The sequence below is a fragment of the Pseudomonas sp. ASL3 genome, from assembly GCF_056680425.1.
This window is the reverse complement of record NZ_CM155281.1, coordinates 3764551-3993924: the sequence shown is the minus strand read 5'-3', so window position 1 is coordinate 3993924 and position 229374 is coordinate 3764551. Positions and strand designations below refer to the sequence as shown.

Genomic DNA, 229374 nt, shown 5'->3' with positions numbered 1-229374 from the left:
CAAAGCTACGGGGACTCTTTTTTTGCGGGGCGCTTTCGGTTTAGAGTCGCTTGCGCTGTGGATCAGCCTTGTTTGGCTTGGGTCTTACCTTGACGCTTTTCAATAGCATCGATCATGCGCTTGGCCAGGGCCGGGTAATCTTCATCGAAGTGGTGGCCGCCTGGCAGTCTGAGCTTCTCGCCTACGGCGGTGGCTTCGGTGCAGCCACTTTCAGCGTCCTCTTCAGCGCCATACACGCACAACACCTTCTCAGGAGGCAGCTTGGCCATCTCCGGGCCGGTAGGGGCTTCTTTGCCAGCAGTTCCCAGCCAGCCCTCTACCTGGATTTCGAAGCTGCCACTGCGGGCGAATGCCAGCAGGACGATGGTGTCGACACGTTTTTGCTCGTCAGGAGCCAGACGGTTATAGATCGCCGGCAGTACATCGGCGCCGAACGAATATCCCATCAGCACGAAGCGCTTGGTGCCCCACTTCTGCCGGTAATGCGCCATCAGCTCAGCCAGGTCCAGAGCGCTTTGCTCGGGAGACTTGTGCTGCCAGTAGTAACGCAGGGTGTCGATACCGACCACCGGGTAGCCAATTTTGGCCATCTCGCCCGCTACGTCGCGGTCGAGGTCACGCCAGCCACCGTCACCGGAAAGAAACAGGGTGACGGTGTCAGTCGTCTGGCCGGCCGGGACTTCGACCACCGGGATATTCAGGCCGCCGTCATTGTCATCGGCGACCAATTGGTGGCGCAGTTGGCTGTTGAGCAACTGTGGCAGGTGAACGTCATAGTCGCTGATGCTGTTTTCGGCATTAGGTTGATCGCGAACAAGTTTTGCGGCGTCGTCATCCGGGCCGTCGTTCCAGGCGGCATACCAGCGGCCGTGCGCTGCTGATTGCGGAATATTGTCTTTGCACGCGGGTGGTTCGAGGCTGAAACCGACCGAGATCGCTTTCGCCTGATCGTCGGTTTGCGTAGCCAGCCAGCGCCAGGCCAAAGTTGCGCCCGGGCCGACCCCGCCCACCAGGGTGGCAGGGCCGTCGAGTTTCTGCAGGGCGGCTGTCAGCGTTTTTTCCTGCAGCGCACAGTCGTTCTTGGGCAGGGTGACCTGCACAACCTGAGCGTCACCGTCCTGACTCAGCGCCAGCAGTTGCTTGTCTGTCAGCCCTTCATCGGCGAGGACGGCCAGGGCGACTTTGGCTGTTGGTGTGCTGCCCGGCGAAACCCGGGTCAGCGCCGTACCATCTTCCAGTGTCAGGTGTTCGAGACGCGCTTCAGGGGCAGGACGGTTCCACAGCCAAAAACCAAGTACCAGTGCGAGAACAATCAGGGCTGCGAGCAAAAATCGCCAGTAGCGTTGAATCATTAGCGTTTCACCAATCCAGTCAGGCCGCCTGCAATCAGGGCGGCGGTGTCAGCCAGTGCCACGAGCGGATCGAGTCCGGCGGGTACGGCCATATAGCGGGGCTCCCAGTCAGGCTGGAACTTGTCTTTGAAACGGCGCAAACCTTGGAAATTATACAGTTGCTCGCCACGACGGAAGACCATCGAGCCAAGGCGTTGGGTCAGGGGTGCGCCGCGACGCGGTTGCAGACCGGAAAGCGGCACCATACCCAGGCTGAAGCGTCCATACCCATGTTGTTTGTAGTGCAAAATCAGGCCGACCATCATGAATTCCATGGTCAGCTTCGGTGCATCTGGGTGAGCGCGCATCAAGTCGAGGCTAGCCAATTCATGGCTGGAGGTTTCCAGCAGGTTGGCGAACGCCACTGGCTTACCTTCGAAATGGATGATCGCTATACGGAAGTGTTGCAAGTACTCCGGGCTGAAGCGGCCGAGGGAGAAGCCTTTCTCTCGTACGTTCTTGCCGGTGAGCCAGGCATCGGAAATCACCTTCAGCTCGTCCAGTGGTGCCTGGCCGACCTCGTAGATCTCCAGCGACAAGCCGTCCCGACCACCCCGGTTCCAGGTGTAGCGCAGGTCCTTCATCTCCTTGCCTTTCGATTCTATGTCGAAGCGATGCAAGTCGACCCGGGCTTCCTCACCTAGTTTGATCGCGGTCAGGCCAATGTCCATGTAGAACGGCAGATTCTCCGCGCGGACCTGGTAAAACACTGGGCGGGCGTGGTGGACGTCGCACAGGTCGCGGAATTGCCAAATCAGCTCGGCGCGTTGCTGTGTCGGGCCAATCGGGTCGTACAACGCTACCAGGCTTCGGCCACGGCGGGCATACATCATAAAGGCCTTGCCGTCAGGATGTAGCAGGAGCGCCTTGTCACCGGTCAACACAAGCCCACCGTCAGGCTGGTCGGAAGCATTCACGATCTCGGCGGCCTTGGCCAGTTCGGTGGCATTAGGCAAGGTGATGACCGGGCGTGCGGTACGCAGCAACCAGGTCAAGGAGACGATCACCAGCAGTACTGCGCTGCCCAGGGCAGAGCGCAACGCGCGCGGGGCGTCGGAGTTGAGAGTGAACTGCCACCACAGTTGATGGCTGTAAGGTACGTCTTGGTAGGCGAACAACAGCAACCAGATGGACGCCGCGAGTACGCACACACTCGCCACCAGATAAAGCGGCGAAAACGGCAATTCAAGCAAGCGGCTGGGGCGATAAAACGAGCGTCGGAAGATCGCCAGCAGACCTGCGGTCAGGATCAGCAGGCTCGCCTCTTCCCAGTCGAAACCCTTGAGCAATGACAGCAGGGCGCCAACCAGCAGCAGCACGGTGGTCAGCATCCAGGCGGCTGACAGACGGCGACGCAGGCCTTGGGCCAGCAGCAGGCACAACACGCCGATCAGGCTTGCGCCAAAATGTGAGGCGTCGATCAAGCGGTGCGGGATCAAAAAACCAAGATCTTCCAGGCGTGTATCGATTTCCGGTGTGGCGCCGGAAAACAGCAGGACCACACCTGACAGGAATACCAGTAGTGCCAGGATCGGCGCGGCCAGACCTGAAGCCACGCGCATCGCTTGGCGTGTGGGCATCAGACGCTGTGCTTCGCTGAACAGCAACGCCAGGCAGGCCAGCAGCAGCGGAAGCACCACATAGATCAGGCGATAAAGCAGCAAGGCGGCCGCCAGCGGTGCGGCACCCAGTTGGTCGGCAAAGGCGGCCAGCAGAATCGCCTCGAACACGCCAACACCGCCTGGTACATGGCTGAGTACGCCTGCGGCCAGGGCCAGCAGGTAAACCAGTACGAAGGCACCGAAAGGCGGAGCGTCGGGGAGTAACAAATAAAGTACGACGGCTGCTGCGGCGACGTCCAGCGCAGTGATGACCAATTGCATCAAGGTCAGGCGCAGGCCAGGCAGGCGCAGCGTGCGACGCCCGACGCGCACCAACAGGTTGTGCGGGAGCGGTTGTTCAGGCAGGCGACGACGATAAATGCCTGCCGTCAGCAAGACGCTGAGTACCAGAATACCTACAGCAATCGAGGCCAGCAGCGAAATGGGCAAATGCAGCGCGACGGATGCGGACGGCAAGTCGCTCAACGTCGCCAAGGCAGCCAGCGGGGGCAGGGCGCAGCCCAGAGACAGGCTGGCAAACAAGGTCATCCGCGCCACTTCCGCGGCACCCAGACCATGACGAACGTACAACCGATAGCGAACGGAGCCGCCTGACAGCAGCGACAGTCCTACCGCATTGCCAATGGCAAACGCAGTAAAGCCGCCGAGGATCAATGTGCGCGTGGGCAACTGGACGTTGGCGTAGCGACTGGCCGACCATTCGTAGCCCAGCAGCACAACAAATCCTACGGCAGTCGCCGCAAGAGCCCCGCCCAGCGCAGGCATCGGAACGCTCAGCAACGAGTCGTGCAGTGCGTAGAGGTCGAGCTCGCTCAACAGATGACGACAGGCGATCAACGCAATAGTGAACAGCAGCAGTGTCACCGCCAGCCCCAGGGGTTGACGATATTTGCTCAGCAGTTCCAGCCAGTGCAGACGAGTAGGCGCAATCGGATGAGTACCCGTGACAGCTTCATTGGTTTCGGACGAGTTGGCGCGCATCAATCACTCCTTGGATCGTGCGCGACAGGATGGAGGTATACAGACAAGTTACCAATCCCTACGCAAAAAATATTTTCGAAATATTAGCGCGTCATAGTCTAACGAGCGAATGTAGCGGATTCGTTTCAGCCGACTCTTTAGTCGGTAGATACCTATCCTCGGGACCGACAGTTCTGACAAGCGTTTTGGGCTGCTGTTCCGGCGCTTTTCAGCCAGACACAAAAAAGGCCACTCTTTCGAGCAGCCTTTTTCGATGTTTGGTTGCGGGAGCCGGATTTGAACCGACGACCTTCGGGTTATGAGCCCGACGAGCTACCAGACTGCTCCATCCCGCGTCTGTGTGGCGGCATTCTACAGCCGAACGGCGGAGTGTCAACCGTTAATGCTGCGCGAGGGGAAATTAACCGAAAATAGAGCGGTCGATCGGCTAAGTGGTCGATGCGCAAAGACTTTTTCCCGACCAGGTACCTTTTGTCCCCGTCTGAGTGTTCCTTGCTTCTATAAGGAGGCGGAGGGGAGAGGGCGGAATTGCAGATACAAAAAAGGCCACTCTTTCGAGTAGCCTTTTTTGATGTTTGGTTGCGGGAGCCGGATTTGAACCGACGACCTTCGGGTTATGAGCCCGACGAGCTACCAGACTGCTCCATCCCGCGTCTGTGTGTCGGTATTCTACGCCGGAACGCTTGGCTGTCAATGGTTAATTTAAAAAAGTGCTTTTCCTTCAATCGCTTAGCTTCGCCACTTATAAGCCAGATTGGGCTCAAGGGCTTGCTGCGCGGACCTGTCAGGAGGATTCGAGCCTCTTCTTCAGGACCTTTCCTACGTAGCTTTCAGTATCGCGAGTGCCACAGCCCGGCGTGAGTGAGATACTGCTCGACCCACAGTATTCATAATCGCACCTCATGACGCAGCGCAAAATCATCCACGTCGACTGTGACTGCTTTTATGCCGCCATCGAAATGCGCGACGATCCGCGCCTGGCCGCCAAGCCGTTGGCGGTGGGCGGGTCTGCGGATCGTCGCGGAGTGATCGCCACCTGCAACTATGAAGCGCGGGCTTACGGCGTACGTTCGGCGATGTCATCCCGGCATGCCTTGAAACTGTGCCCCGACCTGACCATCGTCAAGCCGCGTATGGATGCTTATAAAGAAGCGTCCCGTGAGATTCAGACCATCTTTCGCGATTACACCGACCTGATCGAACCGCTGTCACTGGATGAGGCTTTTCTGGATGTCTCCGACAGCAGCCATTTTTCGGGGAGTGCCACTCGAATTGCTCAGGACATTCGTCGTCGGGTGTCCAATCAATTGCATATCACGGTGTCGGCTGGCGTTGCGCCTAACAAGTTTCTCGCCAAAATCGCCAGCGACTGGAGAAAGCCCAACGGTCTGTTTGTGATTACCCCGGGTCAGGTGGAGGAGTTTGTCGCCACATTGCCGGTGAGCAAGTTGCACGGCGTCGGCAAGGTGACCGCCGACAAATTGGGCCGACTGGGTATCGCCACCTGCACGGATCTGCGGGACTGGAACAAGTTGGCGTTGGTGCGTGAATTCGGCAGCTTTGGTGAGCGGCTGTGGAATCTGGCGCGTGGGATCGATGACCGGCCAGTGCAGAATGACAGTCGGCGTCAGTCGGTCAGTGTCGAAAATACCTATGATGCCGATCTGCCGGATCTGGCCAGTTGTCTGGAGAAGCTACCGGGCTTGCTCGAAACCCTCTCTGGACGAATGGCGCGCATGGACGATAGTTACCGAGCGGGCAAGCCCTTCGTCAAAGTGAAGTTTCATGACTTTACCCAGACAACCCTGGAGCAGTCCGGCGCGGGGCGTGATCTGGACAGCTTTGAGCAACTGCTGACCCAGGCCTTCGCCCGAGGTAGCAAACCAGTCCGTTTGTTGGGCATTGGCGTGCGCCTGCAGGATCTACGCGGCGCCCATGAGCAGTTGGAGCTGTTTACGCACTGATATTGCTTTCGCAGCGGGGCGCGTAGTTGCAAGCCTGCTCCCACCGTTAGATCGAGTACATCCGTGGGAGCAGGCTTGCCTGCGAAGAATTCAGCACGGTGTATCAGTCGTTCGCCTCAGGATCAGCCACCAAACGCCCTGCATCCCGAGTCAATGACTTGAGAAATTGCTGCTGAAGTTCCGGGTCGTTGCGCGTCAACTCGATCAGGCTTTGTTCCAGTTCGCTGGCCTCTTCTTCGAGGCCCAGCTCTGAGAGGCGTTTAACCCGATGAACCCATTGGCTGACTTCGTCCTCTTCAAGGTTGTCGTAGATTAGCGCATGTGCTTCGAGCAATTTGCCGCGCAATGAATTGCTGATTGGCAGAGTAGCGTCGGCGCGCACACTGTCCTGGTCATCCTCGACGTTGATCTGCAAGCGAGTGATGTGATTGAGGTCCTGTTCGGCAAAAGGGCTGTCGAGCAGGTTCAGGCGCAGTACGCCATTGCGATCGGTGGACAAATCGTAAGTCTGCGTGCCAGCCTTGACCTCAACCGGACGCTCGCTCCACGGCAGGCTGGAGTACTCAATGCGCTTGTCACGCTGAGTTTCTTCGATGCCGGAAAGGTTCTGTTGCGCCCGACCATGGGATTGCACGTTCATGAACGGATTGACCCCGGCAACGCCGTAGCTGATCCAGTCCTTGGTCACGCTGTCCGGCAAGCTGCCGAGCATGAACACATTGAGAATGTTGGCGCCGACACCGGCCACCAACGCAACGGCGCCCAGCGGAACTTCATACAGCTCGCGCCAGGGTTGGTATGGGGTATAGCGATCATAGTGACGGGTCACTTCAAATTCGGTGACTTCGAACGTCTTCTGCTCATGAATCCGCACACGACGCTGCGGCAACTCAAGCACCTTGGGCTCACCGATATCGACTTGCAGGGTGTGGTTGAGCAATTTGCGCTCGACGCGTTCTTCGTGCTCGCTGCGTTGTGACATGTGGTTGGCACAACCACTGACAAGCAGGGCACCGCAGAGTGCGGTACCGCCGAGACTTAAGGTGCTTCGCTTGAGCATGTGATCTCTTGATGCAGAAAGGGCGTGGCTCGCCTCGTCATAGGCCGTCAGGCGAGGGCGCGCACGTCATTCACGTGCGCGCCCCGGACATCAGCGGCGGATGCGGGCCTGAAGAAAGGACAGCACGTCGGCGACAGGCAGGGCTTGGGCCTGGGCTTCGGTACGGCTCTTGTACTCGAGGTTACCCTCGGCCAGACCGCGGTCGCTGACCACGATGCGGTGCGGGATGCCGATCAGTTCCATGTCGGCGAACTTGTTGCCGGGGCTGGTTTTTTTGTCGCGATCATCCAGCAGCACTTCAAAACCGGCTGCGGTCAGTTCGGCATACAGCTTGTCGGTTGCTTCGCGCACGGCGTCGGTTTCATAGCGCAATGGCACAAGGGCGATCTGGAAAGGTGCGAGCGCATCGTTCCAGATGATCCCGTTTTCATCGTTGTTCTGCTCAATGGCAGCCGCCACCACACGAGAAACACCAATGCCATAGCAACCCATGGTCAAGGTCACTGGCTTGCCGTTTTCGCCAAGCACCTGGCACTTCAAGGCTTCGCTGTACTTGGTGCCGAGCTGGAAGATATGCCCGACTTCAATACCACGTTTGATTTCCAGCGTGCCTTTGCCGTCCGGGCTTGGGTCGCCAGCCACCACGTTACGCAGGTCGGCCACGACTGGAACCGGCAGATCGCGCTCCCAGTTGACGCCGAAGTAATGCTTGTCGTCGATGTTGGCGCCAATGCCGAAGTCACTCATCAGTTCGACCGAGCGGTCGATGATGCAAGGCAGCGGCAGATTCAATGGGCCAAGCGAACCTGCGCCGGCGCCGATGGCGTCACGCAGTTCGGCATCGGATGCCATGACCAGCGGGCTGGCGACCTGCTGCAGATTGGCGGCCTTGATTTCGTTGAGTTCGTGATCGCCACGAATGATCAGCGCGATGAGTTTGCCTTCTTCCGCCGCGTGTACCACCAGGGTCTTGATGGTTCTTTCAATCGGCAGGTTGAAGCCTTCCACCAGTTGCGCAATGGTTTTGGCGTTCGGTGTATCGATCAGGCGCAGCTCTTCGGTCGGTGCCTGGCGCGACTGTTCGCGTGGAACGGCCTCGGCCTTCTCGATGTTCGCGGCGTAATCGGAGCTGTCGCTGAACACGATATCGTCTTCGCCCGACTCGGCCAGCACGTGGAACTCGTGGGAGCCGGCACCGCCGATGGAGCCGTTATCCGCTTCGACCGGGCGGAAATTCAGGCCCAGGCGAGTGAACACGTTGACGTACGCCTGATGCATGCGATCGTAGGTTTCTTGCAGCGAAGCCTGATCGACATGGAAGGAGTACGCGTCTTTCATGATGAATTCGCGACCACGCATCAAACCGAAACGTGGGCGGATCTCATCGCGGAATTTGGTCTGGATCTGGTACATGTTGATCGGCAACTGCTTGTAGCTGTTGAGCTCGTTGCGTGCCAGATCGGTGATGACTTCTTCGTGGGTCGGGCCTGCGCAGAACTCACGATCATGTCGATCTTTCATGCGCAGCAATTCAGGGCCGTATTGTTCCCAGCGCCCCGATTCCTGCCACAACTCTGCGGGCTGGATGCCGGGCATCAATACTTCGAGCGCACCCGCAGCGTTCATCTCTTCACGAACGACAGCTTCGACCTTGCGCAACACACGCAAGCCCATGGGGAGCCAGGTATAAAGGCCGGAAGCGAGTTTGCGGATCATGCCGGCACGCAGCATCAGCTGGTGGCTGACGACGACCGCATCGGAAGGGGTTTCTTTCTGTGTGGCGAGCAAATATTGACTGGTACGCATGGTAGGCCGTTGTCGGTTGCTGAGACTAGAAATGACCCGGCATTGTACGGTGGTGATCCAGTCGCGTACAGGGCAGGGCGGGTGCAACGAAATTGTGCAGAGGGCTGCCGGTGTCATGGATGTCGACCGCATAAAAAAACCCGGCCTAAGCCGGGTTTTCTATAGCGTGCGACTGACGTGCGATTACAGGACCGAAATCGGGTAGTCGACGATCAAACGGAACTCTTGGATAGTGCCTTCGCCATCGTCTGCGTTGCCAGTGTGCCAGGCTTGACGAATTTTGAAGGACAGGTCTTTTGCTGGACCCGTCTGAACAACGTATTTGGCTTCAACGTTGGTCTCGTGGTGCTTGCCGTCTTTACCGTACAGGCCGTCGTAGGCTTGGCCCACTGGAGCGCCAGTACCGTCGATATGGTCACCAGTAACGTAACGGGTCATGAAGCTCAGACCAGGTACGCCGTAGGATGCCATGTTCAGGTCGTAACGAGCCTGCCAGGATTTCTCACCAGGACCGTTAAAGTCGGAGTACTGGATGGAGTTGGCAAGGAAGATCGAGTCGCCGCCTTTGTTATCGTCACCCACACCGATGTAGTCGAACGGGGTGTTGCCGTTGACCTTCTGGAAGCTGAGGGTCAGGGTGTGCGCGGTCAGGAACGAATACGCAGCAGCCAGGGAGAAAGCGGTGTTGCTGATTTCGCCTGCTTTCGCTGCGCCGGTATCGGTCGTGCGATAGATGTTGAAGTCCCACGCCAGGGATTGAGTATCAGCCAATGGCATGACGTAGTTCACGTTGGCGTAGTACTGGTTCCAGATATCTTGCAGCTTGGCACCGTAAAGCGAAGCGCTCAGGCTGTCGTTGATGGCGTATTTGCCACCGACGAAATCTGCCGATTTTGCTGTGACGCCAGCGTAGGTGGCAAAAATCTCGCCATTATGCTTGGTCGTGTCCTGGCTGGTCGCGGAGGTGAAGTGACCCGCTTCAACGTCAAGACCCTTGATTTCGCTGCTCTGCAACAGGAAGCCGGTAGCGGTCTGTGGCAAAAGGCGAGAGCCGCCAACCGCGAAGACTGGGCTGGTAGCCGGCTGCATGTCGCCGTATTTCAGCTCTGTCTTGGAGATACGGACTTTAAGCGCGGCGCCGGCTTTGCCGTAGCTGTCCTGGTTGCTGGTAGTGCCGTCGGCATTATGCTCGAGCTGCAGGTTGCCCGAACCGGAATACTTGTCGGAACCGTCGAGTTTCACGCCAGCGTAGCCAAAGGCGTCAACACCGAAGCCGACAGTACCCTGAGTGAAACCCGAGTTGAAAACACCGTGGAAACCCTGGGTCCAGTCTTTCTGGTCCGTTGCACCATTTGTTTTGTTGCGGTTGAAGTAGTAGTTACGAAGCAGCAGATTCAGCGTGCTGTCTTCTACAAAGCCCTTGGTGTCGGCTTGATCACTGACGAAGGCTGCAGCCGTTGCCAGTTGGGTGCTGCCCGCAGTTACTGCTAGGGCGATTGCGCTCCACTTCATCACTCTCATCGTGATTTGCTCCTTTGGTTTTTTAAGAAGAGTTACTGCCATCCCACCTGTTTTTTTATCTGGGAGGCTCTTTCTTTTTGAGTCGGCGCAAACTTATATCACGCTGACCATGTTGGCGATAGTTGCAAACCTATCCTTTCGTTATCTTTACGGCCATGTCGCAAATGTAGGTTGTCCATGTCGCAATTGTGTAGATTTCACTATCAAGTCCTACCAATTACAACGGTATTTTTTGAAGGCTTAAGCATAGGTACAAACAGTCTATGAACAGCCTTTCAAACACTCCCTGCATCCTGCGCTTCCGTTTTTTTTCGTCCCCAAAGCACTTGCTTCGCAGCGAGCGTCCCTGCCGACTCTGGTGTGTGACAAAGCAACAACCGTGCACAAAGTTCAAAAGCGATCACATTTTTTTCACAAATCATCATTCTGTGCAAGAGGAAATATCTAACTATTTGTTTTTATTGATATTTTTTTGATCGTATTTGAATGAGTAAAATCCACAAAATTTGCTCGACAAAAAGGGAAAACCTCAAAGCGTTACCGGTCAGGCCCGCGTGTTGGGTAAATCAGGGGTGGGTAGCACTGTCCAAGTGGGGGATGTGACTCGTTTTGGTGCGTAGTGTTACGGGGTGCGTGATGATGGGTCTGTACGATCGACTCTAAAGCCTCTAGACGGCAGTTCAGTGGTATTTTTTTTTGCCGGGAAATGACTGGGTGGGGTTTCGGAGGCTCTGTGGCTGAAAAAATCACCGCTAAAAATGAAGCGCGGCAGGTTCTGCTCAGAGGCAAAAATTGTCTCAGATCAGTGCAAGTGAAGGCGGCGCGTTCCGCGTTTGTGCGTGTTCGGGTTTTTTGGCTGACATGACCGTCTGTCGGATTGTCTGACTGGAATACAGTGGCACTTGAATTGACCGCGGGCAGTGAACGACGACACATTCCCGAGTATCCTGCTCGGTATTGCTTGATGACTCCGAAATTCGCGGTGTCAAGCTAAAACCAACCAGTTGATCAGGAGTTTTGCGGTGTTCGTTTTAGATCCGCGTCTTGCGCAAGATACTGTACCCATCGGGGACTTTCCCCTGTGTCGTTTGTTGTTATCCAATGATTCGAATTACCCGTGGTTCATTCTTGTGCCTCGTCGGGCGGACATCAGCGAATTGTTCCAGCTAGACCCGGTGGATCAATTGCAGTTGTGGCAGGAGGCCACTGCGCTCTCGCAAATACTCAACGACTCATTTAATGCCGACAAACTCAATGTCGCAGCGTTGGGTAATATCGTTAGTCAGCTACATATGCACGTTATCGTTCGTCGTCGGGACGATGCGGCCTGGCCTGCTCCTGTTTGGGGTAAACATCCGGCACAGCCCTATACCGCCGAACAGCTATTGGTCATCCGCACCCGCTTACAGCAAGTGTTAACAGAAGATTTTCGTTTCGAGGAGGGGCAGGCATGAGCCTTGAACAGCGTATTACCGAGCTGGAAAGTCGATTGGCCTTTCAGGACGACACGATTCAGTCGCTCAATGATGTGCTGGTCGCCCAGCAGCGCGCAGTCGAGCGATTGCAGTTGCAGATGGCCGCACTGCTCAAACGTCAGGAAGAAATGGGCAGCCAGTTCGACACCTTCGAGGAGGAGGCGCCCCCGCCGCATTACTGATTCAGCTTTTCCGGCGCGATAAAAAACCCGCGATCTCCTAAAGAGAGGCGGGTTTTCTTTTTTGGGGGAGGCGCTGGATTTTAGCGGCGTGGCAGCGCTGCAATCACGTCTTCGGCTTGCAGGCCCTTATCGCGATTCATCACTGAGAACTCGACGCGCTGACCTTCCACCAATACGCGATGGCCTTCACCACGAATGGCCCGAAAGTGTACGAAAATATCATCGCCGGAGTCGCGGGAGATGAAGCCAAATCCCTTGGAGGTGTTGAACCACTTGACGGTCCCGGTATCGCGGTTGGTCATGTCATGGCTTTGTGTGGCGGGCGAGGGTGACGATTGATAGAAGCTGACGGCCAGATGCAGCAGCACTGCAACGAGGACGCTGATCAGGCTGACGATGATCGCCGGTTGGCCGGCAATGGTTTGCAGAGGAACAAGCAGAGTCAAGGTTTGAAGGACGACAGCCAGCACGAGAAGAGCGCTGACCAGATTTTGTAGCTGATGACGTGGGCCTCTGTTCCAGTAAGGGATCACTGGGGCAAGTACCAGGTTGAGCAAGCCGAAAAGCGCCAGGTAAAGCGCATCGGGTTGCAGGAGGTAAGAAGACAGGGCTTCACTACGCAGGCTAGGGATGAAGGAAAGCAGCAGGGCTGCTGCGCCCGTTAGCAGGTGGACGATTTTCAACATTTTAATAAACTCACATTAAGACGGATCACGAGGAAATAGCTGATGACGCTCGGTACGCTTCTGAATAATAGGAGGCGTGCTGCACGAGCATGGGGTCAGCCTATGCGCTACAGCCAGACGGCACGTCAGTAGCGACACGCGTGTATTTAACAGCAAAGCCGGGGGCTACTCAAATCAAGTGCTTGGCGCGGCTGTAGTGCTGACGCGCAGGCGCTTTGATACGGGGCGGTGGTTCGTTCGTCGAGACCTGTTCTAGAGCGGTCGCAGACCACTCAGATCGTGCAGGCGTCTGCCGGATGTTTCTGGAAGCGAGGCGGCTGCTCGTCGCTTCTGGAGTGATGGCACCGTTTGCCATCGGTTCGACGGTGTTTGCGGTTTATCGCCAGGAAGGGCTTTTTTGTCGCAGGGCGACAGCGCAATAGAAGGCTAGGTTACGGGTTCTCTTGGTGGGCGGTTTTTCTCGTCTATGGGTGGATACGCAGGTGTTTTATATGAAGTTCAATAACGTTCACTGGAGCGTCGGGGGGGGGGGGGGCGATGTTTCGTATCCTGCACTTAATGTTCGAAGAACAGTATGACGAGCTCGCATTGGCCATGGTTTTCGTGGCTGGGCGAATGCGTGCCTTGGGCTTTCTGGTGTCGGGTACTTATTTAGCCTGTGCGCGCCTTTCTTCAAACTGCCAATCCGTTGATCGTGCGTATGAAAGTGCATGAAAGAAATGGCGTGGATGGTTCGTTCGTTATAGAGGTCCGGTAATAGCGCTCTGCAAGTGTCACGTGTTTAACCGTTTCTGCCTCGCGTGTAGCAGGGGGTATTTTTCGCCTTGTCATCCCTCCGGTTTTTCTCGGCGTCTCCTCGCTCGGCGCGTGGCTTCACGGCCTCTGGCCTTGCGCTACGGCGATCGGCTGCGAGTGATATACATATTAAGGACCCCGGCATGAGTGGTTCAGGTTAACGATTTTTCCAGTTTCTATAATCCCCATTGAAATGTAGTGATGTCCTACAAACTTGAGGTGCGTGTTCTGCTGGCTAGAAATCTGTTGTTGGATTTATATGCAGGTGAGTTTTGCATTTATTTAGGTCTGACGTGGTTGTGTTAGATGACTAACAGAGGAGGAAGCAGAAATGGTTCGACGTGTTGGATGTTCTATTAAGGATCTCAGTCGGTACGGAAAGATACAAGACGATCCCTTTGTCGAGGATTTTAATATGAGTCTCGCGCGCCCTCATTCCAAGTCTGTTCGCTTGAACGGGCTGGCGACGTGCTTGCGCCTGGAGGAGGTGTATTGGAATATTTTGGCCGATATCGCTCGCTCCAATAGTTGTTCGGTCAATACCATTCTTTCTTATGTCGATCGTGAAGTGCACCTGCGCCATGGTGGCGTGAAGAATTTCAGCGGCCTGATCCGGGTGGTCTGCGTCGCTCATCTACTGAAAACCGAGTCGATGGCGCTTTCCCCGGCCTAGAGGCTCCACCAGGCTGAGCGGTCGTGGGCCTCTGGCGGGGCTCTCGTCAGATGGGGCGCACTTATGTTGTCGCGATCAGTTCGGGCGGCTGCACAGCGTCAATTAACCCTATATAATCCCCCGCCTTACTACGGGGCGCAGGCCGTCGGGTTGAACTGCACGCCAGGGTTCTTGCACTATTGAGCGCAAGCGAAGGGCGAGAGCTCCACCGAATTTCGAATTACGAGAAGTGAAAACACCATCATGATGCGCAGCCATTATTGCGGCCAACTGAACGAGAGCCTGGAAGGTCAGGAAATTACCCTTTGCGGATGGGTCCACCGCCGTCGTGATCATGGCGGGGTAATTTTCCTCGATATCCGTGATCGTGAAGGTCTGGCTCAGGTGGTGTTTGACCCTGATCGCGCTGACACCTTTGCTGCCGCCGATCGCGTGCGCAGCGAATATGTGATCAAGATCACCGGTAAGGTGCGTGCACGTCCCGCCGGCGCGGTAAACGCGAACATGGCGTCCGGCGCCATCGAAGTACTGGGCTACGAGCTCGAAGTGCTGAACGAGTCGGAAACGCCGCCGTTCCCGCTGAACGAATTCTCCGACGTCGGCGAAGAAACGCGCCTGCGTTATCGCTTCATCGATCTGCGCCGTCCGGAAATGGCTGAAAAGCTGCGTCTGCGTTCGCGCGTCACCACCAGCATCCGTCGTTACCTGGATGAAAACGGCTTCCTCGATGTCGAGACGCCGATTCTGACCCGTGCCACGCCTGAGGGCGCTCGCGACTACCTGGTGCCGAGCCGCACCCACCCAGGCAGTTTCTTCGCCTTACCGCAATCACCGCAGTTGTTCAAGCAGTTGCTGATGGTCGCTGGCTTCGATCGTTACTACCAGATTGCCAAGTGCTTCCGCGATGAAGACCTGCGTGCTGACCGCCAGCCGGAATTCACCCAGATCGACATCGAGACCAGCTTCCTGAATGAAGCAGACATCATCGGTATCACCGAGAAGATGATTCGTCAGTTGTTCAAGGAAGTGCTGGACCTGGAGTTCGGCGATTTCCCACACATGACCTTCGCCGAAGCCATGCGTCGTTATGGTTCCGACAAGCCGGACCTGCGTAACCCGCTGGAGCTGGTCGACGTTGCCGATCAACTCAACGCCGTGGAATTCAAGGTGTTCAGTGGTCCGGCCAACGACCCCAAAGGTCGTGTCGCAGCCCTGCGTGTACCGGGTGCGGCAAGCATGCCGCGTAGCCAGATCGACGACTACACCAAGTTCGTCAGCATCTACGGCGCCAAAGGCCTGGCTTACATCAAGGTCAACGAACGTGCCAAAGGCGCTGACGGCCTGCAGTCTCCGATCGTCAAGTTCATCCCTGAGGAAAACCTCAATGTGATCCTGGATCGCGTTGGCGCCGTCGATGGCGACATCGTGTTCTTTGGTGCGGACAAATCCAAGATCGTTAGCGAAGCCCTTGGCGCGCTGCGGATCAAGATTGGTAACGACCTGAAACTGCACACCTGCGAGTGGGCCCCGATGTGGGTCGTCGACTTCCCGATGTTCGAAGAAAACGACGACGGCAGCTTCAACGCGCTGCATCACCCGTTCACTGCACCCAAATGCAGCCCTGAAGAGCTCGAAGCCAGCCCGGCTACGGCGTTGTCCCGCGCTTACGACATGGTCCTCAATGGTACCGAGTTGGGCGGCGGTTCGATCCGTATCCACCGCAAGGAAATGCAACAAGCGGTCTTCCGTCTGTTGGGCATCAACGAAGACGAACAGCAAGAGAAGTTCGGCTTCCTGCTCGACGCCCTGAAGTACGGCGCACCACCGCATGGTGGTCTGGCTTTCGGTCTGGACCGTCTGGTGATGTTGATGACCGGCGCTCAATCGATCCGTGAAGTGATCGCGTTCCCGAAAACCCAGAGCGCTGCGGACGTCATGACCCAGGCTCCTGGCGTTGTCGATGCCAAGCAATTGCGTGAGCTGCACATCCGCCTGCGCGAACAGCCAAAGGCTGAGTAATAGCCGAGTAGGGCGCATCGGACTGTCGATGCGCCTTTATTCGTCAGGCCACAGATTAAGTTGAAGCTTTTTGCCCGCATTCGCAGGGCGGAAGGTGCAAGCGTTTCAGAAGAATTCGGAGTGAGTTATGGCAGGTCATTCTAAGTGGGCGAACATCAAGCACCGCAAAGAGCGTCAGGATGCCAAGAAAGGCAAGATCTTCACCAAGTGGATCCGTGAGCTGACCGTCGCCGCTCGTCAAGGCGGGGGCGATCCGGGCTCTAACCCGCGGTTGCGTCTGGCACTGGATAAGGCGTTGGGCGCCAACATGACGCGTGACACCATTGATCGCGCCGTCGCTCGTGGCGCCGGTGCGGCAGAGGGTGACGATGTTGAAGAGCTGGGTTACGAAGGTTACGGTCCGGGTGGTGTGGCGATCATGGTCGAAACCATGACCGACAACCGCAATCGTACTGCCGCCGCCGTTCGCCATGCCTTTACCAAGTGTGGCGGTAACCTCGGTACGGATGGTTCGGTCGCCTATCTGTTCGATCGAAAAGGGCAGATTTCCTTCGCGGCGGGTGTTGATGAGGACGCCATCATGGAGGCCGCGATGGAGGCGGACGCCGATGATGTGGTTACCCATGAAGATGGCTCCATCGACGTGTTCACGTCCTTTGCGGGTTTCTACGCGGTGCGTAATGCGCTGGACGCTGCGGGTTTTAAGGCAGTCGATGCGGAAATCGTCATGTTGCCGACGACCAGCGCCGTGCTCGATCTGGACACTGCTGAAAAGGTGCTCAAGCTGATCGACATGCTAGAAGACCTGGATGACGTGCAAAACGTCTATTCCAACGCGGAGATTCCCGACGAGGTCCTGGAACAGCTCGGCTGATTTCTTTCAGCTGGCGCATTACTTGAAGCCGGAAGTACGGAGCGGTGTCACTCACGTCGCTATCGGCCTCCGGCTTCTGCCTTTATGCTGCGTTCAATTGTGTGCGTCACTTCTTAAGCTGCAGGCGTTATGACTCTTATTCTTGGTATCGACCCCGGTTCGCGAATCACCGGCTATGGCGTGGTGCGGGACACCGGTCGCGGCTGTGTGTACGTGGCTTCGGGCTGCATTCGTACCGGCAGCGGTGAGCTACATGAGCGTTTGCAGATTGTGTATCGTGGTGTGCGAGAGGTCATTCAGACGTACGGTCCGGTGACCATGGGTATCGAAAAAGTGTTTATGGCGCGTAACGCCGACTCCGCGCTCAAGCTCGGTCAAGCGCGTGGCGCGGCCATCGTGGCTGGCGCTGAAGAGAGTCTGGAAATCGCCGAGTACACCGCGACCCAGGTCAAGCAGGCCGTGGCCGGGACCGGCGGCGCCAATAAAGAGCAGGTGATGATGATGGTCATGCATTTGCTCAAGCTGACCCAGAAACCTCAGGTCGATGCCTCCGACGCCCTGGCTATCGCCTTGTGTCACGCACACACGCGCTCCAGCCTGATACCGCACGGCTTGAATACCGCACGCAGTCGCGGTGGTCGGCTGCGTCTCTGATAGCATCATCCGCTTCAACTTTTTAGCTTGCAGGTCTCGTCACTCCTGTAATGATGGCGACCATTATTTGTGCCAGCGTCATGCGTGTGACTGGCCACGAGAAAGGATTTGATACGTGATTGGACGGTTACGCGGCTTTTTGGCTGAAAAACATCCGCCGCACCTGATTCTGGATGTCAACGGTATCGGCTATGAGCTGGAAGTGCCCATGACCACCCTGTATCGGCTGCCTCATGTGGGCGAACCGGTGACCTTGCACACCCATCTGGTGGTTCGTGAGGATGCGCACCTGCTTTACGGTTTTTTCGAAAAACGCGAGCGCGAGCTGTTTCGTGAGCTGATCCGCCTCAACGGTGTCGGTCCGAAACTGGCATTGGCGCTGATGTCCGGCCTTGAAGTGGATGAATTGGTCCGCTGTGTTCAGGCGCAGGACACCTCGGCCTTGACCCGGATTCCGGGGGTTGGCAAGAAAACCGCCGAGCGCTTGCTGGTCGAACTCAAGGATCGCTTCAAGGCCTGGGAGTCCTTGCCAGGCACCTTCACCCTGGTCTCCAGCGGGCCGAACTCCGCTGCGCCCGTGGCGACGGCTGAAACCGATGCGGTCAGTGCGCTGATTTCCCTGGGCTACAAACCTCAGGAGGCCAGTAAAGCGGTTTCCGCGATCAAGGAAAAAGACTTGAGCAGTGAAGACCTGATTCGACGTGCTTTGAAGGGAATGGCTTAAGTGATCGACGCTGACCGCCTGATAACCGCCACTGGCCGCGACCGTGACGAGCAACTGGATCGTGCGATCCGTCCGCTGAGCCTGGCCGATTATATTGGCCAGCCCATCGTGCGCGAGCAGATGGAGTTGTTCATCCAGGCTGCGCGCGGACGTAGCGAAGCGCTGGACCACACCTTGATTTTCGGGCCGCCAGGCTTGGGCAAGACCACGCTGGCCCATATCATCGCCCAGGAAATGGGGGTCTCCATCAAGAGCACGTCAGGCCCGGTGCTGGAGCGCCCCGGTGATCTGGCGGCGATATTGACCAATCTTGAACCCAACGACGTGCTGTTCATCGATGAGATTCACCGGCTTTCGCCCATCGTCGAAGAAGTGCTGTACCCGGCGATGGAGGATTTCCAGCTCGACATCATGATCGGCGAAGGCCCTGCGGCACGCTCGATCAAGCTTGATCTGCCACCGTTTACGCTGGTGGGCGCGACCACGCGCGCGGGGATGTTGACCAACCCGCTGCGTGATCGGTTCGGCATCGTTCAGCGTCTGGAGTTCTACAACACCGCTGACCTGACCACCATCGTCACGCGTTCGGCCGGTATTCTGGGGCTGCCGATCGAGGGTGAAGGCGCTTTTGAAATCGCCCGTCGCGCTCGGGGCACACCACGTATCGCCAACCGTCTGCTGCGCCGGGTGCGCGACTTTGCAGAAGTTCGCGCAAACGGCCATATCACCAAGCCGATTGCCGATCTGGCGCTGAATCTACTGGACGTCGATGAGCGTGGTTTCGACCATCAGGACCGACGTCTGCTGCTGACCATGATCGAGAAATTCGACGGCGGCCCGGTGGGTGTTGACAGTCTCGCTGCGGCGATCAGCGAAGAGCGACACACCATTGAAGACGTACTCGAGCCCTATTTGATTCAACAAGGCTATATCATGCGTACCCCTCGTGGACGTGTCGTGACCCGGCACGCCTACCTGCATTTTGGTTTGAACATTCCGTCGAGAATGGGGGAAATGCCGGTCGCCAGCGATTTTGTCGATGACGCGGACGATTAATTAAAAGCACAAGGCACTGATTTATTCGGGGTTTTGGTGGTCTGACAGGCTAACGCGCCGATCTGACCGGCAATAAGCGGTAAAACAAATGAAAAACAGTTGCCTGGCGGATTGGCAACCTGAGGAGTAAGCACTAGAGTATGCGCGCGCAAAACGGGGTTCAGTCGTTCGCACATCGCTGTCGCGTTTATTACGAGGACACCGATGCTGGCGGCATCGTTTACTACGTTAATTATTTGAAATTCATGGAGCGGGCTCGAACCGAGCGGCTACGGGAGTTGGGCTTTGCCCAGTCGCAGCTTGCAGGGGAGAACCTGTTGTTCGTCGTGCATTCCAGCGAGGCGCGCTATCACAAGCCGGCGCGATTGGATGACGAGCTATTGATAAGCGCTGAAGTCATTGAATTGAACCGCGCCAGCCTGCGATTCCATCAACAGATCAGGCGGGCTGCGGATGAAACGCTGCTTTGTGAGGGGCAGTTCTTGGTGGCGTGTGTGCGCGCCGATAGTTTGAAACCCCGGGCCATTCCCGAAGCTTTGCGTGCGGCCTTTGCCGGCCAGAGCGGCGCGGGTACACATTTAGAGCAGGAGATAAAGCGTGGAAGCTAACGTCGTCGACCATTCCTCCATGTGGAGCATGGTCAGCAATGCCAGCGTCGTTGTTCAGTTGGTAATGCTGATCCTGGTGGCTGCTTCAGTCACTTCATGGATCATGATTTTTCAGCGCAGCAATCTGCTGCGCGCAGGTCGTCGTGCGCTGGAGAGCTTTGAAGAGCGCTTCTGGTCAGGTATCGATCTGTCCAAACTGTACCGTCAGGCCGGGAGCAATCCAGACCCTGATGCGGGCGTTGAGCAAATCTTCCGCGCGGGCTTCAAGGAGTTCTCCCGTCTGCGTCAGCAGGCAGGTGTCGATCCTGATGCGGTCATGGAAGGTGTGGCTCGGGCCATGCGTGTGGCGATTTCCCGTGAGGAAGAAAAGCTGGAGCAAAGCTTGCCCTTCCTGGCGACTGTTGGCTCTACCAGCCCCTACATCGGTTTGTTCGGTACTGTGTGGGGGATCATGAACTCCTTCCGTGGTCTGGCTACCTCTCAGCAAGCCACCCTGGCATCTGTTGCACCAGGTATTTCCGAAGCCCTGGTTGCGACCGCTATTGGTCTGTTCGCCGCTATCCCGGCAGTAATCGCCTACAACCGTTTCGCTGCTCGCGGCGAACTGTTGATCAGCCGTTACTACACGTTCGCCGATGAGTTCCAGGCGATCCTGCACCGTAAAGTGCACACCAGCGAAGAGTGAGCAGGTAATCCTTAATGGCTTTAATCGCTCGAGTTCGCCGCAAACGCAAGCCGGTTGCCGAAATGAACGTGGTGCCTTACATCGACGTGATGCTGGTACTGCTGGTCATTTTCATGGTCACCGCGCCGATGCTCAATCAGGGCGTGAAAGTCGACCTGCCCAAAGTCTCCAGCGAGGCTTTGCCGCAGGACAACAACACCCAGGTCCTGACCATTTCGATCAAGTCTGACAAGACCTATTACTGGAACCTTGGCAGCGAAGTCGATACCGACAAACAGCAGGACAAGGCCATGACCTTGCCCCAGATGACCAGCGCGGTGAGCAAAATCATCGCTGCCGGTCGTGAGGGTGGCAAGCAGACCCAGGTCTTTATCCGTGGCGACAAAACCGTGGATTACGGCTCTGTAATGGGCGCAATGGGCGGGCTGCAGAAAGCAGGGGTCGGTAATGTTGGCTTGATTACCGAGGCGCCCTGATGCACCAACAGCGAGAGCCGTCCGCCTCGGAAAGCTACTTCTGGCCCAGTGTCTGGGCTGTGTCGTTGCACCTCCTGATATTTGGCATGCTCTTCGTCAGCTTTGCCATGACCCCGGATCTGCCGGAAGCCAAGCCGATCGTTCAGGCCACCCTGTACCAGCTGAAGTCTAAAAGCCGGGCGACGACCCAGACCAATCAGAAAATTGCCGGTGAGGCACAAAAAACCGCTGCGCGACAGACTGAAGTCGAGCAGATGGAACAGAAAAAAATCGAGCAGCAAAAACAGGAAGCTGTGAAAGCTGCGGAACAAAAGAAAGAAGATGCGGCTCAAAAGGCCGAAGAGCAAAAAGCTGAAGAAGCGACGAAGGCAGACCAGGCCAAAAAAGCCGATGACGCCAAGAAAGCTGACGATGCCAAAAAAGCTGCTGACGCCAAAAAGGTCGAAGAGAAACAATTGGCTGATATAGCCAAGAAGAAAGCCGAAGAAGACGCGAAGAAAAAGGCTGAAGAGGACGCGAAGAAAGCCGCGGCCGAAGATGCCAAGAAGCAGGCTGCCGACGACGCGAAGAAGAAAGCCGTGGAAGATGCGAAGAAGCAGGCTGTTGACGACGCGAAGAAGAAAGCCACCGACGACGCCAAGAAAAAAGCGACTGCCGATGCCGCTAAAAAGGCAACAGAAGCTGCACGTAAATCTGCTGACGACAAGAAGGCGCAAGCTTTGGCCGAATTGCTTTCCGATAAAACGGAACGGCAGCAGGCGCTGGCAGAGGAGCAGGGCGATCAAACGGCGGGCAACTTCGATGATCTGATTCGTGCGCGTGCTGCCGAAGGTTGGGCTCGTCCACCGTCGGCGCGCAAGGGCATGAAAGTGGTACTACAGATCAATATGTTGCCGGATGGTACGGTGACTTCGGTCAGTGTCGCCAAGTCCAGTGGCGACGGGTCTTACGACAGTTCGGCAGTGGCGGCCGTTAAAAACATTGGTCGTTTGACCGAAATGCAGGGTCTGAAGCCGAGCGATTTCCAACCCTATCGTTCATTCAAGATGACATTCACACCAGAGGATCTAGCCTTGTGATTAACATTCTTCGAGGACTGCTTATTGTTCTCTGCTGTGCAGCGGGAATGGTTGCTGCAGAGGAAAAAAACATCATGGTCACAAGTGGCAGTGACCGTGCCACTCCGATTGCCGTTGTACCTTTCGGGTTGCAGGGCGGCAACGTCTTGCCGGAGGACATGGCGGACATCATCAGCAATGACCTGCGTAACTCGGGCTATTACTCGCCGATCCCCAAGCAGAACATGATCAGCTTGCCGACCCAGGCCAGTGAGGTCATCTACCGCGACTGGAAAGCACTCGGTGCGCAGTACTTGATGGTGGGCAGTATCGTTCCTTCGGGCGGTCGTCTGCAGATCCAGTACGCCTTGTTCAACGTGGCGACCGAGCAGCAAGTGCTGACCGGTAACGTGTCTGGCACGACCGATCAACTGCGGGACATGGCGCACTACATCGCCGACCAGGCGTTCGAGAAACTCACCGGTATCAAGGGTGCCTTCTCCACGCGCATGTTGTACGTCACCGCCGAACGCTTCTCGGTCAATAACACTCGCTTCACCCTGCAACGCTCGGATTACGACGGCGCGCGTGCAGTGACCCTGTTGCAATCGCGCGAGCCGATCCTGTCGCCGCGTTTTGCACCGGATGGCAAGCGCATCGCTTATGTGTCGTTCGAGCAGAAGCGTCCGCGTATCTTCATCCAGCATATCGACACCGGTCGCCGTGAGCAGATCACCAACTTTGAAGGCCTCAATGGCGCGCCTGCATGGTCTCCAGATGGCAACAAGCTGGCATTCGTGCTTTCCAAAGATGGCAGCCCGGAAATCTACGTGATGAACCTGGCCTCGCGTCAATTGAGTCGGGTAACCAATGATTCGTCGATCAATACCGAACCGTTCTTCGGCAAGGATGGTTCGACCATCTATTTCACATCTGACCGTGGTGGCAAGCCGCAGGTCTACAAAACCAGCATCAACGGTGGCAACGCCGAGCGTGTGACCTTTATCGGTAACTACAACGCCAACCCTAAATTGTCGGCCGATGAAAAGACGTTGGTAATGGTTCACCGTCAGGACGGCTTCACAAACTTCAAGGTGGCAGTGCAGGATTTACAACGCGGTACCGTAAAAATCCTCACAGACAGCAACCTTGATGAGTCGCCTACTGTCGCGCCCAACGGCACCATGGTAATCTACGCCACCCGCCAGCAGGGCCGGGGAGTCTTGATGCTCGTGTCCATCAATGGACGCGTAAGGCTCCCGCTTCCTACCGCTCAAGGCGAAGTCAGAGAACCTTCCTGGTCCCCTTACCTGAACTGACGCGGCGCTACACGTTTTGCTTAATACACTTGGGGTTCATTAGGAGTTTCACGATGGAAATGCTGAAGTTTGGTAAATTTGCTGCATTGGCTCTGGCCATGGCTGTAGCTGTAGGTTGCTCGTCCAAGGGCGGCGATAACGCTGGTCAAGGCGCTGCTGTAGATCCAAACGCTGGTTACGGCGCCAACACTGGTGCTGTTGATGGCAGCATGGGCGAAGAAGCTGCTCTGCGCGCAATCACTACTTTCTACTTCGAATACGACAGTTCGGACCTGAAGCCAGAAGCCATGCGCTCCCTGGACGTTCACGCGAAGGACCTGAAAGCTAACGGCGCTAAAGTCGTTCTGGAAGGCAACACCGACGAACGTGGTACTCGTGAGTACAACATGGCACTGGGCGAGCGTCGTGCGAAAGCCGTTCAGCGCTACCTGGTACTGCAAGGCGTTTCCCCAGCTCAGCTGGAACTGGTTTCCTACGGTGAAGAGCGTCCAGTTGCTACCGGCAACGACGAGCAATCCTGGGCTCAAAACCGTCGCGTCGAACTGCGTAAGTAATTTGACATGCGAACGTGCCGTCGTGCTTTAACCGTTTTGGCTCTCACCCTTCCGCTTGTAGCGTGGGGTGCGGTTCCTGTGGTCGATGACAATTCTGGCTCTGGTAGCAGCAACAGTTATCCGCCAGCGGGTTATGGCACGTCCGGCGCCTATGCCGGGGGAGGGGTTGCGACCCCTGCCTCGGCACAGGGTCAGCTGTTCATGCAGTTGCAACAGATGCAGGACGAAATCGCGCGCTTGCGCGGTATGGTCGAGGTTCAGCAAAACGATATCCAGCAAATGAAACAGGAAGCGCTGGAGCGTTATCAAGAACTCGACAAACGCATTGGAGCTGGCGGCGCACCTGCTGCGGCAGCTACCGACAATTCTCAACCCAGCGGCGATATAAACGCCGGTGGTACGCCTACGGCACCTGCAGCGCAGGCTCCGGCGGCAAACGCGGAACCTGGCGATCCGGCGAAGGAAAAGGTCTATTACGACGCTGCCTTCGACCTGATTAAAGCCAAGGATTTCGACAGAGCCAGTCAGGCCTTCACGGCTTTCCTGCGCAAGTACCCGAACAGCCAATACGCGGGCAATGCCCAGTACTGGTTGGGTGAAGTGAATCTGGCCAAAGGTGACCTGCAAGGTGCTGGTCAGGCTTTCGCCAAAGTGAGTCAGCTGTACCCTAAGCACGCCAAGGTGCCGGACTCGCTGTACAAGCTTGCAGATGTTGAACGCCGTCTTGGTCATATGGACAAGGTCAAAGGCATCTTGCAACAGGTTGTCTCCCAATACCCGGGCACTTCCGCTGCGCAGTTGGCACAACGGGATCTGCAGCACATGTAATGCGCGGGCCGCTGGGTCAATTTGACAACCGATTAAAGAAAGCCGCGCTTGTCGCGGCTTTTTTCGTTAGAATCTGGCACCCGAAATTCCGGTAATACATACGCTTCTCTGGATCATGCGAATGCAGGTTCGTTGAAGTGCCTAACGGAGGCGGATGGCCTGTTTAGCTATTACGCCCGTGGCTCATATGCAAGACACACTACGAATCACCGAAGTTTTTTACTCCTTGCAGGGTGAAACGCGCACAGCGGGCTTGCCCACTGTATTTGTGCGTCTCACAGGCTGCCCCTTGCGCTGTCAGTATTGCGACAGCGCTTACGCATTCAGCGGCGGCAGCATTCAGGCCCTGGACGCGATCCTTGAACAAGTGGCCAGTTACCGTCCGCGTTATGTTTGCGTGACCGGGGGTGAGCCCTTGGCTCAGCCCAACGCGATCCCTCTGCTTAAGCGTCTGTGTGATGCCGGTTATCAAGTGTCATTGGAAACCAGTGGTGCTTTGGATATCTCGGCGGTTGATCCGCGGGTCAGTCGTGTTGTCGATCTGAAAACGCCTGGCTCCAAAGAAGCCGCGCGTAATCGTTACGAAAACATCGAGCTGTTGACACCTAACGATCAGGTCAAGTTTGTGATTTGCTCGCGTGAAGACTATGACTGGGCGGTGTCCAAGCTGATTCAGTACGGTCTGGATCGACGCGCTGGCGAAGTATTGTTCTCGCCGAGCCATCATGATTTGAAAGCGCGGGATCTGGCTGACTGGATCGTTGCCGACAACTTGCCGGTCCGCCTGCAAATGCAGCTGCATAAAATCCTCTGGGACGATGAGCCGGGGCGCTGAAATGAGTGAGCTTATATGAGTGAAAAAGCGATGACAGAGAAAAGAGCGGTAATTCTGCTGTCCGGTGGCCTGGATTCGGCCACTGTGGTGGCGATGGCGCGTGCCGATGGCTATGCCTGCTACACCATGAGCTTCGACTATGGCCAGCGGCACCGCGCCGAGCTGGATGCAGCGGCGCGCGTCGCTCGCGATCTGGGCGTGGTCGAGCATAAGGTGATCGGGATTAATCTGAACGGCATCGGTGGTTCGGCGTTGACGGACAGCTCCATCGCCGTCCCGGAGTCTCCGAGCGAAGGCATACCGGTGACCTACGTGCCGGCGCGCAATACCGTCTTTCTCTCGCTGGCATTGGGCTGGGCAGAAGTATTGGGCGCGCGGGATATCTTTATCGGCGTCAATGCGGTGGATTACTCCGGTTATCCAGACTGCCGCCCTGAGTTCATCGAAGCGTTCGAGCGCATGGCCAATCTGGCGACCAAGGCCGGTGTGGAGGGGGAGGGTTTCAGAATTCAGGCGCCCCTGCAGAACCTGAGCAAGGCCGATATCGTCAAGGCGGGTATGCGGCTCGGGGTTGATTACGGGCTGACGGTATCGTGCTATCAGGCTGATGATCAGGGCCGTGCATGCGGCAAATGTGACAGCTGTCGTTTGCGCGCAGAAGGCTTTGCAGCGGCCGCTGTAGCCGACCCAACGCACTATTTTTGAAATAATTTCAGTTAGGTGTTGAATTACTCATAGAAATCAGTAATATACGCGCCACGTCGGGTCGTTAGCTCAGTTGGTAGAGCAGTTGGCTTTTAACCAATTGGTCGTAGGTTCGAATCCCACACGACCCACCACTTTTTATGTCGACGTATTTATAAAGCTGTAAGGCCCATGCAAATGAGGCTTTACGGCTTTTTTTTTGCGTCCACGTTTTGTTATCGATCTGTTCCAATTGTTCTTGGAACGATTGGCAATGATCTTTCGCACCGTGCGTGACATTGAGCGCGTCAGGCCTCGAGACGACGCAGCAGGCTGTCGACTACCTCTGACAGTTCTTCATCCAGTGCCAGCGCTGCTACAGGCACTTCGCTGCGGCGCGCCAGTCGGTATTCGCTGGGTGTGCAGCCGGCGAGTTGCTTGAAGGCTCGGGCGAAGTAGGATGGGTCCTTGAAACCGACCTCGTATCCGATGCTGGTGATGGGCATCTGGCTGTTGTCGAGCAGCTCCTTGGCGTAGTCCATGCGCTTGCCCAGGATGTAGTCCATGAAGCCAAGGCCGTTCACCTCCTTGAACAGACGGCTGAAGCGAAATGCTGTCATGCCGCAGCGCTGCGCCAGTTCCTTCTGATCGATGCTGTCCCGAAAATGGTGGTCGATGTACAGCATCACCTTACTGAGCGCCTGGTGCTTCTGGTGTTCTGCAGTCAGCCGGATACTGTCCGGCAGGGTCGGGCTGTGCTCGATCAGCTGTTTCTTGCCGTGGCCATCAGTGCTACGACGCAGCTCGCAAAGCTGCTTCAGGGTATGTAGAAAACGGCTCTTCTCGGCGGTCGAGAGCGGCAACACTATGTACTCCCAGACACGAGAGCGCATCGCCCACACGGCCAGTTCTTCCGAGTGCTGTACGGTGAACATGGCGATCGGGATGGAGGGGGTGGTCCGTTTGATCTCCAGCAACAGGCTGAGGCCCGGCATGTCGGGGCGATCAAAATGCATGCAGATCATGTCCGGTTGTGGGTCATGATCCCGCTTGGACAGGGTGGCGTCTTTCGCCAGTCGGCAATCGCAGTCTGAGCGGAATTGTGCGATCAGTTCTTCAGACGATCGATCACGGGTGAGGTCTAGCCATAAAAGGGATGGTTTTCTAACCAAGTCTGGCTTCATTTCCTTATCTCTGTGCCCTGTGCGCGCTCATGAGTTCAGCAGTATTGTCACTGTGCTATCAGTACGAAGGATCAAATCCTGATAAGAAACCCTGTCGATAGTCAGTTACGTTCTATACCTTGCTGAGAGGCCATAATTTCGTGTACGTCCTTACTTTTTTCGATGTGCCTGGAGTCGACCGCTCGTCGCTTGCGAGTTAGTTGCAAAGCTATTCGTAAGTTATTCCTTTTCTTACGTTTCCCGCTGCCGTTTCAGGCGGTGCTCCTGCTGTTTTTGTTGTCGTGGTAATGACAGGGCGGTTGCAGGAGCTGAGTGCAACACGGTTATTGAATTGAAGCCGGGGCATCATGCCGCCTAACCATGGCCTCTTGCATCACTTGGCCCATGACTTCAATTGGACATTTGAAATCGAAGCGCTAGCCCTGCCGGCAATGCCGTAGTCGAACGTTACATCGCATTTGGCGGGATCAGTCGCGGTTTTGTCAGCGCGTATGAGATGGTTTTGAATGCCGTATTCAGGTTGACGTTCCCCCCGGCTGCGTTCGGGCAAGTGTCAGAGAAAAAATAGGAGGGGCCTGTTGCGATCTGTTGCATGGTGTTGCAAGGCGTCAAATCGCTACTACCGTCACTGCACGGCGCCGAAGTGGAACCGCCACCGATATAGGCCACGCTATAAATCAGCGTACTGGTCTGCTTGACGGTATTTGCTGCAGTAACGGCCGCCTTGCATTCCGATCCATATTGGCTTTTGTAGGTGTTGCCTAGTTGACTTTGCGATGAAGATGCGTCGCCGTCGCTCAACAGGACGATCACGTTTTGCCCGGGCGGCGACTGCCCTTGTGACATGCTCAGCAAGGCTGCCTGCGCGGAAAAAATCGCCTGAGTAAAATACGTGCCTAAACCGCCAATTGCCTGGATGCCGCTGCAGCCGCCTATCCCTAGCGCCTGCGCGATGCTTGAAGTCGTGTTGACTTGGCCGTTTTTGAGAAAGCCGGAACTGAGCCCGGATACTTGATAGGTGGCGCCGTTCGTTACAACTCCCTGCGCCACAGCCGAGTAACTGCTGGCTATAGATTGCTTCGAGCCGCATGAAAAGTTGGTATTTGTTCCGCTTCCTGCGAGCGGTGGGTATGTCATCAAACCAACGTTATCGCCAGCGTTCGTCAAGTTGTTTATGAGTGTGATTGCCGCCTGCTGGGCACATTGGAGTCGGGTCATTGGCTTATTATTTGCCCCCAGGCAATTAGCGTCGGTGGTATTCATCGATCCTGTCGTGTCGAGCAAAATAATGACATTGTATTTGGTTGGCACGGCTCCGCCGCCGACTACAGCCTTCGAGGTAGCGGTAATTTGCATTGAAGCGACACCAAGTACTTGGGCAAAGTAGAGCTGCACCGTGGCTTGCTGTACTACCTGGATACCATTGAATTTCGAGACTGCTCCGGCTGCGGGCAACTGAGCATTTACCAATTGCAGACCTGTGATGCTGGCCGGCGACACTGTGACGTTGGAAGGCAACGTGTTATTCCCCTGTCCGGCGGAGTACGCTGCGGCATTCGTTTGCGCCGTTGCAAACGGACTGTTCCAAAGGTCGGCGGCTCCGGCCAGCGCGGCAGCATCAGTGGCGGCCTGTAGGCGCTTCTGATTGTAGAGAACGTAGCCAGCATCGACGCTCAGGGCGACAAACCCCAGCAGGACGGCCATCGAGAGGGCTACCAAGATAACCACGGCGCCACGTTGGTGGCCCATGGTCTGCTGCCGGTCAGAAATTCTTGACATGATGGTGTACTCCTTGAGTTGAGGGATTTGATAAGGAGTGTTCACTGCGCTCGCTCTACGACTGTGAAGCTCAGTGACGAAGGGAGCAGGTTCGTAATACCGGGAAAAGACCATACGAGAAGGGGCTTATAAGGGGAGTACGTCACCGTTACCGTGGCATTAGTGACTGCCCCTTTCAGCACTGCATTGTTCAGGCCGACCGCGCAAGTATCGTCAGCGCTGCATGAGGCGTTCCCCACGGAAGTCGAGTACGACAGATTCGCTACGGTCAAGTAGGCCGCCGATTTCTGTATCTGCGTTTTGGTGTCCGTGTATGGGGTGGTTGTCCCGCGCTGGCTTGCGAAGAAGCGCGCGCCTGACGACGCGACATTCATGACCATCACGCTGTTAACGAGCAACCAGCCAAACTCCGCAAGACAGATGAGTAATAAAATGAGCAATGGGGCCACGATGGAGAACTCGACGGCGGCTATGCCTTTTTGCATCTTTCGCATCATGATCGTCCCCAACTTGGCATGGTGTTCGTCACCGATGCCCTCATAGCTCAAACGTCACACCGTTTTTGCTAGGTGTGGCCCAGTGTGGCGGTTACGACTCAAAGACTGCCGGTTATTGCACAAGCTCCGACATTGTCGCATTCAAGCTCGAGGGCACGATTAACGCGAGGCTGCCTAATGAGCCACCAAGTATCGGAGCGAACAGGTAACTAAGAGAAATACTGGCTTGTGTGCCGACAGCGGGGGCCTGGCTGGCCGTGCCCAGAGCGGTGGCGCAGGCGGCGTCGCTCTGGCACAACGCTCCATTCACGGATACGTTGATAGTCAACGTCTTATTCAGGCTTGCTAAAGGCGCGATGACTCCCGCAGCCGAAAGTACCGCGTCTTTAGTGTCTGAGTACGGGGTGGCATAACCACGCTGGGTGGCCAATAGACGTGCCCCAGTCGACGCTGCACTTGTTAACACGGCGTAGTTGTAGAACAGCCAGCCAAACTGGATGATCCCAAAGAGGAGCATCAGCAGCAACGGGAGTACGAGTGTGAACTCCACAACCGTCGTACCGGTTTCGTGCTTGGTATTCATCATGTCCCCTCCCCACGTCACTGTCCGCCGTGAAAAACTTCATTAGCCCACGCTATTCGCTTGAACATCTGCACGGAATCATTGTTCATCAATGACTTCCTCATGTAATCAGGGAGTTTGCTTCATGCACTGCTTGTCTGAACCCTAGTCAACGGGCAACAGATGGGTTAGGACTTTTTTGCCGATCACTAAAACTTTTTTGCGGCCATAACCAGGACAGGCGAGTGAGATTGCTGAGTTGCTGCCGCATAAATGGACGCGAAACTCGGACACGCTATGCCAAATCGAGGTAATAGATGTAATAGCCAGTATCTCGAACGTAGCCTTGAGCCTCATAAAGTCGCTGAGCGCCCTCATTACGCTTGTTGGCCTCGTAGAAACTGGATCGGCTGATACCCAGCAACCGACAGACATGCGCCACCGAATACGCCCGAAGCGCCATTTCGTCATCAACCGCGCAGCCATCGTCCCACTGGTGTTGCTCTGCCGTTTCGCAGCTCGCGTCCTTCGATGCTGAGTTCGTGATAGGACATAGGGGCAACACCGTACCGAAATGGTCAGGTGTTGCACTCAGTTTTTGCGGCCGCCCAGCAAAAAAGTCCTGATGATCGACAAAAAACTCCTAACCCTTCTATGACCCTCCCAACTAAGGTTTGAACCAGGCAGTGCACTACGCACCGTCTTTGAGGAACAACACTCAACACTCAAATGAGGTGGGCAAAATGAATCTGCAAACAATCAAGACTTCGGTGCTTAAGTTCGTCAAAGACGAAGATGGCCTGACCATCGTGGAATACGCCGTGGCGGGCGGGTTGATTACGGCATTAGTTGTCGCAGCGTTCACTGCTCTTGGAGGCGCCGTGAATCTCAAGGTCAGGGCGCTGTGTACCGCAATTGGTGGTGCTGCGTGCTGATAACGATAACTCACGGCAGGCCGATACGGTGATGTTCAGGCGCAGCTGGTTGCTACTGTTTTGTTGCTAGGGCTACTTGGCACCTTGATCAGTTGCGCGCTGTTTCTGCCGATGTACGTTTTGGGCGGTATGGCTGCAGGAAGTGAGCGAAATGACTCTCCAAGCAATCAATACTTCGGTACTGAAGTTCGTCAAAGACGAAGATGGCCTGACTATTGTGGAATACGCGGTGGCGGGTGGGTTGATTACGGCAGTCGTTGTCACGGCATTCACGCTTCTTGGAGGAGCAGTGGATACCAGGGTCAGGGGGCTGTGTAATGCCATTGTTGCTGGCGCGTGCTGATAACGATAACTCACGGTAGGGAGATGATGCGATGTCCACGGAGCAGCTGGTGGGTACTGTTTTGCTACTAGGGCTGCTGGGAGTGGCGGTGGTGAGTGATCTGCGTCGCCACCGCATTCCTAACTTATTGGTTTTGTTGGGTCTGGGTTTGGGGGTGGCCGGTCAGGTTTACTCCTCAGGAATAACCGGGCTGGGTGATGGATTGCTGGGCATGCTGGCCGGTTTCGCCGTATTTCTCCCGATGTACGCCCTGGGGGGGATGGCCGCCGGAGATGTCAAGCTGATGGCCATGGCAGGCGCCTTTCTCACTCCGCACGACGCACTCTGGGCTGCGCTTTTCAGCCTGATAGCCGGTGGTCTGTGCGGGTTATTGATTGTATTGGTGCGTGGCCAGCTGCAGCAGACCTTCGGGCGCTACTGGCTGATGTTAAGAGCTCAGGCCTATTTTGCGCCGGCAGCGGATGAAGTGGCAGGCAAGCCTTTCCCCTATTCGGTCGCGATCCTGCTCGGCACTTTGATCAGCGTCTTCTGGCTGTCCTAAGGTCAGTAGTTCGGGAGAACACTATGTACACCATCGGCGACAGCAACGCCTACCCCAACGAGCGGGAAGCGGTGCAGCAGTTGGCTCCGCAGCCGCGCACTATCAGTGAGACCGGCCTGGCGGACAACTTTCTCGGTGATCTGGTCTGCAAGCATCTGCACGATGCCGGTGTGCTGGACCTGTCGCGACTGGTGGAGCGCCTGGCGCTGACTGGCGCGGTACTGGAAGAAATTCTGGCCTTCTTGCGCAAGGATGGTCGTGTCGAGGTACTCGGCCAGACTGGTGGCCAGGCACTGCGCTACGGCCTGACGGAGCGCGGTCGCAGCGCTGCCCGCGATGCCCTGTCGCGCAGCGGCTATATCGGTGCGGCACCCTATCCGGTGAGTGCCTACCGCTCCCTGCTCAAAGTGCAAACCATCCACCATGGTCGCATCACCTCGCGCGACATGCATGGCGCTTTCGGCGCCGTGGTACTCGCCGATAGCATGCTCGATCAGCTGGGTGTGGCGCTGAACTCCGGGCGCGCGATCATGATTTACGGGCCGGCGGGTACCGGCAAGACTTATGTCAGCAGCCGGCTGATCCGCCTGTTTGCCGATGCCATCTGGGTGCCCTACGCCATCGCGATCAACGACGCGGTGATCGAGATCTTCGATCCCCAGATACACCAGCGCCTGGATGATGTCGAACAGCAGAACAGTCTGCTGCTCAACGAAGGGATTGATCGTCGACTAGTCTGCTGTAAACGACCGATCGTCATCACCGGCGGTGAATTGAGCATGGAACAGCTGGACGTTCGCTACGACCCCTTCACTCGCCAGTACCAGGCACCTTTGCAGCTCAAGGCCAGTAATGGCCTGTTCATCATCGACGACATGGGCCGCCAGCGTGTGGCCCCGGCGGAACTGTTGAATCGCTGGATCGTGCCGATGGAGGAGAAGCGTGACTTCCTCAACCTCGGCGGTGGGCGGCACTGTGAGCTGCCGTTCGATCTGATCCTGGTGTTCTCCACCAACCTCAACCCGTTGGAGCTGGCCGATGAGGCGTTTCTGCGGCGGATTGGCTACAAACTGCAATTCGGCTACCTGCATCCCGATGATTACGAACGAATCTGGCGTCAGGAAACCGAGCGGCTGGGTGTCCCTTTTGACCCGGTGCTGTTGCGCTATGTGCTGAAGGAACTCTACGAAACGGAAAACATGCCTCTGGTGCCTTGCCATCCCCGCGACCTGTTGAGCATGGCGCTCGACCGCCAGCGTTACCTGGGTGGCTCCGGGCCGCTGTCGCCGCCTGAGCTGGAGTGGGCATGGCACAACTACTTCGTCCAACTCGACTTTCTTGGATAAGGAGATACCAACATGAGTTCTCGTACTTTCACCCTGATTGCCTTGTCCCTGATCCTGGGCCTGGGCGCAGCATGGATGGCCAACATCTGGTTGAGCAACCGGCTCAATGCCCGTCCGGACGACAACCAGCAGAATGTGGTGGTGGCCACGGTGGAGATTTCTTTCGGGCAGATGGTCGAGGCCCAGCAGGTCACGCTGGTGCGGATGCCCAAGGACACGGTGCCTGACGATGCTTTCGATGCCACCGACAAGGTGGTGGGCAAGATCGCCACTTTCTCCATGCTGCGCGGCGACATCCTGCGCGGCGCGCGCCTGGCCGAACACCTCGGTGGCAGCACCCTGGCCTCGCTGATCGAACCTAATATGCGTGCCATTTCGGTGCGGGTGGACGATGTGGTCGGTGTGGGGGGGTTCCTGTTGCCGGGTAATCGGGTCGACGTGCTGGCCACCAAACAGACGGGTAGCAACAGTACTGCCCAGGCCGAAACCATTCTGGAAGATCTGCGCGTACTGGCGGTGGACCAGACTGCCAGCACCGACAAGACCCAGCCGGTGGTGGTACGCGCGGTGACACTGGAGATGACTCCAGAGCAAACGGTCATTCTGGTCAAGGGGATGACTGAAGGAAAGCTGCAACTGGCCCTGCGCAACCCGCTGGATAATCAGAAAAAACCGGTGATCGCTGAAACGGTTGCAGTGCTCAAGAAACTGCCGCCACCTCCAAAACTCGTACTGCACCGCAGCGGCAGTGCTGGCATCACCGTCATTCGCGGTACCGAGGTCACTGTGGTGAAAGCCCTATAAGTTGTAGGAAACCATGCCCTGGTGGCCGAATGCACCTTATGAAAGCCTCGGCCGTCAACCCGAAACGGCAGTAACTCCGGAGATTACGCCATGTTGAATACCAGGGACGCCCCCATCGCCACCGCTACCCACAAGCAGGGCATGCGCCTGCTGATCAGTAGTCGTGACGCTGCCGCCTTGAACCATCTGAAAACGTTGAGCCAACGTCTGCCCAGCCTGCTGGTGAGTACGCGGCTGGTGAGCAATGGCCATACCGATCCGTTGTATGGGCTGGAGCAGATGCCTGATTTCCTCTTGCTGCGTGTCAGCCACTTGTGGCGCGAGGAATTGGCGGCTCTGTTGCTGCGTCCTGCGAAGGAGCGCCCACCTCTACTGATTTGTGGACCTCTGGATGAGCTCGAGGGTATGCGCCTGGCGATGCAGGCCGGGGCCCGGGACTTTTTGCCCGAGCCGGTGGCGCCAGACGAGTTGCTGGCGGCACTCGGCCGTATGTTCATGGAGGCTCAGGCGGGGCAAAAGACAGATGGAAAACTGATTGCGGTGATGAATGCCAAGGGTGGCTCCGGTGCCACCATGCTGGCCTGTAATCTGGCCCATCAGCTCAGTATCCGTGGCGGCAGAACCCTGTTACTGGATCTGGACCTTCAGTTCGGCAGCGTGGCCCACTGTCTTGATGTGCTGCCGGCCCACTGCCACGTGGACGTTCTGCAGCAGGTCGAGGAGTTGGACAGCGTCGCCTTGCGCGGCTTTTGCAGTCATTTCAGTCCGACCCTGCATGTGCTCGGGGGGCGTGCCGGAGAGCTGTTCCTGTCGCAGGACGTGCTCCTGGAACAGTTGGAAACCCTGCTGCGTCTGGCACGCAGCACCTATGACTGGGTGGTGGTGGATTTGCCGCGGCAAATCGACCACCTCACCGGCGTCCCCCTGGAGCAAGCCGACCAGATCTACATCGTGGTGCAGCAGAGTCTCAGCCATTTGAAGGACGGCACCCGTCTGACGCGCATCCTGCGTGACGACCTGGGGGTGCAGGGTGATCGCCTGCAGGTGGTGGTCAACCGCTATAACAAGGCCTCGCCGGTCAGCCTCAAGGATATTGCCGAGGCACTGCGCTGCACTGATCCGCAGAAACTGCCAAATGACTATGCAGTGGTCAGTGAAAGTCAGAACACCGGAGTGCCACTGGAGTTCCATGCGCCACGCGCCTCTGTCACCGTCGCCCTACGTGAGTTGAGCCAGGATCTTATCGGGATCGAAGCCCGCGGGCAGGGCTTGCTGAAACGTACCTTTAGCCGTCTGTTCGGAGGGTAAGCCATGCCTAGCGAATTTCGTAATCGCCTGCGTCAGCAGTCCGGCAAGAATGTTCCGACAGACCAGCAGGAAGCACAACTCAACGGCGCGGACTGTGTCAGCGAGCTCATGGCCTGGGAGGCCAGTGTGCCGGACGTACTCTACGAGACCAGAACCAAGCTCAACCCGATGGAGATCGAATGGCGGGAGAAGATCTACCAGCAGTTGCTCAAGGTCATGGACCTGTCATTGCTCGATACCCTGGAACCGGCCGAGGCAGCGCGGCAGATCCGGGAGATCAGCCAGCGCTTGCTTGACGAGCATTCGGCGCCGGTGAGTGCCACCAGCCGCCAGTTGATCATCAAACAGATCACCGACGAGGTGCTCGGCCTCGGGCCACTGGAGCCGCTGCTGGCAGACCCCAGTGTGTCCGACATTCTGGTCAACGGGCATGCCTCGGTGTATGTCGAACGCTTCGGCAAGCTACAGAGAACCGACGTGCGCTTTCGCGACGACCAGCATCTGCTGAATATCATCGACCGCATCGTCTCCAGCCTGGGGCGGCGCATCGACGAATCCTCGCCGCTGGTGGACGCACGCCTGAAGGACGGCTCGCGGGTCAACGCCATCATCCCGCCCCTGGCCATCGACGGTCCGAGCCTGTCGATCCGCCGCTTCGCAGTGGACTTGCTCAACACTGAGAGTCTGGTGCAGATGGGCACCTTGACTCCGGCCATCGCGCTGATGCTCAAGGGTATCGTCCGTGGGCGGCTGAACGTGCTGATCTCCGGTGGTACCGGCAGCGGCAAGACCACCATGCTCAATGTGCTGTCCAGCTTTATTCCGCATAACGAGCGGATCGTCACCATCGAAGACTCGGCCGAGTTGCAGCTGCAGCAGCCCCATGTGGTGCGCCTGGAAACCCGTCCGTCGAATATTGAAGGCCGTGGCGAAGTGAGTCAGCGCGAGCTGGTGCGCAACAGTCTGCGTATGCGCCCGGACCGTATCGTGATCGGTGAGGTGCGCGGCGCCGAGGCACTGGATATGTTGACGGCGATGAACACTGGCCACGATGGCTCGCTGACCACTATCCACGCCAATACCTCACGCGATGCCCTGGGGCGGATCGAGAACATGGTATCGATGACCGGTGCGACCTTTCCGATCAAGGCCATGCGCCAGCAGATCGCCTCGGCCATCGGTGTGGTGATCCAGCTGGAACGTCAGGAGGATGGCAAGCGGCGGCTGGTCAGCGTGCAAGAGATCAACGGCATGGAGGGTGAAATCATCACCATGACCGAGATCTTCTCTTTCGTCCGCTCAGGCATGGGCGAACACGGTGAGGTAGTGGGTGAATTTCGCCCCACCGGCATGGTGCCGGCCTTTCGCGAGGTGCTGGCCAAACGCGGGATCGAGCTGCCGCTGAACCTGTTCCGGCCGGAATGGATGGAGGGGCAATCATGAGTGAGATCCCCGGTGAATTTATCCTGGCATTCCTCGGCATGGTGTTCACCGCCATGTTCCTTCTCAGTCAGGGGTTGGTGGTGCCGGTATTCGGAGAGGCAGGCCAGGTACGTAAACGTATCCGCAGTCGCCTTAATGTACTGGAACGGGCCAGCAACCTGCCGAATATGCAGACGGTGCTGCGGCAGAAATACCTGCGGCGCCTGTCACCACTGGAAGCCCGCCTGGAGCAGTTACCGGCCATGGAGGCCCTGGCGCAGATGATTGAGCAAGCCGGGCATGACTATCGTGCCTATCGGGTGCTTTTACTCGGGCTGATCCTGGCGGCAGTGGGGGGGATTGCATTTTGGTTGCTCACGCAACATTGGTGGTTGGGTGTCCCGGCAGCTTTTGCAATGTTCTGGCTGCCCATACTGAAGATATCCAGCGCCCGCAGCAGGCGCTTCGCCAAATTCGAGGAGGGGCTGCCGGACGCGCTGGATTCCATATGCCGTGCTCTGCGTGCCGGACACCCGTTCAACGAGACCCTGCAGTTGGTGGCCGAGGAGCATCAGGGGCCGGTGGCCGTTGAGTTCGGCTTGACCTTCGCCGATATCAACTACGGCAACGATGTTCGCCGGGCCATGCTTGGCCTGCTGGAACGCATGCCAAGCATGACAGTGATGATGCTGGTGACCTCGGTACTGATTCACCGTGAGACCGGTGGCAACCTGACCGAGGTGCTGGAGCGGTTGAGCAGCCTGATTCGCGGACGCTTCCGCTTTCAGCGTAAGGTCAAAACCCTTTCGGCCGAGGGGCGCATGTCGGGCTGGATACTGGTGTCCATACCCTTTGTGCTGGCCGTAGTGATTTTGGTCACAAGCCCTAATTACTTGCCTTTGCTCGTCTATGAGCCCATAGGCCAGAAGCTGGTTATCGGTGCTTTTGTTGCCATGCTGATCGGGATTTTCTGGATACGTAAAATCATTCGGATTCAGGTTTAAGCGTTGATGACCGTAAAGGAGTGCTTGTTATGGACTATCTGCTAAGTCTGCTCAACCGAGTGGTGGGCAATGAACAACTGGCGCGCCTGCTGTTCGTCGGGGCCGTCGGCCTGAGCGTGGTGTTCGCTGTGGCTACCTTGACATTGCTGGCGTTGGGGTCACAAGACCCGTTGAAGCGTCGTCTTGTGTTGATCAAACGCAGTCAGGGGGGGGCAAACCACGGGCAGGATGCGCCAAGTAATTTGCAGTTGATGTTGGAGCAGGTGGGCCAACGCTTTATCTCCGGTGAGGAGGGGCAGGCCTCGCCTACCCGAACGCTGCTGACGCATGCGGGATATCGCTCGGCCACGGCGGTGCAGATGTACTGGGCGGTTCGCCTGCTCGCGCCCCTGATATTGCTGGGCCTCACGATTCTGGCTTTGCCGCTCATCCCGAAGCTATCCCTGATTTTGGGCGTTATGCTGGTGGTTGTGGCACTCGGTGTGGGCTGGCTGGCGCCGGCAGTCTATGTCGGCAAGCGCAAGCAGGCACGGATGACTCGTTTGCTTGTCGCCTTCCCGGATGCCCTGGACCTGATGGTGGTCTGTGTGGAGTCAGGCCTGGCCTTGCCCCAGGCCATTGAGCGGGTGGCCGAAGAAATGGCGGTCAGCCAACCGGAGTTAGCCGTGGAGCTGGCTCTGGTCAACTCTGAAATCCGTGCTGGCATTCCCAGTACCGAAGCGCTCAAACACCTGGCCGGGCGCACTGGCCTTGAGGACATTCGCGGGCTGGTCAGCTTGCTGGCGCAAAGCATTCGCTTCGGCACAAGTGTCGGCTCCACCCTGCGTATCTATGCCGAAGAGTTTCGCGACCGGCGTACCCAGATTGCCGAGGAGAAGGCCGCAAAAATCGGCACCAAGCTGGTATTTCCACTGATTTTCTGCCTGTGGCCGAGCTTTTTTCTGGTGGCCATCGGGCCCGCAATCATTGGCGTGCTTAAAGCCTTCGGGAAGGTATGACGTGAGCGGGAGCCGGAACAGTCTGCTGGTGGCTATGACGTCCTGACAGCCATGATGGGTGTGCTGTCAGGAACTCAGCGGCTATCGCCGCATCCTCTGCCCATCAAGCCATTGCGCCGTCGAACGCTTCGCTGCAACCCCAAGATCGGCCTCCTGGTGCTGTGCGATCTGCACATGCCCGAACTCAGTAGTATCCAGTGGGTGGACTGGATTCTGTGGGAGATTCTATGTTCCCAGGCAATACGCCGAACCCATACATAGGAGCTGCCGAAGGCTGTAATAAGGCCGGAACAGCCTTCAAAAATATCTGCATCTACGACCGGTTCCGTCGGACGCGACCCCGGGGTGATCGCAGCCTTCGGCAGCTCCTACAAGGATTTGTGCCCGGCATGAATCTGTGGGAGCAGGCTTGCCTGCGAAAACGCTGGATCAGGCTCAAATATTCCGCAAGTCATGACGCTCTTCTTTGCACGACGGGCCTCTTCGCAGGCAAGCCTGCTCTTATCAAACAGCCTGTAAACCGCTGAAAAATAAAATATAAATTTTAAGTCAAGCACCGATCTGTAGGAGCTGACTTGTCTGCGAAGACCATTCAACGCGGTGGGTCTGACAGATCGGGCCGTATGGTCTTCGCAGACAAGACTGCGCGTCCCGGTCTCTCCTACGCCCTCCGGGCAGAATCGGGACCCAGTTTGCTGCGCGACAGCGCGGCGTCGAAGACGGGGCGGGCCCTCCCACAGCTGATCCGGAATGTCAGAAAATAATATTTTAAACCAATGACTTAAAGAGTGTTTGATAGGGGTAGTGAAAGCGCCTGCGAGTCAGGTTCTGCGCCTAGGCCCGATGCATGACCGCACCCAATGGTCGCCGGCCTTGTCGCCGAACAACTCCGGGGCACGTCAGCGGCTGACGGCGCATTTAGTGCCGTGGTTCCCTGGCTGGATTAACTCTTCCCGCCTGATTCCTGCTTGTAACTCGCCGGAATCGGTTGTTTGTAGCTGTCCAGCCAGCGTTGCAGGCTCTGTTCCCGTTCACTTGGCGAAGCGGATTGCGGGATGGGCGAAACCGCCTGTCCGCGACTCTGCAACAGCAACCAGGCTTCGGTTCCCTGCTGTTGCTCGGATGCCGGGCCGGGTTCTATGGCCTGGGCCGCGAGCGGGATAAGCAATAATCCCAGGCAACTGAGGATGTTCAGTTTCATCACTACCTCTGCGTCGTTGGCTTATGGATATTCGGTTGCAACGGATTGAGCACGGCCGCCACTTGATCACCGGACGTCGAGGCGGTCTTGGTCCGGTGTTTGAGTTTTTCCGCTCGCACCTTAGCCTCGGTGACTTGTTCAGGGCTCAAGCTGATACGGCTGACCAACTCTGCCGCTTGCTTCCAGTTGTTCTGGTAAATCAGCAAGGTCACCAGGTTGACGGCCGCCAGATGATCGGACGGTTTCAACTCCATGGCCGTGATGAATTCGAAACGCGCATCTTCCAGCTGCAACTGGTTGAGCTGGACCACCCCTAGATCGTTGCGGACTTTCTCGTCGGTGGGCGACAGCCGTGCCGCCCGCTGCAAATGAGCCAGGGCCTGATCGTTATCGTTGTTCGCTGCAGCCAATTGCCCGAGACCGTGCTCACCTTCAGCGACCAGGCAAGTACCGAGCAAACTGCGATACAACGGTTCGGCATCGTTACTACGCCCTAGCAAGCGGTAGACCCTGGCCTTGCGCAAGCGCACGGCTCCCAGATTGTCCGGCAGGTTTTGCAGATTGGCCAGGCTGGCATGCAGCTTGCCCTCATTGATCATATCGTCCGCCAGACTCAACGAAAGGTCCTGATCGGAACTCAACTTGGCGCAACTCCCGACCGACCAGGGCGCTCCACCGTTCGTTGCGCAACCGCCGAGCATCAATAGCCCTAATGCAGCAATCATTGCCTTCATTTTTTACTCCAGGGAAGCGCTCAATGCCCGGGCAACGGCCGTAAAGCCAGGTCCGGCCTGCTGGGTCTGGCCCAAGGGTGCCAGCGCCCCTTGCAACCGCTCACGGTCGGTGCTGTTGCGCGTGATCGCCAGAAAAATCTGACTGACGTTCTGACCCTGGCTCATTGCGATAACCCACTGCGACGGTCGAAGTTGCCGTTTTCCAGAAAATACATGCGGAACCAGTTCGGGTCGTAATTGCGCAGTTGCTCGCCGGGCAATGACGGCAACTGAGCATTGACCGCCAGCGGTTGCACCAGATGCGGAGTCACGATCATCAGCAACTCACGTTCTTCACGATTGATCGAGGAATCGCGGAAAAATGCGCCAAGGATCGGGATATCGCCAAGACCAGGCAGCTTGCTCACCGCAGAGGCGTTGCGTGTACTGATCAGGCCGCTGATCACGAAACTCTCACCGTCAGCCAGGGAAATACTGGTGTCAGTACGCCGCACCGTCAGCGCCGGCACGGTGGTGCCGTTGATGGTCACGGCATTGGTGAAATCGAGCTCACTGACTTCCGGCGCCACCTTCAAGGCGATACGGCCGCGTCCCACCACAGTTGGCGTCAGGTTCAGACGAATGCCGAACTCCTTGTATTCGATGGAGATGTTGTTGCTGCCACCGCTCGGCACCGGGATCGGCACTTCACCACCGGCGAGGAAGCTCGCAGTCTGCCCGCTCAGCGCCACCAGGCTTGGCCGTGCCAGGGTGTAGGCAAAGCCACTGCTTTCCAGCGCATTGATCAGGCCCAGTACTTTGCCACCACCCAGACCGATGTTGAAACTGCCATTATTCAGCGGGATGTTTGCCACTGCGCTGCCGAGGTGATTGGGCGTCACTGACAATCCGGGTACGGTGCCCGGCGAGCCGAACAGAAAACTGCCGCCTTTGCCGAAGATCGAAGTGCTGGCCTCTTTCAATTTGGTGCGGCTGACTTCGACAAAGCGAATATCGGTCTGGACCTGGCTGGGCAGCAGCGGATCTTCCGACGGCGGCAATAACGACCCTCCCAGTGCTGCGGTGGCCTTGCCCTGGACGAACACCATGCTCTGCCGAGGTAAATTGGAACAAGCGGTCCAGACCATGAGGCTGGTCGCTCCGGGCGTCATGCCCGTCAGTAGAAACTCGTTTTTGCCATTGAGATGCACATCAGCGATTTTCGGGTCGCCCACGGCCAGTCGGGTGATCGCCACGGGGGAGCGCAGCTCCTGCTGCTGCTGCTGCCCGACTTCTATCGCGGCGGGCAGTTGGCTCAATTGGGCACAACCGCCCGGGACGGCCAGTGCCATGTCTACCGGCGAGGCCGTAATAATCAAAGCCCACGCCACTCGCTTGAACACCTGCACGGAATCACTGTTCATGAACAACTTCCTTGCTTGATCAGGTAGTTTGCCGGGAGGCTTGGTTGTCATGGATTACTTCCGTCCAGGCCGACCCGTACAACGCTGCCTGCCATCCGTTTGTCCATTCTGAAATGGGATTACGCCACTGATCCCAAGTAACCGTTTCGCTACTTGAAGGTAGCGCACACCGGCCAAACTGCCATCAGTCGTCAAAAAGATTTTCTTCCAATGGTTGACTGCCCCAAAAACATCACAAGGCTCGCAATCTTTCTTGGAGATAAGCCCCTGATGAGGGCATTAGAGGCTGCTGAAACTGGTGTTAAATCACACCCATAGGAGATAGAATCGCCCCCGCTTTCAGCGGCAAGGACCTATTGGCTTTTAACTAATGGGTCGTAGGTTCGAATCTCACACGGCCTACTATTTTTTATAGTCGACGTATTTATAAAGCTGGAAGGCCCATGAAAATGTGGATTTCCGGCTTTTTTTTTGCGTCTTTTTCAGGTGTACACTCGACATACGCGCACATGCGTATTCAGGTCCAGCGAACATGACGCAGATTTCCGAACGCCTTCTGGTCCAGGCCCATCTTGATGCCAAGCAGCCCAAAGAGCTGAGCATGGCAGAGCAAGCCCATTACCGCGCTGCGATTGCTGCCGAGTTGAAGGCGCAAGACGCGGTGCTGGTTGCCCACTACTACTGTGATCCCGTTATCCAGGCATTGGCCGAGGAGACCGGCGGTTGCGTATCCGACTCGCTGGAAATGGCCCGCTTCAGTAACCAGCACTCGGCGAAGACGGTGCTGGTCGCGGGTGTGCGTTTCATGGGCGAGACGGCAAAAATCCTCAACCCGGAAAAACGAGTGTTGATGCCGACTCTGGAAGCGACGTGCTCTCTGGACCTGGGTTGCCCGGTCGATGAGTTTTCCGCCTTCTGCGATCAGCACCCCGAGCGTACGGTGGTGGTTTATGCCAATACCTCGGCGGCGGTCAAAGCCCGTGCAGATTGGGTCGTGACTTCGAGTTGCGCATTGGAAATCGTCGAAAGCCTGATGGATAACGGCGAAAAGATCATTTGGGCGCCGGACAAACATCTGGGGCGTTATATTCAGCGCGAAACCGGTGCCGACATGCTGCTGTGGGACGGTGCCTGCATCGTCCACGAGGAGTTCAAGTCCAAGCAATTGGAAGACATGAAGGCGTTGTACCCGGATGCCGCGATTCTGGTTCACCCCGAGTCGCCGGAGTCAGTAATCGATCTGGCTGATGCTGTCGGCTCGACCAGTCAATTGATCGCCGCCGCGCAAACCTTGCCGAACAAAACGTTTATCGTCGCGACTGATCGCGGCATCTTCTACAAGATGCAGCAGCTGTGTCCGGACAAAATCTTCATCGAGGCGCCAACCGCCGGTAACGGCGCTGCATGTCGTAGTTGCGCACATTGCCCCTGGATGGCGATGAATACCCTTGAGCGCACCTTGCAGTGCCTGCGAGAGGGCAGTAACGAGATTTTCGTCGACCCGGCGCTGATCCCTCATGCGATACGTCCATTGCAGCGCATGCTGGACTTCACGCAGGCGGCGCGCATGAAACTGGCGGGTAATGCCTGATTCAGATTTGAGCGCAAAAAAAGCCCGACCATTGAGTCGGGCTTTTTCATTAAGGACGGAAAGAATGCTTAATTCATCATTTCCTTCAGTAACCGCTCTTGTTCGCTGAGCTCCTTCTGCCGCGCGTCGATGCGCGAAGCCAGCTGGAAGTTGTTGTTCGAACGACGCTTGGCAAACTCGAGTTGCTGCTGAGCCTGTTTGTAATCACCGGTCAGCGCGAAGTACTCGGCGCGCGCCCGGTTGGAGCCAACCATATCGCCGGACAGGCCGCGGACATCTGCAACGAGGTTCCAGACATCCGGGTCGGCAGGTCGGCTTTTCAGTAGCTGATCAAGCCCTTTTTCCGCATCGGCAGGCCGATTCTGCTTGAGCAGCACATCCACGCGAGCTTGACTCAGCGGGTAGTTTTCCGGGAATTGTGCTTTTAATCGGTCAATGCGCTGCTGGGCGTCGGCCAATTTGTTGCTGGCGACATCAATCTCCGCCTGCGCCAGGTTGTAGGTGATGTTGTTGGGGTCTTTGGCCAGCAGCGGCTTCAGCGTCTCGCGCGCGTCATTGATCTGTGAGCCCTTGAGTTGGGCAATGGCAAGACCATAGCGCGAAGGATCGGACTTCGGATTCTCGTCGAGTTGAGCGCGGAAGCGTTTGGCGGCAAGCCCGGACGATTCTTCGTAGTACAGCGCAACACGTGCCCGAATCAACTGATACTGCAGGCTGTCTTCTTTACCGCCGGCTTTTTCCTGTTCGGCGCGGTTGCGAGTATCCGCGATTCGCGATTCGGTGACCGGGTGGTCCAGCAGGAATTCCGGCGGTTTGGCGTCAAAGCGGTACTGGCGCATCAGGCGTTCGAACATATTCGGCATTGCCCGAGGATCGTAGCCGGCTTTTTGCAGATTGATGATGCCGATACGGTCGGCCTCCTGCTCGTTCTGTCGCGAGAAGCGCGTTTGCTCCTGAATCGCTGCGGCCTGGGTGCCGGCGATCGTCGCGATGCCCGCGTCACCGGCACCTGCGGCCGCAATAACGATCCCGGCCAACATGGCGGCCAGCATGGGAACCTGCATGCGTTTTTGTGCTTCGATGCCTCGAGCGAAGTGGCGTTGAGACAAGTGAGCCAGTTCGTGAGCCAGAACCGCAGCGTACTCGGCTTCTGTCTGGGCGTTGAGGAACAGCCCGCCATTGACCCCGACAATCCCGCCGGGCGCGGCGAAGGCGTTCAGCTCCTTACTGTTGATCAGGATGAATTCCAGGCGAGGATTCTGCACCTGACTGGTTTCGGCCAGGCGATATACCGTGGTCTCGACGAAGTCCTTGAGTTGCGGATCAGACAATTGCGGGACCTGGCCGCGGAGCATGCCCAGCCAGGCGCGCCCCAGTTGATACTCTTGTTGCGGAGAGACGATGGCAGAACTGGCGTCGCCGAGTGACGGCAGATCGTCAGCAAAACTCGGTGAGGCGAGCAGGCAAGCGAGCGTCAGCAGGGTAGGGCGCAGAAATTTCATGCACAGGGCTCTAGGGCGATAAAGACCCCTTACTGTAGCTGGCTCAATGGCTTGCTGGCCAGAGTGGGGTATTCTTGTCGCCTGCTAGAGGCAGTCGCTGCGTCAATTCAGCGATTGCAACGAAATTCGATGTGCCTGCCTGGAGATAAACGATGTCTGACGCTGTAGAGCGGCCCGAGACCTGTGACGCCGAACTCGATGCCAGTGGCCTGAGTTGCCCGCTGCCGCTACTCAAGGCCAAGCTGGAACTCAATCGCCTGGCCAGTGGGGCTGTTCTCAAGGTCACGGCTACCGATGCTGGTTCCCAGCGCGATTTCCGAACTTTCGCCAGACTTGCTGGCCATACCTTGCTGCACGAAGAGGTTGAAGGGGGTGTTTATCGTTACTGGTTACGCAAAGTCTGATACTTCTGAGCGTTGATCGTTACCTGCTTTGATTGTTACCAATATTGACTGCTTGAAGGGTTCTTGATGTTCAAGGTGCTACGCGACTGGATACAGCGCTACTTCTCCGATGAGGAGGCAGTGGTGCTGGCGGTGTTGCTGTTTCTGGCCTTCACGATCGTCCTGACGCTCGGTGGCATGCTTGCGCCCGTATTGGCGGGGTTGGTGCTGGCGTTTCTCATGCAGGGCGTGGTCAGCTTCCTGGAGCGTCTACGCGTGCCGGAGGCGGGCGCGGTCGGGGTGGTGTTCGCCTTGTTCATGGGTGCACTGCTGGTGTTTTTGCTGGTGTTGGTGCCGCTGCTCTGGCATCAGTTGATCACCCTGTTCAACGAACTACCGGGCATGCTCGCCAAATGGCAATCGTTGTTGCTGCTACTGCCCGAGCGCTATCCGCATCTGATCTCCGATGAGCAGGTGCTGCAAGCCATCGAAGTTGCACGTGGGGAAATCGGCAAGTTCGGTCAATGGGTGCTGACCTTCTCGTTGTCCAGCCTGCCGTTGTTGGTCAACATCATGATCTATCTGGTGTTGGTGCCGATCCTGGTGTTCTTCTTCCTCAAGGACCGCGACATGATCGGGCGCTGGGTTCGCAGTTACCTGCCGCGAGAACGGACGTTGATCACTCGCGTGGCTGAGGAAATGAACCGACAGATAGCCAATTACATTCGCGGCAAAGTCATCGAGATCTTCATCTGCGGAGGCGTCACCTATGTGGCTTTCGCTGCCCTGGGGCTCAACTATGCTGCCCTGCTGGCGCTGTTGGTCGGCGTATCGGTGGTGGTGCCGTATGTCGGTGCGGTGGTGGTCACGGTTCCGGTGACATTGATCGCTCTGTTCCAGTGGGGTTGGAGTGATCAGTTCATCTACCTGATGGCGGTCTATGGTGTCATTCAGACGCTCGATGGCAACGTGCTGGTGCCTCTGCTGTTTTCCGGGGCGGTCAACCTGCACCCGGTCGCGATCATCTGCGCGGTGCTGTTGTTTGGCGGGCTGTGGGGCTTCTGGGGGGTGTTCTTCGCGATTCCTCTGGCTACCCTGTTCAAGGCCGTGCTCGACGCCTGGCCGCGCAACGAGCCCACTGTCGCGCCATTGTTGTAAGGCGATGGTGCCAGGGAGCGGAGATGTGGTGCTTTCGCTGCAAGCTACTTCAATGTGTGCCGGCAGCGAACTCCTTCTACGGCTATCAGCCGTTATTCAATGCCTGGGCGTGTTCAAGCACAGCCGTCACGTGGCCAGGCACTTTCACGCCGCGCCACTCTTGGCGTAACACGCCCTCTTTGTCGATCAGAAACGTACTGCGGTCAACGCCAAGGTATTCCTTGCCGTAGAGCTTTTTCAGTTTGATCACGTCGAACAACTGGCACAGGGCTTCGTCCTTGTCCGAAATCAACTCGAACGAAAATGCCTGCTTGGCTCTGAAGTTTTCGTGAGATTTCAAACTGTCGCGAGAGACGCCGAACACCACGGTGTTGGCCGCTTCGAACGCAGCATGTTGATCACGAAACCCCTGGCCCTCGGTGGTGCAGCCCGGCGTACTGTCTTTTGGGTAAAAATAGATCACCACCTGCTGGCCCTTGAGCCCGGCCAGACTGATTGTCTGTCCGCTGGTGGCCTGTGCCTGAAAGTCGGCGACAGGTTGGTTTAAGGCGACGGCCATTAATGTTTCCTTACATGGGAGCCTGTGGGCGCCAAGGTTCGATCAGCGCATCAAGGTTCAGCGCGTCGGCGAAATCAAGGAACTGATCGCGCAGCCAGCTGATCTGGATACCGGCAGGCAATGTGACGGTAAAGGTCGCATTGAGCATCGTGCCGCCTGTTTGAGGCGCCTGATAGGTATCGCAGATGAGGTTTTCCAGCTCGACGTTGTGGTCGATGAAGAACTGGCAAAGCTCATTGATGATGTCCGGGCGATAGGCCGAGCTGACGTAAGCCACATAAGGCAGGGCCTCAGGACGGCTTTCAAGGCTGGCACTACGCACGACGCTGACGGTAAAGGCGTGCTTCTTCGACAGGCTCGGCAAGCCCGTCTCCAGACGAGCCAGGGCATCCCAGCTGCCTGAAACCTGAAGAATCAGCGCACTGTATTCGCCGTGACGAGTCAGACGTGAACTCACCACTGAACAGCGGTTTTCATGACTGGCGCGGCACAGCACGTTGGTCAGCTCCATTGGGTTGGCGCCAAGGGCACTGATGACAAGGAATTGTTCGCGAACTGTGGGGGTGGACGACATGCAGCATTCCTAAGCGATGAGCGGTCAGTACATACATTGGCTTGTGCGGCTGATTCGATAGCCTCTTTGCCCCCAACTTCAACCCGAGCCCCGGCGCCGCTTGCCTTCATGACTGAGCCATGGTGGGTTGCGACGACGTTGGAGCATGGGTTCTGGCGGCAAAATCGACTGATTGAACGAGCAGCGCAGGTGACCAGTATCGACCAAAGACCGAAGGGTAGCGAAAAGCATCGCTTAGGGGAATGCTCGTAACATGGTACTTCGCTTGTACAAGCCTGATGGCGCCAGTACCATTACCGCTCTCTTTTTCCGGCAGGAGCGGTTGCATGATTGCGGGCAGTATGGTGGCACTGGTCACACCCATGGATGCAAAAGGTCGTCTTGACTGGGACAGCCTGAGCAAACTGGTGGACTTCCACCTGCAAGAGGGCACCAACGCCATTGTTGCGGTCGGCACCACTGGTGAGTCGGCCACACTCGACGTCAGCGAGCACATCGAAGTGATTCGCCGCGTGGTAGCCCAGGTTGCAGGCCGTATCCCGGTCATCGCGGGCACAGGCGCGAACTCCACTCGCGAAGCGATCGAGCTGACCACCAATGCGAAAACCGCCGGCGCCGACGCGTGCTTGCTGGTAACGCCTTATTACAATAAACCGACGCAGGAAGGGCTGTATCAGCACTTCAAACGCATCGCTGAAGCGGTCGACATTCCGCAGATTCTGTACAACGTGCCAGGCCGTACGGCATGCGACATGTTGGCGGACACCGTCGTGCGCTTGTCCACCGTGCCGAATATCATCGGCATCAAGGAAGCGACAGGCGATCTGCAACGTGCCCAAGACATTCTGGCGCGCGTCAGCAGCGACTTCCTGGTGTACTCCGGTGACGACGCGACTGCGGTTGAACTGATGCTGCTCGGCGGCAAAGGCAATATCTCGGTCACCGCCAACGTGGCCCCGCGTGCCATGAGCGAGCTGTGCGCAGCCGCCATGCGTGGCGATGCGGTCACTGCGCGGGCGATTCACGAAAAGCTGATGCCGCTCAATAAAACCCTGTTTATCGAATCCAACCCTATTCCCGTGAAGTGGGCGCTGCATGAGATGGGCTTGATGCCGGACGGTATCCGTCTGCCGCTCACCTGGCTCAGTGAGCCTTGCCACGAACCGCTGCGTCAGGCCCTGCGCCAGTCCGGCGTATTGGTTTAATGAGGAAGTATGACGCAATGAAGCGAATGGCCGGACTTTCCGCACTTGCCTTGATTATCTCCAGCACCAGCGGTTGCGGTTGGCTGTGGGGTCAAGATGGTTACTTCCGTGACCGCGGCAGTGATTATCTGGAGGCGACTCAGACGGCTCCCATGCAATTGCCACCTGATGTATCAGGTGTCAAGCGTCTGGACCCGCTGCTGCCGATTCCGCGCAACGTGGCTAGCGACACGCAAAAAGGCGAATACGTAGTACCTCGTCCGCAACAGTTGTCGGCTGCTGCGACTGCCAGCGATTTCAGCTTGCAAAAGAACGGTGACTCACACTGGATTCTGGCTCAGCGTGCGCCCGCCGAAGTCTGGCCTGTGGCGCATCAGTATTTCGAAGACAACGGTTTCCGCATGGCCGAAGAGCGCCCGCAGACAGGTGAGTTCAACACCGCCTGGCAGCGTATCGATGAACTCTCCGCGACCATGGCCAAACGCCTGAGCGGCAGCGGTGCATCCGCTGACGCGCAAACCCGTGTACGTGTTCGTATCGAGCCCGGGGTGCAACGCAACACCAGTGAAGTCTATGTCGTCAGCGTCGAGCGTCCTACCGGCAGCACGGCCAATGTCGATTTCCCTGCACACACCACCAACCTGGGCCTCGATTCAGCCCTGACCGATGACCTGCTCGCCAGCATGAGCCGCAGCGCCGAGAAGGGCGGTTCGGTTTCCCTGCTGGCCGCGCGTGATTTCGATACGCCGAGCCGCGCTGCCTTGAGCGTCGATGGCAATGGCAACCCGGTGCTCAACCTCGGCGCCGATCTGGACCGTGCATGGTCCAGTGTTGGCCGTGCGCTGGATCATGGCGAATGGCGCGTGGAAGACATCAACCGCAGCCTGGGCCTTTACTACATCAACCTGGCAGAGAAGGCGAAGAAGCCTGAAAACGAGCCTGGTTTCTTCAGCCGTCTGTTCGGCAGCGCGCCGAACAAGGAAGAAATCGAAGCCCGTGCCGAGCGTTATCAAGTCCGCTTGAGCAAGGTGGGTGACAACGTGCAGGTGACTGTCGAGAAGAACATCAATACCGTGGCGCCTGCTGATGTAGCGCGCCGCATATTGGGTGTCATTCAAGATAACCTCGGTTAAGTGCGTTTCGCTGTTCTGGGCAGTGGTAGCCGAGGCAATGGCACGCTGATCGCAAGCAACGACACGTATATGCTGGTGGATTGCGGTTTCTCCCTGCGAGAAACCGAGCGGCGCCTGGCTCGTCTGGGCGTCAGCCCGCATCAGCTGAGCGCGATTCTGGTAACCCACGAACATGCCGACCACGTGCATGGCGTGGGTTTGCTGTCGCGGCGCTACAATCTACCGGTCTACCTCAGTCGCGGAACCTTGCGCGGGATGCGCAAACCTGTGGAGGCCGCGGGGTTTCTGTCAGGCGGTCAGGATTTGCAGCTGGGAGCGTTGAGCATCAATGTGGTGTCGGTTGCGCACGACGCCCTTGAGCCGACGCAGTTTGTGTTCAGCGACGGTCAGCGCCGTTTTGGTTTGCTGACCGACCTTGGCTCTTACTGCCCCGCGGTGCTACAGCGTTATCATGGCCTGGATGCCTTGATGATCGAGGCGAACCACTGCCGCGATATGCTGGCCAGAGGTGGTTACCCCTACTTCTTGAAGGAGCGGGTTGGCGGCGAACTGGGACATTTGAACAATCATCAGGCTGCCAACCTGGTGAGCGAGTTGGGATGGCAAGATCTACAGCATCTGGTGTTGGCCCATCTCAGCAGCAAGAACAACCTGCCGCATCTGGCCCGGCAATGTTTTGTCGACACCCTCGGGTGCGACCCGGACTGGCTGCAATTGGCCGATCAAGATTCAGGGCTCGACTGGCGGCATATCGCCTAGTGTCCCAAACGGGGCGTCTGGCCCAACTACTTAGCAAGCGGAGCCCATCATGGAAAAACGTGAAGAACTCTACCGCGGCAAAGCCAAATCGGTGTACACCACCGACGACGCTGACCGCTTGATCCTGCTGTTTCGCAACGACACTTCGGCGTTCGACGGCAAGCGCATCGAACAGCTCGACCGCAAAGGTATGGTGAACAACAAGTTCAACGCCTTCATTATGCAAAAGCTCGAAGAAGCGGGTATCCCGACCCAATTCGACAAGCTGCTGGGCGATAACGAATGCCTGGTCAAAAAGCTCGACATGATCCCGGTCGAATGCGTCGTGCGTAACTACGCCGCCGGCAGCCTGGTCAAACGCCTGGGCGTGGAAGAGGGCATCAAGCTCAACCCTTACACGTTCGAACTGTTCCTCAAGGACGACGCCAAGGGCGACCCTTTCATCAACGAATCCCACGTCGTGGCGTTCGGTTGGGGTACGGCCGAGCAACTGGTTCGCATGAAAGAACTGTCGCTGAAGGTCAACGACGTCCTGGCCAAGTTGTTTGACGACGCCGGCTTGCTGCTGGTCGACTTCAAACTCGAATTCGGCGTATTCCACGGCCAGATCGTCCTCGGCGACGAATTCAGCCCGGACGGCTGCCGTCTGTGGGACAAAGAAACCCGCAAGAAAATGGACAAAGACCGCTTCCGCCAGGGCCTCGGTGACGTCATCGAAGCCTACGAAGAAGTCGCCAAACGCCTTGGCGTCCCGCTTTAACGTAAAAAGTTACGCAAGCGCCTGATAGCACGCGAAAATTTCTTCCGCAGGGGGTTCGCCTTCTGCACCTGAGCTGTTATCATGCGCGCCGTTGGAGAGATGCCAGAGTGGCCGAATGGGACGGATTCGAAATCCGTTGTACTGGCGACAGTACCTAGGGTTCGAATCCCTATCTCTCCGCCATTATTTGAAAAGCCCTGTAATTCAATGAGTTACGGGGCTTTTTCTTTTCTGATTGTACTACTCAGTTGTACTACTCCAAGACCCGTCTCAGAGCCCCCTATAGCTCGTTCCCGTCCCCGCCTGACTCAAGCCATCCCTTTCTCCTGTAACCCCCCCCTGACGCTCTGTAGCGCCCCCAGTGAAAACCCGTCACACGGCAGTCGCAGCCCATTGAAGGCAATGGTGGAGGCGCTACAACACATCAGTTTGAAACTACAGACCTGAGTGCCAGACAAGAAGCCTAGCTAGCGGCTTGGTCGTCAGACTAGTCCTTGACGTGGCGACCGCCTCTCTGTATAACGGGCCCCCTGCGAAACACGCCAGCGACACCCCACAAATCAGTTTCAAATTGTGTTGACATCCGCATAAAAGTAGTTCACTATTCGCCCCCTCTTCAGGAACGCCTTTACCGGGGCCAACTGAATCGAGAGACGCAGGCAACACTCCTCACCCACCTGACAAGTGAACTGAGGTACACAGGCAACAAAGAAGACTCACTGCAACTCCCACAGAAAATGGGTAGCATGCACTGGGTATTTTGCGTGCTCGATATTTAGAATACGAGAATGATTCCCATCAGAGGATTCAATACAACCATACAGATATTAGGAGATTTACATGAAAGCAGTAGCCCGTAACGTCCAGCAGAACACCCATCAGAACACCCTTCGCGGTGCCAGCAGCCCTAGCCTCGCCATGATCATGAACACCGCACTGAAGCAAGAGCGGCAAGCCACCGCCTCTCTCCGCTCAGAGCGTTCCAGAGCTGGCCATGCCACCCGTAAGGCGCGAGAGCTGGACACCTTTGGCAGACCCCTGACCACCCAAGAGAGACGCTTCAAGCGATTCATGCTGACCTATCTCAACGAGGTAGTGCTGCCACGGTGCGAGGCTGAGGGCATAGACCCAGTGTCGGTTGTGAATCACATCTCAGAACAGGTACGCGCCTCTGCTGGCGCCAGCACGCCTCACTGACCGCCTGGTAGATCACCGACGAAGCGATAGCCGCCCTTGAACAACGGGGCTGGCCAGCTTTCAACCGGCGTTGACATCTACCACACACAAGCTTCAATGTAATCCCGTTACAAATAGTCGTATCTAACAGACTCTCCCGCATTACTGCGGAGGCTGCTGGCTGGCTATCGTTTCAAAAACCAAACTGGCACTACCTATAAGGTACGCCCATATCCCGATCGAACAAGGAGACATCATATGCAAGAGCTTCACACTACAGCATCCGCACTTAACGAAATCGCCGAACTAATCGCCGACCTCCACGCTAAAGGCAAACATAATATTGCCGATAACATCCTCATCGGCACCGGTACTTTGGAGCTCCGCTCCGACCAGGACTACCACTATTTAGATGAGGAGCCTTCCATCTCCGAAATAAAAGAAGAGCAAGCCTTCATCCGACAACACATGATCCACCTAAAGACCCATCCTGAAGTAGTCACACCAGAAAAATCAGATGCGATTATTCGAGCCTTGTACCGTCTGCTAAACGACGCCCTTTATCATTTCGAGGGCCAATCACAGGCCTAGCCTGATGCAGACTGCTAACAGCCAGAGTTCTATGTCAGTGATCGGCGGACCCGCCTAACCAGCAATCCGCCAGGTATGACGCAGCAAAGCGGCAACAATATCAAAGCCGCAACAACAGAGGTGAAAACCAAACCATAATAAATAAGGAGCTTATAAAAGTGCCAAACTATCTCGTCATACACAAAGCATCCAACCTGATCGCAAAGCTGATCACATCGAGCTTCAAGCTGAAAGACTCTGCGGAACTTCGAGCAATTCGAGTGTCCAACGCCATGCTAGCCAAGTACGACAAGCTGCTAAATTTTAAGTCCCGCAACGGAACACAGGTAGATGCCGGAGAGCTGGCGAAAGTAAGTCCTGCATTCCTTGAGCTACTACAGGTTCGCAGCTAGAGTCACTATTTACTGGTCCAAATCCATATAAAAAGTCCTACCCCTAGCTACCCTACAGAGCGGGAGTTTTTACATGGGTTTCAGCCAATGAATACGGGGGTGTAAATATCGAAATCAGGCAAAGCACAGCCATCGACAAGACAATACAAACAAGTTTGCATAACCGGCACTACCCGAGAGGAATTGCCTATTGAACAGAACTAACCAAGGAGCCCCACTATGCATGACGTACACCCTCCGATTACCGGAACCACTTTCATCAGCGTCGATGGCCTGATCATCGATGAACGCACTGGTGAAATCCATGGACACGATAGCAAGCCATCACTATTCACTGGATCAGCCAGCTATCAAGGTGAACTTGGCAAGTGTCGAAGTGCAGACGACCTCCAGGACTATCTGGGCTTCGTTGATCGACGTAAACTACCAGCTCACGAGCTGCACTCGTTATATGATGAAGTGGACTATACCCATGGAGAGTGGCGACGCACTGGAGTTGACTGCCGCATTACAATTCCACAGCTACGCTTGCTGGAGAAGCTGCACGGTATTGTTCTCTACCGTAACGTCATCGTTATGACTCAGGCTAACTTGGCAAAGTCACTGGGCACTGTTGAATCAAACCTGATGAAGAAGCTGAGGGTCTTGGTGGATTCCAATATGCTCAGAGTCTGCACGTCACGGGATGGCAACATCCGTAAGGGCGAGATTAAACTATCCTTGAATCCACGATTGGTCTTTCGAGGCCATGACACGACACAGGCAAGGTATATCCGAGAGTGGTATCGTCCAGAGAGTGTGAGGGCACTCGCCCTGCATATTGAAGCAGGTAGCACGATTGATGCAGGCGAGTGCCTCGCCATAGCTGCGTAACTTCCCGTAGTTCTCCCGTAGGTATTTATAAAAAGTTACGCAAGAATCTGGCTGCAAGCCACGTAATACAAGGGGGTCGAGAAAGTCCTATTATAATAAGGAGTTTCTTCGGCGACATTCGTCGAAGGAATTGCACGGTAAGCGACAGCTTATAGTAGTACTCCAGTGAAGGATACTTCACGACTGAATACCTTGTAAGAGAAGCGATAGCCTGAAGTAGTAAGGCAGATATAATTGATGATAATCAATCTGCCCATTAAGACCTTGATCCTCCCTACAAGGAGTTTGCACATAGGCTGGCCTATGAACAGATATCCCTTCAGGGAGAATGATAATGATTATATCAAATAATAATCAACTTTATAATAAGCACTACTTCAGTAAGGCACTGTTCTCACGCCAGCGTGAGGGGCTTGCACGAAGAAGAGGATCAAGGGCAACAGCGAAGCTGGATTGTATTTATATCTTATTGGTTATGCACAAGACCGCAAGGTCATAGGTAGTACTAACTTTGTATGGGCGGATTGATTATCATCAATATTATCCGCTACCCCTCAAGGCTATCGCCTCTTCACAGTGCTCAGCTTAGAACTACGTTCTGTGCTCAATATCAAGATGTGTGCAACCTTAGGGCGTGAGCCCTGATGGTAATCCTTCAAGATAGTACAATACAGATTTCTGATAATGATCATTCAAAATAAGAGATAGGTGCTATCTTTGACAGTGCCACCTTCAGAGCCAAGGCTCTGGTGAGTACTAACGAAAGCCTGGCATTCAGGAAACACTTAAGGGGCGAGACATATGCCCCCATGGTGCGACACTAGCGGCCCGCACGGATAGCTCGCCAATTCAAACACACAAATAAACTAAACAAACGGGCCACTAGCTATGACGTTTTCTTAGACAAAGAAAGCACCTCATCCCAATCTGCAAGATACTTATCACCTTGCTTAGCCACATACGGCCTAAACCTATGATGATAGTCTTGCATCACGGGCCCAAGCGACCGATTAAATAACCCGGCATCAATCCGCCCGGTTTTTTCCGAAACTCTTATTTGATCAAAGTAATTCAAAACCAAAATTATGGACTGCTTTAACTCTTGATCGTTTTCTATCTTCTCAACCAAACTATCATCACTCAGCTTTGATTTCTCCGCCTTAAGCTCCCTTGTAAATTTCCTCGCCGCAAACATCAGCGGATCATCCCACTTTTCTATCAGTCGAAAAGTATTTTCAAGTATCTGCGTACTCCTCGCCTCAATAGCATTAAACGCACTTATGTAAGTCGGTAGAATTACACCAAGTCCCCCAAGGGAAAGAAACACTATTTTCGCCAACTCAATTAGCTTAGTGCTGCCTGTTGGGGGGTCAGACGTAAATGCTATATACCCAAGAGCAATGGTTCCAAGTATCCAAAGCACATTTATCCAAACAAATATACTCCATTTCGACCTTATAATTCTTTCATTCATTAATCATACGCTCTTAAGTTATGAGTTAAACCAACAATGCAAGCCTGTAATAGTCGAGGACATTATCCCTGTAGGGCAGTGGCAAGGATGAGGCACTACACCTGTCTAGGGCGAAAGCCTCGATACACCCACCTATAAGTAATCAAGATCAGATAGGCGATAAGGTTTAATCCAGCCCAGAGGACCACCGCTGTTGTAACATACAAACCTTGTCTGGCTAGCAGTGTATCGAGACTGTTTTTATACTTCGCTTCTCGTTCCCCTAGGTACTTTGCAACGTATTCTGTCGGATACCCTTCACAGTAACTCGGTTGGGCTTCCTTGTTATCGTGGAACATCTCACAAACCCTCCAGTTCTGAGTGCTCTGTTTTAGTTCATAGTCAGCCTGTTGCTGTGTTGGGAATGATTGAACTTTGAATGCGGCGATTACCAATGCAAGCAATACACTCAAAACAACCCGTAGTCGTTGCCATCCGTTCATACCCATCGTTCCCGTTCTTATAGTAGTGATTGTGGCCATTATCCATGATGGCAGCCAATCTAGACAGTGCCCACGGAAACATACGGATATCCCCGTATTAACTCAGGTAAACCATTAGGCCCATCACTCGTTCAACTTGGCCCCGGCGCCGCACACACCGTCAAAGCCCAGTATTTACAGGGGGTTATGGTGAATTCTGCCAAGCTTAACGCTGTAGGAGCGTTGAACAGTACGTTTCAGCACCAGATTGGCAGGTTTCACCCTCCAGACTCGATTTCGTGCAAGACGTGAGCAGCCCACCACCCTGAGCCGATGTCAACCTCCATACGACAGTAAACATCCAGAGTAGAGCGCTCCTTCGTCTCGACTCTGATTACGCGGAACTTTCTTTTCTCGGTCAGGGTCATCCGACACGCTAGGCAACGATGTTCTTGGAAAACTTGAGAGAGGCACCTAGCGTGGACGATCAAGAAAAGCGTCATTACGCGCTGCTGAAGAAGATTTCAGCGGGAGCCGTGACTGTTACAAAAACTGGGGATGTCGCCTTGATGGATGAGCTGATCCGTTGCGGTTATGTCGTGGCGCTGGAAAGCACCTCTTTTGGCGAGCGCCATTTCTTGGATGTGCAGATCATGCCGTCCGGTGATTATCGACTCCGCTGCCTGTCCGCACTCTTAAATCCACTATCAAAGAAGTAAACAAGTCTGGCGCCGCAGAAGGATGAATTTCCATACCGATATGGGTATACCCCAGAGAGTACCGTCTATCGGCCTCCTAGGCTGTACCGAAAATACAGCTTTACTAACCCTAACCAGCACACCTATCATGAGTACATCCAAAACGGTACAGAGGGATTGGCAATGTACATCCGGGGCTATTTGAGAGCATCGACCACAGAGCAGGACGCAACCCGTGCAAAAGACCAGTTGAAGGCTTTCGCTACCGAGCATGGTCAACGGGTGGCATCGTGGTACGTAGAGAACGAGTCCGGCGCCAAGCTTCAGCGTCCAGAGCTGTTCCGCCTGCTGGATGATTGCGAGCCGGGCGACATTCTCTTGGTTGAACAGGTGGACCGTCTGGCTCGCCTGAATGAATCCGATTGGCTGAAGCTTCGTGCCCAGCTACAGGCCAGAGGTGTGTTGGTCGTAGCGCTGGACCTGCCCACCAGCCATACCGCTATGAAGCCCGCCATCGCTGGTGACGACTTCACTGGCCGTATGCTTGGTGCGATCAATGCCATGCTGTTAGATATGCTGGCTGCTGTCGCTCGTAAAGACTATGAGGATCGTCGACGCCGTCAGGAACAGGGCATTGAGAAGGCCAAGGACAATGGCGTGTATAAGGGACGTAAGACCGATGAGGTACTTCACGCTCGTATCAAACACTGCCTTGCCAGTGGTATGTCTCTTCGTAAGACTGCGACGACTGTTGGCTGCGCTGCCTCTACAGTGCAACGAGTGGCGAAGAGTGCTGAGACGGCCTGTAGTGACGCATAGGGCTGATTGAAAGGATATGTGTGGCATAAAAGGTTGCTGCACGCTATCGATGCTCTGGGCGCCTCATACAGCCTCTCAGATTACTTTGTATTTGCTTAGTCTTACACTGAGGGCCAGCGGATTTCACTCATCCCATCTTTGAGAACCGAGTGTTCCGTGCACAAGTGCCCCAGATTACTTTTCAGACCAGACAGTTTGATCGCCGATTACGCGCAGTCTGTTCCTGGGCGGCGGGACTGGTTTCGTGACCAGATATTACCTCCCGAAAATTTGGGAGGTGATCCATTCTCGCGCCCTGATGAGCGCCTTACCGTGGCAAAATATTTTGCTGCGATCTCTTCGCCCGGCTTCTCTGCTACGTGGCTGGCTTTGTGCTTCAGTGCCCATTCCTGATGTCGACACCAGACACGTAGTCTTTCGCACGATATGGAGCAAAATCATTACAATTGATAACGCCGTTCATTAGGCGTGCTGTTCCCCAACCATCCGCGTACAACTTGACTACGGAAACCCTCTTAATTTTGGAATACTTATCAACGGTAATTTGCATATTGTACCACTTGCTGAAGTCTCCATCATTCAGACCATTCTTGAAATCTGAACAGCCCGATGCCCATATAATCTGAGCATCTTGGTTAGCTTCATATACGCTATACTGCCGATTTGCCTGCTCAATCAGAGTGTAATAGTCAAGGAAATTGGAGGCGCTGCTGTTCTTCTTGACGTAATCAATCGACCTAAGGGCGTCCGCTTCCATTTTCCCAGAGCTAATATTATCGCACCCGTTACCACTGGTGAGGAATGTGGCCGTTCTACCACTCCATGCCACTGAACAGTTTGGATACTCGTATTTGTACCCTTCCATGAATTTCCAATGTTCTTCCGGCACACTGTAATCAGCAGCAGTACCAGACAGGCTTATTAGGGACAATACTGCTGCAATCATTTTCTTCATGCTGTACCCCTCTGAGTGAGCCGGCCATATTACCGGCGGTTGTGGCCCACCGCCATCACATCACTCGTTCGTCCTGGGACTAATCACTGTTCCCGTAGTTGTGAGCGCCAGCGTAGGCGTTCAGCTTCGATGTGGCGACCCTGCTCAGCTCAAGGTTGGCGTCTGACAGTTGCCACCGCACCCGATCCAGTTCCAGCTTCAGCCCGTCCCTTTCCTTGGTGGCGTCTGAGTGCATGGTGATCACCTTCGACATGTTCAACCGAGCCTGTCGCAACTCCCGCTCAAGGTCGTTCACCTCACCGATCAAGAGGTGGGTTTGCTGCCGGAACATTTCCAGAGGGCTAGGAATGCCTAGCTCGCCAAACCCATCATCGTCAATCAAATCGTTTTCCATTGCCACACCCACCATTCAGTCAGAGGCCTGTATGCATATACAGTACGTCTGGAGGTGGGATTCGCTCAAGGGCAGGACGATGGGCGGCTATGGGATAACGCTCAAAAGCCAATTGCCAAGTCTTTGCACCGATCAATCTGCTCAATGGACCCCTGAGCCTGTGAGTCATCCACCCAGTTAGGGCGATCATCGGCAGTCAGGGCGTTGCTTGCTTCCTGACATAAAGAGTCGAGATCAACACCCATGCTTGCAGCGGTGGATAGGACAATGACCAGTGCTTGTTTCAGTTGGTACGCTTTATCGTCGTTCATGACAGTCAGCCTCCTTGGTGATCAGCTAAGACTAGCTCCGTCATTGACGGGTAATCAGAACAGTTCGCTGTAAACCAGCTTTGATTAATTGCGAACACGACGCTGGCGATTAAGCCGACAGATTCAATAGGGGAAACTTCGAAATCGCGTCGAACTTCTGTTGGGCGCTCGCCCCTTTGCTGTACACGTCGAACGTCACCGTCCCAGTCTCATGGCCTACCAGTTCAGCAATCAGCGTACCCGGTACGTCAGCCCGGACAAGCTGCGTGATAACGGTTTTTCGGATGCTGTGGAATACGTGCAGCGGTCCGAAACCCTGTGTGGTCTTGAGTCTGCCAAATGCTTTGGAAAGTGCGTCTGACCGTATGCCGTACTTATTGTCGCTGGCAGTAGACACAAGGTAGCCATCTTTAGACTCGGCCTTGAGTCGGTTCACGAGACTAGCGAGGGCAGGGTGTGTTGGTACTTGTCTGATACCTGCGGTGGTTTTCGAGTCCACGATATCGAGACTTTGGACACCATCGACGGTGATCACGTTTTCAGTCCGTAGCTGGCAGATCTCTTCAATGCGGGCACCCGTGTACGTACCCAACAGAATCAAGTCCGCCAATACAGTGTGATCTTCTGCAAGTGCAGCGGAGTGGAGCTTGGCAATCTCTTCAAGCGTGAAATCTTTCCGTTGTGCGTCGTTCTTAGCCTTGCCCTTCGTTTGAGGCAGATCGTGGTTCTCAAACGGATTAACCTTGTCTTTGAAGTCCTGCCGCCAACGGGCGTCATGCTTCGTTGCCCATTTCCAAAACTGGCTCCCGGCCAGAAGATACTGGGTGAGGGTTTTGCTACTCAGTTTGAGCGAGTCCAGCCAAGACGACACTGCGTCGTAGTCAAGGACAAGGCCGTTGCTGGTGAGATACTTGGAAAGTTTATCGAGCTTCGATTCTTGCTGGTCAATGGTCTTCGGGGCAACGAGTCTGCCCACCCGGTAAGTCCTGAATGTCTCCAGACGGGCAGTGGTAATTGGAGATTTCTGTCTGTACCCCTTGGGATCAGTAACTACAGCGCTGACTTCCTGTTGCTGGCTGGCCGAGAGGTTGTGGCGACTGGCGAGGAGTTTCGGGATTATCGACGTCAGCCCTTGGCTGAGTTCGTCATAGAGCTTGAGTTTTCCCTCAAAACCATCGTTCAGCCGTTCCTTAGCAAACGCCTCAAAGGCTGCGACGAATCGTGGGTTGCCTCGCATCCTTGCCTCGATTTCAGGATTGATGGCCGGTAGCGGCGGGACCGATTCCCCAATCAGCCCTCTTTTATGGCTCTGAACCAGTGTCTCAACACCTTCAATGGCGGAGATAACGTCCTCCTGCCAGCCATCTGGGAGTGGCTTACCTGTTCTTGCAGCAGCAATCTGAGCTCTCCAGTCAGCGAGTACCCTCAGGCGACGTTCCATTGCCTCATGTCGTAAGCCAGTTTTCAGCGACTGGATCAAAACGGCCTTTCCGCCCATGGCTTTTCGCACGTCAGCAGGGACTGCCAGCCGGACGTACCAAGTGGATTCGCCTTTCTTTTGTATTAAATTGTCAGCCATTGGCACGCCACGGTAAGATGCGAGTGATACAATGAATTGTACTACTCAATTGTACTACTATTCGAGCTGAAAGCCCCGTATCTACGTGGTTAAAGGGGTTGGCGGTAATGTATGGTGAGTCCCTATCTCTCCGCCATTATTGAATAACGAAAAGCCCCCATCATCGTGAGATGACGGGGGCTTTTTCGTTTCTGCAGGGTGACCTGAGGTTGCCCCATCACCCGATAACCGTCCGAATATGCTCAATCAGCGCCTCGGCTGTCGGCGAGTGCAGGCCATTAGTACGGTAGATCAACCCTATCGGCCGACCCGTGTCGCCCAGCGGCACCGGCAATTGCTGAAATTCCCCCGAGGCAATTTCGTATTCCAGTTGGTGTTCAGATACCACCGCCAACATGTCCGAGCGCATGAGTAATCCACGGATGATCGCCAGGTCACCGGTTTCCACCATGGGTATTGGCGGTTCACTGCCTAATTGGTTGAAATGTGCATCCAGCAGAATCCGCGCAGGGCTGTTGGCGCGGGGTAGAACCCAGCGGGCCTGGATAAGGTCCTGAGTCGTCACCTCCTGACCCAGCAGGGGATGGCCACGCCGCACCAGAATCACCATCTCCTCGGTCATCAAGGCTTCGCCATGCAGGTCGCTGGCGTAGTCGGCTGGACGCAGTGCGCCAAATACAAAGTCGATGTCCCCGGCGCGCAGTTCCAGAGCCAGCAGGTTGAACGGGCTTTCATTGGTCGAGACCTGCACGCCGGGATGCTCTGCCAGCAAGCGTACGATCGCCTCGGGCAATATACGGGTGCGCCCCAGCGGCAGCGCGCCCACCCGGACGACGCCTTGCAGCGATCCCTTGAGTGCAGCGATATCGGCATCCAGATGGCGCAGTTCATTCAGTGCCCGACGAATCGGATAGAGGATTTCGTTGCTGGCGCGGGTGGGTATCAATCCACGCGCGGTGCGTTCGAACAGTACTTTTCCGGTGCCGCCCTCCAGTACCTTCAGCGCCGCACTGATTGCGGGTTGAGTCAGTTGGAAGGCATTGGCGACTGTCTGCATGTGCTGGGTTTCGCAGAGTTTTACGAAAACTTCCAGGCGCCGGGTATTCAGCAGATACAGCGGCTCGTGAAAAGGGTGCGACGGATGTCCAAGCAGGGCAGGGATGCCTTCCAGCTCCACCAGGACGCGCCGGGCTCTGGCCAGGATGCATTTACCGTAAGGCGTTAACAACATGCCGCTGGCGTGCCGCTCGAACAGAGGGTTATTCAGACGCAATTCAAGGTCGCGAATGGAACGGGTCACCACTGATTGAGCGCGCAGCAACACGTCGGATGCTTTGGAGACACTGCCATGCTCAGCCACCCGAACGAAGGCGCGGATCTGCATCAGATTAGGCAATTCAGACGATGACATTCAACTTCTCTCGTGCGCAGGCTGACGGCCGTTGATCAAGCGCCGATAAATAAAAAGTATACCAGCAGCAATTGAACGCATTACTCGCTCAAGGGCATCCATGCCAGCATCGATTTAAATAAAAGAGCGAGTCCGATCCAGCATGACTACCACTATTGCAAAAACCGCCCTCGTCGTGAGTGCCCACTCCGCCGACTTCGTTTGGCGTGCAGGAGGTTCAATTGCATTGCACGCCAGTCAAGGTTACGGGGTGCATATCGTCTGCCTTTCGTTCGGTGAGCGGGGCGAGTCGGCCAAGCTTTGGCGCAAGGGTGAAATGAACGAAGACAAGGTCAAAGCCGCTCGTCGTGAAGAAGCTCAGGCCGCCGCTGATATCCTCGGCGCGACGATCGAGTTTTTTGATATCGGCGATTACCCGATGCGTGCGGACAAGGAAACCTTGTTCCGTCTGGCCGATGTTTTTCGCAGGATTAAGCCGGAGTTCGTCCTCAGCCACTCCCTGAAAGATCCCTACAACTATGACCATCCGCTGGCGATGCAGCTGACCCAGGAAGCGCGGATTATCGCTCAGGCCGAAGGTTACAAGCCGGGCGAGAAAATCGTCGGCGCGCCGCCTGTGTATAGCTTTGAACCGCATCAGCCCGAGCAGTGCGACTGGAAGCCAGACGTGTTGCTGGACATCACCGATGTCTGGGACAAGAAATACGCGGCCATCCAGTGCATGGCGGGCCAGGAGCACCTTTGGGAGTACTACACACGCGTTGCTCTGCAGCGCGGCGTGCAGGCCAAACGCAATATCGGTATCACGTCGAGCAAGAACATTATTTACGCCGAGGGCTATCAGAGCATCTTCCCTCGGGTGACGGAGAATCTGGGATGAGCGCTGTAGGAAGAACCGGCGTAGTAGTCCGCAACATTCCCCGGGCTGACGCAGACTTGATCGACGAACTGCAGCGCTACGGCGTCGCCACCGTTCATGAAGCCCAAGGCCGAAAAGGTCTGCTGGCGCCCTTCATTCGTCCGATCCAGCAAGACCGCTGCATCAGCGGGACGGCGATCACGGTGTTGGTCGCTCCCGGCGATAACTGGATGTTTCATGTGGCGGTGGAGCAGTGTCAGCCCGGCGATATCCTGGTGGTCGCGCCCAGTTCGCCGTGCAGTGACGGCTATTTCGGCGACTTGCTCGCCACTTCATTGCAGGCCCGGGGCGTACACGGGCTGGTGCTCGATGCCGGGGTTCGTGACAGCAAAACCCTGCGTGAGATGGGGTTCTCGGTCTGGTCCAAGGCTGTTCATGCCCAAGGCACCATCAAAGAGACCCTGGGCTCGGTCAATATTCCCGTGGTGTGTGCCGGTCAGTTGGTCAATCCCGGCGACGTAGTGTTGGCTGACGACGACGGCGTGGTGATTGTTCGTCGTCAGGAGTTGCCGGCCGTTATCGCCAGCAGCCGTAAACGCGCCGAACTGGAGGAGCAGAAGCGTGTGCGACTGGCTAATGGCGAGTTGGGCCTGGACATCTACAACATGCGTCCTCGCTTGGCGGAGAAGGGCCTGATATACCTTGAGAGCCTCGATCAACTGGAAGACTGAACATGACTCAGACCCGCATTCCTTGCCTGATGATGCGCGGTGGTACGTCCAAAGGTGCGTATTTCCTGAGGGAGGATTTGCCCTCGGAGCGGGGGCTGCTCGATCAGGTGTTGCTGGCCGCCATGGGGTCGCCTGACGCTCGGCAAATTGATGGCTTGGGCGGCGCTGACAGCCTGACCAGCAAGGTCGCAATCATCGGTCGTTCGGTGCGTCCGGGTGTCGATGTCGATTATTTGTTCGCCCAGGTTGGCGTGGATCTGCCTCGGGTCGACTACGGTCAGAATTGCGGCAATATCCTGGCAGGCGTCGGCCCTTTTGCTTTGGAACGGGGGCTGGTCAGGGCGACAGGCGACGTCACCCGTGTCCGGATCTATATGGAAAACACCCGGCAAACCGCCACGGCTGTCGTCCAGACTCCCGGCGGTGAAGTCCGTTATGACGGTCAGGCTCATATCGACGGAGTACCCGGTAGCGCCGCGCCGATCGTGGTGGAGTTCGACGACATTGCCGGCTCCAGTTGCGGGGCTTTGTTGCCCACAGGTCATACACTGGATCGCTTCGATGGGATTGACGTGACCTGCATCGACAACGGCATGCCCGTGGTCCTGATACGTGCGGTGGACTTGGGCCTTACGGGGTATGAGCGGCGCGAGCAATTGGAGGCGGACGAGGAGCTCAAGGCCTCGATCGAATCCATTCGTCTGCAGGCAGGCCCCTTGATGAACCTGGGCGACGTTACCCATCGCAGCGTGCCGAAAATGTGCCTGATCGCCGAACCGGTTGCCGACGGCGCGATCAGCAGTCGCACCTTCATTCCTCATCGTTGCCATGCTTCCATCGGCGTCTTCGCGGCGGTGAGCGTGGCGTCTGCGTGCCTGATCAAAGGTTCTGTCGCCCACGGGCTGGTGCGTCTGCCGTCGAGTCAGCCTGTCCAATTATCGGTGGAGCATCCCATCGGCGAGTTCACCGTCGCCTTGACCATAGAGAACGGGTCCGTCACCCGTTGCGGGCTGCTGCGAACCGCGAGGCTGTTATTCGATGGTCAGGTTTGCATACCTCGGTCCGTATGGACGGGCCCGCTAGCCGATTGATGCGCGACGAATCGGCTAGATCTTCAACGGATGGATATAAATAAAAACGATACGTCGTTAAGTTTTTCGAGCCGAGCGAATCGCCTGTGACAGTTAGGATGAGCTGAAGATTCATACCCTATAAAAACAACACAGGTGATGTATGCGATTAGGCTGGTATTCGGATTTGACACCGAAAGAGAAGCGTACCTATTGGGCGTGCTTCGGTGGTTTCACCCTCGACTCCATGGACTCGACCATTTACGCACTGATGATGCCCGTACTGCTAACGGTGTTGAGTCTGAGCAAATCCGATGCAGGCATGCTCGGTTCGGTGGCGTTGATCGGCAGCGCTGTGGGCGGCTGGGGTGCCGGAATGCTGGCCGACCGCTATGGCCGGATCAAGGTGATGCAAGGTACGGTCTTGTGGGTCGCGACCTTTACCTTCATGGCTGCTTTTTGCAGCAGCTTCTGGGCCTTCCTGCCGGTGCGGTTTCTGCAGGGTGTGGGCTACGGCGGTGAAGCGGTGGTGGGCGCCGTCTTGATCAGCGAAGCGATCAAACCCGCGTTGCGCGGCCGTGTCGCGGCGTCAGTGCAAAGCGGTTACGCCGTAGGCTATGCCATCTCTCTGGCGGCGATGCCGGTGGTTTTCTACTTTCTGCCTGAAGACATCGCGTGGCGCGCCTTCTTCGCTATCGGTCTGTTGCCGGCGCTGCTGGTCTGGTTCATCCGTCGCCTGGTGCCAGAGTCCGAAGCGTTCACCAAGGTCAGCAGCCAATCCAGAAAAATAGATATCCGTAGTATTTTCACCGCGGAGCATCGCCGCGTGACGCTGATCAGCACTGTCTTGGCGAGTGGTATTTTTGGCGGGGCCTACATCATGATCACCTGGTTGCCGACCTACATGCGCATGACCCTGGGCCTGCCGATTGCCTCGACCTCAGGTTATTTGGCGGTGAACATTGCAGGTTCGCTGTTGGGGCCTTTTGTTTACGGTTTGATCAGCGACAAGATTGGACGTGGCAAGACCTTCATGCTGTTTCTCGTCTCTCAAGCAATCGTCGTTTCGATCTATATGTTCGCCCACATCGACCTGTCGATCCTTCTCGGTCTCGGGCTTTTGTTGGGGGCGTTCCAAGGTGGTCTGGCGTCCGGCCTGCCGCTGGCGTTTTCAGAGCTGTACCCCACCCGTATTCGTGCAAACGGCGCCGGTTTCTGCACCAGTTTTGGACGTGGATTCGGCTCGATCATGCCGGCGGCCGTCGGTTTCGCCTCCGGCCACATGGACCTCGGAATCGCCATGGGCTCGTTCGCCATTGGCTCGTATCTGATCGGCTTCCTCGCCGCGCTCTGCTTGCCTGACGCGACAGGTGTGGATCTGGAGGCGATGGATTCCAGCGCTGAATTGCTAAATGATTCGCCGTTGTCACTCCAGATTTCACCACCCCCAGCCACACATTAGTCGTATTCCAGTCGTACGATGAACGACAGGTGCCGCTTTGGGCCTCAGCGCGAGTAAGATAGCAACGCGATCTCGCTCGTCGAGGTCGCTGGGACGGGCCTGAATAGAGAACTGTCGATTACAACAACAAGTTCCGGCTGCCCGCCTCGGTTTCATCTCGAAATTTCAGAGTAAAACGAAAAAGGCGATCACTGAAAATGACCAAAACCTCGCGTCCTTTATATATTTCTTACGCTGGCCCTTCGCTGCTGGAGATGCCCCTGCTGAACAAGGGCAGCGCCTTCACGCCGCAGGAAAGGGTCGAGTTCAACCTGATCGGGTTGCTGCCACAGAACGTGGAAACGATCGAAGAGCAAGTGGAGCGGGTCTTTAGCCAGTACAAGCAATGCGCCAGCGATCTCGACAAACACATCTACCTGCGCTCGATTCAGGACAACAACGAGACGTTGTTCTTCCGTCTGCTCGATTCGCACCTCGACGAAATGCTGCCGATCATCTACACCCCCACGGTTGGTCAGGCTTGCCAGGAATTCTCGAAAATCTATCGCACCCATCGCGGATTGTTTATTTCGTATCCGGAACGCGATCGTATCGACGACATTCTGCGCAGTGCGACCAAGGACCAAATCAAGATCATCGTGGTCACCGATAGCGAACGCATCCTGGGGCTGGGTGACCAGGGCATCGGCGGCATGGGTATTCCGATCGGTAAATTGTCCCTCTACACCGCGTGCGGCGGGATCAGCCCGGCCTACACTCTGCCGATCGTGCTCGACGTCGGTACCAACAACCGCGAATTGCTCGATGACCCTATGTACATGGGCTGGCGTCATGAGCGTGTAACAGGCAAGGAGTACGAAGAATTCGTCGCCCTGTTCATCGACGCCGTACAGCGTCGTTGGCCTGAAGTGCTACTGCAGTTCGAAGACTTCGCTCAGTCCAATGCGATGCCTTTGCTGGAGAAGTACCGGGACGAGTTGTGCTGCTTCAACGACGATATCCAGGGTACCGCTTCGGTCGCGGTGGGCACGTTGCTTGCCGCTTGCAAGGCCAAGGATCAGACGCTTGGCGAGCAAGTGGTGGTGTTTGTCGGTGCCGGTTCTGCGGGCTGTGGCATCGCCGAGCACATCATCGCGGCGATGAAGATTGAAGGGCTGAGCGACAGCGAAGCGCGTAAGCGCATCTTCATGGTCGACCGCCATGGCTTGCTGACCGAGAACATGGACGGTCTGCTGGACTTCCAGCAACGTCTGGCGCAAAAAAACAGCGATGTAGCCGGTTGGAGTACTGAGACATTCCCGCAACTGCTGGATGTCGTCACCCATGCCAACGCCACCGTCATGATTGGTGTTTCCGGGCAACGTGGCCTGTTTACCGAGCAGGTTATCCGCGAGATGCACAAGCATTGCGCCAAGCCGTTGGTGATGCCAATGTCGAATCCAACCTCGAAGGTCGAAGCCACGCCAGAAGAAATTTTGCGCTGGACCGATGGCAATGCGTTGGTTGCCACCGGCAGTCCGTTCGCACCGGTAGAGATCAACGGTCGCACGGTCCATATCGCCCAGTGCAACAACTCTTATATTTTCCCGGGAATTGGCTTGGGCGTCATCGCCAGCAAAGCCACAAGAATCACCGATAAGATGCTGATGGCCGCGTCCAACGCATTGGCGGAATGTTCGCCAATGGTCACCGGTCTGGGCGATGCGGTGCTGCCGCCGCTCAAGGATATCCAGGTCGTCAGCAAGAAAATTGCCTTCGCCGTGGCCAGGCAGGCTCAGGCAGACGGCATGGCGCTGGAAACCTCGGACGAAATGCTGCTCACCGCTATCGAACGAAACTTCTGGATGCCTAACTACCGTGACTATCGTCGCAAGTCTGCCTGATCGTCGTCAGGCGTAAAAAGCCTCGATAAAAAGGCCGCTGCAAGGGATCTTGCAGCGGCCTTTCTTTTTGTTCGAAAAACACTTATAGCTTGGCCTCGGATAACAACAAAAAGACCAACGAGGGCAGCATGCAATCGACGAGTGTGCTCTACGACTATGTGATTGTCGGCGCCGGGCCCGCCGGCTGTTTGCTGGCCAATCGGCTTTCGCAAAACCCCGCACATCGTGTGCTGTTGCTTGAAGCCGGCGGGCAGGACAACTACCCCTGGATTCATATCCCGGTTGGCTATCTCTATTGCATCGGCAATCCACGTACCGACTGGTGCTTCAAAACCGAAGCCGAGCCTGGTCTGAACGGTCGCTCGCTCAACTACCCTCGGGGCAAAGTGCTGGGCGGCTGCTCGTCGATCAACGGCATGATTTATATGCGCGGCCAGGCCAGTGATTACGATGGCTGGGCCGCTCAAGGCAATGCCGGTTGGGGCTGGCAAGACGTATTACCCCAATTCAAACGTTCGGAAAATCACTACGCCGGTGATTCTGACGTGCATGGCGCGAGCGGTGAATGGCGGGTGGAACAGCAGCGGCTGTCGTGGGACATTCTTGATGCCTTTCGCCAGGCCGCGGCGCAGACCGGCATCGAGTCCACCGCGGATTTCAACGGCGGCGACAATGAAGGTTGCAGCTACTTCCAGGTCAACCAGCGGCGCGGGGTGCGCTGGAATGCCTCCAAGGCATTTTTACGACCTGTCGCGCAGCGCAAGAACCTGACGGTTTTGACGAGCGCGGAGGTGTCGCGCATTGAATTGGAAAACGGCCGCGCGAGTGCCGTCGTTGCGCGTGTCGAGCAGCAGGAGCAGCGCGTGCGCGCTCGCCGGGAGATCATCCTGTGTTGCGGCGCCATCGGTTCGCCGACGCTGCTGCAGCGCTCCGGTATAGGCCCGCGACCCTTGCTTGAGAAGCTGGGCATCGGCGTGCGCCATGAGTTGCCAGGCGTGGGGAGCAATCTGCAGGATCACCTGCAACTGCGGTTGATCTATAAAATCAGCAATGGTCAAACGCTGAACCAGATGGTCGGCAGCCTCTGGGGCAAGATGAACATGGGCCTGCGCTACGCGATCAATCGCAGCGGCCCGCTGGCAATGGCGCCGAGCCAATTGGGCGCTTTCGCTCGCTCGGGCCCCGAACAGCGCTCGGCCAACCTTGAATACCATGTACAACCCTTGTCGCTGGAGCGCTTCGGCGAACCGCTGCACTCGTTTCCCGCGTTCACCGCGTCGGTCTGCGATCTGCGTCCACAGAGTCGCGGCACGGTTGAAATTCGCTCTGCACTCATGGACGAGGCACCCTCGATTCGTCCGAATTATTTGAGCCACGACGCCGACCTCAAAGTGGCTGCCGACGCGATACGCCTGACCCGGCGCGTTGTCGCTGCACCGGCTTTGGCGAGTTTTCAGCCCGTGGAATATCTGCCCGGCGCGAGCCTGCAAAGCGAAGATGAGTTGCGTCAGGCCGCCCGTAGCATCGGCACGACGATTTTCCATCCGGTCGGCACCTGCAAAATGGGGCAGGGCAGCGATGCCGTCGTCGATGAGCGTCTGCGGGTGCGGGGGATTGCCGGCTTGCGCGTGGTGGATGCGTCGATCATGCCGACCATTACCTCGGGCAACACCTGCTCGCCGACGCTGATGATTGCCGAGAAGGCGGCTGAGATGATTCTTGCCGATGCGAGTGTGAGGCCTGCTCCAATCAAACAAGCAATAGCTCATTGAAAAAAGCATAAATTTTATGAAATTTTCAGCCGAGCGCTTATCCCCTGTAGGAGCTGCCGAAGGCTGCGATAAGGTCCGAAGGACCTTCATGAAGATCAAACACGACGACCGGTTCCCGGCCGATCGCAGCCTTCGGCAGCTCCTACGGGAGGATTTGTGCTTGGCCTCAATCTGTGGGGCTTTACAACCCCACCTCCGGCAGTGTTGGGCGGTTGGCCAGGGCTTTGCTCATCAGCGCTTCGACGAACTCGCGATCGATGTCTGGCAAGGCAAGGCGCGGCGGACGGGTGATCGAGCTACCACGGCCGGCCAGTTCTTCGCACAGCTTGATGCACTGCACCAGGTCGGGACGGGCATCGAGGTGCAGCAGCGGCATGAACCACTCATACAGCGGGAGGGCGTCCTTGAAACGACCATCACGTGCCAGGCGGAACAGCGTCTCACCTTCTTTCGGGAAGGCGTTGGACATCCCTGAGACCCAGCCTACAGCGCCGACTGCAATGCTTTCGAGCACCACGTCGTCGAGCCCGGCAAACAACACAAAGCGGTCACCCACCTGGTTGCGCACGTCGATGAAGCGGCGGGTGTCGCCAGAGGAATCCTTGAAGCAGACGATGTTTTCGCAGTCGGCCAGGGAAATCAGGATGTCCGGGGTAACGTCGTTCTTATAGATCGGTGGATTGTTGTAGACCATCACCGGCAGGTCGATGCTCGTAGCCACACTGCGAAAGTGCGCGGCCGCCTCGAACGGCTTGGACGAGTAGACCAGCGCAGGCATGAGCATGATGCCGTCGGCACCGACGCGCTGGACTTCCTTCGCCACCTTGGTGGCATTGGCGCTGGTGAACTCAGCGATACCGGACAACACCGGTACGCGACCGGCCGATGCGTCTTTGGCAACTTCCACCAGGCTGATTTTTTCCTCGGTGCTCAGGGAGGTGTTTTCACCTACGGTGCCGCAGATGATCAGGCCGGAAACGCCGTCGCGTACCAGGTTCTGAATGACTGTATGGGTGGCTTCAAAATCGATGCTGAAGTCACTGCGGAATTGGGTCGTAACGGCGGGAAATACACCGCTCCAATTGACTGTTCTGCTCATGATGCCTCCTGATGGATTTCATGGTGTTTCGTACGTCACGCGGCGTTGGCAGCGCCCATTCACGGGCGGATGCCCCAGGCGAAGGGGTCGTCGTCCTCCAGTAGCAACGTGGCTTCGGCGCTGATATGCGCGCGACCCCGAATGGTGGGAATGATCTGCGGCTCACCCTCCGTCTGCCATTGGTAGCTGCCTTCGAACTGACTGCCGATGACGCTGGCCTGACGCCAGACTTCACCCGGTTGCAGCTTGCCGTCGGCGGCCAGGCACGCGAGCTTGGCACTGGTGCCGGTGCCACAGGGCGAACGGTCATAGGCTTTGCCGGGACACAGGACGAAGTTGCGGCTATCGGCCTGGCTGTCCTCGGCAAACAGTTCGATATGGTCGATGACAGCGCCGTGTTCTCCGCTGATGCCCTGATCTTCCAACGCCTGACGTACGGCCCAGGAATAGGCGGTCAGCGCTTCCAGATTGTCGTTGGACACCTCCAGCCCATGATCGGCGATCAGGAAGAACCAGTTGCCGCCCCAAGCGATGTCCCCGCTGATCGGGGCATGCCCGGGTACCTTGACGCGCACCGCCTTGCGGTAGCGGTAAGCCGGGACGTTGCGCACGCTGACCGAGCGATCGTCATGCAAGGTGGCTTCCACCATGCCGACCGGTGTCTCGATCCGGTGCAGTCCCGGTTCGATACGACCCAGGTGGGCGAGGGAAATGATCAGGCCAATGGTGCCGTGGCTGCACATCCCCAGATAACCAGTGTTGTTGAAAAAAATCACACCGGCGCAGGCGCCGGGGTCCACGGGTGGGCAAAGCAGCGCCCCGACCAGCACATCGTTGCCCCGAGGTTCGAGCATCGTCGTGGCGCGCCAGTCGTCGAATTGCTCGGCCAGCACCTGCCGACGCTCGGCCATGCTGCCGCTGCCCAAGTCGGGGAAGCCGTCGATGACCAGTCGAGTTGGCTCGCCGCCGGTGTGTGAGTCGATGACACGGATACGTTTCATGGATGCCTACACCTGCACAGGAAATGCCTATGCAAGAGTGGCGCGTCAGCGGGAAAACGGCTTGAAGGATTTCGTGGGTCTGGATGACGAAATCAGCACAGCGTTCAGAGGCTGGCTTGACGGTATTGGCTCGGAGACAGACCCGTGAGTGCCTTGAACTGCCGACTGAAGGCGCTGTGGTCGGTATAGCCGCAGCGTAACGCGATGTCCGTGATCGCCAGCTCACCCGTTAGCAGCTGCGAGGCGGCACCGAGACGGGCCTTGTGAATCATCTGTCGCGGGGTGAGCTGAAAGATCCGTTTGCATTGGCGCTCCAGCTGCGCAACGGACATATCGGCGATAGCCGTCAGGTCCGCAAGACTGATCGGCCGGTCGTAGTGCGCGCGAATATGCGCATCCACGGCGGCCAGCTTCTGGTAGGCGGGATGGGTCGATTGCGCTGCTTGCAGGTCATGGGAGATGCCCGCCATGCCGATGATTTCACCCTCGCGGTCGCGCACCGCCAACTTGTGGGTCAGACACCAGCCCGGCTGGCGCCCAGGGTAAAGGTGCAACTCCAGTTGGTCGCTCAACGGGCTGCCGTCACTCAACACCTGCAGGTCCTGTTCGGTGTAGAAGGGGCCCAGGTTGGGGGGAAACACCTCCTCGGCCGTGCGTCCCACCAGCTCGTGCTTGTCCTTCAGGCCGCAGCGTTGGGCCAGGGTCTGGTTAGCCAACACATAACGCGCCTGAACATCCTTGATGAAAAACACCACGCCAGGCATGGCATCGAGCAAAGGGGCGATCTGCTGCAGCGCGACAATCAGGCTGGCGAGATCGTCTGTGGTGGGTAATTGATCAAGGCGCATGGGTGAATCCTGCAAGTGAAGCATCTGGAGTCGACGTTCGCTGGGCAACTTTTTCGTGATTCTCAAACCCTTCGGCAACAGTCTGGCCGAGGATTTCAGTGGCGCGTTTTAAGTTGCCCAACTGATTGGGGTGCACTAACCAGATGTCGAGGCTCAGGGAAAAGTCGTTGACGTTGACCACCGTCAGTTCGTTCCAGGAACTGCTTTGGCTTAGCACACTACGAGGCACCAATCCCAAACCCAGGCCGGCAGCAACCATGCGCAGTTGCATCTCGGTGCCATGGGTGTCGACGCTCAGGCGAATGGTTTTCCCCGTGCTCTCTATCGCCCTTTCCAACGCCGCCCGATAGCCACACCCCTCCGGGTTCAGAATCCATGGCTGGTTCGCGAGTATCTCCACGTCGGTGTCACTGTTAACCAGCGGTTTGCGTTTGCTTTGCACCACCAGCACTTCAAGGGTGGTGATAAATCGACCGGAAAACCCCTCCGGCAGTCTGCTGGGAGCGGCCAGCATCAAGGTCGCAGCGTCGAGACTGCCGTTGTGAATCTGTTGTTGCAGGCCTGAACTCCAATCGGTATGCAGCTGCACTTCCAGTTCCGGAAATTCCGCCTTCATTTTCATCACCACGTCGAACAGCACCGCATCCGCGACAACTTGGGTAAAACCCAAACGGAAGGGCCCGGTAGGGGCTGCGCCCTCACGTGGCACGTTCAGCAAGTGTTCGGCATCGCGCAGCAGCACAACCGCATGTTGATAGATCCGATGCGCCAGCGCGGTGGCTTTGGGCGGCCGGCTGGTGCGGTCAAACAAATTGGCATCGAGGGATTCTTCAAGATGCTGAATCCTGCGCGAGATGGCCGATTGCGTCAGGCACAGCGCCTGGGCGGCTCGCGTGAGGGAGTTGTGATCGATCACTGCGACGAACGCCTTCAGGTCTTCGATTAGCATGCGTAAATCTCATAATTAACTAAATAATTATGCGCTTGTGGAAAATTATCGTCGAGACTAGTTTTAGTCGGGTGCCACGCAGCCCTTTTTCCTGCCTCTATTTTAGAAAGGTCCCACCATGCCATTAGCCAGAATTGATGTAGCCGCAGACACGTCGCCTGAAGTCGTTCGGGCCATCAGCGATGTGATCTATGACGCCATGACCCGCATCGCCAACGTACCGGAGCATGACAAATTCCAGATCATCAACCGGCACGCGGCGGATGAGTTGGTGTACCCGGCAGCCGGTTATCTAGGCGTGACCTACACCCCTAAAATTGTGTTCATCCAGGTGACGTGGAATAGCGGACGCACCGTTGAGGTTAAAAAGGCCTTTTACAAAGCCGTCGCTGAAGGCATCAGCGAGAAAACCGGTATCAGCAAAAACGATGTCTGGATCAGCCTGGTCGATGTCAATCGCGAGGACTGGTCGTTCGGCGCTGGCGAGATGCAATACGCGCCGAAATAACACACGCGGATCGCTGTATGTAAAAGTCGCGGCGGTTTCGAAAGAGCCGCCGCTTCTCGTTGGACGCCACCGCGCTTTTTGAAACCGGGAGATACGGTTCGTATTGAAATCGCCGGGATTGAGGTTCTTGAGAATCGGATTGCTCAGGATTGAGTGTCGCCCCTCCTGATCCCACAGTGGATCAGTGTCAGGCACAAAAATTGTGGGAGCAGCCTTGCCTGCGAAGAGGCCGGTGCGGTCTACGGAAATATCTGTGACTGATCCATTGTCTTCGCAGGCAAGCCTGCTCATCAAACAACCTTTAACTCGTTGAAAAAAAATAATAAATTTTATTCAATTTTCAACCAGACGCTGATCCCCTGTAGGAGCTGACTTGTCTGCGATCGGTCCGGGGTCGCGTCCGACCGAAGCAGTCGCAAAATGGTTGGACACGATATCGCTGGAAGGTCCTTCGTGTCGGACGCGACCCCGGCCTTTCGCAGACAAGTCAGCTCCTACGCCCTCCGGGCAGAATCGAGACCGCGTCGCGCTGTTGCGTAGCAAACTGAAAAAACTGGGGCAGACCACGATTGATCCGGCGCATGCCCGATGACCCAATCAGAAGTCGTGGCTTACCTCTTAATGCTTCGCGATGTCTATATGCTGTAAACGATACGGAGCCCTTCATCCTCTGTTGGTCTTACGAAATACTTTGTAATCAAAGCAAAATCCGCATCGCTCGTATTGAAAGCGTGATTGCCCGACGCGTTCCGCTCTCGCAATCGGGTAAGACAGGTCGCATCATCGGCATCCAGAAAGTGAAGGCGATGATCCGCTTCAGCCTTCTCTGAAAGGTCGCGCAACCGTTGCCTGTCCGCGATGGTGTTCACCGGAAAATCCAATACCACCGTAACGCCGCAACGCAATAATTCAATGACGTGAGGTTCCATCGCTTCGCGCAGCCGCTTGCTGTAACAAACGTAGTCAGTCACCGTTTTGATCTCGTCCGGATAGAGAAGGGCTAACCAGCTGTCCTCCGAAATCAAGGTTGCGTTGTGCAAGCGGCACAGCTGTTTTGCAAGGGTGGATTTACCCGACGCGATCTTGCCGCATAGAAGGTGCAAAGTGCCTGTTTCCAGAGGTGCCTTGTTCATCTACTTCTCCTTGCGCACTCGGTTTGACATATAGGTGATCGAGCAGTAATTCCTTGGCGTGTGGCTTGGCTACAAAAAAACCAACCCGTTCACCGAAAATATCTATGTGGCGAGTGTGCGAGACAGAAAAACTATTGCGAAAGCGCTCTCGCGCACGCGCGGGATCAAACCGTCCTATGCGCTCCAGACTTTCGCGCATGGCCTCAATTCGAATGGCGACAAGCGTTCGACCGGGTGCGATCTACAGTTGGGCCGGTGAAACAGAGCAAACCAAGCCGATAGCTTGCAGCGCTTATTCGCCTTGAGGCCAGATAATGGCCTGCGCGACCACAACATGCTCACCGTTGAATGTTGCGGCGGGCGATCCGTACAAGCGATATCCCAGTGCAAGTGCTTCGGACACACGACGACAGAATGCAGCGTCATCCTTGCCTGTCAGTAGGCGATAGACGGGTAAGTCATCTGGAGGGGAACTCTGCATTGGAGGAATATCTCCGCGGGCCAAAACGATGAGTTAAAACATAACATGCTCAAGGGCGACGCTTACAACGAAACGTGGGACAGACCACGATTGATCCGGCGCATGCCCGATGATTCAACCGGAAATCGTGGTCTCTTAATGTTTCATCGTTGTGGGCATGTTCAGAAGCTGCTCAGCAAGAATAAAGACTCAAAGGAGTGTGTATGGACAAGCTGCTCGCATTGAAGATGTTCGTCCAGGCGGTGGATTCCAAGGGCTTTTCGTCCGCAGCACGACAACTAGGCCTGGCGACATCTTCTGTCACGCGGATGATCGACGGGCTTGAGGCAGAACTCGGCGCTGTACTGCTGAACCGATCAACCCGTCAAGTCACGCTGTCCGATGCCGGAGCCGCCTATTACCTGAAGGCTCGAGAGATTCTCGATGCCATGGCCGACGCTGATGCATCGGTCACGGACCGTGGCGAAGCCCCCGCAGGACAGCTGCGTATTTCTGTGCCGGTGGCGTTTGGGCGGCGCCTCATCGCCCCTCATATTGGCTCGCTTCTCGACCGCTACCCGAAACTCGAACTGGACATGACCCTTTCTGACGACATCGTCGATCTGCTCGGCGAGCGCGTTGATTTGTCGATCCGTCTGGGCTCGGCAGCGGCTATGGACGGCGTAGTCAGTCGTCCGATCGGTCATTTTCGGCGTCGGGTGGTCGCCAGTGCTGCGTATCTGAATGATCGAGGATTCCCCGAAGAGCCCATGGACCTCCTGCATCATGAGTGCATGCGCTTCAGTTATGGTCCGCAGCAACAGGTCTGGACCTTTATAAAGGGGCGCGACGAAACCCGAGTGCCGGTCGATGGGCGCTTCAAGAGCAACAACGCCGAGGTGTTGCGGGAAGTTGCTGTAGCAGATGGCGGGGTGGCGCTGCTCCCCGACTGGCTCGTCAATGATGACGTTGGCAGTGGCCACTTAACGGCTCTATTCGAGTCTTTCGTGGTCAATCCGAACAACGCGAGTTCGGCGATTTCTGCCTTGTATCTGCCAAATCATCGAGGCTCGAAACGTGTCAACGCATTTATCGATTTCCTCAGCGAGTTGCTCAAGCCTCAAAGCCTGCCTGGGGTCTAATCTCCCGACCGTTGCTTTCTGTGCAACGCAACGTTGCGCAGCGGGCGGATTCTCTGAAGGCTCGTCGGCGCCTATCTTGGGGGTGTGAAAACATTTAACCCCGGAGACCGCCATGAACCTGCAAGTATCCACTAGCGTCAGTTCCGATATTCAAGTGACTTACGACTTCATCTGCCCATGGTGCTGGATCGGCGGGGAAAAATTGGAGCGCGCCCTTGCTGCTTCGGACCTTTCAGCCGACAGGCATATCACCTTCCTGCCCTATCAATTGAACCCGGACATGCCTGTGCAGGGCATGGACCGCAAGGCCTATCGCTCAGCCAAGTTTGGCAGTTGGGCACGCAGCCAGGCCATGGACGCACAGGTCACTTACGCCGGCCAGGCTGTCGGCCTGACATTTGACTATGCGCGGGCCGAGAAAACGCCGAATACCATGGCGGGGCATCGGCTGGTATGGCGCCAACAGCAAGCTGGCAAAGATGCGACCTCCTTGGTGAAAGCGATTTTCAAGGCCTACTTCGGCGAGGGCCGGGACATCGGTGACCTCAACGTGCTGGCCGATATTGCTGCCGAAACCGGCCTGGAACGAGTAGACACCCTCGACTTCCTTAACTCCAGCGAAGGCACTGCTGAAGTGCTGGGGCTCGAAGCCGCGACCAAAGCGTCTGGTGTGCGGTCGGTGCCGAGCATCCAGATTGGTGACGAGGTGATCAATGGCGCGCAGCCCATTGAAGTGATGACTCAAGTACTACGGCGCCATCGGTCACACACGAGGAGAACGTAATGAAGGTTTCAACCGCTCCAAAAGCGTTGGTGATCGGCGGTTCCCTGGGCGGTTTGTTCGCGGCAACAGCGTTGCGCGCCATCGGCTGGCAGGTGGAGGTTTTCGAGCGCTCACCCGCGGCGATGGACAGCCGTGGCGGTGGCATCGTTTTACAACCGGACGTGTTGCAGCACCTGCGCTATACCGGTATCAAACCGACAAAAGCACTGGGTGTACGCTCCCATGACCGCCTGTACCTCGACCGGGTGGGCACCGTTGTGCATCAGCAGCACATGCCGCAAACCCAGACCTCCTGGAACACGATTTACAACACGTTGTTTGATGCGTTTCCTGCGGAGCACTATCACCGTGGCATGAAGCTGGTTGATCTCACTCAAAATGAGCAGCGAGTGACTGCGATTTTTGAAGACGGTAGCAGCGCCGAGGGAGACTTATTGATTGGTGCCGATGGCGCGGGTTCAACCGTGCGTAGCTTGCTGCTGCCGGGGGTGGGACCGTCGTATTCGGGCTATGTGGTCTGGCGCGGTTTGGTCGATGAAAGCCGCCTTCCCGAGTTTGCCAAGGCGCAGATCTTTGAAGACTTTGTGTTCCAGCAGGACCCTGAGTCGTTGATGCTGGAGTACATGGTGCCGGGTCTGAACGGTTCGGTTACCCCCGGCGAGCGCCGGTTCAACTGGCTCTGGTATTTGAAAGCCGCGCAAGGGCCGCAACTTGACACCGTACTCACCGACCGCGATGGCCGTCGGCGCAGCCACTCGATTCCACCAGGGGCTTTGGCTGCCGAGCAGGAAGCTTACATCCGTGACAGGGGCGAACAGCTTGCCAACCCGGCGTTCCGGGAGCTTATTCGCCAGACCGAGGACATTTTCGTGCAGGCAATCCTCGATTTCAAAGTCACGCAAATGGTTTTTGGCCGTGTGCTGTTGACCGGCGATGCTGCCTTCGTACCCCGCCCGCATACGGCCGGTAGCACCGCAAGGGCTGCCGCCAACGCACTCTCTCTGGCTCAGACCATTGACGACAGCGCCGACATCGACATAGCCCTGCTGGGTTGGCAACAACAGCAACTCGCCGAGGGTAAACGCATGGGGGACTGGGGCGTGAGTATGGGTAACCGGATCATGGGCATCGCCCAGCCCTGATTTTTTTCGATAACCTGCTTACATCAATAAAGCCCCGGAATCAGCCGCCATGTGTGCGCGCAGTAAGCCTCATATTCACTACCGAAATGCATGCGTAGCAGCGCCTCCTCGGCGCGTATGCGCGCGATGAGCGGAGGGAGTGTCAGCGCCGCCAGTAATACACCGACACCTGAACGAAAGGCGAGGGCCCACCCCAGCGAGTTGATGAGCATCCCCAGATAGCTGGGGTTGCGGAGGGTGCGGTACACACCGCTGGTGACCAGCGTATGCCCGGGCTGAATGGCGACAAGTCCGCTGAATCGCTTGCCGAGCACAAAGACTGGCCAGATCCGTAGCGCACCTCCGGCGATAAAGAGAACGACGCCAAACCAGCGCATGGCCTCACCGTCGAGCGTCCAGACGTCCATACGGTCCGTATAGGCGGGAAGAAAGGAGGACAGTAGGCCGATCACTCCAAAGACCGGAAGCACCCAGCGGTTGGCCCGGTCCTCACGTTCTCCAGAGCTCAAATTCCCTTCGGTAAAGAGCGACAGGCCAACCAGCGCAAAGGTCGTTAGCCCAATGACAACCAGGGCCGGGTGGGAGACGACGGCAGCAAATCCACCCGCGCCTAGAACGGTAAGCCCGAGATAGGCAAGGGTCGACACGATGTTAAAAAGCGCCAATCGGGGGGTGACTTTCATGGCTTCCTCGCGGGTCGAGCTCACTCTATTAGCGTAGAAGCGTTACTCGATGATTGTTTTGGGCCAATAGCTGCTCGTAGCGATTCAGCATGGCGAAAGGCTTACACGATAATGAGGAGGTTCGCTCTATTGCCAAGCAGGTGGAGGCAGTAATCTGACTCCATCAACTGCGGCGCAGGAAGCGCTGCAGGATCAAGGAGGATCGACCATTGCCTGGATGGCTACCGACAGGATGTTGGAATGGTCTTGGGAAACCCCGCCTCGGCGGGGTTTTTTTACAGAAAAAAAACGCGCCAATGACCTTGACCGGCAGCTGATATGAACGCTGAGCCTTTAGCCAATGCCGCCAGCCTGCGTCAGTGGCAAGAGGAATGTTCGTCATCGACCCGTTGCAGATACCTGTTGCTCAGCTCCGAGCGAATCAATATCTAAAAACCAATGGTAAAACAGGACGAAAATCCTGAAAACGGCCCCTTGCCGCATTATCGAAGGTGATTTCAAGAAGATGCTCGTCGCCTTCAACGAACCTGACGTCGGCAATGCGGCTGGCAGCAAGCGCAGGTTCTGAGAGCTTCTCGGTCTTGGGCATCGTCAATGTGAGTGAAGTCATTTCGACAAATCCAATTTCGTGCGCGAGAGGCTGTCGTCTTTCGCTTGGCAACGTATCGGGCCGGACGCCTTTTGAAAGAAAAAACCACATAGGTTCTGACAGCGGAACATGTTGGCCAATGTCCACTTTCATCCCCGCAGGCAAATAGGCCGGCGTGTAGTCCCAGCTGGGGAAGGGAATGAGTGGTTCGTTCATGCCGGGTCTAAAACAAACGCCAAACGGGGAAGCCTCTCCCATGCCCTCAGACAACCTCTCGAAAAGCATCGTTGGCCGCGTTTCTTCGCTTTGCGCTTCATCTCTGTCCGCTATCCAAATTAACTCGATAAACGCGTTGTGAAAGAAAAATCTTCGGTTTTCTGTACCCTGCCCAGGATGCTTGTTATTCGAGCCCTCTACCAAGCCAAACTTCCTTAAAAAATCAGCTTCTGGCGCTCCGGGACATGCACGGATAAAAACATGGTCTATCAGCATCAACTCAACTCCCTATTTGATTTATCAGTCCTTAAAAATTGAAACTGGGGGCGGACCACGATTGATCTGGTACCTGCCAACTTGCCCCTCCAACCCCAAAAGGTTTAACGTCCTGTCCACTTTTCCCCCGTCACGACCAGAGAATTCCCATGCCGCATTTAACGATGGAATACACCCCTAATCTACCGCAGCTTGATGTGAGCAAGGCGCTGTTGGTGCTGAATCAGGCGTTGCTGATCTCGGGGCATTTTGCGGCAGAGATGGATATCAAGAGCCGAGCGATTCCGCTGAGTGCTTTTCAGGTGGGGACGGTGTCGGCGTCGCGGGGGTTTGTGCATCTGAAGCTGGCGGTATTGAGTGGTCGATCGTCGGAGGTGAAAAAGTTGCTGTCGGAGAGCCTGTTGGCGGTGCTCAAGGATGTTTGTGCCTGGCCTGCGGATGTCGAAGTGCAGCTGAGTGTCGAGGTGGTGGATCTGGATCGTGAGTCTTATGCCAAGCAGACTGTGATCCGCGGCTGAATCCTGAGTCCTGAATAAAGCAGGCCCCCGCACCAGAGGTGAGGGGCCTGGAATTAGTCGAACCGTAGGGCTAATATTTAGTCCGCTTGTAACCCAGCATTGTCAAAACTGGATTTAACGATCTTTAGGCGCTGTGTGACGCTGCACCTCACCAATTGCCTGCGGCGTTTTTTATGGATGGTTTGGACGGCAGGATCAAGCACGGAGTTTCGGTTGAAGGAGCTTTGGCTGAAACAGCCGTGGCGTGGGTTTCACCGCGTCAGCATCCTTCCTCGATTTCGGTGCCTGGTCGTTCAACGTCAGCTATCTGCGCGCTCCCTTCTGAATTGGCTTTTTGGGCGTTGTGGCATTGCCGCCATGCGCGTCCACCGGATATCTCTTTTTCTGGTTAAACCCTCATCAGCATTTGCCTGACGCGTTTTGGCGTCCGGCGAAGTGTGTGTTTATCAGTTGGCAGGCGCTCGAATGCTTGCCGGCACGGAAAAGTGAATCGCCATGAGTTTTGCCTCCCCGCAAGAAGCCTTGAGTTTTCTTGAACTAAATTCCGATATCGAGATGTTCGAATTGTTCATCCTCGACAACAACGGCGTGCCGCGCGGCAAGTTGTTGCACCGCGATGAATTGCTCGCGGTGTATGAAAGCGGTCGGCCGTTGCCGAGTACGATTCTGGGTCTGACCATCAATGGCGACGATGTCGAAAACTCAGGGTTGGTCTGGGATGTGGGCGATATCGATTGCCGCGCCTATCCACTGCCCGGCAGTTTGCAGCGCATGCCCTGGCGGCAGATTCCCACCGCTGCGGTGCAGGTCAGCATGCACCCTGAACAAGGGATGCCGGCGTCGGTCGCGGACCCGCGCCGCCTGTTGGCCAGGGTCATCGATGGGCTCAAAGCCGACGGTTACTACCCGGTGATGGCGGCGGAACTGGAGTTTTATCTGCTTGATCGCCAGCGTGACAGCCATGGCCGCCCGCAGCCGCACCGTGATGTCGACGGCGGGCGACCCGTGGCGACTCAGGTGTATGGCTTGCGCGAGCTGGAGCAGATCGAGCCGTTTCTCGCCGACCTGTACAGCGCCTGCAAACTGCAAGGGATTCCGGCACGCACGGCGATTTCCGAATACGCACCGGGGCAAGTGGAGATCACCCTCGAGCACCGCGCCGATGCTTTACAGGCGATGGACGAAGCGGTGCGTTACAAGCGCTTGGTCAAAGGCGTGGCGCACAAACACGGGATGATTGCCTGCTTCATGGCCAAACCGTTCGATGAGCTGGCCGGCACCGGCATGCACATGCACGTCAGCCTCGCCGATGAGCACGGCAACAATCTGTTCGCCAGCGAGGCCCCCGACGGCACGCCGCTGTTGCGTCAGGCGGTGGGCGGGATGCTCACGACCTTGCTTGACTCCCTGTTGCTGTTCTGCCCGAACGCTAACTCTTATCGACGCTTTCAGAGCAACAGCTATGCGCCACTGGCCGCGACCTGGGGCGTGGACAATCGCACGGTCAGCCTGCGCGTGCCGGGTGGCCTGGCCTACACCCGACATATCGAACACCGCATCTGCGGCGCAGATGCCAACCCGTATCTCGCAGCGGCCGCGATCCTGGCGGGGATTCATGTGGGTATTCGCCAACAGCTCGACCCCGGCGCGCCAGTCAAGGGCAATGGGTATGCGCAAGCCACGGAACTGTTGCCTACCGACTGGCTGACGACCTTGCGCGCGCTGGAAGGCTCAGCGTGGGCCAGGGATGTTTTTGGCAGCGAGTTTTTGCAGGTCTATCTGGCGGTCAAGCGTGCGGAATACCGGCAGTTTATGGGGGCGGTGGGTGAGCAGGATTGGCGCTGGTATTTACAGCAGGCTTAGGGCGGAATCCAGTTGTCAGGTGTGCATATGAGAAGCCTGGCTTTTTTTTGGGGTCTGTTGTTCTACGGAAAAAGAAACCGCTCCAGGCCTTTTATTTGCACCCATTTCACAAAAAATTGATGCTGGATTGATTAAAGTTTGCTACGTCGGAGGAGTTTTTTGACTCGACCTGCTCTGGCGTTTTTTAATTTTATCTAGCAGGTATTCATGCTGAATGTAAAAGCTTTACGTCCTGAACTCGTTACCTTGCTCGCCAGCTGCTTTTTGTTGTTCGGGTTCAACGTCGCTTTGTGGCAGCATCTTTTTGCGATCACAGACTCCGACTGGAAAGGCATGGCCATGCGCATTGCCTTCGGCGTAATGGTATTCTGCATTTTTAATATCGTATTGACCTTGTTGGCGTTCAGTCGTGTATTAAAGCCGGTGCTGACATTATTATTTTTTATCAGCGCCGCGGTTGCTTATTTCATGAATCAATACGGCGTCATGATTGATGCCGGGATGTTTCGTAACTTTGCCGAGACCAACCCCGCTGAAGTAACAGGCTTGCTGTCGTTTAAGATGGGCTTCTATATCCTGTTGCTGGGGGTCTTGCCGTCTCTGATACTCTGGAAGACCCCGATCAAGTATCGTCGCTGGCACCATGAGCTGATCAGCAAGGGGTTGGTCAGCGTGGTGTGTGCCAGCCTCATCGGTGTTGTTGCGCTGGTAAACTATCAGGGCCTGTCGTCATTGTTTCGCAACCACCACGAACTGCGCTTGATGGTCGTGCCGAGTAACTATATCAGCGCGTCGGTGGGGTACATGCGTGAACAGGTCTCGTCGGCGCATCAGCCGTTCGTGGCGATTGGTGAAGATGCCAAGCGCTCGTCTGACTGGGAGCGGCATACACGTAAGTCGTTGACGGTATTGGTGGTAGGCGAGAGTGCGCGGGCCGAGAATTTCGGACTGTTGGGCTACGCTCGCGATACCACTCCGGAACTAAAGAAAGAGAAAGGCCTGATCGCTTTTTCCGATGTGTATTCCTGTGGCACCGAAACGGCCGTGTCAGTGCCTTGCATGTTTTCCGACATGGGGCGCAAGGCCTACAAGGCCGACAAGGCCAAGAATGAGGAGGGCGTGCTCGATGTGCTCAAGCATGCCGGGCTGGATGTGGTCTGGCGTGACAATCAGTCAGGCTGCAAGGGCACCTGCGATCGCGTGACCTTCCAGGACGTCAGCAATCTCACGGACCCGGTGCTGTGTGCCAATAATGAATGCCGCGACGAAATCCTGTTGCAGGGCCTGCAGAGTTTTATTGATAACCTGAATCGGGACACCGTTCTGGTACTGCATCAGATGGGCAGTCACGGTCCTGAATACTACAAGCGCTACCCAAAGGAATTTGAAAAATTCACCCCGGTGTGCAAAAGCAATGCCCTGAATGAGTGCAGTCGGGAAAGTATCGTCAATGGTTACGACAATACCTTGTTGTACACCGACCATGTGTTGGCTCGTTTGATCGATATATTGCGCAGCAAGCAGGATAAGGTCGATACCGCCATGATGTACTTGTCCGATCACGGCGAGTCGCTGGGCGAATACAACTTGTTTCTGCACGGCACACCTTACATGCTGGCGCCTGATCAACAAAAACATGTGCCCATGATGGTCTGGTTTTCCGAGGCTTATCAGAAAGCATTTTCGGTCAATACCCAGTGCTTACAGAAAACGCAAAATGCACCGCTGAGTCAGGACAACTTGTTTCATTCAATGATCGGTTTGTTGCAGGTTAACAGTAAAGTTTATAACCCCAGTCTGGATATGTTCGCTGGCTGTCGTGGAGCCCCGAGTGACGGTGTGTTGGTTCGCCAATAGCGCACAGACTTTCACCCGTATCGTTGGCTTTTAGTCGGTTATCTGATGATCATTCTATATAGAGTCTGTTGGCCATGTCCGCGCAACCACCCTCACCGATAGATCATGAATTTTCCAGGAAGCGCTCGCAGGCGAAGGCTCAGCGTTACCTGGAAAAGCACCCTTCAGGTTTTTCAGGGCGGCTGGCCCTCTGGCGTGATGAGCAATTGGCCCGTCAGGCCTTGAAAGTGGCGGGTGAGCCGGGGTTGGTCCTTGATTTGCCGAGTGGCGTTGGTCGTTTCTGGTCAGTGCTGACTGAACATACCAATCGGGTGGTTCTTGCGGCGGATCATTCGCCGGAGATGCTCGCTATCGCCGAGGCCGGTTTTCCCGCCGAGAAGCTCAAACGGATCAAGACGTTCCAGACCTCGCCGTTTTCCATTGACCTCTCTGCCAACGCCGTAGACTGCATTTTCTGCATGCGTCTGTTCCACCACGTCGCTGATGGTGATCGTCGTTCGGCTATCCTGCGCGAATTCCATCGAGTGACCCGTGACACCGTCATCGTTTCCCTGTGGGTCGATGGCAACATCAAGTCCTGGCGACGCAAGCGTCTGGAGCGTGTCCGGGCAAGCGCTGAGCCGGCGGCCTCCAGGATGAACCGCTTTGTGGTGAGCAAGGCGGCTATAGAGGCCGAATTCGAACAGGCCGGTTTCCAGATCCTCGGCCACAATGATTTTCTGCCCGGCTATGCGATGTGGCGGGTCTATGTGCTGCGCAAGGCATAGGTTTTAATCCGATAACCGGTCTGACTCGCACGGTGTATCGCAGGAAGTTGTTCAAGACTTGCAGTGCGAATGCGCGGTAATAGGTGAGGGCGATATATACTGCGCGCCATTCTTCAAGGGAGAGCCGTGTGGCCATCGATATTCACTGGATTCGCGACGACGCCAGCCTCGCCCAACATTGCGTCGAGTGGCAGTCATTGCCATTTGTCGCCCTCGACACCGAATTCATGCGGGTCGACACTTTTTATCCGATTGCCGCGTTACTGCAGATCGGTGACGGCTCTCGCGCCTATCTGATCGATCCGTTGCTGATCAACGATTGGCAGCCGCTGTCCGCATTGCTCGAAAACCCTGCCGTGATCAAAGTGGTCCACGCCTGCAGTGAAGACCTGGAAGTGCTACTGCGTTTGACCGGCAGTCTGCCCGCGCCACTGTTTGACACGCAGTTGGCTGCCGCGTACCTGAACCTCGGCTTTTCCATGGGCTACTCGCGTCTGGTTCAGGAGGTGCTGGGGATTGAGCTGCCCAAGGGCGAAACCCGCTCAGACTGGTTGCAGCGTCCGCTTTCCGAGACCCAGATCAGCTACGCCGCTGAAGACGCGGTGCATCTGGCCGAGGTCTACAGCATCCTGCAGCCCAAGCTGTCTGCAGAAAAACACGCCTGGCTGCTCGATGACGGTGCCGAGCTGGTTGCCAACCTTCGTCGCGAGACCGATCCCTACGAGCTTTATCGTGAAGCCAAGCTGGCGTGGAAACTGTCCCGCGCCCAGTTGGCGGTACTGCGCGAGTTGTGTGCCTGGCGCGAACGTGAAGCGCGGGCCCGTAACCTGCCGCGCAACCGGATTGTCCGTGAGCACTCACTTTGGCCCTTGGCGAGAACCCAGCCGGACAACCTTGCCGCATTGGCGAAGATCGACGACATTCACCCAAAAACCGTGCGTCAGGATGGTGAGTTCCTGCTCGACCTGATCAAGGCGTCCGCCAGTCTGCCGCCGGAACAGTGGCCGCCTGCGCTGCCCGAGCCTCTGCCGATCGAAGCGTCTGCGATCTTGAAGACGTTGCGCATGATTGGTCAGCAACACGCAGAGCAGCTGAACATGGCTCCCGAACTGATGTTGCGTAAAAAGACCCTCGAAGCCTTGCTTAAAAGTGGCTACCCCAACGGTCCCTATCAATTACCCGACTCGCTGCGTGGCTGGCGCCGCGAGCTGATGGGCCAGGCGCTGCTCGACAGCCTGGCCACTGCTGGAGAACAGTCTTGAAACGTATTTGTTCCATTTATAAAAGCCCGCGTAGAAACGAGATGTACCTCTATGTGCTCAAAAGCGATGCACTCAAGCGAGTGCCGGCAGACTTGCTGATCGCCTTCGGTCCGCCGACCCACACCTTCGATCTGGTCCTCAGCCCTGCGCGCAAGCTCTCTCGCGAGGACATCGATCAAGTACTTGAGAATCTCGACAAACAGGGTTATCACCTGCAGATGCCACCGGCAGAAGACGAGTACATCGAGCATCTGCCCGAAGAGCTGCTGCGACGCAACGATCCGTTGTAATGGGCGCTCGGCTAACGCGCTGGCGTTGCTGGGCGTGTCTGAACTGCTTCTTGAGTGCGACCGATATCGATGGGCTCGAACCCTGTCGACGGGCGCATGTTCTGTTTTTATAGGTTTTGAGCCATGCGCGTTCTGATCGCTGAACACGATTACCCCCTTTACACCCAATTGCTTGGCCAGGTTGCACCCGACATCCAGGTGATGAGCACGGGCGATTCGGCCGAGCTGTCGCGGTTGGCCGCGGACTGCCCGATCTGGCTGGGCCAGCCTGATCTGTTGGCCACCTTGTTGCGCCAGGGGCATACCCCCCAATGGCTGCAATCGACCTGGGCCGGGGTCACGCCGTTGCTGGCTGAAGGTCTGCCCCGGGAATACCGTCTGACCCGTGCCGTGGGCATCTTTGGTCAGGTCATGGCAGAGTTTGTGCTGACCTACTTGCTCGGTCATGAGCGTGAAGTGTTGGCGCGATTGGTCAGCCAAGTTGAGCGCAAATGGGACAACCGCCTGAGCCAGAGCCTGGCGGGGCGCAAGGCGTTGATCGTCGGTACCGGCGATATTGGCCTGAGCGTGGCGCAATTCCTGCTGCCATTCGGTGTGGAGCTGTACGGCATCGCCTCGACACCACGGACCCAGGTGCCGTTCGTCGAAGTGGGCGGTCTGGCGGATCTGGAGCGTCTGGTCGGTGAGGTGGATTACGTTATCAATCTGCTGCCCAACACCCCGGAAACCCACGACATCTACGACGCGAAGCTGTTCGCCAAATTCAAGCCGACGGGTTTGTTCATCAACGTCGGGCGCGGCGTGGCGGTGGTCGATGCCGATCTGGTCGAGGCTCTGAAGGAAGGGCACCTGGCAGGTGCGGTGATTGATGTCTGCCGTCAGGAGCCGTTGCCGCAGCGTCACCCGTTCTGGACCGCCTGGGGCTTGCTGCTGACCGGACACAGCTCGGCGCCTACTTCGCCAGCGGCGATGGTGCAGTTGTTTGTCGATAATTTGCGGGCGTTTCAGGCGGGAGAAGCGTTGCGCGGCGAAGTGGATTTTTCTCGGGGCTATTGAGTGGTGAGGGGACTGATTTTTTTTTCGCGCTCTTTGAAAAATCAATCTGTCCCCGACCTGACCAGCGGAGACAGATTGATTTTCGATAAGGCGCTGAAAATAAATCAGTCCCCTTACAACCGGCATTCTTTCGCAGGCAAGCCTGCTCCCACAGAGATCACATATACCCTGTGGGAGGGCCCGCCCCGTCTTCGACGCCGCGCTGTCGCGCAGCAAACACGGTCTCGATTCTGCCCGGAGGGCGTAGGAGCTGACTTGTCTGCGATAAGGGCCGAAGGACCTTCCAGCGGTGGTGAATTCACTATTTTTGCCAGCGCTTCGCACTGGATCGCAGACAAGTCAGCTCCTACAAGGAATTAGCGTCAGGCTGAAAATTCCATAAAATATACTCTTTATTTTTCAACGGCTTATAGGTTGTTTGATGGGAGCAGGCTTGCCTGCGAAGAGTCCAGCGCTTACAAACTGAAATCGCCTTCGGCTGCCAGCTCCGACAGCGGGCGACGTGGGCTCGGGGTTTCTCGGGCTTGCAGATAATCAGCCAGGGTCGACTTGTCGCCGAGTTTGCCAATCGCTACGGCTGCGTGCAGGGCATAGCCCTCAGGGATGTTCAATTCTTTGCGAGTCAGTTCCTGATCGAAACCAGCCATGCCATGGGTGTGCCAGCCGCTCAGGCTTGCTTGCAGGGCCAGGTGACCCCAGGCTGAACCGGTATCGAAGGTGTGCCACAAGGCTGGGGTTTCTTCCGCGGCGCCGGGCGCGGTGAAGGTGGTTTTCGAGATCACGATCACCAGTGCCGACGCGTGCTGCGCCCAACCGCGGTTGAACTCATTGAGCAGGCCGAGGAAGCGTTCCCAGTTTGGCGTGTCGCGACGCGCGTACAGAAAACGCCATGGCTGTGAGTTATAGGCCGACGGTGCCCAGCGTGCGGCCTCAAAAAAGCTCAGCAGGGTTTCCTCGGGGATGGCCTCGCCCGTGAAGGCGCGTGGCGACCAGCGATCGGTGAATTGCGGGTCTATCGGGTAATCGGCGATGCGGGAATTAATGCTCATTAATATCCTGACTGAATGATAAAAGGTAGGAAGTCCAGCAGGGCGCCCATCGGGCCTTGCCGCGCGCAGCGAGATGGGCCGTGGACGGCAGGCATCGTCGAAATCGGGCTCACAAAGCTACTTTGCCGCCTGCCATCTGACAAGCCCGACCTTACCGACAGTCGCCAGCACTTGGCCCGCGTCTCGCGTGCCACTAGACTGGCGGCCTTTTCATTCTTTGATGCTGATTGCCCAAACCCATGGCCGCTAAAGTCGAACCTTTCTGGATACGCAAAACCCTCGAACAACTCGATCAGGACGAGTGGGAGTCGCTGTGCGATGGCTGCGGTCTGTGCTGCCTGCAAAAACTCGAAGACGAAGAGGACAACAGCGTTTACTACACGCGCATTGCTTGCAAGTTGCTGGACCTGAAAACCTGCCAGTGCACCGATTACAGCAATCGTCGTGCGACCGTGCCGGACTGCATTCAATTGACGCCGGGCCAAGCCGACGAATTCAAGTGGCTGCCACCGACCTGCGGCTACCGACTGGTTAGTGAAGGCAAGGATCTGCCGCTCTGGCACCATCTGGTGTGCGGTGATCGCGAGGCGGTCCACCACGAGCGCATCTCTCAGTCCGGGCGCATGCTCAGCGAGAACAGCGTGTCCGAAGATGATTGGGAAGAGCACCTGATTTTCCGCGCGGGCTGAGGAGTCATGTTTACAAGGAGCCGTAAACCCGTGCGTTACACACTGCCGTTGTCCCTGGTGTTGCTGCTCATCAGTACACCGCTGTTGGCCGCGAAGAAAGTCGATCTGGATTATCACGTCAAGCTGTTACCCCAGAGTGATCAGGCCGAAGTACGCCTGACCCTGGCGCAGGGCTCGGCGGTGCGCAGTTTCGATTTCGATCTGGGCAGCAACGGCGACTACAGTGATTTCAAGGCGGATGGCCAGTGGCAGGCCGATGCCGGGCAGACGGCAGGCAGTCAACGCGGTATCTGGCGTCCGGCCAGCGGCAAGGCCAGCCTGACCTATCGCGTACGCATCAGTCATCCACGCGGCCCGGCAACAATGGCCGAAGACAAGGCCATGAGCTTCGACACGCGGATGACCCCGAACTGGGCGTTGATGCGCGGCGAGGATCTGGTGCCCCGAGCCCGTCTGGATCAGCATGATGGCACCGAGCTGGTCTCGCGCCTGGAGTTCGAGCTGCCGAGCGGCTGGAAAAGCGTCGAAACCCAGTGGCCGCGCATCGGCAAGAATCGCTTTCGGATCGACAACGTTTCGCGCCTGTTCGATCGTCCGACGGGCTGGATGCTGGCCGGCACCCTGGGCAGCCGTCGCACTCGCCTGGGGGAAACCGACGTTGCGGTGACCGCGCCAAAAGGTCAGGGCATGCGCCGCATGGATGTGCTGACGCTGCTGACGTTCGTCTGGCCACAGGTGCAGGCGGTGTTTCCGCGTAATCCGCCCAAGCTGCTGGTGGTTGGCGCAGCTAACCCTATGGGGCGCGGTGCCGTGGCGGCCAATAATTCGATTTACCTCCACAGCGGTCGACCGGTGGTCAACGAAAACGGCACCAGCCCGTTGGTGCGCGAACTGGTTCATGTGTTCGGTCGGATCAACGACAGTCGCCACGACTGGATCGGCGACGGCATCGCCGAGTATTACGCCATTGAACTGGTGCGCCGTGCCGGTGGCATGAGCGAGGAGCGTTATCAAAACGTGCAGATGAACCTGACCAGGTCCAGTCGCAAGGTGGCGACCCTGCGCGGTGAGCGGATCGATGCCGCGACCGTGGCTCGTGCAGTGCTGCTACTGCAGGAGCTGGACAGTGAAATCCGCCAGCAGACCCGCAATGAGAAGTCGCTCGATGATGTCAGTCAGGGCTTGATGCGACTCGATACCGTGAGCACCAAAGAATTCATCCAGCTCAGCGAAAGCGTCATCGGTGGGCCGTCGAAGGTGTTGGCGAGCACGTTGTTGCAGTAGGGCTGTTGCCGCCCCTTCACGTGAATAAATTTGCTCTCACAGTAGATCAGAACTTGGGGCCGGACCGGGTGTTGTTGCCCTTGGCCATGCGGTCGTACAACACGACATTGACGGTCGCGGCCAGGTTCATACAGCCGGTGGTGGGGATGTACACGACGTCTTCGCACCAGTCGCGGATGCTTTTGTCCAGCGAGCCGTCTTCAGGGCCGAAGATGTAGATCGCGCGATCCGGGTGGGTGTATTCGGGCAGGGAGCGGGCGCCCTCGACCAGTTCCACCGCCACCGGGACGCAACCCAGGGGAATGATTTTCTTCAGGTCGTCGATGCCGATCAGCGGGATGTCCTGATGGACTTTTTTGGTGTCGGTGACGAAGTCGCGGGCGCGTTCATAACGTTTGCCGGTGTAGAACACCGAAGCCACGCCATAGCAGCCAGCCGCACGCATCACCGAACCGACGTTCTCCGGGGATTTTGGGTTATACAAACCAATGCAGCTGTACCGTTTATTTGCCACGTGCCGACGCTCTTGAAGGAAAGGCGGCGATTATACGGCAGATTGCGGTGGGGCATTCGCAGGCAAGCCTGCTCTCATCAAACAAAAAATAACGCATTGTTTTTTATGCCTTTTATTTGGCCATAACTAACTGCATCCCAAGCTTGTGTGCCTTGCGTTCCAGGGCACGCAGTTGACGGTGTCGACTCTCGGCTTCATAGGCTTCCATACCTCGCTCCACGTAGGGTTGGCCTTTGGTCAACATGACGTAGATCAGGCGGGCCAGTTGATGCGCGGTGGCTTTGATGGCGCACGCGGTATCCATGCGCGCCAACCGGGCTCGATGGCTGGCGCCGATGAAGCTCTTGTCGTTGCGCGCGTTGGACGCGGCCTGCTTCAAGGCCTGCGCGGCTCGATTCGAGACCTTTGGCGGACTACCAGGCAGCTGCCTGCCGCCGGATATCCGGGTCGCAGGTGCCAGGCCGAGCCAGGAACAGAAGTGTTGTTGCGTGGGAAATCGCGATAAATCAGGCCCGATTTCGCTCGCCAGTGCCAAAGCGGTTTCGACGCCGATGGTGGGAATAGCGGTCAAATCAACGCCCATTATTTTTCCCAGCGCACGGTGCAAACGGGCTTGCTCGGCTGACGAGCGGTGCGGGCTGCGCAGTGTCTTGGCCGGCGGCAGAGGTTCATCGTTCAATACCGGCAGTCGATCAATGGCGTGAGCGATGGCCTGATCGCATTCGGCAATTTGCTGTTCCAGAAAATCATGCGTCGCCATTTCCTGAGCCAGGGCATGCAGATGCTCGGTTCGCCAGTTACCGCGCAGGCTGCGGGCAATGGTTTCATGATCGGCCTTGATGTGACCGTTTCGAAAACCGGCCAATACGTACGGATCACGCTCGCCGCCGATGATCGCGTTGAGGATTTTCTTGCCCGTCAGGCCGGTGATGTCACTGATGACAGTGGCTAGCTGGATGTTCATCTGGGTCAAGGCTTTCTGCATGCGATTGACGCTCTTGGCCTGATCGCGAACTTTCATTGCGCGCTGGCGAACCAGAGAGCGCATCGAGCAAATGTCGTCGGCGGGCCGAAAGGCGCCTCTGAGCAAGCCGTGGGTCATGAGCTGCCAAATCCACTGGCAGTCCAGCACATCGGATTTGCGCCCGGAGGTCTGGCGGGTGGCGCGGGAGTTCACCAAATACACCTCGAAGCCCCGTGCATCGAGGATTTCAAACAGCGGTATCCAGTAGACCCCGGTTGCCTCCATGGCCACGACATTGATCTTCAACGCTTCGAGCCAATCGGCTAATGCGAGCAACTCGTCGGTGAACGTTTTAAACGAGCGGACAGGGGTGTCGCTCTGGTCGGGGTTGACCCCCACCCAATGCTCGCGACTGCCAATATCGATACCCGCACAATGAGGGTGAACCACTTCAAAACGTTTCTGCTGGTTCTTGCGCGCCATGACAATTCCTCGCAGGATTGAGGGGCGCGCGGGGAGCACGGTGGCGAATGGATTCACTCTCTCATACGTGGTCACAGCTTGCTGTGCCGACAACGACTCCACGCCGATACCGTGCGGACCACTCTCCCATGCGGGTGCGTACACACCAGTGATGGCTACGGTCTTGGTCCCCGCGCGCACTTCGATTCTACGACGTGCCCCTGTTTGCTGCGCGACAGCGCGGCGTCGAAGACGCGGCGAGGCCTCCCATCAAACAACCTGTAAGTGATTGAAATATATGAAGTGAATATTTTGAAATTTGTAGGAGCTGACTTGTCTGCGATCGGCTGCGAAGCAGTCGCAAAATGGCTGGACACGATATCGCTGGAAGGTCCTTCGTGTCGGACGCGACCCCGGCCTTTCGCAGACAAGTCAGCTCCTACGCCCTCCGGGCAGAATCGAGACCGCGTTTGCTGCGCGACAGCGCGGCGTCGAAGACGGGGCGGAATCTCCCACAGGAATTGCGCATCTCTAATGTGGGAGCAGGCTTACCTGCGAAGAGTCGTTACTCGTCTTTCTTCATCAACCCGGCCAGTGCGGCAAACGGGTTGTGGGTCGCTTTGGCGATTTTGGGGCTGCTGGTCGAGCCTTCCGAGAAATACTGCTGATCGGTATAGCGTGAGTGTTCGTTGTCGTGGCAGTACAGGCACAGCAACTCCCAGTTGGAGCCATCCTGCGGATTGTTGTCGTGGTTGTGATCGCGGTGGTGCACGGTCAGTTCGCTCAGGCGCTTGCCGGCGAATTCACGGGCGCAGCGGCCGCAGACATGGGGATACATCTTCAACGCTTTGTCGCGATAGCCCATCTCACGGTCGCGCTGGGCGTCGGCCAGGATGCGGTCCAGCTTGGCAGTGTGAGAGGGTGGGTTGGCCGAGCTCATGGGTGTCACCTGTGTTCTGTTCAGTAATGAGTGCAAGTCTAGCGCTTTGCCGCGCGATCAGCCTTTGAGTTTTTCCGCGATCCAGATGGTATGCCGGGTGCCTTTGTTGCCGTGGGCGAACACCTGCACTTCTTCGGCCTTGAAACCGGCCTTGCGCAGCTTGTCGGAAAACTTCTGGTCGGCGCTGGCAGACCACACCGCGAGGATGCCTTTGGGGCGCAATGCCTGGGCGCAGGCACTGAGCCCACCGGACGAATACAGCCAGCTGTTGGACTTCTGCGTCAGCCCTTCAGGGCCGTTATCGACGTCAAGCATGATCGCGTCGAAGCCCTGCGGCTCGCTTTTGAGCACCTGCGCGACATCTTGAATGATAATTTTGGCTCTAGGGTCGAGCAGCGGATTGCCCGATTTTTCCCCCAGCGGTCCGCGATTCCACTCGACCACACCAGGCACCAGTTCGGCGACCACCACTTCAGCATTCTTCCCCATGTGCTTGAGCGCGGAGGCGAGGGTGAAGCCCATGCCCAAGCCGCCAATCAATACTCGCGGAAGTACGCGGTGCGTGACTTTTTTGCAGGGGATTTCCGCCAGTGCATCTTCGGAGCCGTGCATGCGCGTGTTCATCAACTGGCCGCCATCGCCGCCCTGAATCTTGATCACGAAATCTTCGCCGTACTCGAACAGGCACAAGGCACCGCCGTTATCGGGAATCGGAGTGGTGTCGAGTAGAACGAAACGTTTCATTGAGAACTCATCGAGAGGGTGATTTTCGGAGGGCAACTTTGTCGCGCAAGGAGTAGCCTGAGCCGGACCAAAATATGCCTGGCATCGGAGGCCATTGATGAAGCGCTCTATTCTAACGGCGATTGTCCTGGCGACGCTCTCGGTAACTGCCGTTCGCGCAGACAATCTGCAACCTGTTCCCAGTGCACCGGTCCCCGGTTCGCCAGGTACTGCAACGCCGACGCCGTACCCGCAAGTCATACCACCGAGTATCCCCAGAGCCGGTGGAAACGAAGGCAATCCGCCGCTGCTGCCGAAAATCGACATACCGGGCCCGCCAAAAGACCAGCCTTTGCCGGGGCTTCAAGACCCAGGGCAGCAAAACGACAAGCAACAAGACGATTCAGAGCAAAAGGACAGCACGCAAAAAGATCTGTAGCGATCAGACCTGCTGCGAGAGCAGTTGCCCATCGACCATCCGCAGACGCCGGGACAACGCGACGGCAATGGCGCGAATGATTTTCGCGGCGATCTTCGGCGTGTCGTTGAGCATTTTGTCCAGCGAGTCCTTGCCCAGATTCAACAGGTGGCAAGGTGTGGCGGCGATGCAGCTGGCTGAGCGGCGTTCGCCATCAAGCACCGCCATTTCACCGAACGCGCGGCCTTTACGCAGGGTGGCGATCTCGATCGGTTGCCCATCGTTGTTGAGCTTGCGCACCGAAACCGTGCCGGAATTGATGATGCACATGAAGCTGCCGACATCGCCCTCCTGAAAAATCGCCTCGCCCTGCTCGATCGAGCTGATGCTGAAATAGCCTGCGGCTGCCTGAAAGTCGGCGGGCAGCAAGGCGTTGAACAGACCACAGTCCATCAACAGGTCGCGGATTTCATTGTTCAGGGAGGTAGGTTCTGGCATGGCTCGGCAGTCTTGTTTTTTTGGTGGACGGGGGATGGAAAGGGGCCTGCAACGCAGACCCACTATTAAGACACGTCAATCGATGGGAGTTCCCTCAGCCCAGTTGCAGTACTTTAAAAACGAAAGCGTACTCCAGCGCCACGTCGCGTAAACCCTGATAACGCCCGCTCATGCCGCCATGCCCGGCGCCCAGTTCGGTCTTGAGTAGCAACAGATTGTCGTCAGTTTTGCTGGCGCGCAATTTTGCCACCCATTTGGCTGCTTCCCAATACTGCACGCGGCTGTCGTTGTAACCGGCAATCACCAGGGTTGCCGGGTAAGGCTGAGCGCTGACGTTTTCATACGGCGCGTAACCCTTGATGCGCTCGTACACGTCCGCTTCCTGCGGGTTACCCCATTCGTCGTACTCAGTGACGGTCAGCGGCAAATCGGGGTCGAGCATGGTGTTCAGCACATCGACAAACGGTACTTCGGCAATCGCCGCCTTGAACAACTCAGGGCGCTGATTGAGCACTGCGCCGATCAACAAACCACCCGCGCTGCCACCGCTGATCACCAGTTGCTCCGCCGTGGTCAGGCCGTTGCGAATCAGGTGTTCGGCGCAGGCAATGAAATCGCCGAAGGTGTTCTGTTTGTGTTCCTGCTTGCCATCGCGATACCAGGCTTCGCCCAATTCGCCGCCGCCACGCACATGGGCAATGGCAAAGGCGACGCCGCGATCGAGCAGGCTCAAGCGCGCGTGGGAGAACCAAGGGTCAAGGCTTTCGCCGTAAGCGCCGTAGCCGTAGAGGTACAGCGGTATTGCCTTGCCCTGTAGCTCGCGTTTGACCACCAGGCTGATCGGCACCTGCGTACCGTCGGCTGCGGTGGCCCACAGGCGTTGGCTGACATAGGCGTCGGCGTCGAACGGGCCGAGCACCGGAGTTTCCTTGAGCACCACTTGCTCGCCCGTGGCCAGCGCCAATTGGCGCACCTGAGGCGGACGATTGAGCGATTGATAGCGCAGGCGAATAGTGGTGCTGTCGAATTCCAGGCTGTCCTGCACATGCAGGCTGTAGGCGGCATCGGGCAGTTGCACGCGATAAGCGGGCAAACCTTGCGGATGCACTTCAATGATTGGCAGACCGCCTTCACGCAGGCTCAGGCTCATGCCTTTGGCATTCAGGCTCAACCCTTCGAGCATCACCGTGTCGCTGTGGGCGATCAGGGTTTGCCAGTCCTCACGGGATGGCACACCGTGGGTTTTTTCCGCGGCCTGATACAAGGCGAAGTTGATACCGCTCTGGTTGCTGCGGATAAACCAGCTCCAGACGCCGTCGAGCTGACCATGGTCCGGGGAGTAGTCATGGTCTTCGACCCGTGGTGCGAGGCAGATAAACGCTTGATCAGGTTTTTCCGCGTCCAGCACCCAGGCTTCGCTGGTGGTTTTGCTGTTAAGCAGCAACACCAGTTGCCGTTCCGAGCTGGTGCGATAGCAATGCAGGAAGAAGCGCCCGTCGGGTTCGTTGAACACCAGATCCGCCGAGTCATCGCCTAGCCGGTGGCGATACAGTTTGTGCGGGCGGTGGGTGTCGTCCAGTTCGCCGAAGAACAGCGTCTGGCTGTCATTGGCCCAGGTCATGCTGCCGTCGCAATCCTCGAAGGGCAGGCTGGTGACCTGGCCGTTGCTCAGCTCTTTGACGTAGAGCTGATAAACCTCTTCGCCACTGGTGTCGAGGCTGTAGGCCAGACGCTGATGGTCCGGGCTGATGCTGAACGCGCCCAGCGAGAAAAAGCCGCCAGCAGCCAGCGCGTTCGGGTCCAGCAGCAGCTCTTGCTGGCTTTCATCGACGTACAGCGAGTCGTCCGCCGGACGCGGGCAACGGTAGTGCCGCGCGTATTCGTCGCCCTCGGTGGTGCGGGTGTAATACAGAAACGGGCCCCACGGCGAGGGCAGCGACAGATCGGTTTCGAGAATGCGGCCCTTGATCTCCTGAAACAGAGTTTCGCGCAGGGCATCCTGATCGGCCAATTGCGCTTCCTGGTAGTCGTTCTCGGCCTTGAGGTAATCGAGCACCTCTTCAGTGTCGCGATTCTGCAGCCAGGCATAGGGGTCTGAACCGGCGTCCTGACGAGCGATTGGCGCGGTGGAACGGGTGGCGAATGAAGGCATGCTGGGCTCTCTATAAAAAGCTGGCTGGCAACCGATTACTGACGTTTGGGAAGCCGGGCTAACGAAAAGCCGTTATCATAAGCGCCTCTTTGCCTGGCTTACTACGAACGTCATGACCGAGAACGACTATCTGCTTGCCTGGGGCCTTTACGCCTTTGCTGCGCTTGGCTGCCTGTTGGTAGGGTTCAAGCTGACTGGCTGGATGTGGCGCTGGCTGCGTGAACCGCTGCGAGTGCTCGCTGCGGTCCTGCTGTTCAGCCCGACCATTATCGACCCGGTCAAGGAAAAATTCGCCCCGGCGGTGGCCATCACCGCACTGGATCTGGCCTTCAAGGTCGGCAGCAATGTCTGGCGGGCGGTTTCCGATCTGGCGATGTACACCATGATCGCCTTTGGCCTGTACTTGCTCTTCGCGCTGGTGCGCTGGCCTCTGGAAAGAAGCCGCAAAGCCCGTCAGCCGCAGACCGGGACTGAGCAGCCAACGCCTGCGCAGGTCGACGATGACCAACCTTTTGCCCCCGCTGACGACAATCGTTACGGACGCAAACCGGCAGCACCTCCCAGCCCCGGCAGCCGTACACGGGTTGAACCGCGCCTGTAGACTCCGCTTCGTGGTACCGCGCGCCCTGTCTTGACGGGTGTGTCCTGCACTGCTGAACGTATTGAAGCGAGAGTGTGAGCATGTGTGAATTACTGGGCATGAGCGCCAACGTACCGACCGATATCGTGTTCAGCTTTACCGGGCTGATGCAACGCGGTGGACGTACCGGCCCACATCGTGATGGCTGGGGCATCGCCTTCTATGAAGGGCGCGGCTTGCGCCTGTTTCAAGATCCGGCCGCCAGCAGCGAATCGGAAGTCGCGCAACTGGTGCAGCGCTACCCGATCAAAAGCGAAGTGGTGATTGGTCATATCCGGCAGGCCAATGTCGGCAAGGTCTGCCTGTCCAACACCCATCCTTTCGTCCGTGAACTGTGGGGCCGCAATTGGTGCTTTGCGCACAACGGCCAGTTGGCGGAGTTCGATCCCCGCGCGACCTTTTACCGACCGGTAGGCGATACCGACAGCGAGGCGGCCTTCTGTGATCTGCTCAATCGGGTCCGTGAAGCTTTCCCCGAACCGGTCGAGATCGAACAGTTGCTGCCTACGTTAGTCGAGGCCTGTGCCGAATATCGCAGCAAAGGCGTATTCAATTGCCTGCTGAGCGATGGCGATTGGCTGTTCTGTTTCTGTTCCAGCAAGCTGGCGCACATCACTCGTCGTGCGCCCTTCGGCCCGGCGCGCTTGAAAGATGTCGACGTGATCGTCGATTTTCAGGCAGAAACCACACCCAATGATGTGGTGACGGTGATTGCCACCGAACCGCTGACCGAAAACGAAACCTGGACGCGTTACGAGCCGGGAGAATGGAGCCTGTGGCGCCGCGGCGAGTGCGTGAATCAAGGCCGAACCTGAAGGAGAGGGACCTATGCTGCGAAGCTATCTGCGACTGGTGCTGTTCACTGCAGGTCTGTTGTTTGGGGTGCAGGTCCCAGGATTCATCAGCGATTACAGTAAGCGCGTCGAAGCGCACTTGATCGAGGCACAGCAAGGCCTCAAAGGCTACAACGACACCGCGGAGCATTTCTTCAAGGGCGACCTGCAGGCGTTGATCGCGCACTATCGCAGCAGTGACGACCCCGTGTTTCGCAGCGATGCCGACAGCCTCAACCAGTTGCTGACCCGCAACCAGTTGCTCAACCGCGAATGGCAAGCGCTGCAAGGCCCATGGTACGCCAGAGCCTGGCATGTGGTTTACGCCGCCAACCCGGACATTCGCCGGGAAACCTTCAATGCCTACACCTGGCAGGTGCAGCTGGTCCCTGAAGTCATGGCCTGGGGCATCGTCTGCGCCTTGCTGCTGGCGCTGGTGGTGGAAAGTTTCTTCCTGCTGATCGGCTGGGTGATCAATGGCGGACGCAAGAAGCCGGTGCTGGATCGGGATTGGCGTTGAGAACAGGGCTGCACAGAACTTGTAGGAGCTGCCGAAGGCTGCGATAGGCCGGGGTCGCGCTCGACCGGTACGACCCTTCATCAGTAAAGCGACCGCTTCGCGGTCGATCGCAGCCTTCGGCAGCTCCTACACTGGATACCCATTGACCCCATCACTTTTTCTCATCCCGCTCCCCCGGTTTTATTAGTTGGACGCAAAGTCCACTAACCTCAAATATACGTCCTACAAACACAATCTATTTCAACGCACACAGGAGATTCCCTTTGGGCCGCCTGTTATTGAATTGCGATATCGGTGAAAGCTACGGCGCCTGGACCATGGGCCTGGACGCTGAAGTCATGCCGTTTATCGACTGCGCCAACATCGCTTGCGGCTTTCACGCCGGTGATCCGAGCGTCATGCGTAAAACGGTCAGCCTGGCGTTGGCCAACAACGTGATGATCGGCGCCCACCCGGCGTACCCGGATCTGGTGGGTTTCGGTCGGCGTTCCATGGCCTGTACGCCGGCCGAGATTCAGGATTTGCTGCATTACCAGATCGGCGCGCTGGACGGCATTTGCCGTGCGCAGGGCAGCCGCGTGCGTTACGTCAAACCCCATGGTGCGATGTACAACGACATGATGGCCAACCCCGAGCAATTGCGTGCCGTGATCCAGGCCATCGCTCGCTACGACGCGCAATTGCCGCTGATGTTGCTGGCAACCCGCGACAACAGCGCTGCGCAAGCCTTGGGGGATGAGTTCGGTGTTCAACTGTGGTTCGAAGCCTTTGCCGACCGCGCTTATGACAGTGCTGGTCGCCTGGTTTCACGACAGCTGCCAGGGGCCGTCCACCATGACCCGGAAACCATCATCGCCCAGGCCCTGACGCTGGCCCGTGGCGAACCTTTGCGCGCCAGCGATGGCAGCGACCTGCATCTGACGGCCGATACCCTGTGCGTGCATGGCGATAACGCCAGCTCGGTGGCTGCGGTGCAGCGGATTCGTCAGGCGTTGGGTGAGCAGCCGACGTCATGAAATTGCGCATTGAAGTAGTGGCTATCGATTGTTTGATGGTGCGGCTGTTTGACGTTATCGACGAAACCAATATGCCGTGGATGCTGGCCGCCAGCGCGCGTTTGCGCGAAAGCTTTGGTGGTCATCTGATCGATCTGGTGCCGTCTTACACCACCTTGATGGTCCATTACGACTTGATGCAGTTGAACCCTGACCAGGCCCGCGAATTGATTCATCAGGCACTGGCCAATCTGGCACCTGATCCGCAGGTCACCGGCAAACGCCATGTGTTGCCGGTCTGGTACGACCTGAGCGTCGGTCCGGAATTGACCCTGTTGGCGAAACGCAGCGGCCTGAGCGTCAGCGAGGTCATCGCACGTCACAGTAAGCGGGAGTACCAAGTGTTCGCCCTGGGCTTCGCGCCGGGGTTCGCGTTTATGGGGCTGGTCGAAGAAATCCTCGCTGCACCCCGGCTGAATACACCCCGCAAACGTGTTGCCGCTGGCAGCGTGGGTATCGCCGAACGGCAAACAGCAGCGTATCCGGTGGTGTCGCCGGGTGGCTGGAACCTGATCGGCCGCACGCCCAGCAAACTGTTCGACCGCCAGCGCGAGGGTTACAGCCTGATGCAGCCGGGGGACAGCGTGTGCTTTGCGTCGGTCGACCATACCGAGTTCGTGCGTCTGGGCGGCGATGACACGCCGCTGGAGGTGCAGGCATGAGCGTCTTGTTGATTGAAGCCAGCACGCCGTTGTGCCTGCTGCAGGATGCCGGGCGGTTTGGCGTTCGTCACTTGGGCGTGACTCAGGGCGGGGCGGCGGATTGGGTCTCGATGTCCTGGGCCAATAAGCTGCTGGGTAACCCGCTGGACGCAGCGGTGATTGAGGTGACACTGGGTGGTCTGACCCTGCTTGCCGAACAGGATTGCTGCCTGGCGCTGGCGGGTGCCGACTTGGGCGCGATGCTGGACAGTCGGCCGTTGGCACCCTGGCGCAGTTTTTTCATGCGCAAAGGCCAGCGTTTGCGTTTCACCCAGCCGGCGCTGGGCGCGCGGGCCTATCTGGCGGCGCCAGGTGGTTTCGATGCACCGCAAGTGCTGGGCAGTTGCGCCAGTGTGGTTCGCGAAGAACTGGGTGGGCTCGATGGTTTGGGTAAACCCTTGGCCAAAGAGGATCGACTGACGTATTCAGGCGCGGCGTTTGTTCTTCACGCGCTGCCGGATCAGCAAATTCCCGACTTCAGCATCAGTGCGCCGCTGGAGGTAGTACTCGGTGCGCAGATCGGTCTGTTCAGCGGATTAAGCCTGTTCGATGCTTTCAACAGCGAATGGACCCTCGACAGCCGCGCCGATCGTATGGGCATTCGTTTATTGGGGCCTGAGCTGGTCTATCAGGGCATGCCGATGATTTCCGAGGGCATTCCGCTGGGCGCGATTCAGGTACCACCGGACGGACAACCCATCGTGCTGCTCAATGATCGGCAAACCATCGGTGGCTATCCACGGCTGGGGGCGTTGACGCCGTTGTCGCTGGCGCGACTGGCGCAATGCCTGCCGGGAGCGTCGGTACGCCTGAAGCCGATTTTGCAGACTACGGCGCATCAGCAGCATGTGCGGTATCTGCAGCGGTTTAACTGAAGTTATCTTGTGACCGCTTCGCGCTCAATCGAGTTCAAGCCCGTTCCTACAGGTCTGTGCAAAACGTGTAGGAGCGGGCTTGCCCGCGAAGCTTTTTATTTTCACATACTCAGTAGCTGCCCTTCGTAAGTTAATTCCTACATAGTTATCAGAAGTGCCCTTCATCATTATCAGGTCAACATTCTTCAGGCGTCGCCGTTAAGCACACTGAAGATCATTGATAGCGAGGAAGGCTGATGAATATTGACTTGATTGTTGATCAAAATCAAAACTACAGGCAGGCAGTTCAGGCTGCCTATGAAAAGGCCAAAAGAGAGGGCGGTGTGGATGAAGTAACTGAGAAGTGTTGCCAGCTTGTCATTAATCATCCCTATCCAGCAGCCGTCTATCATGAAGCGGATATGAAGCAGGTTTTTACGCCGTCAGGCGACGGTGGGGTGTTTTATAAGGAATGGACGCCACGTGAAATATACGAACAGGCGAGAATCAACGGTCGAAAAAATTATGCGGAATCGCTAGCCAAAGAAATGCATTCTGCAGGTGAAGATTTCAAGAAGGAATTAATCGCGTCGGGGTCAAGTCTAGGTGATAAGTTGGTGAGCTTCATGGTTGATGAGAGCGGTATGTTAAAAGCCATTTCACCCTTGAAACAATTGAGTTCCGATGAGGTGAGTCTAATTTCCAGGCTGGCGAACGAAAATAAAGAATTCAAAGCGCTGGCAATGGAGTACATAAGAGTGTTGGCCAGTTTGGTGGGTTGTACAATCGAAGGGCTGGGCGCAGAGTATGCCCGGCATTTCTCTCGTTCATCATAAATGCGATCGCCATGCTAACGAGTATTGATTTCCCGTTAGCATAGTTAGGTGTACCGGTGTCAGCGCGTGTGGTAGTTGGGTTTGCCAACTCACAGCTCGACCTAATCAACAGTAGGGAGTGTTGTCAATCCGACAGAGTGAATAAACGAGCTGTTTACTCACGGATCCTTACGCCGCATCAGCTTCTTCGCAGCGGGACGCGTAGTTGCAAGCCTGCTTCCCACAAAGGGACTGATTTTATTTTTCGCGCTCTTTGAAAAATCAATCTGTCCCTGGCCTCAGCTCTCTACCTTAGCTCCCGACCTCAACCTCGGGAGACGGATTAATTTTCGATGAAGCGCTGAAAACAAATCAGTCCCCTACACCCGATATCGACCGAGCCCTATGCTTGCGAGTTGCCCCGCAACATAGAATCTCCCATAGGTGTTCTCAATCTACTGTGGGAGCAGGCTTGCCTGCGAAGCTTCTAAACCTTACTTCGCCAAAAACCGCATCCCTTCCTCCAGCCCACGCAAGGTCAGCGGAAACATCTGATCGTCGATCAGGTCGCGCACGATGTTGGTCGATGAGGTGTAGGCCCAAGTGTCTTTCGGATAGGGGTTGATCCAGATGAGTTTCTTGTATTTCTCCCTGAAGCGCTGCATCCACAGATAGCCCGGTTCTTCGTTCCAATGCTCGACGCTACCGCCTGCCTGGGTGATCTCGTAGGGGGCCATGGCCGCGTCGCCGATAAAGATCACTTTGTAATCGGCGCCGTATTTGTTCAGCAAGTCCTGGGTAGCGGTGCGTTCCGAGCCGCGGCGCATGTTGTTCTTCCACACCGATTCATAAATGAAGTTGTGGAAGTAGAAATACTCCAGGTGCTTGAACTCGGTCTTGCACGCCGAAAACAGTTCTTCACAGGTTTTGACGTGAGCATCCATCGAGCCGCCGATATCGAACAGCAACAGTAACTTGATGGTGTTGCGGCGTTCCGGGCGCATCTGGATATTCAGCAGGCCGGCGTCGCGGGCGGTGTGGTCGATGGTACCGTCGATGTCCAGTTCTTCAGCCGCGCCCTGGCGCGCGAATTTGCGCAGACGGCGCAACGCGATCTTGATGTTGCGCGTGCCCAGTTCGACCTGATCGTCAAGGTTCTTGTACTCGCGTTGCTCCCAGACCTTGACCGCCTTGCCTTGACGCTTGCCGGCATCGCCGACGCGAATGCCTTCCGGGTTGAAACCACCGGAACCGAATGGGCTGGTGCCGCCGGTGCCGATCCATTTGTTGCCGCCAGCGTGACGTTCTTTTTGCTCTTCCAGGCGTTTCTTGAATTCCTCGATCAACTTGTCCAGACCGCCCAGGGTCTGGATCTGCGCGCGTTCCTCGTCGGTCAGCGAACGCTCGAATTCCTTGCGCAACCAGTCTTCAGGGATCAGCGCCTGCAGATGGTCATCGAGCTTTTCCAGGCCGTTGAAGTAGGCGCCGAACGCCCGATCGAACTTGTCGAAGTGGCGTTCATCCTTGACCAGAATGGTGCGGGCGAGAAAGTAGAACTCGTCCATGTCGGCGAAGGTGACCCGCTGTTTCAGCGCGTTGATCAGATCGAGCAACTCACGCACCGACACCGGCACCTTGGCTGCACGCATTTCATTGAACAGGTTGAGCAGCATGGCTGTCGTCCCTCTGGAAAATCAGCGGTTGCCACGACGGCTCATGAAGGCCAGACGCTCGAGCAGTTGCACGTCCTGCTCGTTCTTGACCAGGGCACCGGCCAGCGGCGGGATGGCCTTGGTTGGATCGCGCTCGCGCAGCACGGCTTCACCGATATTGTCGGCCATCAGCAGTTTCAGCCAATCGACCAGTTCGGACGTGGACGGCTTTTTCTTCAGACCGGGGACTTTGCGCACATCGAAGAACACGTCGAGGGCTTCGCTGACCAGATCCTTTTTGATGTTCGGATAATGCACATCGACAATCCTTTGCATCGTGACCCGATCCGGGAAGGCGATGTAATGGAAGAAGCAGCGGCGCAGGAACGCGTCCGGCAGCTCTTTTTCGTTGTTCGAGGTGATGATGATGATCGGGCGTTTCTTCGCTTTGATCGTTTCGTCGATCTCGTAAACGTAGAACTCCATCCGGTCGAGCTCTTGCAGCAGGTCGTTAGGGAATTCGATGTCGGCCTTGTCGATCTCGTCGATCAGCAGAATCACTCGCTCTTCAGCCTCGAAGGCTTCCCACAGCTTGCCCTTCTTCAGGTAATTGCGGACGTCGTGAACTTTATCCACACCCAACTGCGAATCACGCAAACGGCTGACCGCGTCGTACTCGTACAGCCCCTGATGGGCCTTGGTGGTGGATTTGATATGCCAGGTAATCAACCGGGCGCCGAAGGACTCGGCCAGTTGCTCGGCCAGCATGGTTTTGCCGGTGCCCGGCTCGCCTTTGACCAGCAGCGGACGCTCCAGAGTGATGGCCGCGTTGACTGCGAGTTTCAGGTCGTCAGTGGCGACGTATGCGCTGGTGCCTTCGAACTTCATCTAAAAATCCTCGAACGGTATCGCCTGAGAGGGCGCAATAAGGGGCTGCTCAATGTGTCGACTATAACGCGCACGCCGGGCGACTGTGAACGCAGACGCTCCATTCAGTCTCTGAATGGAGCGTCACACTTTGACTTGGTTTTAAAGTGTAACCACCCTTGATGTATCGCCAATTTGGCTATACGGTGACGGGCATGTCTACCAAACACCGATTTCGCGATAAATACCGCATCCAGTTACGCGAAAAGGATCATCTGCCACCCCATGTGCACCTGACCGGTGGCGGGGTGGACGTGCTGATCTGCCTGCACTTTATCGAGCCCATGCGTGGACACGCGCCGGCTGTAGTGCTCAAGGAAGCGCTGGAATGGGTGCGGGCTCACCGTGAACAACTGATGGAGGAGTGGAAGCGATGGCATCCATGAAACGCCCCCGGCTGCAGGCTGTGCAAGCACGTGGCAATAATCGGCTGGCGCTGACGTTTATCGATGGTCAGCAATTCATGCTGGACATGAGCGAAGACCTCGCCCGCTACCCCGGCCTGCATCCCTTGCAGGACGCTGATGCGTTCGCGCAGGCTCAAGTGGGCGACGATGGCTGGACCGTGGAATGGCCCGATCAGGATATCCAGCTCGGCGCCGACACATTGTACCTCGATGCTCAGGCGCAGGCCGCGACCGACGAGAACACCCGCATCTTCATAGGCTGGCGCGCCCGTACCGGTTTACCGCTGGCTCAGGCGGCAGAGGCGCTAGGCGTCAGCACCCGCAGCATCACGCGATACAGCAATGGACGTGAGGTCACTCCGCGCACTTTGGCATTGGCCTGCCTGGGTTGGGACGCGCTGCAAGATAAAGCGAGTCTCCCCCTTCAGGCGGCTGAAGAGGCGAGCCCCTATTCAGTCCATCCAAAAAATCCAGTGGACCCGAAAAGGCGTTAAACAACCTTCAGTCAAGTGTCTTTGCCATTGTCATACCGCGTATTGAATGCCTTGACGAAGGCATTGCGCAGGATCTGCAAAAACGCCTGGAAGGCGCTGACATCCTGCTGATGCACGCTGCCACTGAGTTCGACGCGGGTGGCGAACTGGTTTTTGTTCTGATTCTTCAATACGGTTTGGCTGGTGCCGACCACCGCTTCCCAGATCGAGCGGAAGAAACTCTTGTTCTGATTCTCGACGTCCTGATGCCAGTTGAACACCTCGACATCGTGCAGCAGCGGTTTGATATAGCCGCTGAGCTGGCCCTTCCTGGCTTTGGCTTCGATCACGATATCGCCGTTGCCAGCATTGAAATCGAACTTGGCGTAGGCCGATGAAAAGTTGTTGAGGCTTTTGAGTTTGATCCCGGTCGCGCGCAGGCGGAAGTCGAAGTCCTCGAAGTTACTGAACGGATCGAACGTGGCTGAGATTTCCAGTGGAGCGTGGCCCATCAGCAGGGCCTTGCCTTCGAAGCGGGCGTCGCGCTTGCCTTTTACATCCACGACGTTGGTCAGGTTGAATATGCTGGCGTTGATCTGATCGGCTTCTATTTTCACCTTCGGCGTCGAGTTGAAGTTGTTGAAGGTAATGAGCCCGTCATCGATTCGTACTTCGTTGAGGGTAATGGGCAATAGCTTATTCAACTGGGCACGCCAGTCGGTGCCTTGACCGGTCTGCGAAGCTTGTTTGTTGGCGCCGCCGTCGACGAAGTTCAGCTCGGGTTTGATGAACGCCACCTGGGCCACCACGGCATGGTCGTACCACAGCGAATGCCAGCTCACTGCCAGGTCGATGACCGGTACGTTGACGAAAGGCACGGGTACCTTGCCGGCTGCCTTGACGATATTTAGGCCATTGATTCGATACGCGCCGCGCCACAGGGCCAGATCGACATCCATGACTTGACCATGATAATCGCCCATGTCGGCGAGCTTCTCGTTCAGATAGTTGCGCACCAGATAGGGCAGGGCGATGTGCAGGGCAATCAGCAAGACGACGATTCCCGCAACAGCCCCCAGTAGCCAGCTATAGCGACTTTTCATCATGAAAGCCTCAGGTTCTATAGAGCTGTTGACTACCCGGCTCGGCATCCGTTCGCTACGACTGGACGCACACAAGCTGGCGGCATAGGCTTTGAGTTTTTCAAGCATGTGCACAAGGACACCGTCATGAGCCGTATTTATGCTGACAACGCCCATTCCATTGGTAATACACCATTGGTGCAGATCAATCGTATCGCGCCGCGCGGGGTCACTATTCTGGCCAAGATCGAAGGGCGTAACCCTGGTTACTCGGTGAAATGCCGAATCGGCGCCAGCATGATCTGGGATGCTGAAAGCAGCGGCAAACTCAAGCCGGGCATGACCATCATCGAGCCGACCTCAGGCAATACCGGGATCGGTCTGGCGTTTGTCGCGGCGGCCCGTGGTTACAAGCTTGTACTAACGATGCCCGCGTCGATGAGTATTGAACGTCGCAAGGTGCTCAAGGCGTTGGGTGCAGAGCTGGTACTGACCGAGCCGGCGAAAGGGATGAAAGGCGCTATCGAAAAAGCCGAAGAAATGGCTGCCAGCGATCCGTCCAGATATTTCATGCCTGGGCAGTTCGATAACCCGGCCAACCCGGCGATTCATGAGAAGACCACCGGCCCGGAAATCTGGAGCGACACCGATGGCGCCATTGATGTGCTGGTGGCGGGCGTCGGCACCGGCGGCACCATTACGGGTATTTCGCGCTACATCAAAAACACGATGAAAAAGCCGATCCTGTCGGTAGCCGTCGAGCCTATCGTTTCGCCGATCATTACCCAGGCAATGGCCGGTCAAGAAATCAAACCCAGCCCACACAAGATCCAGGGTATCGGTGCCGGTTTCATACCGAAGAACCTCGACTTGTCGCTCGTCGATCGGGTCGAGTTGGTCAGTGATGACGAGTCCAAGGCCATGGCGTTGCGCCTGATGCGGGAAGAGGGGATTCTGTCCGGTATTTCCTGCGGGGCGGCCATGGCGGCAGCGGTGCGTATGGCCGAAACTCCGGAAATGCAGGGCAAAACCATTGTGGTGATCCTGCCTGATTCGGGTGAACGCTATCTGTCGAGCATGTTGTTCAGTGACTTGTTCACCGACCAGGAAAATCAGCAGTAACGTATTTCGCTCACAGGCCACTTTTTACCCGGCCGACTAAGGCTTATGATGGCCGGCTTTTAACCCGCCAGGCGCGCATTTTGCACAGACGGAATGCGTCAGCGGCTGCTCATGGAGCAGCCGTTTTCAGGATCGTATAAACAAAACAGTGCCGCGGTGTGCAGTCAGTTGTCTATTTTCAAGGAGAGTTTCATGACCTTTTCTTTTGCTGCCAAGGCCTCGATTTTGATGCTTTTCCTGGGAAGCACGCTTTATGTGCACTTGCGAGGTCAAGCCCGGCTGCCATTGCTACGCCAGTTCGTGAACCATTCCGCGCTGTTTGCCCCCTATAACGCCCTGATGTACCTGTTTTCCGGCGTGCCGTCGAAGCCCTACCTGGATCGCAGCAAGTTTCCCGAGCTGGACGTGCTCAAAGACAACTGGGAAACCATTCGCGACGAAGCCATGCATTTGTTCGACGAGGGCTACATTCGTGCCGCCGCGAAGGACAACGACGCCGGTTTTGGTTCGTTCTTCAAAAAAGGCTGGAAGCGCTTCTACCTCAAGTGGTACGACAAAGCCTTGCCGTCCGCCGAGTTGCTGTGCCCCAAGACCGTCAAGCTGGTAAATAGCATTCCCAACGTCAAGGGCGCGATGTTTGCGCTGTTGCCGGGTGACAGTCACCTCAACCCGCATCGTGATCCGTTTGCCGGTTCCTTGCGTTATCACTTGGGTCTGTCGACGCCCAACTCCGATGACTGCCGCATTTACGTCGATGGGCAGGTTTATGCGTGGCGCGACGGCGAAGACGTGATGTTTGATGAAACCTACGTGCATTGGGTCAAGAACCAGACTGAAACAACCCGGGTGATTCTGTTCTGTGACATCGAGCGACCTTTGCGTTCACGGCTGATGACGCGCATCAATCGCTCGATCAGCGCCTTCCTCGGACGCGCCACCGCGCCGCAGAATCTGGATGATGAACGTGTCGGCGGTATCAACCAGGCGTATGCGTTCAGCAAACGTTTCAGCAATAGCCTCAGCGGCGGCATGAAACAGTTCAAGCGCCGTCATCGCACGGCTTACCGGGCTTTGCGCCCGATCATGGCTGTGATCGTTCTGACCCTGCTCGGTTATTGGCTGTTCGGTTGAGTCCGATCAAATATGGACATACGCCAGACGTATCTGATTGCGCCCGCCGCGCTTGGCCGCATATAGCGCCTGATCGGCCTTTTCCTGCAGGTCGGTGGCGTTGTACCTGCCATCATTGTTGGCGATGCCGCCGCTCAGGGTGACGCTGAATTCGGCGCCCTGGGCGAAGAAGCGAAGTTCAGCGAAGCTCTGGCGGATATCGTTCAGGGTCTTGAGCGCATCTTCGGGTGTGCAGCCAGGCAGCACCGCCAGAAACTCTTCGCCACCATAGCGCCCGAGGATGTCGACTTTTCGCAGGCGCTGGCGCAACAGATTGGCCAGCGCGCGAATGACCTTGTCGCCGGCGCTGTGACCGTAACGATCGTTGACATCCTTGAAGTTGTCGATGTCGATCATCACCACGCTGACCGGCTGCGCGTTGCGCACGGCTCGTTCAGCTTCCAGGGTCACCCGTTCCTTGATATCGGCGTGCTTGAGCAGCCCGGTCAGGCTGTCCCGAGACAAGGCGTTGCTGAGCATCCGGGCACGCTGGGCTCGGGCGAACACGGCGGTGATCAGCGCGTTGTCCCCGATGGGTTTTGTAATGAAGTCGTCGCCGGCCTTGAGCAAGGCTCGCATCTGCCGGGTCAGATTGGTTTCTGCCGAGAGATAGATAATCGGCACCCGCAACCAGTCGTCATGAAAGCGGATGATTTGCGCCAGTTCCGGCCCGCTGCAGTCGGGCATGCTGAGGTCCATGAGCACCACTTCGGGTTTGAAGTTGTGCATGAGTTCAAGCAGGAGGGACGGCTTGCTGAGCACCTCCACGGCCATGCCAGCGTTGCACAGAACCATGTTGTAGCGCTTGGCCAGGTCTTCGTCGTCATCGACGATCAATACCCGGTAGGGATTGGTCAGCGGATGCGCCAGGCAGCGCTCGAGGCAGTTTTCCAGACGGGTAACATCAACCGGCTTTTTCAAAAAACCGGTGGCGCCGATGCGCACGACGTCAAGCAACGTATCGAAATCATCGTCGGCGGTTATGACCAGGAGTGGTGTGTGCTTGAGAACCTCGCGCTTGATCGCTGCCGCATGGTGCAGACCTTGCGTCGGGTCGAGGGTCAGATCGTAGATCAGCACGTCCGGCATCGTGTTGGCGATTTGCGCGTCGAGCGCCTCGGCACTGGCGAAACATTTGACGTCATAGCCGAAGTTGCTCAGGGTCAGTTGCAGGCTACGCCCCAGATCGCCTTCGGCTTCGAGAATGAATATTTGCGGAGAAAGCGAAGGCACCTTTCGCATGTCGATATCGGCCGCGAGGCTGCGTTCGCCGAAATGAGTTTTGCGCTTATAGCTGCCCAGGTGTTGGACCTTGACGATAAAGTCGATCAGGCGTAAGTCGATGCTTCCGGGATTGTCCAGCCAGGTCGACGCTTGCAGGTCCAGTTCGCGGGCGAAATCACCGAGCTCGGACAGGCCGAATGTTCCTGCGGTGCCCGCCAGTTTGTGCAGCTGGTACTGGAGGGCACCAAGGCGGGTGAGCTGCAAATCAAGGTCGCTGGCGTCAAGCAAGTAAATGGCGTTACTCGCAAGCAGCGGCAGCTCATGCTCCAGTCGGGCGACGAAGGCCAGGCTTAATTCATGCAGGTCACTCTCAAGCGAAGCCCCCGATTGCGTCATTTCTTTCATTGGCTGGTTTCCCAAATCTTCTCGATTTGCCCCGCCAGGAGCATTGGGTCGAACGGTTTCACGATGACGTCGCGTGCGCCCAGGCTTCGATAGAACTCTATTTCCTTGAGTTGCACCTTGGCGGTCATGAAAACCACCGGAATATGTTGCAGATCAATGCGTTCCGCGAGCTTTTTCAATGTATCGGGGCCATCCATGTCGGGCATCATTACGTCTAGCAGGATGAGGTCGGGCGCGAAGGCCTCTACCTGTTCAAGTGCTTGTCGGCCGGATGAACAACTGAGTACCTGGAATCCTCCGACGGTTTCCAGCGCAACCTTTGCCACTGCCTGGATGCAATGGTCATCCTCTACATGCAGGATACGGGTCAATTTGTTCATGCTCTCAATGTCCTTTGGCCGGTAATAGGCGTCGAAGCAGGTTCACAAAGTGCTGTGCATCGGTGCGCGACTTGGCCATTGCCGCTTCCACCAGTACCAATTGCTCGATGGACAGCTCTTGTGCCGACAGCACCACAACGGGAAGCCCCGGGTGCCGTAAATGCAGCTCTTCGAGCAGTTCCAGGCCGTTACCATCGGGTAGACCCAGGTCCAATAGAATGAGATCGAAATGCATCTTGGCCAGATACAGCCTCGCCTCGGCGAGGCTGCTCGCGGGAATGAAGTCTGCGAGTTCTTTTCCCAAGTGGGAGATCACCTTGCAGAGGTCAGTATCATCTTCGATATGCAGTACTCTGGGTCTGCCGGCAAAGCCTTTGAGTGCTCGGCGCAATGCATCGGAAAGCAGCAGTGAATCAATCGGTTTGTCCAGCCAGTCGATTGCCTGAAACCCACCGTTAAGCCGTAGTTTGCCCTCATCGCAGGCAGCGGAAATGACGACCACCGGCAGCAACTGCGTGCGGGGCGAGTCGCGTAGTTCGCGAATCAGTTGCAAGCCATCGCCATCGGGCAGCTCAAGGTCCAGCGTGACCGCCTCAAAGTGCTGAGTGGACAGCAGCAAGCGCGCCTCGCGAAGATTTGCCGCTGAAGTGACGCTGTACCCGGCTCGGCTGATCAGCAGGTTCAGCAGGTAGGCGATGTCCGGCTCGTCCTCGACGATGAGTACCCGCGGCAAACCTGTCGCCGACTCTCTGGTCAGGCTCGCCTGGCTATTGCGCAATGATGTCAGGTCAGGGGTGGGTGCATCGGCGACCGCGATCGCGTGCGCCGGCAGTTCGAACCAGAACGTCGAGCCCTGAGCTTCCACCGAGGAAAAGCCGATCTGTCCGCCCATGCGTTCGACCAGTTCTTTGCTGATTGACAAGCCCAGGCCTGTACCATCTTTGCGCCGGCTGTCGCTGCCGTCAGCCTGTGAGAACTTTTTGAAAATGTGGTCGTGAAACTCTCTGGGGATACCGGTTCCGTGATCGACCACGTTGATCCGAACCCGTTCTTGCCTCCGCTCGCTGAATACGTAGACCTGGCTTTGAGGGGTTGAGAATTTGATCGCGTTGGAGAGAAAGTTGGCCAGCACCTGCTGGAAGCGAATGTCGTCGACGCGCACGGCACACCTCAGGTCGTCGAGTAGTACCAGCTCCACGTTGTGCTGCTCGGCATACGAGCGATTGCTTTCGATGCTGTTCTGCAGCAATGGGTACAGATCGTGGTTCTGCAGGTCGAACGCCATCTTGCCGGCGACCAGTTTGTCCATGTCCAGCAGGTCATTGATCAGGTGGCTCAAGCGCACGCTGTTTTGATAGGCGATGTCGAGCATCTGGGTCATGGGCTCGGGTACTTCGCCCAGCACGCCGCCTTTTATCAACCCCAGCGAGCCTGCGATGGAGGTGAGTGGTGTACGCAGTTCGTGACTGACGGTGGACACAAACTCGCGTTGCATCGACTCGATGCGTTTGCGCTCGGTGATGTCGTGCATCACCACCACCGCGCCCAGTAGTTCGCCCTCCGGTGTGTGCAGCGGATCAGCGTTGCACACCACGAAGCGTATCGATTGGCCGACCGCTGCGATGCTTATCTCAAAATCTCGAACGTGTTCTCCGCGCAACGCCCTGAGCAAGGGAATGCGGTCGTTGTTGATGGGCGTGACACCGTCGGCCTCGTAGAGATCGTAGAGCTTGCCCCAGTGCTCAATCGGGATCTGCCGAATGTCAGCGCCGTGCCACTCGCGGGCTGTATCGTTGAACAGGGTCAATTCGCCCTGAGCGTTGCAAGAGATCACCGCTTCGGACAACGCCTCGAGCAGCCGGCGATTCATTTCCTGGTGCTTGTCGAGCTCGGCCTGCTGTTGCTTGCGCTGGCTGACATCGGACAACACCCCATGCCACAACGTCGAGGTATCGTCCTGACGCTGCGGTCGGGCATTGCCGCCGACCCAGATCAGCCCCTTGACCGGATGGATGACGCGAAACTCGTGCTGCCAGCGTGACAGTTTTGCGGCCGATTGCTGGATCGAAGCGTTGAGGGCGTAGCGGTCGTCTTCATGGATCGTCCCCAGCAGGTCCTTGGTGTGCAGTTCGATGTCATTGGGATAGAGACCGAATATATCGGCGATGCCCTCGCTGGCATACGACAGGAACATCCGCCCCTTTTTCGGCATTTCCGCTTGAAAGAACATGCCAGGCACATGGTCGGCGATTTGCTGCAAGCGCTGCTGGCTGACGTCGGCGCTCAGGTTCTGCTGGCGGGCACTGCGCGCCTGATTCCATTGTGCTTCGCGACGAATGTCGAGCATCCGCAGGACTTCCTGGCCCAGACGAGCCAGGCCATCGTGCTGGCGCATGTTGAGCATCCGCGGCTGTGAGTCGATGACGCCAAGGACGCCAATTAACTGGCCGCCCACGGTGCAAAGCGGCAAGCCGGCGTAGAAGCGGAGTCTCGGGGCTCCGGTAACCAGTGCATGGTGTTTGAAGCGGGCATCTTTGAGGGCGTCAGGGATTTCAGCCCGGCCACCGTCGAACGCTTCGCAGGCAGCAAAGGCGAATGTGCCAAGACCTTCGCAGGATTCAACGCCCACGCAGGTTTCAAACGGCTGGTAATGAGGGTATCTCAGGGAAAGGAAGGCAACAGGAACGTCACAGAGGTCTTTGGCCAGATGCGTGAAATTGTCCAGCGCGTCTTCGACATTTTGGCCCAGTTCACCTTGCTCCAACGCTTGGACGGGGTCATATCCGACAGCATCCAGTGAGCTGTCAATGTCCATGATTACAATCTGCTCCAAGGCCATTGTCGTTTTCCACCCGTGGTCATCTCGGTTCCGTCCGGGGCCCGTCATCCGGCATTTCGCGATGAACGGTACCTTCACATCAACTGGACTAAAAAGACCTGCTGCCGAGCACCGCCCGAAGGCCATATCGGACCCGCATTGACAATGCATAGACAACGCGGTTTGAACTGTCAAATTTTTGAATCAAATGCTCTCTTTTACCGTCGAAAGGCGCCTTTTTAGACCCGGATGTGTAAGTTTTTTGAGTCAGTCTCGAATATAGCTGCAAAAACTGTGGGCCAGCCCCCGGTATCCGGAGCACGGAAAATTACGCTTCTCCTAAGTCAATCCACTGGCTAAGCTCGGGCATTCCGAATGCCCGCAGAGATCTCTTTATGCCGCAGCAATGGCCAGCCGCCGATATCGCCCAAATGATCCTGGATGGTTTCGACGATTATCGGGAGCATTTCCGGCAGATTGCCGATGGTGCTCAGGCGCGCTTCGAGCAGGCGCTATGGCAGGAGGCTCAACGAGCATCGGCGGCGCGGATCAACCTCTATGAAGAGAAAGTCAGCGAAGTGATCAAGCGGTTGCACACTGCGTTTGACGACGAGAGCCTGCTGGATGTGAACCGCTGGCCGCTGATCAAAAGCGCGTACATCAACCTCATTGACCTGCGGTTTGACGATGAGCTGGCGGAGACCTGGTTCAACTCGATTTTCTGCGGCCTGTTCAGTCATGACCTGATCAGCGATGGCTGCATGTTTATCCACACCACGCGCCCGTCCCTGCGCCGACGCGGAAAGGCGGTACAAACCCGCACCTATCGGCCCGAGGGCGAGCTGTCGAACATGCTTGAGCAGATTTTTGCCGAGTATAAATTCGATGTGCCATTTGCCGACTTGCCGGGGGATTTGCAGCGGCTGGAAGTGCAGTTGCGGGAAAACCTGCCAGATTGGGTGTGCAAGGACCCGGCGCTCAGCGTCGAGTTGTTCTCCTCGATTTTGTACCGCAACAAGGGTGCGTATCTGGTCGGACGGATTTTTACCCACGACGAACAATGGCCGCTGGTGATCCCGCTGTTACATCGTGAAGGCAGCGGCATCCAGGTCGATGCGCTGATCACAGATGAAGCCGATGTGTCGATCATCTTCTCGTTCACGCGCTCGTATTTCATGGTCGATGTGCCAGTGCCGGCGGAGTTCATCGGCTTTCTCAAGCGCATTCTGCCGGGCAAGCACATCGCCGAGCTGTACACCTCGATTGGCTTTTACAAGCACGGCAAGTCCGAGTTCTACCGGGCCCTGATCAACCATCTGGCCAACACCGATGACCGCTTCATCATGGCGCCTGGCGTGCGCGGCATGGTCATGAGCGTGTTCACGCTGCCCGGTTTCAATACCGTGTTCAAGATCATCAGGGACCGCTTTGCGCCCTCGAAAAATGTCGACCGCGCCACGGTCATCGAAAAGTACCGTCTGGTTAAAAGTGTCGACCGGGTAGGGCGCATGGCCGATACCCAGGAGTTCGCCGACTTCCGTTTCCCGCTGAGCAAGTTCGAACCTGAATGCCTTGCTGAGTTGCTGGACGTCGCGGCTTCGACCGTCGAGGTTGACGGCGACACCGTACTGATCCGTCACTGCTGGACCGAGCGGCGCATGACCCCGCTGAACCTCTATCTGGAAAATGCCAACGAAGCCCAGGTGCAGGAAGCGCTGGAAGACTATGGGTTGGCGATCAAGCAACTGGCAGCGGCGAACATTTTCCCCGGCGACATGTTGCTGAAGAACTTCGGCGTGACCCGCCACGGTCGTGTGGTGTTCTACGACTACGACGAAATCTGCTACCTGACCGAAGCCAATTTCCGCCGCATCCCGGCGCCGCGTACGCCCGAAGATGAAATGTCCTCGGAGCCCTGGTATTCCATTGGTCCGCTGGACGTTTTTCCTGAAGAGTTTCCGCCCTTCCTGTTTGCTGACATGAGCCAGCGTCGGCTATTCGACAAACTGCATGGAGAGTTGTACGACGCCGAGTACTGGAAAAGCCTGCAAGCAGCGATTCGTGCCGGCAAAGTGATCGACGTGTTCCCTTACCGGCGCAAAGGGCGCATGGATGAAGAGCTGACGTGATGCATCAAGCCATTCGCGAATAAATTCGCTCCCAGTGTGCCCGGCATGGGCCAAAACCAGCCATCTGAAAGCGATGGCCAGACTAAGTGACGACAACTGTAGCGAAACGCAAGATGGACGCCGCGAGGCCAAGCTGAAAGAAGCGCGTAGCAAAGGCACGACCGTAGGAACACGAACAGGCAGCGAGGCTGGATGCGGGCGATTAGTGTGCTGGGAACCACGAAATCCGACTGTCACCGAAAGACGCATCCAGTAGAGCCTGGCGGCACGGGCCGATGGTTTTGGCACCTTACCCGGGGAGATCTCAGGCACGTAAGTGAATGAGAAGTCAGCAGAGGCCGTAGTAGCGAAGATGAGCGGTAATGCGCTTGGAGCAAAGGGCCGAAGGATAGACAACACCCGTAATGGACTTCTTACATTGAGCCAGAGCTCTTTGAAACCGAACCCGGAAAAGTGCAGTGACACCGACGGGTTGGCCGGACATGAATGCCCGGGTGGATTCCCGGAGAACGCATGAAAGGAAAGAGCGAGTGATGTGTCAGACGGAACAGGAAACTGGAGACGTGTTGAGCGAAATCAGCGTGGAGCAGGTTGTCGAGGCTGACAACATGCGCCGTGCGTTCAAGAAAGTCCGGGCCAACAAAGGTGCGCCCGGGGTTGACGGTATTAGCACTGAAGACCTCGAAGCGCACTTGGTCAAGCATTGGCCGGGCATCAAGGAAAAGCTTCTGGCCGGGAGCTACCAGCCCGGTCCGATCAGGGGTAAAACGATCGGCAAACCCCAAGGCGGAGAACGGCTGCTGGGGATTCCCAACACGCAGGATCGAGTGATCCAGCAAGCGGTAAGCCAGCAACTGACGAAGCTTTGGGACGGTGGTTTCAGTGAGCACAGCTACGGGTTCAGGCCCGGGCGCAGCAACCTTGACGCGATCAGGGCGGCGAAAGACTTCGTGCTCAGCGGCAAGACCTGGGTTGTCGATGTGGACATTGAAGCGTTCTTTGACGAGGTCAATCACGACCGACTCATGACGCGCATCACCCGCGACATCCGGGACAAGCGGCTGAACAAGTATCTGGCGTCGAACCTGCGCGCGGACATGGTCCTGAACGGCCAGCGGCACAAACGCACGGCGGGCGTACCGCAAGGTGGTCCGCTGAGTCCGCTGCTGGCCAATCTGTATCTGGACCCGCTGGACAAGGAGCTGGAAGCTCGAGGGCTGAGCTTCTGTCGCTATGCAGACGACCTGATGATATTTGTCGAAAGCGAGCGCAGCGCAGAGCGAATACTGGAAAGCATCGTGGCGTGGATCGAGAAACATCTGAAGCTGAAGGTCAATGCCAGCAAGAGCGGCACGGGTCGTCCTTGGGAACGCGATTTTCTGGGTTATCTGATCGACGAGGAAGGCAACAATCACCTGTCGGGCAGGACGGTCAAACGATACCGCAAACGCGTTCGTGAATGTTGGTCAGCCAGACAGGGACTCACCTCCCGGGAACTGGTTGAGCAATGGAGAGGTTATCTTCTTGGCTGGTTTGGTTATTTCCGGCTGGCCACGGAGCGAAACTTCACGCAGCTCTCACAATGGACGCGGCGCCACATGCGCAAGTGCTTTTGGCAGCGGTGGCATAACCGCAAGGGTCGTATGGCCCAACTGCTGAAGATGGGCATCTCGAAACGAGGGCTTGCGCGAGTGAGTTTTCACGACGGAGCTTGGAAAGCGGCGGCACATCCGGCCATGCACCAAGCCTTGAACAACAAACGCTTGAAGCAATATGGCCTGATCACCGCGCAGGATCTCGCCTCAGCGCAATGCTGAGCAGTCCAACCGCCGGATGCGGAAAACCGCACGTCCGGTGGTGTGGGAGGGGTAACGGGCTAGTCCCGTTACCTCGACCCGATCGGGGACTGCGGTGATTCTGTGGGAGCGAATTCATTCGCGAAGGCGGCGACACGGTCTGACTGTCTAACTCAAACTCACATGCCGACTCAACAGCGCGCGCAGCGCCGCGGGTTTGACGGGTTTGGACAGGTAGTCGAGACCGGCGGCGTGGATCTGTGCGATCAGTTCGGGTCGACCGTCAGCGCTGATCACCACGCCAGGCACCGGCTCACCCAGACGCGTGCGCAACCAGGCCATCAGCGCAGTACCGGTTTCGCCCTCATCCAGGTGGTAGTCCACCAGCGCCAGTTGCGGGCGAACGCCGTCGCTCAACAGCGCCGCACATTCACTGCGATTGCGTGCTGTCCACACCTGACAACCCCAACGCGTCAGCAGGCTGTTCATGCCGATCAGGATGCTGTCTTCGTTGTCGACGCACAGCACTTGGGTACCGCTCAGTGGCTGGCACGGTGGGGCGGCCAGTGGTGCCGCCAGTGGTGTCTGACTGTTGGCCAAGGGCACGGTCACGCTGAACACGCTGCCTTTGCCCGGCCAGGAGCGTACTTGCAACCGATGGCCAAGCACGCGGCATAACCCATCGGCAATCGCCAGACCAAGCCCCAGGCCTTTTTCGGCACGGGTCTGGTGACTGTCCAGGCGTTTGAACTCTTCGAAAATTACCTGGCGTTTGTCTTCCGGGATGCCTGGCCCACGGTCCCAGACCTCAAGGCACAACTGCGCGCCTTGCCGCCGCACACCCAACAACACCGGGCCTTGGGCATAACGGAAGGCATTGGTCAGGAAGTTCTGCAGGATCCGCCGCAACAGCTTCACATCGCTGTCGACCCGTACCTGGCTGCCCCGCAAGCGGAATTTCAAGCCTTGCTCCTGGGCCAATGCCCTGAACTCGGCACCGAGGGTGTCAAACAGCGCATTGAGCGGAAACGGCTGGCGAACGGGCGTGATCTTGCCGTTTTCCAGACGGGAAATGTCCAGCAGGTCGCTGATCAGGTCTTCCGCTGAGCGCAGCGAAGTGTCCAGGTGTTGCACCAGTTGTTGGGTATCGCTGGAGATACCGTTTTCCTGATGGGACAGGGCCGCGGAGAACAGTCGCGCCGCATTGAGCGGCTGCATCAAGTCATGGCTGACGGCCGCGAGAAAACGGGTTTTCGATTGGTTGGCGGTTTCCGCCGTACCCTTGGCTTCGGTCAGCGCGACGTTCAACTGCGACAGTTCATGGGTACGTTCGGCGACGCGTTGCTCAAGGCTTTCATTGGCGCCTTTGAGGGCTTTCTCGGCTTCGCGGAACGCGGTGATGTCGGTGAAGCTCATGACGAAACCGCCGCCGGGCATCGGGTTACCGATCAGCTCGATCACTCGCCCGTTGGGGAACAGCCGCTCCGAGGTATGCGCCCGACCTTGACGCATCCAGTGCAATCGGCGCGCCACATGCACCTCCGCTTCGCCTGGGCCGCACAGGCCGCGTTCGGCGTTATAGCGGATGATGTCGGCAATCGGCCGGCCGACGCTGATCAGGCCGTCGGGGTAGTTGAACAGCTCCAGATAACGATGATTCCAGGCCACCAGCTTCAGCGATTGATCGACCACGCTGACGCCTTGGGTAATGTTTTCAATCGCTCCTTGCAGCAGCGCCCGATTGAATTGCAACACCTCGGAGGCTTCGTCGGCGATGCGCACCACATCTTCGAGCTGCATCTCCCGACCTTCGATAGCGGCCTTGACCACTGCACGGGTCGAGGACGCGCCGAGGACACCCGCCAGCAGCCGCTCGGTATGGGCGATCCACTCGCCGTCGGCGTTCTGGTTCGGGTTGAAGCCCTTGCCCTGACGATAGGCGAAGCGAATAAAGCTTTGTCGCGCGCGCTCTTCACCGACAAAGCGCGCCGATAGACTCAACAAATCCTCGATATGCACCGCCAGCAGTGAACGGTTGCTGGGTCGCGCACTGATTTCCTGGCCGATGAACCGTCCGGCCTGCCAGTGTTCGGAGACCCGCGTGCGCGACAGCATCGAAACCCAGGCAAACAGCGTGAAGTTACCCGCCAGGGACAGCACTACGCCCTGAGTCAGCGGGGTGATCGGCAAGTTCAGCGGGTTGCCGTGTAGCCAGGCGAGCCCCGGAAAAGCGCTCAGCGACCAGCCAAGACTGTTGGCGGTGATGGGCAGCACCAGGGTGTAGAACCAGAGAAAGGTACCCCCCGCCAGGCCCGCAAATACACCGCGACGGTTGGCTTGCTTCCAATACAGCGCGCCGAGCATGGCCGGGGCCAATTGGGTGATGGCGGCGAACGCGATCTGGCCGATGGTTGCCAGGCTGGCCGTTGAACCGAGCAATCGGTAACAGACGTAGGCCAGCAACAGGATGACCACGATGCTGATCCGGCGCACCGACAGCATCCAGTGACGGAACACCTCGAACGGACGCTCGGCGGTTTGGCGGCGCAGCAGCCATGGCAGCAACATATCGTTGGACACCATGGTCGACAGCGCGACGCTGGCGACGATCACCATGCCGGTGGCTGCCGAGGCGCCGCCGATGAAGGCCAGCAGGGCCAGCGCCGGATGCGCCTGAGCCAATGGCAGGCTGATCACGAACGAGTCGGGCAGCACCGAGCTGGGCAGCAACATTTGCCCGGCCAAGGCGATGGGTACCACAAACAGCGCTGCGAGGGCCAGATAGGCCGGGAACACCCACCTTGCCAACCGTAGATCCTGCGGCTCGATGTTCTCCACCACGATGACGTGAAACTGCCGTGGCAGACAAATCATCGCCATCATCGCTACGCCGGTCTGGACCACCATCGACGGCCAGTTGACGGTCTCCTTCCAATATTCTTCCAGGCGGGGGGCGAGCATCGCCTGATTGAACAGGTCATCGAAACCGTCGTACAGGCCGAAGGTCACGAAGGCACCCACTGCGAGAAACGCGAGCAGCTTGACCAATGCTTCGAAGGCAATCGCCAGCACCATGCCGCGGTGGTGTTCGGTGGCGTCGAGGTTGCGGGTGCCGAACAAAATGGTGAACAGCGCCAGGATCAGCGAGACGATCAGCGCCGTGTCCTGGGCGCGGGTGCCGGTGGATTCGGCGACAGCGCCGATCAGCAGGTTCACCCCCAACACGATGCCTTTGAGCTGCAAGGCGATGTAGGGCAAGACGCCGACCAGACAGATCAGCGCGACCACCACGGCCAGCGATTGTGATTTGCCATAACGTGCGGCGATGAAGTCGGCGATGGAGGTGATGTTCTCCTGTTTGCTGATCATCACCATTTTTTGCAGCACCCAGGGCGCCAGCATCAGCAATACTATGGGTCCCAGGTAGATCGGCAGGAACGACCAGAGTTGTTCGGCCGCCTGGCCTACTGCGCCGAAAAATGTCCAGCTGGTGCAGTACACCGCCAGCGACAGGCTATAGACCCAGGCCCGCAAGCGTGGAGACAGAGGCGTACTGCGTCGATCGCCATAAAAGGCGATGGCGAACATAACGGCCATATAGGCCAGGGCGACCGCAGCAATCAGCCCGCTGGACAGCGACATGTACACTCCAGATAACGCCAGTGCTCTGAACAGCTCCGGCTGGACAGTTTCGCATGATGTTTGGGCTTCGTCAGTGTCGACCAAGGTCGTGGCGCGATTTGTTGCCGCACTGACCTTATATAGGTAAAACAGATTACCTATAGAGAAAATACCCGTTATATAGATATATCGTAAGGCTATAAGATCATTCCACCTAGCCACAGGACAGGAAATGACCATGCCGTTCCTTGATTCAACACGCCCACTCAGACAACTGAGTCATCCGCGAGAAGTGATTCGCCAGTTCACTCCCAACTGGTTCGCCGCCACCATGGGCACCGGCATTCTGGCCCTGACGCTGGGGCAATTGCCCGTGCAGATTCCAGGCTTGCGCCTGCTTGCCGAGGCGTTGTGGCTGTTCAATATCGGCTTGTTCCTGCTGTTTAGTGTGTTGTACACGGCGCGTTGGGTGCTGTTCTTCGATGAGGCGCGGCGGGTGTTCGGTCACTCAACGGTCTCGATGTTTTTCGGCACCATCCCCATGGGGCTGGCGACCATCATCAACGGCTTCTTGCTGTTCGGCCTGCCACGTTGGGGGGACGCTGTAGTGCCCGTCGCCGAGCTGTTGTGGTGGCTGGACGTCGCCGTGGCGCTGGCATGCGGCGTGCTGATCCCGTTCATGATGTTCACCCGTCAGGAACACAGCATCGACCAGATGACCGCCGTGTGGCTGTTGCCCGTGGTCGCTGCGGAAGTGGCGGCAGCCAGCGGTGGTCTGCTGGCACCGCACCTGGCGGATGCCTCTGCGCAGTTCAGCGTGCTGATCACCAGCTATGTGTTGTGGGCGTTCTCGGTGCCCGTGGCGTTCAGCATCCTGAGCATTCTCCTGTTGCGCATGGCCCTGCATAAACTGCCCCACGAAAGCATGGCCGCGTCGAGCTGGCTGGCGCTGGGGCCGATTGGCACCGGGGCGTTGGGCATGTTGCTGATGGGGGCAGACGCGCCGGCGGTTTTTGCGGCCAACGGTTTGTCGGGCCTCGGCGAGATCGCTGACGGCATAGGTCTGGTGGCGGGTATCACGTTATGGGGCTTCGGTTTGTGGTGGATGCTGATCGCCGCGCTCATTACCTTGCGCTACCTGCGCACCGGCATTCCGTTCAACCTGGGCTGGTGGGGTTTCACTTTTCCGCTGGGGGTCTACGCATTGGCGACCTTGAAGCTTGCGGCCAGGCTGCACCTGACGTTCTTTTCCCTGGTCGGCATCGCGCTGGTGATCTGTCTGGCGATCCTGTGGCTGATCGTCATGACCCGCACCGTGCGGGGCGCCTATCGAGGAGAGTTGTTCGTTTCGCCCTGCATTGCCGGGTTGAACAAGCAGTCCGGGAAGACCTGAGCCGCGATCAAACCAGACACCTCCTATCGACATCTGCTCGTGTAACGTTTCCAATGTGGCTCGGATTGGACATCGACGTTCCAATTGAAAAGCCGGACACGGCGCCACTCGGGTACACGGACGATGAGTCAGTCGCAATTCAATCTGCTGGGAAAACGGCGGTTCCTGCCATTTTTCATTACCCAGTCCCTCGGGGCCTTCAACGACAACATCCTCAAGCAATCGCTGATCCTCGCCATTCTGTACAAGCTGAGCATCGACGGTGATCGCTCGATCTGGGTCAATCTGTGTGCGTTGTTGTTCATTCTGCCGTTCTTTCTGTTTTCGGCACTGGCCGGGCAGTTCGGTGAGAAATACGCCAAGGACGCGCTGATTCGCCTGATCAAGCTGGGCGAAATCGCGATCATGCTGGTGGGGGCGGCGGGTTTTATGTTCAACCATCTGTGGATGATGCTATTGGCGCTGTTCGCCATGGGCACCCACTCCGCGTTGTTCGGGCCGGTGAAGTATTCGATCCTGCCGCAGCATCTGCATGAGAATGAATTGGTCGGTGGCAACGGGCTGGTGGAGATGGGCACCTTTCTGGCGATTCTGGCCGGGACCATTGGCGCCGGGATCATGATGTCCTCCACGCATTACGCACCTATCGTCGCGACGGCCATTTTGCTCGTGGCATGCCTGGGGTATATCGCCAGTCGCAGCATCCCGCGTGCCGCGGCCGCCTCGCCGGAAATGCATCTGAACTGGAATATCTTCAGCCAGTCCTGGGCCACCTTGCGCCTTGGTCTTGGGCAGACCCCTGCGGTGTCGCGCTCGATTGTCGGCAACTCCTGGTTCTGGTTCGTCGGTGCGATTTACCTGACGCAGATTCCGGCCTACGCCAAAGAATGGCTGTATGGCGACGAGACGGTGGTCACCCTGATTCTCACGGTGTTCTCCATCGGCATCGCCCTGGGCTCAATGCTCTGCGAGCGTCTGTCGGGGCGCAAGGTCGAGATCGGTCTGGTGCCGTTCGGCTCGATGGGGCTGACGGTGTTCGGGCTGTTGCTGTGGTGGCATTCCGGCGGCTTCCCACAGAACGTTCAAGCCCATGACTGGCTGGCGGTGTTGTCTTACGGTCAGGCGTGGTGGGTGTTGACGGACGTGCTCGGCATCGGCATTTTTGGCGGCTTCTATATTGTGCCGCTGTACGCGCTGATTCAGTCCCGCACCGCCGAGAAGGAGCGTTCACGGGTCATCGCCTCGAACAACATTCTCAACGCGCTGTTCATGGTGGTGTCGGCCATCGTTTCGATCGTGCTTCTCAGCGTGGTCAAACTGTCGATTCCGCAGCTGTTTCTGGTGGTCTCGCTGATGAACATCGCTGTGAACCTCTACATCTTCAAGATCGTGCCCGAATTCACCATGCGTTTCATGATCTGGCTGCTCAGCCATTCAATGTACCGCGTCGAGCACCGCAACCTGGACCTGATCCCGGACGAAGGCGCGGCGCTGCTGGTCTGCAACCATGTGTCCTTCGTCGATGCGCTGTTGATCGGTGGTGCGGTGCGGCGGCCGATCCGTTTCGTGATGTATTACAAAATCTACAACCTGCCGGTGCTCAACTTCATCTTCCGCACCGCCGGCACCATCCCCATAGCCGGGCGCAATGAAGATTTGCTGATCTACGATCAGGCTTTCAAGAAAATTGCCGAATACCTGAAAGATGGCGAACTGGTGTGCATTTTCCCCGAAGGCAAACTGACGTCTGACGGGGAGATCAACGAGTTCAAGGGCGGCCTGAGCCGGATTTTGCAAGAAACCCCGGTGCCGGTGATTCCGCTGGCCTTGCAGGGGTTGTGGGGCAGCTTCTTCAGTCGCGACCCGAACAAGGGGATTTTCCGTCGGCTGTGGTCGCGGATTACTGTGGTGGCCGGGCCGGCGGTGGAAGTGGCGTTGCCAGCAGAATTGCAGGCTCGGGTGGCGGAATTGAGAGGCGCAGTGCGGTAATAATTTCCGCCAGACATAAATTCCCCTGTAGGAGCGGGCTTGCAACTACGCGTCCCGCCGCGATGGCGGCCTGTCTGATACACCGCGTCAAGCTAATCGCAGGCAAGCCTGCTCCTAGGACCGAGTCCGACAGGATTCAAGTACTCAGCTTCAACCCCACCAATCCACACAGAATCAACGCCACGCTGGCCAGGCGAAACAGCGCCATGGATTCGCCGAACAGGATGATCCCGGCGATAACCGTGCCAATCGCACCGACACCGGTCCAGATCGCATAAGCCGTGCCCAAGGGCAGCTCTTTCATGGCAACGCCCAGCAAGCCGAGGCTGACCAGCATCGCAGCAACGGTCAGGGCTGTGGGCAGGGGGCGGGAGAAGCCTTCGGTGTACTTCAGGCCGACGGCCCAGCCGACCTCGAACAGGCCGGCGAAAAACAGAATGATCCAGGACATGATGACCTCCTAAAAAAGGGGTCGTCCCCGAATCGCTTTCTTGACGCATCAGTCAGGTCGTCCTGACTGATGCGCAGTATTTTGCACAAAATCGATTCCGGGGCAAGTCCGGTGTTCTAGTCGGCAGTCGCCTGATTGGCCAGTTCGCGGTCGGCCTTTTCACTCATGCGCCGAAAATACGTCGAAAGCAAAGCACCGGAAATGTTGTGCCAGACGCTGAACAGCGCGCTTGGTACGGCCGCCAACGGCGAGAAATGCGCACTGGCCAATGCGGCACCCAGCCCGGAATTCTGCATGCCGACTTCCAGTGACAGGGATTTGCGCTGCGCCAGCGGCAGCTTGAAGAGTTTGCCGGTGAAGTAGCCCAGTACAAAGCCGAAGCTGTTGTGCAAAATTACCACCGCCATGATCAACAAGCCGGACTCGGCGATTTTCGCCTGACTGGCGGCAACCACCGCCGCGACGATCAACACGATGCTGACCACCGACACCAATGGCAATACGTCCACCGCTGTCTTCACCCGAGGACCGAGCACGCGTTGCGCGACGACACCCAGCACGATCGGCAGCAAGACCAATTGCAGAATCGACCAGAACATATCCATGAAAGACACCGGCAACCAGGCCGATGCCAGCAACCAGATCAGCGCCGGTGTCAGCAGTGGAGCGAGCAGGGTGGTTACCGCTGCGATCGCCACCGATAACGCCAGATCGCCGCGGGCCAGCCAGGTCATGACGTTGGACGACGTTCCGCTCGGGCAGCAACCCACGAGAATCACACCCACAGCGATTTCCGCGGGCAGATGAAAGGCCTGGCACAACAGCCAGGCCACGCCGGGCATGATCACGAAATGCGCGACCACCCCCAATGCCACACGCCAGGGATGGCGAGCGACTTCAGATAAATCATCGAGCTTGAGCGTCAGGCCCATACCGAACATGACCAGGCCCAATAGCGGCACGATGGCGCTTTTCAAACCGATAAACCATTCGGGCAGCACAAACGCCAACACCGCAAACAGCAGCACCCAATAGGCGAAGGTATTACCGACAAAGCGACTCAATGCAGCCAATGCGCGCATGGCCTGCTCCTGTTTATTAGAGGGGTGGGTGCGCTACCGCAGACGGTAGCGCACAAGAGCATTAACGCTGCTCGAGGGCTTAGATGCCCTGCGGCAGTTCTTCGCCGCCCAGCGCTTCGAACAACTCAGGCAGGAATTCGCCGAAGGTCAGCATCATCAGGGTGAAGCTGGCGTCCAGTTGGCCAAGGGCCTCTTCGCCGCCGTCCTGTTCAGCCTGATCCTGCAGCAGGTCTTCGAACTTCAGGCGTTTGACCACCATCTTGTCGTCCAGCACGAAGGACAGCTTGTCCTGCCAGGCCAGCGACAGCTGGGTAACGACTTTGCCAGTGCTCAAGTGCAGCTGGATTTCATCGCTGGTCAGGTCCTGACGTTTGCAACGGACGATGCCACCGTCTTCATGGGTGTCACGCAGCTCGCATTCATCGAGGACGAAGAAGTGGTCGGCGGCTTTCTGGGTCTTGACCCACTCGGTTATGATCGCGCTTGGGGCGACTTTCACGGTAAGAGGGCGGACTGGCAGCGAACCGATCACTTCACGCAGGGTGGAAAGCAGGTCTTCGGCGCGTTTCGGGCTGGAGGCGTTAACCAGAATCAGGCCCTGTTTCGGCGCGATGGCGGCAAAGGTCGCCGAACGACGAAGAAAGGCGCGGGGCAGGAAGGCCTGGATGATTTCATCCTTGAGCTGATCGCGCTCCTTCTTATAGACCTTGCGCATTTGTTCAGCTTCGATCTCTTCGACCTTTTCCTTTAATGCATCACGTACCACGCTGCCCGGCAGAATGCGTTCTTCTTTACGCGCGGCGATCAGCAGGAAGTCTCCGCTGACGTGGACCAGGGGAGCGTCCTCACCTTTACCGAACGGAGCGACGAAACCGTAAGTGGTCAACTCCTGGCTGGCACAAGGGCGCGCCGGTTTGGTCGCCAATGCGGTTTCCAGCGCCTCGGCATCAAAAGGCAGATCTTGGGTCAGGCGATAGATAAGCAGGTTTTTGAACCACATGGGGTGAATCTCTCCTTTGTACAAAGTGGGGCATTATTCGCTCCTCGGCCCCTGCGGCCAACCCTGTGCTAAGCCTTTGGAAGGATTATAAAAATTATTTAAAAAAGTGCTTGCCAGAGGTGGGGTCGCTACGTAGAATGCGCGCCACACCGAGAGTGAAGGGTGATTAGCTCAGCTGGGAGAGCATCTGCCTTACAAGCAGAGGGTCGGCGGTTCGATCCCGTCATCACCCACCAATCCTTCTCAGTGTTACGCGCAGCGGTAGTTCAGTCGGTTAGAATACCGGCCTGTCACGCCGGGGGTCGCGGGTTCGAGTCCCGTCCGCTGCGCCATATTCGCTTCAAGGCCCTTGAACTCCTTGAAGCACAGAAAAAGCGACCTTAGGGTCGTTTTTTTTTGCGCTGAATTCCATCAAGCGCCACCTCCAGGCGCTGGGCGAGCCATTGCCCGTCTAAATAAAAAAACGAGCCCCTACTGCAAACGCAAGTGCGACGGTTAAACTTCGTGCTTTCCTGAAGGAGTTCATATGAGTCACTACCAGCCAGGCATCCTTGCCGCACCCGTGCCATTGCAGGCACGCCATTTGTTCTTTGCCCTCAAATCCGCAGAGGCACTGCCGGCAGCGCTCGACAAACTGGCGCAACAGGTGGACGGGGAAAGCGCGGTGGTTGGTTTTGGTGAGTCGCTGGTGCAAGCACTGGGCAGTCGGATCGAGGGCCTGCGTGTGTTCCCTTCGCTGGGTGGCGTCGGCGTGGATAACCCCTCAACCCAGCACGCGCTCTGGTGCTGGCTGCACGGCGAGGACCGGGGTGAACTGCTGCACCGCAGTCGCGCATTGGAAGCCGCATTGGCTCCGGCCTTGAGCCTGGTACAGATGACGGAGGCGTTCCGCTACAAGACCGGCCACGACCTGACCGGCTACGAAGATGGCACCGAAAACCCGCACGATGAAGCGGCCGTGGCAGCCGCTTTAGTCAGCACTGGCGCCCCTGGACTGTATGGCGGCAGCTTCGCCGCGATTCAGCAATGGCAGCACGACCTGGATGGCTTTGCCGCCCTGCAGCAGCAGGAACAAGACAACATCATTGGCCGGCGCAAGAGCGACAACGAAGAACTTGAGGACGCCCCTGAGTCCGCTCACGTCAAGCGTACCGCTCAGGAAAGCTTCGCCCCCGAAGCCTTCATCGTGCGGCGCTCAATGCCCTGGTCAGAAGGTGGCCAAGCCGGTCTGGTATTCCTCGCCTTCGGTCACTCCTTCGACGCCTTCGAAGCTCAACTGCGCCGCATGAGTGGCCTGGACGATGGCATCGCCGATGCCCTCTATCGCTTCAGCCGTCCGATTACCGGGGGCTACTACTGGTGCCCGCCGTTGAAGGACGATCGTCTTGATCTGAGTGCGTTGAGGGTTGGGTGACCATACCTCTGATGCAGGGTTCACTCCTGGTGTGATTCTTCTTGTTGTCCGGTGAGCAATTTCAGACCAGCGCTTCCTCCACGAAGTCGAGCCGATCCTGACCAAAAAACATCTCGTCGCCCACGAACATGGTCGGGGCGCCGAATACGCCGCGTTCGAGTGCTTCGTCGGTGGTCGCCCTGAGTTGCGCTTTGACATCCACCTGATTGCTCAAGGTCAGGATGTCCTCAATTGCGAAGCCCGCCCGGATGAGCGTGCGGCCGACCAATGGCGGTTCATTGAGGTTCAACGCCTCGACCCACAGGGCGTTGAACAGCGCTGTCAGGAAGGACTCTAAGCGTTCCGGTTGGTGCATTTGCACGCCGGTTACGGCTCGCATCAGTTGCAGGGTGTTGATGGGGAAATGCGGGTTCATCACCATTGGCACCCCGTAGCGACGAGCGAAGCGCCCCAGGTCGATGGCCGAGTGACGGCCCTTGGCCGGCACCGCGGCAGGGGAGGCGTTACCGGTGGTTTGGAAAATCCCGCCCAGCAACATCGGCCGGAACACCAGTTCGGCACCTTTTGCAGCGCAGATCTTTGGCAGTTGCGTCCAGGCCAGATAGGACGCCGGACTGCCCACATCGAAGAAAAATTCCACCTTCATACGCACATGCTCCCCATAGAAAAACTATCGTTTACTGAACGGACGTTATGCTACCGTTTCAGCTCTGTCAAACCGCCGGTTCGGGGCCGCTCTATGCGCTATTCAAAAACACACAAAGACGAGACTCGTCTCAAATTGCTCAGCAGCAGCCGGGCGATCACCAAGAAAGGCGGCTTCAGCGTCACCAGTGTCGACACCTTGATGTCGGCGGTGGGCATGACCGGTGGTGCTTTCTACAATCATTTCCCGTCCAAGCAGGCGCTGTTCCAGGCCGTGATCGAAGAGGAGGTCGAGAACAGCCGGGAGATGCTGGCCGGCGATGAAAACTCCTCCGACGATCACGTGATCAAGTGGTTGCGCAAGTACCTGAGTGTCGCCCACGCGTTGCACCCCGATGAAGGCTGCGTGCTGCCGACCTTGGGTCCAGAGATTGCCCGCGCCGGTCCGGACGTGCGTCTGGTCGTGGAAAAAGGCGTCAAAAGCATTCAAAAAGCCTGGAGCGCACGCACCGAGGATTCCGATGCGGCATGGGCCATCCTCGCCCAGTGCATCGGTGCGCTGGCATTGTCACGTATGGTCGAGAGCGAAGAAACCCGCAAGGAAATCCTTCACGCCAACCTGCGAGTCATCGAAAAGCATCACCTGCGCACACCCGACGACCAATAACTGACCGAAAAATGAGTGCCTTGACCGTCGGCAGGGCTGAGCGTATGTTTTATAAAAAAACGATCGTTCACCAAAGGAGTTGCAATGTCCAATCCAACCGAAGCCAAGGTAGCGTTGATCATCGGCGCGGGCGATTCCACGGGCGGTGCCATCGCCAAAAAATTCGCCGCTGAGGGTTACATCGCCTGCGTCACTCGTCGCGATGCCGAAAAGCTACAACCACTGGTCGAGAGCATTCGCGAGCGGGGCGGCGTGGCCCACGGTTTTGCCTCTGATGCACGCAAGGAAGAGGAAGTGGTAGCGCTGGTCGAGCGCATTGAGGCGGAAATCGGGCCGATCGAAGTCCTGGTATTCAACATTGGCGCCAACGTGCCCTGCAGCATTCTCGAGGAGACGGCACGCAAATATTTCAAAATCTGGGAAATGGCGTGCTTCTCGGGCTTTCTCAACACGCGCGAAGTCGCCAAGCGCATGGTGGTTCGGCAGCGCGGGACCATCCTGTTCACCGGGGCCACCGCCGCCCTGCGTGGGGCGGCCAATTTCTCGGCCTTCGCCGGCGCCAAGCACGCACTGCGTGCCCTGGCACAAAGCGCTTCTCGGGAGCTGGCGCCGCAGAATATCCATGTCGCCCACGTCGTGGTCGACGGCGCGATTGACACCGACTTTATCCGCACCCAGTTCCCGGAGCGCTACGCCCTCAAGGATCAGGACGGCATCCTCAACCCGGAACACATCGCTGACAGCTACTGGTACCTGCACACGCAACCGCGTGATGCCTGGACCTTCGAGCTGGACCTGCGTCCGTGGATCGAGAAGTGGTAAAGCCCTGGGATTTGCCGAACCCCTTCGTTTTAGAACTCGACGTCGACAACGCGGATATCGATGAGTTGGGGCACGCCAACCACTCGGTGTACGTGAAGTGGCTGGAGCGTTGTGCCTGGTCGCATTCCTTGAGCCTGGGCGTGGGGTTGCCCGATTACCGTCGGCTGGATCGCGGCATGGCGGTGGTGCGCAATGAGGTCGACTACCTGGCGAGTGCCTATGAAGGGGAACGGCTACTGATCGCCACCTGGATTGTGAGCGTGCAACGGATCAAGTTGGTTCGTCACTTTCAGGTGGTTCGCGCGGCTGATGCGTGTGTTTTATTGCGCGCAATTACCACCTTCGCCTGCGTCGAGCTTTCCAGTGGCAAGCCAAAGCGGATGCCGGATGAGTTTGCCACGGGTTTTGGCGGGGCTTTGGTCGTAGATGCTTCAAGCGGTTGAGCAAAGTTTCAGGCGTTTGTGTCGCTCGCGGTAAATACCCCAGCGCTGATCAAGCCGGTGAGCAGTTTCATGAAGTCCAGTTCAGGCTCGGCTTCGAGCGCCTGATGGGCCGCCTGGTCAAGCGTCAGTCCAGCTGCGCAGGCATCGAGAAACGCACAGCCACCGACGCTAAGCGCCTGCCAGTCAACACGGCCGGTCGTTCGCACCAGCAGTGCGCCTTCGCCGACCCAGTCAAGAGCCTCCGGCATTTCCAGCTGTTCGCGATTGATGCGCCAGATGGTGTAGGCCGGCTGTTCGGGAAACCATAGCCAGCGTGCAGCGGCACGGGGTTTGAGTCGGATACGGCCCATTGCTTCAGGCGTGAGGCCGACAAACGACGTCAGGTCTATGCCAGGCTCGTCGGTTTCGCTGTGCACTTCGTTCCATAAGCGGTCGAGCCGCGCGACATTGCCCAGGTAGGGCATTTGTTGCGCATGTTCGAACCCGTCCAGAAAGTCGGGGAAATCGGCACCGTAATAGAGCAGTCGGGCATCCGTTGGCGGGGATTGATGGATGTGAATCGAGGCGGCTGCGCGAAACCACTCCGTTCCGACCAGTCGTTCAACCGTTGGAAAGTTGGCGAGCAAAGCATCGCTGGCGCCTTTCAACACCGTATTTCGATACACCAGAAAACCGGGCTGCTCGATGAGCTTCGCGATGTCTGGCGAGTCGGCACCGTACAGGGCATCGACAAACGCATTCTGAAACTCGCCCAGTGGCAGGGTCATTTCGCCGCCTCCAACACCGCTTGGGCGGTATCGCGTTCAGCCAGTAATACATCGAACTCAGGAATCTGGTCGTCTCGTTCGATCAACGTAGGCCGTGGGCCAATGCGCTCGATCACTCGTCGATACAGCGACCAGACATCCTCGACGATGGGTGCATCGTGGGAGTCGATCAGCAATGAAGAGGCGCCGGGATCGACGGTATGGCCCGCCAAATGGATTTCCATGATGGCTGCTGCGGGAAACGCGTCGAGATAGGTCACGGGGTCGAAGTCGAGATTGTGAGCACTGATGTACACGTTGTTCACGTCGAGCAGCAACCCGCACCCGGTTCTTTCGCTCAACTCCGCCAGGAAGTCGATTTCGCTCCAGTCGTGGCCGTCGAGTTGCAAGTAATGGGTCGGGTTTTCGATCGCGATGCGACGCTGGAGCCTGTCCTGGGTCTTTTGAATGTTGCTGACGATACGGGTAAGCGCCTCGCGGGTACGGGGAAAGGGCAGCAGGTCAGGATGGTATTGACCGCGCCATGCCGACCAGGCGAGATGTTCGGAAATAAGGGTGGGCTGAACGCGATCTGCGAGCGCCTTCAGCCGCTGTAAATGCATGTCGTCTGGCTGGCAATCAGCAGCAAGCGACAGTGAAACACCGTGAAGCGACAGCGGATGACGGCTGCCTATCGCTTCCAGCCAGGCGAGGCGCGGGCCACCACCGACCATGTAGTTTTCCGGATGGACTTCGAACCACAGGCCGCTGGCCGCGCATTCTGATGCGACCTCATAGTGATTCGGCTTAAGGCCCAGTCCGGCCCCCATTTCGAGGTGTGTCTTCATGATTGGTGTGCGCCCGGTGAGCCTGCAATTACATTGCTTTGAGAGTGCCCATGCCGTGTGGGGTCTTGATAGAGGTGCAAGTACCGGCAGGAACGTTTTTCCATGAGTTGGTTTGATAGTCCATCTTGGAAGTGCCTGCGCAAGTGGTACCTGCACCCGCCTTGCAATCATTTTTACCAGCCATGGCGACGCCGAAACATTTTTCCATTGCGCCTGCAGCGGCCGGAGTTTCGGCCGCGATGGCTGCGGTGGCAAGCGAAGAGAGGGCGATTGCGATGGCAGCAAGTTTGAGGTTGTTCATGATTCATACTCCAGAGCGTTGAGGTGTGGTCGAAGCGCCAGTGCAATCTGCTCTGTGCTTGCGATCCGTAAGGTAATTCGCCGGTCTGTTGCATTCGGTTACAGCGATGACAAAATATTTTTTAAATTTTTTTCCGGCTTGTTCCTGATGTGAGGCGCAGGGCATCATCAAAAAATACTTCTCCATTCGTGTAACCAGAGCGATCGATGGACCGAACTACACATAACGAGTCGTTGCGCAGTCGGGAGATTCATCTTCAGACGCTATTTCTCGCGGGTTTGGACGGAGATGAAACGGCCTATCGAGCATTCCTTTCAGAGCTGAGTCCGCATCTGCGGGGCTTTCTCAGAGGGCGGCTTCAGCGCCAGCCGAGTGAAATCGAGGATTTGTTGCAGGAAGTGCTATTGGCCGTGCATAACGGGCGGCAGACGTATCGTGCAGAACAGCCTTTGACTGCCTGGGTGTTCGCGATTGCGCGCTACAAACTCGCCGATTTTTTTCGGTCGCGTTCGCGTCATGACGTGCTCAACGATTCCCTCGACGATGCGGCAGAGCTGTTTGCCGAACCCCATCTCGAACCCGCGCAAGCGAGCCGCGATCTGGGCAAATTGCTCGATCAACTGCCTGAGCGTCAGCGCCTGCCGATCATGCATGTGAAGCTCGAAGGCTTGTCGGTCCTGGAAACGGCACGGATGACGGGATTGTCGGAGTCGGCAGTAAAGGTTGGCGTACACCGCGGGCTGAAGGCACTGGCGGCAAAGATTAGAGGCTCACGATGAAAACAGATGATCTTATTTCCCTGCTCGCCACCGGTGTTACGCCGATAGATCGCTGGGCGTTTGCCAAGCGCTTCAGCCTCGCGGTCCTGATTGGAATACTCGGCGCCAGCGTGCTGGTGATTGCCATTCTCGGCCTCCGTCCCGATCTTGTCCAAGTGGCGGCGACCCCCATTTTCTGGGTGAAAATTACCCTGCCGCTGAGCCTGATGATCGGCGCGTTGCTGATGGTGACTCGGTTAGCGAGGCCGGGTATGACGGGAGGGGCGGGCGGACTGTTGATTGTCGCGGCGGTCGTTGCAGTCTCGCTGGGCGGGGTTTATGTGCTGGCGCTGGCGGCTCCCGATACGCGGGTCGCGTTGCTGCTCGGCAAAACCTGGCGCGTGTGTCCGCTCAATATCACCCTGCTTTCCATTCCCGGATTCATCGCAGTGTTCTGGGCACTGCGCGGGCTGGCACCGACCCGCCTGGCGTTGACTGGCGCGTGTGGTGGCTTGCTCGCGGGGTCGATGGCGACCCTCGCGTATTGCCTGCATTGCCCTGAAATGGAGGTCCCGTTCTGGGGCATCTGGTACATGCTCGGGATACTCGTACCGACGCTGCTCGGCGCGCTGCTGGGCCCGCGTTGGTTGCGTTGGTAGGGGACTGATTTATTTTTCGCGCTTTTTGAAAAATCAATCTGTCCCCAGTCTCAAGGCGGGGACAGATTGGTTTTCGGTGAAGCGCTGAAAACAAATCAGTCCCCTTGTGGCCTCATTGCTCAGCATTCCGGCTATGCCGGTAATCGCTCACCGCCTCATAAACCGCCTTGCGCAGGCGGTTGATGCCGCCGATGGGACGGTGTTCGGCCACACCGAACCATGGGTTGAAGGACTGGTTGTCGCACGCGAGATTCAGCGCCGGGGTGTCGAAATCCTGTGGTGGAATCTTCACCCGGGCCACAGTCTCGAAAGGCGCATCGTTTTCTCGCCATTCAATGCTGGTGTCCTCGATGGGCATGTATTTGTCCGGGTCTTGTCGCTGGATCTGCAAGACGAAGCACGCAGGCACTCGATCCGTCGACAGTTGCTGGTTCAGCGCGTTGCGCAGGAAGTTCGGCAGCGCCTGATTCTGTGGCGGCAGGCTATAGTCTGGGCAGTTCTGCGGATCCGGCGCGACCCGGAACTTGGCATTGGCGGCACCGAACTTGTAGGGCGACACCGAGTAGTAGGTGACTTGCGTCGGGCTGTCGGGCGCAGGGGCCAAGGTGCCCAGGGCGATGAACAGATGGCGGACTTGCCAGGTCTGCGGCTCCCAGCTCGGGAAGAAGGCCAGACCGGTTTTTCCATCGGCCTGGGCGGCGATGTTCTGACGATATTCGGCGACATCGCTGACGAAAAAATTCGGGTGGCTGAACATCACGAAGTCCTGTTCGCCGCGGCCTTGCTGATCGGCTAATAACTGTTTTCCAGGCACATTGATCAATTTAATCGCCATGCCCCGAGCGTCGCGGATGCTGTCGAACTGTGGATAAGCATTGCCATTGGACAGACGCATCGACGCCTGCCAGGTCTTGCCCGCTTCGGCGAAGACGCCCTGACGCAGTGAGGGGGCAAGGTCGGCCAATACCTGAACCTCGGCCTTCACGCAGCCATGGGCCTTGGCATGGGCATCACGCAGATAACGGGTGCTCTCGCGGTGCTGATCGACGATGCGAATCGCAGTCTGAATGATGTCCTGGGACATAGCCGCTTCGTCAGGCGGGATCTGCTCCTGGTTCGAGACGGGACCACGGTGGTGCCAGGTCAGCCAGGTACTGGTCAGCAGCCACCCCGACAAGCCGAGCCCCAATAGAACGATAAGGGTGGTGCCAAGCAGAGCGCCGAGGCGGACCCAGAGGGTGGTCAGCATGAGAAGGTTCCCCTTTTGTCAGGTGCGGGTGTCGGGCGCGAGTGCCGGCTTATGGCAGTTGTGATTCGAGTGGGCCACCGAGCACTTTCAGGTACTCCAGCAAGGCCCATCGCTCGCCGGGTTGCAGCAGTCTGCCGATCACGCCGTTGCCTCGAGCCCCCGTGCGGAATTCGTGGCCGCTGTTATGGTTGCCGGTGATTCGCGTATCAAACAGAAATGCCCCGGTAAAGGCTTCGTCGCGGTACCCCAAATGGCGAGGGTCGTATTCAAAGGTGCCTCTGTAGAAGGTGGTGGCGCGTTCGTCCTGAGGCGAGAGCAATTGATAAATGCTGGGAACCGAACCGTTGTGCAGAAACGGCGGAGTGGCCCAGACGCCGGCCAACGGCCGTGCCTTGTAAGCGCGCAGTTCACGCACACCAATCGGTAGGCCGTAGCCATTCAGGCGCGGGCGTTCGGCAGGAGAAACATTAGCGTCGCGGTAGGCGCGGTCTTCGACAAAGGCGGTGATATACGCCAGTCCCTTGGCCACCGACAGCTGGCTCATGTCCAGCGGTGCGTCGGGTGTCGGATGCAATTCGACGTTCAGCTTCGCCAGTTCGGCCGGGTCCCATTTCAGCGCGCTCAGGTCGTAACGCTGGTCGGCGATGTTGTTGGCGGCGCCCGGATCGGTGCCGATCACCGCGACGGGCAGCATCTTCAATTTTCGTACCGGACGACCATTGCTCTCCGTGACGGGCGGGACGTGACAGCCTGCGCAGTTCTCGGCGAACAATGCACGGCCCTGGGCCGCACGCGGACGATCGATGCTGCCCAGCAATTCCTCGGGCCACGCGGGAGGCTTGAGTCGTTGCAAGGTTTCTTCGAGCCGGTTCAGGTCACGCACGCGAACGCTCGACGGGTAGCTGGCCTCGCCTGTGAGTGGTTGACCCGTGGTATCGAAAAGGTTCAGCGTGGCACCGACCCCGAGGGCTTCGCCGATATTGCGGGCCATGGGTTGCTGGGCCGAGCCGTTCCACTGGACCCAGTCGAATGACCATATGTCCCAGAGCGGGGGATAGTCCACGGGGGCGTTGGCGACTCGGTAGTTTTTCTCGGAAATGGCATCGCCGAAGCTGGCGTTGGCAATGCGTCCGAAGGCGTCGGTACGCCCGGGGCCTTCTTCGGTGGGGTACAGGCCTCGGTGGGTGTCATTCCAGGCGACGTGTAAAAAGGTGTCGAGGGACTGCTTGAAGTCGGTACGCAACTGCTGGTGCTGCGCGTCATAGTCCTGGCCGAGGACGTTGCGGGCGAAGCGCTCGAATTTCCACGGGTTGTAATACGTCGCGGCGATGCTCGCCACCAGTGCCTGGCCAAAGCTGCCGCCGCGCAGGGTGGGTACGCTGGAAGGCAGGACATGCTGAGCCGAGCCACCGTCGATCCGCAGCGCTTGACCCTTGAAGCGCAGTTCGCCGGTGTGGCAGGCGGCGCAGGTAATGTCCAGATACTGTTCGCTACTGCCGGGATTCTGGTGGCGGGCGAAGCCGACTGGCAGGTTGCCCGGATTGTTTGGGTTGGCTTGCTGTTTCGGGTCGACCAGAAAGCCGAAGCGCGCCAGGTACTCGGGAGCGGCGAAGCGCTGTTCGGAGAAGGGCAATTCCAGTGCGCTGAACCAGTCATAGCGCAGGCCTTTCACCTGAGTGCCTTGAGGCGTGTAGTAAAACGTCTGGCGATCGTCCGTGTTCCACTGTTCGAGGTAATGCACCTGTTCGGCGGGTACGTAGACGGGTAGTTTCGGGTTGGCGATGTAATAAAGGATCACGGCCAGACCCAGGCAGAGCAGGGCAGCAATCAGGAACAACGCACGGTAAAAAAGGCGCAAGTCAAAAACCTCCTTGTCTATTTATACCGACCTTATGCCTGAGCCTATGAGGGGTGGCAAGTAGCCATTTTATCAGTTTGGCAAGCCCTCTCGTCTCTGCCTTTCAAAGGAGCCTGCTCATGAGCTTAGACATTCACAAGGCAGGCGTCCTCAGGACAGTCGACTTTGACCGGTTACTCAATGGCCTCGTAAGGCAGCCCGACGTAATTTTCCGCAATCGTCTTGCGTCCGGCTTCCGAGCTTACGAAGTAATCGAGTTCGGTCTTCTGGACACGCTGGCTGAAGGCATCAGTGTCGGGAAACCGGTGGAGGATCGAGGTCATCCACCAAGAGAAGCGTTCGGCTTTCCAGACGCGGCGCAGGCAGATTTGCGAGTATTTCTCCAGCAGGTCGGTGCGACCTTCGCCATAGACCTTGAGCAGGATGCGATACAGCGTGCTGACATCGCTCGCCGCCAGGTTCAGGCCTTTGGCGCCGGTGGGCGGAACGATATGGGCAGCATCGCCCAGCAGGAACAGGCGGCCATATTGCATGGGCTCAACGACGAAGCTGCGCAAGGGGGCGATGCTCTTTTCAATAGAGGGGCCGGTGACCAATTGCTCGGCGATATTTGGCGGCAAACGGTGTTTGAGCTCCTCCCAGAAACGTTCGTCCGACCATTCCTCGACCTTTTCCTCTGCGCCCACTTGCACGTAATAACGGGTGCGCGTCGGTGAGCGCATGCTGCACAAGGCGAAGCCACGCTCATGATTGGCGTAGATCAGTTCGTGGTTAACCGGTGGGGTCTCGGCCAGAATACCCAACCAGCCAAAGGGGTAAACCCGTTCAAAAATGTTCAGCGTCTCTTGCGGTATCGCTTGTCGTGATACGCCGTGAAAGCCGTCGCAGCCGGCAATGTAATCGCAGTCCAGGCGGACGGTCTCGCCGTTACGCTCGAAGGTCACGTAAGGACTGTCGCTCTTCATGCCGTGGGGCTGCACATTTTCGGCGTCATAAATGGTCATCGCACCCACGGCGGCACGAGCGTCCATCAAGTCACGGGTGACTTCGGTCTGACCGTAGACCATGACCGTTTTGCCGTCGGTCAATGCTTTAAGGTCGATGCGTTCACAGCGTCCGTCGAAGGCGAGTTCGAAGCCGTCGTGCACCAGACCGTTGGCGTCCATACGCTCACTGACGCCAGCTTCGCGCAACAGATCGACCATGCCTTGTTCCAGCACACCGGCACGAATTCGGGAGAGGATGTAGTCGGGATTCTTGCGTTCGACGATGACGTTGTCGATGCCTGCGCGGTGCAGCAGTTGGCCGAGTAAAAGGCCGGACGGGCCGGAGCCGATGATGGCGACTTGGGTTTTCATGGTGATAGTCCTGTCTGGTGCGGCTGAAGGCGTGACGCCTTACAGGGCACTGTTATTTTTGTCTCCTGTATTTTTAGTGGATAAAGCAGGGATATGAAGGCACTATCTGATGCATTCCATGGACTTTTCATGGATCGTCGCAAGGGGGAGGGAGATGTCGAAATCATTCGCTACGCCTGTTCCGGTGTTCAAGCTCTACGGCGAGACCAGCGCTTGGCCGACGCCCGACCTGATTCATTGCGAGTCGATCCCCGAGCGCAGCAAGCTGCACGGCTGGGAAATAAAACCCCATCGGCACAGTGATCTGGTGCAGCTTTTATACGTGCAGGCGGGGCAGGCGACGCTGAAAGTCGAAGACGTGATCAACCACATCGATTCACCCTCGCTGCAAGTCGTTCCTGCGCTGAGCGTGCACACCTTCAAGTTCTCCGAGGATATTCAAGGCCACGTGCTCAGCCTGGCGCAGCCTCTGGCCGAACAGCTCGGCGCCTCGCTTAACAGTCCGGTGTTGACCACTGCTGCCTGTTACCCGATCGGTTCCGCGCATCTGTATCTGGACACGCTGTTTTCAGCCATCACTCAGGAATACAGCCAACACCAGCCCGGCCGTGATCCGATGCTGCAATCGTTGATCACGGTGCTGTCGATCTGGCTCAGCCGCCGTAATCTGGAACTGTCGTTACCGGACGCATTGCAGCTTGACCGTGGTCGCGAGTATTTGCAGGTATTCACCCGGACATTGGAACTGCGCTTTCGCGAGCATCTGCCCATCGAGCACTATGCGGCGACGTTGGGGATCAGTACTGCTCACCTCAATGCCCTGTGCCGACGCCTCTCAGGGCAATCCGCCTTGCAAATGATCAACCAGCGACTGTTGCTGGAGGCCAAGCGCGATCTGGTCTACACCACCATGACCATCAATCAGGTGTCCGACAGCCTGGGCTTTTCCGAACCGGCTTACTTCTCGCGCTTTTTCAAGCGCGGCACGGGGCAGTCACCGAAACAATTCCGTATCCAGCGTTAGCGGATGCCAGACCTCGAAGGCAGCGAACTGCGGTGAATATCGATACCCGAATCAAATTCCGCCATCTGGTGTGCTTTCTCGAAGTGGCGCGTCAGGGCAGCCTGGCGCGTGCCTCGGACAAACTGGCGATCAGCCAACCGGCGCTTTCCAAGACCCTCAAAGAGCTGGAAACCCTGCTGGCCGCCACCTTGTTTGTGCGCAGTAAAAGCGGCGCGGCGCTGACCGAGGCCGGGGTGGCCTTTTTGCGTTACGCCGGTCCGAGCGTCCAGGCGCTGCGCGAAGGGGTCAATAGTCTGCGTTCCGGCGAGCACGAGCCGATCACCGCGAGACTCGGTGTGCTGTCCACCGTGGAAAGTTTGCTGGTACCCGAAGTTGTCTGCCGTTTGCACGCCCGACATCCCGCGTTGGTCGTCAGCGTGGTGACCGGGCCGAGCGCGTACCTGCTATCCCGACTGCGCGTGGGTGAACTGGATCTGGTGGTCGGACGCATGACGGATAGCCCGCAGATTCTTGGGCTGACGTTCGAGCATCTGTACAGCGAGTCCATGACCCTGGTGGTGCGTAACGGCCATCCGCTGTTGGCCGATCCACTGGCGCATAAAAATCTCGAAGACTATCCGCTGGTGTTGCCGCTGGCGGGGACGACGATTCGCAAATTCGCCGACAGCCTGTTTGTGCAGCACGGCATCAGCCCACCGCGCCAGCGTCTGGAAACCCTGTCGTTGACCCTGAGTCGGCGTTACGTGCAGTGCAGTCAGGCGATCTGGGTCGCGCCTTTCGACGCGGTCAGACAGGACCTGAGTCGAGGTGAGCTGGTGGAACTGGAGTTAGGGATTCGCGAACCGGGTGGTTCTGTGGGGCTGTGCAGCAATCCTGCGCTGCCGATGCCACTGGCGGCTCAGTGGTGTGTGGACGTGCTGCGCGAGGTGGGGCAGGAGTATCGCGAGGGGCGTTATCCATAACCATTTGGATATGGATAGGATCGGTTTTTTCAATTTTGGATGGGGCTCTATCAGGGGAGACTGAGTTACAGACTGCTATCCACGCAGCTTTTACCTCTAGCTCTCTATCCATAGCTCTCTATCCATAAGAATAAGGAGACCGACATGTCTGATGCGGACAACAGCCGCTTCGTCATTCGTGACCGAAATTGGCACCCCAAAGCCCTGACGCCTGACTACAAAACCTCGATCCTGCGTTCCCCGCGTCAGGCCCTGGTGAGCATTCCCCAGTCCCTGTCGGAGACCAGCGGCCCGGACTTTTCCCACCTCAAGATGAGCCAGCACGATAACGATCTGCTGCTGAACTTCAACCAGGGTGGCCTGCCCATCGGCGAGCGCATCATCGTCGCCGGCCGGGTCTGTGACCAGTACGGCAAGCCGATCCCCCATACCCTGGTGGAGATGTGGCAAGCCAATGCCGGTGGTCGCTACCGGCACAAGAAAGACAGCTACCTGGCGCCCATCGACCCGAATTTCGGTGGCGTCGGCCGTGCCTTGACCGATCGCGACGGCAACTACAGTTTCCGCACGGTCAAACCCGGACCGTACCCGTGGCGCAATGGTCCCAACGACTGGCGTCCGGCGCACATCCACTTCTCCATCAGCGGCCCGTCGATTGCCACGCGTTTGATCACCCAGCTGTATTTCGAAGGTGACCCGCTCATCCCGATGTGCCCGATCGTCAAGTCGATCGCCAGTCAGGAAGCGGTGCAGAGCCTGATCGCCAGGCTCGATATGAGCATGGCCAATCCCATGGATTGCCTGGCTTATCGCTTTGATATCGTTCTGCGCGGTCAGCGCAAGACCCACTTCGAAAACTGCTGAGGAGGCACGCGCATGCCCGTTCAACTTCTGCCTGAAACCCCTTCGCAAACCGCCGGTCCTTACGTGCATATTGGCTTGGCGCTGGAGGCGGCCGGCAACCCGCCCCGCGAGCAGGAAATCTGGAACGAAATGGCCAAACCCGGTGCGCCGGGCGAGCACATTTTGCTGATGGGTCACGTCTACGACGGCAATGGTCACCTGATTCGCGATTCGTTCCTGGAGTTCTGGCAGGCCAATCACGAAGGCGTCTACGACAGCGATTACGATCTGGAAAAACCCTTCAACAGCTTTGGTCGTACCGCGACCACGGATGTCGGCGAGTGGACGCTCAAAACCGTCAAGCCCGGCACGGTGAACAACGCTGCGGGTGTTCCGATGGCGGCACACATCAATGTTTCGCTGTTTGCTCGGGGCATCAACATTCACTTGCAGACCCGCCTGTACTTCGACGACGAGGCCCAGGCCAATGCGGTCGATCCGGTACTGAATCTGATCGAACAGCCACAACGTCGTGAGACTCTGATTGCCAAGCGTTGCACGGTTGACGGCAAGCTGGCTTATCGCTTCGACATTCGTGTTCAAGGCGAATCGGAAACGGTGTTCTTCGACTTCTAACGCTGTGGCGTGCGTGTGGTTTTATGGCGTTTGCCGATGCAAGCGCCCCAATAAGAATAAGAAGGAAATGTTTGCATGTCGCTATTAGCCCCTGTGCCCTTGGTTGGCACGCTCGATGTTCAGGCGTTGATCAACGCCAAACCACTGTCTACCTATCAATGGCGGGTCGTGCTGCTGTGCTTTCTGATCGTGTTTCTCGACGGTCTGGACACGGCTGCCATGGGTTTCATCGCCCCGGCCTTGAGTCAGGAGTGGGGCATCGATCGGGCGAGTCTGGGACCGGTGATGAGTGCGGCGCTGATCGGCATGGTCTTCGGCGCCCTGGGTTCCGGACCATTGGCCGACCGTTTCGGGCGCAAGGTGGTGCTGGTGGTGGCGGTGTTTCTGTTCGGCGTGTTCAGTTTACTGTCGGCCTACAGCAGCAACATCGATCAACTGCTGGCCCTGCGCCTGCTGACCGGCCTGGGTCTGGGGGCGGCGATGCCCAACGCCACCACGCTGCTGTCCGAATACACCCCGGAGCGGCTCAAGTCGCTGCTGGTGACCAGCATGTTCTGCGGTTTCAATCTGGGCATGGCCTGCGGCGGGTTTGTCTCCGCGAAGATGATTCCTGTACTGGGCTGGCACAGCCTGCTGATGCTCGGCGGGATTCTGCCCTTGGTGCTGGCCGTGGTGCTGTTGTTCTGGCTGCCGGAGTCGGCACGCTTTCTGGTGGTACGTAATCGGGGCGTGGAGCGGATTCGCAAGGTGCTGGCACCGATTGCGCCGCTGGACGTCTCGGCAGCCACGGGCTTCAGCGTGCCGGAGCAGAAGTCGGTACAGAGCCGCAACGTGCTGAAGGTGATCTTCTCCGGCACTTATAGCGCCGGCACTTTATTGCTGTGGCTGACCTATTTCATGGGCCTGGTGATCGTTTACCTGCTGACCAGCTGGTTGCCGACCCTGATGCGTGACAGCGGCGCGAGCATGGAGCAGTCGGCGTTCATCGGCGCGCTGTTTCAGTTCGGCGGCGTGCTCAGCGCGGTGGGTGTGGGCTGGGCGATGGACAAATTCAATCCGCACAAGGTCATCGGCATCGCCTACCTGTTGGCTGGCGTATTCGCTTGGCTGGTCGGGCAGAGCCTGGGCAATGTCACTGTGTTGGCCACGTTGGTGCTGTTGGCAGGCATGTGCATCAACGGCGCGCAATCGGCGATGCCATCGCTGGCAGCGCGGTTTTACCCAACCCAGGGTCGCGCCACCGGCGTGTCGTGGATGCTCGGCATTGGCCGTTTCGGCGCGATCCTGGGTGCCTGGGCCGGGGCGACGTTATTGGGGCTAGGCTGGAATTTCGAGCAGGTGCTGACCGCTCTGGTGGTTCCGGCGGCGTTGGCGACCATCGCGGTAGTGATCAAAGGGCTGGTCAGCCATGCGGACGCTACCTGAGATCACCTCACTGATTTTTTCGAATCCTGGAGCAATGGCTTGAACAGACCGAGCAATCAACTTTTCGATGCCTATTTCACGCAGCCGGCAATGCGGGCGATTTTTTCCGATCAGGGTCGGTTACAGGGCATGCTCGATTTCGAAGCCGCCTTGGCACGCGCCGAAGCCAGCACCGGGCTGATTCCCAAGGAGGTGGTTGCCGATATCGAAGCGGCCTGTCGCGCGGAACTGTTCGATGTCGACGAGTTGGCAGTCGCCATTGGCAATGCAGGTAATTCGGCGATCCCGCTGGTCAAGGCGCTGGGCAAAAAGATTGCCGCGCGTAACGAAACCGCTGAGCGTTACGTGCACATGGGCGCCACCAGTCAGGACGTGATGGACAGCGGTCTGGTGCTGCAACTGCGTTCAGCCATCGACCTGCTGGAGCGCGATCTGGCGCGACTGGCCGATGCGCTCGCCGAGCAGGCCCAGCGCCACGCGAGCACGCCGCTGGCCGGGCGCACCTGGCTGCAACAGGCGACGCCAGTGACCTTGGGCATGAAAATCGCCGGCTGGCTGGGCGCTATTACTCGTCATCGCCAGCGCCTCGTTGAAGTCAAACCACGTTTGCTTTGCCTGCAATTCGGTGGTGCTTCCGGCAGCCTGGCAGCATTGGGTGATCAAGCTTTTGCGGTGGCCGAAGCCCTGGCCGGTGAATTGAATCTGAACCTGCCTGACCAGCCTTGGCACACCCAGCGTGATCGTCTGGTGGAGTTCGCCAGTCTGCTGGGAATGATCGCCGGCAGTCTGGGCAAAGTGGGGCGTGATCTCAGTTTGCTGATGCAGACCGAAGCGGGCGAGGTGTTCGAGCCTGCCGCGCCAGGCAAGGGCGGCTCGTCGACCATGCCGCACAAGCGCAATCCGGTAGGCGCAGCGGTAATGATCGGCGCTGCGACCCGAGCGCCAGGGCTGGTGGCGACGATGTTCGCCGCCATGCCGCAAGAACATGAACGCAGCCTCGGCCTCTGGCATGCCGAGTGGGAAACCCTGCCGGAGCTGTGCTGCCTGGTGTCCGGCTCGTTGCAGCAGGCGTTGCAGGTGGTGCCAGGGCTGGAAGTCGACGCCAGGCGCATGCTGCAAAACCTGGAGTTGACCAAAGGGCTGGTGCTGGCGGAAGCCGTGAGTATTGCCCTGGCCCAGCGTATCGGCCGTGATGCTGCCCACCATTTGATCGAACAATGCTGCCGCCGTGCAGTGGAGCAGGACGCTCACCTGCGTCAAGTGCTCGGCACCGAACCGCAAGTGGCCGCGCAACTGTCCGCCGAGGAACTGAATCGCTTGCTGGACCCGGCCCATTACCTGGGTCAGTCGCAGCGCTGGGTCCAGCGCGCGGTGGCCGAACATCACGCATTGAAACCTTAGAAAAGGATCCTGAAATGGACGAACAACAACGTTACGAAGCCGGCATGAAAGTGCGCCGCGAAGTGCTCGGTGATGCCCACGTAGATCGCAGCCTCGAAAAGCTGACGCCGTTCAATGGCGAGTTTCAGGAGATGATTACCCGGCATGCCTGGGGCGACATCTGGACCCGTCCCGGGTTGCCACGCCACACCCGCAGCCTGATCACCATCGCCATGCTGATCGGCATGAACCGCGAAGGTGAGTTGCGTCTGCACTTGCGCGCCGCGAAAAACAACGGCGTGACCCGCGACGAGATCAAGGAAGTGTTGATGCAGAGTGCGATCTATTGCGGCATTCCAGCGGCCAACGCCACCTTCCATCTGGCCGAAGAGGTGTGGGACGAGATGGGGGTGGAGTCGTTGTAAGCGCGTCGAGGTGCGCATGATCTTATCGATTAGAAGGGTATGGGAATAGTCCGACATGACTCAGGGATTCATCTGATATCTAGATAGTTTGAATCTTTAATACGCTGGGGTTCCCTTCGGACAGGCCCTCCCCATGCCCCGTCACAGCGACCTGCGTTACACCTTTGAACCCGCCTCGGGCACCGCTTTCGAGGTGGTGGCCTTCACCTTGAAGGAAGGCCTGTCCCGGCCGTTTCATCTGGACATCCAACTGTCCAGCAGCAACCCCAACGTCGATTTTGGCGCGGTGCTCGACCGGCCTGCGCTGTTCACGATCTGGCGGGGCGAGCAGGCCGTGCGGCGGGTGCATGGGCTGATCAGCCTGTTGAGTCAAGGCGACACCGGCTTTCGCCGTACCCGCTACCGGGCGGTGGTTGAACCGACCCTGGCCCGCGCCGACTTGCGCTCGAACTGGCGGATTTTCCAGCAGCAAAGCGTGCCGCAGATCATCGACGCAGTGCTCAAGGCCCAGCCCCTGACCGACCGCGAGCAACTCGTTGGCGCCGCGCATGAACCCCGTGAATATTGCGTGCAGGTCGGCGAAACCGATCTGGCGTTTCTCGCCCGTCTGGCCGCCGAAGAAGGCCTGCTGTACAACTTCGTCCATCGCGCCGATGGCCATCGCCTGATCTACACCGACAAGGTGCAAAACCTCGGAGCCATCGGCCGCAAGGAACAGTGCCAGGTGCTGTACCAGCCCACCCCCGGCGGCGATCAGCCGGAACCGGCGCTGTGGCGTTTCGACTACACCGAACAGGTGCGCACCGCGCGTCAGGTGCAGCGCGATTACACCTTCAAGCACTCGAGCTACGCCCAGGAGCACGTTGCCGAAGGCCGTGACCACGAGCACCAGCAACGCGACTACGAGCGCTTCGACTACCCCGGTCGTTACAAGCGCGATGAAGCCGGTAAACCCTTCACTAAAACCCGCCTGGCCGCCTTACGCCGTGATGCGCGCATCGCCACGGTCGAAGGCGACGACGCCCGTCTGCAACCCGGTTTGGCGTTCGACCTGATCGGCCATCCGCGGGAGGAGCTGAACATCCGCTGGCGCCCGGTGTTCATCGAACACCGCGGCACCCAGCTCACCAGCCTGGAAGAAGAAGCGGCGGGCAGCGAGCAGAGCACCACCTACCAGCAGACCGCCGAACTGGTCACCGGCCTGACCGACTGGAAAGCCGAACTGCGCGACAAGCCGCGTATCGACGGCCCGCAGATGGCCACCGTGGTCGGCCCACCGGGGGAAGAGATTTACTGCGACGAATGGGGCCGGATCAAGATCAGTTTCCCGTGGGATCGCACCAGCCAAAACAACGAACACAGCTCCTGCTGGATCCGTGTGTCCCAGGGCAGGGCCGGCACCACCTGGGGCGCAATGGCCGTCCCGCGCATCGGCCAGGAAGTACTGGTCGAATACCTGGACGGCGACGGTGACCAGCCGATTGTCACCGGCCGCACCTACCGCGCCGACAACCTGCCGCCGTACCCGCTGCCGCAACACAAAACCCGCATGACCCTCAAAAGCCAGACCCACAAGGGCGAGGGCTTCAACGAACTGCGTTTCGAAGACGAAAAAGACCAGGAAGAAATCTACCTTCATGCGCAGAAAGACCAGAACATCCAAATCAATAACAACCAGACCACCTTCGTTGGCAACGACCGCAGCGAAAAGGTCGAGCACGACGAGCGCATCGAGATTGGGCATGACCGTACGGAACAGGTCGGTCATGACGAGCAGGTCACTATCGGCCACGACCGTCGCCATGAGGTTGGCCAGGATGAGTTTCTTGCCATTGGCCGCAGCCAGACGATCCAGATCGACCAGGACCGCAGCGAAAACGTCGGCAACCACCGTCAGGACAAGACGGCTGCCAACCACTGGATCGAGACTGGGGGGAATGTCGAGCACACGGTGCGCGGTCATTACCATCTGGAGGCTGCTCAAGCTATCGAGCAAAAAACCACCGTCTACACCGTGCAGGCCGGACAAAGCCTCGTGCTGCAAGGCCCCGGCGGCAGCATCACCCTGAACGATGTCGGGATCACGCTGGAAGGCGTGGCGGTTTGGTTCAAGGGACCGGTGACGCAGAGGGCTGGCGATGGCCATACGGTAAATCTTTTCGGTATGCCAACGTCTGGCGTGCGGGAGGTTCAGCAACACAGCCAACTGCACAGTACCTTTGCCTTCGATCAGCTTACGGAAGTCGCAAATCGTTGCACGCCAGCGGAGTTTGTATTGATGCTCGCCCCGATCTTCGGTTTCGATATTCCGGCGCACACATACATCAAACTCTTTGGCGCACTGCGTAAGGGCACCTTGGCCCCCCCAGAGTATCGGGCGATGTCCTCCGGCGTAAACCCAGCCGACTATGACAATCAGGATCGCATTATCCGTATTCACTCGACGGCTCTGGAGCAAGCGGTTGAGGATCAGGACGCTTCATCCCGATTACTGATGGTGCTCTTGCATGAGTTCGGCCATCACATCGACAACGTCCTGCGCCAGGATCTGGCTGACAAACATCCTGATGGCTCATCGACCCTTGCAGCAGATGGGCCATTGGATGAAGGTGCCAAATATGCTTACCGCATCGCTTTTTTTGACCTGGAAAATACCAGCGAAGTCGAATACGCCCGCTACTCTTCGCCCAACTACAGTGGGCCGTTGAAAGTAGATTACTCCGCTGCGCAACTGACCATCCGCGAGGCTCAGGCTGGCAATGCTCAGCAACAGGAAGGTAAGCACGGCAACCGCGAAGCCTTTGGTGCCGGGCGCGGCGAGCACCATGAAGAACAACCCCACAGCTCGTTTGGGCATGAATCCATTGAAGACGCCTTGCTTGATGCTGGGTTTGTCGACAGCAACGAACGCCTAGCGATCTATTTTGGCAATTGGCTGCGCGATTACTCGCAATTGCTCGACCCGAAGATTGTGCGGGCCGCCACGATGCCGAAAAGCTTTCCGGAAGTGCTGTCACGGCAGGCCTTGACTGAGCTTGTGGACGTGCTGGCGGCGAAAAAATTCAACACGTTGAGAGCAAACAACCTGGCGTACAAAGTCACCCCGTCCATGCTCGGGGTGTACCGCCCCAGCCAGCACATCGACAACCCCAAAAACCTGAACCCGCAACCACCCGATCCACAAACCCGGGATCCAGGGTTCGAACCCTGGATACTGCCCGGCAGCAGCCTGTTGGAGATTGACTACGAAACTTCCATGAAACGCTATATCTGCCGCTCGGCCAACGTGATGAGTAACGAGCTTCTGGCTGCCGCAAGTCAGGGACGCACCCCTACTGGCCGACGTCTGTTGGGTGGGGCGCTGCATATTCTGGAGGATTATTTCGCCCATTCAAACTTTGTAGAGTTGAGCCTGATCAAGCTAGGCCACACAAAGATACTGCCCTGGACCTCGCGAGCCAAATGCAAACACGGTTTACCGATCGTTACCGGCATGTTCAATTCGACCGATGTTATTGCCAGTCTGGCCGAGCCTATGGCGCAAATGCTGTTCCCAGTGGATGACTGGGCTTTCACTGCCAGCGAAGTTGGATACCGTTCTGACAGTGAAAAAATGATGTTGATCCTGCTCAACGAGCATCGGGACGAACGCTTACTCCCGGCCTTCAAAAACTTTTTGCAATTGCGCGACAAATGGGCCGCAGTCCCCGGGCATCAGCACGTAGAAAAGGTCGGTTGGCTCGCTACAGCCCCTATGCGATTGGTGCTCAATAGCTACAGCATGGTATTCCAAGGCTTGTTGCAACTGCTGGGCAACAGTGTCGACGATGCACAAACCTTGTTTGACGATGATCCCAATACTAGCGGCTCTACCGACCCGTCTCACTCACAACTGGCCAAGGACCATGACAGTCACCCATTCCATACCCTGGCCACTATTTTAGCTAAACATGCAGTTAAGCAAGTCGCCAGCGCAATGATGGATCGCTGGTCAGGTGTGCCAGGATTTGCGCCTGAGAAGATTGCGCTCGGGTTTTTTACCCACCCTCAGGACAGCACTTGGCAAGACATATTAGTGGCTAGATGGGCTAGAAGTAATCCAACCCTTATCCAGCGGGGTGAGTCTCTAACGGAACTCCACTACCTACATGAAACGCACGGTAAGCAGGCGCTGGCTCGGGTCCGGAAAATGGGCGCACAGGGTAATGCTGGGTGGGAGTACATCCGTGAACACTATCAAACCCTGTTTGGGGAAAAGAATCAGGTCAAGCCATGAGAAAACGATCGTTGATCGCCGGACTGTTTATCGCCATTGGTGGATGCAGCCTTTATACGCACGCCGAGCCTCTATCCAAAACCGATATTACTTGGGATAACGCCAACGTCCAATTAAAGCGACTGGTCGATTGGTCAAGCGGTACGCGAGAGGTATCTCGTGGTGCAACGCCTGAAATTATCGTGACGGATGGCATCATTACCTTTAACGGCCAAATTTTGCGACTGGGTGATGACTTGGCGAGCTGGAAAAAAATAATAGGTGGCGTGCCACGGACCGACAAAAGAAATAATGTCTTGATATGGGATGAGTTTGGAATTCTTGTATCGCTTAGACCAAGTGATAGGTCGAAAGTTGGTTCTTTTAATGTTGAGCTCAACTACAAGGATCTTTATGTCGGTTATGGGGATCTTCGTCCTCCTGAAAGTGTTCCAGGCGTTGCCTATCATCCGAAAAACACTTTCAAAGGTTATTTGCAAGTTGGTCGTGCAGGCATTGATAATCAATCCACTGTGCGCGAGGTGAATGCAGTCATAGAGGGAGGGTATCGATATCAATGCACGAGTGGTACGAATATTTGTAGCGCTTATATTGAGCACGACAATAGAGGGCTTCTTAGTTTTATCGAAACCGACGGTAGAAGATATAAAAGCATCGTGTATGGGGTCTCTTTTTCAGACGGGAGTTTCTAATGAATTTTTCATTGTGGTGGAAAATTTTCGCGGTGGCCGCAGCCAAGCCTGATGAAGCGGGCAAACTCTTCACGCAGGCCCGATGGGCGAATCGCCACTACCGAAGGCGACGATGCTCGTATGCAAATCCGGCCTGTCCAACTGGAAGGCCGAGTTGCGCAATAAACCGCGTATCGACGCTTCGCCAATAGTCACTTTAATAAAGTATTCAAGAGGTCACATGAATAAATAGGGGCTTCACCGGATCAAGTGGGTGTTATGAGTTTTGGAGACGTTCCGGGTATAAATCCAAACCACCAAAATGAAAGTAAATGGCATTGCGAAAACGCTCCCGATTTCGAAACCCGCAAGAGCGTTGCTTGAGCCGTTGAATGCGTGCGTTCATGCTTTCTGCATGACCGTTATGCAGGTTCAACACGATGGCGTTGACGATGCCCCACAGTCGTCGCTTGATCGTTTTGGCGACTTTCCACATCGGTGGCAGCCCACTGTTCAAGGCCCATTCCAGCCAGTGGTTCCACTGTTGTTCGACCTCATCCCGATCCTTACCTCGCCACAACTGCATGGCCAGATCCTTGATCGCCCACGCTTTGGCTGTACGCAACGAACCCTCTCGCAACGACTCGAAGGTTGCCTGTTGTCGCTCAGTCATGTTCTCAGCCCGCTTGAGCCAGACGTATTTCGTGTTCTTGAGCACCGTGGAGCCGGCCTTTAGCAACTCGCGGTTCTCCATATGACGCACTCTGTCCAACGCCTCACTTAACAGCTTGGCCACATGGAACTTGTCGAACGCTATTTTGTGCATGGCATCCGGAATATGACGCTGGGTCGCGCTGATAAAGGCGGGCCACATATCCATCGAAACGCCCGTAATAGCTTGCTTCTGGTCGCTATTGAGCTTCGTATAAAACGCTTCCAGGCTCTGGGTGAGGTTGCCGTCTTCCACATGCAAGACCTGACCCGTTGCGGGGTCGGTCACCACGGTGACGTACTCGCGACGCTTTTGAAACGAAGTCTCGTCCACACATATCTGGGTCGGTGATAACGGTTTTCGACGCGCCAATCCGCGTCTGACGGCGCGAGCCATGATCCGGTCAATGCTGCCCCAGCTTGTCTGGAGTTGACGCGAGACCGCCTGAATACTGGCTTCCTGGATCCAGTTGATCACCAATGCTTCAAACATCAAGGTGAAACCTGAACCAGCGTCTGCCCACGGGACCTCGACAGTCACCACGCCATGCTCGGCGCAATGAACTCTGGGCACCTCAGCCTCTAGAATGGTCACGAACTGACACGTATCAAGATGCCGCCAACGACGTTTGCGTTTGTCATAACGCGAAGCGTGCAGGCCACATTGCGGACAGGTGAACGCAGCAGCATCAGATACTCCAACGCCGACAACGACTTGCCCCAACGCACGGTCAAGGTTAACTGCGACCACTTTCCACGGTGCCTGGAGCCCAAGGATTTGGGCGTATAAATCGATATCTTTCATGGGGAGGAGAATAGATTACCCACTCAAAACGGTGAAGCCCCAATAAATACATAAAAATATTCAGAAAAATCCTGTTCGTCGTCATTTTTATTTTCGGCAACATGGCAAGTGCAAATGACCCTGAAGAGTCTGCGGGCGGACTCCGAGAAGCAACTAAGTTGGTAGTTGAAAAAAGTGTTGCTGCCGGCAAAAACATACTGAATGGAATAACCGATGGCATTACGGGAGGGCGGCAATCAGCTGACAGCGCGGATGGTGCACTGGTTGTAAGTGATTTGGAGCAGTTGAGAGGAAAGGTTGTCATAAGTTTGCTAGATGTAAAACAAGAAAGTAATGCCGTGAGCATCTTGCTGGGCATTAAGAATACCATGGATACACCGGTAAGGCTGATCAATCTGACACAGCCAGGGGCCTTGTTAGCCATTGATGAGGAAGGTTATGCCAGCGGTCTAAGCCAGTCATCAACTAATCCGCATGAGTTGACGATCCCTAATAGTGCGGGGGTAAAGCAAGTGTTTTTATTCAAGGAGCCTCTGAAAAAAATCACATCCATAAGGCTTTGGGGTAAAGACTTAACGCTCTGATTCGATATCGATATCTGATCGAGTTTTATAGGCAACCAAAGGTCTTGCGAGGGAGAGAATCACACCGTGAACGATTTGTTAATTGGCCAGAGGTAACGCGGTAACCCTATGGGTCACCGAACACGGATTTAAGGAGTAGGAGCGTCAACGTCATGTGGAATATCTGGAGTTACATCAAACGCTGGGGCCTGCCGCTGTTGCGTCAGTTCAAAACGGTGACACCGGTTCTGGTGGTGCTGGGTGTGCTGTTTTTGCTGATCGGGATCTGGTGGTTGGGGCCGCACTGGACCTGGGACACCCATCAACCCTTGGCCGAATGGTCGATGCGGGTCTCGCTGAGCGTGGTGGTGTTGGTGGTTCCCATGGTGATCTGGTCGTTGCTGATCCGTCACCGCTACCGTCGGCTAAAAACCGAACGTGAGCATGAGGCGGCCCTTGAGACCGATCCTTGTTTACCTTATGTCGAAGCCCAGGAGCGGGCCTTGAATGAAAGCCTGGCCACCTTGCGCGAGCATACCCAGGGTCGCAACGCGCTTTATCAATTGCCGTGGTACCTGGTGCTGGGGCAGGAAAGCGCCGGTAAAACCAGTTTCATCAATCGTTCCAACCAAAACTTCTCGCTGACCCGCGTGGCCAAAGACGGCAAACGGATCTTCAAGGATGAACGGCTGGCCTACAACATCGATTGGTGGATGGGTGATGAAGCTATTTTGATTGATCCGCCCGGCGAGTTTATCAGTCAACCGGAGCCAGCCAGCCGTGGTCTGCAAAAGCCGTCGGAGGCCAGTGCTGATGACGTTGCTCAGGAGGAGGCTGCCCCCCAACCTTCGACTCACATGCCGCCGGGTGGCGATTTCCCGCTGGGAACGCACCCGCGCTTATGGGCGAATCTGTTGGATTGGTTGGGGCGCAACCGTAGCCGCCGGGCACTGAACGGGGTGGTGCTGATTGTCGATATCGCTGAGCTGCTGCGCCAAAGTCCTGATGGACGACAGGCACTGGCCGACTCGCTGCGTGTGCGACTGTATGAACTGTCCCAACAATTGGGTACCCGCTTACCCTTGTATGTGGTGCTGAGCAAGTTCGATCTGCTCGAAGGCTTTGAAGAGTTCTTCGCGGGTTTGCCACGTTCGGTGCGCGAGGATCTTTTCGGTTTTACCTTTACCCTGGACTCCGTCAATGACTTCGATGCCTGGCTGGAGGAGTTTTCCGGCCGCTATGACCATTTTGTCGCTCGGTTGCATGAGCAAATATTTGATGCACTGAGCGAGCCGCATTCGCCCAATCAGCGAGACCGTCTGTATTCGCTACTGCACCAAGTATCCGGCATGCGCAATACCTTGTTCGGTTTTCTCGGCAAAATCCTCGGCAGTGACCGCTATACCACGCCGGCGTTAGTACGGGGTGTGTATTTTTCCTCGGTGTATCAGCAAGGCGTTTTGGCTAACGCTTTTGTTGCCGCGGCGGCCCAGCCTTATGGCTTGGGCGAGCCGCCATTGGACGCTAAACCCGAAGGCCGTTCAGTCATCTATTTCGCGCAAAAGGTGTTCCAGCAGGTCATCTACCCCGAGGCCGGTCTGGCGGGGGACAACGTCAAGGTATTGGCCAGCAAGCGCCATGCCCTGATCGCCAGTTCCGCCGTCGCAGCGCTGGGCTGCCTGCTGGTGGTCGGTACCTGGCAGTATTATTTCGGCATCAACCGCGACAAGGCGGTCAGCGTCTTGGCCAAGAGCAAGGAATTCAGCGCGGGTGAGATTGATGCGCGGATAGAGGCGACCGGCCGCAACCTGTTGGCTCCGTTGAATCAGATCCGGGATGCGGTGTCCGTCTACGGTGACTATCGAAATGCCTGGCCGCTGGTGGCGGACACCGGCCTGTACCAGGGCCGGGCGATCGGGCCTAAAGTCGACGAAGCCTATCTGCGCTTGCTGTCGCGACGCTTCCTGCCGGCCATTGCCAGTGGCGTGCTCGATGCGATCAACGCTGCGCCCGCGGGCAGCAACCAACAACTGGCGGCGCTGCGGGTGTATCGGATGATCGAGGACCGGCAGAACCGTCGGCCCGCCATCGTGGAGGACTGGATGGCCAAGCAATGGCAAGCGGCCTATCCCGCCGAGGGCCAGGTCCAGAAAGCGCTGATGGCGCATCTGGCTTATGCGATGCAGTACGCGGATGTTGACCTGCCGCACGACCGTCCGTTGATCGCCAGCGTGCAACAGGAACTGCGCAAGATCCCCTTGCAGCAGCGTGTGTACATGACGCTGAAGCAGGACGCACTGGAAATCCTGCATGCGCCGCTGGACTTGCGTCACGAGATCGGTCCGGCGTTCGATATTGTCTATCACGCCGCCCACACCAAGACCGGTGGTGATTCGGCCACGACGGCCGGGCCGGGCATTACCCTTGCGCCGTTGCTGACCGCCAAGGGGTTCAAGGATTATTTCGAACCGAACAGCCAGAACGTCACCGAGCTGGCGATGATTGACCAATGGGTATTGGGCGAGCGCCGCAGCCTGGATTATTCGGCGCAGGACGCGAAAACCTTGGCCGAGCGTATCCGTTCGCTCTACACCGCCGATTACGTCGACAGCTGGCGGCGTGGTCTGAACCAACTGGTCGTCACCGACTTCAACGACCTTGCCCAGGCCGTGACGGTACTGGAACACGTCACGGGGCCGTCGGCACCCTTGCGCCGACTGCTGGAAACCGTGCGCGATAACACCGTGATCTACCCGCCCGTTGTGGCGGTCGAAGGCCAGGCCTTGATTGAGGTCAAGCGCAAACCAGGTGAGGACGTGGGGCGAGAACAGGCGGCCAACATTCGACGCGCTTTCGTTTCCTTGACTGACTTGCTCACTGCCAAGGGCGAAAATCCTTCGTATTTCGATGAAGCCCTGCGTGCGGTCAGCGCGGTTTATGACTACACCAAAGCGGTTCAGGATAATCCTGATCGTGGTAAAGCGGCCCTCACGGCAGTGCTTAAGCGCTTTTCACTGCAAGGGCCGGACCCCATTAGCAACCTCCAACGCGTCGCGGCAGGTTTGCCGGAGCCGCTCAATCGGCATGTGAAGACACTCGCGGACCAATCCTCACAGGTCTTGGTGATCGAAGCCTTGCGCGAACTGGAAAAACGTTGGGATGCGGATGTCTACAGCTTCTACAGCCAACGACTGGCCGGGCGCTACCCGTTCAACCCTGGCAGCAGCGCCGATGCGTCGCTGGAAGACTTCGAAGCCTTTTTCGGTCCACAGGGTCGCTTGCAGCAGTTCCATGATCAATACCTCAAGGTGTTCATCAAGGACAATCTGGACGCCCTGTACTCGGAAAGCCGTGGCGGCTACCTGGTGCGCACTGATGTGCTGACGCAGCTGGAAGCAGCTGACCGCATCCGCGAAACCTTCTTCAACAACCGTGGCGCGCTGAGCGTGCAGTTCACCGTCGAACCCTTGGGCTTGACCCCCAATCGGCTTAGCAGTGTGCTCGGCGTGGACGGTCAGTTGATCCCTTACAGCCATGGGCCGAGTAACAGTGTCGGTCTGATCTGGCCCAATAGCCTGGGCGAGGGCACCGGCAGCAAAATCACTCTGGTCAACAGTACCGGCAACAGCAACAGCCTTGCTTATCGCGGGCCATGGTCGCTGTTCCGCCTGCTCAGCCGTGGGTACCTCAACGGCAGTACCGTCACCAGTGTCGACCTTGGCTTCAAGATGGGTGATGGCGTCATGCGCTACCGGGTCAGTGCAGAGAAGGCCAATAACCCGTTTACCCAGCGCAGTTTCAGCGGATTTGTGTTGCCGCGAACCTTGTTGCAGGACGCGCTGAAAACGCCAGTGGCGAAGGTGGAACCGCAGCCGTTAAGCCCGTCGTGAGGACATGCCGGCTTTTTACTCGGTTTGACTGCGCAACCAGTCTCGCGGGCTGGTGCCGGTCTTGCGCCGAAAGCCCCAATCAAGGTGCCGCGCAGCATCCGCAAGAAAATCCCCGGTGACGTGATAGAGACGACCATCGACATCGCCCTCAAACAAACCACCGCGTCGTTGATGTTCGAAGCCGTGGACGAAGTGCTGGACTGGCGCAGCCCGCTGAAGGCCGAGCCCAATTACAACAGGCACAGCAAAAAAGCGCTGCTGGGCGAGCCACCGACCCGGCCGCATCGAGTGGGTAAGGTCTTCCCGTTCTGGCCGCGCCCCAGGCAAAGCCTCGCGCCGGATCTGGTGATCGTCGAGTACCGCCAGGAGCCGTTTGAGACCGAAAACGTGTTTGCGGCGGTGGAGATCAAGTTTCCGGGGGATTGGGTGAAGAATAGGCAACTGGAGGACTACGTCCGATTGATGATGCCGAATTCAGGACGGAACCGAGAAAACATAGGAAAGGAAAAAGTTGCGCTGTTGCGCGTGCCGGAAGATTGCACCGTCTACGAACCGGACGAAAAAAAGTCATTCCCCAAAAAGGGTACAGGTGGAAAAAAATAACCATGAGTACAACCCACGAAATGTTTAGCACAGAAGAACGTGATGAGTTTGTCGAGCTGCTCAAGGAGTGGCCTAACTCAGAATGGGGCACGGAAGACGCCATGCACAGCGTCAGCCCTTTTATCAGTTTCTACTTTCCTTACGACCCCAAAAAGCATGTCGAAATATCGCTATTGATGGTGGATATTCACGAAGCCTTTGAAGCGCTGGCCGGCAAGCCTTACACCATGGCCGAGCATCCTGATTCGAAGCGACCCTATCCCTACGGGTCCGAGCGCTTGTCGGATCTGCGTGAGCTAGCCAGGAGTTATTTTTTATCTGACACCTTTGATTTCAATTATACGGATGAAACAAATCATGCGACCTCGCCTGCTACTGCCGGCTATTTTTGGCGCAGTTCGGTTTGGAATGATAAGGAAAAAAAAGTTTATTCCACCATTGAGTTTTATTACCGATGGCAGTGGTGGCAGGACAATCGCGATGCCTGGCGCCGCTTTGTCCTGCAGACCATTGAGTTGCTAAAGGCGGAACAAGTCTACAGCGGCTTCGCCATGGCCAATCCCTTGGAGTACGGCACCCGAGCGGAAGTGACCGTCTGGGAGCGTTCGTTGGCATCACGTTTCTATGGGCTGGATATCAACGATGCGTCTGCGATGAAAGACGAATTGATGAACGGCATTCGCCCCCCCACCTGGGCCTTTCTACTCTCCAACAACTGGCGCAACAAACTAGGTCTGCAACGCGAAGCCGTGCGCACCGCGCTGGCTCATCCGCGGATTACGGTCACCGAACTGGAAAGCGGCCAATGGATCGAACTGGGTGAGCAACCCGAGTTGTACCCGGTCGAGCAGGGTGTCCCTGAACTGCCGATGCTGCTGAACAAGCTGATCAAACCGATCCGTTTCGATGACTTGGGGCTGTTGGGGTTCGGGCAGTGGGACGGCGACCCCAACGAGCGCTTCACTGCTGCCGACAGCCGACGCTGGATGGCCCGTTTCGACGACGACAGCGATTGGCCGGAGCCGACGGTACGTTTCAATGCGCCGCCCGCAACCTCATCCACCGAACCTGCTCTTATCAGCGCCGTCGCGGGCATGCCTTGCCTGCAAGCCGGCTGGTGGTTCGCCGTGGGCCAAGCTGACTCGCGCCGGGAGTTCAAGCACGGCGAGACGCTGCCCGCCCTCGACCGCGACGGCACTCACGTCTTCACCCTTTGGCAGCGAGACCCCGATCAGACGCCGCCGGAGCCGGCCCGCCACGCCATTAGCGCAGAACCCGCCCCACGCGAAGGTCGCTGGGAAATGGAGCGTGATCCCTGCGTGGCGTGCCAAGTCAAGTTGAACGAACGCCTGCCACGCCATCAGGGCGAGATCGTCCGCTGGCGCTGGACCCAGGGCGGCATGCGCGCCCGCAGCGGCGAGCCTTGCCCGTATCCGGGGTATTGGGTCTGCGACTACCGGCCAGCAAGCGAGCAATTCATGGAGTTCGAGGCGCCCATGCCAAAGATCGACGGCGACGTGGTGGTCTGGCGTTGGGACGGGTTTAGACGATAAGCGCCCTGCATCGACATCCAACGTTTGACCTTTGCCGTGCTCGATCCGGGAGGCCGAAGCACGGCGTCACTCATACCCGACAGCCTGCGCAATATGGCGGGCGGCGATATAGCCGAAGGTCATGGCCGGCCCCAGGTTGATGCCGCCTGACGGGTAATAACCGCCCATGATGCTGGCCATGTCGGTCCCGGCGGCGTACAGCCCCGTGATGGGTTGACCGCCGGCGTCCAGCACCTGGGCGTTGCTGTCGGTCTTGAGCCCTGCGAACGTGCCGAAGCTGCCCGGCTGTACTTTCACCGCATAAAAGGGGCCGTGTTCTATGGGCGCGACGCAGGGGTTGCTGCCTGGGTAAAGCGGGTCGCCTTGCTTGCGGTTGTAAGCCGTCGAGCCGCGGCCGAATGCCGGGTCTTCGCCCTGACGCGCATGCTGGTTGTACTCGGCAACGGTGTTGACCAACCTAAGCGGATCGATACCGCAGGCCATCGCCAGATGTTCGATGCTGTCGGCGCGCTGGAGGTAGCCTGAACGCACCAGCGGCCACACCGGCACCGGTGCCGGACGCGAAAAGCCCAGACCGTAACGACGCTGGAATCGATGATCGCAAATCAGCCATGACGTCACCTCCTGATCGGCCGGTACCTGTTCGATCATCGCCGCCACGTAATCGTAATAGCCGTGAGCTTCGTTGACGAAGCGCTTGCCATTCGCCAATACGCCGATCACGCCGGGTTTGGCGCGGTCGATGATGTGCGGGAAGTGGCCGACACTGCCGTCGCGGTAGGGCACTTTCGACACCGGGGCCCAGGCCGCTGGCGATTTGAGATCGTCCGCGACCTGACCGCCTGCAGACTCACCCAAACGCAAGCCGTCGCCGGAGCAGGAAACAGGAGGCAAAGCCAAATGTTCATGCCCGCTGGGGGTACGCGGAAACAGTGCCTTGCGCCGGGCGATGTCGTTGGGAAAGCCACCCGCGGCGAGAATCACCGCCTTGGCACGAATCGTCACTTCGCCATTGGCGGTCTTCAACACGGCGCCCCGCACCTGGCCGTCTTCAATGACCAGGCGTTGGGCCGGTGCCGATTCCAGCAACCGCACGCCCAAGTCCTGTGCCGACTTGGCAAGCCGTGCCACCAGCGCCACGCCATTGACCAGATGCATGGCGCGACCGTAGCGCAACAGGTGATAGACATGACGGCCAAACCGCTTGAAGACATACAGCGCCGAGCGGGGTGAACGGGTCATGCTCAGGAACGCGCCGAGGTCGTTGCCGGCCATGATGGGCATGCCCATGAACGAGGTTTCTCGCATCGTTTTGCGCAAGCGTGACAGCAGTGGACCGACCTCGTGAGCGTCGTAGGGGGCTGCGATGACTTGATGGCCCTGGGTTCCCGCGCCCGGCACGTCGCCATGGATATCGGGAATGCCGTTGCCATTGACGAATTGCAGCGCGGTATGGCGCTCGAAGAACGACACCATGTGCGGGCAGGCTTCAAGAAAGGCGTCGATTCGCGCCGGGTCATAGCGCTCACCCAGTTCGTTGCGCAGGTAAGTACGCGGCTGCTCGATGTCCTCGACGATGCCGGCACGCTGAGCGAGAGGATTGCGTGGCACCCACATCCAGCCGCCAGACCAGGCGGTGGCGCCGCCGAATACGGCTTCCTTTTCCGCTACCGTCACCTGTAAACCGTGCCAGGCACCAGTGACGGCAGCGGACAGCCCCGCCGCACCAGAGCCAATGATCAGCACATCGCATTCTTGGGATGGGGCGGGCATCGGTCAGTTCTCTTTAAAGTGGGGCGCAGGTGTCTGGCGTTACCGGTTTTCGTCGTCTTGTTACAGCAACGACAACGGATAGCTGATGATCAGCCGGTTCTCGTCGAACTCGTTGACGCTGTAGTCGCGGCGCATGGTTGAATTGCGCACTTTCAACGACAGGTTTTTGAACGTGCCTTCCTGGATCACGTAAGCCAGCTCCGATTCCCGCGCCCACTCCTGGCCGTTGGTGATGGCGCCGGAGTGCACGTTATCTCCGGTGATATAGCGGTTCATCATCGTCAGGCCGGGAATGCCGAGGGCGGCGAAGTTGTAGTCGTGGCGCAGTTGCCAGGACTTCTCACCGGCGTTGTCGAAGCTGGAGTTGTAGCTGTCGTTGGCCAGCGTGCCGCCGCTGGTGCCGTTGACTCGCATCCAGTTGTCGCCGTCGACCTTTTGCAGGCCGAGGTAAAAGGTGTTTGCGCCGTATTTGGCCGAAAACATCCCTGACCAGGTTTGGTTGTCCAGATTGCCTGCCAAATGGCTGCCATCTTCCTTGCCGGTGAAGAAGCCAAGGTTGGCGCCCAGCACCCAATTACCGATGGGCTGGCTGTGAGTCAGGTTGTAATACTGCTGCTGGTAGATGTTGTCCAGTTGCGAATACCACGCGCCAACTTGGGTGCGCTTGTCGTTGAACGTGTATTCCGCGCCGCCAAAGTTGAAGCGGTCAGACGTCACTGTCGGGCGGTTGAACATCGACATCTTTTCCATACTGGCGTCGTTGCGCGGGCTGTTGCCGCGGAACTGGCCGCCGTAAAGGGTCAGGCCATCGATTTCTTTGGAAGTGATCTGACCGCCACGAAAGGTTTGCGGCAGCGAGCGACCGTCATCGGAGCGCAGGATGGGCAGCACCGGCATCCACTCACCGACCTTCAGTTCAGTCTTGGAAACACGCATCTTGGCGGCCACCCCCGTCCGGCCAAAGTCATCTGCTGGATGGCCGTCACTATGGATCGGCAGCAATTGTGTGCCCCCCGTTCCTTTGCTGCCATCGAGCTTTACCGAATACAGCCCCAGCACATCGACGCCAAAGCCGACCGTGCCTTGGGTGAAGCCGGAGCGGGCATCGAGAATGAAGCTCTGGGTCCACTCCTGAGCAAGGTTTTGCGGGTTGGCGGGGTTGACGAAGTCGCGGTTGATGAAGAAGTTGCGAAGGTTCAAATCGACTTTTGCATCGTCGATGAAGCCAGCGGCCTGGGAGGTGAGTGGCACTAGGACGGTGGCGGCGATGGCCGTGGACAGCGCACTGATGACATGACGGTTTGAGGACATGGTAACGGACCTTTTTATAGTTATTTGTGCATCGAATCTGGAACCGATAGTGATAGTTGGGCGTGGACCTGCGCAATTCGTGAAATACGGATTTGGGCGATTATCGAACGTTAATTAACTAGTCCGAACATTTTTGTCAGTGATACGTCTGCACATTGATGCCAAGGTCATCGGGTTCCTGACAGAACCGATTGTCATTAGAATCCGCACACATTTCCGAGGACGACACCACCATGGCCGGCAGTCAGATCGAACGTGTTCTCAGCGTTCTCGAAAGCCTTACCCGCGAGCCCCATGGGCTGGGGTTGCAGACCCTCGCCGACGATTTGCAGATCCCCAAGAGCGCGACTCATCGTTTGCTCGCCGAACTGATTCGGCTGGGCTATGCGCGGCAAAACCCGGAAAACAATCGCTACCAACTGACCACCCGACTGGTCGCGCTGGGCTTTCGCTACCTGTCCAACGCCGGTGTCGACATCGTCCAGCCCATTCTCGATCGTCTGGCCCAGGAAAGCGGGGAGCTGGTGCGGCTGGGGGTGATCGATGACTTGCGCCTGATCTGGATTGCCAAATCCCAGGGGGCGCGTTCCGGTTTGCGCTATGACCCGGACATGGGCCGGGATGCGCCGTTGTTCTACACCGCTTCGGGCCATGCCTGGCTGGCCAGCCTGAGCGACAGCGATGCGCTGGAACTGGTCAGGCGACAGGGTATCGCTGATCCGGCGGCATTTGGCCCCAACGCGCCGCGCTCCACCGAAGATTTGCTCGCACGTCTGCGCCAGGCGCGCGAACGGGGTTACGCCTGGGTCGAGGAAAGCTCGGCAGTTGGCACCTCGGCGCTGGCGGCGGTGGTCCTCAGTCCCGTCGACCAACGCTGCATCGGCGTACTCAGCATCGCTGGGCCCAGCGTCCGAGTCTCCACCACACGCCTGCATGCATTGGCGCCGATGCTGTTGGCCGCCACCGAAGAACTGTCCGCCGCGAGCCTGGCGTCGGAGCTGTTCGCCTGAATTTCCCCTCCAGTTGACCGTTACGGCGGTCGCCCTCATCTGATTTTTCGCTGCAACCTGCTAGTCGACGATGCTTCGATGAAGGAATATTTGCCCTCTTGATTAAAAAGTGGAACTGAGTTCTAAATAATAAAAAGCGAAGGCTGACAGGCCATTCGGCTGTGTTCATTCGGCTGTGTTTATTCGCTTCGGCAACGGTCACCACAAAAACAATCACATGAGGGTTTTCGTTTGAACTCGCCACTGCGTGTAGCCCTGATCGGCGCTGGCATCATGGGCCGCCAGCATCTCCAGCACCTGAGCAAGGTACCTCAGGCGCAACTCTGCGCCGTGGCCGACCCAGGTCCTCAGGCCGAAGCCTTCGCGCTCGAATGCGGCGTTCCCTATTTCGCGGATCACCGGCAGATGCTCGATCAGATCCGGCCTCAGGCAGCGATCATCGCCAACCCCAATTCCCTGCATGTGCAGACTGCACTGGACTGCATTGCCGCCGGGGTGCCGGTGCTGTTGGAGAAACCCGTGGGCGTGGATCTGGATCAAGTGCGTGCGCTGGTCGCCGCGTCCAGGGCGCAGGGTGTGCCTGTGCTGGTAGGTCACCATCGTCGACACAACCCGCTGATCGTCAAGGCGCGTGAAGTGATTGCCAGTGGCGCGCTCGGACGGCTGACCACTGTCACGGGCCTGTGGCAATTGCAGAAACCGGACAGCTATTTCGATATCCCGTGGCGCCGTGAAGCCGGGGCGGGCATGTTGCTGACCAACTTGATCCATGACCTCGACCTGCTGCGTCATCTGTGCGGCGAAGTGCGTCAGGTGCAGGCGATCAGCAGCAATGGCGTGCGCGGTTTCGCCAACGAGGACAGCGTGGCCGTGCTGCTGCAGTTCGACAATGGCGCGTTGGGCACCATGACGGGTTCCGACGCGGTCGCTGCGCCCTGGAGCTGGGAGCTGGACTCTGGGGAAAACCCGGTCTACCCGCGTCAGCCGGATCAGCCGTGTTACCTGCTGGCCGGAACCCGTGGCGCCCTGAGTATTCCACAACTCAAACGCTGGCATTACGCCGAGCCTGGCGCGGGCTGGCACCAACCGTTGCATCAGGTGACCGAGACGTTCACCGCCGATGAAGCGCTGCGTTTGCAACTGAAGCATTTCGTTGCGGTCGCCCGTGGCGAAACTCAACCGCTGGTGGATGCCGCCGATGCCGGGCGCACATTGGCATTGGTCGAAGCCATCCGCGACGCCGCGCAAAGTGGGCGCGCCTGTACGCCCGCCACGGTGTGATGCCCATTGATAAGTTGAAGAGACGACCATGAGTGAACAGATTTTTTCCCTCGCTGCCCTGACTGTGCTGGAACTCTCGCCGCCAGAGATGGTGGACGTGGCCGCGCGTGCCGGTTACAGCCATGTCGGCCTGCGCCTGGAACCGGCAACGGCCCAAGAGCATCACTTTCCGCTGATGGCCGACGCCGGGTTGCGTAAACAGACCCGGCAACGACTGAGAAACAGCGGAGTCAAGGTGCTGGATATCGAGATACTGCGGCTCAAACCGCAGACCCGAGTGGCGGGTTTCGCGGCATTTTTCGACGTGGGGGCTGAGTTTGGCGCCACGGAACTGCTGATCGCCGGTAACGACCCGGACCAAACGCGCCTGACCGACAATTTCGCTGCACTGTGCGATCTGGCCAGGCCGTACGGCATTTATCCACACCTGGAATTCATGCCCTGGACGGATGCCCGTGACCTGTCTCAGGCGCTGCGTATTGTTGAAAATGCCGGCCGCAACAATGGCTGTGTGCTGGTCGATGCCTTTCACTTCAACCGTTCGAATTCGTCGCTGGACGATTTGGCCCGAGTTGCACCCAGCCGTCTGCGCTACGCCCAGCTCTGCGATGTCGCCGGTCCGCGTCCGGATGATATGGACGAGATTTTGCGTCAGGCGCGTAACGAGCGTCGATTCCCCGGAGACGGTGATTGCGACTTACTCGGGTTGCTCAGGACAATGCCGGCAAACATTCCCCTGAGTCTGGAAATCCCCACCCTGCGATTGCTGGAGCAGGGCGTCAGTGCTTTCGATCGCGCGCGGATGGCGCTCGACAAGGCGCGTGAGGTTCTGAGTCAGCGGTAAATAGATACTGAGGCCAATTAGAGGCTTCGCGATTTCTTACTCAAGGTCGGTGGGCACGTCAGCGCATGGGGTGCCGCCCGACCTTCTTTTATCCATTCAAGGAAGCCCCGATGAGTACCGTCAGTACACCGCTGTCTGGCGTCAATCAGCCACTCAAGGGCATTTCGCTCATTGTGCTGGCAACGCTTCTGTTTTCCACTCACGACACCCTGTCCAAATATCTGTCCGGCATCTACCCGATCATCATGGTGGTCTGGGTTCGTTATGTGCTGCACACCTTGCTAATGGCCGGCATCTTCATGCCATCGGCCGGGTTGCGTGTACTGCGCACCAAGCGTCCAGGTTTACAGGCACTGCGCGCTACGTGCCTGTTGGGCACCAGTCTGTTGTTCACCAGTGGTTTGATGTTCATTCCTCTGGCGGAAGCGACGGCGGTCAACTTTCTCGCGCCGCTGTTGGTCACCGCGTTGTCGGTGCCGTTGTTAGGTGAGCATGTCACGCGTGGACAATGGGTAGCGGTGCTGGTGGGCTTCGTTGGCGTGATGATTATCGTGCACCCGGGCGGCGAGCTATTCACCCCGGCGATCCTGCTGCCCCTGGGGTCGGCGATGTGCTTTGCCTGTTACCAGCTGCTGACGCGGCTGGTCAGCGCCCACGACAGCCCGACCACCAGCAACTTCTTCGCGGGCCTGTTCAACAGCGTGTTGATGAGTGCGCTGGTGCCGTTCTTCTGGCAGACCCCGCAGCTCAAGCACTTGCCGTTGATGCTGGCGCTGGGCACTTGCGGCATGGTCGCGCATTTGCTGTTGACCCAGGCGTTTCGCTTCGCGGCCCCGGCGCTGCTGGCGCCGTTCGGCTACTGTCAGATTGTTTTCGCCGGGTTGCTGGGCTTCGTGGTGTTCTCCCATGCGCCTTCTCTTGTGGCGCAGTTCGGCATCGCGGTGATCTGCCTCAGTGGCCTGGCTGCCGCGTGGCAGCAGCGCAGTAAAGGTTGATCGGGATTGGCTGGAGGGAGCGTTTGACGCAAAAAAAAGAGGCCTGGATTCAGGCCTCTTTTTTCAACGTTCAAGGGTGATGGATCAGTCCTGAACCCCTTCAACCTTGCGTGGCGCCATGAAGTACATCCAGATCAGGGCGATGAAGTACATGGCCGGGATCATGGTGAACAATACGTTGTAGTTGTTGTGGGTGGCGGTCAGCACTGCGCCGACGATCTGGGTCATGAACATGCCGCCAACGGCTGCGCACATGCCACCGAAGCCGAACACGGTGCTCATCAGGTGCTTGGGTGTGTAGTCCATCACCAGGCTCCAGATATTCGCCGTCCAGGCCTGATGTGCACCGACCGCCAGGGCGATGGCCAGCACCGCGACCCAAAGACCGCTGGCGTTGGCGGCGAAGATCACGCTGACGATGGTGATGGCGAACACCAGCATCGATAGCAGTCGCGACGTGGTTGGGCGCATGCCGCGACCGATCAGCCAAGACGACAGAATACCGCCACCGATGCTGCCGAAATCTGCGGTCAGCCAGATCAGGATCAGCGGGATACCCATTTGCGTGACGCTGATGCCCAGGTTGTATTGCTGGTTGAGGAACGGTGGCAACCAGTACAAGTAGAACCAGAAAACCGGTGCGGTGAGCGAGTAGGCAACGGCGAACGCCCAGGTGCCGCGCATGCGCAGGATCTGCGAGAAGGGCACTTTGACAGGCTCGGGATCGACTTCCTTGTTGATGTAGTCCAGCTCACTTTGACGCACGGTCGGGTGTTCTTCAGGGTTGTAATATTTCAAGCGCCACAACACGACCCAGGTCAGGCCCAGCAGCCCCATGCAGACGAACACGGCCTGCCAGCCCCATACGGTCAGGATCAGCGGCAGCAGGGCAGGGGTCAGCATCGCACCGACGTTGGTCCCGGCGTTGAAGATGCCCGTCGCCACGGCGCGCTCACCTGCGGGGAACCATAGTCGCGTGGTCTTCACGCAGGCCGGATAGTTGGCGGCTTCGGTCAGGCCGAGAATGAAACGGCAGACCATGAAGCCGACGGCAGAGGTCGCCAGACCATGAGCTCCCGTGGCGAAACTCCAGCACAACACGGCCAGGAAAAATGCACGCTTGACCCCGACCCGGTCGATGAAGCGGCCTTGCAGCACGAAGCCGATGGCATAGCCGACCTGGAACCAGAAGTTGATGTTGGCGTAGTCCATCGCCGTCCAGCTCATCTCTTTGGCAAGTATCGGCTGCATGACGCCCAGCGCGGCGCGGTCGATGTAGTTCAGAGTGGTGGCGAAGAACACCAGGGCGAGCATGGCCCAGCGGGTTTTACCGACGGCCAGGGCGCCGCGTATTTTTTCGCCGATTCCGTCGCGGGCGGTAGCGGCTAGGGAAGCTGTTTTAGTGTTAATCATGGGTAAGCCATCCGTCCAGAGACCGCGCTGCGAGAGAGGGGGCGAGCATGGAATGCCGGTACGGACAGGATGTGCGGGGAGGCGAAGCGATAAGAGAGTGCATGAGCATTGACCCTATTTTTGAAATTGTTATGAGCTTGCTGGGGTGACGCGACTGCAGAACGCTGCAATCCAAAGGCAATTTTTTTGTTTCAGGCTTGTCCTGCAATGTTGGGCAGATGTTGATGACTGATTGAAACAGGGTCAATTACCTAAACGGGCTTTTGTTCGATAATCGAACACAAAACTAACCAGTTAGTACACTTTGAGTTGCTGTGGTAATTTCACGGAAGAATAATCCCTGCAGCACCCCTTCATGGCTCCGAACAGCCTGATCAACCCGGTGCTCTAAAACTGCGACCCGCAGAGGTCGCGATCATCCAGGAGTTGAAGCATGCAGCGTTCGATTGCCACCGTCTCCTTGAGCGGTACCCTGCCGGAAAAACTCGAAGCCATTGCCGCCGCCGGTTTCGATGGCGTTGAAATCTTCGAAAACGATCTTCTTTATTATGACGGCAGCCCGCGTAATGTGCGCCAGATGTGCGCTGACCTGGGAATCGCTATTACCTTGTTTCAGCCGTTCCGGGATTTCGAAGGCTGCCGCCGTGACCGTCTGCAACGCAACGTCGACCGCGCCGAACGCAAATTCGATTTGATGCAGGAGCTGGGTACCGACCTGGTTCTGGTGTGCAGCAACACCGCCGCCGATTCGGTGGGCGATGAACAGATCCTTCTCGACGATTTGAGCCTGCTGGCCGAGCGAGCGGGGGCCCGCCACCTGCGTATCGGTTATGAAGCCCTGGCCTGGGGCCGCCATGTGAACACCTGGCAACAGGTGTGGAACCTGGTGCGCCAGATCAATCATCCGGCGCTCGGTGTGCTGCTCGACAGCTTTCATACCCTGTCGCTCAAGGGCGACCCCAGTGCCATTGCGCAAATCCCCGGCGACAAGATTTTCTTTGTGCAGATGGCCGATGCGCCGTTGCTGGCGATGGACGTGTTGGAGTGGAGTCGTCACTTCCGCTGCTTCCCCGGTCAGGGTGAATTCGATCTGGCGGGTTTTCTTGCGCCGATCCTGCGCAGCGGCTACACCGGGCCCTTGTCGCTGGAAATTTTCAACGATGGTTTCCGCGCCGCGCCGCCTCGGGCCAATGCTGCCGACGGTCTGCGTTCTCTGCTGTATCTGGAAGAAAAGACCCGTCGACTGATGGAGCAGGAAGCCACACCTATAGCTCCCGAGATTCTGTTCAACCCACCGCCGGCGAGCGCTTACAACGGTGTCGAGTTTCTTGAGTTTGCGGTTGATGAAGCTCAGGGTGCACGGCTTTCCGGCTGGCTGGAAAGCCTGGGGTTCTCTCGTCTAGGACAGCACCGTTCCAAAGCGGTGAGCCTGTTGCGTCAGGGCGATATCAAGATCGTGCTTAACGCCGAACCTTATTCCTTCGCCCACAGTTTTTTCGAAGCCCACGGTCCGTCGCTGTGCGCCACTGCGTTGCGGGTCGAGGACGGCAATCTCGCGCTGGAGCGGGCGCTGGTATTCAAAGGTCAGCCGTATCGCGGCCTGGTCGGACCCAACGAGCGCGAGATTCCCTCCGTGCGCGCACCGGATGGCAGCCTGATCTATCTGGTTGAGCCCGCCGAACCAGGCCAGTCGATTTACGACAGCGATTTTGAAATCGATCCACAGGCCCCTACCGGCGGTGGCTTGCAGCGCATCGACCACATGGCCATGGCACTTCCGGCAGACAGTCTGGACAGTTGGGTGCTGTTTTATAAAAGCGTGCTGGACTTCGAGGCTGACGACGAAGTGGTGCTGCCGGACCCTTATGGTCTGGTCAAGAGCCGGGCGCTGCGCAGCCGTTGCAGCACGGTGCGCCTGCCGTTGAACATTTCGGAAAACCGCAATACGGCGATTTCCCATGCGCTGTCCAGCTACCGTGGCTCTGGCGTACATCACATCGCGTTTTCCTGCGAAGACATTTTTGCCGAGGTCAGTCGGGCCAAGGAGGCCGGCGTTCCGCTGCTGGACATTCCGTTGAACTACTACGACGACCTGGCTGCCCGCTTCGACTTCGACGACGAGTTCCTCAGCGAACTGGCGTATTACAACGTGCTTTACGACCGTGATGCCCAAGGTGGCGAACTGTTCCACGTCTACACGGAGTCGTTCGACGATCGGTTCTTCTTCGAGATACTGCAACGCAAGAATGGTTACGTCGGCTACGGCGCGGCCAACGTGGCGGTGCGTCTGGCTGCCATGGCCAAGAGCCGTAGCGGCGCGACACGGCAGGCCCGGCTCTGACGCAGAGAGGCGCTGCGCGCTCGTATAAACGCGAGCCGCAGCTTCCTTGAAGCTGATGCGCAATCCATAATCGACGGATCCCACCGTGGTCTTGAGCCCATAATGAAAAATATCGACGACACTCTTGCCGCGGCGCCCGTCGAGGCAACGCGCAAGAGCCGAAAGAATAATCCGGAAAAAACCCGCGAAGGCATCCTCCAGGCTGCCGTCGCCGAATTCGTCTCTCAAGGCCTTTCTGGCGCCCGCGTCGATGCCATCGCCGAGCGCACGAACACTTCAAAGCGAATGATTTATTACTATTTTGGCAGCAAGGAGCAGCTGTACGTCGAGGTCCTGGAAAAGCTATACGGCGACATCCGGCGCACTGAAAGCGGGTTGCACCTGGCTGAACTGGAGCCGCAGGAAGCCATCCGTCGACTGGTGGAATTCACGTTCGACCACCATGACCTCAACAGCGATTTCGTGCGTATTGTCAGCATCGAAAACATCCATAACGGTGAAAATCTCAAGCACTCATCGGTGATCCGCGCCATGAGCCACAATATCCTCCATGCCTTGGACGACACGCTTCGTCGAGGCGCGGCCAGCGGGGTATTCCGTCAGGACTTGCTCGCCATCGATGTGCATCTGCTGCTCAGCTCTTTTTGTTTTTACCGGGTGTCTAACCGGCATACCTTCGGCGAGATCTTTCAAGTCGACCTTTCTGATGAAAAGGCCAAACAGCGGCAAAAGACCATGATCTGCGAGGCGATCCTGCGTTACCTGCAGGCGTGAGGTGTACAGGCCTGGCCGCGTTCCCGACCACGACGGCGGACGTCGCCGTGGCCGGTCAACCTTTCAGGCGTTCATACTGTGGAAATGGGCCTGCATACGCTCGGCGTTGGCCGGACAATCGCTGAACAGTTCGAAGGCCTTGACCGCCTGGAAAACCGCCATGGTGCCGCCGTCCAGTGTCCGGCAACCCAAGGTGCGGGCATGCTTGAGCAGCTCGGTTTCCAGCGGAAAGTAGATGATTTCCGCGACCCATAACTCAGGACGCAGCAACGCCACTGGCAGCGGTGTGCCAGGCAGCTTGGCCATGCCCACCGGTGTGGTGTTGACCAGGCCGTCGGCTTGCGCCATCGCGGCAGGCAAATCGAGACCGACCACGGCGCGTCCGGCACCGAAGTGAGCATTGAGGTTGTCCACCAGGCTTTGCGCACGGCTCGGATCGACTTCGAACACGGTCAGTTGCTCGACCTCTTCACGGAGTAGCGCATGCGCCACTGCCGCGCCGGCACCGCCTGCGCCCATCTGCACGACGCGGCGGCGTGCCGCCTGGCTCAAGCCCCGACGGAAACCTTCGGCAAAACCCAGGCAGTCGGTGTTGTGGCCGGTGCGCTTGCCGTCCTTGAACACCACGGTATTGACCGCGCCGATGCCCCGGGCTTCAGCAGAGAGTTCGTCGAGTAACGGGATGATTGCCTGCTTGCACGGGAAGGTGATGTTCAGGCCGGTGAAGCCCATGTGTTGGGCGCCGTCGAGCAGTTGGGGCAGGGCGGCGGTGTCCAGTTTCAGGGCGTCTAGATCGATCAGCCGATACAGGTAACGCATGCCTTGGGCGTCCCCCTCATGTTCGTGCAGCGCCGGGGTGCGTGAAGCCTGGATGCCGGCCCCGATCAGGCCCGCAAGGATGGAGTGCTTAGTGTTGTTGGTCATGGGAATCAGGCTTCTAATAAGTAAGCGAAATGATCAAGCGCCATGCGATAGCCATTGCTGCCCATCCCGCATATCACACCGACGGCAATCGATGAAACGAAGGAGATATGGCGGAAGGTTTCGCGCTTGTGGACATTGGATAGATGCACTTCGATGACAGGCTGTTCAGCAGCGATCAACGCATCGCGGATGGCCACCGAGGTATGGGTCCAGGCGGCAGGGTTGATCAAAATACCTGCGCAGCGGCCCCGAGCCTTATGAATCCAGTCAATCAGTTCGCCTTCGTTATTGGTCTGGCGAAACTCGATGATCAGACCGTGCTGCGCAGCGCTGCGCTGGCACAGGTCAGCGATATCCGCGAGGGTTTCGTTGCCATAGGTTTCCGGCTCCCGGGTCCCGAGCATATTTAGATTGGGCCCATTGAGCACCAGAATGGTCCGAGTCATTGCAATGACCTCCGTTGTTATTTGAATCGTCATTTGAGCCCCACCGAATGCGACAGAGCGGGTGCTGTAAAATGTACTAAATGGTTAGTTTAGTCAATGAGAGGCATCCGATTGACCTGCGTCACAGGTCACGAAATGGCCGGTCAAGGCAGATGGCCTCCTTTTGCCCAGCTGAACCAATGCTGTACGACATGCACATGGCGCAATAAAACGTTTGGATACCTGAACTTATCTGCCTTTTCTGCCTCTCATGCCGGTAGCCATTGATCGCGGCAGCCTGATAAGCTCGCGGCTTTACTCGTTTGCCCTATTGGCGCATGAACAAGGAATTAGTATGAAACAGCATCGGTTGGCGGCGGCGGTAGCCCTGGTAGGTCTGGTACTGGCGGGTTGTGACTCGCATACCAACGTAGAGCTGAAAACTCCGGCGCAAAAAGCTTCCTACGGCATTGGCCTGAACATGGGCAAAAGCCTGGCTCAAGAAGGCATGGATGATCTGGACTCCAAAGCCGTAGCCCAGGGCATCGAAGATGCCGTCGGCAAAAAAGAACAGAAGCTCAAGGATGATGAGCTGGTCGAAGCCTTTGCTGCCCTGCAAAAGCGCGCTGAAGAGCGTCTGGCCAAGATGAGCGAAGAGTCGGCAGCCGCCGGCAAGAAATTCCTCGAAGAAAACGGCAAGCGTAAAGACGTGACCACCACTGCTTCCGGCCTGCAATACGAAATCATCAAGAAAGCCGACGGCCCTCAGCCAAAACCGACCGACGTGGTGACTGTTCACTACGAAGGCAAACTGACTGACGGCAAAGTCTTCGACAGCTCCGTTGAACGCGGCAGCCCGATCGATCTGCCAGTCAGCGGCGTGATCCCGGGTTGGGTTGAAGGTCTGCAACTGATGCACGTAGGCGAGAAAGTCAAACTGTACATCCCGAGCGACCTGGCTTACGGCGCGCAAAGCCCAAGCCCGACCATCCCTGCCAACTCGGTGCTGGTGTTCGATCTTGAACTGCTTGCCATCAAGGACGCTACTACAGCAGAAGCTCCTGAAGCGCCAGCGGCCAAGACCAAGACCAAGTAATCGAGCACTACTGGTTTGAGCACAACGCCCCGTTTCGACGGGGCGTTGTTGTTTCTGGCGTTGGCCAGCGAAAGAGTGATATTTAATGCAGTTGTATTATCGTTAGAAGGCTGTTGATATTGGTCATATTGTAGGACGATTTATTGTCACCCCTGCGGAGCGGTGGGGGTAGCTTCAGTCAGGTCCCAAGTCAACGAATTTTATGGGATTTTTAATCTGAGTAAAAAACGCCCGATTTGATCCAAAGCCCTATACAGCGGGCGTCTCCGGCCTGAAAAATGGCTCTGTTCACAAGGTTATCCACAACTTGTGTGGATAACCTTTTGTGCTGCACAGTAGTGCTAGCTGTTGCCAGCCTCCGATGGGAGTGATCATGAGAACACCCTGGAATTTGATTCGATTTTTGCCCATGGCTCAACGCGTGATCAGCCGCGGGCGTTTGCCGGCGTTACTCTTCGCTGTCGCGCGCAAGGGCGCAGCGCAGGGCAACCGTTTGGGCAAACTCAAGGATGATCTGCGCTTGCTGCAGGCCTTGTGCCTGGCCTATTGGCGTGGGGAGTACCGAGACATAAGCCCCAAGGCGATGGTTTCGGTGGTGGCTGGGCTAATGTATTTTCTCAGTCCCGTAGGCATCATCCCGAACTGGATTCCCGTGATCGGTATACTCGATGACATCGTGGTACTGGGCTGGGTCATGAAAAGCCTTGAAAGTGAGCTGGATGCCTTCCGTGAATGGCGAGCCAAACAGACGCCCGAGAAGCTGGCCGTCGTCGAGCGGTTGCCCGATACGCCGGCATTGCTCGAATTGGAGCACCGCAAGGACTGAATCCGGCGCGGATTTATGTGAGCAGTCTGTGGGACGGAGTAAAAGCGTGTCGAATCAGAGCACGCAACCTTCCTCTATCCGCTGTTAAGATATCAACACAAGGAAAAAGCCTACTTGCAAAGTGTTGTAGTCCTACAGGGGGATGTATGGATCTTCAGATAATTTCACGTGATGGAGAGCCAGAGTACGCAGTGTTGCCATGGGCTCAGTATCAGGCTCTGCTCAAGGCAGCTGGCATCGCCCATGAGCCCGCCCAGCCCACATCGAACCCGTCTGTCGCCGCGTCTGCCGAGCTTCCCGGCTTCGATCAGCTGGGCGCCTTGCGCGCCGCCAAAGGCCTGGAAGTCGCGCAGTTGGCGCGCACTGTGGGGATCAGTCCCTCGTACCTGGATTTGATCGAGAGCGGCGAGCGATTGCCTGATGCCGCGATTCGACGAAGCCTGGCCTGGGAGTTGGGTGTCGCCGGTTGGCGAGGTGAGTCATGAGCGTTCGCATCAGCCGCCAGCACTGGGATGGGCTGCTGACTGAGCTGGACCAGGCTCGTCGGCAACGGCATCTATTGACCTACCGCGCTTTGCTCGAGCGCCTGCAACTTCCCAGCCCTGCGATGCAGACCCTGACCGCCGCACTTGAACACTTGGCAGTACTGGACGCTCGCGCAGAGCAGCCGTTGCGCAGCTCATTGGTGATCAGTCAGGGCGCGAGTCGTTTGCCGCGTACCGGCTTTTTTGAATGTGTCGAACGGCTTGGACGATTCTCCGGCCCTTCCGACGGCGTAGCCGCTGCGTCATGGCATGCTTCTGAAGTGGTGCGGGTCTTCGAATACAGCTATCCGGAACTCGCGTGAGTCCAACTCTGTGGCGTTTGCGGGCACGATTGACCTACCTTTTGGCTAGGCGGTTGTTCCATTGGTCGTGGTTCGTTCGGCAGCCTCGGGGTTGGCAGTGGCTCGAAGGCCAATTCTCGCGCATGGCCAACCTGGGTGATGTGGGTGCTCAGAGCTTCTATGGCCATATTCTGACGTTTCGCGGCCAGGGTTTGGGGGCTCGTGAGGAAGGCCTGCGTTTGTTGCGTCTGGCGGCCTTGGGTGGCGATGGCAAGTCGGCTTACCAGCTCGGCGTGTTGAGCCTGGCGGGCGACACGCGCAAGGGCCCTGACGCCGTTGATGCGGCCCAATGGTGGGCTTTGGCGGTCAAGGCCAGGCATCCACTGGCGGCTATCAAGCTGGTGCAGTTGTATCAACAGGGCGGCCCTGGGTTACCGCCTGATCTGGAACGCGCCAAAGCGTTTGAAGCCCAGACCAAACAGCTCGGTTTCTAGCTCTCCACACCGGCCTCACAGTCCTGTGTATCGATCACATGCACGCTGGCCCCGGCGATCTTCTTGGCGTAGTGCTTGGCTTGCGACGCCAGTTCCGCCAGTTGGCTGGCATCCAGATGCGCACAGGCTTCAGGGCGCAGATGAACCACGCCGATGGACAGCGACAGTAGGGGGAAGTCCTGGTGTTGGCCCTGGCGATTGAGGCCGGTGAAGCAGCCGGACTCCAGATGCTCGGCCCGGTAGAAGCGCCGGCACTGGTTCTGAAAGTCTTCGAGCAAAAGATTCAGGCGTTTACGCCAGTCCTCGGAACTGAGCACCATCAAAAAGTCATCACCACCGATATGTCCGACAAAGTCGCGGCTCGGGTCGATCCGGTCGTTCAGGCATTGCGCCAGACACAACAGCACCTCGTCGCCGCGCCCGTAACCGTAGATGTCATTGAACGGCTTGAAGCTGTCGATATCCACGTAACAAATCATCGACTCGCGGCCTTGTTGCAGTAACCGGGTGAGGCACTGCTGGATGGGCACGTTGCCTGGCAGCAGGGTCAGCGGGTTGGCATAGCGCGCCTGCTGGATTTTCAGTTCAGTGATCAGTTTTAGCACGTCAATCACCCGACCCAGCCCCAGATAGCGGCCGTTGAGGGTGATGATGAAGTCCTCTTCGATGCGCTGCCGGGCACGGCTGGTCAGTAAGCGGCTGACCTGCTGCAACGACTGGTTCAGCTCCACAGCAAGAAAATCATGGCTCATCAGGCGACTGATCGGTTTGCGGGCGAACAGGTCAGTGGCGAAAGGTTTTAGCAGGGCCTCGGACAGCGAGTGCCGATGCACGATGCCGCAGGGTTGCGATAGCTCGTCCAGCACCGCCAGGGAATTGAGGTTGGCTTGCTTGCGGAAGTACTCAAGCACGCCGGCGGTGGGGGTGCTCTGATTGACCGCCGGCTGTGCGTTGAGCAATGCGCTGAGGTCTGGAGCGTCCTCGTTCAACGTCGGGGCAGTCGGGTCGATCTTGGGCAGCAGCGCGCGGGCATCTCGCGGCGGATGTTCTTGCGGGCGGCAGAGCAGGTAGCCCTGAACCAGATCCACGCCCATGTCGATCAACACCGCGAGTTCTTCCGACAACTCGATACCTTCGGCGATCACGATCGCCTTGGAGGCCTTGGCCATTTGCAGCATGGAACCGACGAACTCACGCTTTACCGCATCTTGATGAATGCCGTCGATAAAATGTCGATCGATCTTCACATAGTCCGGGCGCAGCTCCGACCACAAACGCAGGCTGGAATACCCTGCACCCAAGTCGTCCAGCGCGATGGAAAAGCCCATGTCCCGATAATGATGCAGCGCGTTGTACAGCAGTTCGAAGTCTTCAGTGGGTGTCTGCTCAGTCAGCTCGATCACCACCTGGCTAGGGGCAATACCGTAGGTCTGTAGCAGTTCCAGCGTGCGGCCGGGCGGGTGAGTGACTTCCAGCAGGGATTCAGGCGAGACGTTGAGGAACAGCTTGCCTTCGAGTTTCTGTTCGCTGAAACGTCGGCAGGCACATTCGCGTGCCGCCAGTTCCAGTTCACTGAGTCGGCCCGCCTGACGGGCGACCGCGAACAGGCTGATGGGCGAATGCAGCGGGCTGTTGGACGGGCCTCGGGTCAAGGCTTCATAGCCGAGAATTCGACGGTCCGATAACGACAGTATCGGCTGGAACAAGCTGTGCAAATCGCGGTGAGCCAGGATCGAGCTCAGTGCGCTCAGCTGTTCAATGGCGGTCATGGCGATCTCTGCGCAAGAAAAAGGGGCTGAGCGTTATGGCGCTCAGCCCCTCTATTTCACGACAGATTGATGACTATTTGATGACCAAATGCTACTAAATAGAACTAAATGGCCATCGTTTCTCCGTCACCGGTTCTGCCTTTTTACTTTTTTGCGAGAGCAGCATTCAAACCCAGGTAGTCGATCAGGATGCGCCCGGTTTCTGCCAGGTAGGCGTCATCCTCGGGTTTGGTCTTGTCGTCTTCCACCGGCAGCGCGTCTTCATCCTCTTTCTTCAGCTCTTTGAGCGGCTCTTCACCTTTGGCCTTGCGGCGGGTGTTTTCCAGGGCCAGCTGTTTGCCTTCGATGTCGGTGTGTTGAGCGCGACGTTCGGCTTCGTTCAGGCTGACAGTTTTCTCCGCCATCAACTTCTGCGCCAGATCCAGACGGTTCTCGATGAAGACGAACTCTGGATCTTTCGATGAGCGCGCGTCATGCCGCGTCTTGAGTTGCGCCAGGAACGGTTTGAACGGGTCGACCACAGGTTTGATCGCCGGTTTGATGGTGTCGTACGACATGGCCTCGGGCAACGCGCTTTCGCCGATTTCCTTGGTGTCGATGATCGACGGGTAAGCGATGTCCGGCAGCACGCCCTGATGCTGGGTGCTCTGGCCGGAAACCCGGTAGAACTTGGCCAGAGTCAGTTTCAGTTCGCCATGGTTGAGCGGCTGAATGGTCTGCACGGTGCCTTTACCGAAGGTCTGGCCGCCGATGATCAGTGCGCGGTGGTAGTCCTGCATGGCGCCGGCGAAAATCTCCGAAGCCGAGGCCGACAGGCGGTTGACCAGCAGTGCCATTGGGCCTTTGTAGAAGGCGCCGGTGGCTTCATCTTCAAGCACATCGACCTTGCCGTCGGCGTTGCGCACCAGCACGGTAGGGCCTTTGTCGATGAACAGGCTGGTCAGTTCCGTGGCTTCCTGCAACGAGCCGCCGCCGTTGTTGCGCAAGTCGATGACCACGCCATCGACTTTTTCGGCTTGCAGTTCGGTCAGCAGTTTCTTCACGTCACGCGTGGTGCTCTTGTATTCCGGATCGCCAGCACGGTAGGCCTTGAAGTCCAGATAGAACGCCGGTATCTCGATGATGCCGAGTTTGTAGTCGTGGCCATCCTGCTTGAGGTTGAGGATCGACTTCTTCGCCGCCTGTTCCTCGAGCTTGACCGCTTCGCGGGTGATCGCGACGATTTTGCTGGTCTGGTCATTCGGCGCGTTGGTGGCCGGAATCACTTCCAGGCGCACGATCGAGCCTTTAGGTCCGCGAATCAGTTTGACCACTTCGTCCAGACGCCAGCCGATCACGTCGACCATCTCTTTGTCGCCCTGGGCGACGCCGATGATCTTGTCCGACGGCGCGACCTGCTTGGTTTTGGCGGCGGGGCCGGCCGGAACCAGGCGCACGATCTTGACGTTGTCGTTATCGCTCTGCAACACAGCGCCGATGCCTTCCAGCGACAGGCTCATGTTGATATCGAAGTTTTCCGCACTATCCGGTGACAGATAGTTGGTGTGCGGATCGTAGGACATGGCGAAGGTATTGATGTAAGCCTGGAACACGTCTTCGCTACGGGTCTGAGCCAGTCGCGACAGCTGATTCTTGTAGCGCTTGGTCAGCAGCTCCTGAATCGCTTTGGGTTCCTTGCCGGCAATCTTCAGCCGCAGGACTTCATCCTTGACGCGTTTGCGCCACAGATCGTCCAGTTCTGCATCGTTCTTGGCCCACGGGGAGTCCTTGCGATCAATGAGCAAGGTTTCCTTGGTGGTGAAATCGAGCTTGTCGACGCCTTTGTCCAGCTCTGCCAGCGTAAAGTCCAGACGCGCTTTGACGCGGTCCAGGTAGCGCTTGTAGATGGTGAACCCGGCGTTCAGGTCGCCACTTTTAAGAAAGTCGTCGAACTGCGTGCGCCATTTATCGAACTCAGTGATATCACTGGCCAGAAAATAGCTGCGCGACGGATCGAGCAGCTTCAGATAACTCTCGTAGATGATGACCGAGCGTTTGTCGTCCAGCGGCGGCTTGCTGTAGTGGTGCCTTTTGAGCAGCTCTACAACATTAAGGCTGGCAATGACTTCTTCGCGATCAGGCTGAAGGTTATCCCAGCTATTGGCTGCGAATATAGTGGCGGACAACGGCAAGACACTGAGACCGATAAAAAAGGCAAGTGCGGTGCTGGGGAAAAAATGCTTCATGCTGATTCGACGCGGGGGCAATTGATAACGCATATTAGGCCGTCTTTTAGATCGCCGGTTCCGTCGGATCCGGTCGCATAATGCAAAAAGCCCGTGCGTCGATAGCACCGGCTCAGTCCAGACTCACTATGGAGGCACTGTGAAGGCATTGCAAGGCGTTGACGGACATGTGGAATGGGTCGAACAACCCGGTTTGACGTGTGATGTAGGGCAAGTTCGCATTCGCATCGCTGCGGCGGGCCTCAATCGCGCGGATTTATTGCAGCGGGCCGGGTTGTATCCACCGCCTCCGGGAGCCAGTAAAACCCTCGGTATGGAGTGTTCCGGGGTGATCAGCGAAGTCGGTCCGGGTTCGTCCTGGCAGGTTGGTGATCGAGTCTGCGCGCTGTTGGCCGGCGGCGGCATGGCTGAGGAAGTGGTAGTCGATGGACGGCATGTGCTGCCGGTCCCGGAAGGTATGACATTGCCCGAAGCGGCAGGCATCCCCGAGGTGTACGCCACGGCATGGTTGAACCTGTTTCAGCTGGCGGCGTTGAAGCCCGGTGAAAAAGTGCTGCTGCACGCCGGGGCAAGTGGAGTTGGTTCAGCTGGCATTCAGCTTTGCAAAGCGTTCGGCAACCCGGTTTGGGTGAGCGTCGGTTCGACCGAGCGTCTGGCGTATTGCGAAGCGCTGGGTGCCCAGGGCGGGGTGGTGCGTAGCGACAACCTGGAAAGCCTGAAAGACCTCGGGCCGTTCGACGTCATCCTCGATCCGGTCGGCGCCAACTACACGGCCTTGAATGTCAAAGTGCTGAACCTTGATGGCCGGTTAGTCCTCATTGGCCTGATGGGCGGCCGCGAAGCGCAACTGGATCTGGCGCAAGTGCTGTCCAAGCGTGTGCAGATCCTGGGCTCGACCTTGCGTAGCCGTGATGATCAGTTCAAGGCGGACCTGCTCAGCGATCTGAACCAGCATGTGTGGCCATTGTTCACCGAAGGCCGCCTCAAGCCGCAACTGGCAAAAACGTTCCCGATCAAAGACGCCGAAGCGGCATTCGCCGAACTGGCGACCAATCAGGTGTCGGGGAAAGTGGTGCTGGTGGTGGATAGCAGTTTGGTCTGATACACCGCGTGAAGCCATTCGCAGGCTTGCCTGCGAATGGGGCTGATTACTTCCAGCGATGAATCGGCCACCCAGCCTTTTCCGCGTGTTCGCGCAGTGCCGGATCCGGGTTGACCACATGGGGATACTCGACTTTGAGCAGCAGCGCCATATCGTTGCGTGAGTCTGAATAGAAGCTCGCGCCGTCCAGCGTTTCGCCTTCGGTTTGCAGCCACTCCAGCAAGCGTGTGACCTTGCCTTCGCGGTAGGTCAGTACGCCGCTCGTGGCGCCGCTGTAGACGCCATGTTTGACCTCCAGTTCGATGCCCAATATCTCGTCGATACCCAGCCGTTCGGCGATGGGTTTGACCAGGTGCGTGCCTGACGCCGAGATCACCAGGATCCGGTCGCCCGCCGCACGATGGGCGGCGATAGCGGTGCAGGCTTCGCTGAAGATGATCGGCTCGATCACGTCCTCGACCCAGGGTTCCACCAAGTGCTCGACCTCTTCCGGGGTGCGGCCGGCCATGGGCTCCAGGCTGAAGGTCATGTAGTCCTCCATTGCCAGCAATCCGGCGCTATAGGCGGCCATCAATTCATCGTTTTTGCGCATGAACGACTCAGGATCGGCCCAGCCGAGTCTGACCATTTGTTCGCTCCACAAACTGGCGCAGTCGCCGTGGATCAAGGTCTCGTCCAGATCAAATATTGCTAAAGCCATGAAGCCCATCCTCTAAAAATTTGGTGCTGTACCTATGTAGGAGCGGGCTTGCCCGCGATGGGTGTGTCAGACGCAGAAGGTCCTTCGGCCCTTATCGCGGGCAAGCCCGCTCCTACAAGGGGTCTGTCAGGCTACCTCACAAAGCGCCGAGGGATCGATGGCCAGGGCGACGCGCCGACCGTTGGGGTGCAGGTCGGCGGCCGAACGGTTGAGCACGTCGACGACCAACTCCACGCCTCGGGCTTCGATCCGGTAACGGATGACGTTGCCCAACAGGCTGTGGCTGCGCACTTCGCCGTCCAGCTCGCCGGTCAGGCTCAGCTCGATGGCTTCCGGGCGGATCGCGAGGCGACTTTTTATCGGCCGCTGCAGCAAGCGGCTGGCACTGGCGGCATCCAGCACGTTGTAGTTGCCGATAAAACCGGCGGCAAACACGTCGACCGGTGCGGTGTACAAGGTTTCGGCATCGCCGCTTTGCACGATCCGGCCCTGGTTCATCAGGAAAATCCGGTCGGACATGGTCAGCGCTTCTTCCTGATCGTGGGTCACGAAAATCGTCGTCAGGCCCAGCTCTCGCTGGATCTGACGGATCTGTTCGCGCAGGTGTTTGCGAATCCGCGCATCCAATGCTGACAACGGTTCATCGAGCAGCAGCAAGCGGGGCTGGGTCACCAGCGATCGGGCCAATGCCACGCGCTGACACTGGCCGCCGGACATCTGATGCGGGTAGCGGTCGGCGAAATCGGTCAGCTCCACCAGTCTGAGGATGTCGGTGACGCGCTTGTGGCTGTCGTCGCTGTTGACCTTTTGCATGCGCAGGCCGAACGCAACGTTCTGCTCGACAGTCATGTTCGGAAACAGCGCATAGCTCTGGAACACCATGCCGATCCCGCGCTTCTGTGGGGAGACCGGTACCAGGTCCTGACCCTCCAGCAGAATGCGGCCGCTGGTGACGGAAGTCAGACCCGCGATACAGCGCAGCAAGGTAGATTTGCCGCAACCGGACGGGCCGAGCAGCGTCACGAACTCGCCTTTCTTGATTTCGCAGTTGATGTCGCTGAAAACCGCGGTGCTGGCGTAGTGTTTTTGCAGGTGTTCGACGCTGACGAAGCTCATTGGCTTTTGTCCTTGTTCAGTAAATTGGCAACCCAGGTCAGCACCAGCACGAAAAAGAAGTAGGAAATCACCAGGGCGCTGGTGAAGTGGCCGCTGCTGTTGCGCATGTTATTCAGGTAGACCTGCAGGGTTTCGTAGCGTGTACCGACCAGGATGTTAGCGAACACGAATTCGCCGAACAGGAAGGAGAACGACAGCAGCAACGCGATCATCAGGCCTTTGCGCAGGTTGGGCAGCACCACCAGAAACGCGGCTTGCCAAGTGCTGGCGCCGAGCAGCTGCGAGGCGTCCATCAGGTCGGTCAGGTTGATCGCTTGCAGGTTGTTGGTAATCGCCCGGTACATGAACGGTAGGGCCACGGTGAAGTAGCAGCCGATCAGAATCCACGGGGTGCCGACCATCGCGAAAGGCCCGGAACCGTAGAGCTGCAACAAGCCCACAGAGGACACCACCGGCGGCACGGCGAAGGGCAGCAGGATCAGGATGTTCATCAGCGCATCGAGCTTGGGAAAGTGGTAATGCACCACGAACAGCAGCGGCAGGATCAGTACAACCGAGAGGATCAGCGAGCCGACACACACCAGCAGCGATTGACCAAAAGCATGCAGAAAACGCGGATCGCTCCACAGTTGCTCATACCATTTAAACGTAAAGCCGCTGGGCAGAACGGTTGCCGACCAACTGCTGGCCAGGGAATAGATCAGCGTCCCGGCCAGCGGCAGCAGCAGAATGATGAACAGCAAGTACACCACGGCGCGGTGATAGAGGACGGCGGGGCCGCGTTTAGCGCGAGACATGGTAGCTCCTCTTCAACAGCCACTGGTGGATGATGGTGACCAGGGTCATCAGACCCACCAGCACCACCGCCAAGGCGCTGGCCATGTTCGGATTGAGGCTGATGTCGCCCGAGACCATGGCGGCAATACGGATCGGCAGCACGTTGAAGTTGCCGGTGGTCAGGGCGTATACGGTGGCGTAGGCGCCGAGGGCGTTGGCCAGCAAGATCACGAAGGTGCCGATCAGCGCCGGGGTCAAAACCGGGATGCCGATATGCCGCCAGAATTGCCAGCCGCTGGCCCCGAGCAGAGACGCGGACTCACGCCAGTCTTCGCGCAGGGCGTCGAAAGCCGGGTAGAGCAGCAGCACGCCCAGCGGAATCTGAAAGTAGGTGTAGAGAATGATCAGCCCGGTTTCGGAATACAGGTTGAAGTCCTGAATGACCCCGGCCTGCTTGAGCATGATAGTGATCGTGCCGTTGAATCCCAGCAGGATGATGAAAGCAAAGGCCAGCGGCACACCGGCGAAGTTGCTGGTCATATTGGCGAAGGCGTTGACGAAATCGCGCAGTCGCGAGTCGACCCGGCGCAGGGAGTAGCTGCCGAGCACGGCAATGATGATCCCGAACACGCTGGACCAGAAGCTGATCTCCAGGCTGTGCTGGATCGCCTGCATGTAGAACCGGGAGCTGAATATGTCTGTGAAATTGACCAGGCCCCAGCCGTTTTCTTCCGATTGCAGGCTATTGATCAGCACCCAGGCCAGCGGGGCAATCTGGAACACGATGAAAAACACGACGAAGGGCACCAGGCAGAGTGCCGCCAGCCATTTGCCTCGGACTGAGTTCACTTCAACAGCTCCCGGCATACAGGTTTGTCGTGAGGGACACCGAGCAATTCGCAGACCGTGCCGCATAGATCGGTCTGTTTCGGTTGGGCGTTGTTATCGAAACTGAAGGCGTCGCCGAGAACGAACAGCGGTACTTCGCGTTCTTCCGGGAGCAGGCCATTGTGCGAGCGGTCGTTGTTCATGCCATGGTCGGCGGTCACCAGTACCTGATAGCCGGCGTCGAGCCAGCCTTGCAGGTAGTCGGCGAGGATGATGTCGGCAGAGCGCGCGCTGTTGCGGTATTGCGCTGTATCGAGGCCGTGCTTGTGCCCGGCGTCGTCGATGTTCATGGGGTGTACCAGCAGGAAGTTCGGCGCATGGCGCAGGCGCAGGCTTTCGGCGTCGGCGAACAGGTGCGAATCCGGATAGTGATCGGCGTAGTAGAAGTGCCCGTGCTGGATCGGCAGCTGCGTATCGTCGGTGTGACGGTCGCGGGCCGCCAGGAACGGCGAGCGGTTATACAGTTCGCTGACCCAGTGATACGCCGCGGCGGCGGTGCTGAGTCCAGCTTCGGTGGCGTAGTGGAACACGCTGCGCTGATTCGACAGGCGCGAGACGTTGTTGTGCACGATGCCGCTGTCAATCGGCGTCACGCCGGTGAGGATGCATTCGTAGAGCGGCCTGGACAGAGCGGGCAGCTCACATTCCAGTTTGTACAGGGCTGCGCGTCCTGCGCCTGCGTAGGCCTGAAGGTGCCCCATGGCATGCCGGGCGACCTGATAACTCAGGCCATCGAGCACGACCAGGATGACGTTGTGCTTCATGAGGGAAAGGCTCCGGGTTCGCGGGTGTATAGGTGTAGGTCATTCGCAGGCAAGCCTGCTCCCACAGGAGTAGTTGATCCATTGTGGGAGCAGGCTTGCAACTACGCGTCCCGCTGCGAACAGCTGACTTATTTCATTTCGATAATGACTTGCTCGTTCCATTTTTGCGGCAGGCCCTTGGAGGTCTTTTCCCAGGCATCTGCGTCTTTGATTGGCTTCACGTGTTTGTACTGCTCATTGGGTATCAGCTTGGCTTGTACATCAGGCGGCAGCGTGAGGTGATCGGCGCGAATCGGACGGGCATTGCCACGAGCCAGATTGGTCTGGCCTGCATCGCTGAAGATGTATTCACGAGCCAGTTTGGCAGCGTTCGGGTGCTTGGCGTATTTGTTGATGATGGTGGTGTAGCCGGAAATCACCGAGCCATCGGATGGGATCAGCACTTCATAGTCGTCCTTGTTGACCATCTTGTCGCGGTAGCTCAGACCGTTGAAGTCCCAAACCACACCGACTTCGATTTCGCCTTTTTCCATCGTAGCGATAGTCGTGTTGGACAGCGACAGGCGACCTTGCTTGGCAATCTCGGCGAACATTTTCAGTGCCGGTTCAATGTTCTTTTCATCGCCACCTTTGGAAATGGCGGCAGCCAGTACGCCGTTGGCGGCCTGGGCAGCAGTGCTCACGTCACCGATGGAGACTTTGTATTTGCCTTTCTCCAGGTCAGCCCAGCTTTTTGGTGCGTCGGAACCATGGAGCAGCTTCTTGTTGATGATGAACGCGATAGTGCCGGTGTAGGCGAGTGCCCAGTTACCGTCTTTATCTTTCGCCCAATCCGGGACTTGAGCCCAGGTGGTCGGCTTGTAAGGCTGGGTCACGCCCTGTTTTACAGCGATAGGACCGAAGGCTGCACCAACATCGCCGATATCGGCGCTGGCGTTGTCTTTTTCCGCAGCGAATTTTGCGACTTCCTGAGCCGAGCTCATGTCGGTGTCGATGTGCTTGAGGCCGTACTTGGTGGACAGATCTTCCCAAGTGCCTTTCCAGTTGGCCCAGTCATCGGGCATGCCGACGCTATTGACCGCGCCTTCCGCCTTGGCAGCGGCTTCCAGGGTACTCAAATCGGTATCAGCGGCCATGGCTGCGGTGCACAAGGCGATGGTCGAACCTAACAGTGATGCCAGGAAAAGATGTTTCATCCGAAGCTCCTTTGGGCGTTTTCAACGCTGCGTTTTTATCGACGTTAGTGCGGTTGGGTTGGTCTAGGTCAGCAATACCTGAGCCAATTTAAGCTTGCCGGATGACACTTTGATGTCGGCATCACTCCTGCAAGGGTATTCGTCAGCTAATGTAGGGCATTGCGAGATAAGCGTAGACCATAGCTAATGAATTGATATTTATAGTTTTAATTTTTTTAAACGATCGCTTCAGAACGTCGTTCAGCAGCTTTGTCATCTATCAGTCATGTGCGTTGCCTAGGCTGACAGATACTTACAGGAGCGGTATTCAAGCTCGGTCCTGCCCATAAACAGCATTGGACTAGTCCAGATAGGTAACGTTGATGCGCGAAGATGCACCAAAGGCGGTGACAGCCATCGGTCTGGCCTTGCAGGAACAGATCGAGCACGGCTTGTTGCCGCCCAGCAGCAAACTGCCCGCCGAGCGCAAACTCAGCGAGTTGTTCGGCACCACGCGGATCACCGTGCGCGAAGCGTTATTGCAGTTGGAAGCCCAGGGGCTGGTTTATCGCGAGGAGCGACGTGGCTGGTTTATCTCGCCGCCGCGTCTGGCCTACGACTTGATGCGTCGCAGCCATTTTCACGCCATGGTCAGTGCTCAGGGACGAGTGCCGTCGACGGAGGTGATTTCAGCGCGACTGCAACCGGCGTCCGCCGCCATATGTGCCTGGTTGCAGTTGCCGGCGTTATCCAGCGTGATCCAGATCTGTCGCGCGCGGCGCATTGATCAAAGGCTGGTGCTGTACGTGGAGCACTACCTGAATCCGGATTACTTTCCGCGGATACTCGACTTCGATCTCAATCAATCGCTGACCGAGCTATACGCCAGCCACTACGGTCTACGGTATGGCCAGGTGCGTTTCGAGATGGTGCCGACGGCGTTGCAGGTAGATGCGGCAGCGGCGTTGAAGGTATCGGTGGGCAGTCCCGGCCTGCGCATTGCCCGGGTCAACTACGATCAGCAGGGCCGTTTGATCGACTGCGACCTTGAGTATTGGCGGCATGATGCGATTCATGTGAGTGCGGTGGTGACGGGGTAGGGGACTGATTTATTTTCAGCGCTTCATCGAAAATCAATCTGTCCCGAGGCCGGGGACAGATTGATTTTTCAAAGAGCGCGAAAAATAAATCAGTCCCCTCGCGATCAACCCACCTGCTGATCTTTCTCCGCCTCAACCCCACTCACGCCACCGGCACCGGTATTGACCTGAACACTCAAGCGCGGCGTCGCCAAATCGAGGCCGGCTTCATCCAGGTGGCGTTTGAGCGACAGGTTGAAGGCGCGGGAGACTTCCCATTGTTTGATCGGCGCGGTCTTGAAGCGGGCCCGCAGCACGGCGCTGCCGGACTCGAAACTTTCGACACCCTGAATCTCCAGCGGCGACCAGATATTGCGCCGCTGTAAGGGGTCGGCACGCATTTTCTGCCCGACTTCACGGACCATCTTGATCGCTTCATCGATGTTCATGTTGAACGGAATCGCGATGCGGAAAATCGCGTAACCGAATTCCCGCGAGTAGTTGTTGATGCTTTTGATTTCACTGAACGGAATGGTGTGGACGATGCCGTCGATGTCCCTCAGGCGCACAGTGCGGATGGTCAAACCTTCGACCGTACCCAAATGTCCGCCGACGTCCACGTAATCGTCGATGGCCAACGAGTCTTCGATGATGATGAACAGGCCGGTGATCAAGTCCGCCACCAACGACTGTGCGCCGAAACCAATGGCCAGACCGATCACGCCAGCACCGGCCAGCAGCGGGGTCACGTTCATGCCCATGTTCGCCAGCGCAACGATCAGGGCAATGATGAAAATCGCCACGAACAGCACGTTGCGAATCAACGGCATCATGGTTTGCGCACGGGCATTGGCCAGTCCTTTGCGCGAACGGGTCAATGCGTGATGGACCGCGGTGTCACTGAGAATCCAGATCAGCCAGGCGAACAGCAGAGTGGCGCTCAGACTGAACAGCTTGACGATGATTTCGTGGCCCTCACCCTCGGCGAAGCGAATCAGCGACATGCCCCAGGCGCGCAGGCCCAGTTCGATGAACAGCAACCAGACCAGTAGGTGCGCCAGGGTATAGAAGAAGTTCTTCAGCCGATCCGAATACAGCGCATGGCGTTTGTGCCCGTGGTGCGGTTTTAGCGCATGGCGGCGCACCAGACCGTTGATGACCATGCACAGCACCAGCAACACCGTACAGATCAAGGCCTGACGCAGGGCGGTACTGGTATCGCCGGCGGAGAAGAATGTGGCGAACAATGAGACCGCCACCAGCATCAATGCCGGCACAAACCAGAACGAACCGAGAATATCGATGGTGTCGCTCAAGGCGCGGCGGGTCAGGCGGCGCGAAAGTGGCTGGTTGCGGATCAAGTGGGCGATGGGCCGCCGGAATCGCAGGATGAACAGCCCGGTGGACAACGCAGCCAGCACGTTGGCCAGGGTCGCGGCGGTGTGCGCCAGATGCTCGCCGAGGCTGGCGATCAGGCGCGGGTCGTTCAGCCCCTCGCCAAAGGCGGCAAAACTGCCGATCAGCCACAGCGGCCGAAACGCCTGATGGCGCAGGATATACAGGGCGCGGTGGCGGTGAGGGCCATCGAGGACAGAAAAGGCAATCACGCAAATCGCCGAGAACAACGTGCCAACCACCAGGGCATAAGCCAGCACCATCGCCAGATCCTTGCCCAGCGAAGAGGGCAGGGAATAGCTCAGGTACACGGTGATGACCAGTGCCACCAGCCACGGCCCCAATTTACGCAGGGCAAAACGCAGCATGTCCCAGGTGCGTGGGTGTTGCGGCAGGTCTTCAGGCAGGCCAAAGCGTACGCGTACCCGATGGCTGAGCCAGATCAGGGCGGCCGCCAGCAGGCTCCAGATCAGCATCACCAGAGCGAAACCAAGGAGGACCGGCAGCCATTGATTGGCGGGCAGCATCTGCGATAGCAGTTCTTCTTGCGCCAGGTCCAGTTCCTCGGACCAGCGTTGGAGCGGGCTGTCATCGCCGGCGAACTGCTTCTCGAAACTGGACAGGGTGCTGCCGATCAACCCGAGTACGCCTTCTTCGGCGGCGGGTTGGGCTTTTTTGGTGGTATCGCGGAGTTTTTTCAGGTCGTCGAGCAGCTTGGTGCGCTGTTGATCGTTCTCCAGCGTCTTGATCACGTCATCCAGCGATTGCCCCAGGGGTTCCTGCGCTTGCGGCTGGTTTTTTTGCGAGCCGCTCAACAAACCCGGCAGGCTCACCGCTTGAGCCGCGGCAACTGGCAGCAGGGCCAGCAGACAGATCAGAAACAGGCGCGGCAGGACGAACAGACGGAAAAAAACAGGCACCAGGCATAAACCTCAAGTCGGCATCAACACGCCTGATCAGGCAATGACTGGCGAGTGTACGAGCGGGACCGAGGCTTGGCGAGCGCATTTTTATCGTCGACGTGGGGCTGCACGCCAGACGCTGGGCGGCTTACGCCAATTTTTCGAGGATTTTATAACCCACCGTACCGAGGATGCAGAGCATGCCCAGCCAGAGCAGAAACACACCCACCGCTCGCTCTTGATAAGTGAAGCCGACACACAGCAACAGCATACCGACGAGGATTGGTATCAGCATCGAATGGACCGGATCCATGAGCGCTACACCTTTCTGATTCGATAGATTCAGTTTAGGTCGGTTTTCACAGATCGTTCCGCTGATGATCATGCCACACGCGGAATGTGGGCATGATCAGTGCGAGAGCATCAAGGCAGATCGTGGCTGGCGTAGAACGCGCTGAGCACTTTCACCAAATGCGCCAGATCCTGGCTGCCCGCCAGTTCGCGGATCGAGTGCATGGCGAAGGTTGGCAGACCGATATCGACGGTGCGCACGCCCAGATGGCTGGCCGTGATCGGGCCGATGGTCGAGCCACAGGCCATATCGCTGCGTACCACGAAGCTCTGCACCGGGACTTCCTGGGCCATGCACAGATGACGGAAGAAACCGGCGGTTTCACTGCTGGTCGCGTAACGCTGGTTGCTGTTGACCTTGATCACCGGGCCGGCGTTGAGTTTTGGGCCATGGTTGGCGTCGTGCTTGTCGGCGTAGTTCGGATGGATGCCGTGGGCATTGTCGGCCGAGACCAGCAGCGACTTTTGAATGGTGCGCACATACTCATCACCTTCAGGCAGCAGGCGTTGAAGAATCTGCTCCAGCATCGGGCCGTCAGCGCCACAGGTGGAGGAAGAGCCGACCTCTTCGTGATCGGTGCAGATCAGCAGACAGGTTTCGTCGGTTTCGGCAGTGAGCAAGGCTTGCAGACCCGCGAAGCACGACAGCAGATTGTCCAGGCGCGCGCCGGCGATGAAATCACCGTGCAGGCCGACGACCGCCGCGCTTTGGGTATCGTAGAAGCTCAGCTCGAAATCGAGCACCACGTCAGCATTCAGGCCATGCTCGCGGGCCAGTTGATCGGTCAGCAAGGCGCGGAAATCCACACGCTCGTCACCCGCCACCTGCGCCAGAATCGGCGGCAATTCGGTCTGGGCGTTGATCGCCCAGCCTTCGTTGGCGGTCCGGTTGAGGTGAATTGCCAGATTCGGGATCACGGCGATGGGCAGTTTGAAATCGATCAGTTGGCTTTCGACCTTGCCGTCACGGCGGAAGGTAACGCGGCCGGCCAACGACAGATCGCGGTCGAACCAGGGGGCGAGCAGGGCGCCGCCGTAGACTTCGACACCCAACTGCCAGAAACCCTGACGTTGCAGTTCGGGTTGCGGCTTGACCCGCAGACACGGGCTGTCGGTGTGAGCACCGACCAGGCGGATGCCGCCGATCAGGGGCGAATGACGGCCCAGCTTGAAGGCGACGATGGATGAATCGTTGCGAGTGACGTAGTAGCGACCACCGGTCTCGGTGGCCCATGTTTCGCGTTCATTCAGACGCTGATAACCGGCCGCTTCCAGGCGTTGGACAAGGCTGGCGGTGGCATGAAAGGGGGTGGGAGAGGCCTTGAGAAAATCGATCAGACCTTGGTTCAACTCTTCGCGCATAAGTTACTCCAGACAGCAAGGGCGCAAGTTTACCGTATCTTGTGGCAGGCGCCGATTTGTTGATTGTTCCGCAGTGATAGGCGCTGCATTCCTGTAGGAGCGCGCTTGCCCGCGATCGAGGGCGAAGCACTCGCAGACCGGTATCCCATTTTCTCCAGGAAAACCGCGCTTGGGCATTCTGCGACTGCTTCGGTCGAGCGCGACTCCGAAGCGATCGCGGGCAAGCGCGCTCCTACAGGGGATTTGCGTCTGCCCCGGATACGCATAATCAAAACGGCGCCGGGCACTCGAAGCGCAGGCGTTCGCCGCTTTGCGGATGGGTGAAGCTCAGCATGCTGGCGTGCAGGCACAGGCGCGGGTAGGCGGCCAACGCTTGCGGATGTGCATACAGCCCGTCGCCCAGCAGTGGATGGCCGATAGACAGCATGTGCACGCGCAACTGGTGCGAGCGACCGGTAATCGGTGTCAGTTCGACGCGACAATAATCGCCACAGCGTTCCAGTACTTTCCAGAAGGTCAGCGCGTTCTTGCCGAATTCGTGATCGACCACATGCCGGGGTTTGGTAGGCGGGTCGTAGCGCAGCGGCAAATCGATGCTGCCGCTGTCCAGTTCCGGTTGGCCCCAGCACAGGGCGGTGTAGGCTTTTTCGGTTTCACGGTCATGAAACTGCCGCGACAGTTCGCGATGGGTGTCGGCGTCGCGGGCCAGCAAGATGATTCCCGACGTTTCCCAATCCAGACGGTGGACGATGCGGGCTTCGGGGTAACCGTTTTCCTGCAGGCGGGTAATCAGGCAATCCTTGTTGTCCTCGGCACGGCCGGGAACGGAAAGCAGCAGGGTCGGCTTATCGACCACCAGAACGCCAGCGTCCTGATGAATGATGCGGATGTTCGACAACGGCATGTGCAACGGGCCTCGAAACGCTAGAAACGCCCACGGCGGCATTTCGGACCCTTCAGTTCAGAAGGGCCGAAATGCCGCCGTGGGCACCTGCGGGATCAACGATCTGGCAGGGTGATATTGAGTTCCAGGATCGAGCAGCTGCCCTGGCTTTCCAGAGCGACCTGCACTTGGTCGGACTCGATGTTTACGTATTTACGGATGACTTCCACCAGCTCTTTTTGCAGGGCAGGCAGGTAATCCGGGGTGCTGCGCTGGCCGCGTTCATGCGCCACGATGATCTGTAGACGCTCTTTCGCTACCGAAGCTGTACTTTCCTTCTTGCGGTCACGAAAGAAGTCAAAAATATTCATTCACGACCTCCAAAGACTCGCTGAAACCATCCCTTTTTCTGTACATCGATGAAACGATGAGTCACTTCCTTGCCCAGCAAGCGGTCCACGGCATCGCTGTATGCCTGACCGGCGTCGCTCTGGTCGTCAAGGATGACCGGGATACCCTGGTTAGAGGCTTTCAATACCGCTTGCGACTCGGGAATCACGCCCAGCAGGCGGATAGCGAGGATTTCTTCGACGTCTTCGACGCCAAGCATTTCACCCTTGGTGACGCGCTCCGGGTTGTAGCGGGTCAGCAACAGGTGTTCCCTGATCGGCTCTTCGCCTCTCTCGGCGCGGCGGGATTTGCTCGCCAACAGCCCGAGCATGCGGTCCGAGTCACGTACCGAAGACACTTCCGGGTTGGTCACGACGATCGCTTCGTCGGCGAAATACATCGCCAGGTGCGCGCCTTTCTCGATGCCCGCAGGGGAATCGCAGACCACGTATTCGAAGGTCTCTTTCAATTCCATGAGGATTTTTTCAACGCCGTCCTGAGTCAGGGCGTCTTTATCGCGAGTCTGGCTTGCCGCCAGTACGTAAAGATTTTCCAGGCGTTTGTCTTTGATCAGCGCCTGAGTGAGGGTCGCTTCGCCGTTTACCACGTTGACGAAGTCGTACACCACGCGGCGTTCGCAGCCCATGATCAAATCGAGATTACGCAAGCCAACGTCGAAGTCGACAATCACTGTTTTGTGGCCGCGCAGAGCGAGACCGGTACCGATAGCGGCGCTGGTGGTGGTCTTACCCACACCACCCTTGCCGGATGTAACCACGAGAATCTTGGCCAAGGTGTTTCACCCCTAGAGGAAAAGGACAGTTAGTCCCTGAAGAGCATCCCGTGAAACGGCAACAGTCGAGCAATGCTGGAAATCGTGAACCCCTGAATCAGGCTTAACCGGCGGAAAACCCTGGTTTTTCCCGATTTCCTACTTCTTTTGCTACGTTTTCGCGACGAATCAGAGATGCTTTAAAAAAGCGGCAGTATCCGTTAAAGACGAATGATGTTCAACACGTCACCGGACAGACTGACCTGTACTCCGGCCCCCCACAGTGGATCTCGGCGCAGATCTTCGGAAACTTTGTATTGCCCGGCAATCGAGACCAGTTCGGCGCCCAACTGCTGGCAAAAAATCCGTGCCTTGGTGTCGCCTTTGATCCCGGCCAGCGCTCTTCCGCGCATAGGGCCATACACATGGATGTTGCCATCGGCCAGAAGTTCCGCGCCGGGACTGACCGGGGCGATGACCACCAGATCGCAGCCCTGGGCGTAAATCTGCTGACCGCCGCGCACCGGTGAGGTGATGATTTTGGTCGGTTTGATCGTCGGTTCAGGCGGCTTTTCCGGCTTTTTCTTGACGGCGTCACCTTCCGCGGGCTCCAGCGGACGTTCCCGCGCCCCCGAAGGCGGCAGGACTGGCAGATCGATGGCAATGGCCGCAGCGATATCTTCGATGCGGTTGGCGCGAATCGCCAGGGTGCGCAGGCCGTGTTGACGGCACACGCGCATCAGGCCGGGCAGATCGACCGCGCCTTCGCCGGCGGGCAATTTGTCCAGGGCCAGCACCAGTGGGGTGTTGCTGAAGAAGTTAGGCGCCAGGGCAACCTTCGCCGCCAACTGGCGATCGAGGCTTTCGAGGTTGTTTCGGGCCAGCTCAAGGACAGTGATGGCGAGCATGCTGCCCTTTAGCTGGAAAACAGGATCCTGGTCTTGCAATTCGATTTGGCTCATGGTTGGCATACAACAGCTTGTCACTAAAAGTGTCGAGACTTATAACGAGAACGCCCGCGAGTCGCAAGCCAAGCCGAACCGATGTTGCCGAACCGATGTAGAATGCGCGGCCATTGTCTTGACGGAAGCTGTAATGGATCGCCCGCGTTTTCGAGCTCGTTTTCTTCAACCGCGTTTCTGGCCGCTGTGGCTGGGTCTCGGCCTGCTCTGGTTGGTCGTTCAATTACCGTTTCGCGTGCTTGTCGCCGTCGGTCGGGTGCTGGGGCTGGTGATGTACCGGTTTGCCGATGACCGCCGCCACATTGCTTCGCGCAACCTGGAGCTGTGCTTCCCGCATTTGTCGTCGGCCGAGCGCAAACGCTTGCTCAAGGAAAACTTCGCTTCCACCGGTATCGCCTTTTTCGAAATGGCCATGAGCTGGTGGTGGTCTCGTAAGCGGCTGACGAAACTGGCGCACATCGAAGGCCTGGAGCACCTGAAACAGGCGCAGGTAGATGGGAAGGGTGTGATTCTCATGGCGTTGCACTTCACCACGCTGGAAATCGGCGCGGCGCTGCTGGGGCAGGAGCACACCATCGACGGCATGTACCGCGAGCATGACAACCCGCTGTTCGACTTCATTCAACGTCGTGGCCGTGAACGACACAACCTCGATTCCCTGGCCGTGGAGCGGGAAGACGTGCGCGGCATGCTCAAACTACTGCGCGCCGGGCGCGCCATCTGGTACGCACCGGATCAGGATTACGGCGCCAAACAGGGCATATTCATACCGTTTTTCGGGATTCCGGCAGCGACGGTGACCGCTACCAGCAAATTCGCCACGCTGGGCCGTGCTCAGGTTGTGCCGTTCACCCAGCAACGGTTGGCCGATGGCAGCGGTTATCGATTGGTGATCCATCCGCCGCTGGATGACTTTCCAGGCGTGAGTGATGAGGTCGACTGCCTGCGGATCAATCAATTCGTCGAGCGCGCCATCATCGAGTGCCCGGATCAGTATTTATGGACCCATCGACGCTTTAAAAGCCGACCACCGGGCGAGCCGAAGTTGTATAACAAGATCGGTGTGAAAAAGAAGAGTTAATAAAAGATGCCGACACGCGCCGTACGAGAACAGCCATGAACGTCAGCGAAGTCACGGGCGCCGTTGAATCCACCGTTGAATCCAGAATCGCCGCTGAATCGGTCACCGGGCTGATACTTTCCGGCGGCGGCGCGCGAGCCGCTTATCAGGTTGGGGTACTGGCCGGGATTGCCGATTTACTGCCCGCCGGAGCGTCGAATCCGTTTCCGGTGATCGTGGGCACCTCGGCCGGCGCCATCAACGCCGTCATACTGGCCAGTGGTGCGTCGCATTTCTGCGCTGCGGTTCATCAACTGGTCGAGTTCTGGCAGGGCTTTCGCAGCCATCAGGTGTTGCGCAGCGATTGGGCCGGGGTGATTCGTCAGGCCACTCGCTTCGTCGGCCACAGCCTGTTGGGGATTGGTTCGCAGGTGCCCGTGGCCTTGCTCAACAGCTCTCCGTTACGTGATCTGCTCAACGCGCGCCTGGATCTGCGCGGTATTGACCACGCCATCGAGGCTCGGCACTTGCGCGCCGTGGCGGTGACCGCATTCGGTTATGAGTCGGGGCAAGCGGTGACCTTCTATCAGGCCAGAGGCACCATCGATTCCTGGCTGCGCCATCGACGGATTGGCCTGCCGACGCAACTGACGGTCGATCATCTGCTCGCCAGCTCGGCGATCCCTCTGCTGTTCGCGCCGATCAAGATCGAGCAGGAATATTTCGGCGACGGCGCGGTGCGCCAATCCGCGCCGATCAGTCCGGCGCTGCATCTGGGGGCGAATCGGGTACTGGTGGTCGGGGTCAGCGGCAACCCGCGGGGTATCGAAGCGAACAATCCGTTGCAGCGGGTGAAGATGGGGGTGCAACCGACTCTGGCGCAGATCGGCGGGCACCTGCTCAACAGTACCTTCATCGACAGCCTGGAAGGCGATATCGAATTGTTGGAACGTCTTAACCTGCTGAGCCGGTTGCTGCCCGTGGAACAGCCCGTGCACACCTTGGGTCTGGCGCCGGTCGAAGTGTTAGTGATTGCCCCCAGCCAGCCGCTGGACGAAATCGCCGCGCGTCATCGACACGAATTACCGATCGCGTTACGCACGTTCCTGCGCGGACCGGGTGCGACCAAAACCAGCGGTGCCGGCGTGCTCAGTTATTTGCTGTTCGAGGCGGGGTATTGCAGCGAATTGATCGAGCTGGGCCGGCGCGATGCCATGGCCCAGAGCGATCAGTTGAAGAAGTTTTTAGGACTGGCTTGATCGATTTTTATGCGGTCAACTTATCATCGCGAAAATCCCGCAGCGCTTGTTCGATCTCTTCGCGGGTGTTCATGACGAAGGGGCCGTATTGCACGATAGGCTCGCGCAAGGGTTTGCCGGCGATCAACAGCACCTTCGCCCCAGAGGCGCTGTGCAGCTGCAGTTCGCCTTCTTCGGACAAGCGCGCCAAACGACGGGTGCTGATCGCTTGCGGCTGGTCGGCGAGCTCCAGGGTGCCTTCGTAGACGTACAGCAGCACGCGATGCCCTTGAGGAATACGCGGGCTGATGCTGGCGCCTGCCGGAATGTGCAGGTCGAAATAAAACGGTTCGGTATCCGGGCGCTGCACAGCGCCAGCCTGTTGCACCTGGCCGTCGTCGAACTGACCGGCGATCACGACCACTTCCACGCCCGCCTGAGTCGTCAGCCGGGGAATGTTCTGCGGTTGAATGTCCTGATAACTGGCGGGGTCGAGCTTGGTTTTGCCCGGCAGGTTCAGCCACAGTTGAAAACCGCGCATTACACCTTCTTCCTGCTCAGGCATTTCGCTGTGGATAATCCCGCGTGCCGCCGTCATCCACTGCACGCCACCGCCTTCAAGCAGGCCGACGTTGCCTAGATGATCCTCATGGCGCATGCGACCTTCAAGCATGTACGTGACGGTTTCGAAACCACGATGTGGGTGCGGCGGGAAGCCGGCGATGTAATCGTCTGGCTTGTCCGAGCCGAACTCATCGAGCATCAGGAAAGGGTCGAACAGCTCCACGCTCTGGCCGCCGAACACGCGCGTCAGGCGCACGCCGGCACCATCGGACGTAGGCTGGCCAGCTTGAATCGCCAGCACTTTACGAAATTGAGTCATCAAGGCACTCCTGATCGGGTGGGTATGGCAAATATGCTATGCCTATCAGACCGATCAATGGGTGCGTTTTTTGCGTGTTACCTATCAAACATCCTGATGTTGCAGAGCTCTTGTAGGAGCTGCCGAAGGCTGCGATCGACCGGGAACCGGTCGTCGTGTTTGATCTTTGTGAAGGTCGTGCCGGTCGAGCGCGACCCCGGCCTATCGCAGCCTTCGGCAGCTCCTACAGGCGGTTCATTCGGCAATCTGCAACTTGCGCGCTTCGGTGTAGACGTAGCGGACTTTTTCGTACTCGAACGGTGAGTTCAACTGTCCATAGCGGAAGCCAGTGGTGTAACGCCTGTCGATGGCACGCAGCAGGTAAATTTCCGGGTGGTTCTCGCTGACCTGGGCGACGTTGAGGAAGTTGATCTGCGATTCGGCGGTGAAGTCGAACACCAGGCCGCCGGTATCACGCAGGTTCGATGGCCCGAGCAAGGGCAGTACCAGATACGGTCCGGCCGGTACGCCATAGAAGCCCAGGGTCTGACCGAAGTCTTCGGTTTGGCGCGTCAGGCCCATCCTGGTCGCCGGATCCCACAGCCCGGCAACGCCGACGGTGGTGTTGAGCAACAGACGGCCTGTGGTTCGCAGCGAGCGCTGGCCCTTGAACTGGAGCAGGCTGTTCAACAGGTTCGAGATGTCACCCAAATTGCTGAAGAAGTTACTTACGCCCGTACGCAGGAAGCTCGGCGTGACGTAGCGATAGCCGTCGACCACCGGCAGGTACACCCATTCATCGAAACGATAGTTGAAGTGGTAGACCCGACGGTTCCACGACTCCAGCGGGTCATAAACGTTGAGGGCGTTGAGGGTGGCGCGTTCGAATTCGCGCTGGTCCAGGCCGGGGTTGAATTTCAATGACTTCAACGGCTCGGTGAAACCATCCGGATCAGAGGCTCTGGCGACCGTCGCGGGATGGGCGGCAGGAGGTACATCGGCCGCATGAGTCACACTTGCGCAAAGCAGGGCAGCGATAAACAAAAGACGTTTAGCCACGGAAGAACTCCAGCATGGCGTCGCTGTTGACGCGGTAATTGAGGTTGCCGCAATGGCCGCCGTACGGGTACACGGTCAGGCGATCGCCAAAGGTCTTGCGCAGAAAACCAAGGTCACCGGGGCCGAGAATCACATCGTCGGCGTTATGCATCACGGCAATTTTGGGGTTGTTGTGCAGGTAATCCTTGAGCGCATAGAGGCTCACTTGATCCACCAGTTGTAGCAGGCTGCCGCCATCGGTACGGGCACGCCACATCGGGATAACCTGCTCGGTCAGGTAACAGTCGAAATCGCATTGCAGTGCACGTTTGAGGAAGGACGTGAGGCTGGTGCCTTCGCTGATCGGGTATTTGGGCGGCGTGATCAGACCGCGGCGGTTGATCAGGTCCGAGGTGAATGCGATATCGGCCGCGGAAAAGCGGAACGAGGTACCGATCAGCATCGCCATCTGCTCGTTGGACAAGTGCTGGCGGGACTGTTGGAAGTCATAAAGCAGCGCATCGTTGAGGTCGATATAGCCTTTTTGCTTGAAGTAGCGGGTCAACTTGGCCAGAACCAGTTCATAGAACGTGGTGGTGTTGTTGATGCCCTTGACCTGGGTTTGCACCAGCTTGTCCAGATTACGGATTGAGGTGTAGAGATTGACCGGCGGATTGAGCAGCAGCACGCGCTTGAAGTTGAAACTGCGCCGGGTTTCGTCCAGATGGCTGACGAAGGCCGCATCCAGTGCACCCAGGCTGTAACCGGTCAGGTAGTAATCGGTGATCTGCAGTTGCGATTGTTGCGCACGCACCGCCTGCATCACCCGATACATGTCCTCGGCGTCGTCCTTGGAAACCCCGGGTGTGGCGAATCGAGAGGCGGCGGTCATGAAATCGAAACTGGTCGGTGACGACAATTGCACGACGTGATAACCGGCGCCGTAATACAGCTTTTTCAAGAACTCGTTGATGGTGCTGGTGTACGGCGCGCCGGTGCCGGCGATCAAAAAGATCAGCGGCGCCGGGTGATTCTGTTTGGCGAGACGATAACGCAGTTTTTTCACCGGCCAGAAATTGTCGGGCAGGGTGAATTCGCGCTCAGGACGCAGGTTGAGGGTGTAGTCCGTCTGGTCGATATCGGCATCGGCCGGTAGTTGCGGTCGCAGGTCCGGCGGGGTAGTGGCGATGGTCGCTTCGAAGGGGTTGGTCAGGGGATAGCCGTAGCTGGCCGGGTCGACATCGACCGCCAGAGCGGACGCACTCAAAATGAGGCCGCCGAGAATGGCAGCGAAGCGTAGAAAACGGAGCATGACTAAATCCCTTGGGAAAAATGCTGAATAGATACGCAGGCTATGACCACGGGTGTAGTACCGAAGTGCCGCACTTCCAAGCGAACGCCCTTAATACCGTCGAGACGATACACGTTCCCAGCGATTTATCGACAGAACAGGTTGCCATAATGTTGGTTCAGCCCCTTGCATACCGACGTCGGGCGATTATGCTGGGCGCCGTTTTCGCGCTCGTTCACGCTGGTTTCTGGAGTACTGCATGTCTCGCCGTTTGCCACTGATTGTGCTGCTTATCGTCCTGCCACTCTGGCTTGCCGCCAGTTATGGCGTACGTTATTCGTTGATGGAGGATGCCAAGTGGGTGGGTATTTGCGCCAACGAAGCGTTGGGCTGGGAGTGTCAGCTGCGTTCGGGCCTTGGGCTGATGATTCACTTTGGGGCGATCGCCTGGGCGGCATTGGTGACGTCGATCATCGCATTCTGTCTGCCGGGTCGCGCCGGTTGGGCGCTGGCAGTGCTGGCGGTGCTGTTGGGGATTCCAGCGTTGGTGCTCTACAGCGCGAGCCTTGCGGTGTTTGCGGTGGTGATTGCCGGGTTGCGGTTGGTCAGAGCTTAACGATCAGAACCCCAGACAGCACTGAGGGGAGCCTGGGCTCCCCTCTAATGGTGTTACGTGCTCTATTTTTATTGTTTTAGGGCGGTCTGTTCTTGTTTTTGGCGACCTGTCCCTTCACCGCTGTTTTGTGCGATCCCCATACGGGATCAAGAGCAAACGTATTTTTTTGAGCGCTGACTTGCTTCATCACCTGAGTGATCCAACCAGTTCGGGAGCTACCTGAGGGTAGTTTTATTGTTCTCTGCCCGGTTGCGGGATCGAAATCCCTGTAAAGCCCTTCCACTCCAAAAAAATCTGTTAGCTACGCCTCTGTCCGTGTTGTTCTTGTTATGTCAGAGCCGATACGTATTGTTTTTATTGGGATGCTGCTTTGTTTTTTTATTTTTGTTGTGCAAGAGATATAGCAGGAGCCGTGCCAGTTTTTAAAAATCCTTAAAAATCAAATACTTAAAAAATACTCATCGAAGCTGTCGATAAAAATCATCAGTATTTGTTTCCGTGTTACCCGCTTGAGCACCGGCGTTGGTGGGGCCGGTAACACAATTGACTTGCTCCGCCCCACGCACCCGCAAGCAGCGCCACAGCGCGGCGGTCATCAGCAGGCTGACGAGTGCCCAGCCCAACGCCTGCTGGCTGGCAAGCCCCTCGCGGAACAACTGCGGGGCGATACCGGCGCCGACGATAAAGGTCAGCAGCGCGACTTCCCGGCGTGGAACACGCACCGGCCGGAACAGGTAGAACAAGGCTGGCAGCAGCAGGGTCGGTGTGGGGAAGCTGCGATAGCGCGGGTCGAACACCAGCGCCAATATCATCACCGCGGCGGCGAAACCAGTGGCGGTCACCCACCAACTGGCACGGGCCTCGAACCAGAGGAACGCACGAGCGCGCCAACCCTCTTTGGCCGACAGCGCCAGCGCGGCATGAGTCAGCACTAGCAGGTTCAAACCGACCAACACGACAGCCCAGACCCACTCGCCCGCAAAGCGGGTGGTCACCCGCGCCAGCTCACCCCAGGTGCCGATACAGCCAGCGCCCAACGCGGCCAGCAGTGGCAAGACCAGCGCAGCGCGCGTGGTACTTACACGTCCGGCGACCACCAGTGTCATCGAGAACAACAGCCCGCTAGCCGCCAGCCAGAACGGCCAGTAAGACAGATTGGAAACGGGGCCGGCGAGTACGCCTTTCTCCTGACGATCGGCATCGAACAAGCCCCAGTAACCGCCGACAGCCCCTTCAGCCGCGCGTTTCCATGGCTGGTCAAAGGCCTCGATCAGGTTGTAATGCCAGCCGTTTTTTTCGGCCATGGCGACAAAACCACGGATGAACCGCGCCTCGTTGGCCCGGCTAGGCACCGCGGTTTCCCGCTGGCGACCTTCGCTGGGCCAGCCGGTCTCGCCGATCATGATGTCTTTGGGGGCGAAACGGCTGCCGAAAATCTGGCGGATCTGCGCCACATGCTCCAACGCATCGTCGATGCCTTTGGGGTCATCTTCCCAGTACGGCAACAAGTGGATGGTTAGGAAGTCCACCGTCGGAGCAATTTCCGGGTACTGCAGCCAGAATTCCCACACGTCGGCGTAGGTCACCGGTTGCTTGACCTGACTCTTGACCTGAAGGATCAGCTTGGCCAATTGCGGACCGGTCACTTCTTTGCGCAGCAGTGCCTCGTTACCGACGATCACCGCAGTGACCACGTCGGGGTTGGCGTTGGCCGAGGCAATCAGCGCGTCGACTTCCTTGGCCGTGTCCACCGGGTTGGCGTTGACCCAGGCGCCGATCATCAGCTTCAGGCCATGCTTGCGCGCCAGTGCGGGAATGTCTTCAAGACCGGTCATCGAATAGGTACGGATGCATTCGAAACGCGTGGCGAGCAGGGCCAGGTCGGCATCCATTCGTTCCGGCCGCAACTTGAAGGGCTGGTCGAACGGCGATTGGTCCTTGTCGAACGGGGTGTACGAGGCGCACTGCAATTTATGCGTAGGCGTGGCCGCGTCCGGCAGAATCACCGGTTTCCCCAGCCCATACCAGAAACCGCAAAGGGCGAGCAGGCCAAGCAGACAGGCGAATAGATAAGGTGCAACGGGGAAGCGGGAAATCGCAGGCATGATGGGGCCGAAGTGGGGCGAAGGCCGGCATGTTACCTGTATTTTTCTAAAGGCTGGAGAAGGGCTTTGTTTCTGATATGAATGGGGCATGCAAAGTTTGGGCGTTGTTTTTGCGCCTATGTCGTTGATAGCTCGATTTGTCGCTGATGGCTTAGTGATGTCGTTTATCGCTGTATTGAGGTCGCTAACAGAGCAGGAGGCATCCCGTGTCAGGTTGATTATCAGGACGCCAGTATGGCGCTGCTGACAGTGGCACTGAACAGGTGAGGCGTGAAGGGGCAGCAGCGCTCCAAAGCCGGGCATGAACTGCGGTCCCTTAAAAAACGTTCAAGATGCCCGACCGTCGTCGGGTGCAGCTCTTTCGGGGAAGTAACGATGAAGATGCGACTAATCCTTGGCGCTGGTGCCGCTCTTGCACTTGCGATCAGTTCTACCTTGGCCCTTGCAGATGCCAAACCCCAGTTGAGCATCGGCTATGTCGACGGTTGGTCCGACAGCGTTGCCACGACTAACGTGGCCGCTGAAGTGATCAAGCAAAAGCTGGGTTATGACGTCAAGCTGGAAGCGGTTGCGACCGGGATCATGTGGCAGGGCGTTGCCACCGGCAAACTCGACGCGATGCTGTCAGCCTGGCTGCCAGTGACCCATGGCGAGTATTGGGCCAAGAACAAGGACAAGGTTGTCGACTACGGTGCCAACTTCAAGGATGCGAAAATCGGTCTGATCGTTCCCGAGTACGTCAAAGCCAACACCATCGGCGACTTGAAAACCGATGAGTCCTTCAAAAATAAAATCGTCGGGATCGATGCCGGTTCAGGCGTGATGCTCAAGACCGACCAGGCGATCAAGGATTACGACCTGACCGGTTACAAACTGCAGGCCAGCTCTGGCGCTGCGATGATCTCCGAGCTGACCCGTGCCGAAAACAAGAAAGAGTCCATCGCGGTCACCGGTTGGGTGCCGCACTGGATGTTCGCCAAGTGGAAACTGAAATTCCTGGAAGATCCAAAAGGCGTCTACGGCGCGGCTGAAACCGTCGACAGCGTCGGCAGCCTGGGCCTGGAGAAGAAAGCACCGGAAGTCGTAGCTTTCCTGAAAAAATTCCAGTGGACCTCCAAGGATGAAATCGGCGAAGTCATGCTCGCTATCCAGGATGGCGCCAAGCCTGAAGCCGCAGCGAAAGATTGGGTTGCCAAACACCCTGAGCGTGTCGCCGAGTGGACCAAGTAAAACGCTTTAACAACCTCTAGTCAGCACCTCTCAAGGCCGTCTGGTATCAACGCCAGACGGCCTTTTGCATGGCTGTCGATGCATTAATCGGTTATTCCCTCTCTGATTCGTTCCAGACACTACGCTTAAAGGGTGCAGGAGCGTATTTCTACGACTAATGTCGTTCTAATACTAAGGTCGTCTGGAGTAGGTGCTGGAGCAGACTAAAGTGGAATACGTTCCAACTCATCTGTGCTGCGAGGACAAAAATAATGAACGACAGCATTTACCTCTCGATTCAAAACAGCCCCCGTTTCAAGGAGCTGGTTTCGAAGAGAGAACGTTTCGCCTGGATTCTCTCGGCGATCATGCTTGGGCTTTACGCGGGCTTCATCTTTTTGATTGCATATGGGCCGCATATTCTCGGGGCCAAGATAAGCCCTCAATCATCGATCACATGGGGGATTCCGATAGGAGTCGGGCTGATTCTTTCAGCTTTTATCCTGACTGCGATCTATGTACACCGGGCCAACGGTGAATTCGACGACCTGAACAATGCGATTCTCAAGGAGGCTCAGCAATGATCCGGCGTCTATTAACGGCCATTGGCCTTGCTGTATTCGCACCGACGCTGTGGGCGGCTGAAGCGCTGACGGGTGCTGTGCAGAAACAACCGCTGAACGTGTCGGCGATCATCATGTTCGTTGGCTTTGTTGGCTTGACCCTGTGCATTACCTACTGGGCGTCCAAACGCACCAAGTCGGCGGCGGATTATTACGCGGCGGGCGGTAAAATTACCGGTCTCCAGAACGGTCTGGCGATTGCCGGCGACTACATGTCGGCTGCCTCCTTCCTGGGGATTTCCGCGCTGGTGTTCACCTCCGGCTACGACGGCCTGATCTACTCGATCGGCTTCCTGGTGGGTTGGCCCATTATTCTGTTCCTGATCGCCGAACGCCTGCGCAACCTGGGCAAATACACCTTCGCTGACGTGGCGTCCTATCGCCTCAAGCAGAAAGAGATTCGCACCCTGTCTGCCTGCGGTTCGCTGGTGGTTGTAGCGTTTTACCTGATCGCGCAGATGGTCGGTGCCGGCAAGCTGATCCAGCTGCTGTTCGGCCTGGACTACTATGTTGCAGTGGTTCTGGTTGGCATCCTGATGTGCATGTATGTCCTGTTCGGCGGCATGCTGGCCACCACTTGGGTGCAGATCATCAAGGCTGTCATGCTGCTGTCTGGCGCGACCTTCATGGCAATCATGGTCATGAAGCACGTTAACTTCGACTTCAACACCCTGTTTTCCGAGGCGATCAAGGTCCACCCTAAAGGTGAGGCGATCATGAGCCCGGGCGGCCTGGTGAAAGACCCGGTGTCGGCATTCTCCCTGGGGCTGGCACTGATGTTCGGTACCGCTGGCCTGCCACACATTCTGATGCGCTTCTTCACCGTGAGTGACGCTAAAGAAGCCCGCAAATCGGTGCTCTACGCTACCGGCTTCATCGGCTACTTCTACATCCTGACTTTCATCATCGGCTTTGGCGCAATCCTGCTGGTCAGCACCAACCCGGCCTTCAAAGACGCTGCCGGCGCGCTGATAGGCGGTAACAACATGGCCGCGGTGCACTTGGCCGACGCGGTCGGTGGCAGCTTGTTCCTGGGCTTCATCTCGGCCGTGGCCTTTGCCACCATTCTGGCGGTGGTTGCCGGCCTGACCCTGGCCGGTGCAACGGCGGTGTCTCACGACTTGTATGCCAGCGTAATCAAGGCAGGCAAAGCCAACGAAAAAGATGAGATTCGTGTATCGAAGATCACCGTTATCTTATTGGCGATCCTGGCGATCGGCCTAGGCATTCTGTTCGAAAACCAGAACATCGCGTTCATGGTCGGCCTGGCGTTTTCCATCGCGGCAAGCTGCAACTTCCCGGTCCTGCTGCTCTCCATGTACTGGAAAAACCTGACCACCCGTGGCGCCATGATCGGCGGCTGGATGGGCTTGATCAGCGCCGTTGGTTTGATGGTCCTCGGTCCAACCATCTGGGTGCAGATCATGCATCACGAAAAAGCCATCTTCCCGTATGAATACCCGGCGCTGTTCTCTATCGCCATCGCCTTTGTCGGGATCTGGTTCTTCTCGATCACCGACAAGTCCAAAGCGGCAGAGGGCGAGCGCGCCTTGTTCTTCCCGCAATTCGTCCGTTCGCAGACTGGCCTGGGTGCCACCGGTGCGGTGTCTCACTAACACGCGTTGATGCAACGAAAAAAGCAGCCTACGGGCTGCTTTTTTATGGGGGTTGAGCCTAGATTTTGCCGAGCAGGACCAGAATCAACAGGATGATCAGGATAGTACCGATGATGCCCGATGGCCCGTAACCCCAACTTCTGGAGTGCGGGAATACCGGCAGACCGCCAACCAACAGCAGGATTAGGATAATGATAAGAATTGTGCCGATGCCCATGACGAGTTCCTTTTATGTTCTCGGTTAATGGCTTGGGCAGTTCACGGATTCAACGCTCGATGCGTAAAGTGCGTACTGCTTAAATAATCCGACTACTGCCGTTGTGAAAAAGTCCGTTTGTCGTGAAGTAAACCTTTAGATGGATAAGAAATATGCTTTATCGCGTCGCCGCCGATGCCGTGGTGTTCATGCATGTGCTGTTCATCGTCTTTGCCGTGTTCGGCGGCTTGCTGGTCGTGCGCTGGCGCTGGCTGATAGCGCTGCATATTCCTGCCGTTGTGTGGGGCGCGGTGGTCGAGTTCTTTCATTTGTACTGCCCGCTGACACCCCTGGAAAACGCGTTGCGCATGCGGGCCGGCGATCAGGGTTACAACGGTGACTTTGTCGAGCATTACCTGATCCCGCTGATCTATCCCGTGGGGCTGACATCCCGAACACAGCTGTGGTTGGGTGCTGTGGTGTTGCTGATCAACGGGCTGGTCTATGTCTGGCTGACGATCCGCTACTGGCGTCGACGCAAAGCCTTATAAGCCGTGGGTTTGCCTTTGGCATTCAGCAATCTGATGGTAGGTCGGTGCGGCGATGACCTTGGCTACACTGCGGCTCATCTTCCCCGGAACAACAAGGCAGTTCCCTATGCAAAACCGCATGATGATCACCGGCGCCGGGTCAGGCCTGGGTCGCGAAATCGCGCTGCGCTGGGCCCGTGAGGGCTGGCAGTTGGCGTTGTCGGATGTCAGCGAGCCCGGTCTGCTGGAAACCCTGAGGCTGGTGCGCGAGGTGGGCGGTGACGGTTTTATCCAGCGCTGTGACGTGCGCGATTACAGTCAACTGACGGCCTTCGCTCAGGCGTGCGAAGAAAAATTCGGCGGCATCGATGTGATCGTCAACAACGCCGGCGTTGCCTCCGGTGGCTTCTTCAGCGAGCTGTCGCTGGAGGATTGGGATTGGCAGATCGCGATCAACCTCATGGGCGTGGTCAAGGGCTGCAAGGCGTTTTTGCCGCTGCTGGAAGCCAGCAAGGGCAAGATCATCAATATCGCCTCGATGGCCGCCTTGATGCAGGGCCCGGCCATGAGCAACTACAACGTGGCCAAGGCTGGCGTGGTGGCGCTGTCGGAAAGCCTGCTGATCGAACTGCGTCAAGAGGAAGTCAGCGTACACGTGGTATGTCCGTCGTTTTTCCAGACCAATTTGCTCGATTCCTTCCGTGGCCCGACACCGGCGATGAAAGCCCAGGTTGGCAAACTGCTGGAAAGCTCGCCGATCAGCGCCAGCGACATCGCTGACTACATCTTCGAACAGGTGGCCAAGGGTGAATTCATGATCCTGCCCCACGAGCAGGGACGCATGGCCTGGAAGTTGAAACAGAAAAATCCACAGATGCTGTACGACGAAATGGCCTCCATGTCGGACAAAATGCGCGCCAAGGCCAAACAAAGCCGCGAGTAGGACAGAGTTGACTGGATCAACTGTAGGAGCTGCCGCAGGCTGCGATAAGGTCCGCAGGACCTTCTGCGTGTTTGATTGCAGCGACCGCTTCGGTCGGACGCGACCCCGGGGCGATCGCAGCCTGCGGCAGCTCCTACAGTTGGTGTGTGTCTGACGCGGCCAAACTTGCTCTTGAACACGCTCGCAGTTAGGGTTGCCGGCATCTGTTCCAGCAACCCTGACGAGATGCCGACGTGCTCAACTATCTGTGGTTTTTCCTCGCGGCGTTGTTCGAGATTGCCGGTTGTTACGCATTCTGGATGTGGTTGCGGTTGGGCAAGAGCATCTTGTGGCTGGTGCCAGCGCTGCTCAGCCTGACGCTGTTCGCCTTGTTGCTGACCCGAGTCGAAGCCACTTATGCCGGGCGTGCCTACGCCGCGTATGGCGGTATTTATATCGTCGCGTCCATTGGCTGGCTGGGGCTGATCGAGCGGATTCGACCGCTGAATTCCGATTGGCTGGGGGCCGCCTTCTGTGTGATTGGCGCCAGTATCATCTTGTTTGGTCCGCGATTCTCTAACACCTGATAAGCCAAAAACTTACCCCGCATGGCGACTTTTCCCATGCTTTTCATCGGTAAGTGGTCCCGTTCCGTAGGATAGGTCTGGCGGCATCGAAGGGCGTTACTGATTTACCGCAGGTGCATTGAAGGGGCCAGTTTCGCCGGGCAATCTTCGCTCTTTGTAACAAAAGAGGGCGGACAAAATGCTTGTACTGACGCGAGAAGTTGGAGAGATCTTTTCAATCGGCAATGACATCACCGTGCAGATACTGGGCGTGAACGGCAATCAGGTTCGGCTTGGGATTACAGCGCCCAAGCACATCAAGATCCATCGTGCTGAAGTCTACAGGCGCATTGCCAAACGCCTGGCGCAGCAAGAGCCGCAGCAACCCACTGCGTGATCGGCCTCAGTCGAACCATTCCTTGGGCACGTCGTGTTTGAGCATCAATTGGCACTGCTGACTTTCCGGTTCGAACACGATCACCGCCTGCCCTTTGCTCAGGGCATGGCGCACCCTGAGTACGCGGGTTTCCAGAGGCGTCTCATCACCATTGTCGGTACCGTCACGGGTGACGAAATCCTCGATCAGGCGGGTGAGGGTGTCGGCTTCAAGTTGGTCGTAGGGGATCAGCATGGGGTTCTCGCATGAATTCCCGGCGATGCTAGCGCGCTTGAGGTCAGCAGGCTACATCCCTTAAGGAAGTTTCAGTCAGGGCAGCGTGCGGTTCTCCCACGCTGCCCGAGACCTCAAACCTCCTCGGTGCGCTGTCCGATCAGACTGTCCACGGTTGGCACGCGGGTATCGGATTCCATCTGCGCGTCATGTTCGAGCTGATGGCTGAAGCGCTCCAACGACCCTTTTGCCGGTTGGGCATCGCTGGCGAACACGGGCGGGCTGAGCATATAGGCGCCCAGCAGACGACTCAGGGCGCTCAGGCTGTCGATGTGGGTACGTTCATAACCATGGGTCGCATCGCAACCGAAGGCGAGCAGGGCGGTACGGATGTCATGCCCGGCCGTGAGCGCCGAATGGGCGTCGCTGAAGTAGTAGCGAAACAAATCCCGACGCACCGGTAATTGGTTTTCGACTGCCAGACGCAACAGGTGCCGCGACAGGTGATAGTCGTAAGGCCCGCCGGAATCCTGCATGGCGACACTGACCGCATGCTCGCTGGAATGCTGGCCGGGGGCGACCGGCGCGATGTCGATCCCGACGAACTCACTGACATCCCACGGCAACACCCCCGCTGCACCGGTGCCGGTTTCTTCGGTGATGGTGAACAGCGGGTGGCAGTCGATCAACGGCTCGGCGCCGCTGTCGATAATCGCTTTGAGCGCTGCCAGCAGGGCTGCGACGCCGGCCTTGTCATCCAGATGCCGTGCGCTGATGTGGCCGCTGTCGGTGAATTCCGGGAGTGGGTCGAACGCGACGAAATCGCCGATGCTGATCCCCAGTGATTCGCAGTCGGCGCGGGTGCTGCTGTAGGCATCCAGGCGCAGCTCGACATGGTCCCAACTGATCGGCATTTCATCCACCGCCGTATTGAACGCATGCCCGGAGGCCATCAGGGGTAACACGCTGCCGCGGATCACGCCAGTGTCGGTGAACACACTGACCCGGCTGCCTTCAGCGAAGCGGCTGGACCAGCAGCCAATGGGTGCAAGGGACAGGCGGCCATTGTCCCGGACCGCTCGCACACTGGCGCCGATGGTGTCCAGATGCGCGGAGACGGCGCGGTCGGGGCTGTTCTGCTTACCCTTCAAGGTCGCGCGAATGGTTCCGCGTCGAGTCAGTTCAAAGGGGATGCCCAGCTCTTCGAGGCGCTCGGCGACGTAGCGCACGATGGTATCGGTGAACCCGGTGGGGCTGGGAATCGCGAGCATTTCCAGCAGGACTTTCTGCAGGTAATTCAGATCCGGTTCGGGGATTTTTGCAGTACTCATGGTGGGGCTCCAGACAAATGTAGGAGCGGGCTTGCCCGCGATAGCGGCGTTTCTGGCACACCGCGTCAAGCAAATCGCGGGCAAGCCCGGCTCCTACAAGGGTTGTGTCAACTGTGCGCCGGCAAACTGTGGGGAAACAACAAATCGACAAAACGTTCGGCGGTCGGTTGCGGTTCATGGTTGGCCAGGCCTACCCGTTCGTTGGCTTCGATAAACACGTACTCCGGCTGATCGGCGGCGGGCACCATCAGGTCTAGACCCACCACCGGAATATCCAGCGCCCGCGCCGCGTGTATCGCGGCATCGGCCAGTACCGGATGCAGAATGGCGGTCACATCTTCCAGGCAACCGCCGGTGTGCAGATTGGCCGTGCGTCGAACGGCCAGACGCTCACCCGGAGGCAACACGCTGTCGAAGTCGTACCCCGCATCTCGCACCGTGCGTTGGGTTTCTTCATCCTGCGGAATACGGCTTTCCCCTGACGTAGCAGCCTCACGGCGTCGGCTTTGCGCTTCGATCAGCGCACCGATGGCATGGTGACCGTCGCCGATAATTTCGGCCGGCCGGCGGATAGCGGCGGCGACCACCTCGAAGCCAATCACCACGATGCGCAGATCAAGCCCTTGGTGATAGCTCTCAAGCAACACACGGGTGTCGAACGCGCGAGCACGCTCGATGGCCCCCTGGACGTCTTCGAGGGTACGCAAATCCACGGCAACCCCCTGACCTTGCTCACCGTCCAGCGGCTTGACCACGATGTGCCCGTGTTCTTGCAGAAACACCAGATTGTCATCAGCGTTACCTGCCAATTGCTGGGCCGGCAATTTCAAGCCGGCCGCCTTGAGCACTCGGTGGGTCAGACTCTTGTCCTGACACAAGGTCATGCTGACGGCGCTGGTCAGGTCACTCAGGGATTCACGGCAGCGCACCCGACGTCCGCCATGACTGAGGGTAAACAGACCGGCATCGGCATCATCGACCTGCACGTCGATGCCCCGGCGAAAGGCTTCCTCGACGATGATCCGTGCATAAGGGTTGAACCCTGCTTGCGGGCCGGGGCCGAGAAACAGCGATTCGTTGATCCCGTTCTTGCGTTTGATGGCGAAGGTCGACAGGGTGCGGAAATCGAGCTTGGCGTACAGATCTTTCGCCTGTTGGTTGTCGTGCAGCACCGAGAGGTCGAGGTAACTCAAACCACGGCTCATGAAATGCTCGATCAAATGCCGCACCAACACTTCACCCACGCCGGGCCGTGTGCAGTTCGGGTCAACCGCCAGGCACCACAAGCTGCTGCCGTTTTCCGGGTCGTGGAAGGCTTTTTGGTGATTGAGGCCCATCACGCTGCCGATCACGCTATTGCTGCTTTCGTCTTCGGCCAACCAATACACCGGCCCACCTTGATGGCGCGGGGTCAGCAGGGCCGGGTCGATGGGCAGCATGCCGCGCGCCAGGTACAGGTTGTTGATCGACTGCCAATCCGCCTCGTTTTGCGCGCGGCGAATGCGAAAGCCGCGAAATACGCGCTGCGCCGGCCGGTAATCGCTGAACCACAGGCGCAAGGTGTCGGACGGGTCGAGGAACAACTGTTGCGGCGACTGCGCCAGCACTTGCTGGGGCGCCGCGACGTACAGCGCGATGTCGCGCTCGCCGGGCTTTTCGTTGAGTAAATCATTGGCCAGTGCCGCAGCGTCGGGATAGGTGTGGCCGATCAGCAATCGACCCCAGCCGCAATGCAGGGCCAGCGGTTGGGCGTCGGGCTCGCTGCCGTCTTCAGCGAAGCGCGCTTGCAGGCGTTCATAAGAAGGCGCCTGGCCGCGCAGTAGTCGTTGGCTGATAGCCGAAGCGTTGTGTTTCATCGATCAAAGTCCTTGTTCGCTGAGCCACAGGTTCAGCGCTGCGAGCTGCCACAGCTTAGAACCGCGCAATGGGGTCAATTGGCCGTCGGGATCGGTCAGCAGGCTGTCGAGCATGGCCGGGTTGAACAGGCCGCGGTCCTGACTCGGGTCGAGCAACAGGTCGCGCACCCAATTGAGCGTGTCGCCCTGCAAGTGCTTGAGCCCCGGCACCGGAAAATAGCCTTTTTTGCGGTCGATCACTTCGGACGGGATTACTAGCCGCGCGGCTTCTTTGAGCACCTGTTTGCCGCCGTCGGGCAACTTGAAGCGCCCCGGTACTCGCGCTGACAGCTCGACCAGTCGGTGGTCGAGAAACGGCGTACGCGCTTCCAGACCCCAGGCCATGGTCATGTTGTCGACGCGTTTCACCGGGTCATCGACCAGCATGATGGTGCTGTCCAGCCGCAGGGCTTTATCCACAGCGGCGTCAGCACCGGGCTGGGCAAAATGTTCGCGAACAAAATCACCCGCGGCGTCATTGGCGGTCAGCCACTGGGGTTGCACGGTGGCGACGTATTCGGCATGGCTGCGGTCGAAGAACGCATTGCGATACGCCGCATACGGGTCACTGGCGCCATCCACTTGCGGGTACCAGTGATACCCGGCGAACAGCTCGTCAGCGCCCTGGCCGCTCTGCACCACCTTGCAGTGCCTGGCGACTTCCCGCGACAGCAGATAGAACGCGATGCAATCGTGGCTGACCATCGGCTCGCTCATGGCGCGGAACGCCGCAGGCAGTTGTTCGATGATCTCGCTTTCGTTGATGCGCAATTGATGATGCTGGGTGCCGTAGTGCCTGGCGATCAGGTCCGAATAGTGAAATTCGTCGCCGCGTTCGCCGCCAGCATCCTGAAAGCCGATGGAAAAGGTCGACAGGTCCTTGACCCCGACTTCACGCAACAAGCCGACCAGCAGGCTCGAATCGACGCCGCCAGACAACAGAACGCCGACATCCACCGCGGCACGTTGACGAATCGCCACCGCCTCACGGGTGCTGTCCAGCACACGATCACGCCAGTCTTCCAGGGTCAGGTGCGCTTCATCGGCGCGCGGGCCATAGGGCAGGCGCCACCAGACTTTTTGCTCGGACTTGCCGCTGGCGTCGATGCGCATCCAACTGGCAGGCGGCAATTTTTCGATACCCGCCAACAAGGTGCGTGGCGCCGGGACCACGGCATGGAAGTTCAGGTAGTGGTTCAGCGCGACCGGGTCGAGCATCGGGCTGATATCGCCGCCCTTGAGCAACGCGGGCAACGTCGAGGCAAACCGCAGACGTTTGTCGGTGTGCGACAGGTAAAGCGGTTTGACCCCGAGTCGATCGCGAGCGATGAACAACGTCTGGGTGTCACGTTCCCAAATGGCGAAAGCGAACATGCCGTTGAGCTTAGGCAGCAGATCGGCGCCCCAGGCGTGGTAGCCCTTGAGCAGCACTTCGGTGTCGCCACCGGAATAGAACGAATAACCGAGTGCTTCCAGTTCAGCGCGTAATTCCGGAAAGTTGTAGATGGCACCATTGAACGCCAGAGACAGACCGAGTTGGTGGTCGACCATAGGCTGCGCCGAGCCCTCGGACAGGTCCATGATCTTCAGCCGACGGTGCCCCAGGGCAATCGGCCCTTGGCTATGAAAACCCCAGGCGTCAGGTCCGCGAGGGGCTAAATGATGGGTGATCCGTTCGACAGCGGCGAGGTCCGCCGGTTGATGGTCAAAGCGCAGTTCTCCAGCTAATCCGCACATAAATTCCTTACCGGGTTTCCGTTGGGGAGTGGTCGGCGATTGATCGCCTACACCAGAAACTGACCGGTGGGATTTACGAGAGTTTTAGATTGTTCGGTTATAAGGACGAAGGGCCGGGCCGCCGGATGACCGCGCCGAGCCCTTCGCAGCAGGACGCGTAGTTGCAAGCCTGCGCCCACAGATGTGGCGGCGTCCATGAAACCTGTGGGAGGCCTCGCCGCGTCTTCGACGCCGCGCTGTCGCGCAGCAAACTGGGGCTCGATTCTGCCCGGAGGGCGTAGGAGCTGACTTGTCTGCGAAAAGGGCCGAAGGACCTTCCAACGGTGGTGAGTTCACTACTTTTGCGAGCGCTTCGCACTCGATCGCAGACAAGTCAGCTCCTACAGGGGTTCAGCGTTTGGCTGAAAATTCAATAGATTTTATTACTTATTTATCAACGACTTATGCGTTGTTTGATAGGGGCAGGCTTGCCTGCGAACTGTCAATTTGCAAAGCGTTGACTAATACCCCGTCATCTCCAGATACCCCGTCCCAGAATGGCTGCCACTCACCTTCACCGGCCCTTCCCAGTACGGAATGCGCAGGTCCATCCACGCCTTTGGATTCAGGGCTATGGTGGTAATGTCGAGGTGTTTGCCAGGGACTTTTACCGACCAACGGGTCGGCATCTTGCGCCCGGCGACGTCGCTGGATGCCTCTGGAGTGAGCTGAATATCTGACCCCTTGAGCAACTGGGTCTGCCCATCAACGCCGATCCAGGTACCGGTCAGATAGGGTTCTCCCTCCTTCTGCCGCATCCGGTACAGCATCAGTTGCTCGCCGTTATCCAGATGCACGGAAAACCAGTCCCAGCCGGTTTGATTGGCGGTCAGTGGCTGGCTGCTCCACTCGCGGTCGAGCCAGGCGGGGCCGCTGACCTGATAACGTTTGCCAGCGATGTCGAGGGTGCCCGTGGCTTGAAAAAACGGCTGGCTGTAGTAATACGACGCCTGTCCTTGTTCGGATTTTTGACTGAAACCTTGCTCGCCTTGCAACACCAGTGGCTGCTTGGAAGTGAGTTGCAGCTGGTAGCTGAAATCCTGCCCGCGCGCGTGCAATTGCATGTCCGCCAACGGGTTTTCGATGCTTGACTGGCTGTCGAATGTCCAGTCATCGATCCATGCCTTGAACGGTGAAGCGCTGACCCCGGCTTGCTCGACACCGCCACGGGCGTAGCGCTCGGCGGCGTAGTGTTGGCTGGCAGAGGTCACGGCGGCATGGCCCATCCAGACCGTCTGATCGCTCCAGCCCGATTGATGGGGTCCGGCTTTCAGCGCGTTGCGAAACAAGGTCCATTGCACGCCGAAGTTGTGCCCCTGGTCGTCCTTGAGGTTGGCGGTGACGTACCACCATTCGATACGGAAACCGTCGTGGGGGCCGTGATCCTGCGGAAAACTGAACACTTTGCCGGGGACGACCTGAGCGAAGGCCGCAGCCTCATTGCCCAACCCGGCAAAACCTTCGGCAGGTTTTTTGTCGTTATCGCAGGCGCTCAATAGCAGAACGCCAAGCACGAGCACCCACACTCTAATTCTCATTGGCAAACGTCCTCAGCAGATCGGCCGGACGGCTGCGATACAGCTTGATCAACGGCCAGGTCGAAGCCAGCAAGGTCGCCAACAGGGCCAGCGCCATCAACTGCACCAGTTGTGTGGGGAACACCTGCAACGGCAAGCGCCAGCCGAAGGCCTGCACATTGATCACGGCGTCCAGGCACCACGCCAGCAGGAGCCCCAACGGCAGGGCGAGCACCAGGGTCAACACCGCCAGCAGCCAGGTTTGTCCCAGATTGAGCAGCATCAATTGGCGCCGCGTCACGCCCAACGCCCACAGCGGCGCCAGTTGCCCAAGGCGACTCTGGCTCTGGGTCAGCAGGCTGATGAACAGCGCGACACCCGCCACCCCCAGCGTCAGGCTGTTGAGCGCGGCCGTGGCGGCGAAGGTGCGTTCGAAGACCTGCGTGGACCAGCCTTTGAGTTGGCTTTGATCGACGATGCGGATGTCATCCAGGGCAAAGTGCGACTGAAGTTCGCGCACCAGCTGCGGCACGGACGCGCGGGCGATGCGCAGGTTGAAGCGAGTGGGTGACAGCTGCGGCCAGTAGCGCAACAGGTGCCGAGCGTTGACCAGCAAATGGCCCTTGGGATTGCCGTAGTCGGCATAGATCGCGACGATTCGTGGCGACCACTGGCCCTGCGGGACAGGAATCGTCAACTGATCGCCCACCCCGACTTTGAGCCGGCGTGCCAGTTGCTCGCTGAGCATCAGGGTGTCGTCCTGGGCCAGTTGATCCCAGGGATCGCCCGCCACCGATTGCAGCAGCGGCCAGTGTTGGCGATAGGTCGGGTGATCGATCACGCCGAACAGATCGGCGGGCCAGCCCTGCAACTGGATCGAGACCTGATAGCTCGGCAACACGGCGGTGACTGACGGTTGTTGGCTCAGCCAGGTCTGCATATCACGCGCCTGGGCCGGGTTTTCCGGGTTCAGATACAGCTCGGCCGTCAGCCGTTGTTCCAGCCAGTTGCTGAATGTCTGGCGAAATCCCGAGGTCATGCTGCCCGCGCCGATATTGGCGGCCAGCGCCAGCAACAGCGCCATCAACGCCAGGCTCAAGGCGGGTAATTGTTGGCGGCAATCAGCAAGAAACCACTGGCCCAGCACCGAGCGACTGCGACCCAACAGGGCGTCGAGCAGACCATTGAGCAACACCGGTAGAGCCAGCGCCGCGCCCAGCAGCAGGGCGGCCATCAGCACAAAACCGCTGGCCAGACTGTCGCCCAACACCAAGGCAAGCAACGCCACCACGCCTGCAATGGCCGCCACCCAGGCCTGTCGCCGCAGCCAGCGGGCATGGGCCTGATGCCAGGCTTGTGCGTTGGCCAGCGCCAGCAACGGCAGACGTGCCGCTCGCAATAGACTGTTGACGCCGGCCAGCAGCGCGCCGAGCAGGCTTAAACCGACGCCGCTGACCCACCACAGTGGGCTCAGGCTCAATTGTCCGGCCACTTCGGCGCCGTACAGCCCGCGCAGGCTGGCGGCGACATCGGGTAACAGCAGGCTGGCCAAAAAATAGCCGCTGGCGACCCCGGCAATACCCCCCAGCAACGCCAGGCAACCCAGCTCCACACTGAGGCTGATGATCAACATACGGGCGCTGACGCCGCAGGCACGCAAGGTTCTGAGCAGGCCGCGGCGTTGCTCAAGTGCCAGGCCAATGGCCGCATGCACAATGAACAAACCGACAACGAACGAGAGAAAACCCAACGCGTCGAGGTTCAGGTGAAAACTCTCGGTCAAGCGCGCCAGGTTGTTTTCTTCGCCACTGTTCTTCAGCACCAATTGGCCGACCAGTTCGGCGGGCAGCAGCGGATGCGTGGCGGCGAAATCCTTGGGCAGCAGTAACCGCGAGACTTGTTGCGGCATTCCCAGCAGCTGTTGCGCGAAGCCGATGTCCACCAGCAGCAAACCGGGCGCCATGTCTGCCTGGCTGTGCAACGGCGGCAATGGTTGTCCACTCTCGGTCAGCGGTTGCTCGCCTTCGTGATAACCCAAGGCCTGCAAGGTTTGCGGAGCGATCCAGGTGCTGCCCGGCGGGCTGAAAAAGCCGACCCTCTGTGCGATGTCCAGCGCTTGTCCGGCCACCGCCGAACCGCCCGGCAGCGACACCGGTTCGATGCCCATCAATTGCAGACGCAGGTCTTCGTGCCCTTTGAGCGACAGACGCGCTTGCAACACCGGGGACACTGGCCAACCGGCAAGGCGCAGGCTGACGAACAGATTCTGGGCGAAGGTTGCGCCGTTGGGCGCGGTCAGACTGGCCTGTGGTTCGCCGCCGATCAACTGGCTGGCCCGGGCGTAACTTTCCCGCGCCTGACTGTTCAGCGCCTGCACACCGGTCAGCAGACTGGTCGCCAGCCACAGCCCGGTCAGTACGCTGAAAAACTGCACCGGATGCTGGCGCCAATGGCTGAGCAGGGCCCTTAGCGTCCAATAAAACACGCGCATTTCAGCGCTCGCCTGCGTCGGCCACACGCCCGTTATGCAGCAGCACCTTTTTTTCCAGCCGAGCTGCGATTCGTGGGCTGTGGGTAACCATCAACAGGCTGGTCGGGCTGTCGTTCAGCAGATCCAGGAGCAACTGCAGGACTTCATCGCTGGTGGCTTCATCCAGGTTGCCGGTGGGTTCGTCGGCCAACAGCAGGCCGGGGCGCAACGCCAGAGCGCGGCCGAGGGCGACCCGTTGTTGCTGGCCGCCAGACAGTTGTTCCGGGTAACGCTTGAGCAGTGCGCCCAGTCCCAGCCGTTCGATCAATTGCGCTTGCCAGACCGGCTGATAGCGTCCGGCCAGCCGCGCCTGAAACGCCAGATTGTCTTCGACCCGCAGGCTGCTGATCAGGTTGAACTGCTGAAACACCAGGCCGATTTCAGTGCGCCTCCAGTTTGCAAGCTGCGCTTCGTTCATCTGATCCAGACGGCGCCCGCCGATGCGGATACTGCCGCGATCGACCTGATCCAGCCCGGCCACCAGATGCAGCAAGGTGCTTTTGCCGCTGCCCGATTCCCCCATCAGCGCCAGACTGCTGCCGTGTTCGAGCTGCAAGTCGACACCCTGCAACACCGCCAGCGGGCCTTGTGGTGTCGCATAACTCTTGAACACGCCTTGCACCTGAAGCATGGAATCACTCGCCTGACAAAGGGGTGGGGCAGAGGATAGCTGTTGTGTCAGGTGGACCGTGTTGAATTCTTCGCAGCGGGACGCGTAGTTGCAAGCCTGCTCCCACGGAGGATAAGTGCCAGACACACAATCTGTGCCTGACATCATCCTGTGGGAGCAGGCTTGCCTGCGAATAGTTTCAAATCTTCCCGCGAATCAACCCCCGCAACGCAAACCGATTCGGATGACAGGCCTCGGCCACACTTCGGGGCAATGGCAGGGGTTCGTTGTCCAGCCAGGCCGCCAGCAATTCGCCGGACAGCGGCGCGGTGATCAGGCCGCGCGAGCCGTGGCCGCTGTTGATGTACAGACCATCGAGCCACGGGCATTCAATATCCGGCACTTGGCGGGCGTCTTTGCCGAGCACGGCGTAGGCGTCGACGAAGGCGTCCTTGTCCGCCAGCGGGCCGACGATGGGCAGGTAATCCGGGCTGGTACAGCGGAACCCGGCGAAGCCCTGCAAGTGCTCTGGCGATAAGGTGTCGGCACCGAGACGTCCTACCAAGTCTGTAGATATTTCCTGTAGCAATTGCAGATTGTCCAAATGGTCGGCAGTGGTCGGCGTCAGGTCATCGCTCTTGAAATTGAAGCTGGCCCCCAGTGTGTGTTCGCCCAAACGGGCGGGCGCTACATAACCTTCGGCGCAGACCACGGTGCTCAAGGTTGCACTCGCTGCTGTTTGGGCGAGTCGGGTGATCTGCCCACGAATGCGTTTGAGCGGTAATTCGGCGCTGGCCGGGAAACGCTTGACCTCGGCCGCCCCGGCCAATACCACCACCGGTGCTTCGTCGAGCAGTCGCTCGCCATCCCAGGCCTGCCAGTGTTCACCGTTGCGGCGCAGTTCCAGCACATCGTGATGCGCCAACAGCTGAATGTTCGGGTGTGTGGCCTGAAACCGGCACAGCGTCGGCGGATGTACCCAACCACCCTCGGGGAAAAACAAACCACCGGAGGCCAGCTCGATTCCGGCACGGGCCTGAGCCGTAGACTGGTCCACGAGCTGCAACAGATCCGCAGGAAACGCTTGCGCCAACTGCGCCTGACGTTCGGCTTCCTTGTCATTGAAGGCCAGTTGCAACACGCCGCAGCCATCCCAATCGAGGCCACGTTGCAGGCGCTCGAGCAGGCGACGGGTGTGGCCGAAGCCGCTCAAAATAAGCTGCGACAACGCAGTGCCGTGGGCGGAGAGTTTCAGGTACAGCACGCCTTGCGGATTGCCCGAAGCTTCCTGCGCCAGATCGCTGCGGCGCTCCAGCAAACTGACTTGCCAACCCCGCGCCGCGAGGCTGGCGGCGGTCGCACAACCGGCCAGCCCGGCACCGATCACCAGCGCCTTGCGTTGAGTCGTGATCGGTGTCGGGCGGGCGAACCAGGGCTTGGCGACCGCGGGCTTGGGCAGGTCTTCAGGCCAGCCGAGAAACACCCCGCGCAGTACTTCCCATTTATGGCCGATTCCCGGCGTGCGCTTCATCTTGAAGCCTGCCGCATTCAGCGCGCGACGAACCCAGCCGGTGCTGGTGAAGGTGCTGAGGGTCGAACCCGGCGCCGCCAACCGCGCCAGTTCGGCGAACAGTTCGGGGGTCCACATCTCCGGGTTTTTCGCCGGCGCGAAACCGTCGAGAAACCACGCATCGATCTGCCCATCCAGCTGCGGCAACATCTGCAAGGCATCGCCGATCAGCAGGGTCAAGGTCACGCGTCCGCCTTCGAACACCAACCGCTGAAAGCCTTCATGCACGGCGATGTACTGATCGAGCAGTTGCTCGGCAAAGGGTGCCAGTTCAGGCCACAAGGCGAGGGCGCGTTGCAGGTCGCTGCGGGTCAGCGGGAATTTCTCGACGCTGACGAAATGCAGCCGCGCATCGGCTGCGGCGCATTGGGCAAACAGCTGCCAGGCGCAGAGAAAATTCAAGCCGGTGCCGAAGCCGGTCTCACCAATCATCAAGCGCCCGCCCGAAGGCAGCGCGGTGAAACGGTTTTCCAGATCATTCTGTTTCAGGAAGACGTGCCGGGTTTCGTCCAGACCGGATTCGGTGGAGAAATACACATCATCGAATGTTTGCGAGTGTGGTCGGCCCTGTTCATCCCAGTCGATCTGGGCGTGGGGTGTGAGGGTCATGTTCGGCTCGGCGGCGGCAGGAGCGTGACATCTTAACGCAATCGTCGAGCCGGCGAGGGCGCACGGGGGCAAGATGCGGCGCCTGAAACCCATTCAATTGACCCATCGCAATGATTGGCTGTCTTAGCCAGCACTGATCCATGCGATCCGCTAGGCTCTGTACGAAAAGTGCCTGCGCTCGGTGATGCTGCGTTAAAAACAGGCTCGGAATGCTCATTTACAACACGTAGACTCCGCTTCCTCGCCTGTTTTTGCCTTGCCTGACCTTCGCTCGGCGACTTTTCGTACAGAGCCTAGTCTTGGGCGATCTTGAAGGAGAGTTGTGCATGTTCGAATCCGCCGAAATCGGTCACGCCATCGACAAAGAAACCTACGACGCCGAGGTGCCCGCCCTGCGCGAGGCATTGCTCGACGCGCAATTTGAGCTCAAGCAACAGTCACGTTTTCCGGTGATCGTGTTGATCAACGGCATCGAAGGCGCGGGTAAGGGCGAGACAATCAAGCTGCTCAGCGAATGGATGGACCCGCGGCTGATCGAGGTACGCACGTTCGATCAGCAAACCGATGAAGAACTGGCCCGCCCGCCCGCCTGGCGTTATTGGCGGCAGTTGCCGGCCAAAGGACGCATGGGGATTTTCTTTGGCAATTGGTACAGCCAGATGATTCAGGGCCGGGTGCACGGCGAGTTCAAGGAGGCGGTGCTCGATCAGGCAATCAATGGTGCCGAACGTCTGGAAAAAATGCTCTGTGATGAGGGCGCATTGATCTTCAAGTTCTGGTTTCACCTGTCCAAGAAACAGATGAAAGCCCGGCTCAAGTTGCTTGAAGATGACCCGTTGCACAGCTGGCGCATCAGCCCGCTGGACTGGCAGCAATCAAAAACCTACGACAAATTCGTGCGCTACGGAGAGCGGGTACTGCGCCGCACCAGCCGTGAATACGCGCCCTGGCATGTGATTGAAGGCATGAACCCGCATTACCGCAGCCTGACCACTGGGCGACTGTTGCTCGAAGGAATGCAGGCAGCCTTGGCCAACAACAAGCCTGATCAAGGTCCGCAAACCGTCGGGCCGCTGCCGGCGCGATCGTTGATGGGCAGGGAGGGTGATGAACTCAGCCTGCTGAGCAGCCTCGACATGACTCAGCATCTGGAGAAAGAAGATTACGAGGAACAACTGATCACCGAACAGGCGCGCCTGTCGGGCAACATGCGTGATAAACGCATGCGTAAACATGCGCTGGTGGCGGTCTTCGAAGGCAACGATGCGGCCGGCAAAGGCGGGGCTATTCGCCGGGTCGCAGCGGCACTGGACCCTCGGCAGTACCGCATCGTGCCGATTGCCGCACCCTCCGAAGACGAACGCGCGCAGCCCTATCTGTGGCGTTTCTGGCGGCAGATTCCGGCGCGGGGCAAGTTCACCGTGTTCGACCGTTCGTGGTACGGCCGGGTGTTGGTGGAGCGGGTCGAAGGTTTTTGCAGCACGGCGGACTGGCTGCGGGCTTACAGCGAGATCAACGATTTCGAAGAACAACTGACCGATGCCGGCGTGGTGGTGGTGAAGTTCTGGCTGGCCATTGATGAGCAAACCCAACTGGAGCGCTTCGAGGCGCGGGAGAAGATTCCGTTCAAGCGCTTCAAAATCACCGAGGACGACTGGCGCAATCGCAAAAAATGGCCGCAATACCGCGAGGCCGTGATCGATATGGTCGACCGCACCAGCACCGAAATCGCCCCGTGGACGCTGGTCGAGGCCAATGACAAACGCTGGGCACGGGTCAAGGTATTGCGCACGATCAATAACGCTTTGGAAGCGGCCTTCGACAAGGACAAGAAGTCCAATTGAGCCGATGATTTTGCATACAGCCAGTGAATGATCATCGCGGAGTGGGAATGTCTGACCCTATGCTGAATGCCTTCTCATCAACAACAAGAACGGAGATGTGCCATGCGTGAAGTGGTGATTGTCGATAGCGTACGGACTGGTCTGGCCAAGTCTTTTCGCGGCAAGTTCAACCAGACCCGCCCTGATGACATGGCGGCTCATTGCGTCAACGCGCTGTTGACGCGCAATGGCCTGGACCCGGCGCTGGTCGAGGACTGCATTGTCGGTGCGGGCTCCAACGAAGGCGCACAGGGGTACAACATCGGGCGCAACGTGGCAGTGCTGTCGAAACTGGGCATCCACGTTCCCGGCATGACCCTCAACCGTTACTGCTCCTCGGGCTTGCAAGCCATCGCCATTGCCGCCAACCAGATTGCCTCCGGTTGCAGCGATATCATCGTGGCTGGCGGTGTCGAATCCATCAGCCTGACCATGAAGAGCGTCAACACCGACAACTTGATCAACCCGCTGCTCAAGGAGCAAGTGCCGGGGATCTATTTCCCCATGGGTCAGACTGCCGAGATCGTCGCGCGCCGCTACCACGTCAGCCGCGAGCAACAAGACCTGTATGCACTGCAGAGCCAGCAGCGCACGGCGGCGGCTCAGGCGGCCGGGCTGTTCGACGATGAAATCGTGCCAATGGCCGTGACTTATCGCGTCGAGGACAAAAACACCGGTGCGGTAAGCCTGGTTGAAGGCATCGTAGATCGTGACGATTGCAACCGTCCGGACACCACGCTGGAGAGCCTGGTGGGTCTGAAGCCGGTGTTCGCCGAAGACGGTTCGGTGACCGCAGGCAACTCGTCGCAGCTCTCCGATGGCGCCTCGATGACGCTGGTGATGAGCCTGGAGAAAGCCCTGGAACTGGGCCTGAAACCACGCGCGTTCTTCCGTGGCTTCACCGTGGCAGGTTGCGAACCGGACGAGATGGGCATTGGCCCGGTGTTTTCGGTGCCCAAACTGCTCAAGGCCAAGGGCCTGCAAGTCGCTGATATCGACCTGTGGGAACTCAACGAAGCCTTCGCTTCGCAGTGCCTGTACGCCCGCGACCGGCTGGAAATCGACAACGCCAAATACAACCTCAACGGCGGCTCGATCTCCATCGGCCACCCGTTCGGCATGACCGGCTCACGTCAGGTCGGTCATCTGGTCCGCGAACTGCAACGCCGCAACCTGCGCTACGGCATCGTGACCATGTGCGTGGGTGGTGGAATGGGTGCAACGGGGTTGTTTGAAGCGGTGAAGTAAAGCGGCGGCAAAGAGCCCGCTTTCGCAGCGGGACGCGTAGTTGCAAGCCTGCTCCCACAGACTGCTCTTTCACAAAGAACCGCGATCCCCTGTGGGAGCAGGCTTGCCTGCGAATGGTTAATGATGGCGAGGCTTGAGAATCGCCGGCTTCTCGTCTGGCGCCTGGCAGAGCAGGTACAGAGCGGTCAGCGCCTCAGGAATTTGCACGATCATATCGTCCATCAGATTGGCATCCTGGGCGATGTCGGAGAATTCCGGCTGCTCGTCGAACAGACCCGAACCGACCATGATCGGCAGCAGCATTTCGCTGACTTCTTCCTCGGCGCTTTCGAACCAGGCGTTTTCACGCAGGAACACGCCTTCCATGAAGCCGATGCACCAGCCGCGCAGTTCGGAATCGTCTGGATCGTCGCCCAGGTCCAGGTCGCACGGCAGCTCGAACTCTTCATCGGAAGCCAGTTGGCGCGCGATATGCGCCTGCAGCTGGATCAGCGTGGCTTCGATGTCTGCGCGCTGGGCGTCGTCGGTGTAATGCGGTGGCTCGGAGAACAGCGCGTCGATCCACTCACGTTCTGGTACCGACTCGGCACAGATCGACAGCGCGGTCAGGTAGCCGTTGGCGGCCACATAGTCCAGCGCTTCGTCGTGCAGCTCGTCAGCGTCGAGGAAGACTTGCAGGCGGGTTAGTTGCTCAGCGAAGGACATTGCGGACTACCTTGGGAATAAACGATGCTGAATTCTAGGCTGTGTATGGCCTGCGCGCCAGCAAAGAGGCTATTAGAAGCTGTTACATGTTTAATTTGGACCAGTGGTGCAGCCACTGTCCTTTGCCTGGAAACCCTCGGGTATAATGCCGCGCTTTGTGAAGCCGGTAGCGATCGCGACGGGCTTTAGCAGGGTTGTTTCTGCAATATTGTGGGGTTTCTATGCTCGAACAGGCTCAACGCGTACTTAAAGACATCTTCGGCTACGACAGTTTCCGTGGTCGCCAGGGTGCCATTATTGAACGCGTTGCCAGTGGCGGCGATGCCTTGGTGTTGATGCCCACCGGTGGTGGCAAGTCCTTGTGTTTTCAGGTGCCTGGCTTGTTGCGTGAAGGGCTGGCGGTGGTGGTTTCACCGCTGATTGCCTTGATGGACGATCAGGTCGCGACCCTGGAAGAACTGGGGGTTTCGGCGGCCGCCCTGAACTCGACGCTGAGCGCCGAGCAACAGCGGGATCTGGCCAACCGGATTCGCCTGGGTGAGATCAAAATGCTCTACCTGGCGCCCGAGCGTCTGGTCCAGCCGCGGATGCTGGCCTTCCTGCAGAATCTGCAAATCGCCCTGTTCGCCATCGATGAAGCCCACTGTGTGTCTCAATGGGGTCACGATTTCCGTCCCGAATACCTGAAATTGGGGCAACTCGCCGAGTTGTTCCCAGATGTGCCGCGCATCGCCCTGACCGCCACGGCTGATAAACGCACCCGCGAAGAGATCGTCGAGCGCCTGCATTTGCAGAACGCCGAGCGTTTTCTTTCCAGTTTCGACCGCCCCAACATCTTTTATCGCATCGTGCCCAAGGAACAGCCGCGCAAACAGCTGCTGGCGTTCCTCTCCGAGCGCCGTAGCGATGCGGGCATCGTTTATTGCCTGTCCCGCAAAAAGGTCGATGAAGTGGCGGCCTTTTTGTGTGAAAACGGCTACCCGGCGTTGCCGTACCATGCCGGATTGCCCAACGAAACCCGTGCCGCCAACCAGAAGCGCTTCCTCAATGAGGAAGGCCTGATCATGGTCGCGACCATCGCCTTTGGTATGGGCATCGACAAGCCCAACGTGCGGTTCGTCGCCCATATGGACTTGCCCAAGTCGCTGGAGGCGTACTACCAGGAGACCGGTCGTTCCGGTCGGGATGGCCTGCCCGCCGACGCCTGGATGGCCTACGGCCTGCAAGACGTGTTGATGCTCAAGCAGATGCTGCAGAACTCCGAAGGTGACGAGCGACACAAGCGCCTTGAGCAGCACAAGCTCGACGCCATGTTGTCGCTCTGCGAAGAAACCCGCTGCCGTCGGCAGACGTTGCTGGCCTATTTCGATGAAGACATGCCCCAGCCATGCGGCCATTGCGACAATTGCGTCGACGGCGTGCAGACCTGGGACGCCACCGAGCCTGCGCGTCAGGCGCTGTCGGCGATCTACCGCACAGGCCAGCGCTACGGCGTCGGGCATCTGGTGGACGTGTTGCTCGGTCGCGACAACGAAAAAGTGAAAGCGCCGGGGCATCAACACCTGGCGGTGTTCGGCGTCGGCAAGGCGCGTGCCGAAGGCGAATGGCGCTCGCTGTTCCGGCAATTGGTGGCGCGCGGCCTGGCCGATATCGATCTGGAAGGCTACGGCGGTCTGCGTCTGAGCGACACGTGCCGGCCACTGCTGCGCGGCGAAGTGACCCTGGAACTGCGCCGCGATTTGAAACCGCAAACCACCTCGAAAAGCAGTTCGGGCAGCCCGGCCAGCCAATTGGTACGCGGCGAAGAGCGCGAGCAGTGGGAAGCCTTGCGCGCTCTGCGGCGCAAGTTGGCCGAAGAGCATGGGGTGCCGCCTTACGTCATCTTCCCCGATTCGACCTTGCTCGAGATGCTGCGCAGCAAGCCCGGTTCGTTGTCGGAAATGGCCCAGGTCAGTGGCGTCGGTGCGCGCAAGCTGGAGCGTTACGGCGAGGCCTTCCTCGAAGTGCTCGGCGGCACGGCCGAGGCGCCGAGAGTCGTTGCTGACTTGCGTCATGAGTTGATCAGTCTGGCCCGCGCCGGCATGACCCCGATGCAGATCGCCGGTCAATTGCAGTGCTCGGAAAAGAACGTCTACACGATGCTGGCTGAGGCCATCGGCAAGCAGCAACTGTCACTGGAGCAGGCGCTGGATTTACCTGAAGATCTGCTCAGCGAGGTCCAGGACGCATTCCTTGATGGCGAAGGAGAACTGCCGCCGGTCGCCGCCGTGGCCGAACAATTCGCCGGTCGGGTGCCGGAAGGCGTGCTGTATTGCGTGCGCGCGGCGCTGCAATCGGAATTCGAAGTCTGACAAAGTCCTGTGGGAGGGCCCGCCCCGTCTTCGACGCCGCGCTGTCGCGCAGCAAACACGGGCTCGATTCTGCCCGGAGGGCGTAGGAGCTGACTTGTCTGCGATAAGGGCCGAAGGACCTTCCAGCGGTGGTGAATTCACTATTTTTGCCAGCGCTTCGCACTGGATCGCAGACAAGTCAGCTCCTACAAGGAATTAGCGTCAGGCTGAAAATTCCATAAAATATACTCTTTATTTTTCAACGGCTTATAGGTTGTTTGAGGGGCTTCACCGTTTTGAGTGGGTAATCTATTCTCCTCCCCATGAGAGATATTGATTTATATGCCCAAATTCTTGGGCTCCAGGCTCCGTGGAAAGTGGTCGCAGTTAACCTTGACCGTGCGTTGGGGCAAGTCGTTGTCGGCGTTGGAGTATCTGATGCTGCTGCGTTCACCTGTCCGCAATGTGGCCTGCACGCTTCGCGTTATGACAAACGCAAACGTCGTTGGCGGCATCTTGATACGTGTCAGTTCGTGACCATTCTAGAGGCTGAGGTGCCCAGAGTTCATTGCGCCGAGCATGGCGTGGTGACTGTCGAGGTCCCGTG

209 protein-coding genes, 6 tRNA genes and 6 pseudogenes (1 of these 221 only partly in view) are annotated in these 229374 nt (G+C 57.8%); 127 read left to right on the top strand and 94 right to left on the bottom strand.

The window, feature by feature from the left end:
* Positions 1-62: 62 nt before the first annotated feature.
* From AC1MEE_RS18555 to AC1MEE_RS18540, 4 genes are all read right to left on the bottom strand, one after another.
* Positions 63-1352 (bottom strand): virulence factor family protein, encoded by a 1290-nt coding sequence (locus AC1MEE_RS18555; protein WP_480411043.1) that lies wholly within the window; start codon positions 1350-1352, stop codon positions 63-65.
* Positions 1352-3994, bottom strand: coding sequence for a bifunctional lysylphosphatidylglycerol flippase/synthetase MprF (gene mprF / locus AC1MEE_RS18550; protein WP_480411042.1), 2643 nt, complete (start codon positions 3992-3994; stop codon positions 1352-1354). Before mprF ends, AC1MEE_RS18555 begins: the two co-directional genes overlap by 1 nt.
* 258 nt (positions 3995-4252) lie before the next feature.
* A tRNA-Met gene (locus tag AC1MEE_RS18545) sits at positions 4253-4329 on the bottom strand.
* A gap of 241 nt (positions 4330-4570) precedes the next feature.
* Positions 4571-4647 (bottom strand) — tRNA-Met (locus AC1MEE_RS18540).
* A 249-nt stretch (positions 4648-4896) separates the two neighbouring features.
* On the opposite strand from AC1MEE_RS18540, the gene dinB reads away from it, so the two are divergent.
* A complete protein-coding gene (dinB, locus tag AC1MEE_RS18535) occupies positions 4897-5958 on the top strand; it encodes a DNA polymerase IV (protein ID WP_480411041.1) in 1062 nt (353 codons plus the stop codon).
* A 103-nt stretch (positions 5959-6061) separates the two neighbouring features.
* Here the strand turns inward: dinB and AC1MEE_RS18530 are convergent, their stop codons facing one another.
* The 3 genes from AC1MEE_RS18530 to AC1MEE_RS18520 form a co-directional block, all read right to left on the bottom strand.
* On the bottom strand, positions 6062-7018 hold the full coding sequence (locus AC1MEE_RS18530) for a hypothetical protein (RefSeq protein WP_480411040.1): 957 nt from the start codon (positions 7016-7018) through the stop codon (positions 6062-6064).
* Positions 7019-7108: 90 nt separating this feature from the next.
* The gene (locus tag AC1MEE_RS18525; protein WP_480411039.1) at positions 7109-8824 is read right to left on the bottom strand and encodes a proline--tRNA ligase; all 1716 of its coding nucleotides are present in this window, start codon (positions 8822-8824) and stop codon (positions 7109-7111) included.
* Positions 8825-9007: 183 nt separating this feature from the next.
* Positions 9008-10345 carry an OprD family porin gene (locus tag AC1MEE_RS18520; protein WP_480411038.1) on the bottom strand — a complete coding sequence of 446 codons (1338 nt, stop codon included), beginning with the start codon at positions 10343-10345 and terminating at the stop codon, positions 9008-9010.
* 1022 nt (positions 10346-11367) lie between these two features.
* Between AC1MEE_RS18520 and AC1MEE_RS18515 the strand changes: the two genes are divergently transcribed.
* Both AC1MEE_RS18515 and AC1MEE_RS18510 read left to right on the top strand, forming a co-directional pair.
* Positions 11368-11799 carry an HIT domain-containing protein gene (locus AC1MEE_RS18515; RefSeq protein WP_480411037.1) on the top strand — a complete coding sequence of 144 codons (432 nt, stop codon included), beginning with the start codon at positions 11368-11370 and terminating at the stop codon, positions 11797-11799.
* Complete coding sequence (locus AC1MEE_RS18510) at positions 11796-12002, top strand: SlyX family protein (protein WP_480411036.1); 207 nt, start codon at positions 11796-11798, stop codon at positions 12000-12002. The genes AC1MEE_RS18515 and AC1MEE_RS18510 overlap by 4 nt, the downstream gene beginning before the upstream one ends.
* A gap of 80 nt (positions 12003-12082) precedes the next feature.
* Here AC1MEE_RS18510 and AC1MEE_RS18505 read toward each other — a convergent pair whose 3' ends face one another.
* On the bottom strand, positions 12083-12688 hold the full coding sequence (locus tag AC1MEE_RS18505) for a cold-shock protein (RefSeq protein WP_480411035.1): 606 nt from the start codon (positions 12686-12688) through the stop codon (positions 12083-12085).
* A gap of 443 nt (positions 12689-13131) precedes the next feature.
* Between AC1MEE_RS18505 and AC1MEE_RS18500 the strand changes: the two are divergent.
* The 17 genes and pseudogenes from AC1MEE_RS18500 to AC1MEE_RS18420 form a co-directional block, all read left to right on the top strand.
* Positions 13132-13363: pseudogene (locus tag AC1MEE_RS18500) on the top strand (DNA starvation/stationary phase protection protein); the annotation flags it as partial.
* A 451-nt stretch (positions 13364-13814) separates the two neighbouring features.
* A complete protein-coding gene (locus tag AC1MEE_RS18495; protein WP_480411034.1) occupies positions 13815-14156 on the top strand; it encodes a ribbon-helix-helix domain-containing protein in 342 nt (113 codons plus the stop codon).
* Between the two features lie 243 nt (positions 14157-14399).
* Positions 14400-16175 carry an aspartate--tRNA ligase gene (aspS, locus tag AC1MEE_RS18490; protein ID WP_480411033.1) on the top strand — a complete coding sequence of 592 codons (1776 nt, stop codon included), beginning with the start codon at positions 14400-14402 and terminating at the stop codon, positions 16173-16175.
* 127 nt (positions 16176-16302) lie between these two features.
* On the top strand, positions 16303-17049 hold the full coding sequence (locus AC1MEE_RS18485; RefSeq protein WP_480411032.1) for a YebC/PmpR family DNA-binding transcriptional regulator: 747 nt from the start codon (positions 16303-16305) through the stop codon (positions 17047-17049).
* A 129-nt stretch (positions 17050-17178) separates the two neighbouring features.
* Positions 17179-17703: a crossover junction endodeoxyribonuclease RuvC gene (ruvC, locus tag AC1MEE_RS18480; protein WP_480411031.1), complete on the top strand. Its 525-nt coding sequence runs from the start codon at positions 17179-17181 to the stop codon at positions 17701-17703.
* 115 nt (positions 17704-17818) lie between these two features.
* Positions 17819-18427 carry a Holliday junction branch migration protein RuvA gene (ruvA, locus tag AC1MEE_RS18475; protein WP_480411030.1) on the top strand — a complete coding sequence of 203 codons (609 nt, stop codon included), beginning with the start codon at positions 17819-17821 and terminating at the stop codon, positions 18425-18427.
* Positions 18428-19483: a Holliday junction branch migration DNA helicase RuvB gene (gene ruvB, locus AC1MEE_RS18470; RefSeq protein ID WP_480411029.1), complete on the top strand. Its 1056-nt coding sequence runs from the start codon at positions 18428-18430 to the stop codon at positions 19481-19483.
* Positions 19484-19623: 140 nt separating this feature from the next.
* Positions 19624-20091: a tol-pal system-associated acyl-CoA thioesterase gene (gene ybgC, locus AC1MEE_RS18465; protein ID WP_480411028.1), complete on the top strand. Its 468-nt coding sequence runs from the start codon at positions 19624-19626 to the stop codon at positions 20089-20091.
* Positions 20081-20776 carry a protein TolQ gene (gene tolQ / locus AC1MEE_RS18460; RefSeq protein ID WP_480411027.1) on the top strand — a complete coding sequence of 232 codons (696 nt, stop codon included), beginning with the start codon at positions 20081-20083 and terminating at the stop codon, positions 20774-20776. The genes ybgC and tolQ overlap by 11 nt, the downstream gene beginning before the upstream one ends.
* Before the next feature lie 23 nt (positions 20777-20799).
* Complete coding sequence (tolR, locus tag AC1MEE_RS18455; RefSeq protein ID WP_480416266.1) at positions 20800-21252, top strand: protein TolR; 453 nt, start codon at positions 20800-20802, stop codon at positions 21250-21252.
* Positions 21252-22331: a cell envelope integrity protein TolA gene (tolA, locus tag AC1MEE_RS18450; RefSeq protein ID WP_480411026.1), complete on the top strand. Its 1080-nt coding sequence runs from the start codon at positions 21252-21254 to the stop codon at positions 22329-22331. Before tolR ends, tolA begins: the two co-directional genes overlap by 1 nt.
* 47 nt (positions 22332-22378) lie before the next feature.
* Positions 22379-23629, top strand: a complete 1251-nt coding sequence (gene tolB / locus AC1MEE_RS18445) for a Tol-Pal system beta propeller repeat protein TolB (RefSeq protein ID WP_480411025.1) — start codon at positions 22379-22381, stop codon at positions 23627-23629.
* 53 nt (positions 23630-23682) lie between these two features.
* A complete protein-coding gene (gene pal, locus AC1MEE_RS18440) occupies positions 23683-24183 on the top strand; it encodes a peptidoglycan-associated lipoprotein Pal (protein ID WP_480411024.1) in 501 nt (166 codons plus the stop codon).
* Between the two features lie 6 nt (positions 24184-24189).
* Entirely contained in the window at positions 24190-25011 is an 822-nt protein-coding gene (gene ybgF / locus AC1MEE_RS18435) for a tol-pal system protein YbgF (protein ID WP_480411023.1), read from the top strand.
* Positions 25012-25198: 187 nt separating this feature from the next.
* Entirely contained in the window at positions 25199-25846 is a 648-nt protein-coding gene (queE, locus tag AC1MEE_RS18430) for a 7-carboxy-7-deazaguanine synthase QueE (RefSeq protein ID WP_480411022.1), read from the top strand.
* A 30-nt stretch (positions 25847-25876) separates the two neighbouring features.
* Positions 25877-26551 (top strand): 7-cyano-7-deazaguanine synthase QueC, encoded by a 675-nt coding sequence (gene queC / locus AC1MEE_RS18425; RefSeq protein WP_480416265.1) that lies wholly within the window; start codon positions 25877-25879, stop codon positions 26549-26551.
* A 58-nt stretch (positions 26552-26609) separates the two neighbouring features.
* Positions 26610-26685, top strand: a tRNA-Lys gene (locus AC1MEE_RS18420).
* Between the two features lie 153 nt (positions 26686-26838).
* Here AC1MEE_RS18420 and AC1MEE_RS18415 read toward each other — a convergent pair.
* The 4 genes from AC1MEE_RS18415 to AC1MEE_RS18400 all read right to left on the bottom strand — a co-directional run bounded on the left by AC1MEE_RS18415 (position 26839) and on the right by AC1MEE_RS18400 (position 30576).
* Positions 26839-27714, bottom strand: a complete 876-nt coding sequence (locus AC1MEE_RS18415; protein ID WP_480411021.1) for a response regulator transcription factor — start codon at positions 27712-27714, stop codon at positions 26839-26841.
* 447 nt (positions 27715-28161) lie between these two features.
* The gene (locus tag AC1MEE_RS18410; protein WP_480411020.1) at positions 28162-29493 is read right to left on the bottom strand and encodes a vWA domain-containing protein; all 1332 of its coding nucleotides are present in this window, start codon (positions 29491-29493) and stop codon (positions 28162-28164) included.
* A 41-nt stretch (positions 29494-29534) separates the two neighbouring features.
* Positions 29535-30041, bottom strand: coding sequence for a TadE/TadG family type IV pilus assembly protein (locus AC1MEE_RS18405; RefSeq protein WP_480411019.1), 507 nt, complete (start codon positions 30039-30041; stop codon positions 29535-29537).
* 61 nt (positions 30042-30102) lie between these two features.
* Positions 30103-30576 (bottom strand): TadE/TadG family type IV pilus assembly protein, encoded by a 474-nt coding sequence (locus tag AC1MEE_RS18400; protein ID WP_480411018.1) that lies wholly within the window; start codon positions 30574-30576, stop codon positions 30103-30105.
* Positions 30577-31295: 719 nt separating this feature from the next.
* Here AC1MEE_RS18400 and AC1MEE_RS18395 point away from each other — a divergent pair.
* The 10 genes and pseudogenes from AC1MEE_RS18395 to AC1MEE_RS18350 form a co-directional block, all read left to right on the top strand.
* Entirely contained in the window at positions 31296-31487 is a 192-nt protein-coding gene (locus AC1MEE_RS18395; protein ID WP_480411017.1) for a Flp family type IVb pilin, read from the top strand.
* A gap of 151 nt (positions 31488-31638) precedes the next feature.
* Entirely contained in the window at positions 31639-31830 is a 192-nt protein-coding gene (locus tag AC1MEE_RS18390; RefSeq protein ID WP_480411016.1) for a Flp family type IVb pilin, read from the top strand.
* A 31-nt stretch (positions 31831-31861) separates the two neighbouring features.
* Positions 31862-32371: an A24 family peptidase gene (locus AC1MEE_RS18385; protein ID WP_480411015.1), complete on the top strand. Its 510-nt coding sequence runs from the start codon at positions 31862-31864 to the stop codon at positions 32369-32371.
* 23 nt (positions 32372-32394) lie between these two features.
* The gene (locus tag AC1MEE_RS18380; protein WP_480411014.1) at positions 32395-33717 is read left to right on the top strand and encodes an AAA family ATPase; all 1323 of its coding nucleotides are present in this window, start codon (positions 32395-32397) and stop codon (positions 33715-33717) included.
* Positions 33718-33729: 12 nt separating this feature from the next.
* A complete protein-coding gene (cpaB, locus tag AC1MEE_RS18375) occupies positions 33730-34521 on the top strand; it encodes a Flp pilus assembly protein CpaB (RefSeq protein WP_480411013.1) in 792 nt (263 codons plus the stop codon).
* A gap of 90 nt (positions 34522-34611) precedes the next feature.
* Entirely contained in the window at positions 34612-35829 is a 1218-nt protein-coding gene (locus tag AC1MEE_RS18370) for an AAA family ATPase (RefSeq protein ID WP_480411012.1), read from the top strand.
* Between the two features lie 3 nt (positions 35830-35832).
* The gene (locus AC1MEE_RS18365) at positions 35833-37272 is read left to right on the top strand and encodes a TadA family conjugal transfer-associated ATPase (RefSeq protein WP_480411011.1); all 1440 of its coding nucleotides are present in this window, start codon (positions 35833-35835) and stop codon (positions 37270-37272) included.
* Positions 37269-38255: a type II secretion system F family protein gene (locus tag AC1MEE_RS18360; RefSeq protein WP_480411010.1), complete on the top strand. Its 987-nt coding sequence runs from the start codon at positions 37269-37271 to the stop codon at positions 38253-38255. The genes AC1MEE_RS18365 and AC1MEE_RS18360 overlap by 4 nt, the downstream gene beginning before the upstream one ends.
* A gap of 29 nt (positions 38256-38284) precedes the next feature.
* Positions 38285-39253, top strand: coding sequence for a type II secretion system F family protein (locus AC1MEE_RS18355; RefSeq protein WP_480411009.1), 969 nt, complete (start codon positions 38285-38287; stop codon positions 39251-39253).
* An 804-nt stretch (positions 39254-40057) separates the two neighbouring features.
* Positions 40058-40171: pseudogene (locus AC1MEE_RS18350) on the top strand (DNA-binding response regulator); the annotation flags it as partial.
* Between the two features lie 25 nt (positions 40172-40196).
* On the opposite strand, the gene AC1MEE_RS18345 reads toward AC1MEE_RS18350, so the two are convergent.
* The 4 genes and pseudogenes from AC1MEE_RS18345 to AC1MEE_RS18330 all read right to left on the bottom strand — a co-directional run bounded on the left by AC1MEE_RS18345 (position 40197) and on the right by AC1MEE_RS18330 (position 42591).
* Positions 40197-40454, bottom strand: a complete 258-nt coding sequence (locus AC1MEE_RS18345; protein ID WP_480411008.1) for a DUF3613 domain-containing protein — start codon at positions 40452-40454, stop codon at positions 40197-40199.
* Between the two features lie 2 nt (positions 40455-40456).
* The gene (locus AC1MEE_RS18340; RefSeq protein ID WP_480411007.1) at positions 40457-41188 is read right to left on the bottom strand and encodes a tetratricopeptide repeat protein; all 732 of its coding nucleotides are present in this window, start codon (positions 41186-41188) and stop codon (positions 40457-40459) included.
* Between the two features lie 45 nt (positions 41189-41233).
* Positions 41234-41353 (bottom strand): annotated as a pseudogene (locus tag AC1MEE_RS18335) (pilus assembly protein); the annotation flags it as partial.
* Positions 41350-42591, bottom strand: coding sequence for a type II and III secretion system protein family protein (locus AC1MEE_RS18330; protein ID WP_480411006.1), 1242 nt, complete (start codon positions 42589-42591; stop codon positions 41350-41352). The pseudogene AC1MEE_RS18335 and the gene AC1MEE_RS18330, both read right to left, overlap by 4 nt.
* A gap of 532 nt (positions 42592-43123) precedes the next feature.
* On the opposite strand from AC1MEE_RS18330, the gene nadA reads away from it, so the two are divergent.
* A complete protein-coding gene (gene nadA, locus AC1MEE_RS18325; RefSeq protein WP_480411005.1) occupies positions 43124-44182 on the top strand; it encodes a quinolinate synthase NadA in 1059 nt (352 codons plus the stop codon).
* 68 nt (positions 44183-44250) lie between these two features.
* Here nadA and AC1MEE_RS18320 read toward each other — a convergent pair whose 3' ends face one another.
* On the bottom strand, positions 44251-45684 hold the full coding sequence (locus AC1MEE_RS18320) for a M48 family metalloprotease (RefSeq protein WP_480411004.1): 1434 nt from the start codon (positions 45682-45684) through the stop codon (positions 44251-44253).
* 152 nt (positions 45685-45836) lie between these two features.
* Between AC1MEE_RS18320 and AC1MEE_RS18315 the strand changes: the two genes are divergently transcribed.
* Both AC1MEE_RS18315 and AC1MEE_RS18310 read left to right on the top strand, forming a co-directional pair.
* Positions 45837-46088, top strand: coding sequence for a sulfurtransferase TusA family protein (locus AC1MEE_RS18315; protein WP_480411003.1), 252 nt, complete (start codon positions 45837-45839; stop codon positions 46086-46088).
* Positions 46089-46154: 66 nt separating this feature from the next.
* Positions 46155-47225 (top strand): AI-2E family transporter, encoded by a 1071-nt coding sequence (locus AC1MEE_RS18310; RefSeq protein WP_480411002.1) that lies wholly within the window; start codon positions 46155-46157, stop codon positions 47223-47225.
* 85 nt (positions 47226-47310) lie between these two features.
* Here AC1MEE_RS18310 and AC1MEE_RS18305 read toward each other — a convergent pair whose 3' ends face one another.
* On the bottom strand, positions 47311-47784 hold the full coding sequence (locus AC1MEE_RS18305) for a peroxiredoxin (protein ID WP_480411001.1): 474 nt from the start codon (positions 47782-47784) through the stop codon (positions 47311-47313).
* A 10-nt stretch (positions 47785-47794) separates the two neighbouring features.
* Positions 47795-48358 (bottom strand): glycine cleavage system transcriptional repressor, encoded by a 564-nt coding sequence (locus tag AC1MEE_RS18300; RefSeq protein ID WP_297836046.1) that lies wholly within the window; start codon positions 48356-48358, stop codon positions 47795-47797.
* Between the two features lie 326 nt (positions 48359-48684).
* Here AC1MEE_RS18300 and dapA point away from each other — a divergent pair, with 326 nt between their 5' ends.
* From dapA to AC1MEE_RS18255, 9 genes are all read left to right on the top strand, one after another.
* Entirely contained in the window at positions 48685-49563 is an 879-nt protein-coding gene (gene dapA, locus AC1MEE_RS18295) for a 4-hydroxy-tetrahydrodipicolinate synthase (RefSeq protein WP_480411000.1), read from the top strand.
* 17 nt (positions 49564-49580) lie between these two features.
* Entirely contained in the window at positions 49581-50696 is a 1116-nt protein-coding gene (gene bamC / locus AC1MEE_RS18290; RefSeq protein WP_480410999.1) for an outer membrane protein assembly factor BamC, read from the top strand.
* A complete protein-coding gene (locus tag AC1MEE_RS18285; protein ID WP_480410998.1) occupies positions 50697-51455 on the top strand; it encodes an MBL fold metallo-hydrolase in 759 nt (252 codons plus the stop codon).
* A gap of 49 nt (positions 51456-51504) precedes the next feature.
* A complete protein-coding gene (gene purC / locus AC1MEE_RS18280; protein ID WP_480410997.1) occupies positions 51505-52215 on the top strand; it encodes a phosphoribosylaminoimidazolesuccinocarboxamide synthase in 711 nt (236 codons plus the stop codon).
* A 93-nt stretch (positions 52216-52308) separates the two neighbouring features.
* Positions 52309-52398 (top strand) — tRNA-Ser (locus tag AC1MEE_RS18275).
* A 657-nt stretch (positions 52399-53055) separates the two neighbouring features.
* A complete protein-coding gene (locus AC1MEE_RS18270; protein ID WP_480410996.1) occupies positions 53056-53412 on the top strand; it encodes a hypothetical protein in 357 nt (118 codons plus the stop codon).
* Positions 53413-53649: 237 nt separating this feature from the next.
* Positions 53650-53982, top strand: a complete 333-nt coding sequence (locus AC1MEE_RS18265) for a hypothetical protein (RefSeq protein WP_480410995.1) — start codon at positions 53650-53652, stop codon at positions 53980-53982.
* A gap of 158 nt (positions 53983-54140) precedes the next feature.
* A complete protein-coding gene (locus AC1MEE_RS18260) occupies positions 54141-54374 on the top strand; it encodes a hypothetical protein (RefSeq protein ID WP_480410994.1) in 234 nt (77 codons plus the stop codon).
* Between the two features lie 219 nt (positions 54375-54593).
* Positions 54594-55247, top strand: coding sequence for a replication/maintenance protein RepL (locus tag AC1MEE_RS18255; RefSeq protein WP_480410993.1), 654 nt, complete (start codon positions 54594-54596; stop codon positions 55245-55247).
* A gap of 886 nt (positions 55248-56133) precedes the next feature.
* On the opposite strand, the gene AC1MEE_RS18250 is transcribed toward AC1MEE_RS18255, so the two are convergent.
* Positions 56134-56721, bottom strand: coding sequence for a DUF4760 domain-containing protein (locus AC1MEE_RS18250; protein WP_480410992.1), 588 nt, complete (start codon positions 56719-56721; stop codon positions 56134-56136).
* A gap of 940 nt (positions 56722-57661) precedes the next feature.
* Between AC1MEE_RS18250 and AC1MEE_RS18245 the strand changes: the two genes are divergently transcribed.
* Complete coding sequence (locus AC1MEE_RS18245) at positions 57662-57901, top strand: hypothetical protein (RefSeq protein WP_480410991.1); 240 nt, start codon at positions 57662-57664, stop codon at positions 57899-57901.
* A gap of 162 nt (positions 57902-58063) precedes the next feature.
* Positions 58064-58699 (top strand): recombinase family protein, encoded by a 636-nt coding sequence (locus tag AC1MEE_RS18240; protein WP_480410990.1) that lies wholly within the window; start codon positions 58064-58066, stop codon positions 58697-58699.
* 376 nt (positions 58700-59075) lie between these two features.
* Here the strand turns inward: AC1MEE_RS18240 and AC1MEE_RS18235 are convergent, their stop codons facing one another.
* From AC1MEE_RS18235 to AC1MEE_RS18215, 5 genes are all read right to left on the bottom strand, one after another.
* Positions 59076-59654 carry a hypothetical protein gene (locus tag AC1MEE_RS18235; RefSeq protein WP_480410989.1) on the bottom strand — a complete coding sequence of 193 codons (579 nt, stop codon included), beginning with the start codon at positions 59652-59654 and terminating at the stop codon, positions 59076-59078.
* 79 nt (positions 59655-59733) lie between these two features.
* A complete protein-coding gene (locus AC1MEE_RS18230) occupies positions 59734-60048 on the bottom strand; it encodes a hypothetical protein (RefSeq protein WP_480410988.1) in 315 nt (104 codons plus the stop codon).
* A 101-nt stretch (positions 60049-60149) separates the two neighbouring features.
* The gene (locus tag AC1MEE_RS18225) at positions 60150-60359 is read right to left on the bottom strand and encodes a hypothetical protein (RefSeq protein ID WP_480410987.1); all 210 of its coding nucleotides are present in this window, start codon (positions 60357-60359) and stop codon (positions 60150-60152) included.
* A gap of 109 nt (positions 60360-60468) precedes the next feature.
* A complete protein-coding gene (locus AC1MEE_RS18220) occupies positions 60469-61938 on the bottom strand; it encodes a tyrosine-type recombinase/integrase (RefSeq protein WP_480410986.1) in 1470 nt (489 codons plus the stop codon).
* A gap of 217 nt (positions 61939-62155) precedes the next feature.
* Entirely contained in the window at positions 62156-63349 is a 1194-nt protein-coding gene (locus AC1MEE_RS18215; RefSeq protein ID WP_480410985.1) for a LysR family transcriptional regulator, read from the bottom strand.
* 142 nt (positions 63350-63491) lie between these two features.
* Here AC1MEE_RS18215 and galB point away from each other — a divergent pair, with 142 nt between their 5' ends.
* The 6 genes from galB (at position 63492) to AC1MEE_RS18185 (ending at position 71126) form a co-directional block, all read left to right on the top strand.
* On the top strand, positions 63492-64229 hold the full coding sequence (gene galB / locus AC1MEE_RS18210; RefSeq protein ID WP_480410984.1) for a 4-oxalmesaconate hydratase: 738 nt from the start codon (positions 63492-63494) through the stop codon (positions 64227-64229).
* On the top strand, positions 64226-64939 hold the full coding sequence (locus AC1MEE_RS18205; RefSeq protein WP_480410983.1) for a 4-carboxy-4-hydroxy-2-oxoadipate aldolase/oxaloacetate decarboxylase: 714 nt from the start codon (positions 64226-64228) through the stop codon (positions 64937-64939). The genes galB and AC1MEE_RS18205 overlap by 4 nt, the downstream gene beginning before the upstream one ends.
* A 2-nt stretch (positions 64940-64941) precedes the next feature.
* On the top strand, positions 64942-66030 hold the full coding sequence (locus AC1MEE_RS18200) for a 4-oxalomesaconate tautomerase (protein WP_480410982.1): 1089 nt from the start codon (positions 64942-64944) through the stop codon (positions 66028-66030).
* A gap of 142 nt (positions 66031-66172) precedes the next feature.
* Positions 66173-67471 carry an MFS transporter gene (locus AC1MEE_RS18195; protein WP_480410981.1) on the top strand — a complete coding sequence of 433 codons (1299 nt, stop codon included), beginning with the start codon at positions 66173-66175 and terminating at the stop codon, positions 67469-67471.
* A gap of 197 nt (positions 67472-67668) precedes the next feature.
* Complete coding sequence (locus AC1MEE_RS18190) at positions 67669-69354, top strand: NAD-dependent malic enzyme (protein ID WP_480410980.1); 1686 nt, start codon at positions 67669-67671, stop codon at positions 69352-69354.
* 128 nt (positions 69355-69482) lie between these two features.
* A complete protein-coding gene (locus AC1MEE_RS18185) occupies positions 69483-71126 on the top strand; it encodes a GMC family oxidoreductase (RefSeq protein ID WP_480410979.1) in 1644 nt (547 codons plus the stop codon).
* A gap of 181 nt (positions 71127-71307) precedes the next feature.
* Here AC1MEE_RS18185 and AC1MEE_RS18180 read toward each other — a convergent pair whose 3' ends face one another.
* The 4 genes from AC1MEE_RS18180 to AC1MEE_RS18165 all read right to left on the bottom strand — a co-directional run bounded on the left by AC1MEE_RS18180 (position 71308) and on the right by AC1MEE_RS18165 (position 75023).
* Complete coding sequence (locus tag AC1MEE_RS18180) at positions 71308-72225, bottom strand: dihydrodipicolinate synthase family protein (RefSeq protein WP_480410978.1); 918 nt, start codon at positions 72223-72225, stop codon at positions 71308-71310.
* Between the two features lie 59 nt (positions 72226-72284).
* Positions 72285-73226: a 4-hydroxyproline epimerase gene (locus AC1MEE_RS18175; protein WP_480410977.1), complete on the bottom strand. Its 942-nt coding sequence runs from the start codon at positions 73224-73226 to the stop codon at positions 72285-72287.
* A 104-nt stretch (positions 73227-73330) separates the two neighbouring features.
* Entirely contained in the window at positions 73331-74074 is a 744-nt protein-coding gene (locus AC1MEE_RS18170) for a PAS domain-containing protein (protein WP_480410976.1), read from the bottom strand.
* Positions 74064-75023 (bottom strand): LysR family transcriptional regulator, encoded by a 960-nt coding sequence (locus AC1MEE_RS18165; RefSeq protein WP_480410975.1) that lies wholly within the window; start codon positions 75021-75023, stop codon positions 74064-74066. The genes AC1MEE_RS18170 and AC1MEE_RS18165 overlap by 11 nt, the downstream gene beginning before the upstream one ends.
* Before the next feature lie 118 nt (positions 75024-75141).
* On the opposite strand from AC1MEE_RS18165, the gene AC1MEE_RS18160 reads away from it, so the two are divergent.
* The gene (locus tag AC1MEE_RS18160; RefSeq protein ID WP_480410974.1) at positions 75142-75531 is read left to right on the top strand and encodes a tautomerase family protein; all 390 of its coding nucleotides are present in this window, start codon (positions 75142-75144) and stop codon (positions 75529-75531) included.
* A gap of 635 nt (positions 75532-76166) precedes the next feature.
* Here AC1MEE_RS18160 and AC1MEE_RS18155 read toward each other — a convergent pair.
* The 3 genes and pseudogenes from AC1MEE_RS18155 to AC1MEE_RS18145 all read right to left on the bottom strand — a co-directional run bounded on the left by AC1MEE_RS18155 (position 76167) and on the right by AC1MEE_RS18145 (position 77145).
* Positions 76167-76664 carry a P-loop nucleotide/nucleoside kinase family protein gene (locus AC1MEE_RS18155; protein WP_480410973.1) on the bottom strand — a complete coding sequence of 166 codons (498 nt, stop codon included), beginning with the start codon at positions 76662-76664 and terminating at the stop codon, positions 76167-76169.
* A 7-nt stretch (positions 76665-76671) separates the two neighbouring features.
* A pseudogene (locus AC1MEE_RS18150) lies at positions 76672-76863 on the bottom strand (GNAT family N-acetyltransferase); the annotation flags it as partial.
* Between the two features lie 93 nt (positions 76864-76956).
* On the bottom strand, positions 76957-77145 hold the full coding sequence (locus AC1MEE_RS18145; protein ID WP_480410972.1) for a DUF1737 domain-containing protein: 189 nt from the start codon (positions 77143-77145) through the stop codon (positions 76957-76959).
* A 203-nt stretch (positions 77146-77348) separates the two neighbouring features.
* Between AC1MEE_RS18145 and AC1MEE_RS18140 the strand changes: the two genes are divergently transcribed.
* The 3 genes from AC1MEE_RS18140 to AC1MEE_RS18130 all read left to right on the top strand — a co-directional run bounded on the left by AC1MEE_RS18140 (position 77349) and on the right by AC1MEE_RS18130 (position 80192).
* Positions 77349-78266 carry a LysR family transcriptional regulator gene (locus AC1MEE_RS18140; RefSeq protein ID WP_480410971.1) on the top strand — a complete coding sequence of 306 codons (918 nt, stop codon included), beginning with the start codon at positions 77349-77351 and terminating at the stop codon, positions 78264-78266.
* Positions 78267-78378: 112 nt separating this feature from the next.
* Positions 78379-79050: a DsbA family oxidoreductase gene (locus AC1MEE_RS18135; protein ID WP_480410970.1), complete on the top strand. Its 672-nt coding sequence runs from the start codon at positions 78379-78381 to the stop codon at positions 79048-79050.
* On the top strand, positions 79050-80192 hold the full coding sequence (locus AC1MEE_RS18130; protein WP_480410969.1) for an FAD binding domain-containing protein: 1143 nt from the start codon (positions 79050-79052) through the stop codon (positions 80190-80192). Before AC1MEE_RS18135 ends, AC1MEE_RS18130 begins: the two co-directional genes overlap by 1 nt.
* 23 nt (positions 80193-80215) lie before the next feature.
* Here AC1MEE_RS18130 and AC1MEE_RS18125 read toward each other — a convergent pair whose 3' ends face one another.
* Together AC1MEE_RS18125 and AC1MEE_RS18120 are read right to left on the bottom strand one after the other, a co-directional pair.
* A complete protein-coding gene (locus AC1MEE_RS18125; protein ID WP_480410968.1) occupies positions 80216-80875 on the bottom strand; it encodes a methyltransferase family protein in 660 nt (219 codons plus the stop codon).
* A 421-nt stretch (positions 80876-81296) separates the two neighbouring features.
* On the bottom strand, positions 81297-81956 hold the full coding sequence (locus AC1MEE_RS18120) for a VOC family protein (RefSeq protein ID WP_480410967.1): 660 nt from the start codon (positions 81954-81956) through the stop codon (positions 81297-81299).
* Positions 81957-82105: 149 nt separating this feature from the next.
* Here AC1MEE_RS18120 and AC1MEE_RS18115 point away from each other — a divergent pair, with 149 nt between their 5' ends.
* The 7 genes from AC1MEE_RS18115 (at position 82106) to AC1MEE_RS18085 (ending at position 89569) form a co-directional block, all read left to right on the top strand.
* Positions 82106-82474: a 5-carboxymethyl-2-hydroxymuconate Delta-isomerase gene (locus AC1MEE_RS18115; RefSeq protein ID WP_480410966.1), complete on the top strand. Its 369-nt coding sequence runs from the start codon at positions 82106-82108 to the stop codon at positions 82472-82474.
* 495 nt (positions 82475-82969) lie between these two features.
* On the top strand, positions 82970-84337 hold the full coding sequence (locus AC1MEE_RS18110; protein WP_480410965.1) for a glutamine synthetase family protein: 1368 nt from the start codon (positions 82970-82972) through the stop codon (positions 84335-84337).
* Positions 84338-84544: 207 nt separating this feature from the next.
* Complete coding sequence (locus tag AC1MEE_RS18105; RefSeq protein WP_480410964.1) at positions 84545-86194, top strand: phosphoethanolamine transferase; 1650 nt, start codon at positions 84545-84547, stop codon at positions 86192-86194.
* Positions 86195-86268: 74 nt separating this feature from the next.
* Positions 86269-86961 (top strand): class I SAM-dependent methyltransferase, encoded by a 693-nt coding sequence (locus AC1MEE_RS18100; RefSeq protein WP_480410963.1) that lies wholly within the window; start codon positions 86269-86271, stop codon positions 86959-86961.
* 128 nt (positions 86962-87089) lie between these two features.
* Positions 87090-88223 (top strand): ribonuclease D, encoded by a 1134-nt coding sequence (gene rnd / locus AC1MEE_RS18095; RefSeq protein WP_480410962.1) that lies wholly within the window; start codon positions 87090-87092, stop codon positions 88221-88223.
* A complete protein-coding gene (locus AC1MEE_RS18090) occupies positions 88220-88513 on the top strand; it encodes a YcgL domain-containing protein (protein WP_480410961.1) in 294 nt (97 codons plus the stop codon). The genes rnd and AC1MEE_RS18090 overlap by 4 nt, the downstream gene beginning before the upstream one ends.
* Positions 88514-88636: 123 nt before the next feature.
* A complete protein-coding gene (locus AC1MEE_RS18085; RefSeq protein WP_480410960.1) occupies positions 88637-89569 on the top strand; it encodes a D-2-hydroxyacid dehydrogenase in 933 nt (310 codons plus the stop codon).
* A gap of 455 nt (positions 89570-90024) precedes the next feature.
* Here AC1MEE_RS18085 and AC1MEE_RS18080 read toward each other — a convergent pair whose 3' ends face one another.
* Entirely contained in the window at positions 90025-90618 is a 594-nt protein-coding gene (locus AC1MEE_RS18080) for a nitroreductase family protein (protein ID WP_480410959.1), read from the bottom strand.
* A 239-nt stretch (positions 90619-90857) separates the two neighbouring features.
* Between AC1MEE_RS18080 and AC1MEE_RS18075 the strand changes: the two genes are divergently transcribed.
* Positions 90858-91307: a YcgN family cysteine cluster protein gene (locus tag AC1MEE_RS18075; RefSeq protein WP_480410958.1), complete on the top strand. Its 450-nt coding sequence runs from the start codon at positions 90858-90860 to the stop codon at positions 91305-91307.
* 6 nt (positions 91308-91313) lie between these two features.
* The gene (locus tag AC1MEE_RS18070; protein WP_480410957.1) at positions 91314-92591 is read left to right on the top strand and encodes a hypothetical protein; all 1278 of its coding nucleotides are present in this window, start codon (positions 91314-91316) and stop codon (positions 92589-92591) included.
* 46 nt (positions 92592-92637) lie between these two features.
* Here AC1MEE_RS18070 and AC1MEE_RS18065 read toward each other — a convergent pair whose 3' ends face one another.
* The 4 genes from AC1MEE_RS18065 to AC1MEE_RS18050 all read right to left on the bottom strand — a co-directional run bounded on the left by AC1MEE_RS18065 (position 92638) and on the right by AC1MEE_RS18050 (position 96215).
* Complete coding sequence (locus AC1MEE_RS18065) at positions 92638-93105, bottom strand: RNA methyltransferase (protein ID WP_480410956.1); 468 nt, start codon at positions 93103-93105, stop codon at positions 92638-92640.
* A gap of 112 nt (positions 93106-93217) precedes the next feature.
* Positions 93218-94552, bottom strand: a complete 1335-nt coding sequence (locus tag AC1MEE_RS18060) for an IS110 family RNA-guided transposase (RefSeq protein WP_480410955.1) — start codon at positions 94550-94552, stop codon at positions 93218-93220.
* A 544-nt stretch (positions 94553-95096) separates the two neighbouring features.
* A complete protein-coding gene (locus AC1MEE_RS18055) occupies positions 95097-95471 on the bottom strand; it encodes a YajD family HNH nuclease (RefSeq protein WP_397449325.1) in 375 nt (124 codons plus the stop codon).
* Between the two features lie 57 nt (positions 95472-95528).
* A complete protein-coding gene (locus AC1MEE_RS18050; protein ID WP_480410954.1) occupies positions 95529-96215 on the bottom strand; it encodes a spermidine synthase in 687 nt (228 codons plus the stop codon).
* 97 nt (positions 96216-96312) lie between these two features.
* On the opposite strand from AC1MEE_RS18050, the gene AC1MEE_RS18045 reads away from it, so the two are divergent.
* Positions 96313-96633, top strand: coding sequence for a hypothetical protein (locus AC1MEE_RS18045; protein WP_480410953.1), 321 nt, complete (start codon positions 96313-96315; stop codon positions 96631-96633).
* Positions 96634-96636: 3 nt separating this feature from the next.
* On the opposite strand, the gene AC1MEE_RS18040 is transcribed toward AC1MEE_RS18045, so the two are convergent.
* Together AC1MEE_RS18040 and AC1MEE_RS18035 are read right to left on the bottom strand one after the other, a co-directional pair.
* On the bottom strand, positions 96637-97110 hold the full coding sequence (locus AC1MEE_RS18040) for a cyclic nucleotide-binding domain-containing protein (protein ID WP_480410952.1): 474 nt from the start codon (positions 97108-97110) through the stop codon (positions 96637-96639).
* A 94-nt stretch (positions 97111-97204) separates the two neighbouring features.
* Positions 97205-99262, bottom strand: coding sequence for a S9 family peptidase (locus tag AC1MEE_RS18035; RefSeq protein ID WP_480410951.1), 2058 nt, complete (start codon positions 99260-99262; stop codon positions 97205-97207).
* A gap of 112 nt (positions 99263-99374) precedes the next feature.
* On the opposite strand from AC1MEE_RS18035, the gene AC1MEE_RS18030 reads away from it, so the two are divergent.
* From AC1MEE_RS18030 to AC1MEE_RS18000, 7 genes are all read left to right on the top strand, one after another.
* A complete protein-coding gene (locus AC1MEE_RS18030) occupies positions 99375-99863 on the top strand; it encodes an MFS transporter (protein WP_480410950.1) in 489 nt (162 codons plus the stop codon).
* Positions 99864-99943: 80 nt separating this feature from the next.
* Positions 99944-100717 carry a class II glutamine amidotransferase gene (locus tag AC1MEE_RS18025; RefSeq protein ID WP_480410949.1) on the top strand — a complete coding sequence of 258 codons (774 nt, stop codon included), beginning with the start codon at positions 99944-99946 and terminating at the stop codon, positions 100715-100717.
* Between the two features lie 13 nt (positions 100718-100730).
* Complete coding sequence (locus AC1MEE_RS18020; RefSeq protein ID WP_480410948.1) at positions 100731-101255, top strand: DUF2937 family protein; 525 nt, start codon at positions 100731-100733, stop codon at positions 101253-101255.
* 263 nt (positions 101256-101518) lie between these two features.
* Positions 101519-102271 (top strand): 5-oxoprolinase subunit PxpA, encoded by a 753-nt coding sequence (locus AC1MEE_RS18015; RefSeq protein ID WP_480410947.1) that lies wholly within the window; start codon positions 101519-101521, stop codon positions 102269-102271.
* Positions 102268-102972: a 5-oxoprolinase subunit PxpB gene (pxpB, locus tag AC1MEE_RS18010; protein WP_480410946.1), complete on the top strand. Its 705-nt coding sequence runs from the start codon at positions 102268-102270 to the stop codon at positions 102970-102972. Before AC1MEE_RS18015 ends, pxpB begins: the two co-directional genes overlap by 4 nt.
* A complete protein-coding gene (locus AC1MEE_RS18005; RefSeq protein ID WP_480410945.1) occupies positions 102969-103886 on the top strand; it encodes a 5-oxoprolinase subunit C family protein in 918 nt (305 codons plus the stop codon). The genes pxpB and AC1MEE_RS18005 overlap by 4 nt, the downstream gene beginning before the upstream one ends.
* Before the next feature lie 236 nt (positions 103887-104122).
* Positions 104123-104701, top strand: a complete 579-nt coding sequence (locus AC1MEE_RS18000; protein ID WP_480410944.1) for a hypothetical protein — start codon at positions 104123-104125, stop codon at positions 104699-104701.
* Between the two features lie 473 nt (positions 104702-105174).
* On the opposite strand, the gene AC1MEE_RS17995 is transcribed toward AC1MEE_RS18000, so the two are convergent.
* Both AC1MEE_RS17995 and AC1MEE_RS17990 read right to left on the bottom strand, forming a co-directional pair.
* Positions 105175-106353 (bottom strand): vWA domain-containing protein, encoded by a 1179-nt coding sequence (locus tag AC1MEE_RS17995; RefSeq protein ID WP_480410943.1) that lies wholly within the window; start codon positions 106351-106353, stop codon positions 105175-105177.
* A 21-nt stretch (positions 106354-106374) separates the two neighbouring features.
* Positions 106375-107220, bottom strand: a complete 846-nt coding sequence (locus tag AC1MEE_RS17990) for an AAA family ATPase (protein ID WP_480410942.1) — start codon at positions 107218-107220, stop codon at positions 106375-106377.
* Positions 107221-107414: 194 nt separating this feature from the next.
* Between AC1MEE_RS17990 and AC1MEE_RS17985 the strand changes: the two genes are divergently transcribed.
* Together AC1MEE_RS17985 and AC1MEE_RS17980 are read left to right on the top strand one after the other, a co-directional pair.
* The gene (locus tag AC1MEE_RS17985) at positions 107415-107645 is read left to right on the top strand and encodes a DUF4160 domain-containing protein (RefSeq protein WP_480410941.1); all 231 of its coding nucleotides are present in this window, start codon (positions 107415-107417) and stop codon (positions 107643-107645) included.
* The gene (locus AC1MEE_RS17980) at positions 107642-108160 is read left to right on the top strand and encodes a DUF2442 domain-containing protein (RefSeq protein ID WP_480416264.1); all 519 of its coding nucleotides are present in this window, start codon (positions 107642-107644) and stop codon (positions 108158-108160) included. Before AC1MEE_RS17985 ends, AC1MEE_RS17980 begins: the two co-directional genes overlap by 4 nt.
* 11 nt (positions 108161-108171) lie before the next feature.
* Here AC1MEE_RS17980 and AC1MEE_RS17975 read toward each other — a convergent pair whose 3' ends face one another.
* Positions 108172-109242 (bottom strand): DUF748 domain-containing protein, encoded by a 1071-nt coding sequence (locus AC1MEE_RS17975; RefSeq protein WP_480416263.1) that lies wholly within the window; start codon positions 109240-109242, stop codon positions 108172-108174.
* Positions 109243-109368: 126 nt separating this feature from the next.
* Between AC1MEE_RS17975 and cysK the strand changes: the two genes are divergently transcribed.
* Complete coding sequence (gene cysK, locus AC1MEE_RS17970) at positions 109369-110343, top strand: cysteine synthase A (protein WP_480410940.1); 975 nt, start codon at positions 109369-109371, stop codon at positions 110341-110343.
* A 192-nt stretch (positions 110344-110535) separates the two neighbouring features.
* Positions 110536-111474, top strand: a complete 939-nt coding sequence (locus AC1MEE_RS17965; protein WP_480410939.1) for an aspartyl/asparaginyl beta-hydroxylase domain-containing protein — start codon at positions 110536-110538, stop codon at positions 111472-111474.
* 6 nt (positions 111475-111480) lie between these two features.
* On the opposite strand, the gene AC1MEE_RS17960 is transcribed toward AC1MEE_RS17965, so the two are convergent.
* The 4 genes and pseudogenes from AC1MEE_RS17960 to AC1MEE_RS17945 all read right to left on the bottom strand — a co-directional run.
* Positions 111481-113142: a GGDEF domain-containing response regulator gene (locus AC1MEE_RS17960; protein WP_480410938.1), complete on the bottom strand. Its 1662-nt coding sequence runs from the start codon at positions 113140-113142 to the stop codon at positions 111481-111483.
* Positions 113139-113522, bottom strand: coding sequence for a response regulator (locus AC1MEE_RS17955; RefSeq protein WP_480410937.1), 384 nt, complete (start codon positions 113520-113522; stop codon positions 113139-113141). Before AC1MEE_RS17955 ends, AC1MEE_RS17960 begins: the two co-directional genes overlap by 4 nt.
* Positions 113523-113526: 4 nt before the next feature.
* On the bottom strand, positions 113527-115392 hold the full coding sequence (locus AC1MEE_RS17950) for a response regulator (RefSeq protein ID WP_480416262.1): 1866 nt from the start codon (positions 115390-115392) through the stop codon (positions 113527-113529).
* Positions 115393-115419: 27 nt separating this feature from the next.
* A pseudogene (locus tag AC1MEE_RS17945) lies at positions 115420-116337 on the bottom strand (PAS domain-containing protein); the annotation flags it as partial.
* Between the two features lie 398 nt (positions 116338-116735).
* Here AC1MEE_RS17945 and aceK point away from each other — a divergent pair.
* The gene (gene aceK / locus AC1MEE_RS17940) at positions 116736-118469 is read left to right on the top strand and encodes a bifunctional isocitrate dehydrogenase kinase/phosphatase (RefSeq protein WP_480410936.1); all 1734 of its coding nucleotides are present in this window, start codon (positions 116736-116738) and stop codon (positions 118467-118469) included.
* 533 nt (positions 118470-119002) lie between these two features.
* The gene (ltrA, locus tag AC1MEE_RS17935; RefSeq protein WP_480410935.1) at positions 119003-120286 is read left to right on the top strand and encodes a group II intron reverse transcriptase/maturase; all 1284 of its coding nucleotides are present in this window, start codon (positions 119003-119005) and stop codon (positions 120284-120286) included.
* Positions 120287-120433: 147 nt separating this feature from the next.
* Here ltrA and AC1MEE_RS17930 read toward each other — a convergent pair whose 3' ends face one another.
* Positions 120434-123907 (bottom strand): hybrid sensor histidine kinase/response regulator, encoded by a 3474-nt coding sequence (locus tag AC1MEE_RS17930; protein WP_480410934.1) that lies wholly within the window; start codon positions 123905-123907, stop codon positions 120434-120436.
* 211 nt (positions 123908-124118) lie between these two features.
* Here AC1MEE_RS17930 and AC1MEE_RS17925 point away from each other — a divergent pair, with 211 nt between their 5' ends.
* Together AC1MEE_RS17925 and AC1MEE_RS17920 are read left to right on the top strand one after the other, a co-directional pair.
* Entirely contained in the window at positions 124119-125279 is a 1161-nt protein-coding gene (locus AC1MEE_RS17925) for a TDT family transporter (protein WP_480410933.1), read from the top strand.
* 123 nt (positions 125280-125402) lie between these two features.
* Entirely contained in the window at positions 125403-127268 is a 1866-nt protein-coding gene (locus AC1MEE_RS17920; RefSeq protein ID WP_480410932.1) for an MFS transporter, read from the top strand.
* A 136-nt stretch (positions 127269-127404) separates the two neighbouring features.
* Here the strand turns inward: AC1MEE_RS17920 and sugE are convergent, their stop codons facing one another.
* From sugE to rdgC, 3 genes are all read right to left on the bottom strand, one after another.
* Positions 127405-127719: a quaternary ammonium compound efflux SMR transporter SugE gene (sugE, locus tag AC1MEE_RS17915; protein ID WP_480410931.1), complete on the bottom strand. Its 315-nt coding sequence runs from the start codon at positions 127717-127719 to the stop codon at positions 127405-127407.
* A gap of 116 nt (positions 127720-127835) precedes the next feature.
* Positions 127836-128801 (bottom strand): bile acid:sodium symporter family protein, encoded by a 966-nt coding sequence (locus tag AC1MEE_RS17910; RefSeq protein ID WP_480410930.1) that lies wholly within the window; start codon positions 128799-128801, stop codon positions 127836-127838.
* Between the two features lie 79 nt (positions 128802-128880).
* Positions 128881-129801, bottom strand: a complete 921-nt coding sequence (rdgC, locus tag AC1MEE_RS17905; RefSeq protein WP_480410929.1) for a recombination-associated protein RdgC — start codon at positions 129799-129801, stop codon at positions 128881-128883.
* 160 nt (positions 129802-129961) lie between these two features.
* Between rdgC and AC1MEE_RS17900 the strand changes: the two genes are divergently transcribed.
* The 3 genes from AC1MEE_RS17900 to AC1MEE_RS17890 all read left to right on the top strand — a co-directional run bounded on the left by AC1MEE_RS17900 (position 129962) and on the right by AC1MEE_RS17890 (position 131215).
* Positions 129962-130037, top strand: a tRNA-Val gene (locus tag AC1MEE_RS17900).
* Between the two features lie 19 nt (positions 130038-130056).
* Positions 130057-130133: transfer RNA gene (locus AC1MEE_RS17895), tRNA-Asp, on the top strand.
* A gap of 194 nt (positions 130134-130327) precedes the next feature.
* Positions 130328-131215 (top strand): Dyp-type peroxidase, encoded by an 888-nt coding sequence (locus AC1MEE_RS17890; RefSeq protein ID WP_480410928.1) that lies wholly within the window; start codon positions 130328-130330, stop codon positions 131213-131215.
* A 61-nt stretch (positions 131216-131276) separates the two neighbouring features.
* Here the strand turns inward: AC1MEE_RS17890 and AC1MEE_RS17885 are convergent, their stop codons facing one another.
* Positions 131277-131867: a 2-hydroxychromene-2-carboxylate isomerase gene (locus tag AC1MEE_RS17885; RefSeq protein WP_480410927.1), complete on the bottom strand. Its 591-nt coding sequence runs from the start codon at positions 131865-131867 to the stop codon at positions 131277-131279.
* Positions 131868-131954: 87 nt separating this feature from the next.
* Between AC1MEE_RS17885 and AC1MEE_RS17880 the strand changes: the two genes are divergently transcribed.
* The 3 genes from AC1MEE_RS17880 (at position 131955) to AC1MEE_RS17870 (ending at position 133792) form a co-directional block, all read left to right on the top strand.
* Positions 131955-132527 (top strand): TetR/AcrR family transcriptional regulator, encoded by a 573-nt coding sequence (locus tag AC1MEE_RS17880; protein WP_480410926.1) that lies wholly within the window; start codon positions 131955-131957, stop codon positions 132525-132527.
* An 84-nt stretch (positions 132528-132611) separates the two neighbouring features.
* Positions 132612-133349: an SDR family oxidoreductase gene (locus tag AC1MEE_RS17875; RefSeq protein ID WP_480410925.1), complete on the top strand. Its 738-nt coding sequence runs from the start codon at positions 132612-132614 to the stop codon at positions 133347-133349.
* Entirely contained in the window at positions 133343-133792 is a 450-nt protein-coding gene (locus AC1MEE_RS17870) for an acyl-CoA thioesterase (protein WP_480410924.1), read from the top strand. Before AC1MEE_RS17875 ends, AC1MEE_RS17870 begins: the two co-directional genes overlap by 7 nt.
* An 8-nt stretch (positions 133793-133800) precedes the next feature.
* On the opposite strand, the gene AC1MEE_RS17865 is transcribed toward AC1MEE_RS17870, so the two are convergent.
* From AC1MEE_RS17865 to AC1MEE_RS17855, 3 genes are read right to left on the bottom strand one after another with little or no spacing between them, the layout of a single operon-like run.
* Entirely contained in the window at positions 133801-134559 is a 759-nt protein-coding gene (locus AC1MEE_RS17865) for an HvfC/BufC family peptide modification chaperone (RefSeq protein WP_480410923.1), read from the bottom strand.
* The gene (gene bufB, locus AC1MEE_RS17860) at positions 134556-135368 is read right to left on the bottom strand and encodes an MNIO family bufferin maturase (protein ID WP_480410922.1); all 813 of its coding nucleotides are present in this window, start codon (positions 135366-135368) and stop codon (positions 134556-134558) included. The genes AC1MEE_RS17865 and bufB overlap by 4 nt, the downstream gene beginning before the upstream one ends.
* Before the next feature lie 46 nt (positions 135369-135414).
* Complete coding sequence (locus AC1MEE_RS17855) at positions 135415-135687, bottom strand: BufA1 family periplasmic bufferin-type metallophore (RefSeq protein WP_480410921.1); 273 nt, start codon at positions 135685-135687, stop codon at positions 135415-135417.
* A gap of 206 nt (positions 135688-135893) precedes the next feature.
* Here AC1MEE_RS17855 and AC1MEE_RS17850 point away from each other — a divergent pair, with 206 nt between their 5' ends.
* Together AC1MEE_RS17850 and AC1MEE_RS17845 are read left to right on the top strand one after the other, a co-directional pair.
* Complete coding sequence (locus AC1MEE_RS17850) at positions 135894-136466, top strand: sigma-70 family RNA polymerase sigma factor (RefSeq protein ID WP_480410920.1); 573 nt, start codon at positions 135894-135896, stop codon at positions 136464-136466.
* Positions 136463-137104, top strand: coding sequence for a DUF1109 domain-containing protein (locus tag AC1MEE_RS17845; protein ID WP_480410919.1), 642 nt, complete (start codon positions 136463-136465; stop codon positions 137102-137104). Before AC1MEE_RS17850 ends, AC1MEE_RS17845 begins: the two co-directional genes overlap by 4 nt.
* Before the next feature lie 112 nt (positions 137105-137216).
* Here AC1MEE_RS17845 and AC1MEE_RS17840 read toward each other — a convergent pair whose 3' ends face one another.
* The 3 genes from AC1MEE_RS17840 to pobA all read right to left on the bottom strand — a co-directional run bounded on the left by AC1MEE_RS17840 (position 137217) and on the right by pobA (position 141569).
* Complete coding sequence (locus AC1MEE_RS17840; RefSeq protein WP_480410918.1) at positions 137217-138353, bottom strand: catalase family protein; 1137 nt, start codon at positions 138351-138353, stop codon at positions 137217-137219.
* Positions 138354-138402: 49 nt separating this feature from the next.
* A complete protein-coding gene (locus AC1MEE_RS17835; protein ID WP_480410917.1) occupies positions 138403-140211 on the bottom strand; it encodes a di-heme-cytochrome C peroxidase in 1809 nt (602 codons plus the stop codon).
* A 173-nt stretch (positions 140212-140384) separates the two neighbouring features.
* Positions 140385-141569, bottom strand: coding sequence for a 4-hydroxybenzoate 3-monooxygenase (gene pobA / locus AC1MEE_RS17830; RefSeq protein WP_480410916.1), 1185 nt, complete (start codon positions 141567-141569; stop codon positions 140385-140387).
* A gap of 154 nt (positions 141570-141723) precedes the next feature.
* Between pobA and AC1MEE_RS17825 the strand changes: the two genes are divergently transcribed.
* The 9 genes from AC1MEE_RS17825 (at position 141724) to AC1MEE_RS17785 (ending at position 153232) form a co-directional block, all read left to right on the top strand.
* Positions 141724-142593 (top strand): helix-turn-helix domain-containing protein, encoded by an 870-nt coding sequence (locus tag AC1MEE_RS17825; RefSeq protein ID WP_480410915.1) that lies wholly within the window; start codon positions 141724-141726, stop codon positions 142591-142593.
* A gap of 32 nt (positions 142594-142625) precedes the next feature.
* Positions 142626-143555: a pca operon transcription factor PcaQ gene (pcaQ, locus tag AC1MEE_RS17820; RefSeq protein WP_480410914.1), complete on the top strand. Its 930-nt coding sequence runs from the start codon at positions 142626-142628 to the stop codon at positions 143553-143555.
* 144 nt (positions 143556-143699) lie between these two features.
* Positions 143700-144419: a protocatechuate 3,4-dioxygenase subunit beta gene (gene pcaH / locus AC1MEE_RS17815; protein WP_480410913.1), complete on the top strand. Its 720-nt coding sequence runs from the start codon at positions 143700-143702 to the stop codon at positions 144417-144419.
* 12 nt (positions 144420-144431) lie between these two features.
* Positions 144432-145034 carry a protocatechuate 3,4-dioxygenase subunit alpha gene (gene pcaG / locus AC1MEE_RS17810; RefSeq protein WP_480410912.1) on the top strand — a complete coding sequence of 201 codons (603 nt, stop codon included), beginning with the start codon at positions 144432-144434 and terminating at the stop codon, positions 145032-145034.
* 75 nt (positions 145035-145109) lie between these two features.
* Positions 145110-146459, top strand: a complete 1350-nt coding sequence (gene pcaK / locus AC1MEE_RS17805) for a 4-hydroxybenzoate transporter PcaK (RefSeq protein WP_480410911.1) — start codon at positions 145110-145112, stop codon at positions 146457-146459.
* A 39-nt stretch (positions 146460-146498) separates the two neighbouring features.
* Positions 146499-147860: a 3-carboxy-cis,cis-muconate cycloisomerase gene (locus AC1MEE_RS17800; protein ID WP_480410910.1), complete on the top strand. Its 1362-nt coding sequence runs from the start codon at positions 146499-146501 to the stop codon at positions 147858-147860.
* A gap of 14 nt (positions 147861-147874) precedes the next feature.
* Positions 147875-148264 carry a 4-carboxymuconolactone decarboxylase gene (gene pcaC / locus AC1MEE_RS17795; protein WP_480410909.1) on the top strand — a complete coding sequence of 130 codons (390 nt, stop codon included), beginning with the start codon at positions 147875-147877 and terminating at the stop codon, positions 148262-148264.
* A 133-nt stretch (positions 148265-148397) separates the two neighbouring features.
* The gene (gene tssI, locus AC1MEE_RS17790) at positions 148398-152540 is read left to right on the top strand and encodes a type VI secretion system tip protein TssI/VgrG (RefSeq protein WP_480410908.1); all 4143 of its coding nucleotides are present in this window, start codon (positions 148398-148400) and stop codon (positions 152538-152540) included.
* Positions 152537-153232 (top strand): DUF7738 domain-containing protein, encoded by a 696-nt coding sequence (locus tag AC1MEE_RS17785; RefSeq protein ID WP_480410907.1) that lies wholly within the window; start codon positions 152537-152539, stop codon positions 153230-153232. Before tssI ends, AC1MEE_RS17785 begins: the two co-directional genes overlap by 4 nt.
* Positions 153233-153488: 256 nt before the next feature.
* Here AC1MEE_RS17785 and AC1MEE_RS17780 read toward each other — a convergent pair whose 3' ends face one another.
* Entirely contained in the window at positions 153489-154727 is a 1239-nt protein-coding gene (locus tag AC1MEE_RS17780; protein ID WP_480410906.1) for an ISL3 family transposase, read from the bottom strand.
* 101 nt (positions 154728-154828) lie between these two features.
* Between AC1MEE_RS17780 and AC1MEE_RS17775 the strand changes: the two genes are divergently transcribed.
* From AC1MEE_RS17775 to AC1MEE_RS17760, 4 genes are all read left to right on the top strand, one after another.
* Positions 154829-155311 carry a hypothetical protein gene (locus AC1MEE_RS17775; protein ID WP_480410905.1) on the top strand — a complete coding sequence of 161 codons (483 nt, stop codon included), beginning with the start codon at positions 154829-154831 and terminating at the stop codon, positions 155309-155311.
* A gap of 152 nt (positions 155312-155463) precedes the next feature.
* Positions 155464-159180, top strand: coding sequence for a type VI secretion system membrane subunit TssM (gene tssM, locus AC1MEE_RS17770; RefSeq protein WP_480410904.1), 3717 nt, complete (start codon positions 155464-155466; stop codon positions 159178-159180).
* A gap of 84 nt (positions 159181-159264) precedes the next feature.
* Complete coding sequence (locus tag AC1MEE_RS17765; RefSeq protein ID WP_480410903.1) at positions 159265-159783, top strand: hypothetical protein; 519 nt, start codon at positions 159265-159267, stop codon at positions 159781-159783.
* Between the two features lie 2 nt (positions 159784-159785).
* Positions 159786-161336: a type VI immunity family protein gene (locus AC1MEE_RS17760; RefSeq protein ID WP_480410902.1), complete on the top strand. Its 1551-nt coding sequence runs from the start codon at positions 159786-159788 to the stop codon at positions 161334-161336.
* Between the two features lie 66 nt (positions 161337-161402).
* On the opposite strand, the gene AC1MEE_RS17755 is transcribed toward AC1MEE_RS17760, so the two are convergent.
* Positions 161403-163109 (bottom strand): FAD-dependent oxidoreductase, encoded by a 1707-nt coding sequence (locus tag AC1MEE_RS17755; protein WP_480410901.1) that lies wholly within the window; start codon positions 163107-163109, stop codon positions 161403-161405.
* A gap of 60 nt (positions 163110-163169) precedes the next feature.
* The gene (locus AC1MEE_RS17750) at positions 163170-164420 is read right to left on the bottom strand and encodes an OprD family porin (protein ID WP_480410900.1); all 1251 of its coding nucleotides are present in this window, start codon (positions 164418-164420) and stop codon (positions 163170-163172) included.
* Positions 164421-164653: 233 nt separating this feature from the next.
* Between AC1MEE_RS17750 and AC1MEE_RS17745 the strand changes: the two genes are divergently transcribed.
* From AC1MEE_RS17745 to AC1MEE_RS17730, 4 genes are all read left to right on the top strand, one after another.
* Positions 164654-165430 carry an IclR family transcriptional regulator gene (locus tag AC1MEE_RS17745; protein WP_480410899.1) on the top strand — a complete coding sequence of 259 codons (777 nt, stop codon included), beginning with the start codon at positions 164654-164656 and terminating at the stop codon, positions 165428-165430.
* Positions 165431-165661: 231 nt separating this feature from the next.
* Positions 165662-166711 carry a Gfo/Idh/MocA family protein gene (locus AC1MEE_RS17740; RefSeq protein WP_480410898.1) on the top strand — a complete coding sequence of 350 codons (1050 nt, stop codon included), beginning with the start codon at positions 165662-165664 and terminating at the stop codon, positions 166709-166711.
* A 28-nt stretch (positions 166712-166739) separates the two neighbouring features.
* Complete coding sequence (locus AC1MEE_RS17735; protein ID WP_480410897.1) at positions 166740-167555, top strand: sugar phosphate isomerase/epimerase family protein; 816 nt, start codon at positions 166740-166742, stop codon at positions 167553-167555.
* 110 nt (positions 167556-167665) lie between these two features.
* Positions 167666-168550 (top strand): DMT family transporter, encoded by an 885-nt coding sequence (locus AC1MEE_RS17730; RefSeq protein WP_480410896.1) that lies wholly within the window; start codon positions 167666-167668, stop codon positions 168548-168550.
* An 84-nt stretch (positions 168551-168634) separates the two neighbouring features.
* Here the strand turns inward: AC1MEE_RS17730 and AC1MEE_RS17725 are convergent, their stop codons facing one another.
* Positions 168635-169963, bottom strand: coding sequence for an MFS transporter (locus tag AC1MEE_RS17725; RefSeq protein ID WP_480410895.1), 1329 nt, complete (start codon positions 169961-169963; stop codon positions 168635-168637).
* 433 nt (positions 169964-170396) lie between these two features.
* On the opposite strand from AC1MEE_RS17725, the gene quiC reads away from it, so the two are divergent.
* Both quiC and AC1MEE_RS17715 read left to right on the top strand, forming a co-directional pair.
* A complete protein-coding gene (quiC, locus tag AC1MEE_RS17720) occupies positions 170397-172304 on the top strand; it encodes a 3-dehydroshikimate dehydratase QuiC (protein WP_480410894.1) in 1908 nt (635 codons plus the stop codon).
* Between the two features lie 102 nt (positions 172305-172406).
* Entirely contained in the window at positions 172407-173078 is a 672-nt protein-coding gene (locus tag AC1MEE_RS17715; protein WP_480410893.1) for a TetR/AcrR family transcriptional regulator, read from the top strand.
* A gap of 63 nt (positions 173079-173141) precedes the next feature.
* On the opposite strand, the gene AC1MEE_RS17710 is transcribed toward AC1MEE_RS17715, so the two are convergent.
* Positions 173142-174002 (bottom strand): shikimate dehydrogenase, encoded by an 861-nt coding sequence (locus AC1MEE_RS17710; protein WP_480410892.1) that lies wholly within the window; start codon positions 174000-174002, stop codon positions 173142-173144.
* A gap of 5 nt (positions 174003-174007) precedes the next feature.
* Positions 174008-174448 (bottom strand): type II 3-dehydroquinate dehydratase, encoded by a 441-nt coding sequence (gene aroQ, locus AC1MEE_RS17705; RefSeq protein WP_480410891.1) that lies wholly within the window; start codon positions 174446-174448, stop codon positions 174008-174010.
* A gap of 334 nt (positions 174449-174782) precedes the next feature.
* Between aroQ and bamJ the strand changes: the two genes are divergently transcribed.
* From bamJ to AC1MEE_RS17680, 5 genes are all read left to right on the top strand, one after another.
* Positions 174783-175523 carry a BamJ family beta-barrel-assembly machinery protein gene (bamJ, locus tag AC1MEE_RS17700; protein ID WP_480410890.1) on the top strand — a complete coding sequence of 247 codons (741 nt, stop codon included), beginning with the start codon at positions 174783-174785 and terminating at the stop codon, positions 175521-175523.
* Positions 175524-175896: 373 nt separating this feature from the next.
* A complete protein-coding gene (locus AC1MEE_RS17695; protein WP_480410889.1) occupies positions 175897-176349 on the top strand; it encodes a YkvA family protein in 453 nt (150 codons plus the stop codon).
* Positions 176350-176495: 146 nt separating this feature from the next.
* Complete coding sequence (locus AC1MEE_RS17690) at positions 176496-176834, top strand: helix-turn-helix domain-containing protein (RefSeq protein WP_480410888.1); 339 nt, start codon at positions 176496-176498, stop codon at positions 176832-176834.
* Positions 176831-177196, top strand: a complete 366-nt coding sequence (locus AC1MEE_RS17685) for a hypothetical protein (protein WP_480410887.1) — start codon at positions 176831-176833, stop codon at positions 177194-177196. The genes AC1MEE_RS17690 and AC1MEE_RS17685 overlap by 4 nt, the downstream gene beginning before the upstream one ends.
* The gene (locus AC1MEE_RS17680; protein ID WP_480410886.1) at positions 177193-177669 is read left to right on the top strand and encodes a sel1 repeat family protein; all 477 of its coding nucleotides are present in this window, start codon (positions 177193-177195) and stop codon (positions 177667-177669) included. Before AC1MEE_RS17685 ends, AC1MEE_RS17680 begins: the two co-directional genes overlap by 4 nt.
* Here the strand turns inward: AC1MEE_RS17680 and AC1MEE_RS17675 are convergent.
* Together AC1MEE_RS17675 and AC1MEE_RS17670 are read right to left on the bottom strand one after the other, a co-directional pair.
* Entirely contained in the window at positions 177666-179438 is a 1773-nt protein-coding gene (locus tag AC1MEE_RS17675; protein WP_480410885.1) for a bifunctional diguanylate cyclase/phosphodiesterase, read from the bottom strand. The two genes, AC1MEE_RS17680 and AC1MEE_RS17675, sit on opposite strands and share 4 nt — an antisense overlap.
* Positions 179439-179581: 143 nt before the next feature.
* Positions 179582-181663 carry a carboxy terminal-processing peptidase gene (locus AC1MEE_RS17670; RefSeq protein ID WP_480410884.1) on the bottom strand — a complete coding sequence of 694 codons (2082 nt, stop codon included), beginning with the start codon at positions 181661-181663 and terminating at the stop codon, positions 179582-179584.
* A gap of 139 nt (positions 181664-181802) precedes the next feature.
* Between AC1MEE_RS17670 and AC1MEE_RS17665 the strand changes: the two genes are divergently transcribed.
* Positions 181803-182765, top strand: a complete 963-nt coding sequence (locus AC1MEE_RS17665; RefSeq protein ID WP_480410883.1) for an NAD(P)H-quinone oxidoreductase — start codon at positions 181803-181805, stop codon at positions 182763-182765.
* Positions 182766-182811: 46 nt separating this feature from the next.
* Here AC1MEE_RS17665 and AC1MEE_RS17660 read toward each other — a convergent pair whose 3' ends face one another.
* The 6 genes from AC1MEE_RS17660 to AC1MEE_RS17635 all read right to left on the bottom strand — a co-directional run bounded on the left by AC1MEE_RS17660 (position 182812) and on the right by AC1MEE_RS17635 (position 188206).
* Complete coding sequence (locus AC1MEE_RS17660) at positions 182812-183465, bottom strand: HAD family hydrolase (RefSeq protein WP_480410882.1); 654 nt, start codon at positions 183463-183465, stop codon at positions 182812-182814.
* A 126-nt stretch (positions 183466-183591) separates the two neighbouring features.
* Complete coding sequence (locus tag AC1MEE_RS17655) at positions 183592-184581, bottom strand: ABC transporter ATP-binding protein (RefSeq protein ID WP_480410881.1); 990 nt, start codon at positions 184579-184581, stop codon at positions 183592-183594.
* Positions 184578-185378, bottom strand: a complete 801-nt coding sequence (locus AC1MEE_RS17650) for an ABC transporter permease (RefSeq protein ID WP_480410880.1) — start codon at positions 185376-185378, stop codon at positions 184578-184580. The genes AC1MEE_RS17655 and AC1MEE_RS17650 overlap by 4 nt, the downstream gene beginning before the upstream one ends.
* Entirely contained in the window at positions 185365-186225 is an 861-nt protein-coding gene (locus AC1MEE_RS17645; protein WP_480410879.1) for an ABC transporter permease, read from the bottom strand. Before AC1MEE_RS17645 ends, AC1MEE_RS17650 begins: the two co-directional genes overlap by 14 nt.
* On the bottom strand, positions 186204-187010 hold the full coding sequence (locus AC1MEE_RS17640; protein ID WP_480410878.1) for an alkaline phosphatase family protein: 807 nt from the start codon (positions 187008-187010) through the stop codon (positions 186204-186206). Before AC1MEE_RS17640 ends, AC1MEE_RS17645 begins: the two co-directional genes overlap by 22 nt.
* A 128-nt stretch (positions 187011-187138) precedes the next feature.
* Entirely contained in the window at positions 187139-188206 is a 1068-nt protein-coding gene (locus AC1MEE_RS17635) for an ABC transporter substrate-binding protein (protein WP_480410877.1), read from the bottom strand.
* A 362-nt stretch (positions 188207-188568) separates the two neighbouring features.
* Between AC1MEE_RS17635 and AC1MEE_RS17630 the strand changes: the two genes are divergently transcribed.
* Positions 188569-189285 (top strand): UTRA domain-containing protein, encoded by a 717-nt coding sequence (locus tag AC1MEE_RS17630; RefSeq protein WP_480410876.1) that lies wholly within the window; start codon positions 188569-188571, stop codon positions 189283-189285.
* A 104-nt stretch (positions 189286-189389) separates the two neighbouring features.
* On the opposite strand, the gene AC1MEE_RS17625 is transcribed toward AC1MEE_RS17630, so the two are convergent.
* The 7 genes from AC1MEE_RS17625 to minC form a co-directional block, all read right to left on the bottom strand.
* Positions 189390-191579, bottom strand: coding sequence for a mechanosensitive ion channel domain-containing protein (locus AC1MEE_RS17625; protein ID WP_480410875.1), 2190 nt, complete (start codon positions 191577-191579; stop codon positions 189390-189392).
* Positions 191580-191709: 130 nt separating this feature from the next.
* The gene (locus AC1MEE_RS17620) at positions 191710-191874 is read right to left on the bottom strand and encodes a hypothetical protein (protein ID WP_480410874.1); all 165 of its coding nucleotides are present in this window, start codon (positions 191872-191874) and stop codon (positions 191710-191712) included.
* 110 nt (positions 191875-191984) lie between these two features.
* Positions 191985-193274 carry a M18 family aminopeptidase gene (locus AC1MEE_RS17615; RefSeq protein ID WP_480410873.1) on the bottom strand — a complete coding sequence of 430 codons (1290 nt, stop codon included), beginning with the start codon at positions 193272-193274 and terminating at the stop codon, positions 191985-191987.
* A gap of 268 nt (positions 193275-193542) precedes the next feature.
* A complete protein-coding gene (locus tag AC1MEE_RS17610) occupies positions 193543-194178 on the bottom strand; it encodes an RluA family pseudouridine synthase (protein ID WP_480416261.1) in 636 nt (211 codons plus the stop codon).
* A 95-nt stretch (positions 194179-194273) separates the two neighbouring features.
* Positions 194274-194528, bottom strand: a complete 255-nt coding sequence (minE, locus tag AC1MEE_RS17605; RefSeq protein WP_002552653.1) for a cell division topological specificity factor MinE — start codon at positions 194526-194528, stop codon at positions 194274-194276.
* Positions 194525-195340 (bottom strand): septum site-determining protein MinD, encoded by an 816-nt coding sequence (gene minD / locus AC1MEE_RS17600; protein WP_480410872.1) that lies wholly within the window; start codon positions 195338-195340, stop codon positions 194525-194527. The genes minE and minD overlap by 4 nt, the downstream gene beginning before the upstream one ends.
* A 200-nt stretch (positions 195341-195540) precedes the next feature.
* The gene (gene minC / locus AC1MEE_RS17595) at positions 195541-196281 is read right to left on the bottom strand and encodes a septum site-determining protein MinC (protein WP_480410871.1); all 741 of its coding nucleotides are present in this window, start codon (positions 196279-196281) and stop codon (positions 195541-195543) included.
* 133 nt (positions 196282-196414) lie between these two features.
* Between minC and AC1MEE_RS17590 the strand changes: the two genes are divergently transcribed.
* Both AC1MEE_RS17590 and AC1MEE_RS17585 read left to right on the top strand, forming a co-directional pair.
* On the top strand, positions 196415-197362 hold the full coding sequence (locus tag AC1MEE_RS17590) for a lipid A biosynthesis lauroyl acyltransferase (protein ID WP_480410870.1): 948 nt from the start codon (positions 196415-196417) through the stop codon (positions 197360-197362).
* Positions 197363-197397: 35 nt separating this feature from the next.
* Complete coding sequence (locus tag AC1MEE_RS17585; protein ID WP_480410869.1) at positions 197398-198600, top strand: patatin-like phospholipase family protein; 1203 nt, start codon at positions 197398-197400, stop codon at positions 198598-198600.
* A gap of 7 nt (positions 198601-198607) precedes the next feature.
* Here the strand turns inward: AC1MEE_RS17585 and AC1MEE_RS17580 are convergent, their stop codons facing one another.
* The 3 genes from AC1MEE_RS17580 to AC1MEE_RS17570 all read right to left on the bottom strand — a co-directional run bounded on the left by AC1MEE_RS17580 (position 198608) and on the right by AC1MEE_RS17570 (position 201791).
* Complete coding sequence (locus AC1MEE_RS17580) at positions 198608-199462, bottom strand: pirin family protein (protein WP_480410868.1); 855 nt, start codon at positions 199460-199462, stop codon at positions 198608-198610.
* A gap of 234 nt (positions 199463-199696) precedes the next feature.
* Positions 199697-200500: an MlaA family lipoprotein gene (locus AC1MEE_RS17575; RefSeq protein WP_480410867.1), complete on the bottom strand. Its 804-nt coding sequence runs from the start codon at positions 200498-200500 to the stop codon at positions 199697-199699.
* Positions 200493-201791 (bottom strand): serine/threonine protein kinase, encoded by a 1299-nt coding sequence (locus AC1MEE_RS17570; protein WP_480410866.1) that lies wholly within the window; start codon positions 201789-201791, stop codon positions 200493-200495. Before AC1MEE_RS17570 ends, AC1MEE_RS17575 begins: the two co-directional genes overlap by 8 nt.
* Before the next feature lie 238 nt (positions 201792-202029).
* Between AC1MEE_RS17570 and AC1MEE_RS17565 the strand changes: the two genes are divergently transcribed.
* Positions 202030-202386, top strand: coding sequence for a hypothetical protein (locus tag AC1MEE_RS17565; RefSeq protein ID WP_480410865.1), 357 nt, complete (start codon positions 202030-202032; stop codon positions 202384-202386).
* A 560-nt stretch (positions 202387-202946) separates the two neighbouring features.
* On the opposite strand, the pseudogene AC1MEE_RS17560 reads toward AC1MEE_RS17565, so the two are convergent.
* Positions 202947-204491: pseudogene (locus AC1MEE_RS17560) on the bottom strand (glycoside hydrolase family 17 protein); the annotation flags it as partial.
* Between the two features lie 375 nt (positions 204492-204866).
* Between AC1MEE_RS17560 and AC1MEE_RS17555 the strand changes: the two are divergent.
* The 3 genes from AC1MEE_RS17555 (at position 204867) to AC1MEE_RS17545 (ending at position 207939) form a co-directional block, all read left to right on the top strand.
* Positions 204867-205721, top strand: coding sequence for a glycine betaine ABC transporter substrate-binding protein (locus tag AC1MEE_RS17555; RefSeq protein WP_480410864.1), 855 nt, complete (start codon positions 204867-204869; stop codon positions 205719-205721).
* Positions 205722-205972: 251 nt separating this feature from the next.
* A complete protein-coding gene (locus tag AC1MEE_RS17550; protein WP_480410863.1) occupies positions 205973-206284 on the top strand; it encodes a DUF485 domain-containing protein in 312 nt (103 codons plus the stop codon).
* Positions 206281-207939: a cation acetate symporter gene (locus AC1MEE_RS17545; protein ID WP_480410862.1), complete on the top strand. Its 1659-nt coding sequence runs from the start codon at positions 206281-206283 to the stop codon at positions 207937-207939. Before AC1MEE_RS17550 ends, AC1MEE_RS17545 begins: the two co-directional genes overlap by 4 nt.
* 58 nt (positions 207940-207997) lie before the next feature.
* Here the strand turns inward: AC1MEE_RS17545 and AC1MEE_RS17540 are convergent, their stop codons facing one another.
* Positions 207998-208156 carry a DUF3309 family protein gene (locus tag AC1MEE_RS17540; RefSeq protein WP_480410861.1) on the bottom strand — a complete coding sequence of 53 codons (159 nt, stop codon included), beginning with the start codon at positions 208154-208156 and terminating at the stop codon, positions 207998-208000.
* A gap of 152 nt (positions 208157-208308) precedes the next feature.
* Here AC1MEE_RS17540 and AC1MEE_RS17535 point away from each other — a divergent pair, with 152 nt between their 5' ends.
* From AC1MEE_RS17535 to csrA, 4 genes are all read left to right on the top strand, one after another.
* A complete protein-coding gene (locus AC1MEE_RS17535; protein ID WP_480410860.1) occupies positions 208309-208686 on the top strand; it encodes a DUF2784 domain-containing protein in 378 nt (125 codons plus the stop codon).
* Positions 208687-208792: 106 nt separating this feature from the next.
* Positions 208793-209608: an SDR family oxidoreductase gene (locus AC1MEE_RS17530; protein WP_480410859.1), complete on the top strand. Its 816-nt coding sequence runs from the start codon at positions 208793-208795 to the stop codon at positions 209606-209608.
* A gap of 233 nt (positions 209609-209841) precedes the next feature.
* Positions 209842-210174, top strand: coding sequence for a YnfA family protein (locus tag AC1MEE_RS17525; RefSeq protein WP_480410858.1), 333 nt, complete (start codon positions 209842-209844; stop codon positions 210172-210174).
* Positions 210175-210352: 178 nt separating this feature from the next.
* Positions 210353-210550, top strand: a complete 198-nt coding sequence (gene csrA / locus AC1MEE_RS17520; RefSeq protein ID WP_480410857.1) for a carbon storage regulator CsrA — start codon at positions 210353-210355, stop codon at positions 210548-210550.
* A 6-nt stretch (positions 210551-210556) separates the two neighbouring features.
* On the opposite strand, the gene AC1MEE_RS17515 is transcribed toward csrA, so the two are convergent.
* From AC1MEE_RS17515 to mnmC, 8 genes are all read right to left on the bottom strand, one after another.
* Entirely contained in the window at positions 210557-210784 is a 228-nt protein-coding gene (locus AC1MEE_RS17515; protein WP_480410856.1) for a YheU family protein, read from the bottom strand.
* Between the two features lie 113 nt (positions 210785-210897).
* A complete protein-coding gene (locus AC1MEE_RS17510) occupies positions 210898-212094 on the bottom strand; it encodes an osmoprotectant NAGGN system M42 family peptidase (protein ID WP_480410855.1) in 1197 nt (398 codons plus the stop codon).
* 107 nt (positions 212095-212201) lie between these two features.
* Positions 212202-213950: an N-acetylglutaminylglutamine synthetase gene (ngg, locus tag AC1MEE_RS17505; protein WP_480410854.1), complete on the bottom strand. Its 1749-nt coding sequence runs from the start codon at positions 213948-213950 to the stop codon at positions 212202-212204.
* A 3-nt stretch (positions 213951-213953) separates the two neighbouring features.
* Positions 213954-215726, bottom strand: a complete 1773-nt coding sequence (locus AC1MEE_RS17500; RefSeq protein WP_480410853.1) for an N-acetylglutaminylglutamine amidotransferase — start codon at positions 215724-215726, stop codon at positions 213954-213956.
* Between the two features lie 500 nt (positions 215727-216226).
* Positions 216227-217303: a lipocalin-like domain-containing protein gene (locus AC1MEE_RS17495; protein WP_480410852.1), complete on the bottom strand. Its 1077-nt coding sequence runs from the start codon at positions 217301-217303 to the stop codon at positions 216227-216229.
* Positions 217293-219773: an ABC transporter permease gene (locus AC1MEE_RS17490; protein WP_480410851.1), complete on the bottom strand. Its 2481-nt coding sequence runs from the start codon at positions 219771-219773 to the stop codon at positions 217293-217295. The genes AC1MEE_RS17495 and AC1MEE_RS17490 overlap by 11 nt, the downstream gene beginning before the upstream one ends.
* A gap of 1 nt (position 219774) precedes the next feature.
* On the bottom strand, positions 219775-220443 hold the full coding sequence (locus AC1MEE_RS17485; protein WP_480410850.1) for an ABC transporter ATP-binding protein: 669 nt from the start codon (positions 220441-220443) through the stop codon (positions 219775-219777).
* Positions 220444-220621: 178 nt separating this feature from the next.
* Entirely contained in the window at positions 220622-222601 is a 1980-nt protein-coding gene (gene mnmC, locus AC1MEE_RS17480; protein WP_480410849.1) for a bifunctional tRNA (5-methylaminomethyl-2-thiouridine)(34)-methyltransferase MnmC2/FAD-dependent 5-carboxymethylaminomethyl-2-thiouridine(34) oxidoreductase MnmC1, read from the bottom strand.
* A 326-nt stretch (positions 222602-222927) separates the two neighbouring features.
* On the opposite strand from mnmC, the gene pap reads away from it, so the two are divergent.
* Positions 222928-224445: a polyphosphate:AMP phosphotransferase gene (gene pap, locus AC1MEE_RS17475; RefSeq protein WP_480410848.1), complete on the top strand. Its 1518-nt coding sequence runs from the start codon at positions 222928-222930 to the stop codon at positions 224443-224445.
* A 102-nt stretch (positions 224446-224547) separates the two neighbouring features.
* Positions 224548-225732, top strand: a complete 1185-nt coding sequence (locus AC1MEE_RS17470) for a thiolase family protein (protein ID WP_480410847.1) — start codon at positions 224548-224550, stop codon at positions 225730-225732.
* 117 nt (positions 225733-225849) lie between these two features.
* On the opposite strand, the gene AC1MEE_RS17465 is transcribed toward AC1MEE_RS17470, so the two are convergent.
* The gene (locus AC1MEE_RS17465; protein ID WP_480410846.1) at positions 225850-226437 is read right to left on the bottom strand and encodes a UPF0149 family protein; all 588 of its coding nucleotides are present in this window, start codon (positions 226435-226437) and stop codon (positions 225850-225852) included.
* Positions 226438-226658: 221 nt separating this feature from the next.
* Between AC1MEE_RS17465 and recQ the strand changes: the two genes are divergently transcribed.
* Complete coding sequence (recQ, locus tag AC1MEE_RS17460; RefSeq protein WP_480410845.1) at positions 226659-228788, top strand: DNA helicase RecQ; 2130 nt, start codon at positions 226659-226661, stop codon at positions 228786-228788.
* 302 nt (positions 228789-229090) lie between these two features.
* Positions 229091-229374 carry the 5' portion of an ISL3 family transposase gene (locus AC1MEE_RS17455; RefSeq protein WP_480410844.1) on the top strand. The gene runs 955 nt beyond the window's last position, so 284 of the gene's 1239 nt are visible here — the first part of the coding sequence; it begins with the start codon at positions 229091-229093; its stop codon lies beyond the right edge, outside the window.

Coding starts and splice junctions, on each gene's coding strand:
- AC1MEE_RS18555 (WP_480411043.1), bottom strand. CDS start 1,352: ATGATTCAACGCTACTGGCGATTTTTGCTCGCAGCCCTGATTGTTCTC.
- mprF (WP_480411042.1), bottom strand. CDS start 3,994: ATGCGCGCCAACTCGTCCGAAACCAATGAAGCTGTCACGGGTACTCAT.
- dinB (WP_480411041.1), top strand. CDS start 4,897: ATGACGCAGCGCAAAATCATCCACGTCGACTGTGACTGCTTTTATGCC.
- AC1MEE_RS18530 (WP_480411040.1), bottom strand. CDS start 7,018: ATGCTCAAGCGAAGCACCTTAAGTCTCGGCGGTACCGCACTCTGCGGT.
- AC1MEE_RS18525 (WP_480411039.1), bottom strand. CDS start 8,824: ATGCGTACCAGTCAATATTTGCTCGCCACACAGAAAGAAACCCCTTCC.
- AC1MEE_RS18520 (WP_480411038.1), bottom strand. CDS start 10,345: ATGAGAGTGATGAAGTGGAGCGCAATCGCCCTAGCAGTAACTGCGGGC.
- AC1MEE_RS18510 (WP_480411036.1), top strand. CDS start 11,796: ATGAGCCTTGAACAGCGTATTACCGAGCTGGAAAGTCGATTGGCCTTT.
- AC1MEE_RS18505 (WP_480411035.1), bottom strand. CDS start 12,688: ATGTTGAAAATCGTCCACCTGCTAACGGGCGCAGCAGCCCTGCTGCTT.
- AC1MEE_RS18495 (WP_480411034.1), top strand. CDS start 13,815: ATGGTTCGACGTGTTGGATGTTCTATTAAGGATCTCAGTCGGTACGGA.
- aspS (WP_480411033.1), top strand. CDS start 14,400: ATGATGCGCAGCCATTATTGCGGCCAACTGAACGAGAGCCTGGAAGGT.
- AC1MEE_RS18485 (WP_480411032.1), top strand. CDS start 16,303: ATGGCAGGTCATTCTAAGTGGGCGAACATCAAGCACCGCAAAGAGCGT.
- ruvC (WP_480411031.1), top strand. CDS start 17,179: ATGACTCTTATTCTTGGTATCGACCCCGGTTCGCGAATCACCGGCTAT.
- ybgC (WP_480411028.1), top strand. CDS start 19,624: ATGCGCGCGCAAAACGGGGTTCAGTCGTTCGCACATCGCTGTCGCGTT.
- tolA (WP_480411026.1), top strand. CDS start 21,252: ATGCACCAACAGCGAGAGCCGTCCGCCTCGGAAAGCTACTTCTGGCCC.
- tolB (WP_480411025.1), top strand. CDS start 22,379: ATGGTTGCTGCAGAGGAAAAAAACATCATGGTCACAAGTGGCAGTGAC.
- pal (WP_480411024.1), top strand. CDS start 23,683: ATGGAAATGCTGAAGTTTGGTAAATTTGCTGCATTGGCTCTGGCCATG.
- ybgF (WP_480411023.1), top strand. CDS start 24,190: ATGCGAACGTGCCGTCGTGCTTTAACCGTTTTGGCTCTCACCCTTCCG.
- queE (WP_480411022.1), top strand. CDS start 25,199: ATGCAAGACACACTACGAATCACCGAAGTTTTTTACTCCTTGCAGGGT.
- queC (WP_480416265.1), top strand. CDS start 25,877: ATGACAGAGAAAAGAGCGGTAATTCTGCTGTCCGGTGGCCTGGATTCG.
- AC1MEE_RS18415 (WP_480411021.1), bottom strand. CDS start 27,714: ATGAAGCCAGACTTGGTTAGAAAACCATCCCTTTTATGGCTAGACCTC.
- AC1MEE_RS18410 (WP_480411020.1), bottom strand. CDS start 29,493: ATGTCAAGAATTTCTGACCGGCAGCAGACCATGGGCCACCAACGTGGC.
- AC1MEE_RS18400 (WP_480411018.1), bottom strand. CDS start 30,576: ATGATGAATACCAAGCACGAAACCGGTACGACGGTTGTGGAGTTCACA.
- AC1MEE_RS18395 (WP_480411017.1), top strand. CDS start 31,296: ATGAATCTGCAAACAATCAAGACTTCGGTGCTTAAGTTCGTCAAAGAC.
- AC1MEE_RS18390 (WP_480411016.1), top strand. CDS start 31,639: ATGACTCTCCAAGCAATCAATACTTCGGTACTGAAGTTCGTCAAAGAC.
- AC1MEE_RS18385 (WP_480411015.1), top strand. CDS start 31,862: ATGTCCACGGAGCAGCTGGTGGGTACTGTTTTGCTACTAGGGCTGCTG.
- AC1MEE_RS18380 (WP_480411014.1), top strand. CDS start 32,395: ATGTACACCATCGGCGACAGCAACGCCTACCCCAACGAGCGGGAAGCG.
- cpaB (WP_480411013.1), top strand. CDS start 33,730: ATGAGTTCTCGTACTTTCACCCTGATTGCCTTGTCCCTGATCCTGGGC.
- AC1MEE_RS18370 (WP_480411012.1), top strand. CDS start 34,612: ATGTTGAATACCAGGGACGCCCCCATCGCCACCGCTACCCACAAGCAG.
- AC1MEE_RS18365 (WP_480411011.1), top strand. CDS start 35,833: ATGCCTAGCGAATTTCGTAATCGCCTGCGTCAGCAGTCCGGCAAGAAT.
- AC1MEE_RS18360 (WP_480411010.1), top strand. CDS start 37,269: ATGAGTGAGATCCCCGGTGAATTTATCCTGGCATTCCTCGGCATGGTG.
- AC1MEE_RS18355 (WP_480411009.1), top strand. CDS start 38,285: ATGGACTATCTGCTAAGTCTGCTCAACCGAGTGGTGGGCAATGAACAA.
- AC1MEE_RS18345 (WP_480411008.1), bottom strand. CDS start 40,454: ATGAAACTGAACATCCTCAGTTGCCTGGGATTATTGCTTATCCCGCTC.
- AC1MEE_RS18340 (WP_480411007.1), bottom strand. CDS start 41,188: ATGAAGGCAATGATTGCTGCATTAGGGCTATTGATGCTCGGCGGTTGC.
- AC1MEE_RS18330 (WP_480411006.1), bottom strand. CDS start 42,591: ATGAACAGTGATTCCGTGCAGGTGTTCAAGCGAGTGGCGTGGGCTTTG.
- nadA (WP_480411005.1), top strand. CDS start 43,124: ATGACGCAGATTTCCGAACGCCTTCTGGTCCAGGCCCATCTTGATGCC.
- AC1MEE_RS18320 (WP_480411004.1), bottom strand. CDS start 45,684: ATGAAATTTCTGCGCCCTACCCTGCTGACGCTCGCTTGCCTGCTCGCC.
- AC1MEE_RS18315 (WP_480411003.1), top strand. CDS start 45,837: ATGTCTGACGCTGTAGAGCGGCCCGAGACCTGTGACGCCGAACTCGAT.
- AC1MEE_RS18310 (WP_480411002.1), top strand. CDS start 46,155: ATGTTCAAGGTGCTACGCGACTGGATACAGCGCTACTTCTCCGATGAG.
- AC1MEE_RS18305 (WP_480411001.1), bottom strand. CDS start 47,784: ATGGCCGTCGCCTTAAACCAACCTGTCGCCGACTTTCAGGCACAGGCC.
- AC1MEE_RS18300 (WP_297836046.1), bottom strand. CDS start 48,358: ATGTCGTCCACCCCCACAGTTCGCGAACAATTCCTTGTCATCAGTGCC.
- dapA (WP_480411000.1), top strand. CDS start 48,685: ATGATTGCGGGCAGTATGGTGGCACTGGTCACACCCATGGATGCAAAA.
- bamC (WP_480410999.1), top strand. CDS start 49,581: ATGAAGCGAATGGCCGGACTTTCCGCACTTGCCTTGATTATCTCCAGC.
- purC (WP_480410997.1), top strand. CDS start 51,505: ATGGAAAAACGTGAAGAACTCTACCGCGGCAAAGCCAAATCGGTGTAC.
- AC1MEE_RS18270 (WP_480410996.1), top strand. CDS start 53,056: ATGAAAGCAGTAGCCCGTAACGTCCAGCAGAACACCCATCAGAACACC.
- AC1MEE_RS18265 (WP_480410995.1), top strand. CDS start 53,650: ATGCAAGAGCTTCACACTACAGCATCCGCACTTAACGAAATCGCCGAA.
- AC1MEE_RS18255 (WP_480410993.1), top strand. CDS start 54,594: ATGCATGACGTACACCCTCCGATTACCGGAACCACTTTCATCAGCGTC.
- AC1MEE_RS18250 (WP_480410992.1), bottom strand. CDS start 56,721: ATGAATGAAAGAATTATAAGGTCGAAATGGAGTATATTTGTTTGGATA.
- AC1MEE_RS18240 (WP_480410990.1), top strand. CDS start 58,064: ATGTACATCCGGGGCTATTTGAGAGCATCGACCACAGAGCAGGACGCA.
- AC1MEE_RS18235 (WP_480410989.1), bottom strand. CDS start 59,654: ATGAAGAAAATGATTGCAGCAGTATTGTCCCTAATAAGCCTGTCTGGT.
- AC1MEE_RS18230 (WP_480410988.1), bottom strand. CDS start 60,048: ATGGAAAACGATTTGATTGACGATGATGGGTTTGGCGAGCTAGGCATT.
- AC1MEE_RS18225 (WP_480410987.1), bottom strand. CDS start 60,359: ATGAACGACGATAAAGCGTACCAACTGAAACAAGCACTGGTCATTGTC.
- AC1MEE_RS18220 (WP_480410986.1), bottom strand. CDS start 61,938: ATGGCTGACAATTTAATACAAAAGAAAGGCGAATCCACTTGGTACGTC.
- AC1MEE_RS18215 (WP_480410985.1), bottom strand. CDS start 63,349: ATGTCATCGTCTGAATTGCCTAATCTGATGCAGATCCGCGCCTTCGTT.
- galB (WP_480410984.1), top strand. CDS start 63,492: ATGACTACCACTATTGCAAAAACCGCCCTCGTCGTGAGTGCCCACTCC.
- AC1MEE_RS18205 (WP_480410983.1), top strand. CDS start 64,226: ATGAGCGCTGTAGGAAGAACCGGCGTAGTAGTCCGCAACATTCCCCGG.
- AC1MEE_RS18200 (WP_480410982.1), top strand. CDS start 64,942: ATGACTCAGACCCGCATTCCTTGCCTGATGATGCGCGGTGGTACGTCC.
- AC1MEE_RS18195 (WP_480410981.1), top strand. CDS start 66,173: ATGCGATTAGGCTGGTATTCGGATTTGACACCGAAAGAGAAGCGTACC.
- AC1MEE_RS18190 (WP_480410980.1), top strand. CDS start 67,669: ATGACCAAAACCTCGCGTCCTTTATATATTTCTTACGCTGGCCCTTCG.
- AC1MEE_RS18185 (WP_480410979.1), top strand. CDS start 69,483: ATGCAATCGACGAGTGTGCTCTACGACTATGTGATTGTCGGCGCCGGG.
- AC1MEE_RS18180 (WP_480410978.1), bottom strand. CDS start 72,225: ATGAGCAGAACAGTCAATTGGAGCGGTGTATTTCCCGCCGTTACGACC.
- AC1MEE_RS18175 (WP_480410977.1), bottom strand. CDS start 73,226: ATGAAACGTATCCGTGTCATCGACTCACACACCGGCGGCGAGCCAACT.
- AC1MEE_RS18170 (WP_480410976.1), bottom strand. CDS start 74,074: ATGCGCCTTGATCAATTACCCACCACAGACGATCTCGCCAGCCTGATT.
- AC1MEE_RS18165 (WP_480410975.1), bottom strand. CDS start 75,023: ATGCTAATCGAAGACCTGAAGGCGTTCGTCGCAGTGATCGATCACAAC.
- AC1MEE_RS18160 (WP_480410974.1), top strand. CDS start 75,142: ATGCCATTAGCCAGAATTGATGTAGCCGCAGACACGTCGCCTGAAGTC.
- AC1MEE_RS18155 (WP_480410973.1), bottom strand. CDS start 76,664: ATGAACAAGGCACCTCTGGAAACAGGCACTTTGCACCTTCTATGCGGC.
- AC1MEE_RS18145 (WP_480410972.1), bottom strand. CDS start 77,145: ATGCAGAGTTCCCCTCCAGATGACTTACCCGTCTATCGCCTACTGACA.
- AC1MEE_RS18140 (WP_480410971.1), top strand. CDS start 77,349: ATGGACAAGCTGCTCGCATTGAAGATGTTCGTCCAGGCGGTGGATTCC.
- AC1MEE_RS18135 (WP_480410970.1), top strand. CDS start 78,379: ATGAACCTGCAAGTATCCACTAGCGTCAGTTCCGATATTCAAGTGACT.
- AC1MEE_RS18130 (WP_480410969.1), top strand. CDS start 79,050: ATGAAGGTTTCAACCGCTCCAAAAGCGTTGGTGATCGGCGGTTCCCTG.
- AC1MEE_RS18125 (WP_480410968.1), bottom strand. CDS start 80,875: ATGAAAGTCACCCCCCGATTGGCGCTTTTTAACATCGTGTCGACCCTT.
- AC1MEE_RS18120 (WP_480410967.1), bottom strand. CDS start 81,956: ATGCTGATAGACCATGTTTTTATCCGTGCATGTCCCGGAGCGCCAGAA.
- AC1MEE_RS18115 (WP_480410966.1), top strand. CDS start 82,106: ATGCCGCATTTAACGATGGAATACACCCCTAATCTACCGCAGCTTGAT.
- AC1MEE_RS18110 (WP_480410965.1), top strand. CDS start 82,970: ATGAGTTTTGCCTCCCCGCAAGAAGCCTTGAGTTTTCTTGAACTAAAT.
- AC1MEE_RS18105 (WP_480410964.1), top strand. CDS start 84,545: ATGCTGAATGTAAAAGCTTTACGTCCTGAACTCGTTACCTTGCTCGCC.
- AC1MEE_RS18100 (WP_480410963.1), top strand. CDS start 86,269: ATGTCCGCGCAACCACCCTCACCGATAGATCATGAATTTTCCAGGAAG.
- AC1MEE_RS18085 (WP_480410960.1), top strand. CDS start 88,637: ATGCGCGTTCTGATCGCTGAACACGATTACCCCCTTTACACCCAATTG.
- AC1MEE_RS18080 (WP_480410959.1), bottom strand. CDS start 90,618: ATGAGCATTAATTCCCGCATCGCCGATTACCCGATAGACCCGCAATTC.
- AC1MEE_RS18075 (WP_480410958.1), top strand. CDS start 90,858: ATGGCCGCTAAAGTCGAACCTTTCTGGATACGCAAAACCCTCGAACAA.
- AC1MEE_RS18070 (WP_480410957.1), top strand. CDS start 91,314: ATGTTTACAAGGAGCCGTAAACCCGTGCGTTACACACTGCCGTTGTCC.
- AC1MEE_RS18060 (WP_480410955.1), bottom strand. CDS start 94,552: ATGGCGCGCAAGAACCAGCAGAAACGTTTTGAAGTGGTTCACCCTCAT.
- AC1MEE_RS18055 (WP_397449325.1), bottom strand. CDS start 95,471: ATGAGCTCGGCCAACCCACCCTCTCACACTGCCAAGCTGGACCGCATC.
- AC1MEE_RS18050 (WP_480410954.1), bottom strand. CDS start 96,215: ATGAAACGTTTCGTTCTACTCGACACCACTCCGATTCCCGATAACGGC.
- AC1MEE_RS18045 (WP_480410953.1), top strand. CDS start 96,313: ATGAAGCGCTCTATTCTAACGGCGATTGTCCTGGCGACGCTCTCGGTA.
- AC1MEE_RS18040 (WP_480410952.1), bottom strand. CDS start 97,110: ATGCCAGAACCTACCTCCCTGAACAATGAAATCCGCGACCTGTTGATG.
- AC1MEE_RS18035 (WP_480410951.1), bottom strand. CDS start 99,262: ATGCCTTCATTCGCCACCCGTTCCACCGCGCCAATCGCTCGTCAGGAC.
- AC1MEE_RS18030 (WP_480410950.1), top strand. CDS start 99,375: ATGACCGAGAACGACTATCTGCTTGCCTGGGGCCTTTACGCCTTTGCT.
- AC1MEE_RS18025 (WP_480410949.1), top strand. CDS start 99,944: ATGTGTGAATTACTGGGCATGAGCGCCAACGTACCGACCGATATCGTG.
- AC1MEE_RS18020 (WP_480410948.1), top strand. CDS start 100,731: ATGCTGCGAAGCTATCTGCGACTGGTGCTGTTCACTGCAGGTCTGTTG.
- pxpB (WP_480410946.1), top strand. CDS start 102,268: ATGAAATTGCGCATTGAAGTAGTGGCTATCGATTGTTTGATGGTGCGG.
- AC1MEE_RS18005 (WP_480410945.1), top strand. CDS start 102,969: ATGAGCGTCTTGTTGATTGAAGCCAGCACGCCGTTGTGCCTGCTGCAG.
- AC1MEE_RS18000 (WP_480410944.1), top strand. CDS start 104,123: ATGAATATTGACTTGATTGTTGATCAAAATCAAAACTACAGGCAGGCA.
- AC1MEE_RS17995 (WP_480410943.1), bottom strand. CDS start 106,353: ATGCTGCTCAACCTGTTCAATGAAATGCGTGCAGCCAAGGTGCCGGTG.
- AC1MEE_RS17990 (WP_480410942.1), bottom strand. CDS start 107,220: ATGAAGTTCGAAGGCACCAGCGCATACGTCGCCACTGACGACCTGAAA.
- AC1MEE_RS17985 (WP_480410941.1), top strand. CDS start 107,415: ATGTCTACCAAACACCGATTTCGCGATAAATACCGCATCCAGTTACGC.
- AC1MEE_RS17980 (WP_480416264.1), top strand. CDS start 107,642: ATGAAACGCCCCCGGCTGCAGGCTGTGCAAGCACGTGGCAATAATCGG.
- AC1MEE_RS17975 (WP_480416263.1), bottom strand. CDS start 109,242: ATGAAAAGTCGCTATAGCTGGCTACTGGGGGCTGTTGCGGGAATCGTC.
- cysK (WP_480410940.1), top strand. CDS start 109,369: ATGAGCCGTATTTATGCTGACAACGCCCATTCCATTGGTAATACACCA.
- AC1MEE_RS17965 (WP_480410939.1), top strand. CDS start 110,536: ATGACCTTTTCTTTTGCTGCCAAGGCCTCGATTTTGATGCTTTTCCTG.
- AC1MEE_RS17960 (WP_480410938.1), bottom strand. CDS start 113,142: ATGAAAGAAATGACGCAATCGGGGGCTTCGCTTGAGAGTGACCTGCAT.
- AC1MEE_RS17955 (WP_480410937.1), bottom strand. CDS start 113,522: ATGAACAAATTGACCCGTATCCTGCATGTAGAGGATGACCATTGCATC.
- AC1MEE_RS17950 (WP_480416262.1), bottom strand. CDS start 115,392: ATGAATCGCCGGCTGCTCGAGGCGTTGTCCGAAGCGGTGATCTCTTGC.
- aceK (WP_480410936.1), top strand. CDS start 116,736: ATGCCGCAGCAATGGCCAGCCGCCGATATCGCCCAAATGATCCTGGAT.
- ltrA (WP_480410935.1), top strand. CDS start 119,003: ATGTGTCAGACGGAACAGGAAACTGGAGACGTGTTGAGCGAAATCAGC.
- AC1MEE_RS17930 (WP_480410934.1), bottom strand. CDS start 123,907: ATGTCGCTGTCCAGCGGGCTGATTGCTGCGGTCGCCCTGGCCTATATG.
- AC1MEE_RS17925 (WP_480410933.1), top strand. CDS start 124,119: ATGACCATGCCGTTCCTTGATTCAACACGCCCACTCAGACAACTGAGT.
- AC1MEE_RS17920 (WP_480410932.1), top strand. CDS start 125,403: ATGAGTCAGTCGCAATTCAATCTGCTGGGAAAACGGCGGTTCCTGCCA.
- sugE (WP_480410931.1), bottom strand. CDS start 127,719: ATGTCCTGGATCATTCTGTTTTTCGCCGGCCTGTTCGAGGTCGGCTGG.
- AC1MEE_RS17910 (WP_480410930.1), bottom strand. CDS start 128,801: ATGCGCGCATTGGCTGCATTGAGTCGCTTTGTCGGTAATACCTTCGCC.
- rdgC (WP_480410929.1), bottom strand. CDS start 129,801: ATGTGGTTCAAAAACCTGCTTATCTATCGCCTGACCCAAGATCTGCCT.
- AC1MEE_RS17890 (WP_480410928.1), top strand. CDS start 130,328: ATGAGTCACTACCAGCCAGGCATCCTTGCCGCACCCGTGCCATTGCAG.
- AC1MEE_RS17880 (WP_480410926.1), top strand. CDS start 131,955: ATGCGCTATTCAAAAACACACAAAGACGAGACTCGTCTCAAATTGCTC.
- AC1MEE_RS17875 (WP_480410925.1), top strand. CDS start 132,612: ATGTCCAATCCAACCGAAGCCAAGGTAGCGTTGATCATCGGCGCGGGC.
- AC1MEE_RS17865 (WP_480410923.1), bottom strand. CDS start 134,559: ATGACCCTGCCACTGGGCGAGTTTCAGAATGCGTTTGTCGATGCCCTG.
- bufB (WP_480410922.1), bottom strand. CDS start 135,368: ATGGGGGCCGGACTGGGCCTTAAGCCGAATCACTATGAGGTCGCATCA.
- AC1MEE_RS17855 (WP_480410921.1), bottom strand. CDS start 135,687: ATGAACAACCTCAAACTTGCTGCCATCGCAATCGCCCTCTCTTCGCTT.
- AC1MEE_RS17850 (WP_480410920.1), top strand. CDS start 135,894: ATGGACCGAACTACACATAACGAGTCGTTGCGCAGTCGGGAGATTCAT.
- AC1MEE_RS17845 (WP_480410919.1), top strand. CDS start 136,463: ATGAAAACAGATGATCTTATTTCCCTGCTCGCCACCGGTGTTACGCCG.
- AC1MEE_RS17840 (WP_480410918.1), bottom strand. CDS start 138,353: ATGCTGACCACCCTCTGGGTCCGCCTCGGCGCTCTGCTTGGCACCACC.
- pobA (WP_480410916.1), bottom strand. CDS start 141,569: ATGAAAACCCAAGTCGCCATCATCGGCTCCGGCCCGTCCGGCCTTTTA.
- AC1MEE_RS17825 (WP_480410915.1), top strand. CDS start 141,724: ATGTCGAAATCATTCGCTACGCCTGTTCCGGTGTTCAAGCTCTACGGC.
- pcaH (WP_480410913.1), top strand. CDS start 143,700: ATGTCTGATGCGGACAACAGCCGCTTCGTCATTCGTGACCGAAATTGG.
- pcaG (WP_480410912.1), top strand. CDS start 144,432: ATGCCCGTTCAACTTCTGCCTGAAACCCCTTCGCAAACCGCCGGTCCT.
- pcaK (WP_480410911.1), top strand. CDS start 145,110: ATGTCGCTATTAGCCCCTGTGCCCTTGGTTGGCACGCTCGATGTTCAG.
- pcaC (WP_480410909.1), top strand. CDS start 147,875: ATGGACGAACAACAACGTTACGAAGCCGGCATGAAAGTGCGCCGCGAA.
- tssI (WP_480410908.1), top strand. CDS start 148,398: ATGCCCCGTCACAGCGACCTGCGTTACACCTTTGAACCCGCCTCGGGC.
- AC1MEE_RS17785 (WP_480410907.1), top strand. CDS start 152,537: ATGAGAAAACGATCGTTGATCGCCGGACTGTTTATCGCCATTGGTGGA.
- AC1MEE_RS17780 (WP_480410906.1), bottom strand. CDS start 154,727: ATGAAAGATATCGATTTATACGCCCAAATCCTTGGGCTCCAGGCACCG.
- AC1MEE_RS17775 (WP_480410905.1), top strand. CDS start 154,829: ATGGCAAGTGCAAATGACCCTGAAGAGTCTGCGGGCGGACTCCGAGAA.
- tssM (WP_480410904.1), top strand. CDS start 155,464: ATGTGGAATATCTGGAGTTACATCAAACGCTGGGGCCTGCCGCTGTTG.
- AC1MEE_RS17760 (WP_480410902.1), top strand. CDS start 159,786: ATGAGTACAACCCACGAAATGTTTAGCACAGAAGAACGTGATGAGTTT.
- AC1MEE_RS17755 (WP_480410901.1), bottom strand. CDS start 163,109: ATGCCCGCCCCATCCCAAGAATGCGATGTGCTGATCATTGGCTCTGGT.
- AC1MEE_RS17750 (WP_480410900.1), bottom strand. CDS start 164,420: ATGTCCTCAAACCGTCATGTCATCAGTGCGCTGTCCACGGCCATCGCC.
- AC1MEE_RS17745 (WP_480410899.1), top strand. CDS start 164,654: ATGGCCGGCAGTCAGATCGAACGTGTTCTCAGCGTTCTCGAAAGCCTT.
- AC1MEE_RS17735 (WP_480410897.1), top strand. CDS start 166,740: ATGAGTGAACAGATTTTTTCCCTCGCTGCCCTGACTGTGCTGGAACTC.
- AC1MEE_RS17730 (WP_480410896.1), top strand. CDS start 167,666: ATGAGTACCGTCAGTACACCGCTGTCTGGCGTCAATCAGCCACTCAAG.
- AC1MEE_RS17725 (WP_480410895.1), bottom strand. CDS start 169,963: ATGATTAACACTAAAACAGCTTCCCTAGCCGCTACCGCCCGCGACGGA.
- quiC (WP_480410894.1), top strand. CDS start 170,397: ATGCAGCGTTCGATTGCCACCGTCTCCTTGAGCGGTACCCTGCCGGAA.
- AC1MEE_RS17715 (WP_480410893.1), top strand. CDS start 172,407: ATGAAAAATATCGACGACACTCTTGCCGCGGCGCCCGTCGAGGCAACG.
- AC1MEE_RS17710 (WP_480410892.1), bottom strand. CDS start 174,002: ATGACCAACAACACTAAGCACTCCATCCTTGCGGGCCTGATCGGGGCC.
- aroQ (WP_480410891.1), bottom strand. CDS start 174,448: ATGACTCGGACCATTCTGGTGCTCAATGGGCCCAATCTAAATATGCTC.
- bamJ (WP_480410890.1), top strand. CDS start 174,783: ATGAAACAGCATCGGTTGGCGGCGGCGGTAGCCCTGGTAGGTCTGGTA.
- AC1MEE_RS17695 (WP_480410889.1), top strand. CDS start 175,897: ATGAGAACACCCTGGAATTTGATTCGATTTTTGCCCATGGCTCAACGC.
- AC1MEE_RS17690 (WP_480410888.1), top strand. CDS start 176,496: ATGGATCTTCAGATAATTTCACGTGATGGAGAGCCAGAGTACGCAGTG.
- AC1MEE_RS17685 (WP_480410887.1), top strand. CDS start 176,831: ATGAGCGTTCGCATCAGCCGCCAGCACTGGGATGGGCTGCTGACTGAG.
- AC1MEE_RS17675 (WP_480410885.1), bottom strand. CDS start 179,438: ATGACCGCCATTGAACAGCTGAGCGCACTGAGCTCGATCCTGGCTCAC.
- AC1MEE_RS17670 (WP_480410884.1), bottom strand. CDS start 181,663: ATGAAGCATTTTTTCCCCAGCACCGCACTTGCCTTTTTTATCGGTCTC.
- AC1MEE_RS17660 (WP_480410882.1), bottom strand. CDS start 183,465: ATGGCTTTAGCAATATTTGATCTGGACGAGACCTTGATCCACGGCGAC.
- AC1MEE_RS17655 (WP_480410881.1), bottom strand. CDS start 184,581: ATGAGCTTCGTCAGCGTCGAACACCTGCAAAAACACTACGCCAGCACC.
- AC1MEE_RS17650 (WP_480410880.1), bottom strand. CDS start 185,378: ATGTCTCGCGCTAAACGCGGCCCCGCCGTCCTCTATCACCGCGCCGTG.
- AC1MEE_RS17645 (WP_480410879.1), bottom strand. CDS start 186,225: ATGCCGGGAGCTGTTGAAGTGAACTCAGTCCGAGGCAAATGGCTGGCG.
- AC1MEE_RS17640 (WP_480410878.1), bottom strand. CDS start 187,010: ATGAAGCACAACGTCATCCTGGTCGTGCTCGATGGCCTGAGTTATCAG.
- AC1MEE_RS17635 (WP_480410877.1), bottom strand. CDS start 188,206: ATGAAACATCTTTTCCTGGCATCACTGTTAGGTTCGACCATCGCCTTG.
- AC1MEE_RS17630 (WP_480410876.1), top strand. CDS start 188,569: ATGCGCGAAGATGCACCAAAGGCGGTGACAGCCATCGGTCTGGCCTTG.
- AC1MEE_RS17620 (WP_480410874.1), bottom strand. CDS start 191,874: ATGGATCCGGTCCATTCGATGCTGATACCAATCCTCGTCGGTATGCTG.
- AC1MEE_RS17615 (WP_480410873.1), bottom strand. CDS start 193,274: ATGCGCGAAGAGTTGAACCAAGGTCTGATCGATTTTCTCAAGGCCTCT.
- AC1MEE_RS17610 (WP_480416261.1), bottom strand. CDS start 194,178: ATGCCGTTGTCGAACATCCGCATCATTCATCAGGACGCTGGCGTTCTG.
- minE (WP_002552653.1), bottom strand. CDS start 194,528: ATGAATATTTTTGACTTCTTTCGTGACCGCAAGAAGGAAAGTACAGCT.
- minC (WP_480410871.1), bottom strand. CDS start 196,281: ATGAGCCAAATCGAATTGCAAGACCAGGATCCTGTTTTCCAGCTAAAG.
- AC1MEE_RS17590 (WP_480410870.1), top strand. CDS start 196,415: ATGGATCGCCCGCGTTTTCGAGCTCGTTTTCTTCAACCGCGTTTCTGG.
- AC1MEE_RS17585 (WP_480410869.1), top strand. CDS start 197,398: ATGAACGTCAGCGAAGTCACGGGCGCCGTTGAATCCACCGTTGAATCC.
- AC1MEE_RS17580 (WP_480410868.1), bottom strand. CDS start 199,462: ATGACTCAATTTCGTAAAGTGCTGGCGATTCAAGCTGGCCAGCCTACG.
- AC1MEE_RS17570 (WP_480410866.1), bottom strand. CDS start 201,791: ATGCTCCGTTTTCTACGCTTCGCTGCCATTCTCGGCGGCCTCATTTTG.
- AC1MEE_RS17565 (WP_480410865.1), top strand. CDS start 202,030: ATGTCTCGCCGTTTGCCACTGATTGTGCTGCTTATCGTCCTGCCACTC.
- AC1MEE_RS17555 (WP_480410864.1), top strand. CDS start 204,867: ATGAAGATGCGACTAATCCTTGGCGCTGGTGCCGCTCTTGCACTTGCG.
- AC1MEE_RS17550 (WP_480410863.1), top strand. CDS start 205,973: ATGAACGACAGCATTTACCTCTCGATTCAAAACAGCCCCCGTTTCAAG.
- AC1MEE_RS17545 (WP_480410862.1), top strand. CDS start 206,281: ATGATCCGGCGTCTATTAACGGCCATTGGCCTTGCTGTATTCGCACCG.
- AC1MEE_RS17540 (WP_480410861.1), bottom strand. CDS start 208,156: ATGGGCATCGGCACAATTCTTATCATTATCCTAATCCTGCTGTTGGTT.
- AC1MEE_RS17535 (WP_480410860.1), top strand. CDS start 208,309: ATGCTTTATCGCGTCGCCGCCGATGCCGTGGTGTTCATGCATGTGCTG.
- AC1MEE_RS17530 (WP_480410859.1), top strand. CDS start 208,793: ATGCAAAACCGCATGATGATCACCGGCGCCGGGTCAGGCCTGGGTCGC.
- csrA (WP_480410857.1), top strand. CDS start 210,353: ATGCTTGTACTGACGCGAGAAGTTGGAGAGATCTTTTCAATCGGCAAT.
- AC1MEE_RS17515 (WP_480410856.1), bottom strand. CDS start 210,784: ATGCTGATCCCCTACGACCAACTTGAAGCCGACACCCTCACCCGCCTG.
- AC1MEE_RS17510 (WP_480410855.1), bottom strand. CDS start 212,094: ATGAGTACTGCAAAAATCCCCGAACCGGATCTGAATTACCTGCAGAAA.
- ngg (WP_480410854.1), bottom strand. CDS start 213,950: ATGAAACACAACGCTTCGGCTATCAGCCAACGACTACTGCGCGGCCAG.
- AC1MEE_RS17500 (WP_480410853.1), bottom strand. CDS start 215,726: ATGTGCGGATTAGCTGGAGAACTGCGCTTTGACCATCAACCGGCGGAC.
- AC1MEE_RS17495 (WP_480410852.1), bottom strand. CDS start 217,303: ATGAGAATTAGAGTGTGGGTGCTCGTGCTTGGCGTTCTGCTATTGAGC.
- AC1MEE_RS17490 (WP_480410851.1), bottom strand. CDS start 219,773: ATGCGCGTGTTTTATTGGACGCTAAGGGCCCTGCTCAGCCATTGGCGC.
- AC1MEE_RS17485 (WP_480410850.1), bottom strand. CDS start 220,443: ATGCTTCAGGTGCAAGGCGTGTTCAAGAGTTATGCGACACCACAAGGC.
- mnmC (WP_480410849.1), bottom strand. CDS start 222,601: ATGACCCTCACACCCCACGCCCAGATCGACTGGGATGAACAGGGCCGA.
- pap (WP_480410848.1), top strand. CDS start 222,928: ATGTTCGAATCCGCCGAAATCGGTCACGCCATCGACAAAGAAACCTAC.
- AC1MEE_RS17470 (WP_480410847.1), top strand. CDS start 224,548: ATGCGTGAAGTGGTGATTGTCGATAGCGTACGGACTGGTCTGGCCAAG.
- AC1MEE_RS17465 (WP_480410846.1), bottom strand. CDS start 226,437: ATGTCCTTCGCTGAGCAACTAACCCGCCTGCAAGTCTTCCTCGACGCT.
- recQ (WP_480410845.1), top strand. CDS start 226,659: ATGCTCGAACAGGCTCAACGCGTACTTAAAGACATCTTCGGCTACGAC.